The sequence below is a fragment of the Prevotella sp. oral taxon 376 genome (assembly GCF_003043945.1).
Taxonomy (GTDB): Bacteria; Bacteroidota; Bacteroidia; order Bacteroidales; family Bacteroidaceae; genus Prevotella.
In genome coordinates this window covers 288,358-519,043 of sequence record NZ_PYXG01000002.1, presented here as the reverse complement: position 1 = coordinate 519,043, position 230,686 = coordinate 288,358, and the positions used below count along the sequence as shown (strand labels likewise).

Sequence of the window (230,686 nt, the reverse complement as noted above, 5' to 3'; positions counted from 1 at the left end):
CTGCCTTGAGGCTCCCTTGCCGGCGGATACGCTCTGGCAGGCATTGGGTGCGGGCATCGCTAATCGTTAGTAATATTTCAGAAAACTACACATAAATTAAGTCTCTTTCGAGGCTGATTCCAGAGATGGAAATTGTTCTTTTTCCTATTCTTTGAGGTCGCCTCGGGGGTGCTTTTATGTTGATTAAGCTGTTGGAGGCGGTAAATAGCGTGGCTGTTTGCCGCCTTTTGCATTGCGGAAAGCGGCAAACAGACGAGTAAAAGGCCGCTATCTGTCTGACGAAAGGCGGCATTTTGCCTCTTCCGAGGGCTGTTTTCAGGGGTCTTACAGCATTGGTTTTCGCTAATCTTTTGATAATCAAGTGTTTGCGGAAGTTGTGATTTTTGCCTTGTTTTGGCCTCCGATAGGGTTCTTGAGAAAACTCCGCGTTGTATTCCGAAATATTGTTTTGATTGCAAACAGGGTTTTTAACTTATTTTATCTTTCCTGATTCGTGCGAACCTGGACTTTATTTTGTAGTGTGTTTACAAAAAAGCAGTCAAAAAGTTCATTATCTCGAAAAAAATGATTTACTTTGCATGAACCAGAGAGCCACTATGAAAACAAGTGGCGCTCGCCGTTACGCTTATGAATAGAATTACCAGGCGGGTGGGCGTTATCCTTGCGATTCCCATCGTGCTGATACTCATATTGATTGGCCTCTTTTACTTTCCGCCCTTCCAGAACTGGGCGGTCCGTCAGGTGGCGGCCTATGCTTCGGCGTCGACAGGCATGGAAATCAGCGTCGGGCGTGTGGGACTCGACTTTCCGCTCAATCTCGGCGTCGACGATATAAAGGTGATTCTGCCGCGCGAATCCTCCTCCGGGCTGAGGGACACGATAGCCGATGTCCGCCATGTGGCGGCCGATGTGCGACTGCTCCCTTTACTGAAAGGTCGGGTGGAGATAGACGAGCTTGTCCTTGAGGATATGAAGGTGAACACTGCCAGCCTCATCCATACCGCACGCATACGGGCTGCCGTGGGAAAACTTGCCCTGAGAGCGCACGGCATTGACCTCGGCGAGTCGTTCGTAAAGCTTGATGAAGCCAGCTTCAAGGATGCCCGGATCAGCGTGGAACTGAGCGATACCGTGCCCGCGGACACCACTCCGAGTTCCAATTTCTGGAAGATCAGGCTCGATTCCGTTCATTTCGACAAGACCGATTTCACGCTCCACATGCCGGGCGACACGCTCTCGGTGCATGTGTACATGGGCAATACGACGGCCCAAGGCGGCTTCCTCGACCTCCGCAAGGGGCTGTATCAACTCGGGCGGCTCGACTGGCGGGGCGGCAGGCTTGACTACGACAACAACTTCAGTAGGCCTGCCGAGGGCATCGACTACAACCATCTGGCCCTGAACGACCTCATCCTGAAGGCCGACTCGTTCAGCTATTGCGACTCCAGGCTCGGCATCAGAATCCGCGAATGCTCGTTCCGGGAGAAGAGCGGCTTGAGGGTTAATCGCCTCGAAGGTGCGTTCTTGCTGGATTCCACGAGTATCTCGCTGCCCGACCTGAAGCTCCGGACACCGAACAGCAGCCTTTCCGTGCGGTATGAGATGGCTCTCGACGCTTTCTCCGACAAGGCTCCGGGCCGCCTCCGGGCCACCGTCCATGGCGGTATCGGCAAGCAAGACATAGCGGCGTTCTTAGGCTCTTCGGCAGGGAAACTGATGCACGGATGGCCTTATTATCCGTTACAGGTAGACGCCACGGTGAGTGGAAACATGAAAAAGATGCGCCTTTCCGGCCTCCATTTGAATCTTCCGACAGCTTTCAGCATCACTTCCGACGGATTCATGGAGAATCTGAATGCCCCGGATCGGCTGAAGGCCGACTTCAACATCAACGCGCGGACCTACCACATAGGCTTCCTCGTGGACGCCCTTTCACCTGACTTGGGAAAGCAGGCGCGCATTCCTCATGGCATTGGCGTGAATGGCCATTTCTATGTCGACGGACAGAAATATGCCGGAAACTTCACCCTCGTCGAGGGTGGGGGAAGCCTGAAAGGTACAGCCCGGCTGGATGCTGCCCGCATGGCTTATACCGTTAGGCTCAATGCCGAGAACCTCCCGCTTCAGCATTTCCTGCCCAACAGGGGGCTTTCGGCCTTTACGGGATATGTAGAGGCTGATGGCGAGGGTGCTGATATCCTGGCGCCCCGAACGCGTATGAGGGCAAAGGCCCGAATCGGGAAGTTCCATTATCAAGGCTATAGCCTCGATCAGATGAATGCCGTGGCCACCGTCGGCCAGGGGAGGATTCATGCCGATGTAGACAGCAAGAACCAACTGCTGAAAGGATTCATCACCTTCGACGGTCTCACAAGCAACAAAGTGATGCGAGGAACGCTGTCCTGCGACCTCTCCAAGGCCGACCTCTTCCGCTTAGGACTTACCCGCGACTCTGTCGTCGCGTCGCTCCGCGGATATATGGACATCAATTCCGACTTCAAGCATTACCACAAGCTGCAGGGCTCGGTGAGCGATATCGCCATCCTGGAGAATGGTGTCTATGATCGGCCGGATGATGTCGTGCTCGATATTCTGACCACCCGTGATACCACGCGTGCCGTTGTCGATTGCGGCGACTTCCATTTGAGGGCCCGCGCGAAGGGTGGATATGAGCGCGTCCTGCGGCAGATAGACGGCCTTGCGGGCGATTTTCAGAGACAGTTGAAGGGCCGGACCATCGACCAGGTGCGCATACGGGAGCAACTTCCGGAGGCAAGGATCTATCTGACTACGGGTCGCGACAACATCTTCTGTGGCCTGATGCGCAAGTATGGATACGACTTTTCCAGCCTGTTCGTTGACCTCGATTCTTCTCCACAGGCAGGATTGAACGGGAAGGTTTCGGCCGATTCGATCATCGTGGGCGGTATCCGCCTCGACACGGTGCGCCTGTCGCTGGAGTCAGACGCGCTTGGGATGGACTATCACGCACAGGTCAAGAATGGGAAGCAGCATCCCGACTATAGTTTCAATGCCCTTGTCGACGGTTCCATCATCCAAAATGGTACCCGGATGCAAGCCCGTATTTACGATGCCAACGACAAACTCGGGCTGTCTCTTGGGGTACAAGGGGAGATGGAACGGAATGGCATCCGTTTCCACATGTATGGCGATGACCCGGTCCTGGGGTATAAGAAATTCGCCGTAAACGACAGCAATTATGTCTTTCTGGGCGACGACCGTCGCATTTCGGCCAACCTGCAGCTTAAGGCAACCGATGGTATGGGCGTGCAGATATATACCAATGACGAGAACGCCGAGGTGTTGCAAGATGTAACCATATCGCTCAATAAATTTGATTTGGAGAAGGTTCTCTCTGTCATCCCCTATGCTCCCGACCTCTCAGGAGTGATGAATGGCGACTATCATCTGGTCATGACGAAGGATGAACTGTCGGTGTCGTCCAATATGGACATTGCCAATTTGGTCTACGAGAAGTGTCCGATGGGCAACCTGGGGGCGGAATTCGTCTATATGCCGAAGGCTGACGGTTCGCATTCTGTGGCCGGGATGCTGACACATGACGGCAAAGAGGTGGCCGACCTGACGGGCGTCTACCAGTCGAAGAACGATGGTTACCTTGACGCGGAGTTTGATTTGAAACGCTTGCCCATGCAACTTGTCAACGGGTTTGTGCCCGATCGCATCCTAGGGCTTCGTGGTTATGGCGACGGGAAGCTGGATGTGAAAGGATCCCTGAAAGCTCCCCAGGTAAATGGAGAGGTTTATCTCGACTCCTGTTACCTTTACAGTGAGCCTTACGGAGTGGAGATGCGCTTTGCGGACGACCCTGTCCGCATCGTGGAAAGCAACCTCCTCTTTGAGAATTTTGAGCTGTATGCCAACAATGAGCAGCCGCTCAACATTTCGGGGAGTTTCGATTTCAGCCATCCCGACCGCATGATGCTCGACATCCGTATGCGAGCCCGAAACTTCCAGTTGATAGACGCTCGGGAGAATCCCCGCTCGGAGGCCTATGGAGAGGCGTTCGTCGATTTCTTCGGGGTCATGCGGGGACCGCTCGAGAGCCTTAAGATGCGGGGCAGGCTCGATGTATTAGGCAATACGGACATGACCTATGTGTTGCGTGATACAGAACTCACGACCGACACCCAGCTTGAAGAACTCGTGAAGTTCACGGATTTCAGGGATACGACGAAGGTGGCCGTGGTGAACCGCCCACCGCTGACAGGCTTCGACATGGCGCTCTCCGTCATGGTGGATGAGGGGGCCCATATTGCCTGTATGCTGAACGCCGACCATACCAACTATATCGACCAGCAGGGCGGAGGCGATTTGCGCCTGACCTATAACACAGTCGACGACCTGCGTCTGACGGGCCGGTATACGCTTACGAGCGGCACGATGAAATACTCCCTGCCCATTATTCCGCTGAAAACCTTTACGATTCAGAACGGCAGCTATGTCGAATTCCAGGGGGATCCGATGAATCCGCAGTTGCACATCACGGCTACGGAGCGGGAGAAAGCTACCGTAAACGAGGGGACGGGAACGGGTCGTCTGGTGGACTTTGACTGCGGCGTGAAGCTCTCGCAGACGCTTGACAGGTTGGGATTGGAATTTATCATCAACGCTCCCAATGATGTAAGCATACAGGATGAGCTGAACACCATGACGGCAGAAGGCCGCTCGAAGGTGGCCATCACGATGCTCGCCTCTGGAATGTATCTTGCCGATGGCAACACCCGGGGCTTCTCCATGAACAGCGCTCTGAGCTCGTTCCTGCAGTCGGAAATTAATAATGTGGCCGGTAGCGCCATGCGCTCGCTCGGCCTTGACTTAGGGATGAGCATCGACAATGCCACCACTTCGAATGGCGCAATTCACACTGATTACAATTTTAGCTTTGCCAAGAGGCTCTGGAACAACCGCCTGCGTATCATTGTCGGCGGCAAGGTGTCGACCGGCGCCGAGCTTGACTATGGGCGGACGAACGACTCCTTCTTCGACAATGTTGAGCTGGAGTATCGTCTGGACCAAAAGTCGAGCAAGTATCTGCGCCTCTTCTATAACAACAACAAGTATGACTGGCTCGAGGGCGCGTTGGGAGAATACGGCGTGGGATTCAAATGGCAGCGCAAGTTACGCCATTTCAGGGACATCTTCCGACTGAAGACGGTGGATGAAAACCGGGTTCCGGCAGCTCCCGACACCACTAAAGTGAAAGGAAAATGAGAAGAAACAAATATGACACAGGCGTGCTGCTGGCGCTTTCGCTGCTGCTGTCGGCGTGCTCGTCGACCAGCGGTCTTCCCGAAGGAGAGCAACTCTTCACGGGACTGAAAAAGATAGAATACACCAATTATGAGAAGTGCGAGCACGCTGCTGCCACCCAGGAGGAGATGGAATATGCGCTCGCTTCCGCGCCTAACGGCGCTCTCTTCGGCAGCAGCTATTATCGCAGTCCGTTCCAGTTCCGCCTCTGGGTGTGGAATGCCTTTTCCAAGAGCGAGTCAAAGTTTGGCAAATGGATGGTCAGGACGTTTGGTTCGCAGCCCAAGCTGATGAGCCGGGTGAATCCGGAACTACGAGCCTCGGTGGCCGAGTCGCAGTTGAAGAAATACGGATACTTCAACGGAAGGATTACCCATAGCGTCATTACGCAGGGCAATCCGAAGAAAGCCAAGGTGGCTTACACGGTGGATATGGGGCACTTATGGACGCTGGACTCCATCCTTTATGTGAATTTTCCACCCAGCGCCGACAGTCTCATGCGCGCCCATCAGCCAGGGAAACTCATTCATAAGGGCGACCCCTTCAGCGTTCCCAAGCTGGAGGCTGAGCGCCAACGCATCGGTATGCTGTTTCGCGATAATGGCTATTATTACTATAAGTCGGGCGACGCCTCCTATCTCGCGGATACGATCCATGTGCCGGGAAAGGTCCAGCTCCGGCTCCAAATGGCAGACAGCCTGGAGCCGCGAGCTATGGGGAAATGGTATATCGGCAGGCTGAAGGTGAATTTCCGCAGGTCGTTCATGGAGCAATTGGAGGATTCCATTCTCCGCCGCCGTATCAGTGTGCATTTCAACGGCAGGCGGCCGCCTCTGAGAATGGGTGCCTTGCTGCACGATGTCAGGCTTCGCCCAGGTCGCCTCTACAGCTATGCCAATGAGCAGGAGACCAACGCCAATCTGCTCAATACCGGCCTTTATAGCTACACCTCCCTGCAGTTCGCGCCCCGAGACTCGTCTCTAAACTGCGACACGCTTGACATGACGCTTGATCTGGTGCTTGACAAACCCTATGATTTCTATATCGAAGCCAATGCCAAAGGCAAGACCACAGGCAGGCTGGGGCCGGAGCTGGTACTCGGCCTGACCAAGCGCAACGCCCTGCGTGGCGGCGAGAAGTTCGACATCAAGCTGAACGGATCGTATGAGTGGACGACGGGTCATCACGCGGAAGGCTCCTCATCGGGCATTAATTCTTACGAGTATGGCGGCAACGCGTCGCTGATATTCCCCCGGCTGGTAACTCCGCGGAGCCTGCTTCGTAGCTGGCGGAGAAATCCTGACCGCAGGCGGGAGTCCGGCAGGCCGCGCCATGAATTCTACCAGACACCGACCACAACCTTGAAAGCCTCTATACAGATTCTCAACCGGGCAAGTTACTTCAAGCGGCATGTCATCTCGGGCGAGCTTACCTACGACTACTGGACCTCGGCGCGGTCGCACCATTCTTTCAGTCCGCTTACCCTCTCTTACCAGTACATGCATTCGCGGACGGCCGATTTCCTGCAGTTACTGGAGGCTAACCCGTATCTGAGCGTCTCGATGCGCGATCAGTTTGTGCCCAAAATGAGCTATAGCTACACCTATTCCACGGCTTCCACCAGCCACAACCCCATCACCTGGTCGAGCACTCTCAGTGAGGCAGGCAATGTGTTGGCCGCAAGCTATACGCTGTTTGGCGAGAAGTGGAGCACGAAAGACAAGACGATGTTCAAGAATCCCTTTGCCCAGTTCGTAAAGGTGGAGACCGATTTCACGAAAGAATGGCGCTTCCCGGATCGCTCCTCGTTGGTGGGGCATCTCGCCGCCGGTGCGATTTTCAGTTATGGCAATGCCACGCAGCCCCCCTACTATGAGCAGTTCTATATCGGCGGAGCCAACAGCGTGCGCGCCTTCAATGTGCGTTCCGTAGGGCCGGGAAAATATTTCCCTCGCAATTCCAAGCTTTCCTATATCGAGCAGACTGGCGACCTGAAGTTCCAACTCAATCTTGAATACCGTCCGCACCTCTTCGGAAGTCTCTTCGGGGCCTTGTTCCTCGACGCCGGAAATGTGTGGTCGATGCGGAGCGACGACACCCGTGAGGGCGCGAAGTTTGAGGCCAAGAACTTCCTCCGGCAGATGGCCTTGGGCACGGGAGCGGGCTTGCGTTATGATGTGGGCATGTTCGTGGTTCGCCTCGACTGGGGAATAGGCCTGCATGTGCCTTACGATACGGGCAAGGGAGGCTTCTATAATGTTCCCAGTTTCCGTGATGGACAGAGCATCCATCTGGCTGTGGGCTATCCTTTCTGACGCTTTCCTCATGCCGGCCGGTTAGGGCCCGGCAGTCGGCAGGTGGCAAGAAGCCTGACGAAATCGGCGAGATTGTCCCACAAAATCGCCGATTTCGTCATTCAATTTCGCCGATATTGTCAGGCTTCTGACCGTTGAAAGGAAGAGGGGAGGGCGGGCGATGAGAAAGCGAAGGCCACTTCCATGGCGTGCAAAAAATACCTTTGGCCGGAAAAAACGAAACTCTGACTATCATGTTTTGATTTATTTTTGTATCTTTGCAAATTAGAAAATCTTAATAGGAAAGAATATATGAAGCCAACATTGTTATTGCTCGCTGCCGGCATGGGTAGCCGTTACGGCGGCTTGAAGCAGCTCGATGGTCTGGGCCCTAACGGCGAGACCATCATGGACTATAGCATCTATGATGCCATTCAGGCTGGATTTGGGAAAATCGTCTTCGTCATCCGTAAGGATTTCGAACAGGAGTTTCGCGACAAGGTACTGTCCAAGTATGAGGGGCATATCCCCGCGGAACTGGTCTTTCAGTCAATAGACGACCTGCCGGAGGGCTTCCGTGTTCCGGAAGGACGCGTAAAACCTTGGGGCACCAACCATGCAGTGCTGATGGCAAAGGATGTCATCAAGGAACCTTTCTGCGTCATCAATTGCGACGATTTTTATAATCGCGACTGCTTCAAGGTCATCGGAAAGTTTCTCGCCAACCTGCCGGAGGGCAGCAAGAACCGCTATGCCATGGTGGGATTCCGCGTTGGCAACACCCTTTCCGAGAATGGCACGGTGGCCCGCGGCATCTGCTCGAAGGACGCGGAGGATCATCTCACGACCGTGGTAGAGCGCACGGAGATAGAGCGGCACGGTGCCGACATCCAGTATAAAGATGAGAACGGCCAATGGATAACCGTGGAGGAAAATACTCCCGTGTCGATGAATGTATGGGGATTCACACCCGACTATTTCTCATATAGCGAGGCTTACTTCAGGGAATTCCTGTCAGACCCGAAGAACAGGGCCAACCTGAAGTCGGAGTTCTTTATCCCCTTGATGGTAAACAAGCTCATTAATGAGGGTACGGCCACCGTGAAGGTGCTTGACACCACCAGCAAGTGGTTTGGCGTAACCTATGCTGCCGACCGGCCGGGCACGGTGGAAAAGATCCGGCAGCTTGTCGACGAGGGTGTTTATCCGAATCAATTATTCTAAAGCCTTGTGGATTTAAGTATTCTCTCAGAGGGCGAACTGGCCACTCTGAACAAATTGATAGAGGAATCTGAGCATATCGTCATCACGGGACACAAGACTCCTGACGGCGACGCGATAGGGTCTTGTCTGGCCTGGGCGGAATACCTTCGTTCGCAACGGGGCAAGGATCCTGTGGTCATCATGCCTGATGCCTATCCTGATTTCCTGCACTGGTTGCCGAATACGGAGCGCATCGTGCGTTACGATAAGCATCCGGATGTGGTGGAAGAGGCATTCAAGAAGGCGCAACTGGTATTCTGCATCGACTATAACGAGGCTTCGCGCGTGGAATCCATGGCTCCCGTGCTGACAGCATGCACGGCCCACAAGGTGATGATAGACCATCATCTGGACCCTGATATGGACGGCCTCGATCTGCTTGCCTCGTATCCGGACGCGTGCAGTTCCTCCGAATTGGTGTTCCGTATCATCTGGCAGATGGGCGGTTTCGGTGCCATGTCGAAGAAGAACGCCGTGCAGATTTATTGCGGAATGATGACCGATACGGGTGGTTTCACCTTCAACAGCTCGCGTCCGGAGATTTTCGACATCATCGGGAAACTGCTGACAAAGGGCTTCGACAAGGATAAAATCTACCGGAATGTCTATAACAACTACAGCGTGTGGGCCATCCGGCTCCGGGGATACATCATGTCGCAGAAGCTGAATTATTTCGACGATCTTCACGCCGCTTACTTCACCATCACCCGCGGGGATATGCGAGACTACCATTTCATCAAGGGCGATGCCGAAGGACTGGTCAATGAGCCTCTCCGAATCAAAGGATTGAAGTTGTCGATATCCCTTCGCGAGGACGACCGCGTGGACAATCAGGTGTGGGTGAGCCTGCGTTCGGTGGACGATTTCCCGTGTAACGAGGTGGCGCAGAAGTTCTTCAACGGCGGCGGCCACCTGAATGCCAGTGGCGGCAGGCTGAATTGTGCGATTGAGGAGGCCGAGAATGTGGCTCGTGAAGCCTTCCGGTATTATGCGGACAGGCTGAAGGCCTGATCAAGGGTGGTTAAAAAACTAAAAAGCTTTCCGTGTGTTTAATCTTTTTAGTACATTTGCAACCGATTGTATAAAATAATAAAGGTAATGAAAAGAATTTGCTATATATCCCTCGTCTTGATGTCTGTTATCGTGTTGGCATCATGCAGAGATACGGAGACTTATGCCGAGCGACTCGGAAAGGAGCGTGCGGCCATCAGCAAGTATCTTAACGATTCAGCCGTTACGGTGATTTCCGAAGCCCAGTTTGAGAGGCAGAACTACACCACGGATGTAAGGAAAAACGAGTTTGTGCTCATTGCGAGCAATGGCGTATACATGCAGATCGTGCGTGAGGGATGTGGTGAAAAGATTAAGGACGGCGAGACGGTTGATGTGCTCTGTCGCTTCCGCGAACGCAACCTGAAGACTGATTCCGTGCAGCTCAGCAATGATTATGGAGTTTCCAACGCTTCCTTTCCCGAAAAAATGTCGGTAAGGAATACGAGCGGGACTTTTACGGCAGCATTCGTTGGCGGCAGAAAGAGCCCGATGTTCAATGCCTATGGCAGCACATCGGTTCCTTCGGGTTGGCTGACTCCTTTTACCTACATCAAGGTAGGACGGCAGACAACTCCCGATGGGGAGATCGCAAAGGTGCGCCTCATCGTCCCTGCCTCCCAGGGGCAGTATCATGCCACGGTCAATACCTATCCTTGCCTTTACGACATTACCTATGAGCGCGGACGCTGATAGGGCTATAGAAATATTACCTTGATTATATTATGACACTGATAAAGTCTATCTCAGGAATTCGGGGAACCATCGGCGGCCTTGTGGGCGATACGCTTAATCCGCTGGATATAGTAAAGTTCACCTCGGCTTATGCTACATTTATCCGTCGTAGTAGCAGGTCGGATAGTAATAAGATCATAGTGGGCCGGGATGCTCGTATTTCTGGCGAGATGGTCAAGAATGTCGTTTGCGGCACCTTGATGGGCATGGGGTATGATGTCATAGACATCGGCCTCGCCACAACTCCTACCACAGAGCTTGCCGTTCGTTGGACGGGAGCCGAAGGAGGCATCATCATTACTGCCAGTCATAATCCTCGCCAATGGAATGCGCTGAAGCTGCTGAACTGTGAGGGGGAATTCCTTACGAAGGACGATGGCAACGAGGTGCTCTCCATCGCGGAACGGGAAGACTTCCACTATGCAGATGTCGATCATCTGGGCCATTATCAAGAAGATGATTCGTTTGACCAGAAACACATACAATCCGTATTGGCGCTTGAGCTTGTGGATGTCGAGGCCATCAGGAATGCGCATTTCCGTGTGGCGGTAGATGCCATTAACTCGGTAGGGGGTGTTATCCTTCCAGGGCTGCTGGATGCGCTGGGGGTGGAGTATACCTTCCTCAACGGTGAACCCACGGGCGACTTCATGCATAATCCAGAGCCGTTGGAAAAGAATCTCGGCGGTATCATGGCCGAGATGGCGAAGGGCGGATATGACCTCGGGATAGTCGTAGACCCCGATGTGGACCGCCTTGCTTTCGTTCAGGAAGACGGCAGGATGTATGGTGAGGAGTATACGCTCATAACGGTTGCCGACTATATTCTCGACCATGTGAAGGGTGCCACGGTGAGCAATTTAAGCTCCACCCGGGCTCTGCGCGATGTAACCGAGCGGCATGGATGCAAGTATTATGCCGCTGCCGTGGGCGAGGTGAATGTTACGACGAAGATGAAAGAAGTGGCTGCGGTTATCGGCGGCGAAGGCAATGGTGGAGTTATCTATCCCGAAAGCCATTATGGGCGCGATGCCCTTGTGGGCATCGGTCTGTTCTTGAGCAGCATGGTGCAGAAGGGATTGAAGGCTTCAGAGCTCCGCAAGACTTTTCCTGAGTATTTTATAGCTAAGAATCGAATCGACCTGACGCCTTCCACGGATGTGGATGCCATCCTTGATCGGGTCAAACAGAAGTATGGGAAGGAGCCGGATGTACAGGTAACCGATATTGACGGCGTTAAATTAGACTTCCCGGATAAATGGGTGCATCTGCGTAAAAGCAATACGGAACCTATCATCCGAGTCTATAGTGAGGCAGCTTCCATGGAGGAGGCCGACCACATAGGCAAGCAGTTGATGCAGATAGTCTATGATATGCAATAGCTGAAAAGCGGTGCGGTTGTACTTGGGAGGCTGCCGTTCTTTGCTTATCCGTAATAGCGGGACGAGGTCTGCTGTTGTTGAAAATATCAAGAAAGACCATGTTTAGAGACTTGCTGAATGGCATTATCAGGCGTATATGTATATTTTTAGGCGCCAGTATCCGCTATGTATATCATCTTTTAAGGCAAGATGGGTATAGTTTTCATTCGCTGATAACGGATGCTCCGGTTCTCAACTACAATCCCGGACATTACCGGGAGGCCTTTGATAAGTGGAAGTCGGATCTGTCGGGGACAACTCTGTTCCAACAACTTAATTCAGAATTGAAAGCAGAGCTGGAAGCTCTTGAGAAAGACGGAATGACTCAGGCGGAGGCATTGGAAATGATGAAAGGGGCCGGCGAGCTGCACTTACCGGATGTGGATATATTTCCTCGTGATCCGGAATGGTTTTCCAATCGGGCTTTGGACGGTCTTATAGGTCTCATCTTGATGGTTGTTCTCTCAACAGCTGCCATCTTCTTTTTTAAGTATATGGGATGAGCGATACATGAAAACAGCATTTATAAAACTTTTAATAAATAATCTGAGATGAAAAAGCATTTTCTTTTAATTTTGAGTATGATTGCCGCCTTGGCGGTCAATGGACAGGAACTTACGGTGGGCACCTATAATATCCGTAACAACAACCGTGGCGACTATAAGATTTTTTCCGGCTGGAACCAGCGTAAAGAAGCAATGTGCGCGGAAATAAATTTCATCTATCCTGATCTCTTGGGCTGTCAGGAGGTTACCCATCAGCAGATAGTGGACATGCTGGCCTTGTTGCCCGACTATGCTTATTTAGGCGTGGGCAGGGAAGATGGACAGGAAGAGGGCGAATATTCTCCCATCTATTATAAGAAAGATCGCTTCAAATTGCTTGACAGTGGCACATTCTGGCTGGCCGAAGAACCCACGAAACCTGTAATGGGATGGGACGCCGCTTGCAAGCGCGTATGTACATGGGGATACTTTAAAGACAAGAAAAGCAAGCAGAAGTTTTACTTCTTCAATACGCATATGGACCATATTGGGGTGATAGCACGCCGGGAAGGCGCCAAGCTGATTATGAAAAAAATGAAAGAACTTATGAAGACGGGCGAGCCCGTGGTTCTGACAGGCGACTTCAATGTAGACCAGTATAACGAGATTTATACCATTTTCTCAAAGTCGGACTTGTTGAAAGATTGTTATGCGAACGCCAAATATCGCTTTGCTCCCAATGGTTCGTTCAATGATTTTAATCCCGGAGGATATACAGACGCGCGAATAGACCATATCTTTGTTAGCAAGGATGTCGATGTAATGCGTTATGCAATTCTGAATGAAACAGACTGGCGCGCTGGGGCTGACGGTAAAAAGGCGCGCCATGTGCTTTCCGACCATTACCCTGTATTTGCGAAAATCATTTTTTAATGTGAGACAAGGATATCCTTCTGGTTCCATCTGCAGGTATACAGAAAGGCTTGTAACAATAAAGGAGCTTGGTTTTCCCAAGCTCCTTTATTGTTTTAGTTGCCTAAAAATCCACGAAGGATTACCTATGCGAAGAATCCTGCCTTCCCGAGGAAGTAGAGCATGGTATACCCTAAAACCATGGAGACTACACCTATGAGGAGCCCCACTTTCAGCATCTCCTTCTGCTCTACAAGTCCGGTAGAGTAGGCAATGGCATTCGGAGGCGTAGATATCGGCAGGCACATGGCAGAGCTGGCAGCGAGGGCAATACCTATAATCACGGTAGGTGTGCCACCGATGGAGCTTAGTTTGTCGCCCATGCCTGTACATACTACGGCCAGAATCGGAACAAGCAGGGCCGCTGTAGCCGTATTGCTGATGAAGTTACTGAGGAAGTAGCATATCAATCCCGACATGAGCAGGATGAGAATTGGCGAGAAGTTGCCGAAGGGAATACTTTCTATGGCACGGTCCGCAAGTCCTGAACCATTCATGCCCAGGCCCAGGGCAAAGCCTCCTGCCACCATCCAGATGACCGACCAGTCTATTTTTTGCAGGTCTTTTGCGGTGATGATGCCAGTGAGGGCAAAGATGCCAATAGGAATCAGTGCCACCGTATTGGCGTCTACGCCCGTAATACGGTCAAGCAACCACATTAAAATCGTAATGACGAAAGTACCGGTTACTATCCACATGCGCCATCCATGGGCGATATTCCCGTTGATTTCCAAATCAATGGATTTCTGTGTGAATGGATAAAGCTTTAGAATCAATCGCCAACTGATAAAGAGCAGAAGGATGACCAATGGAAACATGAACATCATCCATTGTCCGAAACTGAGGTTTATGCCGAGTTGTTGCGTCATTGCCTGGAGCGCGATGGCATTCGGTGGGGTGCCTATTGGGGTAGCCATACCTCCAACATTTGCGGCCACAGGGATGCTCATAGTCAAAGCCACGCGTCCTTTCCCGCTCGCGGGAAGGGCTGCAAACACCGGAGTGAGAAAAGTAAGCATCATCGCTGCCGTGGCCGTATTAGAGACGAACATGGAGAAGAATCCCGTGATAAGGAGGAATCCCAATAACACATTCTCGCTCTTATGGCCAAACGGGCGGATGAGATTCTTGGCTAAAAGCACATCCAAACCAGACTTTGTCGCGGCAATAGCCAGGATAAAGCCGCCCAAGAACAGGATGATGACGGGATTGGCAAAGGTCGCCATGATGTCTTTTGCTTTCAGCAGTTCGCCAAATGTGCCGCCCTCCCCCTTGAACAGGGAAATGGAGTTGTCGGAAATAGTTAGGCACATGACGGTGATGATGACCAGCGATGTGGCCCACGAGGGAATGGCTTCCAGGAGCCAGGAGAGTGTCGCGAACACAAAGATGGCAATCATTCGTTGTTGCACAATCGTTAATCCCGAGATTCCGAAGAAGTCGGTTGGGAGATTCCAGACAATCAGGGTAGCCACGGTGATGGCAAGAAGCTCCCAAACCTTCTTTGCGGAGATGCGACTACTCAATTGATTTTCTTTTTCTTCTGACATTTTAGGTATTTAGTTTAGATATTTATTCTGGGGAACAAAGGTAGTAAATTCCCTGTAATTAGGAAAGGATAATAGTTAAAAAGTGGATTTGTTTGAAAAAAACAAGTGCGGGTCTTCAGGCTCAAACGGATTCAATCACCGGTAGAGTGCATGCTTTGCGGGGCGTGGGGGGAGTTCCCCCTTCATCGGGGTTCCCGTGATGATCCATGCGATTATACGAAAAAACGAGGCGGAGAAGATGAAGATATATGCGAGGGAAGGCGGTGAAAGAGGCGTCTCCGGTAGCCGACGAAGCCGTGAAGTCTATGGATTGCCTCTCCGATTATCTCTTCGCGATAGCTGAAAAGGAAACTTTCCGCAAGCAAGAAGGCCGCTGACAGGAATGTTACAAGCCGTGTGTAACACGATTACACGCTGTTTGTAACCCCGTTACACACGGCTTGTAACATTCCCGGAAGTCGTGGTCTTCTGATAGGCTAACCGCTCTGTGCCGTCCGCCAGATGGATGATTCCGCAATAGTGGAATCCATATTTCAGGATAAGGTGCCGCATCGTGGCGTTGTCGCGATGGGTGTCGATGCGGATGTTGCCCGTCCGGGTGAAGCCGTAGTCGAGCACATCGCCGAACACATGGTGCTTTCCGGGCATGCTTGCCATGCGGTGCACCACATAATAAGGCTCGTCGTTGAGCCATTCTCCCTGGCAGATTTTCTGGTAGGTGGCGTCCGGGCCCGGTGCGAGAGCGAATGTCGCTATCGGCATGCCGTCCTCTTCGAGAAGATAGCTGTTGCCGATGGCGATATCCTGCGACAGAGTCTCGCGGGAAGGCTGACCGTCTGCCCACTGGCGCGTGTTTCCGTTCTGGCGCATCTTCTGCCGCCCGCATTCTATCAGCTGCATGATGCGGTCGAGGTCTTCTGCCGTGGCCTTGCGGAATGTCCTTGCCATCTTAGTGGGCCGTCTTGAATTCCTCAAGGAAGCGGGTGTCGTTTTCCGAGAACATGCGGAGGTCGCTCACACGGTATTTCAGGTTGGTGATGCGCTCCACGCCCATGCCAAAGGCATAGCCGGTATAGCTCTTGGAGTCGATGCCACATGCCTCAAGCACATTCGGGTCGACCATTCCGCAGCCGAGAATCTCCACCCATCCGGTGTGCTTGCAGAACCCGCAGCCCTTGCCGCCGCAGATGTTGCAGGAGATGTCCATCTCCGCGCTTGGCTCGGTGAACGGGAAGTAGCTGGGACGCAGGCGGATCTTCGTGTCGGCGCCGAACATTTCCCGGGCAAAGGTCAGCAATACCTGCTTGAGGTCGGTGAAGCTCACATTCTTGTCGATGTACAGGCCTTCCACCTGGTGGAAGAAGCAGTGTGCGCGCGCCGAGATGGCTTCGTTGCGATAGACGCGGCCCGGGCAGATGATGCGCAGTGGCGGCTGGTGGGTCTCCATGTAGTGAGCCTGATCGCCGGAGGTGTGGCTCCGGAGGATGATGTTCTTGGTTACATCGTTCGGATTCTGCTCAATGAAGAAAGTATCCTGCATGTCGCGTGCCGGATGATCTGGCGCAAAGTTGAGCTTGGTAAAGACATGCAGGTCGTCGTCTACCTCCGGTCCCTCGGCCAGCGTGAAGCCCATGCGGCTGAAAATATCGATAATCTCGTTCTTGACGATCGTGAGCGGATGGCGTGTTCCCAGCAAGATAGGATAAGCGGTGCGGGTAAGGTCGAGGTCATCTTTTTCTTCCTCGGAGGTTTCCACTTGTTCTTTCAGCTCGTTGATCTTGCTGAGAGCCGCCTGTTTCAGTTCGTTAATCTTGATTCCTACGGCCTTTTTCTGGTCGGCTGCCACATTGCGGAAGTCGGCCATGAGGGCTGTAATTTCTCCTTTCTTGCTCAGGTATTTCAGGCGTAGTTGCTCTATTTCCTCTGCGTTCCTTGCCTGAAGGGCACTCACTTCTTTCAAAAGCTCGTCAATTTTATCCAGTATCATATTTTCGATGAAGTTACAATTTTCGTGCAAAGGTAATAATTTTGCCGTAAAATAAGAAAGATATCAAAATAAAGTTGTAATTTTGCATAACAATTTGAGAGGAAAATAGAATATAAGAAAGGCATGATATGAAGAGATGTGCTTGGTTTTTCATGGGATTGCTAATCCTCACCATGATAGGCTTTTCCAGCGTCGGGTGCTCCGACAAGAAGCCGGTTACCTCAGATTCTTTGGGAGTTGATTCTGTGGCCGGCAGCATAGTGGATGATACGCTGGAGGCAATGTTGGAGGAGCAGCCGATGCCCAAGGCTGCCGATGAATTGTTTGACGACTTCTTCTTCAACTTCGCGGGCAACCGGAGATTACAGGTGAGACGCATCCGGTTTCCCCTTGCCGTCGTCCGCGACGGCAGACCGGAGAAGCCGATACAGAAGAAAGACTGGCAGGTGGACCATTTCTTCATGCATCAGGAATATTATACGCTCATCTTCGACAACCGCAAGCAGGCCGATCTGGTAAAGGATACCAGCGTGAGCCGTGTTGCCGTGGAGAAAATTTACTTTAAGAACAAAACCGTGAAGCAGTATCTCTTCGACCGGGTGAACGGTCTCTGGATGCTCACGGCCATTCATTACAAGCCCATCGCGCAGAACATGAATGCCAGTTTCCTGACATTCTATGATAAATTCAGCACCGACTCGACTTTCCAGATAGCGAGCATGAACGACATGGTTACCTTCACCGCCCCGGATCCGGACGACGACTTCAAGAGCATTACGGGCGAGATGGTTCCCGAGCAGTGGCCGATGTTCAAGCCGGCCATCATCCCTACGGGCGTTATCTACAACATCCTCTATGGGCAGAAATATACCGAGAGTACTCAGAAGATTCTCATGGTGCGCGGTATTGCCAATGGGCTGGAGATGGAAATGACATTCCGGAAGAAAGGCGGGGTGTGGAAACTCGTGAAATTCAACAGCTGAATGAAAGATCTGAAGTCTTATTCTCTCTTGCGCCATAACACCTTCGGCATCGATGCCAAGTGCGACCGGTTCCTCGAATATGCGTCAGTCGACGAGGCCGTGGAAATCGTCCGTAGCCTGAAGAATACCGACCGGCCCCTGCTCCTGTTGGGAGGAGGCAGCAACCTCTTGCTTACGGGCGACTATCACGGCACCGTGATTACTCCCGAGAATCGGTTTGAGGTGGTGGAATCTGAAGGGGCAGGCAATGGCGACAGCGTCTATCTGCATTGCTGGGCAGGCACGACCTTCGACGAGGTGGTGGCTTATGCCGTGAAGCAAGGTTGCTACGGCATGGAAAACCTCTCGCTCATCCCGGGGCAGGTAGGGGCTTCGGCCATTCAGAATATCGGTGCCTATGGGGTCGAGGCCAAGGATTTCATCGACGAGGTGCGGGCAATTGAGATTGCGACGGGAAACTTGGTTGTCTTCGGCAATGACGATTGTGAATACGGCTATCGGCAGAGCAAGTTCAAGCATGCGTGGAAAGACCGCTTTCTCATGCTTCAGGTTACTTATAAACTCTCACGAACCTTCGTTCCAAAACTTGACTATGGCAACATCCGCATGAAGCTCGAGGAGAAAGGGATAGGGCGGCCTACGGCACAGCAGCTTCGTGATGTGATCATAGAGATCCGCCGGGAGAAATTGCCCGACCCGGAAATCTTGGGAAACGCGGGCAGCTTCTTTATGAATCCCGTTGTCTCCCGTCGGAAATATGAGAAGCTGGCGGCAGAATACCCGGGCATGCCTCACTATACTATTGACGGTGAACACGAGAAGATTCCGGCAGGCTGGATGATCGAGCAGTGCGGCTGGAAGGGTCGTGCCCTTGGCAAGGCAGGGGTTCATAGCAGGCAGGCGTTGATACTGGTGAATCTCGGAGGGGCCACGGGAACAGACATCCTGGATCTTTGCGAGGCTGTCCGCAAAGATGTGAAACATAAGTTTGACATAGAGATTTATCCGGAGGTGAATATTCGATGACGCTTACTTTCCTTGGAACGGGTACTTCGGGGGGCGTCCCCTCGTTGGGATGCCGCTGCGAAGTGTGCCGCAGCAAGAATCCGAAGGACAAGCGCCTGCGTTCGGCCGCCTTGTTGGAGAGCGGGAATACGCGTGTGCTGATAGATTGCGGTCCTGACATCCGCCAGCAACTTATGCCGTTGCCTTTCAGGCCGATAGACGGTGTGCTCATAACCCACATTCATTACGACCATGTCGCAGGGATAGATGATTTGCGCCCATTCTGCGTTTTCGGCGATATTCATGTCTATGCCAATAAGGCTACGGAGCAAGGTTTGAAGCAGACGATGCCCTATTGTTTTACCGAGAAACTTTATCCCGGAATTCCCCGACTGAACCTGCATGTGATAGAGTCTCATAGATCCTTTATGGTCGGCGACATGGAGATCATGCCGGTTCAGGTGATGCATGACCGGTTGCCGATACTCGGTTTCCGTATCGGAAACTTTGCCTACATCACCGATATGAAGACGATGGAGGAGACGGAAATACCCTATCTGAAAGGTGTGGAAACCCTTGTACTGAACGCCTTGCGATGGAAACGGGAACATCACAGCCATATGCTGGTAGGCGAAGCTATCGAGTTTTCTCGCAGGATAGGGGCAAAATCCACCTATTTTACGCATATGACTCATGAAGTAGGGTTCCACGACGATGCCAACAGGCAACTCCCGCCAGGATTTCAATTCGCTTACGACGGCTTAAAAGTCAATTTGTAAGCGAATTGGCGCAAAATGGTTAAAAGTGATGAAATGACGGCCGTTTTACTTAAACAATGTTATAAGTGTGCGTCCACATGTTTGAAAATTTGTGGATACATATTTTATGTTTAACTTTGCGATGTGTTTTTCATAGTATTAGATTTAAGGTTAACAAGGTAGGGACTCAGCGGAGTCCCATTTTTTTATGCCTTGACTTTTGCGATAGGGGTGTCGATAGGATTGGAAGTCGTGAAAGCCGGACATGCTTTCAATAAGATATAAAAACAATTCTGTCCATTTGATAGGCCATTGCCATTGACGGGCATGGTTTTTTCTTGTCAAATGAACAGAACTGAGAGGTTTGCCTAAAAAAACTATCTTTTCTTTTTCTTTGTATTGAAAAGGGTTTTCCCACTGAATTTATGGTAGAGTTTCCAGCCCAGGATGGCGGCGTCCAACAATCCAGCTCCTGTATTGATCAATGTGTTGAATCGTCTTGATGGGGTCAGGGCGGTAGTTGGTTCCGGTCTGCGGAACAGTTCCTTCCACATCGAGCGAATCTGTTCGTCGTCTTTGCGAATGTCTTTCAGAAGCATCTCCTTCCTGATATGTATGTCAGAAAGTGAACGATAGGTTGAAGAGTCGTCAGTATTCATAGGCTTATTTCTCCATTAAAAGACTTGCCAAGAAATGCACGAGCGGGCGCTCTATCCATCTGTGGCGGAATATGACACATAATATCAAGGCCAGCAGATACGCTCCTCCGACAATACAGAAAGCCCAGGATAGACCTACGCAGGGCTCGAGCATATAGGCCAGGGCAAACGAGAAGTAGATCAGGGTGAGCGCCAGCAGCACCGAGATGACAATGGTGATTGTGCCCACAGTAAGCAGGCGCACGACCTTCTCTACCATGTCAAGCTTCACATATTCGCTCTGAAGGCCGATATAATGCTTGAGCACCTCGACAAGTTGGCCTATCGTTTCTATGTTTTTGTCGTTCGAGAACATAGAATGAGATTATTCGGCAACCTCTGAGGCAGCGTCCTTGATATCGTCGACAAGGTCGTCCACCTCTCTGCGGCTCAGCTTGATGTCGTGCTTCTTGCAGAATTCATCAACGGCATCAGCAATTCTGTTGCGTGTGTCAACACCCTTCTCCGGGGCAAAAGCCAAACCTGCGGCAGCACCGGCAATAGCACCGCCAATGAAAGCTCCAATATAACCTAATGTCTTCATAACCAATTAATTTATTAAATAGTTTAACAATCTTCGTCCCACTGGTGGACGATATTCTTTCGCAAATATAAAAAAAGAAATGGGAACGGCAATGAAAATGGTAGCCATTTTTTGTTAAATAGTTCCTATTTCGTTGATTTAACAAACTTTATGCGCCATTTTCGTTTGTGTTTTCGATATTATTCGTAACTTTGTTGCACTAAAATGAGTATTTAAGTTTAATTTCAATAACAAGAGAAAATTATGAAGAAAAGTTTGGCTATGTGTGCAGGTTTCTGCGTTGCCCTTGTCTTGGCAAGTTGCGGTTCAAGCAAGGAAAGCGCTTATAAGAAAGCTTACGAGAAGGCTAAGGCTCAGGAACAGGTGGCTCAGGACCAGCAGCCTGTTACTCAAGCGCCTGTCGTGGCACCTATCGTTCAGCAACCTGCAACACAGACTACAGTAGTGGATAATGTGGACAATGCAACCGTTCGTACAGAGGATGTTACCCTTGTCAGCGGCGCAGGTCTCCAGTCTTATAGCGTAGTGGTAGGCTCTTTCTCGCTGAAAGCTAATGCAGAGGGCCTGCAGAACACATTGAAGTCTGCGGGTTATGACGCACAAATCGCTTACAACTCAGCTCGCAACATGTATCGCGTGGTGGCTTCTACGCATTCAGACAAGGCTTCAGCCGTTGCAAGCCGCAATCAGTTCCGCGGTGGCAACTATCCGGATGCGTGGCTGCTCTATAAGAAATAATTGATGCGAGTACTTTCCGTAGATTACGGCAAGAAACGCACGGGACTAGCAGTGACCGACCCTTTGCAACTGATTGCAAATGGTTTGGCCACTGTTTCTACATCCGAAATCTTTGAATATCTGGTCGCTTATGTCCAGAAAGAGCCGGTTGAGCGGATCGTTATAGGGAAACCTATGCAGTCCAACGGGCGTCCGAGCGAGAATATGGCTCGTGTGGAGCAGTTTGTAGACAAGTGGAAGAAGCTGTATCCGGATGTGCCGATTGAGTATTACGACGAGCGCTTCACCTCTGTATTGGCGCATCGCGCCATCCTCGACAGTGGTATTGGCAAGAAAGCTCGCAGAGAGAACAAGGGCTTGGCTGATGAGATAAGTGCCACGATAATCCTTCAGGATTGGATGAATTCCCGTAAGTAGGGTTGGATGACCTTAGGAATGGGATGGCAGGAAAAAACTTTTAATGGATATTGAATGATATTACCTATTTATATATATGGACAGTCGGTACTTCGAAAGCAAGCGGAGGATATTTCTCTGGACTATCCTGACTTGAAGCAGCTGATACAGGACATGTTTGAGACTATGCACGCTTCCGATGGCGTGGGGCTCGCCGCGCCGCAGATAGGCAAGTCTATCCGCGTGGTAGTGATTGACCTGGATGTGTTGAAGGACGATTTCCCAGAGTATGAGAACTTTCGCCGCGCCTTCATCAATCCCCACATCCTTGAATATGACGATACCGAGACAGAGACCTTGGAGGAAGGCTGTCTCTCGGTGCCGGGCATCCACGAGAGTGTAACGCGGCCTACACGAATCCATGTGAAGTATGTCGACGAGGAGCTCAAGGAGCATGACGAGTGGGTGGAAGGCTATCTCGCCCGCGTAATGCAGCACGAGTTCGATCATCTCGACGGCACGATGTTTGTCGACCGGGTCAAGCCTTTGCGCAAGCAGCTCATACGAAACAAACTGAAGGCGATGACGCAAGGTAAGTATCGTTGCGCCTACCGTACGAAACCCCTGCGTTGATAGCTATCCCATGCGTCGGCAGATCATAATTCTCTTGGCATCATGGTTCAGCCTCTCCGGTTTTTCCCAATACAACACCGACAGGCTGCTGACCAGTGGGGAGGTGGCTCTCCACTATGAGGATTATGTATTGTCAATCCAGTATTTCAATCAGGTTATCGCCCTGAAACCCTATCTTTACCAGCCGTGGCATTACCGTGCCGTGGCAAAGTTCTATTTGGAAGACTTTGTAGGAGCGGAAAACGATGCGACGCAGGCCATCAGTATCAATCCCTACATTGACCAGATTTATGATCTGAGGGCTATTTCACGCATCCGTCAGGAGAAGTATGAAGATGCCATCGAGGATTATGGGCAGGCCATCCGACTGAATCCTGGACAGCGCAACTTCTGGTTCAACCGCGTCATCTGCCGAATGAACATTAAGGACTACAGGCAGGCTCATCTTGATGTAGATACCATCATCGCCCGTTGGAGCCAGTTTGCAAACGCCTATTCCCTGAATGCGGAGGTCTATCTGCATCAGAAAGACACCACGGAGGCGGCTCGCTGGCTCGACAAGAGCCTGGAATTAGACCCCTATGACGGAGACGCGTGGACCACGAGAGCCTATATCAGCCTGTCGCGCCAGCAGTGGAGGGATGCCGACAAGTATCTCAGCAAGGCCATCCATCTGAAGCCCAAGACCGTGGGGAATTATGTGAACCGGGCTTTGGCTCGTTATAACTACAACAATCTGCGGGGAGCAATGTCTGATTACGATACAGCCCTCGATCTGGATCCTAACAATTTCCTCGCTCACTATAACCGCGGGCAGCTCCGCATGCAGTTGGGGGATGACAACAGGGCCATCAGCGATTTCGATTTCATCATCCGCATGGAGCCCAAGAACTTCATGGCCATCTTCAACCGTGCCCTTCTCAACGACCGCACGGGCAACCTGCGCGCCGCCATCCGCGACTATACCATGGTCATAGAGCAGTTTCCCAATTTCTGGACCGGCCTCTCTTATCGTGCCAACGCTTATCGGCGGCTGGGTATGACGGCTAAGGCCGAGCTCGATGAGTTTCGTGTCTTCAAGGCTCAGATGAACAAACATCAGGGCATCCAGCCGCGATGGAACAAGGGAAAGCGCAAGGAAGTGCGCAAACGCAGCGAGATAGACCCGGAGAAATACAACCAACTCGTGCGGGAAGACGAGAACGAGGTGGAGCATGAATATAAGAGCGCCTACCGTGGCCAGATACAGAATCGCGCCGTCGAGGTGGCCTTCATGCCCCTGTATGGCCTTTCCTACTTCCAGTATAACAATGGTGTGAAGTCTTATCAGGCCTTCGACCACGAGGTGGAGGAGTTCAACCGCATGGGGAACTTGCGGGAGAGGCTTTATGTGAACTGCAATCCCGTGCAGCTTGATGAGGCTCAGTCTACGGCGTTCTTCCACTTGATAGACAGTCTTTCGGCACAGATAGAGACGGCGAAAGATATCAACAGCGAGAAGAGCTTGCTTGTACGCCGTGCCGTTGCTTACGGCATCGTGCAAGACTTTGACGCGGCCATCAGCGACCTGACGGCCTATATCCAGGCAGACAGCACTTCGGCCATGGGTTATTGGCAGCGCGCTGTCTGCCAGATTATGATGAACAATTTCAACGCTTCCCATGGCGTTGACATCGAGATTAAGATGTTGCGGGCTAAGGACGACCTTGACCGTGCCGTCAGGATTAGCCCCCGGAATGCCTATTTGTATTACGATCGTGCCAACTTCTATGCCGCCCGTAAGGAATATGCCAATGCTATCGACGACTATAACAAGGCAATAGAACTTGACGGAAACCTTGCCGAGGCGTATTACAATCGTGGTCTTGCCCGCTATTACAATGGGAATAAGGCGGAGGGAATACGCGACTTGAGCCGTGCCGGAGAACTCGGCATCTACAATGCCTATAGCGTTATCAAGCAGCTGAACAAGCAGAAGAATTAGTAATTACCGTCGGAAGCCGGCATATAGAACTTCGATTTCGGCCGCCGGTCGGCCACTTTCCCCAGCGAGAAGCGGTAGCCCATCGTCCCGATGTCCATCATGAGCGGGCGGGCAAGTTCTATCTCGAGGTCGCACCCTATCAGCAGTCTGACCTTCATCTTGGTTTCCAACGAGGTGCTTTCGGCCAATCCCGTTCCTGCTACTGATCCATACACATTCTTGAGGTCGGCCATATTCACGCCGACGCGTGGGATGACGGAGATTTCCTTCTTCTTCATTTGTGCCTGAAGATGTGGCATTGCCGTCAGCATAGCGACGATGAGTAGCAGTTGTCTTTTCATATTGCCCGGGTCTTGATGGTCCTTGGTCATATTGCCGCAAAGATAGCGATTTATTTCTTAACCTTTATCACGCTTTCTGTAAAAATCTTCGTGCGGAATAAAAAATGTGGAATTATTCCCGGAAAATAGTCTTTGTCTCGACAGAAAGTGTTACTTTTGCACTTGATTAGAATTAAACTAAGTTGTATTATGGTTAAAATCACTTTTCCTGACGGCTCTGTTCGTGAATACGAAAAGGGCGTAACGGGGTTACAAATCGCCGAGAGCATCTCGCCGGCTCTCGCCCGCACCGTTGTATCGTGCGGCGTCAATGGTGAGACAGTTGAGCTCAATCGTCCCATCAACGAGGACGCTGCCATCGCCCTCTACAAGTTTGAGGACGAGGAGGGCAAGCACACATTCTGGCACACCAGCGCCCATTTGCTGGCAGAAGCTCTTCAGGAGCTCTATCCCGGCATTCAGTTCGGGTTCGGCCCGGCCATTGAGAACGGGTTCTTCTACGATGTAATGCCGCCCGCCGGCACATCGATTTCCGAGAACGACTTCCCCAAGATAGAAGAGAAGATGCGTGAGCTTGCCAAGAAAGACGAGCCTGTCGTGAGAAAGAATATATCCAAGGCAGACGCGCTGAAAGAGTTCGAGACCGACGGGCAGGAGTATAAGTGTGAGCATATTGCGCAGGATTTGGAAGACGGAACGATTTCTACCTATACACAGGGCCGGTTTACCGACCTCTGTCGTGGCCCTCACTTGATGTCGACGGGCGAAATCAAGGCCATCAAGATTACCTCGGTGGCTGGCGCTTTCTGGCGCGGAGACGCCAAGCGCGAGCAGATGACACGCATCTACGGCATCACTTTCCCTAAGAAGAAGATGCTCGACGAGTATCTCGTGATGCTGGAGGAGGCCAAGAAACGCGACCATCGCAAGATAGGGAAGGAGATGGAACTCTTCATGTTCTCCGACCGCGTGGGCAAGGGAATGCCCATCTGGCTGCCCAAGGGAACGGCTCTGCGCCTGCGCTTGCAAGACTTGTTGCGCAAGATGCTGAAGCCTTATAATTATCAGGAGGTCATCACGCCGGGCATCGGAGGCAAGAGCCTGTATGTTACCAGCGGGCATTATGCCCACTATTCGAAGGATGCCTTCCAGCCCATCCACACGCCTGAGGAGGACGAGGAGTATATGCTCAAGCCCATGAACTGCCCTCACCATTGTGAGATCTACGCCCGCAAGCCCCGCTCTTATAAAGACCTGCCGCTGCGTATCGCGGAGTTCGGCACGGTGTTCCGCTATGAGAAGAGTGGCGAACTGCACGGACTGACCCGCGTGCGCAACTTCACGCAGGACGACGCTCACATCTTTGTGCGTCCCGATCAGGTGAAGCGGGAGTTTGAAAATGTAATCGACATCATCCAGAAAGTATTCACCATCTTCGGCTTCGACGACTATGAGGCTCAGATTTCGCTGCGCGACCCGGCCGACAAGGAGAAGTATATCGGCTCCGACGAGACTTGGGAGGAGAGCCAGAATGCCATCCGGGAGGCTTGCAGAGAGAAGGGAATGAACGCTCGCGAGGAGATTGGCGAGGCTGCCTTCTATGGCCCGAAGCTCGACTTCATGGTCAAGGATGCCATCGGTCGCCGCTGGCAGCTCGGCACGATACAGGTGGACTACAACCTGCCGCAGCGCTTCAAGCTCGAGTATACTGCCGAGGACAACTCCAAGCAGACCCCGGTGATGATTCACCGTGCGCCTTTCGGCTCGCTCGAGCGCTTCACCGCTGTGCTCATCGAGCACACGGCAGGCCACTTCCCGTTGTGGCTCACGCCCGATCAGGTGGCCATCCTGCCCATCTCCGAGAAATACAACGGCTATGCGGAGCAGGTCTGCCGGTATCTGGACAGTTGCGATGTGCGTGCCTTTGTCGATGATCGCAATGAGAAGATAGGGCGCAAGATACGCGACAACGAGCTCAAGCGTGTGCCCTATATGGTAATCGTGGGCGAGAAAGAGACAGCCGAAGGGCTCGTCTCCATGCGTAAGCAGGGCGGTGGCGAACAGTCTACGATGACGAAGGAAGCCTTTGCCCGGCGCATCAACGACGAGGTGGCGGAGCAGTTGAAGCTCGCCGAACAGTAATCGTTATGCCCTTATACGACAAGCCCCGGCATGCTCTCATGGAGCTACCGGGGCTTGTTCTGTTGGCGGGTGCTTGCTTCGGGGGGAGTTACAAGCCGTTTGTAAGCATGTTACACGCTGTTTGTAATGGCATTACACGCCGTGTGTAATCCTACGAATTGCCGCCGCGGAAGTCTACGGTGGTCTCATAGTGCTCGAACGCAAGCCCCTCCTCGTAGCCGAACTCGCGGAAAAGAGCGAGAATCCAGGCCTGTTGCGCCGGGGTGAGGAGCAGCGTGCCATGCTCATATTTGTAGTAGGTGCCGTTGCTCCCAAGGTATTCCTTCATCCGCCGGCGCAGTTGCGCATGGTCTTTTTCCTTTACATTTCTGAAGAGACTGGCGAATCCCCACGCCCCGTTCATCGTGCGGGCTTCCCTGAAGAAGGGGCATGTGCCGCCTGTGCCGGCGGTGGGATAGACAGCCATGCCGAACAGTTTGTCGGCGGGGAGGGAGGCTCCCGTCAGGTGGCGGAGGCAGTTTTCCTTTTGCTCGCATGTCTCCTTGAAGCAGTGCGCCCAGCTCCTGGGCAGGCTCAGGCGGCCGGTTTCGATGTCTGAAACTTTGTTTTTCATGTTCTCTGATTTTTTTATGTTGACATGCAAAGATACAAAATTTCGGGCCGCTTTCCAAAACTTAGCGCACGGGAATCCGTGTCGGGGTGTCTCCGGAAGCTGCGTCGAGAGGTCGGTCGCAAGTATGTATTTCCTCTAAAGAAAGATAAAAAACTTTATAGAAATGCCCGGCTCTCACGATTTTTGTGTAAGTTTGCATCGTTATTTATCAGAAAGGAAAGATTATGAAGAAATTGTTTTTATTGCTTACTCTCGCCCTCGTGAGCACGAGCGGCTTCGCACAGAGAGAGACTTTTGAGTTTGGCGTGAAGTTCAATTATGGCTTCGACGATCCGAATGTGGGCATCGGCCTGTTGGGACGATATAACATCGACGGCCATTTCAGACCTGAACTGACCCTGAATTACTATCCCGAGTCAGACGATCACTCGGCGTGGGATGTGAACGCAAACCTGCATTACATCTTCCACATCACCAATAAGTTTAAGCTTTACCCGCTGGGCGGACTGGCAGTGTCGGGCCATGACTTCGACCGCGGCCCCATAGATTATTCGGAAACCAATGTGGGCGTGAACCTCGGGGGCGGCTTGCAGTATAACATTACCCGCAACCTGCACCTGAACGCGGAAACTTACTATCAGTTTGTGGACGACTACGACCGGGGAATCATGAACTTCAGCCTGTCGTATGTGTTCTGACAGGATGTCGGAATATAGATGAAAAATAATGTCAGAATATTTTGGCTATTTCACGGAAAACCATTATCTTTGCATCCGCTAAATAGAATATAGTTGGATGAAGAATGACAGATTGAAGAGTCAGTACCGTGTGAATGAGCAGATTCGCGCACGGGAAGTTCGTGTAGTTGGTGATAACGGGTCAGAAGTCTTGCCTACTCGTAAGGCGCTTGACATGGCTCGCCAGGAAGGGGTTGACCTCGTGGAGATATCCCCGAATGCCCAGCCACCGGTTTGTCGTCTCATCGACTATTCCAAGTTTCTCTACCAGCAGAAGAAGCGGCAGAAGGAAATGAAGCAGAAACAGGTGAAGGTAGAGGTGAAGGAGATTCGCTTCGGCCCTCAGACCGACGAGCATGACTATCAGTTCAAGCTGAAGCATGCGCGTGAATTCCTGCTGGAAGGTAACAAGGTGCGTGCCTATGTGTTCTTCCGCGGCCGTTCCATTCTTTTCAAGGAACAGGGCGAGGTGCTGTTGCTGCGCTTTGCGAACGACTTGGAGGAATATGGCAAGGTGGAGTCGATGCCGGCTCTTGAGGGCAAGAAGATGTTTCTCTATCTCGCTCCTAAGAAGGCGGGCGTGCAGAAAAAGAGTCAGCAGAAGCGCGACCGAGAGGCCGAGCAGGATGCTGCCCGTCAGGCTGCCAAGGCCGAGCAGGAAGCTGCCGCCGAGGCCAACGGTTTGCTCGCCAATGCCAAAGGCGGCGAGGCGTTGAAGAAACTGGCAGGGGCGGTCGAAGAATAAGGAAAGAAATGTGTGCGTAAAGTCTTGGTATATACTTTACCACCTATATTAATAACAATTTAAAAACAAGCAAAAATGCCAAAAGTAAAGACAAATTCCGGCGCGAAGAAGAGATTTCGTCTCACCGGTACAGGTAAGATCAAGAGACATCATGCTTACCACAGTCATATTCTGACGAAGAAAACAAAGAAGCAGAAAAGAAACCTCGTTCACCAGACTTTGGTCGACAAGGCTAACATGAAACAGGTGCGCGACCTGTTGTGCCTCCGTTAATCGTTAACTTTTAGTAGAACTTTAAAAAGAAGAAAATTATGCCAAGATCAGTAAATCATGTTGCTTCAAGGGCAAGAAGAAAAAGAATTCTGAAGCTCACTAAAGGTTATTTCGGAGCTCGTAAGAATGTCTGGACCGTAGCGAAGAACACTTGGGAAAAGGGTCTTACTTACGCTTATCGTGATCGTCGTAACAAGAAGCGCACATTCCGCGCATTGTGGATCCAGCGTATCAATGCCGCAGCCCGTCTGCACGATATGAGTTACTCTCAGTTGATGGGTGCTCTCCATAAGGCAGGCATTGAGATCAACCGCAAGGTACTTGCTGACCTTGCTGTCAATAATCCAGAGGCTTTCAAGGCCATTGTGGACAAGGTGAAGTAAAAACGAAGCATCTTCCTTTTGGGGAAGACATGTTTAGATAATGAAACAGGCCGCTATTCGTGAGGATAAGCGGCCTGTTTCTTTTGGAGAAAGCGGTCTTTAGTTGAATCTTACATAGCTTTATAGTCTGTGATTCCCAGCCGATTTCCTGATGGGTCGTCGAATTCTACTGCCCATCCGGTCTTGATTCGGAACGGCTTTGATAGGAATTGAATCCCTTTTTCTTTTAGTCTCGAGTATTCTTCCATCACATCTTCGACCTCTATCCATAAGGCTGGTTTAGCATCGGAATATCGTGTGATGTCTTTTAAGATGATCGCAGGCTCGTCGCTCCCTATTTTGTAGGCGATCATCCCCATAGGGCTGAAATCAAATTTAATGGCCAATCCGAGTAATTCGCCATAGAAATGCTTGGCGGCCTCAAAGTCTGTCGCGGGAAAGAAATAGTTGTCTGTTTTCATATAAAGCTTCTGATTAAGAGTTTGCGCGTTGGCTCGTTGTTTTTTTATTGTTTGATCTGTTTCATCGTCAGGCTGATTCTCTTTCTCCTCTCGTCCACGGCGATGACCCTTACCATTACATGCTGGTGGAGCTTAACCACCTCGTTGGGGTCTCTTACGAACTTGTCGGCAAGCTGGGAGATATGTACCAACCCGTCTTGATGCACGCCGATGTCGACAAAGGCGCCGAAGTTTGTGATGTTGGTAACGATACCCGGCAGCTCCATACCCACCTCGAGGTCGTCAATCTCCTTGACCCTCGGGTCGAACTCGAACACCTCAATCTGCTGGCGGGGGTCTCGTCCGGGCTTCTCCAGTTCTTTTCGGATATCGAGCAAGGTGGGCATTCCCACTTCCGCCGTGAGGTATCGCTCGAGTTGGATGCCTTTCTGGCGGCTTTTGTCGTCGATGAGCTCCTTCACCGTGCATTGCTGGTCTTTGGCCATCTGCTCCACGATGCCATAGCTCTCGGGGTGCACGGCGCTGTTGTCCAGTGGGTTGTCGGCATTCGGGATACGGAGGAATCCCGCGCATTGCAGGAACGCCGCGGCACCTAATCGCGGCACTTTCTTAAGTTGGCTCCGGCTGCTGAACGGGCCGTTCTCGGTGCGGTAGTCCACGATATTCTTCGCCAGAACCGGACCGAGACCGCTGATGTACATTAAAAGATAGGTGCTCGCCGTGTTCAGGTTTACCCCCACGAGGTTCACGCAGCTTTCCACGGTCTGGTCGAGAGAGTGCTTCAGCTTGGCCTGGTCTACATCGTGCTGATACTGTCCCACGCCTATATTCTTCGGATCGATCTTTACCAGTTCCGACAGGGGGTCCATCAGCCGTCTTCCAATGGAGACGGCGCCTCGCACGGTAACATCTTCGTCGGGGAATTCTTCTCGCGCAAGCTTTGACGCGGAGTAGATGGAGGCCCCGTCTTCACTGACTACGAAGACCTGCGGCTTGCCTTGTGGCAGTTCTCCGATTTTGTCGACCACCTCCTTGACAAACGCCTGCGATTCCCTTGACGCTGTTCCGTTGCCTATGGCTATGGCCTCTATGCGGAAGTCTTTGATCATCCGCATCATGGCTACCGTTGACTGGGCATAAAACCGCTTGGGCGGATGAGGATAGATGATCTCATGGTGCAGGAGGGCTCCTTGTTTGTCGAGGCAGGCAATCTTGCATCCGTTGACATATCCGGGGTCGAATGCCATCACGCGCTTCTGGCCCAGTGGGGCTGCCAACAGTAGCTGTCGTAGATTTTCAGAGAAAACATTAATGGCTTCCTCGTCGGCTTTCTCTTTGCTCGAGGCGGCAAACTCGTTCTCTATGGACGGCTTCAGCAGCCGCTTGTAGGCATCTTCTACAGCGGCGGAGAGGATGTCTTGTAATTCTCCGAACCCGTGGACATAGTGCCGTTTGAGTTTTTTGATACACTCGTCTTCGTCCACGGAGATACTTACGCGCAAGATTCCTTCGCTCTCGCCACGGCGCATGGCCAACAGGCGATGCGACGAACACCGGCGAAGAGGCTCTGAAAAGTCAAAATAGTCGGAATATTTCGCAGCCTCATCGCTGTCCTGCTTTGTTTTGACAGCCTTGGATGAGATGACCGCGAACCGCTGGAACTCGCCTCTGACCACATTTCTCGTACCCTCGTTCTCGTTCACCAGCTCCGCAATGATGTCCATGGCTCCATTGACGGCAGCCTCTTCGCCCATCCGGGCAATGAGGGCGGAGAGAATGGGAGGAGCCTGCCGGAGTGTTCCTCGCTGCTGCAGGATGTATTGGGCGAGAGGTTCGAGCCCTTTCTCACGGGCCACCTGTGCCCTCGTGCGCCGTTTCGGGCGGTAGGGGAGGTAGATGTCTTCCAGTTCCGTGGCGTTCCAGCATTCTTCTATCCGCAGTTGCAGTTCCGCCGTCATTTTGCCCTGCTCGTCAATGGTTTTGACAATCGTCTCCTTCCGCTTCGTCAGTTCCTTGAGGCGATCGTTCCAGTTACTTATCTGAGTAATCTGTACTTCGTCAAGTCCTCCTGTCCGTTCTTTGCGATAGCGGGCAATGAAAGGGATGGTGGCACCCTCGTCAAGTAGTCTCAGCGTATTCTCCACTGCCTCTTCCCGAAGGTTCAAGGCATTGGCTATGATTTTGATATATGCGTCCATAATTCCTAAGATTGCTTCCACAAAAATAAGTATTTTCTGCCGGAATGCCAACTTAAATTCAACTATTTTTCGTAACTTTGTAGCATAATTACAGTAAAAAGATGATTTCTGTAGAAGACCTTACGGTGGAGTTTTCCGCAAAACCTTTGTTCCAGGGCGTGAGTTTCGTGGTTAATGATCGCGATCGCATAGCCCTCGTGGGTAAGAACGGGGCAGGGAAATCCACCTTGCTCAAGATACTTTGCGGGCTTCAGCAGCCAACGGGAGGCACCGTTGCGGTGCCCAACGGGCAGACCATAGGTTATCTGCCACAAGTAATGAAACTCTCTGACGATACTACAGTGCTCGAAGAAACGCGCAAGGCGTTTGCAGAGACGGTGAAGATGAAAGAGACCCTTGACCGCATGCAGCAACAAATGAGCGACCGCACCGACTATGAAAGCCAAGACTATCTGGCCCTCGTGGAACGCTTCACCCAACAGCATGACCACTACCTGCTCATGGGAGGCGACAATTATCAGGGCGAGATGGAGCGCACGCTCACGGGATTAGGCTTCCTCCGGACAGATTTTGACCGGCCTACGAAAGAGTTCTCAGGAGGTTGGCGCATGCGTATTGAGCTCGCGAAGATACTGCTTCGGCGGCCTGACACACTCCTTCTGGACGAACCCACCAACCATCTCGACATCGAGAGCATCCAGTGGCTGGAGCAGTTTCTCGCTCAGGCATCCTGTGCCGTAGTGCTGGTGAGTCACGACCGTGCCTTTATTAATAATGTAACAAACCGCACACTGGAGATAACCTGCGGTCATATAGAAGACTACAAGGTGAGGTACGACGAGTATGTCGTCCTGCGCAAGGAGCGTCGCGAGCAGCAGTTGCGAGCCTATGAGAACCAGCAGAAGGAAATAGCTGATACCAAGGCATTCATTGATCGCTTCCGCTATCAGGCTACCAAGGCCGTACAGGTGCAGCAGCGCATCCGCCAATTGGAGAAGATCGTACCGATAGAGGTGGATGAAGTCGACAATTCGGCCATGCATCTGAAGTTCCCGCCTTGCCTTCGTTCGGGCGATTATCCCGTTATCTGTGATGATGTTCGCAAGGATTATGGCAGACATACCGTGTTCGAGCATGTAACCTTTACGATAAGGCGTGGCGAGAAAGTGGCTTTCGTGGGTAAGAATGGCGAGGGAAAGTCTACGCTCGTGAAATGTATGATGGGTGAGATTCCCTTCACCGGCGAGCTGAAAATTGGTCATAATGTGCAGATTGGGTATTTTGCGCAGAATCAGGCACAGCTGCTCGATGAGGGCGTGAGCGTCTATGACACCATCGAACGGGTAGCCACGGGCGACATGCGCCTCAAGATCAACGACCTGCTCGGAGCTTTCATGTTCGGTGGCGAAGCGTCCGAAAAAAGGGTGAAAGTGTTGAGCGGAGGCGAGCGGAGCCGTCTGGCGATGATCCGTTTGCTTCTGGAGCCTGTCAACTTGCTCATTCTGGACGAGCCCACCAACCACCTCGACATGCCCTCGAAGGATGTGCTGAAGGAGGCCATCAGGGCTTTTGACGGCACCGCTATCATCGTGAGCCATGATCGCGACTTTCTTGATGGGCTTGTAACGAAGGTGTTCGAATTCGCTGACGGCAAAGTGAAAGAACACATCGGGGGCATCTACGATTATCTGCTGGCCCATCATGCCGATACGATTCATGAGGCTCTCGAGGGTCGGTCGCTGTCGCGCCAACCTTCTGTAGCCCAGGAAGTCGTGCTTTCTGAGAATAAGAAGTCGTATCTGGAGCATAAGGAGCAGCAGAAGAAGCTTCGCAGGATCCGGAAGACTGTGGACGAAAGTGAGCGGAAAATAGCGCAGATGGAAGTGCGCATAGCAGAGCTCGACCGGTTGTTTTTGCAGCCGTCGAATGCCTCCAATATGGAATTGGTAACGGAGTACACCTCCACCCGTCAGGCTCTTGACGCGGAAAACGAGCGGTGGATACAGCTCTCGGAGGAGCTGGAGGCACTGCAAAATGAGAACTAAAAGAAGAAAACAGTCAAACATATAAAACAATCAGGTAAAATGAAAATGAAACAAATCCTTTCGATTGCTATGTTCGCATCGGTTCCCTTGATGGGAATGGGGCAGAACAAATCGGGTCTTGTCATGAAGAATCTGGACAAAACGGTGAAACCCACGGAAGATTTCTATCGGTTCGCAACGGGTGGCTGGCAGAAAAACAACCCGCTCCCGGCTGCCTACAGCCGGTTTGGAAGTTTCGACCAGTTACAGGAAGACAACAACAAACGCATCAACATCATCCTCTCCCAGCTGCAGAAAAAGAAGTTCGAGCAGGGCTCTACGGAGCAGAAACTCTCTGATTTCTACAAGCTGGCCCTGAATGTGAGTCGCCGGAATGCCGAGGGAATTGCCCCGGTTAAGCCGTTGCTCGGCGAGATAGAAGGGGCTCATGATGTCGATGCACTCCGCAAGTTGCAGCTCAAATATGCCGACCGTGGCTATGGAGTTCAGTTCGGTTCCTACTTCGCGGCAGATGAAAAGAATGTCAAGATGAACATCCTCTGCATCAGCCAGAGCGGCCTGACGCTCGGCCAGAAGGACTATTACCTGAACAACGATGCTGCCACGAAGGCCATCCGCGACGCTTACAAGAAGCACATCGCACGCATGTTCAGGCTCTACGGCTTCACCGAAGCCGAGGCAGAGAAGCGCAGCGAGGCCATCTTCAGGCAGGAGACGCTGGTGGCCCTTATATCCAAGAGCATGACGGAGCTTCGCGACCCCCTGGCCAATTACAATAAGATGACCCTGAAGGAGTTTGAGGCCAGTTATCCGAACATCCCTCTCGCGGCCCTGGCACAGGCGGAAGGCGTTAAGACGGATTTCATTCAGGAGATGGTGGTAGGCCAGCCTTCGTTCATGCAGGGGCTGGACAAGCTCATCGAGATGCAGACAGCCGATGATATCAAGGCTCTCATGGAGTGGGACATTATACAAGGTTCGGCAAGCTATCTCACCGATGAAATCCGTGAGGCCAACTTCGATTTCTTCGGCAAGACGATGAGTGGTCGCAAGGAAGACTATCCTCTCTGGAAGCGCGCGACGAATCAAGTAGAGAGCGCGATGGGCGAAGCTTTGGGCAAGATGTATTGTGAGAAGTACTTCCCGGAGACCTCTAAAAAGATTATGGAACAGCTCGTGGCCAATCTCCAGGTCAGCCTTGGGCAGCGCATTGACGCCCAGACCTGGATGAGCGAGGCCACAAAGGCCAATGCTCACAAGAAGCTCGACAGGTTCTATGTGAAGATAGGATACCCCAACAAGTGGACCGATTACAGCAAGCTTGACATCGATCCGCAGAAGAGTTTCTATGAGAATGTGATGGCCTGCCGCAAGTTTGCCCATGACAAACACATTGCCGACAGGGCTGGCAAGCCGGTGGACAGAGACGAGTGGCTGATGAATCCGCAGACCGTGAACGCCTATTACAATCCCACGACCAATGAAATCTGCTTCCCGGCAGGCATTCTTCAGTATCCGTTCTTCGACCCGAAGGCCGACGAAGCCTTCAACTATGGTGCCATCGGCGTGGTGATAGGCCATGAGATGACCCACGGATTCGACGACCAAGGCCGCCAGTATGATGCCGACGGCAACCTGAAGGATTGGTGGACGGCAGAAGACGCGGAAGGTTTCAAGCAGCGTGCCGACCTGTATGCCGACTTTTTCAGTAACATCAAGGTGCTTCCTGACCTGAATGCCAACGGCCGTTTCACGCTGGGCGAGAATCTTGCCGACCACGGAGGGCTGCAGGTTTCGTTCAATGCCTATAAGAACGCGACCGCCGAGAAGCCGCTCAAGGTGAAGGACGGATTTACCGCCGACCAGCGTTTCTTCCTCGCTTATGCCGGCGTGTGGGGACAGAACATCACCGAGAAGGAAATCCGCAACCGTGTAAAGCGCGATCCGCACGCCCTTGGCGAGTGGCGTGTGAACGGTGCGCTGCCTCACATCGATGCTTGGTATGAGGCTTTCGGTGTCAAGGCGGGCGACAAGATGTTCATTCCGGAGTCGGAGCGGCTGCAGTTATGGTAAGCCGTGTGCGGCCAGTCCGGATAGCCGTTCTCAACCTGATGCCTTTCAAGGAGGTAACGGAGGCCGACTTTCTGCGGCTGCTCAAGGGGGTGTCTACTCCCGTGGAGGTGGCATGGATGCGGCTTCGCACCCATGTCTCGAAGCACACTTCGGCAGTTTATATGGAATCGCGTTACCGCTATTTCGATGAGTTACGCCAAGAACGCTTCGATGGTTTCATCGTAACGGGAGCCCCTGTGGAACTCATCGACTTCGAGGAGGTGGACTATTGGGAGGAGCTGCGGCAAATCTTCGACTGGGCCCATGCCAGTGTCAGGAGCACGCTTTACATCTGCTGGGGAGCCCAGGCCGGGCTCTACCATTTTTTCGGCGTGCCCAAGTATGCGCTCCCCAGAAAGGTGTTCGGCGTCTTCGGGCAGCATGTTCTTTCCGCCGCTCCGCTCCTCAAGGGCTTTCCCAAGGAGTTTCCGATGCCCCACAGTCGGCATACGGAGATACGGCGCGGCGACCTTGAGCGGCATGCCGACTTGGAAATCCTTGCCGAATCGCCGATAAGCGGGGTGAGCATGGCGATGACGGCGGATGCCCGTGAGGTCTTTATCACCGGTCATCTGGAGTATGAGCCTTACACGCTCGACAACGAATATCGCCGCGACCTCGGCAAGCGCGACGATGTAGACTTACCGAAAAACTATTATGAGGCCGACGACCCCTCGCGCAAGCCTGTCGACAGTTGGCACGAGTGGGCGTTGAGGCTTTATGAAAACTGGACTTCCCTTTATCTCGTAAAGGAACGACAGGATGCGTGAACTTGAGCTTTTGGCTCCCGCCAAGAATCTGGAATGCGGCCTTGCGGCCATCGACCATGGTGCAGACGCCGTCTACATCGGTGCCCAGCGCTTCGGTGCGAGGGCTGCGGCAGGCAACTCCATGGAGGACATCGGCCGTCTCTGCGACTATGCCCATCGGTTCGGGGCGAAAGTATTCGTTACTTGTAACACGATTACATACAACGAGGAACTCGATTACATGCAGCGTGTAATCGACCAATTAGCCGCTATCGGCACCGACGCTCTTCTCGTTCAGGACATGTCTACGCTGTCTATGGCGCACGACATGGCCCTTCACGCCAGCACGCAGTGCGACATCCGCACGGCGGAGAAGGTGCGCTGGCTGCGCGGTCTGGGCTTTGCCCGGGCCGTGCTGGCCCGTGAGCTCTCCGTCGACGAGATCCGTGCCGTCCATGAGGCGGTGCCCGATATGGAACTGGAGGTATTTGTCCATGGTGCCCTCTGCGTGAGTTATTCGGGTGTCTGCTATGCTTCGCAGCATTGTTTCGGGCGCAGCGCCAACCGTGGCGAGTGCGCCCAGTTCTGTCGGTTGAGGTTCAACCTGATGGATGCCGGCGGTCGTGAGATAGAGCATCAGCGCCACTTGTTGTCGCTGAAGGATATGTGCCGGATCGATCATCTCGAGGAACTGGCCGAGGCCGGGGCGTCTTCGTTCAAGATAGAAGGCCGCCTGAAGGATGTGGCTTATGTGAAGAATGTGGTCTCGGCCTATTCGCAACGCTTGGATGACCTCATCCGCCGTCATCCCGATAAATATCGCCGGGCTTCGCTGGGGCGGGTGGAATATCATTTCACGCCCAACCTTGCGAAGACTTTCAACCGTGGCTATACCACCTATTTCCTGAAAGGACGGCAGCCGGATATCGCCAGTTTTGATACTCCCAAGGCTCTCGGCGAGTATGTGGGCAAGGTGAAGGAATTGCGCGGCAACTCTTTCACTGTGGCCGGAACGGCCTCCTTTGCCAACGGCGACGGCCTCTGTTTCCTCAATGACGAGCATGAGTTGGAGGGCTTCCGCGTGAACCGGGCGGAGGGCAACCGCCTCTTCCCCTTGCGTATGCCGCCCCGTTTGCGTCCGGGCCTTGCTCTCTATCGCAACAACGACGAGGCTTTCGAGAAGATTCTGTCCGGTCTTACGGCGGAACGGCGCATCCCCGTGGTCATGGAATATGGCCTTACGGCTGACGGATTCCGGCTCCGGATAGGGTCGAAAGACGGTCTTCTGAAAGGCGAAAGCCGGGTGGAAGCCGACCACCGGGAAGCCCGGAGTCCGCAGTCCGACAATCTTCGGCGGCAGCTTTCGAAGCTGGGCAATACCCCCTATGTGTGCGGGGAGCTGAAAATAGAGGATGGTGCCGATGCCTTTTTCATTCCCTCGAGCCTGCTCTCCGGGCTTCGCCGCAGGTGTGTGGAGAGCGTGGAGATCAGCCGGCAACCGTTCTCCGGGCGCAGGAAGCAGGCCGTGAGCCCTCTTGTTCCCGAGGTCGGGTGGCAGCCGGAGTATAAGGCTTATCCCTATTTATATAATATCTCCAACCAAGTGGCCGTTAAATTCTATGGGGAGCACGGCCTGGCGCATCCCCGCGAGGCTTTCGAGGTAAAGCCTTCGGCGCGTCCGCTCATCATGCAGTGCCGTCATTGCCTGCGCTATTCATTGGGTTATTGCGTGAGGCGGGGTGGTCGCAAGCCCTCTTGGCGCGAGCCTCTTACCCTGCAGTTGCCTGATGGGCGCCGGTTTCTCCTTGAGTTTAAGTGTAACGAATGTCAGATGAATATCTATGCAGAAAAGTAAATCCATGGTCCGGCAGTTCCTTCTGTTGCTGCTGACGGCGCTTACGCTGGCGTCGTGCTACCATCGCAGTCCCACCACATCCGATGCGCTTCCCGTGCCATATAGTGCCGAACAGCTCGATTCCATTTCGTTCTATTCCCGCCATCACTATTCCGAGAACTTCAACTTCGTGGTGAGGGCCGACTCTCTCGTCCTGCTTCGTCAGCAACCCGAGGAGGCTTTCAGCGAGCTGCTTACCACCGACTCGCTTACCGTGCGCCGCCACGACCGACTCGTGGTGGCGGATATCCGCATGCTGCCCACGGATTCCATCGATTCTGTCTGGGTGCAAGTGGCACGCGACCAGCATACGATAGGGTGGGTGCACGAGTCTGACCTCCTCCCCGCCGTCGACCCCGACGACCCTATCTCGCAGTTCATCTCCACCTTCTCCGATGTCCATTTGCTGATATTCCTCATCATTATCGTCGCTATCGGATTCGTCTATCTGATGCGGAAGATGCTCAGGAGCAATGCCCGCATTGTGCATTTCAACGACATCGACTCGTTCTATCCCACGCTCCTCACGCTCCTCGTGGCCTCGGCGGCCACTTTCTATGCCAGCATCCAGACCTTTGCCCCTGATGTGTGGCGCCACTTCTATTTCCATCCTACGCTCAATCCCTTTGCCACTCCGCCCATCCTCTCGGTCTTTCTCATATCGATATGGGCGATATTGATCGTGGGGCTGGCCGCCGTCGACGATGTCCGCCATCAGTTGCCGTTAGGCGAGGCCGTGGTATATCTGTGCGGACTGGCTGCCGTCTGTGCCGTCGACTATATCATCTTCAGCCTCACCACGCTCTATTTCGTAGGCTATCTCCTTCTGGGAGCGTATGTTTATTTTGCCTTGCGGCAATACTTTCAGCACAACAGAGCCGGTTTCATCTGCGGGAATTGCGGTGCTAAGCTCCACCATAAGGGGCGCTGCCCCCATTGCGGAGCGGAAAACCTGTAGGCGTCTGGTCTCAATTTCCCCACAAATAGGGATAGGCCGTAATGCCTAAATCTCGTAACTTTGCACCTCGTAAGGTTATGAAAAGTGTCATGAATATAACGACTCTCATGTGCGCGGCCATTGCCGCCGCTGTGTTTTTGCCGGCAGAAGCAGCCGGCACCGGTATAGAGAATCCTGTTGAGGGACGGTCGCTTGCCGACACATCCCGTGTGGTCGACCTCGACGAGGTCCTTATCATCACCCAGCCTAAGGAGAGTTTCCGACTGCGCCAGCAGCCTCTCAGCTCTTCCATGTATTCTGCCCGCGACCTGTCGGCTATGGGAGCGCGCGACCTTCGGGAGCTGTCGGCATTCGTGCCGTCGTTCACAATGCCCAGCTATGGCTCCCGCTATACCTCGTCGATGTATGTGCGGGGAATCGGAAGCCGTGTCAACAGTCCGGCCGTGGGCATCTATGTCGACGGGGTTCCGGTGATGAGCAAGAGTGCTTTCAATCAGCATTACTATGCCATAGACCGTGTGGATGTACTGCGCGGGCCGCAGAGCACCTTATACGGACTGAACACCGAAGGCGGGATGGTGCGTATGTACACTCGCAACCCGTTCTCCTATCAGGGCACGGACATGGAACTTGGATGGGGCACGCGTGGTTGGCGGAATGCCGAACTGACCCATTATAATAAGGTGAACGACAGGTTTGCGTTTTCCGCTGGTGGCTTTTACGACGGACAGAACGGATTCTTCCGCAACCAGACGACGGGCGACCGTGCCGATAAGTTTAATGAGGCGGGTGGCAGACTTCGCCTGATGTGGCAGCCGACGCAGCGCCTCTCGCTCGAGGGGTTTGCTGATTACCAGTATGTAGACCAGAACGGATTCCCCTATGGGCAGCTCAACCTTGAGACCGGAGAGGCCGATTCTCCCGCTTCCACCTATCAGGGCTCTTACCGCCGCAATACGATTGTCTCTGCTCTGAATGTCGGCTTCAAGGCCAATCACTTCGATTTGCACTATACAACGAGCTATCAATGGCTGAAGGATTACATGATGATGGACCAAGACTATTTGCCTGCCGACTACATGCACTTGAGGCAATGGCAGCTGCAGAACGCCATGACGCATGAGCTTTCATTAAAAAGCAACCGCCCGGTGGGCGGTTTTTGGCACTGGACCCTCGGCGTTTTCTTCTCTGCTCAGTGGCTTCGTACGGACGGGCCGGTATTCTTTGACGCTGATATGACCAACAGGATGTATGGCATGCTTCAGCCGATGATAGAACCGATGATGTATCATGCCATCCTTGACGCCTTCACAAGACGCATGATAGGACAGGGTGTTCCTCCTGCGGCGGCACCTGCCGCCGCCGCTGCCGCCATCGAAAAGGCCGGTGGGGTACATGTTACGGGCGTGGAGATGGGGGCTCCCGGCATCTATCGCACTCCGCAGTTCAACCTTGGATTCTATCATGAGTCGAACTTCGATGTTACCCGCAACCTCACCGCTACGCTCGGTCTGCGCTATGATTGGACGCATGCGAAGATAGCCTATGAGGCTTCTACCTTCATAGGAGTGCGTGCGAGCGTGCTTGGCAAGGACGCCACGCGCTATCTTACCTCGTCGATCTCCGACCTTCTGAAGGACAACTTCAATCAGTTACTCCCCAAATTCGGCCTCACCTACAGGTTCCGGGACGGCAATGTATATGCCACCGTTACCAAGGGCTATCGTTCAGGCGGCTACAATATCCAGATGTTTGCCGACATTCTTCAGAACGATGTCATGGGAGCTGTCCGTGCCCGGCGGATTGACATGGGGCAGTTTGCCAGCGGCGATATCAATATCGAACATACGGAAGCCGACTATCAGGATATAGCCAAGACCATCTCTTATGAGCCGGAGGTGAGCTGGAACTATGAGGCGGGTACTCATCTGAATCTCTTTCAGCACACTCTTCAACTCGACCTCTCTGCCTTCTACATGCAGGTGCGCAACCAACAGATAGCCATCATGGCACCGGGCTTCAGCTACGGGCGCATGATGACCAATGCCGGCAAGAGCTATAGTGCAGGCATGGAGGCCGTCCTGCATGGCGCGGCCTTTGACAATCATTTCGACTGGTCGCTCTCTTATAGCTTCACGCATGCCAAGTTTAAGGAGTACATGGACCAACAGACCCTGAACGGGGCGCCCGTTGCGCTCGACTATAGTGGCAACTATGTGCCCTATGTGCCGCAGCATCAGCTGGCAGCACTTGCCGACTATCGTTTTGACATCGGCGGCTCGTGGCTCAGGAATATCACCATCGGAGCGAACATGAACGCACAGGGAAAGACCTACTGGAACGAGGCCAACAGCTATTCTCAGAAGTTCTATGCGCTGCTCGGCGCCCATGCCGACGCCGACTTCGGCCCCGTGAAGCTCTGCCTCTGGGCCCGGAACCTGACCAGCGCGAACTATAACACCTTCGCCGTCGGCAGCAGTGCCACCCGCAGACAGGAGTATTTTGCGCAGCGAGGCACCCCGTTCCAAATGGGCGTAGACTTAAAGTTCCACTTTTGAGAACCTATTTTGATTGATTTTCTGGCAGTCTCGCAGGGAGACTGCCCTTTTCCGTTGAGAGACAAATGGCGGGCAGCTTATTTCACGAGAGCCTCGCAGAGCCTGCGCTGATAGACATGCGCGTCGAGCACCGACATCTCCGAGTCCATGATGGCAAAGGCCAACAGATGGCCGTTGCTGCCCTCGCAGTAGCCCGCCAGCGAGCTAATGCCGTAGGGGTGGGAGAGCGTTCCGGTCTTCGCCCGAATCTTGCCGCGCGTGGCCGGATGAGTCATCATGCGGGCAAGGGTACCGTCGGTGCCGGCCAGCGAGAGCTGGTCGTGGAGCAGTCGGTAGATGGGCTTGCGATGATAGCCGTAGCGGAGCACGGCCGTGAGCACCTTCGGCGAGAGCCGGTTGTGGGTGCAGAGTCCGCATCCGTCGTGTATCACGAGGTCTTTTGCCATGAATCCGAGATTCTGGCGGAGGAATTTTCGCAGATAGCTCACGCCGCATGCCGTGGGTTCTCCTTGCCGGTTCACCCGGTGCCCGATGGTGTAGAGCATGGCCGTGGCCTGCGTATTGGAGCTGTTTTTCCACATGCGCCGGGTAATCATGCTGATGGGGCGCACATATTTATAAATGAGCCTCGAGCCGCGGGGCAGCCTTCCCCGCACTATCTGGCTGTCGGCCACTTGTATGCCCTGTGCCCTCATGGCCAGCTTCAGCTCTCGCATCACGCGCGGAGAGCCCTTATAGAGGAGTCCGTATTTGGAGAAACTCAAATCCCACGGATACCAGTGGGCTTCGCTCTTCACGGGCTCCGTGATGACGAGGTCGGCTATCAGCCGCCCGTCTATCTTGCGGATACCCCTCTTTTGGAGAGCCCGGGCAAAGCGGCTGAGGTCTGCGGGGTTGAGCTGGGGGTCGAGGCTGCCCTTGAAGGTGGCATCGCCGTGTAGCGTGTCATCCGCCACGGAGCCCCGTACATATATCGAGGTCTCATAGTGGTAGCCGCTGCCGAGCAAGTGCAGACCCGCCACCCCGCTCAGCAGCTTCAGGCAGGAGGCCGACGGGAGAGACAGGTTCTCGTTGACGCCATGCACCGGTTGGTCGGCCGTGAGGTCGAATACATAGAAGGCAAACTGCCCTTTCGCCCTCGGCGTTTCTGCAAACCGGGCAAGGCGCGTCTTCAAGGCGGTGTCGATCTGAATGGTGTCTTTCTTTGTCGTTTCCGGTCTCGTGTCTTTGTTTTTTCCGCTTCCGCTACAGCCGGCGAGCATGCCGGCAACGGCTGCAATACAGGCTGCCCTGCTTAGTTTATAGAGATAGTGATTCATTTTCATATCTGTTTACGGGATGCAAAAATACAAATAAAAAACGAGAAGCATGCTGTCCGGAATCCTAATAAACCTGAAAGTTTCCTTGTTTTGCGTTCCGAAGCGGGATTACACGATGCGTGTAACAGGATTACACGCTGCTTGTAACGAGGTTACACACCGCTTGTAATCCTGCCGCCCCTTGTCTTTTGCAGCGGCAACGGAAACAAGCGGAGTTTCAAGAAGAGGCATAAAAACATTCATATTTTCATAAAACCTTGTTTTTTAAGGTGTTCGTTTGCCGATTTTTTATTATATTTGCAACTATGTTTACAAATATATTGTCTAAAGGCATGATGAAAACAACAAAGAGACTCTTGCTTGCGCTCTTCCTGACGGCCGTCGTGGTTTCGTGCGGCGACAAGAGTCAGAAAGAGTTCGGCCGGCTGTTAACAGAACTGGCAGGGCAGGATGAGACCGTAGACCGGGCCGACTGGCAGCGGATAGCCGACTTTCTGGACAAGAACAAGGCCCACTTCAGCGACCTCTACGACGGGAACGGGCTGAAGGCGGAGGCCGTGAAGGAATATATACAGGACTTCTTCGACCACAGGCGCCCTGCCAAGGATATCAGCTTTGCGGGCATCGATGAGGAGCCGCTGTCGTTCCGCATCTTCCTGGAGCAGAGCGGCTCGATGACGCCTTACGACTCTCCGAGCGGCGACGGTTCGTTCAAGGCGGCCGTGATGGCCCTTCAGAACAATCTGCCCGGTAAGGCCGAGGTGGAGCATATAGGAGAGAAAGGGTATACCGACTTCCGCTCCATCTTCGACGATTTGCTGAATAATACGAAGGAAAACGAGATAAGCATCCTCGTTACCGACATGATCTATTCGGTGAAGGACATGCAGGGCGTGAATCCGCAGAAGGTGTTCAGCGAGGCGCAGGGCATGATCAACTCCGTGTTCAAGGAGGCGGTGGAGAAGAAAGCCATGCTCGTGGTGAAGATGAATGCCTCGTATAACGGGCCTTATTATAGCTACGACAACTCGGTGCGGCAGTATAACGGCCGCCGGCCCTATTACATCGTGGTCGTGGGCGATAATCGCAACATGTCCCGCCTGACGCACGATCGCCAGCTGGCTGCCTTTGCCGACTTCAAGGCTCTTCGTGGCTACGAGAACATGTATCTCTATGAAGCCCGCCATTTGTATGCGCCTTATTACTCGCTCTTATTGAGCAACGACGATATTCGCGGACGCTTCCAGCCGGAGCGGGGACAGGAATCGCGCATTACGAGTATCGGAGGCGTGGAACTCGACAAGAACAGCGGCGATCTGCAGCTGGCGCTTGCCGTAGACTTGAGTGGCATGCTCATCGACGAGAGGTATCTCACCGACGCCTCCAACTATGAGGTGGAGAGTAGCGACGCGGTGAAGATCAGGAAGATACGCCGTGTAACGCCTAAGGATGCCACGCCCGCCGAGAGGAGATATCTCGGCAAGTCCACTCACATTTTTGTGCTCTCGATGGGCGGATTTACCCACGATCAGGAGGTGAAAATCAAGCTCATGAATCGTCTGCCCAAATGGATAGCGGAAAGTTCCACGGACAATGACCTGTGCGTGGACAGCCACACCACCTTCGGCCTTCGCTATCTGCTGGAGGGAATCTATGATAGCTACAAGCACATGAGCGACGGCGAGCCGGAATATTTTGAATTTGAACTGAACTTGGAAAGATAAGATGAAGAAGGGAATGTTTTTAGTTGCGGGAGCAGTCATCACGCTGCTTTACCTGCTGCTCGGGACTCCTCTCTATGAGGCACTCTATTACGAGCGGGAATTCTCTAACGAGATGTATAACGAAAACTTGTATCTCACGGTTTCCATCGTTACCACCCTGGTGGCATGGGGCTTTGCGGGTATCTATTATTATGTGGTCAACAGCGTGAGCTTCTCACGCTGGTATCACTGGCTCATCGTGCTCATAGCGGCATGCATAGCGGCTCCGCTCATCAATTTTGCCTATCCCGTCTCCATCTTCAAGGGGCTGGGCTATGACTTCAGCGCGCAGCTCTTCAGTTTCTGCATGGTCGACCTGGCTATCGAGGCGATACTCTTTATCGTGGTGTCGTTCTCCATTCGCTGGTGGTCGTCTAACTGCCGCCATACACCGATACCAGAATAAAGACCGACGACTATGAGACTTTTTATATTCTTAGTGGGGGGAACGGGAAGCCGCGTCATGCGGCCTCTCATCATGCAGTTGGCTGCCGGCATCCATCCCCTGAACGAGACGGGACAGCCCATGCCGCTCGAAATAGTGCCTATCATCGTCGACCCTCATAAGGCCAACCAGGACCTGAAGCGCACGGAAAACCTGCTGCGCTGGTATAAGCAGATTCGCCAGCAGCTCTACGGCGACTCGGCAGAAGTAACCCGGGGATTTTTTTCGGCGAAGATATCCACCCTCTCAGACATCATTCCCAACGGATCGGGCCTCAGCGACACTTTCCTCTTCAACATGGGGAGCATCGCCTCGAAGAAATTTCAGGACTTCATCTCCTACAGCACGCTCGACTCGGCCAACCAGGCACTGGCCTCGATGATGTTCTCCGGCTATCAGCTGGACACGAAAATGGATATCGGATTCGTGGGAAGTCCCAACATTGGCAGCGTGGCACTGAACCAGTTTAAAGACTCAGAGGAGTTCCGCCAGTTCTCGAATGTGTTTCAGAAGACCGACCGCATCTTCATTGTGTCGAGCATTTTCGGTGGAACAGGGGCGGCGGGATACCCGATCATCGTGAAAAACATCCGTAACGCGGGTCGCAATGCGGCCATCAATAACCGCGGAGACTTGCGCGACGCGAAGATAGGAGCACTCACCGTGCTGCCTTATTTCAATGTGCAGCAGGACGAGAACAGCCCCATCTCGAGGGCCGATTTCATTTCGAAGACCAAGAGTGCGTTGTTCTATTACCACGATAACTTGACAGGATTGCGCGAGGACGGGGTAGATCTGCCGTTCTCGAAAGTCAATGCCTGCTACTATCTGGGAGATGAGGTGCCGTCGAATCCTTACTTCAACGACCCCGGCGGTAACGGTCAGCGCAACGATGCTCATGTAGTGGAGTATGTGGGAGCCTTGTCGGTGCTCGACTTTCTCTCTATTCCCGACGACCAGCTCGTTACCGTGGACGGTAATGCGCGGAGCCCGATTTATAAGGAATACGGGCTCTCCGAAGACAAGGGCATGCTGAGTCTGAAGACCTTTGCCCTCTCGACGCGTTCCTTGGTCAATCGTCAGCTCGTCAAGTTCCACCTTGCCTATATGTACATCACGCATCAGTTGAAGCAAGATATCGGGCGAGGATATACCGAGGACAAGCCTGAAATAGGCAACGGATTCCTCTCCACCTCGTTCTTCAACACCCTGACGGCCAGCTTCTTCGTGGCTTATCGCCAGTGGCTGAAGGAACTGCGGGGCAATCATCGTGCCTTCATTCCCTTTAACCTCGACACCGAGAAGCTCAGCGAAGCTATCTCCGGAATACAGCCGAAGAGTGGACTCTTTAAGTCGGCCATTGACTACAAGACCCTCCTGTCGGCCCTTAACAAGGCATCACAGCAGGCCATGAAGACCAATAAGTATGGGAGCGACCGTGTGGCATTCAAGCTTCTCGACCTGCTGGACGAGACGCTCGACCAGTTGCTTGATGAAAAATATAATGGAATCGTATAATGAGTAAGATATTAAGCTATAACAATAAGACCACCGGTGAAGGGTGGATACCGTTGAACACGCAATATAGTGCCGATGAAATCGACATGATCAGCGACCCTAACGGAGGACTTTCCCAAAAGCCGCGCACGGCTATTCCGTCTCCGTTTGCCCAGATGGATCTTGTGAAGAACGCCTTTTCTCGTCTGGCGTCGCACGCCGCCCTGCAGGGAGAGGCCATGGATGAGAAACTTGTGTCTAATGCCCTTGATATTGCGCAGCTCTTCTTTTCATATCCGGAACTGAAGAACCAGCTCCATATCATCGAGTGGAACCGTGATGTGGAGTTGCCCAGGTTGCTGTCCGATCCGCAGCATAAGCTCTTTGGCGAGACTCTGAAGATGTTTCTGGAGCAGGACAAGGAAGCATTTAACTTCGACAGGATGGATCGGCTTTATTTCCTCATCTACGGTAATCAAGTTGTCGGGAGTACATCGCCGGTAACCCTGTTTATGCCTTCGCCCAATGCGGAGCCCCATTGCGTCCCGTTGCCGGTGGAGCAGAATGTGAACCTCTTCGACTTTTGGCGTCCGCTCCATGTGCGCGACGAGAAGTTCGTTATGTATATCTATGCGCTCTTCACGGCTTATCCAGAGCTTAAAAGGAGTTGTGGCGAGGTGAATCATTACCTCATTACCAGCTTTCAGATGCTCCCGCAAGCCCTTCGCGACGCGATTCTCAAGGAGATAGGAAATCCCGAAGCCATGGATATGCGGGCCGTGGAGCATGCGAAGGGTTATCTGGATGCTAACTTCCGGCAGATGGATGAGGGAGTCCAAGTGCTCGGCGTGCCTTTCTACTGTGTCCGTCAGGAAGATGTCTTGAAGGCTATTGAGAACAGCGACTTTGTCATTGTTCCGACGCGTGAGGTGGGAGAAAGGCTTCCTTTGGTGCTCCAGAACCACTTGAACGCACCGCAGACCGATCCGTTCCTTTATATCACGACGGCCTGGACCGATGCTACAGTCATCACTCCGGCAGACTATGCGCCGGAACCTGATAAGCGCGTGCTCCCTGCCACGAGTCATCTGTATCCCTGGGTTACGGCCGACGACTTCTTCCAACCGTCGCTCATCAAGCTCGATTACCGCATGGACGGCGACTGTTTCTTTGACGGAAACCTGTCGATGGGCTCGCGCGAGACCGACGACTGCGACTTCGTGCTGCCCCTGAAGCCGCTCTTCTTTAAATATTTTAATGTGAATGACCTATGGGGAACCATCGGCGGGAGGCCTAAGTTTGAACTCGTCCATACGCAAACAGGCTCCATGGAAAGCGTGAAGGCGATCCTTCGCGTTCCGGTAAGGAAGCAGGGCAAGTATATCACGCTGGAGCGCACCTATGTAGCGGCCCATAATGTAGACCTCGGTTATGACATGAAGAACGATCGGGGATATTTCATCACCGTGCCGTTTGCGCTGAGCGTGTTCCCGTTTGTGCATACCCAGGGCTTAAAGCAGTATAATGTTCAACTGATAGATCGTGCCCTCGGCATGCTTGAGAACTATCGCCTGGATCTTGATTTTTACAAGAACGGATATCGTAATCAGGTTCCCAACAATGAAATTATTGCCCGTGAGCGTAGCTTGAAGTCGGAGAAGCGTGTGGGAAGTTGCTATTATAAGCTAGCTGGCGATTTCGATTACATCAATGTCTCGCTCACCGATGAGCGGGGAAACAAGGTGGCCGAGGGAGCTATTTGCCCCAAGTGGCCCGACTATATACCCGGCCATGACGCCTTCACATTCGCCGTAGACTTCGGTACGACCAACACCCATGTGGAGTGTATGAAGGGCGACGACATGCCGGATCCGCTGAGGATAGACCTGGCAGGGAGAAACCGGATGCTCGCGACTTTGTATAATGGCTCGCAGGTGCTCTATGATGTCATTATCAAACAGGAATTCCTGCCTAAGGAAATAGGCGAGGACTACGGCTTCCCACAGCGCACGGTGCTCTCGGAGTGCGAGCGCATGGATGCCGCGAATGTTGACGATATCGTGGCTTTGGGAGATGCCGACATCCCGTTCATCTATGAGAAGGAGAGCATAGGCTATGGCAATCGCATCGTGCCGAACCTGAAATGGTCGACGGAGATAGCCACGGGCAAGCGCATTCGTGCCTATCTGACGGAGATAGCCTTGCTGCTTCGCACGAAGGTGCTCCTTGAAAACGGAGATATAGCCAAGACCCGCCTCGTGTGGTTCTATCCCCTGAGCATGAAAGTGGGCAATATCCGCAAGCTGGGAGAGACCTGGTCGAAGATCTTCAGCGAGGTATTCGGGATTCAGGCGACGGAGGCCAATCTCATCCAAATGCCCGAGAGCGTGGCTCCCTATTATTTCTATAAATGCTCCAGCCAGTTCCGGGGCGCGGCTTCTACCGTCGCGAGCATCGACATAGGTGGCGGTTCGAGCGATGTCGTTGTCTTCGAGTCGAACGCGCAGCAGCCAGCCTTTCTCACATCTTTCCGTTTTGCGGCCAATGTGCTCTTCGGCGACGGCTTCTCCGAGGTGCCTCATGGCGATACCAATCCGATGCTCGTGAGATATGTGGATTACTTCCGCCGGCTCTTCGACAGCGACGATGACAAGTATGGAGAGCTCAACGGCATCCTCGATGATATCATGGCCAAGCGCAAAAGCGAGGATATCAACGCTTTCTTGTTCTCGGTGATTAATAATAAGGTGGTGAACGGAAACGATGTATTCTCTTACAACATGCGCCTGAACGAGGACGGCGACCGCAAGATAGTCTTCATCTACTTCTATGTGGCGCTCATCCACTATGTGGCCTGCATGATGAAGCATCGCAGGCTGGAGAAGCCGCGCAGCGTGATGTTCAGTGGCACGGGCAGTAAGGTGCTTGATATCGTAGGCTCGCAGCGCGATCTTGACCTGCTTACCCAGACTGTTTTTGAGCGTGTCTACGGTGAGCGGTATGATGCCGATGGGTTCTCCGTGGTGATGGAGAAGAACGAACCCAAGCAGATTACCTGCCGTGGGGCCCTCATGCAAGTGCGCGACGGCATGGGATGCCAGCATGTGGCGGAACTGAACAAGCTGATGGACGACTTTGATAGTCATTTGAAGTACAACTATTCTATGCTCCCCTTGGAAGCGCTCCGATATGAAGACATGGACCGTGAGGATGTGCATGCGGCAATCGTGCGGCAAGTGAGGGAATTTAACGACCTCTTCCTGCAATTGTGCGAGGATATCCACATCGTCGATCGGTTCCTCGTAGAGAATCGTTCGCTCGTCAGATTCCGGGAACTCGTCAACAAGGATCTGGAGCATCATTTGATTAACGGTTGGAACTTTGTGAACAAGAATCAGGAAGACAGGAATGGATCTGACCTGATAGAGGATACGGTGTTCTTCTATCCGATTATCGGTAGCATCCGCGACAATCTCATCGAGCATTTGACAGATTGACGACTATGTTTGGAAGAAATCAGGAAACGGAAGAAACCAGGAAGGTTATCAGCGACTTGCGACAATCCCAGGAATCCATCTGGGAAGAGCTGAAGAAGCTGAAGAAGCAGGTGGAGACTCTTCAGGAAAGTCTCGCCGCGAAGGAGAGGGCGGAGGAGAAAGAAGCCTTACTTGAGACTTCTGACTCCGAGCCGGCGGCGGGCGTACTCACTTCTTTCAGCCCCGAGCCCTCACGGCTCCAGCCCCGGTCCCGGGTGTTCTATCTTGCCGCGCCGACGGCCGACGGCCTTTTTGTCCGGCAGAGTGCCACGGAACAGATCGGGAAGAGCATCTACAAGCTCGTGTCGGCGGATGGCGTGAATGGCAATTTCATCTTGCTGGACACCCCTGATGCCATTGCGACGGCGATGATCAGCGTCTCGCAGTTCGTGAAGTCGGTGTGCAAGGTGAACGGCAACATCGCTTCGATGCCCCGGCATATCATCACCGAGGAGGAGGGCGTCGCCACCCGGGATGGCGAAGGATGGCGCATGGTGCGCAAGGCAGTCGTAAGATTTGAGTGAAAATATGGAAATAAAGTGCCCGAAATGTAGATATAGGTTTGAGGTCTGGCGAGGTTCGGGGGTGCGCGAGCTGTCTTGCGTGTGCCCCCGTTGCGGCACGCCTTTCAGCTATGAACTACCCGAAGACGAACCCGCAGCGCATGCAGCTGAGGTTACAGACGGCGAGGAAGAGCATTACAAGCCGTCTGTAATCGCATTACAAGCCGTTGGTAACAAGGCAGGAAGCGGTCTTCAGCAAGATAAGATGCCATCGCCGGCCCCGGCGGCAGAGAAGTCAACAGCCCCTCCTGTTGGTCCGCAGCCTTATTCGACGGGGCCGCGCCCGGATACAGGCACCGTTCGGAAGAAGAAAAGCCCTTTCGGTTGCGGCTTCAAGGGTTGTCTAATTGCACTTCTGGCCCTTTTTGCGCTTATTCTATTCGGGCCTCACGCAGGTCATTCAGACGAGTCGTATGTGGCGGAAGACGCTGCGGGAGGCACGACCGTGGAAGCCATAGAGGAGATTCCCGTGGATTCATTTGACACCTCGGTAACCAAGCAGGATGCCCGGCCTACTCCCGATTGGGTTTTCGGGAGGTGGCAGATTGCCACGGAATATGGCAATATCGAGGTGCACATAGCTGACAAATGGATTAGTGAGACATCGGACGGAGGTACGAGCCACGCTACTTTCTACTATACTCCCGGCCAGTTGAACTGCTTCTTCTCAGACGACGGGCACCAAGTGAAGACCTACTATCGGCTTGATGAAGACAAGCATCTTATTGATGCAGGCGAAGGAATGTGGATGACGAAGAAAAGTGATCATTGACCGACAGATACTCCGTCTGGCCGTTCCTTCGATAATTTCGAACATCACGGTGCCCCTTCTGGGACTTGTCGACCTTGCCATTGTCGGCCATATGGGCCATGTGCAGTATATTGCCGCCATAGCGATTGGGTCGATGATCTTCAATATTATCTATTGGCTTTTCGGCTTCCTTCGCATGGGAACGAGCGGAATGACCTCGCAGGCTCTTGGGAAGAGGAACCTTCCGGAGCTGATGCGCCTTTTCCTGCGCTCGTTTTCCGTGGGACTGCTCATCGCCCTCTGTTTCCTGGTTTTTCAGTGGCCGCTCCGCTGGTTGTCGGTAACGCTCATGCATCCGTCGACCGAGATAGTGCCGCTTGTCCATGTCTATTTTAATATATGTATATGGGGAGCTCCGGCGGTGCTGGGCCTCTATAGCATGACAGGCTGGTTTGTGGGCATGCAGAACACACGCATACCGATGGCGGTAAGCATCCTGCAGAACATGATCAACATCGTGGTTTCCCTTGCCCTGGTGTTCGGATTCGGCATGAAGATAGAGGGCGTAGCTCTTGGCACAGTCGTGGCGCAGTGGTCGGGGCTGCTGATGGCTCTTGGGTTATGGTTCAGGTATTACCGCAAACTTCTTAGATACGGCGCTGGTTGGCGGGGGGTGTTCGTGCGCAATGCCATGTTGCGCTTTTTTAGTGTCAACCGCGACATCTTCTTCCGTACGGTTTTCCTCGTGGCGGTAAATCTGTTCTTTACCTCTTTCGGTGCTCGCCAAGGCGACTTGATCCTTTCCGTCAATACCCTGCTGATGACATTTTATACGCTTTTCTCCTATGTCATGGATGGCTTTGCGTTTGCCGCGGAAGCCTTATGTGGCAAAGCCTACGGTGCCGGCGACGGTAGACAGTTCCGCAAGGTGTGCCGCCGGTTGGCTTTCTGGGGTGTTCTGATGGTAGTGCTGTTCACCCTTGTTTATGCCGCGGGAGGTCGTTCGTTCCTCGGGCTGCTTACTGATGAGGTATCGGTCATCGATGCCGCCATGCCTTATTTCCTTTGGGCGCTGCTCATTCCATTGGCAGGAGTGGCAGGCTTCATTTACGACGGCATCTTCATCGGCATCACGGCCACTCGCGGCATGCTTGTGTCTTCGTGCGTTGCAGCGGCTTGTTTCTTTGTTTTCTATTTTCTCCTTGTCAGTTTCCTCCATAACCACGCCCTCTGGTTGTCGCTCATCGCCTACCTTCTCATGCGTGGAGTGAGTCAGAAAATATATCTGGATAAAACATGCGGGATATAAAGCGGAATTTCGTATATTTGCAATAAAAATCTTAGGAACGCATGGAAATCGTATATATTGCGGTCGGATTGGTCGTAGGAGGCCTGATGACCTTTTTGTGGATGAATGGAAAGAAGCGTGAAGTGGAGACTGCCTTGAGGCTTTCCGAGCAGGGCAAAGAGCACGAAATCCAGTTGAAAGAAGAATTGCAGGCCAAATTCAACATGGCGGAAGCCGAGCTTCGCGACCTGAGTGGCAAGCTCACTCAGGCCAAAGTGGACCTGGGCAGCATGCAGTCGCAGTTGGAAGCGGAGCGGAAAAGTACCAGCGAGGAGAACAAACTCCGCCGAGAGCAGTTCGAACAACAATTGAAGACCCTTCACGAGCAGTTTTCCAATTTGGCACAGGAGGTTCTCGACAAGACTTCCGACAAGTTGAAGACGCAGAATGTGAACTCCATCGACGCGGTTACCAAGCCCTTGAAAGATAAGGTAGCTGAACTTCAGGAAGCCATTAAGAACACAAATGAGAAGACGGTAGAGACCACCTCTTCCATCACGGAGCAAATCCGGCAGATGATGTTGCAGACACAGCGCATGGACAAAACGGCCACCCGCCTTTCGAATGTTATGCAGGGCGGCAACAAAATACAGGGCAACTGGGGTGAGCACACGCTTCGCAATTTGTTGCTTGCCCAGGGAATGCGAGAGGGAACGGACTTCGATTTGCAGGTAACGGTTACGGCTGAAGGTACTGATAGTTACCGTCCTGACGCCGTGTTGCATTATCCGAACGGAGAGGATGTGTTCATCGACGCCAAGATGTCTATCGATGCCTACAAGCATTTCGTGGAGGCTGAGGACGACGCAAGCCGCAAGGTCTATGCCAAGAAGGTGGTCGAGAGTGTCAAAGGGCAATATAAGAATCTGATGGGAAAGGATTACAGTCGTTTCGTAAAGGAAGGTCGGACGGCGGTAGATTTCGTCATTATGTATGTTCCTTATGAGGGTGCACTCCAGTTGAGCTTCAAGGAAGACCCGAATCTATGGAGCGAAGCGTTTAACAACAAGGTCTTTATTACCAGCCAGGAGAATCTGATGGCTGTTCTCAAAGTCATTGACATCGCATGGAGACAGTATCAGCAGGCTGAGAATCAGAAGCAGGTTTTCCTGTTAGCCGATGAACTCCTCAAGCGCGTGGGCAAGTTTATCGGTGAATACCAGAAGATGAAACGAAATCTTGACACTTTTACCAAGTCGTTCGAAGGTCTGGACACCACCGTTTCCGGTCGACAGGGCATCGTGCAGAAAGCCAACCAGATGAAGAGTTTGGGTGTCAAGGAGAATGTGAATTATCCGATTCCGGTAGACACGGCAGCCCCCGCGGAGCTCCCCGAGGAAACTTAGCGGGAGACAGAATGATTTTCCTCCTCGGTGCTTTCTGCCCGCAGCCTGCCCGCCTTCCGCAGCAGGTCTTTCACCACTTCGCCGCCGATGATGAGCCCCGCCGCCGCGGGAACGAAGGCGTTACTTGCCGGAATGCTTCGGCGGCCGCGGCCGTTGCCCCGTGATTCTGCCACAGGTTCTTCATTTTGCAGCGGTTTCAATGGCTCTTCTTCACTATAAACCACCTTGAGAAAGGGGATTCCGAGCTTACGAAGTCTTTTTCGGATGACTTTTGCAAGCGGGTCCACATTGGTCTCGTAGATATCAGCCACACGGAAGGCCGTAGGATCGAGTTTGTTGGCTGCGCCCATGCTTGAAATAAGGGGGACGCCAAGGCTGTAGCAACGTCTGGCAAGCTCAATCTTTGCCGTTATCGTATCGATGCAGTCCACCACATAGTCGAATTGGCGGAGGTCTACCTCTCCGGCATTCTCTGGCAGATAGAATATGGGGTGTTTGCCGACCGTGCAGTCGGGGTTAATGTCGTGTATGCGGGCTTCCGCCACCTCCACCTTGTATTGTCCCACGGTGGAAAGGAGCGCGAGAATCTGTCGGTTGACATTGGTTATGCACACCCGGTCGTTGTCGAAGAGGTCTATGCTGCCCACGCCGCTTCGTGCCAAAACCTCCAGGGCATGTCCGCCCACGCCGCCAATGCCGAAAACGGCCACGCGCGAGGCAGCCAGCGTTTCCATGGCGGGCTTGCCTAACAAGAGCTGGACTCTGGAAAACTGATTCTGCATCTTTACCTTTTCTTTTTCTATTTGCAAAGGTACGAAAAATTAAAGGAACCCCTTTCTTTCATCCGGAATTTTTATTTTCTGAGAATAAGCCATCCTTCAGGGCTGCCCGTCAGTGGCGCGGCTCCGGAGTCTGCCTGCTTTTAAGGATATCCTTCGTGGCTATGGCCCGAAGTAGACCCTCTAACGCTGACATCGTATTTTTGTTTTTAGAAGGTCGGGCGGATATTTCCGCAAAAACAGCAGATTGATTTCAAGGTCTCGTGGGCGGACCGGGGAATTCCTGAATTTCTGTCTCCATGAACTTCCACTGCGATGTTTTGAGGTTTACATGTCCATTGGGCCGGAATTCCACGCCTTCTCTCTCCAGGAGCGCTCGCTGTCCGGTCCATCCCGGGACAAGGCGGCCGCTTCCGTTCACAACCCTGTGGCAGGGCAGGCGGAGTTCTCGCGGCGTGCCGTGCAGCACATGACCTACAAGGCGGGAGTTCTGCGGGCGACCTGTCAGGAACGCTATCTGGCCGTAAGTAACCACCTTTCCCCGTGGGATGGCGGCTACCACATGGTAAACTTCCTGCCGGAATTTTTCGGTTGACATATTCATTCTGCCGACAAATATAACTTTTTTATTTTTAAAAGATAACTTTTGCGGGAATTGTTTCCTGCTTTCTCCGATTTTTCTTAATTTTGTCTGCAATTATGGAAAATATCACCTTAACGCCAATGAGAAAAGGAATCGTGGGAGTGCAATTCCTCTTCGTCGCCTTCGGGGCGACCGTTCTCGTGCCGCTGCTCGTGGGGCTCAGTCCCGCCACAGCCTTGTTTACAGCAGGATTAGGTACTTTCATCTTTCATCTCGTAACGAAAGGGAAGGTGCCTATTTTTTTAGGTTCCAGTTTCGCGTTCATCGCCCCTATCATCGCTGCTTCCCAGCAGTGGGGAATGCCGGGCACGCTTGCGGGCATAGCAGGGGTGGCCCTGGTCTATTTCATCGTGAGCGCACTCATCCGCTGGCAGGGGAAGAAGTTGCTCGACAGGCTGTTTCCTCCGGTGGTCATTGGCCCCGTCATCATCCTCATCGGGCTGACTCTCTCGGGCTCGGCGGTGAATATGGCAAAGGAGAACTGGACTCTCGCCTTCGTCTCGCTGATATCGGCTATCCTCGTGCTCACTTTTGCCCGGGGCCTTCTAAAGCTCGTTCCCGTGGTGTGTGGATTGATTGTGGGTTATATCGTGGCCCTCTGCATGGGCGTGGTAGACCTGAGTGGCGTTGCCGCGGCTCCGTGGTTTGCCCTGCCGCCGTCGATAGCCCACCTTCAGATACCCCAATTTGCGTGGGAGCCGTTCCTGTATATGATACCCGTGGCCATCGCTCCCGTCATTGAGCACATCGGCGATGTGTATGTCGTGGGGGCGGTTGCGCAAAAGGATTTCGTGAAAGATCCGGGACTTCACCGCACGATGCTGGGCGACGGACTGGCCTGTCTGGCGGCATCATTCCTTGGCGGACCTCCGGTAACCACCTATAGCGAGGTAACGGGGGCGATGTCGATTACGAAGGTAACCCATCCTCAGGTCATCCGCATTGCTGCCCTCACGGCCATTGTCTTCTCGGTCATTGGCAAGCTGTCGGCTTTCCTGCAGTCGATTCCGAGTGCCGTGCTCGGCGGCATCATGCTCCTGCTCTTCGGGACGATAGCCAATGTGGGCATCCAGAATCTCGTGCAGAACAAGGTGAACCTGAATGTAACCCGCAACACCATCATCATTTCCGTAACCCTCACCCTTGGCATCGGGGGAGCCGTCTTGAACTTCGGCAGCTTCTCGTTGGGCGGTATCGGGCTGAGCGCCGTGGTCAGCGTGCTGCTCAACCTGCTGTTGCCGCACGACAAGGACGAAGAGGCTGCTCCCAGCCTGATAGAGGAAAAGAGTGTGGAATCATAGTTCTGTAAACAGGCATAGGGCGATGGAATTCAAGGACAGGGATCAGTTTTCGGACTTTGAAGAATACTGGCGGGCCAACAAAGGGCGGCTCATGCTCGACGCGCCGCGGCATCTGAAGACCGAGCGCGACAACAGCGGCAAGTTCAATACGGCGGGCGACTGGCTTCTGGCACCGCTCCCCATTGTGGCGATGATATTGTTCATGCGGGCAGGATGGATAGCGAACGAACTGCTGAGCCTTGTCGCGGCCATCGCGATAGGCGTGGTGATCTATGTGCTCGGCGAGATGGCGAAACCTTATGTAGCGGGCAAACGCTCGGTGATGGATATCGACCGCGACATCAAGGAATACTTTCGCCGGGAATGGGAGGCCGGCGAGGCCTCTTGAGCGAGACCCGGAAAGCTGTCCCGACGAGGGCTGCCTTTTTGCTTATCAGCGATTTCCCATAAGGGCATTCACGGTCGGCCCAATGACAAAATCGCCGAAATCGTGGGACGAAATCGCCGAAATTGTCCGACGAAGTCGCCGATTTTGTAAAGGAAAAGATGGCTTTCGGAAAAAGAGAAAGCCGCCTCTGGGTTTTTCAGAAGCGGCTTTTCTTGTTAATCTTTGGGCACGGGATAGTTGTATTGGTCGAAATATTGGAGTTCCCGGCTCGGTATATTCACGCTCTCGATGCTGATCTGGAATGAGAAGTTTGGGTTCAGATTATATTTGATGGCTCCTCCTATGCGGTCGCCATAGCCGTAGATGTCATAGTCCATGGGGGCATAGTAATATCCCGTTCGGGGATAGCGGAATCCGTAGCTCATGTTGCTTGCGACCTGTTTCTGCACCCAGGCGTAGGCTTCCCAGTGCTCGTTGAACCGATATCCGAGGGCCGCATAGACAGCTCCTTGTCTGTATGAGTCGCCGCTCCACAGGATATTGCTGACCGTGCCGCCGGCTGCCAGCCACAGCTTGTCGGTCAGCGGTGTGAGATAAGTGGCGTTGAGGCGTTGCCCGAAGCCGGCTCCGTGGCGGCGGTTCTTGCCGAATTGCGTCATTACCGATAGGCTCAGGTCCACATTCAGTCCCTTGTGCCATCCCCAGCCGTAGGCATAAGGCCCAATAGGGCCTGACAGGCAGGTGGAGTCTTTCTGCGCCTTTGTCGTTAAGCAAAGCAAAGAAAATATTACAATCAGTAATTTTTGTTTCATACAAGCAAAGTTACTTAAAATAATGGAATTTATTTTGTCTGTTAATGTTTTTATGTTATTTTTGTCGTAAATTAAAACTGTTAGGGTATGAAAAAAGCAGCTTTTGCGATATTTGCAGCCATGTGTATGGTGGCGACTTCTGCCTCTGGTCAGACCGGTAAGGCAGCAAAGAACAAGACATTGAAGGAAAATGTGAATGGCATTTGGAATCAGATGAAGAGTGATGCTACGGATGCGTCTCAGAAAGTGAAGGGAGCTCTTGGTCTTGAAGACCGCCATGTGGACGAAATCAAGATAGACGGCGCCTACTATATGCCTATCTATAGCGTCAATCTTTATAAGAAGGAAGAAGGGGAGGCGCTGAAGCTGGCATGCGAGAAAGCCTTCAAGGCGCGTTATCCGCAGGCTGTTGTAGTGGCCAAGGCGATCCCCCAGGAAGACTGGCTGACGGAGCCCGTGAAGCAGAACAAGGCGGTCGTGGGGTATTCGGAGACGCTTTACTGCTATATTCTGGCAAAGGATGGAACCGATGGATACATCAATGCGAAGTTCGAGTTCCGGCGATATAAAAAGGTGGGAGACAGCTATGCTCCCGTGTCAGGCAAGTGGCCCTCATGGGAACGCACGGATGCCATCCCCAACACGGCATACAAACAACTTATTGACAAACAGTAAGAATCGATAAATCAAGAGAAGAGATGAATTTCTTTAAGGCGTTGTTCGGAGGAAGGGAGGAAACCTCCGAGGAGAAAAAACAGGAGGAGCAGGCGCGTAATTTTGATGTCTTGAAGTACGACGGAGTAAAGGCCTTGCACATGAATCAGTGGCAACAGGCCATCAGGTGCTTCGTGCATGCCCTCGAAATACGGGAAGACCTTGAGTGTCGAGACTATCTTTCGCAGGCCTTCATTCAGAATAATGAACTCCTTCCGGCGTTCGAACAACTCCGGAAACTGGCCGAGGCACAGCCTGACAATGAGGAAATATATCTTCGCATGGCACATGTTGCGTTCATGATGGAGGACTATGGCGCGATGGCACACGCATGCGAGAATGCTCTTTTGATAAACAAAGACGATCCGCGGGCACTCTATCTCTATGCCCGTGCCTGTAGGGGGCAGGGCGACCGGACGAATGCGGTGGCAATGCTCACCAAGGCCATCACCTTGCGGGAAAACCACGGGGACGCCCATCTGCTGCGAGGGGAAATCCTCCTGGAGGTGAATGACGCGGAGGGGGCTGCCCAGGACGCGGACTATCTGATGGAACACGACCCGGAGAATGAGGATGCCTTGTTGCTCAAGGCACGGGTTCTCGAGGCGCAGGGAATGCACGACGAGGCGGTCGGTATATATAATAAGGTGATAGAACTCAACCCTTTCTGCATAGCCGCGTTTAAGGAAAGAGGCGCGATAAGGCTTGGTTTGGGCGACAAGAGAGGAGCGGAGGAAGACATGAATGCCGTTCTTGAGCTTAATCCGGTTCAAAACGAAGGAACGGGAAAAGAAGATATTCAGCAAAAGACGGAGGATGCCTATCGGAATATCAACCCTTTTGGGCTATAGGAAGGACGATCGAAAGAATTTTATAAAGAAATCTTTTGAAATGTTTGTGGAAACCAAATAAAAACACTATTTTTGCAATAATAAACAGAAAAAGCAAGGAATCATGATGAAATTATACGCATCTTTTTACTACTTTTATTTTTACTTTGCAAGTAATTGTGAAGCGGGAAGTTGCGTGTAGATTTCAACTTATGGTAAAATAAAGAAACTAAAAAGGTCCCGCTTCATGTAATTTGGAGCGGGATTTTCCATACTGAAGACGAAATGAAGCGAATTGCCATCCAAGGACTCAGGGGCTCTTTCCACGATATAGCAGCCCATCAGTATTTCCCGGAAGAACAAATCCAGCCGATTTGTTGCGCCACTTTCGAACAGATTTTCGAGAATATCAAGCGTGATCCCACGGTGATAGGACTGATTGCCATCGAGAATACCATCGCGGGAAGTTTGCTGCACAACTATGACTTGTTGCGGGCTTCGGACACAACCATCGTAGGAGAATACAAGCTTCATATACAGCATTGCATCTGCTGTCTGCCCGATGACGACTGGGATACCGTCAATGAGGTGCACTCTCACCCCGTTGCCTTGATGCAATGCCGTTCTTTCCTGGCGAGACATCCCGCGATGAAGGCCGTGGAAAGTGAGGATACGGCAGGGAGCGCGGAGTATATCAGCAGGAATTTGTGTAGGGGGTGGGCTGCCATTTGCCATTCGGATGCCGCCAAGATGTACGGACTGAGAGTGCTGGAAGATCATATAGAGGACAATAAGCATAATTTCACGCGCTTCCTCATCGTGTCGGACCCTCGGAAGGCAGACTTTCTCCGACCGTTGAACAGTTCGAATAAGGCAAGCCTCGTGTTCTCCCTTCCTCATTCGGAGGGTAGTCTTTCCAAGGTGCTGACAATCCTTTCTTTCTACGATATCAACCTTACGAAGATACAGTCTCTGCCTATTATCGGACACGAATGGGAGTATCTGTTCTATGTGGATGTTACCTTTGAGGATCTGACTCGCTACCGCCAGTCGATTGACGCGATAATCCCATTGACCAAAGAACTAAAGATTATTGGAGAATATGAACAATGTTAGACCAGCCGATCGCGTATCGCACATCGAGGAATATTATTTCTCTCGCAAGTTGAAGGAGGTCGCCCGGCTCAACGCGGAGGGCCGGAACATCATCAGTCTTGCCATTGGCAGTCCGGATATGCCGCCCTCAGGGCAGACGATCGCAAAACTTTGTGAGGTGGCCCGTAATCCGGATGCGCACGGATATCAGCCGACCATCGGGACACCGGAGCTTCGCGAAGCAATGGCCGGCTTCTACAGAAAGTGGTATCAGGTAGATTTAGACCCGAAAAGCGAGATTCAACCTCTGATTGGAAGCAAGGAAGGCATACTCCATGTAACGCTTGCCTTTGTGAACCCAGGTGAAAAGGTGCTGGTTCCTAATCCGGGCTATCCCACCTATACATCGCTCAGCAAGATTCTGGGGGCAAAGATCGTGAACTATCATCTTCGTGAGGATAACGGATGGCAGCCTGACTTCGAGGAACTTGAAGCGATGGATCTGGCGGATGTGAAGCTCATCTGGACCAATTATCCCAATATGCCGACGGGTGGAAATGCCAGCATGGAAACCTATGAGAGGCTTGTTGGATTTGCAAAAAAACACCGTATTGTCGTGGTGAACGATAATCCTTATTCCTTGATTCTCAACGAGCGCCCCCTCTCATTATTGCAAGTGCCCGGGGCAAAGGACTGCTGCATTGAGCTCAATTCCATGTCCAAGAGTTTCAATATGCCGGGGTGGCGTGTCGGATTGTGTGCCTCGAACGCGACCTTTATCAGCTGGATACTGAAAATCAAGAGCAATATAGACTCCGGAACCTTCAGGGGAATACAGCTCGCGGCCGCAGAAGCCTATAATACCAATAGCCCGGAGTGGCACCATGAGTATAATGTGGAGGTCTATAAGCACCGTCGCCGTATTGCGGAAAAGATCATGGAGACCCTCGGATGCAGTTTCGACACCCGCCAGGTGGGAATGTTCTTGTGGGGAAAGATACCTGACTGTTACGGGAATGTAGAGGAACTGACGGAGCGCGTGTTGCATAAGGCACGGGTTTTCATAACCCCGGGCTTTATCTTTGGAAGCAATGGGAATCGCTACATACGGATCTCGCTCTGCGCCAAGAATGAAAAGATGGAGGAAGCTCTTCGCAGAATCGAGGCGTTGGAGTGGTAGAGACAACAAGAAATGAAATGCCCGGATAGAGAACAAAATGAAAGATAAGCATATGGAATTAGATCTCCGACCTTTAAATTTACCGAGTGATAACGAGCGTCCGTTTGTGATCGCGGGGCCCTGTTCCGCCGAAACAGAGGAGCAGGTGATGTCCACAGCCCGGGAATTAGCCCGGAAAGGCTGTCATAACTTTCGTGCCGGTGTGTGGAAACCACGCACAAAACCAGGTGGATTCGAGGGAAAGGGCGAGGAGGCCCTGGGCTGGATGAAGCAGGTGAAAGAAGAAACCGGCATGCGCATAACTACTGAGGTCGCGAAGCCGGAGCATGTGGAGCTCTGCCTGAAATATGGAATAGACATCCTGTGGATAGGAGCCCGTACTTCGGCAAACCCCTTTGCCATGCAGGATTTGGCAGATTCCCTGCGGGGGGTAGACATTCCGGTCTTTGTCAAGAACCCTGTAAATCCGGATTTAGAACTCTGGATTGGCGCCATGGAGCGTATCAACCAGGCAGGTATCAAGCGTTTGGCTGCCATTCATCGGGGCTTTTCGAGCTACGACCAGAAGATTTACCGGAATCTTCCTATGTGGCAGATTCCAATGGAGCTGCACCGAAGGATTCCCGGTCTGCCATTGATTTGCGACCCGAGCCACATCGGTGGCCGTCGCGACTTGATAGCTCCCTTGTGCCAGCAGGCCATGGATCTTGGATTCGACGGCCTGATTATCGAGAGCCATTGCAATCCGGACGCCGCATGGAGCGACGCCAAACAGCAGGTCGCTCCTGATGTCTTGGATTACATTCTGAGCCTTTTGGTTGTCAGGGATGAGCATTCTACGACCGAGGGAATCACCCTCCTGCGTAAGCAGATTGATGAATTGGACAACGACTTGATGGAATTGTTGGCCAAGCGAATGCGGGTTTGCCGTGAAATCGGCCAATATAAGAAAGAGCATAACATGACGGTTTTCCAGGCAAACCGCTATAATGAGATCTTGGAAAAGCGCGGTGCGCAAGGCAGTTTGATGGGGATGGATGCAAAGTTTATAGCCAAGGTGTTTGAAGGCGTCCATGAAGAGAGTGTGCGTCAACAGATGGAGATAATCAATAAGTAGGATGAGGATATTGGTTTTAGGGGCAGGCAAGATGGGAAGTTTCTTCCTCGACCTGCTCAGTTTTGAGCATGAAATGGCCGTTTTCGAGAAAGATCCGAAGCGGATGAGGTTCACTTATAACTGCCAGAGGTTTACGACTTTAGGAGAAATTGCTGAATTTAACCCGGAGTTGGTTATCAATGCGGTAACCGTGAAGTATACAATCCCGGCCTTCGAGGAGGTTATGCCCTATATTTCAGACGACTGTATCATTAGCGATATCAGTTCGGTCAAGACGGGGTTGAAGGTTTTTTATGAGCATAGCGGCCATCGTTATGTATCCACTCACCCGATGTTCGGCCCTACTTTTGCCAATCTCAATCAGCTCTCCGAGGAAAATGCCATTATCATTAAGGAAGGTGATTACATGGGTAGGATTTTCTTCAAGGACCTCTATTCGAAGCTGGGACTGAACATCTATGAGTATACTTTTGAGGAGCATGACAAGACCGTGGCCTACTCGCTGAGCATTCCCTTTGTATCGACCTTTGTGTTTGCGGCGGTGATGAAGCATCAGGATGCCCCGGGAACCACATTCAAACGGCATATGAAGATAGCGAAGGGGGTGCTGAGCGAGGACGACTATCTGCTTCAGGAGATACTCTTCAATCCTTATACGCATGACCAGGTAACTCAAATTCGTACGGAACTGAAGGAGCTGCTGGAGATAATCGACACGAAGGATGCCGACGGCATGAAGCGGTATCTTGGCAAGATTCGTGGTCATGTGAAAGAATAAGGAAGGAGGAGGGCATGTCAGTTGCGGTTTTATTGCTAAGTTTTTTCACATTCGTAGAACTTAATTGTGAGAATCTCTTTGATTGCGAGCACGACTCCCTGAAACAAGATCAGGAATTTCAGCCCGATAGCTGGCGGCATTGGAACCACTATCGTTACTGGCAGAAGCTGAATCATATCGGGCAGGAGATTATTGCCTGCGGAGAACAGGACGGCGACTGGCAGCTGCCTGACATGGTTGCCTTGTGCGAAGTAGAGAACGACAGCGTGATGGCCGGCCTCACCCGGAAGTCGCTCTTGCGGAAAGCGGGATATGAATATGTCATGACAAATTCCCCTGATGTCCGTGGGATAGATGTAGCCTTGCTGTATTCTCCGATGTCGTTCCGGCTTGTCAGCCACCATTCCATCCGTGTCAGTCCCTTGAAAGGCATGCGTCCTACGCGCGACATACTGTATGCGAGCGGACAGGTGATAACGGGAGACACCCTGCATGTTTTCGTGGTTCATGCTCCCAGTCGCTCAGGCGGCGTCAAGGCGACACAGCCCCATCGCCTGCAGGTGGCCCGGAGGCTCTTGGAGGCCGTCGACTCCCTCCGTGCGCTGTCGCCCGAGGCCAAGATCCTGATAGCCGGCGATTTTAATGATAATTGTTCCGATAAGTCCATCCGGTTGCTGCTTGCCCATCGGTTGACGGATGTTTCCAAGGGGGCAAGGGGAGCGAACGGGGCAAAGGCCACCTACCGGTATCAGGGGGAATGGGATTCCATCGACCATATCCTGTGCTCGGAGAGCCTCCTGAACCGTTTTGTGGAATGCAGGATAGGAGACTTTCCCTTCCTGTTGGAGGAAGACGACAAGTATGGCGGTATCCGCCCGAAACGAAACTACTATGGCGCGCATTGGAAAAACGGATTCAGCGACCATCTTCCCTTAATTTCAAAATTCCGCCAATAAATATTGTTTGATTCAGAATAAATACCTATCTTTGCAACATATAAAAACGAGAAATTATGAAGAATCATATCATAGAAGCTGCCATCATCGCCTTCGGAGTAATCGTCTTGGGCGTTTGCATCAAATGGGGAATCGACGATTTTACGAATAAAGACCGCAAGGTTACCGTCAAGGGGCTATCGGAACGAGAGGTCGAGGCGGATAAGGTAACATGGCCGATACCTACGAAGGAAATGGGAAACGACCTCCCCGAGCTTTATAGTAAGATAGCCGAAAAGGAGGCAAAGATCAAGTCCTTCCTTCTGAAGAATGGCGTGAAGGACACCGAGATCGTAATGAATGCGCCGAAGGTGATAGACATGGAAGCCAGCCAGTATTCCGACAACAGGCGGGACTATAGATATAACATCACTTCGATCATTACCGTTACCTCCAGAAATGTGAGGCTGATTCGCGGCATCATGTCTCGTCAGGGCGAATTGCTTAAGCAGGGCATCGCTATCGTTGAAGGCGACTATGAGAATCCCACGCTCTATGAGTATGTATCGTTCAAGAACATGAAGCCTCGCATGATGCAGGAGGCCATTGAGAATGCGGAGAAGACAGCCCGGCAGTTCGCCAAGAACAGTCGCTCGAAGCTCAACAAGATAGAAAGCGCAGACCAAGGACAGTTCTCAATCGATGATCGCGACGCCAATACTCCTTATATCAAGAAGGTGCGCGTGGTAACGACCGTAACCTATTCCTTGAAGAATTAAAGTGCTGGAGGCGACCGCAGGAAAGGCGAAAAGCCATCGGAGGAGTCTCTCTTAGAGGCCGGTGGGAATCTTGCCAGCGGCTTCCCGAAAAGTAAAACAGCCTGTTTTACTGACTAAAATAGCCTGTTTTAGTGACTGAAACAGCCTGTTTTAGTAAAGAGGAGACTGCCTTTAGTAAGAATATGTGGAACAAGCCGCAGGAAAATCTACGGCTCATAATAGGGACAGACAGAAACGATGCAGAGGGTGGAGAAATGATGCGGGTGTATTTTAAAATATTTTAAAACATGAAAGGAAATGCTTTATTTCCCTTGGAATTGACTAAATTTGCATAAGAATTAAAAGTACTGAGAAATGTTTGAAAATCTAAGCGACAGATTAGAGCGTTCCTTTAAGATATTAAAGGGTGAGGGAAAGATCACCGAAATCAATGTGGCAGAGACCCTGAAGGATGTCCGGAGGGCTCTGCTTGATGCCGATGTGAACTATAAGGTGGCCAAGTCTTTCACCGATACGGTAAAGCAGAAGGCCTTGGGAATGAATGTGCTGACCGCCGTCAAGCCCGGTCAGCTGATGGTCAAGATCGTCCACGACGAGCTTGCCGAGCTCATGGGCGGTGAGACTGCGGGGCTTAACCTCACGCAGAAGCCTGCCATTATCCTGATGTCTGGTCTCCAAGGCTCTGGTAAGACTACTTTCTCGGGCAAACTGGCCAACATGCTCAAGACCAAGCAGAACAAGAAGCCTTTGCTTGTGGCATGTGATGTATATCGTCCCGCGGCCATCGAACAGCTGAAAGTAGTCGGCGGGCAAGTGGGTGTTGCCGTATATGCGGAGCCGGAGAATAAGAATGTTAACGAGATTGCCGACCATGCCATTCAGGAAGCAAGGGCAAAGGGATACGATGTGGTTATCGTTGATACCGCCGGTCGTCTGGCCATTGACGAGCAGATGATGAACGAGATAGAGAGCCTCAAAAACCATGTCAGTCCAGATGAAACGCTGTTTGTCGTCGACTCAATGACGGGTCAGGATGCCGTGAATACTGCCAAGGAGTTCAACGACCGGTTGGATTTTAACGGCGTTGTCCTGACAAAGCTTGATGGTGATACTCGTGGTGGAGCGGCTCTTTCCATTCGAACGGTTGTTACCAAGCCCATCAAGTTTATCGGGATAGGCGAGAAAATGGAGGCTGTCGATGTGTTCCATCCATCTCGTATGGCCGATCGCATTCTGGGCATGGGCGATGTGGTCAGCCTCGTGGAGCGTGCTCAAGAGCAGTTTGATGAGGAAGAAGCCAAGAAGCTTCAGAAGAAAATACAGAAGAATCAGTTTGATTTTAATGATTTCATGAAGCAAATCCAGCAAATCAAGAAGATGGGTAACCTGAAAGATTTGGCATCCATGATTCCGGGAGTAGGCAAGGCCGTCCGGGAAATGGACATCGACGACAATGCCTTCAAAGGTATTGAAGCCATCATAAACAGCATGACACCTGCCGAGAGAAGTAATCCCGCGTTACTGAATACGAGTCGCAGACAGCGCATCGCCAAAGGGTCCGGCACGAATGTCCAGGAAGTAAATCGACTCATCAAGCAGTTCGACCAGACACGCAAGATGATGAAAATGGTTACGGGAAGCGGGATGAAAGGCATGATGGCGAACATGAAAAATATGCCGAAAATGCCTCACTAATCTTAAAAAGACATGACACTGATAGACGGCAAGGCCACTGCGGCCGCAATGAAAGCAGAAATCGCGGAAGAGGTGAAGCAGATCGTTTCCCGCGGAGGAAAGCAACCTCATCTGGCAGCGGTGCTCGTGGGGCATGACGGCGGCAGCGAAACCTATGTCAGAAATAAGGTGATCTCTTGCGAGCAGTGTGGCTTTAAGTCGACCTTGATCCGATATGAAGAAGATGTAACGGAGGCAGAATTGCTGACTTGTGTAGACCGGTTGAACAAGGATATGGATATAGACGGCTTCATCATTCAGCTCCCCCTGCCCAGACATATCGACGAGCAGAAGATCATCATGGCAATAGACTATCGCAAGGATGTCGACGGCTTTCATCCCGTCAATGTCGGGCGGATGGCCATCGGACTGCCCTGTTTTATCTCAGCGACCCCACTTGGCATCCTGACTTTGTTCCAGCACTACGGCATAAGGACGAGTGGGAAGAAGTGCGTGGTGCTCGGCCGCAGTAATATAGTGGGCAAACCCATGGCGCAACTCATGATGCAGAAGCAATACGGCGACGCAACGGTAACGGTATGCCACTCTCATACGGAGAACCTGAAGGAAGAGTGTCTGAACGCCGATATTATCATAGCGGCGATAGGAAGCCCTGACTTTGTAACCGGGAGCATGGTAAAAGATGGCGCCGTGGTGATAGATGTGGGTACGACCCGCGTTCCTGACTCCACCCGTAAGAGCGGATTCCGTCTCAACGGAGATGTGAACTTCGGGGAGGTAGCTCCCAAATGCTCTTATATCACGCCCGTTCCGGGGGGAGTGGGGCCAATGACCATCTGCTCTCTGATGAAGAATACGCTTGCCGCGGCTAAGAAAGAGTATTACAAATGACCGCAGAGGAGTTTTATCGGAAAGGCAATGAATACCGCCGGAAAGGGGATTGGAAGCATGCCATCGACTGCTATCTGGAAGCCGTAGAACGAGATCCTGGCTCTCCGGCGGCGGAGGCGAAGAAAATGCTCGACGATATCTTGAATTACTATAATAAGGACGCATACAATCCTTGAACGAGGAACAAACATTATAAATTTTATACTATGAGTAAGATTAGGGGTGCTATCGTAGTAAATACAGATAGGTGCAAGGGGTGCCAGCTATGCATCGTTGCCTGTCCGAAGAATGTGATAGCCCTGACGCAAAAGAAGGTTAATGTACACGGTTATCCCTATGTGGAGCCCATACGACCGGAAGACTGTATCGGGTGCGCGTCATGTGGTATCGTATGTCCTGACGGATGTATCACCGTCTACAAAAAAAGAATGGAGGATTAAGCCTATGGCTGAACAAGAAATAATGTTGATGAAAGGCAATGAGGCTATAGCTCATGCTGCCATTCGTTGCGGAGCCGACGGCTATTTTGGCTATCCGATAACTCCGCAGAGTGAGGTCCTTGAGACCCTGGCCCTGCTGAAGCCTTGGGAAACCACGGGTATGGTGGTCCTTCAGGCGGAAAGTGAGGTGGCTTCTATCAATATGATCTATGGCGGGGCGGGAGCCGGCAAGCGTTGCCTGACCTCCTCTTCAAGTCCGGGTGTGGCTTTGATGCAGGAGGGGATAGCCTATATGGCCGGGGCGGAAATCCCTGGCGTTGTCGTGAATGTGCAGCGCGGCGGCCCCGGTCTGGGAACAATCCAGCCCTCGCAGAGTGATTATTTCCAGGCTACTCGTGGCGGCGGGAATGGCGACTATTATGTGATAGTCTTAGCGCCGAACTCCGTACAGGAGATGGCAGACTTCGTGGACCTGGCCTTTGAACTGGCTTTCAAGTACAGGAATCCTGCCATGATATTGAGCGATGGCGTTATCGGGCAGATGATGGAGAAAGTTGTCCTCCCCCCGATGAAGCCTCGTAAGACAGAAGAGGAGATCAGGCAGCTCTATCCATGGGCTTCGATCGGGCGCAGCAAGGATAGGAATCCCAGCATTCTCACCTCCCTCGAGTTGATGCCGGAGATAATGGAACAGCGCAATCTCCATCTCCAGAGGAAGTATAAGGAGATTGAAGAGAATGAAGTGAGGTATGACACCCAGCAAATGGAGGATGCCGATTACATGATCGTGAGCTTTGGCAGTGCCTCCCGCATAGCGGAGAAGGCTCTTGAGATAGCCCGCGGCGAGGGCATGAAAGTCGGTCTTTTCCGCCCCATTACCTTGTGGCCGTTCCCAAGCAGACAGATTGCCGCGGCCGCCAAGGGCAAGAAAGGGGTGCTCGTTGCCGAAATCAATGCCGGCCAGATGGTAGAGGATGTGCGGCTTGCCATCAATGGTGCCGTGAGAGTTGAGCATTTTGGCCGGTTAGGCGGCATTGTTCCCGATCCGGAAGAAATCGTTAAAGCTTTAAAGGAGGAATTGATATGAACGACAATGTTCAGATAATATCACCGGAGAATTTAGTATATGAGAAGCCGGCTTTGATGAATGATACTCCCATGCATTACTGTCCGGGCTGTTCACATGGGGTGGTTCACAAGCTGGTCGCGGAAGTGATTGCCGATATGGGCATGGAGGAGAAGACCGTCGGTGTCTGTCCGGTAGGATGTGCTGTCTTTGCTTATCGCTATCTTGACATTGACTGGCAGGAAGCAGCCCATGGGCGTGCGCCTGCGGTGGCCACTGCCGTAAAGCGTCTGTGGCCAGATCGTTTGGTCTTTACTTATCAGGGAGATGGTGATTTGGCATGTATCGGCACGGCTGAGACCGTCCACGCCCTCAATCGCGGAGAGCACATTGCAATCATATTCATCAACAATGCCATCTATGGGATGACCGGCGGCCAGATGGCACCGACCACATTGCTGGGGCAGAAGACAGCGACCTGTCCTTACGGTCGTGTTCCGGATCTTCACGGATATCCGCTGAATATTACGGAGCTGGCCTCGCATCTTACCGGTACTTGTTATGTTACCCGGCAGAGCGTGGAGACCGTCGGAGCCATCAACAAGGCAAAGAAAGCCATCCGCAAGGCTTTCGAGGCGTCCATGGCGGGCAAAGGTTCCTCTCTCGTTGAGATTGTAAGCACTTGTAACAGCGGTTGGAAACTCTCTCCTGTCAAGGCAAATCAGTGGATGGAAGAGAATATGTTCAAACAGTATCCTAAGAGTGATTTAAAAGACACGACGAGCTTATGAAGACAGAGATAATCATATCGGGTTTCGGTGGCCAGGGAGTACTCTCCATGGGAAAGATTCTTGCCTATTCGGGTTTGATGGAAGACAAGGAGGTTACATGGATGCCGGCCTACGGCCCGGAGCAGAGAGGCGGTACGGCCAATGTTACCGTTATTGTCAGCGACAAGCGTATCAGTTCGCCTATCTTGAGCAAATATGATGTGGCTATCGTGTTGAATCAGCCTTCGCTTGATAAGTTTGAGCCGAAGGTAAAGCCGGGTGGCATCCTGATCTATGACGGCTATGGCGTCATCAATCCTCCTGCTCGTAAGGATATTACGGTTTACCGCATCGACGCTATGGACAAGGCTGCGGAGATGAAGAATGCGAAGGTTTTCAACATGATAGTCTTGGGCGGTCTGCTGAAGGTTTGTCCTGTCATCAGCACGGACGGACTTAACAAGGCTCTTTTCAAGAGCTTGCCAGAGCGTCATCATGGCATGATACCTCTGAATATGCAAGCCGTAGAGGCAGGAATGAAGATCATTACAGAACAAAAATAACTTGTTTTTTTATAACTCTCTAATTTTGAGGGTCGGGCGCAGGGATGCGCCCGGCCTTTTTTATTTGTCTTCTGGCTTTGGCCGGGACAAGGAATTGCCGGAGGAGAGCGGGCAACCTGAAACTTCATTTGCCGCTTCCGGCGTTTACAGAAGTCATCCGCGGCGTTTTTACACACGGCGTGTAAGCATGTTACACGCCGTGTGTAACATCGTTACACGCTGCTTGTAATTTCTGTTGGAACCGTAAACAGGCGTCCCGCTGTCTGCCTATGACTGTATGGCGGACTGCCTGACAGGAGATTGTCCGTTGTTGTCCTCCGTGTTATGTACGGCAGGGCAGAGGCTTAATAATTGGGTCTCGTGGCGCGTACATGCTTGCGTTTGCCGCTGAATTTCATCAAGTTGATGCGGATAATCTCTACTCTATGGAAACTTTTGTGGGCATATTTGTCCCCTAACTCTTTAAAATCAGCCGAAAGTTTGTCTATCATCAAGTGCAGGGCATCCATCTTCTCGTAGTCCGGCAGGTCCAGATGGGCCGTTCCTTCGAAAATGACACTCTCATATTCCGTGGTAAACATGCCGGGCATAAGGCGCACATTTCCGATGAGGCAGAAACTCACCTTGGGGCTTTTCCTTAAGGCGCGCAGCTTTTTTCCTTCCGGAGCGCAGTGTATATAGATGCTTTCCCGTCCGTCCCAGACATAGTTGACGGGGATTCCATACGGTTCATTTACTTCGGAAATCATGGAGAGAAAGCCGTATTCATTGTTCTTGAGCAGTTCCATGGCCCGTTTCTCGTCCAACAGCCTGTCCTGTCTGCGCACTTCGGAATTATCGTATATCATAGATTCTAAACAGAGATTTTCTGCAAAGATACAAAAATATCGGATTTTTTTTGTTATTTTTGTCCTCAAAGATATCGATATGGAAATTCATCCGATAGCGCGTTTTGTTTCTCCTTTTACCTCCAAGTTCGGCATTCCCAAGCAAAGCGGTCTGGTTGAAGAGCTGGAGGGAGAAATCGTGTTTGAGCCTGACTATCGCCAGGCGGATGCCTTGCGGGGTCTTGAAAGGTTTGATTATCTGTGGCTGATCTGGGAGTTTTCTGCCAATAGGCGTGGCTCGGCGAGCCCTGTGGTGCGCCCTCCGTTGTTGGGCGGAAATGTCAAGTTGGGTGTTTTTGCCACCCGTTCTCCCTTTCGCCCCAATCCTTTGGGGCTCTCGTGTGTGAGGCTTAGTGGGATTGACTATGATACGCCGCGGGGAGCAGTGATAAAGGTGTTGGGGGCAGACTTGATGGACGGGACTCCGATTTATGATATCAAGCCTTACATTGTCTATGCCGACAGCCATCCAGATGCACGGAGCGGCTTTGTAGATGATCACCGGATTCAGCGGTTGCAGGTTGAGATTCCTGACAGAATCGCGTCCGGGTTTGCCCGCAAAGAGCTTGAGGCTTTGCGGAAAACGCTGGAACTGGATCCCCGTCCGCATTATCAGGACGACCCGGAAAGGGTCTACGGAATGCCTTTTGGCAAGCGGGATATTCGTTTTCAGGTAAGAGAGGGGAAGCTGGTTGTGATAGAGGTTGCGGCGTTGGGTCGGGAAAAGCCGTGAAGAAGACATTAGTTAGTTTTGTCTGGTATTGTTTTCGGGCTCACGCCTTGCACGATCCATATGCTCATTTCGTATAAAAGCCATATGGGAAGCGACACTATGATGAGCGTGAAAGCATCAGAGGTGGGAGTAATGATAGCGGCTACGAACAGTATGGCCACAATGGCATGCTTGCGGTAGCAACGCATCCCATCTGCCTTCAGAACGCCGAAAAGAGCCAGCAACCATGATATGACGGGTATCTCGAAGACAATTCCGAAAACAAGGCTCATCATGAACAGCGTATTCATGTATGACTGCAAGGAGAGCATGGTGTGGACATCACTGCTGACCTGATAGGTTCCCAGAAACCTCAGCGTGAGCGGGAAGATGAGGAAATAGTCAGCCAGTATTCCGATCATGAACATGACATATCCTCCTCCGACAATGCGGACGCCATAGTGTTTTTCCCTCTCATAGAGGGCAGGGGATATGAATTTGTAGAGCAGATAGATGATATAGGGGGAGGCGCAGAGGATGCCGAAGAGCAGCGCAGTCTTCATATGCACCATGAATTGCTCCGTAAGTCCGATGTTGACGAGCTGGATTTCAAAGGGTTTAAGCCGCAAGACCCTGTATGTGATGAAGTCGGCATCCTTGGGAGCAAGAACAATTTCGAAAAGCGTTTCTTTCAGGCAGAAAGCGATAACACCGCATGCAACGGTTACTATGAGCATCTTGATAATGCAGCTTCGCAATACATCCAGATGCTCCCAGAAACTCAGGTCCTGTTGATCGCCCATATTGTCTTGCCGGGGAGATTTACTCTTTCTTCTCCTCTTCCTGTTTGACCTGCTCTTCCTTCTTGTCGGGATTGAGGTCGTTCTCCAGGCCGCTCATGCCGTCCTTGAAGCTTTTCACGCCCTTTCCCAGTCCTTTCATCAGTTCCGGGATTTTCTTTCCTCCGAAGAAGAGTAGTATTACCAGTGCGAGAAGCAGGATTTCAGGAGCTCCGATATTCATAGCCAATGTTGTTATTGATGGTTCTTAATCGTTATATCGGTACAAATATACAACTTTTTAGAATAAAAAGCAAGAAGATGGCAAAAACTGTGGCTTGTTTAAAACATACCCTATGAAAAAGTCCGGCCTCATCAGAGAACCGGACAAATGAAAGGAGGAGTGGTGCCTCTTGGAGTTGAACCAAGGACACATGGATTTTCAGTCCATTGCTCTACCACCTGAGCTAAGGCACCATGCTTCTTTAGTTGCGGATGCAAAGGTAACACTTTCTTCCGGGAATCAAGAACGAAATGCCCAAAAAACACTATAGTTTAAAGTTCGTTAACAAATCTTCCGGGAAGATGTGGCTAAGAATCGCAGGGGACATATTCCCTTTACCTTCCTATTCTCTCAATGGATTCCATCCTTGGGCGGTAATCTCAAACTCGTTGTTATCACGGGTAATGAGCATGGCTCCGAGGCTTTCCTTGGTGATGTAGCCGATTTGCTTGACGCCCTCCATGGCCTCGATCTTGTCGTGGTCGCCGATGGGAACGGTGAAGAGGAGCTCGTAATCTTCTCCTCCGTTTAGGGCGCAGGTCGTTACATTCAGGTTCATCTCTTCCGCCATTACGGCCGTCTGGTAATCTATCGGGATGTTTTTCTCGTAGATGCGGCAGCCGCAATGACTTTGATGACAGATGTGCAGGAGTTCGCTGCTTAGCCCGTCGGAGATGTCCATCATGGCAGTGGGGCGGATGTTGGCGTCTCTCAGTTGCCGGATAACATCCCCTCGGGCCTCGGGCTTGATTTGCCTGTCGAGCAGATACTCGCGTCCGGCAAAGTCGGGTCGAAAGTCGTTGAGTGCCTTGAGGTCGTTGTTCAGGGCTGCCAGGTTTTCCTGATTGCCTGATTTCTTTGCTTCTTTAACTTTTTTGGTGAGGGCGTCGTATTGTTCGTAGTAGACGTTCTTCTCGCGCTCAAGCAGTTGCAGGCCCATGTATGCGGCGCCGAGGTCTCCGCTTACACAGATGATGTCGGTCTCTTTGGCTCCGTTGCGATAGACGATGTTCTCCTTTGCAGCCTCGCCGATGCAGGTGATGCTGATGGCCAGGCCTGTCCGGGTAGAGGTCGTGTCGCCGCCGACGATGTCTACGCCCCATTTCTCACAAGCCTCACGGAGTCCTTTATAGAACTCGTCGATGTTCTCCACGCTGAAGCGCTTGTCGACGGCGATGCTTACGATCAGCTGCCTGGGGTCGCCGTTCATGGCGAAGATATCGCTGATGTTCACCATTGCTGCCTTGTATCCCAACTGCTCCATGGTAATATAGGTAAGGTCGAAATGTACGCCTTCCATGAGCATGTCGCTTGTAATAAGTACTTCACTATCGGGATAGTGAAGTACCGCGCAATCGTCGCCTACGCCATAGTGTGTCGAGGCGTTTTGTGATTTGATGTCTTTGGTGAGTCGGTGAATAAGGCCAAACTCGCCCAGTTTCGATATATCTGTCATTCTGAAGTGGTCGTTTTTATGAGCGTTTGATCATCTCGCGCATGATTTCCGTCATCAAGGGCTGAGCATCATTGGCAGCTTCCTGTACCTCTTCATGGCTAACCTTGACCGGATTGTCGAAACCGCCGAGGTCGGTAATCACGCTGATACCGAACACTTTGATACCGCAATGGCAGGCTACGATTACTTCGGGAACCGTGCTCATGCCGACGGCGTCGCCTCCGAGGATATGATACATGCGATATTCCTTCGGGGTCTCGAAAGTTGGGCCTTGAACGCCTACATATGTGCCATGCACGATGCGGATGCCTTTTTCCCGGGCAATCAGGTCTGCTTCGTCACGCAGAGCTTTATTGTAAGCCTCGTGCATGTCGGGAAAGCGTGGACCGGTAGGGAAATTCTTGCCTCTCAGCGGATGCTCGGGGAAGAAATTGATATGGTCGTCGATAACCATGAGGTCGCCGATTTTGAATTCCGGATTCATTCCTCCTGCGGCATTCGAGACGAAAAGAGTCTTGATGCCCAATTCATACATGACGCGTTCCGGAAATGTAACTTCCTTCATATTGTAGCCTTCGTAATAGTGGAAACGGCCTTCCATAGCCATGATGTCCTTGCCTCCGAGCTTACCGAAGATAAGTTTGCCGGCATGGCCCTCCACTGTGGATACGGGGAAATTGGGAATCTCACTATATGGAAAACTATAGGAATCAGTTATCTCGGAAGCTAATTGTCCCAGGCCTGTTCCCAGTATGATTGCCGTTTGGGGTGTTGTGGTCATCCTTTCCTTTAACCAGGATGCTGTTTCTTGAATTTTTTCGTACATAACTTATTATTTTATCATTGAACCTTTCTTCCTCATTCAGCATGAAGCGGATATGAATAGGAAGGGCATATATATTCTTTTTAATGTCTTCGTCAAGGCCTTTTATTCCTTGGAGACGGGTGGCATCTTTTTCTGTCGTTAGAATCACGCGAGGTTCCGGCAGGCTTTTGTATGTCTCATTAACCCTTTCGATATCTTTCGTCGAGAACTGCCGGTGGTCTCTCAGGTTGATGGGGGTTATTGATTTGCAGTAGGATTCCAGATCGATAATTATCTGTTTAGGAGAGGCGATACCCGTTAGCAGCAGCACATTTTTATCTGCGATATCCTCTTTGGACAGTTCTGCTCCGTTGAAGACACCGTAGGGGTTGTCGTAATCAATAGTGCTAAAGAATAAGTCCTGATACGGATAGAGCTTCATGGCCTTTGTCAAAACCCGGAATTCCATAGGTTTTAAATCCTTCGGACATTTTGTTACGATAACGATATCGGCGCGGTTTTTCCCTTTCAGAGGTTCTCTCAGCCTTCCTGCTGGCAGCAACTTGTCGTAGATAATGAGTCGGTGGTAATCCACGAGAAGGATGTTGATTCCCGGTTTTACATATCGATGCTGAAAGGCATCGTCCAATAAGATGGCGTCTACATCGTCCGTTGCGCTGTCAACGGTCAGGCTTTCAATTCCCCGAGTGCGCTTCTCGTCGACGGCAACATAGATGTCAGGGAACTTTTGCTTCATCTGATAAGGTTCGTCTCCAATCTCTTGTACGGTGGAATCGTTGTCGGCAAGAATATATCCCTTTGTCTTGCGTTTGTAGCCTCGTGAGAGGGTGGCAACTTTCATATTGTCCTTCAGCAAGCGGATGAGATACTCCACATGGGGGGTCTTTCCTGAACCGCCGACCGTAATATTACCCACGGAGATTAAAGGAACATCAAAAGCTTTCGACTTTAATATTCCGACATCGAAGAGCCAGTTTCTGAATTTCACCCCAATGCCATAGAGCCAGCTAAGCGGAATCAGCCATTCATTGATGTGGATGAAATCTCCTTCGGTTCTCATTATTTATTTTATATTCAGGAAAAACGGCAGACGGGCCTGAATCATGTTCTGCTGGTTCATTGATTTGAGCAGCAAGAAGGGCTCATAATATTCTCCGAGACCCAGTCTTAGCTGTTCGTCAAGATAGTTCCCAGCCTCCGTCGCGGCCAGCAACTGGTCGAAGAAGTCGGATTTCCCGGGGTAGTCGCTGGTATAGTATTCGTCGAGCTTTGCCAGTTTCGCGGCTTTGGCGATAGCCTTGTCGAGTCCCCCCAATTCGTCTACGAGCCTAATTTTCAGCGCATCCTGTCCTAAGAACACATGTCCTTGGGCTATGGCTTCAGTCTGGGCGATGGTTAGTTTGCGACCGTCGGCTACACGCTTGCGGAACAAATTGTATCCACGATTGATGTATTGGGCGATGTACGCAAGTTCCTCTGCGTTCATCGGACGGGCGGAAGTTCCCATCGTGGCATTCTTATTGGTCTTTATTTCGTCAAATTTGATGCCAAGCTTCTGGGTGAGCAACTGGCTGCGATCAGGAATCATGCCGAATATGCCGATGCTTCCGGTGAGTGTTGTGGGCTCTGCGACAATCCAGTTGGCGTTACAACTCATGTAATATCCGCCAGAGGCAGCCATTCCCCCCATTGACACAACGACAGGTTTCTTCTGTTTCAGAAGAGAGAGCTGGTGCCACATCTGCTCTGATGCGTAGGCACTTCCGCCGCCGGAATTGATACGGAGAACCACGGCTTTCACATCGTCGTCGTTCATCAAGGCTTCCATATCCTTGCATACATCGTTGCCCACAATCATGTGTGAGGAATTGAAGAGGCCTCCTTCAAGCGGGGTGTCGACAATGTCGCCATAGGCGTAGTATATTGCGATTTGCTCTCCATCTTTCGTTTTCTCCTTCACATTCTGCATGTCGGCAACGCTGATCTGGTGGATGCTTTCATCTTCTTCAAGTTTCAAGAGTCTCTTGACTTCGGTCTTGACCTGATCGGCATAAAGCAATCCATCGACAAGTTTTTTCTTGACGAGGTCTCTTGCGTCGTTGAAAGTGATGAGGCCGTCGGCATACTGATTGAGCCGGGCTATCGAGACTTTGCGACTGTCGGCAACTCCTTGACACATGTTGCTCCATATTCCATCGATGTAGGCTTGGGTCTGTTGGCGGCTAAAATCGCTCATCCTGTCTTCAGTAAACATTTCTGGGGCACTCTTATATTTGCCCACCTTGACTACTTGCATCTGAATGCCGAACTTGGCAAGCAGGTCTTTCACGAAGATTGGATTTGAGCCGAGTCCATGCCAGTCAAGCATACCCGCCGGATTGATATAGACCTTGTTGGCGACAGATGCCAGATAGTAGGCACCTTGAGTATAGCTATCGGCATAAGCAATGATCCATTTCCCGCTTTTCTTGAAGTCGGAGAGAGTCTCGCGCAACTCTTGCGCGCTTGCGAAATCCGTGCTGAAGGCTCCTGCCTCCATGTAGATGCCCTTCACATCGTCGTTGTTCTTGGCCTTCCTGATTGCGTTCAGGGTCTCTTGGAGGCCTTCCGTGCCGGCATTTGCTCCCATCAAGTTGTTTATGAAGTTTCCATTGGATTGCTCATCCATTACTCCTGACAGGTTGATAACCAGTACGGAGTTCTCTTCAACATTCTTTGTAGCTTGGCTTGCGGAAATCATTCCCACAATACTCATGGCGCCAATGGCTACGATAATGATGCCAAACAGAAACACGCCCACAATCGTGGCCAAGACATGCTTAATAAATTCTTTCATTTGTTTGAGATGTAAAGTTTCATGTGCAAAAATAAGATAATTCGCTTGAAAAAACAAATATTCATCTTGATTTTATTTTTTGTATGAGCTATTTTTATTAATTTTGCTGAATATGAGACAGGCAATAATAGTAGGTGCGTCGTCGGGAATAGGAAGAGAGGTGGCTCGGCTTTTGCTTGACGATGGCTGGCAGATAGGCATCATGGCTCGGCGCGAAGAGGCTTTGTTGGAATTGAAGGCTGAAAAGCCTTCAAAAGTAGAGGTGGAGGTTTGCGACATCACGCAGGAGACAGCTCCTGAACGGTTGCTGAGCCTGATAGGCCGAATGGGCGGTGTTGACCTCTATTTTCATGCGTCGGGGATTGGAAAGCAGAATGAGGGGCTGGATTCCAAAGTCGAAGACGACACGGTGAACACCAATGTGCTGGGGTTTACGCGCATGCTTGACGCCGCCTTTAATTACATGGCCGTGAATCGAGGCGGCCATATCGCGGTGATTTCCTCGATTGCGGGCACCAAGGGATTGGGCCCCGCTCCTTCCTATAGTGCCACGAAAGCGTTCCAGAACACCTATATCCAAGCCTTGGAGCAGTTGTCCAACAAGCGCGGGCTTAAAATTCGTTTTACAGATATCCGCCCGGGATTTGTTGCGACGCCCCTTATCGAGGGCTCTGATTATCCTATGCTGTTGGATAAGACGCGAACGGCAAAAGCCATCGTGAGAGCCGTTTACGCGAAAAAGCACATCTGTATAATCGATTGGAGATACAAACTTGTGGTTTTCTTTTGGCGCCTGATTCCCAACGCGTTATGGCGCAGATTGGATCTGGGAAAGTAAAAGGCCGTTAAAAGGCGGGTAAAAAGCCGTTAGAAGGTGAGCTTTTAGCCGTTAAAAGGCGAGTAAAAGGCCGTCTTTTACAAATCGGGTTGATATCAATGAAAAAATCATATAATGCAGACAAACATGAAAAAGACATTTTTAATGATTTTGATGGCAATGCTTGCCATGAATTTGGAAGCACAGTCTATAGGCAGAAAGTTTACGGTAACGGTATCTGAAGACGGCAAGGCCCGTATGATCTGTTTTCTTCCTGCTGCAGAAAAAGCCACGGGTAGGGCTGTCGTGATTTGTCCCGGAGGGGCATATTGGATTGTGGCCACCGAGCTTGAGGGAACGGGATTTTCTGAGTTTTTCAACTCGCAGGGCATTGCGTGCTTTGTGCTGAACTACCGTATGCCCCATGGAAATCGCGCCCTTCCATTCTCTGATGCCGAAAAGGCAATAAAGATGGTGCGCGACAGTGCTGTCCAATGGCATGTGAATCCCTATGATGTAGGCATCATGGGGTCTTCAGCCGGTGGTCATCTGGCATCAACGGTTTCCACGCACGCTGACTTTGCGCATCGTCCGAACTTCTCAATCTTGTTCTATCCCGTAATTTCAATGAACCCTAAAGCGGGGCATGCTGGCTCTACACGCAATCTGCTCGGCCGGGACGGAGAGAAAGACGAGACCCTTATCTACGAATACTCGAATGAAAAGCATGTGCAAGGGCATCTCACTCCTCCTGCAATCCTGCTTCTTGCAAACGATGATGAAGCTGTGCCTCCGGTAACCAACGCCGTGGCATATTATGCGGCCATGCGCAGAGCGGGCAATGACTGTGCGATGTACATCTATCCCAGTGGCGGCCATGGGTTCGGCTCTAATCCAAAGTTTAAGTATCATGAGCAAATGTTGCGCGATTTGCATGACTGGCTTGACCAGCTTCCCAGTCCTAAGCGCGACGCCCTCCGGGTGGCTTGTATAGGAAACAGCATTACGGATGGGATGACCATCGACCTGAAAGACCATGATGGCTATCCTGCCCAGTTGCAACGCATCCTGGGCCCGGAATATAATGTAAAAAACTATGGAGTGAGCGCCCGGACTCTTCTAAGGAAAGGAAATTTGCCATATGTAAGCGAGTTGGCCTGGAAAGATGCCTTGGCTTTCAATCCCAATATTGCGGTTATCAAGCTTGGCACCAACGATTCCAAGGCCATCAATTGGAAGTACAAAGATGAGTTCCAGAAAGACTTGCAGTCTATGATTGACCAGTTAAAGGCACTTCCCGCGCATCCCGAGGTTTATCTTGTACGACCTCTTGTCGTGGTTGGCAAAGTTGAAAACGAGCGGTCGATTAATAATGAAGTCATAGAAAAAGAAATCATTCCTATTATTAATAATGTGGCCAAGAAGAATAAACTCCAGGTTCTCGATTTCCGTGAAGAACTGAATCACAAGGAACTTATGAGCGATGATGGCGTCCATCCTAATAAGAAAGGAGCAGCCGTCATAGCCCGAAAGGTGGCAGAAGCCATTCGGAAGTAAGGGAAGGGAGGCTTGCTGGCTGTGTGCTGGCTGGCCTTTTACTTTTCTCTTCGCGTAACCTGATATGACTGTTTGTGGAAAATGAAAATCGGGATAACGCACCCGGCTACCATTCCGAACATGACCAGAATCGCGAGGGTGGAGTTATGGGAGAACTTCGCCACATGTTCCATCGTATAGGAAGTGGGCAGTTGCACAATATTGATAAGGTCGCACACAGCCTTATAAGCAAACATGCCCGGTACCATAGGCAGCAAGGCCGGAAAGGCGAAGCCTTCAGCTGGATAATGAATGGTCATGGCCGCTGGTACGGCGAGCAATCCGATGATGAGTCCCGCGCAAGTTGAGGCTGTAACTTGATCAAGCATCAGCAGGGGGTCGTGCATGAGGAAATATCTCACGGCGTGCCCAATGCATGCCAAGAAGGCCGTGATGAGCAGTGCTTTGCGCGGTGGATTGGAAATGATGGCAAAGCCTGTACCCGCGACGGCCGCGAATAATCCGTCGGCTATCGATGCCGATACGATGTCTGAGCGAATCACCTTTGTGAAGTTGTCGGGATCTACCTTGAGCAGCACTACGGTGAGTGTGAGGCCTATGGCAATGCAGACAATCAGCATACAGGCGTTGATGAGTCGGGCCATACCGCTCAGTACATGCCGGTCCAGGATATCCATTACGCCATTGATAATAGGTACTCCGGGAACGAGATACAACATGGAGGTGGCCAGCGACATGTCTTCCGTGCCTCCGTGGATGTAGAGAAAGTCGGTTGCGCCGATCATTGTGGATATAAAGGAGCATATGACGAATACGGCCAACTCGTTAATCTGGCGCCGGATCAGTTGTTGTTTGATGAAAAATCCAACGAAAGTAGCGCACCACACGATGGCCATTGATGTATAGTTTCCATCAAAAAGGCGACAGAAACAGGCGTTGGCAAAAGCGACGAGAATGAGAACCGTCCATGCGTTCTCCCGAGGTTCGCTGATGATTTTGTGGAATTCTTCCCAAAGGGCATTCAATGGAAGTTTCTTGTCAAAGGCGCTCCAGGAAAGATGGGAGAGCTTCATGTTGATCTTGAAGTTCAGGGGCAGGGACGGGGTTTTCTTCACATAGGTGTAAGAGTGTTCGCGGCCTTCATCATGCAATGTTACATCGATGGTCTGCGGAAGCATCAGCAGGTTGCACCATAGCCCCCATGACTTGGCAATGCGAACCGTGTTGTATTGTATTCTTGATGACTGTGCACCAACCGCTTCAAGAGTAGCTGCGTATTCCGCAAGAAAGATGGTCTTTGCTTTTAAATCCTGATGAATATCCTTTTCGTCCATATATTCTGTTTCGTAAAGTTGTCTTGACGCGGTCAAAGTTACGATATTTTATCGAGGAGAGCAATTTTAGTTGATTGTTTTTTTTATGGATTACTGACATATTTGACATATATCAGACTGACACATGTGGCACTTGCCGTTTTTGGCACACTTTTCGCATATGGAAAGGTGAAATTTCGAGAATTCAAACTTAAAAACATACGAATTATGAAAATTAAACCATTAGCAGACAGAGTACTGGTGCTTCCAGCACAAGCAGAAGAGAAAGTAGGTGGAATCATTATCCCGGACACGGCTAAGGAAAAGCCACAGCGTGGTATGGTTGTTGCCGTTGGTGGTGGAACCAAGGATGACCCCATGGTCCTGAAAGAAGGCAATACCGTGCTTTATGGCAAGTATGCGGGTACGGAAATTGAGAATGAGGGCGAGAAGTATCTGATGATGCGTCAGAGCGATGTACTCGCAGTGGTTGAATAATACTCAAAAAGAATTAAATTGGTTAAATCTTAAAGTTAATAAAGAATTATGGCAAAGATAATCAAATTCGACACAGAAGCTCGCGACTTGTTGAAGCAGGGCGTAGATCAGTTGGCAAATGCAGTAAAGGTAACTCTCGGTCCCAAAGGCCGAAATGTAGTCCTCGAGAAGAAATTCGGGGCTCCTCAGATTACCAAGGACGGTGTTACCGTTGCCAAGGAGGTAGAGCTTGAAGATAAATTCGAGAATACCGGAGCCCAGCTTGTTAAGAGTGTTGCCAGCAAGACGGGTGATGATGCCGGCGACGGAACGACCACCGCAACCATTCTTGCTCAGGCCATTGTGAGCGAAGGCTTGAAGAATGTAACGGCAGGAGCCAATCCCATGGATCTGAAGCGTGGCATCGACAAGGCCGTCAACAAAGTTGTTGAGTATATCAAGGAGCATGCCGAGGTGGTAGGCGACAATTACGACAAGATTGAGCAGGTGGCTACCGTATCAGCCAACAACGATCCCGAAATCGGTAAGTTGCTTGCTGATGCTATGCGCAAAGTCTCTAAAGATGGCGTTATCACTATTGAGGAAAGTAAGAGTCGTGATACATCAATCGGTGTCGTAGAGGGTATGCAGTTCGACCGCGGCTATCTTTCTCCTTATTTTATGACGGATGCTGATAAGATGGAATGTGTAATGGAGAGTCCTTATATTCTCATTTATGATAAGAAGATTTCAAATCTGAAGGATTTCCTGCCTATCTTGCAGCCTGCCGCAGAGAGCGGTCGTCCATTGTTGGTGATTGCGGAAGATGTGGATTCAGAGGCCTTGACAACCTTGGTTGTCAATCGTCTGCGTGGCGGTTTGAAGATTTGTGCCGTCAAGGCTCCGGGCTTTGGCGATCGTCGTAAGGCCATGCTGGAGGACATCGCGGTGCTTACCGGTGGTGTAGTCATCAGCGAGGACAAGGGTCTGAAGCTCGAGCAGACAACCCTCGAAATGCTCGGAACGGCAGATAAGGTTAATGTTACAAAGGATAATACCACGATAGTAAACGGCAACGGTTCGAAAGAGAACATCAAGGAGCGTATCGCGCAGATCAAGAATGAGATTTCCAACACGAAGAGTTCCTATGATAAGGAGAAGCTTCAGGAGCGCCTTGCCAAGCTCGCCGGCGGCGTAGCAGTACTCTATGTGGGTGCTAATTCCGAGGTTGAGATGAAGGAGAAGAAAGACCGCGTCGATGATGCTCTTTGCGCAACCCGTGCGGCGATCGAGGAAGGCGTTGTTGTTGGTGGTGGTATCACTTACATCCGCGCCCAGGAAGCATTGAAGGATATCAAAGGCGATAATGCTGACGAGCAGACGGGTATCAACATCGTAGAGCGCGCCATAGAGGAGCCGCTTCGCCAGATTGTCGAGAACGCCGGTGATGAAGGTGCTGTTGTTGTCAATAAGGTGCGCGAGGGACAAGGAGATTATGGCTATAATGCCCGTACGGATTCCTATGAGGATCTTCGCGCTGCGGGTGTTATTGATCCGGCTAAGGTTGCCCGTGTGGCTCTTGAGAATGCCGCTTCCATCGCGGGTATGTTCCTGACAACCGAGTGCCTGATTGTCGACAAGCCAGAGGAACAGGCTCCGGCAATGCCTCCACAGCCAGGTATGATGTAATTGGGAATTACTAAGTTGATAATTATGAAGAGGATAAGCTATAAAAGCTTGTCCTCTTCTGTTTTTCATATAAGGCATGGAGATTTTCATGCCAGGATTAACCAAATAGGCTTTAGTCGACATCCTTTCTTTTAAAAAAACACGAACCATCCATGTGATAATCCCATCTTTTTTGTATCTTTGTAACATGAAGGTAGAGTTTAATTGGAAAAAATGGCTGGTCTACTTTATCGTTGCGGCCGGGCTAATCTATTTGACGAAGTCATTCTTCATGTCTTTGGGCATCTTCATACTCCTGCTGCTCATAGATTGGGCACTTGGCGAGTGGGAGAAAAAACACAGGCAGGAATGAGGCAGCTTGTTGAGTTGTACAGACATTGGAGCGGTGAAGAGCCCTCGCAGGTGGAGAAACTCCCTGGCGCAGGGAGCAACCGTGTCTATTACCGCATCCAGGACAGTCAAGGTTCGAGTGTTGTCGGTGTTGTGGGAACCAGCCGCGACGAGAATCACGCTTTTATCTATCTTGCCCGACACTTCACCCATCGCCAGCTTCCTGTTCCGATGATTCTTGCTGTAAGTGAAGACGAGCTATGCTATCTGCAGACTGATTTAGGACAGGTTTCCCTTTTTGATGCCATCAAAGGTGGGCGTGAGGCTGGTGGAAGATACAATCAGAAAGAGAGAGAACTCCTTAAAAAAACCATTCGAGAGTTACCTGACATTCAGATTCGAGGAGCCCATGGGCTGGATTTCAGCAATTGTTATCCCCAGCCGGAGTTTGATGTCGACGGCGTCCTCTTCGATCTGAACTATTTCAAATATTGCTTTCTGAAGGCAACGGAACTTGATTTTCACGAACTCAAGCTTGAGGCTAATTTCCGCATGTTTGCCAAGGATCTGACCTCGGAGCCCGGTGAGAGTTTCCTTTACCGCGACTTTCAGGCTCGCAATATTATGCTTGACGCAGAGGGCAAGCCATATTTTATCGATTTCCAAGGTGGTCGGAAAGGGCCCTATTATTATGACTTGGCATCTTTCTTGTGGCAGGCCTCCGCAAAATATCCTAACAAGCTGCGCCGTGAGCTCGTCTACGAGTATTACAATTCGCTGAAAAACTATACGGAAGTTCCTGCGGTAAGGCATTTTGTCAACCGCCTGGCACTCTTCGTCCTGTTTCGAATCCTTCAGGTGCTTGGCGCCTATGGATTCCGCGGATACTTCGAGCGCAAGAAGCACTTCCTGGATTCCATTCCTCCGGCAATGGACAATCTCCGCGAACTTCTCAAGATGGGAGAAGGCACATTCCCATATCCGTATATGATGGACATGCTCCGTCGGCTTACGGAAATGCCCCGGTTTGCCCCCCAGGAACAACCCGTCGTGAAGCGGGAGGATGGTTATAAGGTTACAGACCGGGACATTTACGAGGGTAATCCACTCGACGGGCCGGCCACCTTCTCGCGATATGACGGCAAAGGGCCGCTTGTCGTGACGGTCTACAGCTTCTCTTATCACAAGGGAATGCCGGCTGACGAATCGGGAAACGGCGGAGGCTATGTCTTCGACTGCCGCAGCACACACAACCCGGGGCGATATGAGCCTTACAAAAAACTTACCGGACTTGACGAGCCCGTTATCCGTTTTCTTGAGGACGACGGTGAGATCCTTAGCTTTCTGGACGCGGTTTACAGACTGGCCGACCATCATGTGGCACGCTATATGCAGCGCGGTTTCACGCATCTGATGTTTTGCTTCGGCTGCACGGGCGGCCAGCATCGCAGCGTCTATTCGGCCCAGCATCTTGGAGAGCACATTCACGAGAGGTTTGGAATAGAGGTCCGCATCATCCATCGGGAGCAAAATATTTCACGGATTTTGCCTGCTGAATGACGGATTTTTAGTAACTTTGCAGCTATGAAGCAAGCAATGATATTTGCGGCAGGCCTTGGGACCCGCCTGAAACCATTGACCGACAAAAAGCCGAAGGCCTTGGTCGAGGTTGGGGGAGAGCCGCTGCTCAAGCATGTGATTCTTCGATTGAAGAAGGCTGGCTTCATCCGCATCGTTGTCAATGTACACCATTTCTCACGCCAAATCATCGATTACCTGAAGGCTAACGGCGATTTCGGTTTGGAAATCATAGTCAGCGACGAGAGCGCGGAACTCCTTGACACGGGAGGGGGCATGAAGAAGGCCGCGCCCTGCTTTGATGCCGGCGGACAGATACTGATTCACAATGTCGATATTCTGAGCAATGTGGATTTGGAGAGATTCTATGCCGAGGCTCCAAAGATGCGCAACTATGGTTCCAGAAGCTGTCTTGACGCATCGGCAACGCTGCTCGTGAGCTGGAGAAAGACCAGCCGTTACCTGCTTTTCGATGGGCAGATGCGGCTCGTAGGCTGGACGAACATCGAAACCGGCGAGGTGAAGAGCCCGTTCAAGTGGCTTCGTGAATTCGGCACGGAGCATCCGGAAGAGTTCATGACATTGCCCGGCCATCATGAACATATTGAGGTCAGGCATTGTCTGTTGGGCTATGGGCAGACGATTCTGAAGGCATATGCCTTTTCGGGCATCCATTGTTTTTCGCCTTCGTTGTTTCCTCGGATGGCCGACTATCCTGCCCGTTTCCCGATCATGGACTTCTATCTTGCCAACTGTGCCTCGGCTCCCATCAAGGGCTATGTGGCAGAGGGAATGAGATTAATGGATGTCGGCAAGCTCGGCACCCTGCAAGAAGCAGAGCAATTTATTCAAGAATTAAATAGATAACCCCATGCAACAGAAGATTATTATCCTCGATTTCGGCTCCCAGACCACCCAGCTTATCGGGCGAAGGGTGAGGGAACTTGACACCTTCTGCGAGATTCTGCCTTACAATAAGTTTCCCCATGACGACCCCTCCGTCATTGGCGTCATCCTAAGTGGCAGTCCTTACTCCGTTCACGATAAGGAAGCCTTCAAGGCAGACCTTACGCAGTTCGTCGGCAAAGTGCCCGTTTTGGGCATCTGCTACGGTGCCCAGTTCATCAGCCATGCCAATGGCGGCAAGGTGGAACCTGCCGGCACGCGAGAGTATGGGCGCGCCAATCTGGAGGAGATAGACCTCGCCGACCCCTTGTTCAAGGGCTTCGAGAAAGGCTCGCAGGTGTGGATGAGCCATGGCGACACCATTACGGCCATTCCCGAAGACTGTCATGTGATAGCCTCTACGGCCGATGTCAGGTTTGCGGCGTATGCCTCTACGACGGTTCCTCTATGGGCTGTGCAGTTCCATCCGGAAGTTTTTCATACCCTTCAGGGCAAGACTCTCTTGCGAAACTTCGTCATCGACATCTGCAAGTCGAGGCAGGAGTGGAGTGCGGCGTCGTTCGTGGAGAGCACGGTGAGGGAACTGAAGGAGCAGCTGGGCAATGACCGGGTCATCCTCGGACTGAGCGGCGGCGTTGATTCCAGTGTCTGCGCAACCCTGTTGAACAAAGCGATCGGCAAAAACCTTACTTGTATCTTTGTCGACCACGGCATGCTCCGCAAGAATGAATTCCGGAAAGTGATGGATGCCTATGCGGGTCTGGGGCTGAATGTAATCGGTGTCGATGCGTCGGACAAGTTCTTCAAAGACCTTGAAGGCGTGAGCGAACCGGAGCAGAAACGCAAGATTATCGGGCGGGATTTCGTGGAAGTCTTCAATGCGGAGGCTAAGAAAATCACGGACGCCAAGTGGCTTGCTCAGGGTACGATCTATCCCGACCGCATCGAGAGCCTGAGCATCACGGGCATGACCATCAAGAGCCATCACAATGTGGGAGGGCTTCCTAAGGAGATGAAGTTGCGGCTTTGCGAGCCCCTGCAGTGGCTCTTCAAGGACGAGGTGCGGCGTGTGGGCAGCCAGCTGGGCATGCCCGAACGGCTCATCAGGCGCCATCCGTTCCCCGGCCCGGGTCTGGCAGTGAGGATTCTGGGAGATATTACCCGCGAGAAAGTCCGCATTCTTCAGGATGCCGACGACATCTACATCGAGAACATGCACCGGTATACCATGCCTGACGGCACCTCTCTCTATGATCATGTGTGGCAGGCGGGAACGGTGCTGCTTTCTACGATTCGCTCCGTGGGAGTGATGGGCGACGAGCGCACCTATGAGCATCCGGTGGCCTTGCGTGCCGTAACCTCTCAGGATGCCATGACCGCCGACTGGGCTCATCTGCCCTACGACTTCATGGCGAAAGTTTCCAATGAGATTATTAATAAGGTGAAGGGGGTGAACAGAGTCTGCTATGACATCTCTTCGAAGCCCCCTTCGACCATAGAATGGGAGTAAATGAGAAGTTTTTTAAAGATTTTAGTAAACCTGCTGGCAGGAGCGGCCTTGACGGGTTGCTCCACCAGCAAGGCTTTCGACACTGTTGATGTGAGCTCTTTTGAGAAAACCATCCAGAAAGGCGATGTCCAACTGGTGGATGTGCGCAGCATGGAGGAATATCTCGAGGGACATATAAGCCGGGCGAAACTCATCGATGTAACGAAGTCTGATTTCATGCCGACATGTGAGCAGACATTGCGGAAGGATAAGCCGGTAGCCGTCTATTGCCGTTCGGGTCGTAGAAGTGCCATGGCAGCAGGCCAATTGGCAAAGAAGGGCTATAAAGTGGTAAATCTCGAAGGGGGTATCCTGGCATGGAAAGATGCGGGATACTCCATTGAGAAATAGCCTTTTCGCAAAAACGGAATGGTAAGGCTTCAGGGAGAGGAACTTCTTGAAGCCTTTTTTATGTTTCAGGATGGTGTTGTTTATGAAAATACTTTATGGAATTCGCGAAGCTAAAATGCATATTGCATAAATCGGGCAGGAGCCCGGATGACTGTCTCGGCGGAAACGGTGAAGGGTAAAGGCGAAAGCTCCTTAGAACGCCTGAAAAGTGCCTCTGCGGCAATCTCGGTTTTTTGAAAATTCAAAAAAGAGCCGTGTTAATGGCTTCCGGGCGTCCGGAACGCCCGTTTCCGGTTATAAAAAGCGGTAAACAGCCCGGCTTTTAGCCGTTGAAAGGAGGGTGAAAGGCCGCTGAAAGCCTTCCCGGAAGCCGCTTTTTGCCCGAATGGCCATGATTTTTTGCATAATATGCAATATGCTTGAAATTATGCAAAAACAGATTTTTACGAAAATGTTTTACATATAAAACAAAATAGGTGAAAAAGGCTTTTGCCCTTTCACCTATGCACCGGTAGGGATCTCAGTGTCTTATTTGTTCTTCAGCAAGTCTCGGATCTCGGTGAGCAGCTTCTCTTCAGCCGTGGGTTCCGGTGCTGGCGCGGGCGGTTCAGGTTCTTCCTTCTTGCGATTGAGCTTGCTGACGCCCTTAATCATGAGGAATATACAGAATGCGATAATCACAAAGTCAAGGATGTTCTGCAGGAAGTTGCCGTAAGTAATCTTGGCATCGCCCAGCGTAATTCCCAATGTCTTGAAGTCCACTCCCTTCAGAAGCATGCCGATGAGAGGCATGAGCACATCGTCTACCAGCGAGCTTACGATCTTGCCGAAGGCACCGCCGATGATAACACCTACTGCCATGTCCATGACATTGCCACGCATGGCGAATTCCTTGAATTCGTTCAGAAATTTCCTCATTTGTCCTTTTTATTTGAAAATTAAAAATCTATAGTTTTGCAACATCGAGTTATCAGACTTAGAATAGAATGCGGCCGATTTCAGCAAAAAATGTTGTTAGGGCGCGCATTTTATATAATTTAAGACTAAAACCGACTGCAAATATAGGAATTTTTTCGTAACTTTGCACAGCAAAAGGAAAAAAGATTAGTAAATCGATTCGATATTTTAACCCTTTAATAAATTTAAAAAAGTAAAATGACAAATGTAGCTATTAACGGCTTTGGCCGTATCGGTCGTCTCGCATTCCGTCAGATGTTCGAGGCTGAAGGTTATGAGGTTGTTGCCATCAACGACCTGACAAGTCCAAAGATGCTCGCTCACCTCTTGAAGTATGACACCGCCCAGGGTGGTTTCGCCGGCAAGTACGGCGAAGGCAAGCACACCGTAGACTATAAGGATGCTGTTCTCGCAGAGGATGGCAAGACCGTCGTAACTCCAGGTTCTATCATCGTTGACGGTAAGGAGATTACCATTTATGCAAAGCCAAACGCTGCAGAGCTTCCTTGGGGTAAGCTCGATGTAGATGTTGTACTTGAGTGCACGGGCTTCTATACCTCTAAAGCCAAGGCTTCTGCCCACATTCAGGCTGGCGCCAAGAAGGTGGTGATCTCTGCTCCAGCAGGCAACGATCTGCCTACCATCGTTTACAACACCAACCACAAGACCCTGACTCCTGCCGACACGGTGATTTCCGCCGCGTCTTGCACGACGAACTGCTTGGCTCCCATGGCCGCTGCGCTGAACGCGTATGCCCCTATCCAGTCAGGTATCATGTCTACCATCCACGCTTATACCGGCGATCAGATGATTCTTGACGGCCCGCAGCGCAAGGGAGACCTTCGTCGTTCGCGCGCAGGCGCTTGCAACATCGTTCCTAACTCAACGGGTGCAGCCAAGGCCATCGGTCTTGTTATCCCTGAGCTGAACGGTAAGTTGATCGGTTCCGCACAGCGTGTTCCGACTCCTACAGGTTCTACCACGATCCTTATCGCTGTCGTTAAGGGCAAGGATGTAACCGTAGAAGGCATCAACGCGGCCATGAAGGCTGCTGCCAACGAGAGCTTCGGCTACAATGAGGACCAGATTGTTTCTTCCGATGTCATCGGTATGAAGTTCGGTTCTCTCTTTGATGCAACCCAGACAATGGTAAGCAAGATGGACGACGACACCTATCAGGTACAGGTTGTTTCTTGGTATGACAACGAGAACTCCTACACCTCTCAGATGGTTCGTACCATTAAGTACCTCGCTGAACTGAAGTAATACGGCTACAAGCTAAAGACTTTATAGGAATCGTCCGGCTGATGCCGGGCGGTTCTTTTTTTGTAGATACCACCTCTTCCCATTCATTCCGTTTCCGGATTTGGTGGTTTGGGATAATTTATTTATATTTGCGGCATGAATGAGATGATAACGATACTCGGCCCTACCGCCAGCGGGAAGACCTCGCTTGCCACGGCCTTGGCCGCCCGGATGGGAGGTGCCGAGATTATCAGCGCCGACTCCCGGCAGGTCTATCGCGGCATGGATATCGGCACGGGGAAGGATCTCGCCGACTATGAGACGGCCGAAGGGAAGATACCTTATCATCTCATTGACATCGCGGAGCCGGGGACGAAGTATAATCTCTATGAATATCAGAGGGATTTCCGTGCCGTCTATGAGGATATCAGGAAGCGGGGAAAGCATCCGATACTTTGTGGGGGGACGGGCCTTTATATCGAGGCCGTGTTGAAGGGGTATCAACTTTCGCCCGTGCCCCAGAATGCAAGTCTGAGGAAAACCTTGGAGGGGCAGTCTCTGGAAGCATTGACTGTGGTGCTGAAAGACCTGAAGGCGAAGACCGGGAGCAAAATGCACAACAAGACAGATGTGGATTCCTGCCAGCGGGCAATCCGTGCCATCGAGATAGAGACCTATAATCTCGAGCACCCGATGCCCTTGCGCGAGATGCCTCCGGTAGATTCTCTCGTCATTGGGGTGAATATTGACCGGGACTTAAGACGGGAGAAGATTACGCATCGCTTAAGGAAAAGGCTGGAAACGGGTATGATTGAGGAAGTTAAGGGCTTGTTGGACAGGGGAATACCTGCCGAAGATTTGATATATTACGGGCTTGAGTACAGGTATGTTACGGAGTATGTCATCGGGAGGACTACCTACGACCAGATGTTCAGAAACCTTGAGATAGCCATTCATCAGTTTGCGAAGCGGCAGATGACATGGTTTCGCGGCATGGAGCGCAGGGGCTTCACCATCCATTGGATAGACGCGATGCTTCCGCTGGAAACAAAGATAAGACAAATATTAGCATTATGGCAGTAAACGAAAATAAATGGGGCATCCTCTATTGCCCGAAGAATTCATTTCGCCCGCAGAAGCGATGGGAGAATATCGAGCGGGTGCTTCGCAGTGAGCACATCGATTTCGACTATGTGCAGAGCGAAAATATGGGCAGCGTGGAGCGGCTCGTTAAGATGATGATTAACAATGGCTATCGCACTCTGATAATAGTAGGTGGCGACTCGGCACTGAATGATGCGGTGAATTGTCTGATGCAAACGGAGAAAGAAGTGCGCGACCAGATTGCGTTGGGGGTGATTCCCAACGGCATGATGAACGATTTTGCCCATTTCTGGGGATTTCAGGAAGGGGAGACGGAGAAGTCGGTCAAATGGTTGAAAGAACATCGTGTGAGGAAGATAGACCTTGGCCGGATCAATTATAAGAACAAGCACGGAGAGGCCTGTCATCGTTATTTCCTGAATTGCGTCAATATTGGTCTGATAGCAACGATCATGAACCTGCGTCGTCAGACCCGCCATGCCGTAGGGTCGAGAACGATCAGCTATGTGATTTCCTTTATCCTGATGATATTCCAGCGACTGGAGTATAAGATGCATCTGAAGATAAATGGCGAGAGCATCAACCGCAAGGTGATGACGGTCTGCGTGGGAAATGCCCTCGGATATGGGCAGACGCCGAATGCTGTCCCTTATAACGGACTGCTTGATGTGAGCGTGGTCTATCATCCGGAGATGGCACAGCTGATAGAGGGGATTTACCTTTTTGTCAGAGGAAAGTTCCTGAACCACAGGAGTGTGCATCCCTATCGCACGAAGGAAGTGCAGGTGCAGAATGCGGAGAAGGCCTTGGTTGGCATCGACGGGCGGCTTCTCAATTCCCCGGTAGGCGAATACACGATCAGGGTAGAGCAGGAAGTTATCAATTTCCTGATACCAGTATAGGATATCGGTTACTCTGGTTGCAAAATATTAGAAAGTCCCTCGATGGAGAAGGACTTTCTTTTTCTTTCCCCGATAAACTTATAGTTTGGAGAAAATTCTCAAATTCTTTCTTTTCTCGATGTATAGCCCGCCTCCTACTTTTATAATTCCTTTGTCGGTTTTGTTTTGTAAGACACTAAATATTTGTTTTGAGAAAAATAGTTAGAAATTATTTGGTTTTATATTTATTTTTTTGTAATTTTGAAGCAAGAATGATATAGCGACAGAACATGTCGATATATCTATTCTGATGCTATCTTACATAACTAAATCTTACATATAACCTATGAGCTATCTTAAATTCGAAAAAGCCCTGATGACCAACTTGGAGGAGGCTCTGCCTAAGGAACTGCTTCGTACCAATCGATCGGGTGCCTACTCATGCTCTTCGATAGTGGATTGCAACACGAGGAAATATCATGGCCTGCTCGTCGTTCCTGTGCCTAATCTGGATGATGACAACCATGTGCTCCTTTCTTCGCTCGATGTAACCGTTATCCAGCATGGAGCAGAGTTCAACCTCGGCCTTCACAAGTATCAGGGCGACAATTTCAGTCCTAAAGGACATAAATACATCCGCGAGTTTGATTGCGACAAAGTCCCGACCACGCTTTACCGTGTGGGAGGCGTGATTTTGAAAAAGGAAGTGGTGTTCCAACATTATGAAGACAGAATCCTCATCCGCTATACACTGGAGGATGCACATTCTGCAACGACACTTCGCTTCCGCCCGTTCCTGGCGTTTAGGAGCGTTCGCCAGTTTACACATGAAAACTCAGTGGCATCACGCGACTATTCACCTGTTGACAATGGCATTAAGACTTGTATGTATGCAGGTTACCCAGACCTTTATATGCAGTTCTCGAAGAAGAACGGGTTCGTCTTCCAGCCCGACTGGTATCGCGGCATAGAGTATCCGAAGGAACAGCAGCGTGGTTATGCTTCTAACGAAGATCTTTATGTTCCGGGATATTTCGAGATGAATATCCGCAAGGGTGAGAGCGTTGTCTTCTCGGCTGCCGTTTCAGAGATCAAGACCACTGGCTTGAAAAAACTCTTTCAGGCGGAGGTGGATGAGCGCACTCCTCGTGATAACTTCTTCCATTGTCTGGTAAATGCGGCTCATCAATTCCGCATTCACGAGAAAAACGACGACCGCTACATCCTCGCCGGATATCCATGGTTTAAGAGTCGTGCGCGCGATACATTCATTTCACTTCCCGGGCTTACGCTTTCCATAGAAGAAGATGACTATTATGACTTGGTCATGCAGACGGCTTCCGTCGCATTGCGAGAGTTCATGGAGGGAAAGCCTGTTAGCAAGAAGATTTATGAGATCGAGAAGCCAGATGTTCCACTCTGGGCGGTATGGTGTATCCAACAGTATGCCCGTGAATGTGGTCGTCAGCAATGTTTCGATAAATATGGTCAATTGCTTATGGAGATCATGCGGTATATTGAAAACAGCAAACATCCCAATCTTGATCTTCAGGAGAATGGACTTCTTTATGCTTCCGGTGGCAAGGAAGAACCCATCACATGGATGAACTCTGCGTCAAACGGGCGCCCAGTTGTTCCGCGTAATGGATACATTGTCGAGTTTAATGCTTTATGGTATAATGCCTTGATGTTTACGGCCTCGATAGCTCGTGACCGAAAGGACGATAAATATGCCGACCATCTGGAGGAAATTGCCGCAAAATGCAAGCAATCGTTTTTGGAAACTTTTCTCAATGAGTATGGATATCTATATGACTATGTAGATGGTATGATGGTAGACTGGAGCGTTCGGCCGAATATGATATTTCCTGTCGCATTTGATTATTCACCGTTGGATCAGCAACAGAAAAAGAACATCATTGATATTTGTACCCGAGAATTGCTAACTCCTAAAGGACTGCGCTCGCTCTCCCCGAAGAGCGGCGGTTACAATCCCATGTATGTGGGGCCGCAGAATCAGCGCGACTTTGCTTATCATCAGGGTACGGCCTGGCCTTGGTTGGGTGGTTTCTACATGGAAGCCTGCCTGAAACTCTATAAGCGTACGCGTCTGAGCTTTGTTGAGCGCCAGATGGTAGGATATGAGGATGAGATGTTCTATCATTGTTTGGGCACTTTGCCAGAACTCTTCGATGGGAATCCACCATTCAGGGGGCGCGGGGCAATCTCATATACGATGAATGTGGCTGAAGTGCTTCGTACACTTGAGCTGCTTGAAAAATATACATATTAAATAAGGAGGGCATCACCATGAAAGTTTTAATGTTTGGATGGGAGTATCCTCCTCATGTATATGGCGGTTTGGCAACGGCCAATTATGGCATCTCACAGGGATTGCATGCCTTGGGCAAGGTGGAGACAATCTTGTGCCTGCCTAAACCTTTCGGCGATGAAGACCGATCGGCAGCGAATTTGGTGGCGATGAACTGCGTGCCCATAACCTATCGGGATATTGACTATGACTACCTAAAGAGCCGTATAGGGAAAATCATGGAACCGGAGCTTTATTATCAACTTCGCGACCACATCTATGGTGATTTCAATTATATGCATGTTAATGACTTGGGTGCTATGGAGTTTGCAGGCGGCTATCCTAAGAACCTACATGAAGAAATCAATAACTACTCTGTAATTGCCGGCGTGGTAGCCCGTACCTTTGATTACGATATTATCCATGCCCATGACTGGCTCACTTATCCTGCTGGCATTCATGCAAAGCATGTTTCCGGAAAATCATTGTGCATTCATGTTCATGCTACTGATTTCGACCGCAGCCGCGGTCATGTAAATCCAACCGTCTATAGCATTGAGAAGGATGGTATGGACAATGCGGACTGCATTATGTGCGTGAGTGAGTTGACTCGTCAGACCGTTATAAATCAGTATCACCAGGATCCACGCAAGTGCTTCACGGTGCATAATGCCGTGTATCCGCTCCGCCAGGAATTGCAGGATATTCCTCGCCCGGATCATACGGGAAAGGAAAAAGTTGTTACTTTCCTTGGACGCCTGACAATGCAGAAGGGTCCAGAATACTTTGTCGAAGCAGCGAACATGGTGCTCCACCGCACGCGCAATGTTCGCTTTTGTATGGCAGGTTCAGGAGACATGATGGATCAGATGATTTATCTGGCAGCCGAACGGGGTATAGCCGATAGGTTTCATTTCCCAGGTTTTATGCGAGGAAAACAAGTTTACGAATGCCTGAAAGACTCTGATGTGTATGTAATGCCGTCTGTGAGTGAGCCTTTTGGAATTTCTCCTTTGGAAGCCATGCAATGTGGCACGCCATCGATTATCTCCAAACAAAGTGGATGCGCCGAGATTCTGAATAACTGTATAAAGGTAGATTACTGGGATATTCACGCAATGGCCGATGCGATTTATTCCATTTGCCATAACGAGAGCCTTTTCCGCTATCTGCAAGAAGAAGGGAAAAAGGAAGTCGACCAGATTACATGGGAGAAGGTAGGTGCCTGGATTTATAAACTTTATGAGCGCACACTCGGCTGGACATAGTGTTTAGGTAAAAGGCTGTAGGCAACCCGTATGAAAGGTTATCTTTTTCCGTATGGGAAACACGAAAAGGAGAGTAGAAAGTCATCTTTTAAAAAACAATTAATATAATAAGAATATGAAGACGATTTGTTTATATTTTGAGATACACCAGGTTATTCATCTGAGGCGATATCGCTTTTTTGATATCGGTACTGATCATTATTATTATGATGATTACGAGAATGAGCGTTCCATAACAGATATTGCGGAGCGTTCCTACATGCCGGCCTTGAATGCCATCGGCGAGATGATTAAGGAAAACGGAAAGGAATTCAAGGTGGCTTTCTCGCTATCGGGAGTGGGTATGGAGCAGTTAGAAATGCATGCTCCCCAAGTGCTTGAGAAGTTACAGGAGCTGAGCGAAACTGGATGTGTGGAGTTCCTCGCGGAGCCTTATTCCCATGGGCTTGCTTCATTAACCAACGAGGAGAGCTTTGCCGCGGAAGTTAAGCGTCAGATGGAAAAAGTCAAGGAGTATTTCGGTCATACTCCCCAGATCCTTCGTAATTCGGGACTTATCTATAGCGACGATATTGGTCTGCAGGCTTCCCAGTTAGGTTTCAAAGGAATGCTTACTGAAGGTGCAAAGCATGTATTAGGTTGGAAGTCTCCACATTATATCTATCATTCGGCTTTAGCTCCAAGTCTCAAGCTCTTGCTCCGCGATGTGAATTTGAGTGATGATATCTCACTACGCTTCAATAATAGCGACTGGGAAGGTTATCCTCTGTTTGCTGACAATTATATTCAGAAGATTGCGGATTGTCCAGAAGAAGAGCAGTTTTATGGCATTTTCATGAACTTGTATGCGCTCGGGATCTCCCAGCCTTTATCGAGCAATATCTTGGAATTCCTCAAAGCATTACCGGCATGTGCAAAGGCTAAGGGCATCACATTCTCCACCCCTACGGAGGTCTGCCTGAAGATGAAGAGTGCGGGTGCGCTCGATGTTCCAGATACGCTTTCGTGGATGGACGAGGAGCGTGATGTTTCCACATGGTTGGGCAACCCTATGCAGCGCGAGGCATTCAACAAACTCTATAGTGTAGCCGACCGTGTTCGTATTGCCAATGATCCCCGTATCAATCAGGATTGGGACTATTTGCAGGCTACCAACAATTTCCGTTTCATGACTACTAAGTCTTCCGGGGTGGGTATTGACCGTGGCATTTATACATCTCCGTTTGACGCGTTCACCAACTACATGAATATTCTGGGTGATTTCGTTACCCGAGTGAACAATCTTTATCCGGAAGATATAGATAACGACGAACTGGAAAGTTTGCTTACCACTATTAAAAATCAGGGCGACGAGATTGAAATGAAAGACAAGGAAATCACCCGTTTGCAAGCAAAGATAGAAAAGATTGAAACCGCGAGCGATAAACTTCGTGCCCAGATAGGGGGAAAACCGGCCTTGAAAAAGACTTCGCCGAAGAAAACCTCTTCAAAGAAATCCGAATGATTTTCGAAAGAATGACATCGAAAAGCAGCCCCGTCATATTGGAAGACGGGGTCTTTTTAATGAATTTCGTAACTTTTTATGTTAAAAATTTGCTTTTTTCAAAATTAAAATTTATATTTGAGGCATGTTTTTCATGGGTTTCGACATTTTCGAAACATTGAATTTGAGGTTGGTAGCATCCTGCGCCAACCTCTTTTCTTGTGAAGAATAGTAACTTTTATGTTAAAAATTTGGCCAAATCAAAGAAAACTTTTATATTTGCAACGAATATTAACAGTCTTCAAACAATAAATAGAAAGAAGCCTATCGCAAAACCTTTACTCCAATTTAAAAGTTAAAGGAAATGAGTATTTTCAGTAAGATGACCGACGAAGAGTTGGCTCTTTCTTATATTGACGGTAGCGTTGAGGCTTTCGATCTATTGTTGGAACGCAATAAAGCGAAGCTTTTTTCATACATTTTGTTTGTGGTCAGAGACCGCGAAAAAGCCAATGACATATTCCAGGATACTTTCGTTAAGGTCATCATCAAAATGCAGGAAGGCAAATATTCACCCACCGGGAAGTTTTCCGCATGGCTTATCCGTATAGCCCACAATGTCATAATGGACCTTTACCGTTCGCAACGAAACGAACATATGGTGGAGGCTAACGAAGACAATGACCTTTCGAATATCCGCGGAACGGAGTTGCTTGACGGCAATATAGAGAATGTGCATATAAGGGAAGAAGTCTCTGGCGATGTGCGGAGAATGATGGAAATGCTTCCAGAGACCCAGCGCGAGGTGGTGTTCATGCGTTTCTATCAGGAACTTTCTTTCAAGGAAATTGCCGAAATCACGAATGTGAGCATCAACACATCCCTTGGGCGCATGCGTTATGCCATCTTGAACCTTCGCAAAATGGCCAAGACCAATCACATCACCTTAATGTCCGATTAGAATCAGAGATTCTTTAGGGCGTGAATTGTAGCTATTGGATTGTTTGATCTGAATACATAGCTTCCGCTCACCAGCACATCGACTCCGGCCTCAACGAGGCGTGGGGCGGTTTCACTTTGCACCCCGCCGTCAACTTCAATGAGGGCCTTACTTCCGCTGTCAGCAATGAGTTTGCCCAGTCGTGCTATTTTGCCAATAGTATTCTCTATGAACTTCTGAGAGCTGAAGCCCGGATTGACACTCATCAGCAGCACCATGTCGATATCGTTGATTACATCTTCCAGGGTGTTTACTGGCGTGGAGGGGTTTAGTGCCACTCCTACTTTCATGCCCGCATTGCGTATGGCATGGATTGTGCGATTGAGGTGCAGGCAGGCTTCTTGATGGATAGTCATCATGTAGACTCCGGATTCTTTAGCTTCCTTGATATACTTTTCAGGCTGCACAATCATGAAATGGGTGTCAAGGGGCTTCTTGGATATCTTTGAAACAGCGGATAGTATGGGGAATCCAAACGATATATTCGGAACAAAGACACCGTCCATTACATCCATATGAAGCCAGTCGGCATCACTCTGGTTGATCATTTCCACCTCCTTTTGTATATTGAGGAAGTCGGCGGAGAGCAGAGAAGGGGATACCATTATTTTCTTCATGGCAGAGATTTTAGTTTAGACAATTGGACATATTATTCCCCTTTGCGTGAAGGGCATGATAGTTTCTTGCGAATTGCCGGATAAAACTCAGGGTCTTTTCAGACGGCTCCATTTCTTCTGGGGTAAAATACTTCATAGGCCATTCATCTGCTTTTGTGGTTGGTATACATTTAGAAAACGATGGAATCTGGGCTTTATTACATCATTCCTTGCATTTTTTCTATTTCCGTCGCATTAGCTGTGAGCCCTCTATAGCATATACCTTATTATAATAGGTATAGGAGGCGGAGGGGAAAACGAGGGAGAAGAGGAAGTCGCCCGGACATAAACAAATCGGCTGTCAGCCGTTATTCGTTTGACAATTTCGCCGATATTGTCTGACGAAATCGGCGAAATTGAAGGACGAAATCGGCGATTTTGTCGCACGAAGTCGCCGATATTGCCAAGCGGGAAGCAACAGGAAGTCTATGAAAGTTTTTAGGGAAGGCTTTGGATAATCCAAAAGGAAGCCTTATCTTTGCAACTACTTTGGGCATTATAAATGAATATGACTATGTTGATAAAGGTTTGCGGCATGCGAGAATCCGAGAATATCCGCGAAGTTGCGGTACTGGGTGTCGATATGATAGGCTTTGTTTTCTGGCCTCAGAGTCCCCGATATGTGCAGATGATCAGTGCCCAGGCAGGTATCATTCCCGATTATAGCGAGGAGCGTCTTCGCCGGAGCCAAGGAGAATATGGCGCAACAGCGGATTCTAAGACTCAACCTAAGCGGGTGGGGGTGTTTGTTGATGATATGCCCCAGAATATCGTTACACGCGTATTTAATTATAGCCTCGATTATATTCAATTGCATGGAGACGAGCCCCGAGAGACTTGTGAGAACCTGCGCCTTACGCTTGACCCCGACATTCGTCCCGGTATAAAGATTATTAAGACCATCCGTGTCTCTGGCGTTGGGGACTTCAAGAAGTGCAGAGCTTACAGAGGTGCCGTAGACATGTTCCTTTTTGATATCAAACGCAAGGCTATAGATGGAAGCGGTGAGCATTTCGACTGGTCTGTGCTCCGGCAGTATGACGGTGATATTCCGTTTTTTCTGAGTGGGGGCATAGGTCCTGACGATGCTGGGAGCGTGAGGGCTTTGACTCATCCGATGTTTGCGGGTATTGATTTGAATAGTCGTTTTGAGGTAAAGCCTGGCGTAAAGGATGTTATGAAATTGCGCAGATTCATTCAGGAGGTCAGGGAGAAATAAAGTCATTCACACAAAAAGATGACAGGTAAGGCACGCGTCGTTGTCAAAACCGGGTTCAGTCGGCATGGCGTGGCTATGTCGGGCGTGTGCGTTTTTATGGATATGCACCATGGAATACTTATGAGCAAGACGGATGTTGAGCGACGGCATACCAGTGTGGAGCGCATGGGGATGCCGGATGCCACCATCTGTCCGGCTACCATCGTTATCCGCTTCCCATACGGGAGATGCCTTTCGGTAAAAATGAAGGTGGCGATAAAATCCGTAAAAGTGGTAATATGAGATATTGAAAAACTTGCTATCTTTGACCCAGAATCAATTCGTAACTTTAAAGAGGATGTCGTAATGGAAACAAAACTATCTTTCGTTTTTCCCGGACAGACAATGGTGTTGTTTGGTGCCGGTCAGTTGAATAGTCTGCATACCCTGCCCATGCCGGGCAAAAAGGCTCTGCTCGTAATTTCAAATGGTAAGTCAACCCGCGTGAACGGTTATCTCGACCGCACCCTGAATGAGCTGCGGGAGGCTGGAGTAGAGGCAGTGGTGTTTGATAAGATTCAGGCCAACCCCGTGAAGGAGAGCGTAGAAGAAGGAGCGAAGGTAGCCAACGAGAACGGCTGCGACTTCGTGGTGGCTCTTGGCGGTGGCTCCGTCATGGATGCGGCCAAGGTGATGGCGATCAATGCGACCAATTCCGGCGATCTCTGGGACTACGCGACGGGCCGTACCGGAAAGGGAAAGCACGCCGTGAACGCACCGCTTCCCTGGATCGCCATTACCACCACGGCAGGAACAGGGTCGGAAGTCGATTGCGCGGGAGTCATCACCAATCCGGAGACCCATGAGAAACTGGGCCTCGGCGACCCGCGTGCCTTTGCCGTCTATGCCATTGTAGACCCGGAGCTCATGGTGAGTGTACCTCCTCGGTTCACTGCCTATCAAGGCTTTGACGCACTCTTCCACAGTCTGGAGGGTTATGTGAGCAATCGCTCAAACCTCTATTCCGATATGGTCCAGGAGGCGGCTATCACCAATATCGGCAAGTATCTGCCAATAGCCTGCCGAGATGGTAAGAATATGGAGGCCCGTGCCCGAGTGGCCTTTGCCAACACCATGAGCGGCTATTCCATGGATACCAGCGCCTGCACGGCGGAGCACAGCATAGAGCACGCATTGAGTGCCTATCACGAGCAGTTGCCTCACGGGGCAGGCCTGATTATGATTTCAAGGGCCTACTTTACCACGGTGATGAACAAGCATGTATGCGATGACCGATTCGTGAATATGGCCAAGATGCTTGGTAAGGCTGACGCGGAGAAGCCGGAAGACTTTATCACGGCACTTGTAGAGCTGCAGCGTGCTTGTGGGGTTGACGGTCTGAAGATGAGCGACTATGGCATCACCCCCGCGGAGTTTGACACCATGGCAAGCAACGCCCTCGAGGTGATGGGCGGATTGGTAGCGTGCGACCGCCAACCACTTAGGCATGATGAGATCGTGGAGATTCTGAAGTTGTCGTATAAGTAATTCTCTTTTTATATATAATATAATGGAAGGGAGCCTGCAGGGGGCTTTTCGCTGAATTACCAGCCGTTAGTAACGACATTACTAACGGCTGGTAATCGTGTTACAAGCTGCTTGTAACAATGATGGAAGAACCCTTGGCATGCTTTCTCTCCTGCATCCCAAATTTGTTTTATGGGCATTTCTCTCTTCTTTATACTGCCGTTCGGGGCTTCTTAATCCATGGGAATGCCTTGTAAAAGGGAAATCCAGAGAGCAGAATCCACGCCTATTCTCCCTTTTTGAAAAAGGCCACGAAATCTTTGTGGTTCTCGCAAATATTATGTAAATTTGCCCACATTATTAACGACAATATATGAAAATTGGAGATAAAGTAAGTTTCCTGTCAGAAAAGGGTGGGGGTGTCGTTGCCGGTTTTCAAGGCAAGAACATCGTTCTCGTGGAAGATGAGGATGGGTTTCAGATACCTACGCCCATTACGGAGGTTGTCGTAGTCGCCGCGGGCCAGGACTATGAGACAAGCCGTATCGTGGCTCAGAAGCAAGAGGGTGCCCCCGAGAGGCGGAAAGGCGTGAGTATTCGCCAGCTGATGAAACAAGGGCAGGATGAGGAAGTTGACATGGCGGTGGAGGATACCGTCGACCTCGAAAAGCCCCTCACCTTTATGGCGCCCGTGGAAGAGCGACAGGGAGGAAATCAGCTTAGCTGTTTTCTTGCCTTCGTCCCCATAGATATCAAGGAGGTTACAAACACCCGTTTTGAGGTCTACTTCGTGAATGACAGCAACTATTTCGTACAATATGCTTATATGACAGCCGAAGGCTCCTCGTGGACATTGCGCTCGCGGGCGGAGGTAAAGCCAAACACCAAGTTCTATATAGAGGAAATCGGTCGTGAGAGCCTTAACGAAATGCTGCATCTGGCCGTGCAGATGCTTGCCTATAAAAAAGACAGGCCTTTTGCCCAGAAGCCGCCCATAGAGGTGCAATTGCGGCTGGATCCGGTGAAATTCTATAAGCTGCATACTTTTCAGGACAATCAGTTTTTCGACACCCCGGCCTTGCTTTATGCCATTGTTGAGAACGATCGACAGGTTCGCCCTCTCTTCGTGGATGCCAAAGCCTTGAAACAAGAAATGTATAAGCAGCCCGAAGAGGGGAAAAAGGCCATTGAGAGGCGTCCGGACGACAAGGACACTTTAGTGGTAGACTTACATATCGATCAACTTTTGGACAGTACTGAGGGCATGAAGCATCAGGATATCCTGCAGTATCAGTTGAAGAAGTTCCGCGAAGTGCTCGAGAAAAACAAAGACAGGCATGGCAAGAAGATCATTTTCATTCATGGAAAAGGTGAGGGAGTGCTGCGTCATGCCATTATCAATGAACTCACTTATCGCTATAGGCGCTGTCAGTATCAGGATGCGTCGTTCCAGGAATATGGCTATGGTGCCACACAGGTTATAATAAGATAATATAGATAAGCCAAATATATGAAGTACGGATTTATCAAGGTAGCAGCGGCAGTGCCTTCGGTGAAGGTGGCCGATTGCCAGTATAATGTGAAAGAAATAGAGAAGCTCATCATTCAGGCCGAGGGCAAGGGTGTCGAAATCGTCGTGTTCCCGGAATTGTCGTTGACCAGTTATACCTGTCAGGATCTCTTTCGGCAGAAGTTGCTGCTCGACGCATCGGAAGATGCCGTACTGGAGTTGCTTGATTTTACCCGTTCGCTGGGCGTTATCAGCATTGTCGGACTTCCCGTGATAGCAGGCGATCTCTTGCTCAATTGTGCCATCGTGATTCAAAAAGGTCAGATTCTCGGCATTGTGGCTAAGGAATATTTGCCAAACTACGGTGAGTTTTATGAGAAGCGTTGGTTCGCTTCATGCCAAGATCTTAAGGAACAGGACATTCATTTTGCCGGGAATCAAGTGCATATCACATCCTCCCCACAAATATTTGAAACCTTCCAAGGCGTGAAATTCGGCATTGAGATTTGTGAGGATGTGTGGGCTCCGACACCTCCGAGCAATCATTTGGCCCTTGCCGGTGCCGACCTCATCTTCAACCTTTCGGCAAGCGATGAACTGAATGGTAAGCACTCTTATCTGAAAGGACTCCTTGCCCAGCAGAGTGCCCGCACCATTACAGGCTATGTCTATTCCAGCGCAGGCTTTGGGGAAAGCACACAGGATCTTGTCTATAGCGGAAAAGCTCTTATCTTTGAGAATGGAACTTTGCTTTCTGAAGGCGACAGATTCTCTATGGATAGCCAATTGGTGGTTAATCAGGTGGATGTGGAGCGGCTTCGTACGGAACGCGTGAACAACACGACTTATGTGAATGCACAGCGCCGTATGCTGAAAGAGGATGTGAAACATATCCATGCGCGCTTTATCGAAGAGCGCGACTTTGTTTTAGAACGCTATGTAAATCCTCATCCTCTTATCCCCTCTGACACGCAGATGCAGACCACTTGTGAAGAAATCTTCAATATACAAGTCATGGGACTTGCCAAACGGCTGGTGCATACCCATATCAAGAAGGTCGTTTTAGGTATCAGTGGAGGATTGGATTCTACTTTGGCGTTGTTAGTATGCGTTCGCACTTTTGACAAGATGAAGCTCAATCGTAAAGGTATCATAGGCGCTACGATGCCGGGATTTGGGACAACGGACCGCACCCATGCCAATGCTGTCAATCTGATGGCGGGCCTTGGTATTACAACTCGTGAGGTCAATATCGTAAAGAGCGTGCAGCAGCATTTCGAGGATATTGCTCAAGACCCGGCGCTCCATGATACAACTTATGAAAATGCACAGGCTCGCGAACGCACCCAGATTCTCATGGATCTGAGCAATAAAGAGAAAGCTCTGGTTATCGGCACGGGAGATCTCTCGGAGCTGGCTTTGGGCTGGTGCACCTATAACGGCGACCATATGAGCATGTATGGGGTAAATGTGAGTGTACCCAAGACACTTGTAGAGCATCTTATCCGCTATGTGGCAACCACCGCGAGCGAGGCTACCGCAAAAACTCTGCTCGATATTGTGGATACTCCGATCTCTCCAGAACTTATCCCTGCTGATGTAAATGGACAGATTAAGCAGAAGACAGAGGATATTGTGGGGCCATATGAGCTTCATGACTTCTTCATTTATTATTTCTTACGTCATGGCTTCCGTCCTGCGAAGATATTCCTATTAGCCCAGAAAGCATTTAAAGGAGAATATGAAGACGAAGTTATAAAACATTGGTTGTCAGTATTCTGTAGAAGATTTTTCAGCCAACAATTTAAGCGTTCTTGCTTGCCGGACGGTCCAAAAGTGGGAAGTGTGAGTCTGAGTCCTCGAGGAGATTGGCGTATGCCCAGCGATGCGGCTAATACATTATGGCAGAATGAGGTGGAGGCGCTATAAATAAGCGGCGGCCTTCTTTTAGGAATAAAAAGAATTGTGTAAATGAGGGAACCGGCTAATTGCAGTTCCCTCGTTGTCTTAAGAAATCTTGTGAATTATGAAAGGATTTATTTTATCCTTCTCAGGAACTCTTCTGCTTTTTGCAAGTCTTCCGGGGTGTCAATGCCTATAGTTTCTACATCAGTAACACTCACCTTGATGCGGTATCCATTTTGAAGCCAGCGAAGCTGTTCGAGGCTTTCCGCTTTTTCAAGGGATGACTGGGGCAATTGTGTGATCTCGTGGAGCACTTCGTTTCGGTAGGCGTAAATGCCCAAGTGTTTTAGGAAAGGGTATTTATTCAGCCATTCAGACTTGTCTGCACCGCGGACGAAAGGAATTACCGAGCGGCTGAAGTACATTGCATATCCATGGTTATCTACCACAATCTTAGGAGAATTCGGGTTCTCCGCAGCTTCCATCGTGGAAAACGGTTTCCCCAAGGTGGCGATTTGGGTATCAGGATCTTTGAAACATGCACATAAAGCCTCTATCTGATTTTGTTGGATGAAGGGCTCATCCCCTTGGATATTAACTACGACATCGAAGTCTCCACCGATTTTCTCAATGGCTTCTTCTATGCGGTCGGTACCACTTTGATGATCAGGACGCGTCATGATGGCCTTACCTTTAAACCCCATTACCGTGTCATATATTCTCTGGTCGTCAGTGGCTATATATGCATTGTCAAGAACGCATGTTACTTGCTCGTAAACTCTCTGTATCACAGGTTTGCCGCCGAGTATGGCGAGGGGTTTACCGGGAAAGCGTGTCGATGCATAGCGTGCGGGAATAATCGCAATGAATTTTGTCATGATTTGTTATGGATTATTTCTGCAAAGATACTAAAATTTACTAATACATTTTGAATTATCGATGTTTTTTGCTAATTTTGAGCATTGAATATTAAATTTTGAATTTGTGAAAATTAGGATATTAGCATATATACTTCTTTCCCTGCCTTTGAGCATCCATGCTCAGAAGATAACCTTGGGCTCATGTGTAACACATGACGGGGGCACTTACAAAGGAGAGTTGATGAATGGGAAACCGCATGGAAAGGGCATTACTGTTTTTGAGAATGGTGATACTTTTGAGGGTGAATATGTGAAAGGATGGCGACAGGGATATGGCGTCTATTCTTTTTCGGATGGGGAGAAATATGAAGGTCAGTGGTATCAAGATCAACAGCATGGGCATGGTACTTATTATTTCATGAATAACAATAAGTATGTAGGTCTCTGGTACCGAGACTATCAGCAAGACCATGGTGTCATGCATTATTACAATGGCGATAGGTATGATGGAAACTGGGATCACGATAAGCGGTCCGGTAAAGGAAAGTATACTTATGCTAATGGCGCATATTATAATGGTCAATGGAAGGATGACAAAAAATCGGGCAAAGGTTTCTTTGATTGGGGGGATGGAACCACCTATGATGGGATGTGGGCGAATAACCAGCGTTCCGGAAAAGGAACATTCAAGTATGCTGATGGCGATTCCTATATAGGAGATTGGAAAGATGACATTCAAAACGGGAAGGGCATCTATAAGTTTCAGAATGGTGATTACTATGAAGGCGACTATGTGCAAGGTGAGCGAACCGGAGTTGGTATATTCCGTTATGCGAACGGAGACAAGTATCAGGGCCAGTTTCTCGAGGGAGAGAAAAACGGGCAGGGAACTTATCTCTGGCGGAACGGCGATAGCTATACGGGCAGCTGGAAAGCAGATATGCAAGATGGGCATGGTAAGCTTGTGAAAAAGGCAGGTGATGTATTTGAAGGAAATTTCAAGGCTGGCAAAGTAGAGGGTGAGGTTGTTATCCATTTTGCTGACGGTAGCAAGTTCAAGGGCTCTTATAAAAACGGTATGCGCCAAGGACCAGCCATAGAGGAAGACAAGGACGGCAAGCGTTTCGAAGGTAGATATGATCATGATGAGCGTACAGGCAAGTTCGTAGAGAAAGATCGCAACGGTCAGATCACCGCTCGTGGTCATTATGAGCATGGGCGCAGAATTATCGATTAATTAATATAGAGATATCATGATCATTGACACGCTTGATAATCTGGAGAAGTATATAGGCTTGAATCCTCTGGTTGGGAAGGTGCTGGAATTTATCAATACGCATGATTTGAAGGATTTACCAGTAGGACATTATGTCTTAAAGGATGATGAACTTCTTCTGAATATAGACCTGAGCAAAGGCAAGAGCCGTTCAAATGCATTTCTGGAGTTTCACCGCAAGATGATAGATGTTCAGATTCCTTTCGAGGAGGAAGAATACGGGTGGTGTCCAATAGGAGCTGTACCGCAAGGAAGCTATGACATGGCTCGTGATATTGGCTTTGCACCGACAATAAAGCCACGGCAATATGTAAGATGCGAACCAGGAATGTTTATCATGTTTGCTCCTCAGGATGCGCATGCTCCCCTTATCACGGAGGCAGAAGAAATTAAGAAAGCAATATTCAAAATTAAAGTATAAATATTATGGCTGCTACACATAAAGTTACCAAGCAGGTTAAGAAGTCTGCGAAACATATAGGACTGGTGAAGAATGATCCCTATCTCGAGCCTTTCGAAGACGCCATCCGTGGACGGCATGAGCATGCTATGTGGAAGATGAACGAACTTGCCCAGAATGACAAGCGGTCTCTCTCTGAGTTTGCCAATGGCTATGCTTATTATGGTCTGCACCGCTTGCCTAAGGGGTGGGTCTTTCGGGAATGGGCGCCCAATGCCACAGAGATTTATCTTGTGGGAGACTTCAATGATTGGAAGGAAGAAGAAGCATATCGTTGCAAGCGCATCCAAGATACGGCTAACTGGGAACTTAAACTGCCGTCCAAGGCAATGAAGCATGGCGACCTTTACAAAATGCATGTGTATTGGAATGGTGGAAACGGAGAGCGCATTCCTGCATGGGCACAGCGTGTCGTCCAAGACGAACAGACTAAGATATTCTCCGCACAGGTCTGGAATCCGTTGCATCCCTATATGTGGAAGAAAGACAAGTTCAAGCCAAAGGTGAATCCGCTGCTTATCTATGAATGCCATATTGGCATGGCTCAAGATGCAGAGAAAGTGGGAACCTATCGTGAATTCAAGGACAATATATTACCCAGAGTTATCAGGGCTGGCTATAATTGCATTCAGATTATGGCCATTCAAGAGCACCCTTATTATGGAAGTTTTGGTTATCATGTAAGCTCGTTTTTCGCACCTTCATCCCGTTTCGGTACTCCCGAAGAACTGAAGGAACTTATTGACACGGCCCATCAGAATGGGATTGCTGTCATTATGGATATTGTACATTCCCATGCCGTGAAGAACGAGGTGGAAGGCTTGGGAAATCTTGCAGGCGATCCGAATCAGTATTTTTGTCCAGGGGAGCGCCACGAACATCCGGCCTGGGACTCTCTTTGCTTTGACTATGGAAAGAATGAGGTTATACATTTTCTCCTGAGTAATTGCAAATACTGGCTTGAGGAGTATCATTTCGATGGCTTCCGATTCGACGGAGTTACTTCTATGCTCTATTATAGCCATGGCCTTGGGGAGGCTTTCACGAACTATGGAGATTATTTCAATGGGCATGAGGATGATAATGCCATTTGTTATCTGACGCTTGCGAACAAACTCATCCACGAGGTAAACCCCAATGCCATTACCATTGCGGAAGAAGTGAGTGGCATGCCGGGGCTTGCGGCTAAGTTTGAAGACGGTGGTTACGGATTTAACTATCGGATGGCCATGAATATCCCCGACTTCTGGATTAAGACCATTAAGGAATTAAAAGATGAAGACTGGAAACCGAGTAGCATCTTCTGGGAAGTAAAGAATCGTCGTACAGATGAGAAGACCATTTCTTATTGTGAGTCTCACGATCAGGCCCTTGTGGGTGATAAGACTATCATATTCCGTCTGATAGATGCTGACATGTATTGGCATTTTAAGAAGGGAGATGAGAATGATGTCGCTAACCGCGGTATTGCGTTGCACAAAATGATTCGACTCGTAACGGCTTCTGCCATTAATGGTGGTTATTTGAACTTTATGGGGAATGAATTCGGGCATCCGGAATGGATAGACTTCCCCCGTGAGGGTAATGGCTGGAGTTACAAATATGCCCGTCGGCAATGGCATCTCGTAGACGATAAATCTTTGGATTATCAATATCTTGGTGATTTTGACCGTGCGATGTTGAAGGTTTTAAAGAGCGAAAAAGATTTTAACAAAACACCCGTTGTGGAGATATGGCACAATGACGGAGATCAGGTGCTTGCATTTATGCGAGGTAATCTGATTTTTGTATTTAATTTTTCACCGAACCGCTCATTTACCGATTACGGTTTTTTGGTGCCTACAGGGTCTTATGATGTGGTCTTGAATACTGATGCCAAAGACTTTGGGGGAAATGGCTTGTCGGATGATAGTATAACGCATTTTACCAATTATGATCCCCTTTATGTGAAAGACCGAAAGGAATGGTTGAAGCTCTATATTCCCGCACGGTCTGCCGTGGTTTTAAAAAAGAATTAGGTTAAATGGTAAAAATAATGAAGAATGGCGCCATGCTCATGAAGATGGTGTGTGCTATTCTGTTTTTGATTTTCACATTCTGCTTTCTTTATTGTTATCAGGCAGACATCCTTACCGTTGCGCAGCATGTGCTTTCTAAGGGGCAGACACATTATAACCGTACGATAGGCGCCGTGCTCATTACCATAGTGCTGTATCTCTTACAGTTAGGTGTCTGTTCCTTCACGAAGCTTGATCACCGTACCCATGCCTTGACTTATTTTCCTTCATTGCTCATCCTTGCTACGATCACGGATATTAACACGGATATAGATCGAGGTCTTTCGTTGGGTGTCTGGTTGTGGATATTTCCACTTCTTATTCTTTTATATGTTGTATGGGTATGGCTATCAAGGAGATTCCTGCCCTATGAGCCAGGTGCCAATTCATCAGATAGGCCCTTACGCATGATGTGGATAAATGTCCTCCTCATGGCTCTTATGTTTTTTCTTGTTGGATTGGTTAGTAATCACAACGATGTGTTCCATTACCGTATGCATGCGGAGAATGCCATGTTACATAATGATTTCAAAGAGGCCTCATCAGTGGGGCAGAAATCTCAGGCAACAGACTCTTCCCTTACAATGATTCGTGCCTATGCATTAGGTCGGCAGGGATTGTTAGGAGACCGGTTCTTCGAATATTCACTGATGGGAACATCAAGGGTGTTGCTTCCGGATGGAGTTACTACCAAACTGTTGCTCTATCCAGAGGAAAAGTTCTACAAAAGTCTTGGGGTGGTACTTCTGCCGAGGAAGGATCCTATGGGGTATCTTGAGTTTGTCAACAAGCATCGTTTAGGAACTCGGATGGCCGCAGACTATCTTCTTATTGGCTATCTTTTAGATCGCAGGCTGGATGCCTTTGCCTATGCTATTACACAGTATTATGATGTGTCGAAAGACCTTCCCATACACTATTGTGAGGCTTTGGTATTATATAACCATATGCACTCCAATCCTTATGTAGAGTATCATAACAATGTGGTTGAAGCAGACTATAAGGACTTTGTGAGACTTTCGCGTTCAGAAAAGCGGCCAACAGCGAGGCAGGCTGTGCTTAAAAGGACTTTTGGCGATACCTATTGGTATTATTATTTTAAGAGATAAGAACAAAGAGCCCCCCTTTGCTAAAAGCAAAGGAGAGCTCGTGACAGGATTTTAATAAGAGGATCTTCTTAATAATTCTTGTCTTTCACCTCTTTTAATGCATTTACCCAGTCGGTATCGAGTGAAAACTGAGTCAGGAACTTGTCGTTGTCTACATATCCGTAGATAATGTCCTTGTCCACATCATGAAAGAGGATGTTATGGGTAGTAGCACTTTTATACCTGGCCATGATAATTTCCCGTTGTGATTTTTTTTTCTCGGTGGAGAGACGATTGATATAACGGTTTACAAAGTCTATCATGGCATCTGCCTGCTGGCCCAGCTGATAAGTAGTAAAGTTTGGGCTCTCAGCCGCTTTCATGATGATATAATAGATGGCGTCCCATTTGAAAGTGGCAACTTTTCGGGCATCAAGGCTTTTGGAAACATCATTCTTGATGGCTTCCTCTTGTTGCATGATGCGTCTTACCTCTTTGTAAATCTCTTGCGACGACGCCGTGAGCGTAAATGCGAACATCAGCATCAATGATAAAGCAATTTTCTTCATGTTCTTATAATTCATATTTTCTTAATTGATTATTTATTGTTTAATTCGACCAGAATTCTTTTTGGCAAAGTCTTTCCAACTGCCATAGTGGTGTTCTGGAAGCGGTGCGTTACTTTGCAGGAAATGGCAATAGGCAGCTCCCAAAGCGTCAGTAGCATCCATGAACTTCGGCATTTCCTTTTCCTCGAGTTTCAAGAGTCGCTTCAGCATGCCCGCAACCTGCTCTTTACTTGCGCTTCCGTTTCCTGTGATGGCCATTTTAATTTTTAGGGGAGCATACTCATGGATGGGAATATCATGATGTATGGCAGCCGCGATGGCCACCCCCTGAGCTCTTCCTAATTTCAGCATGGACTGTACATTCTTGCCGAAGAATGGAGCCTCAATGGCCATCTCATCCGGCAGAAACTCATCGATAATGCCTGTAATGCGATCGAAAACCTTGCCCAACCGGAGATAAGGGTCGCTCATCCTCCGCATATCGATGACGCCCATAGCCACCATTTCCGCCTTGTTACCAATTGCGTTGATGACTCCATATCCCATAATATTGGTTCCAGGGTCGATTCCAAGTATGATCTTCTCTGTTTTTATCATCTGTCCATATACGGATTAGTAGCAAGTTCCAGTCCTATTGTCGTCGGATTTCCGTGTCCGGGATAGACTTTTGTCTCGTCGGGAAGCTGTCCGATTATCCTCAGACTCTGCATCATCTGGAACATCGAGCCACCGGCAAAGTCAGTTCTTCCGATAGAGCCCCTGAAGAGAGTGTCTCCGGAAAAGGCCACATTTTCTTCCTTACAATAGAAAAATATGCTCCCACGAGAGTGTCCCGGTGTTTCAATGATGGTGAAAGTATGACTTCCAAATGATATTCTGTCCGTTGCGTCCAGATATTTCCCCACGGGCGGCATGTCATATTCTATGACAATCCCTGCAATTGCCTGGGCCTGTTCGGGAAGTTCTTCCATCAGATATTGATCGTCCTTGTGGACTTTGGGCTCTAATTCAAATTCCTGATAAATGGTGTTGTTGCCAAAGTTATGGTCTATGTGTCCGTGAGTAGCAATGAGGTGTTTGGGAGTGAGTTTGTTTTCATGAATGTAATCCACGATGTCCTTTCGCTCTTCATACGAGAAAGCCCCGCAGTCGATGATTACGCATTCTTTGCTTTCATCATTGACCACATAGCAGTTTTCCTGCAACATGTTGCATGTAAATCGTTCTATTTTCAGCATGGAATATAGATAACATTCTTTTCTTTGAACCATTCCTCGCCAAACCATTCAGATAGGGGCATTACATCTGCAATCTTTTTGAAAGATCTCAATTCGCTTTCCAGATTGCCTCCCTTCAATGTGATGATGCCGTTAGGCAAGGCATTCTTGTTCTCTTTGTCGATATTTTTACGCACAATCTTTATGAGGTCGGGTAGGGGCATTACCGCGCGACTGACTACAAAGTCGAACTTTCCTTTCTCGTCTTCCCCTCTCAGATGTTCTGCCACTACATTTTTGAGTCCGATGGCATTGGCAACTTCTGTGGCAACACGGATTTTCTTGCCTGTTCCGTCTATTAATTTGAACTGGCATTCAGGAAACATGATGGCAAGCGGAATACCGGGAAAGCCTCCTCCTGTCCCAATATCAAGAATTCGGGTACCGTCCTTGAAGCGAATGGCTTCGGCAATTGCCAGCGAATGAAGCACATGATGCTCGTAAAGATTGTCGATGTCTTTTCGGGAGATCACATTTATCTTGCTGTTCCAATCACGGTATAAGGCGCCCAATTCCTCAATTTGTTGCCTCTGGACATCAGTGAGATGTGGGAAATATTTTACTATTATTTGCATAATCTCTTAATTGCTATTCCGTATTCACGGGATTTCTCCGTTCTTTTAACATCGTTGGCCCCTTTGTGCCAAAACATGCTTGTCCCATTCAAAAGTAATATATTTCATGCAAAGTTACGATAAAAATTCGTAACTTTGTACCTATATAGTATTATTTAAGGTAAAAATGATAAAAGCAGCTCTTTTCGATTTAGACGGGGTGGTATTTGATACGGAGCCACAGTATACGAAATTCTGGAATGAGGAAGGCAAGCATTATTTCCCCGACGAGCCGGATTTTGCGTATAAGATAAAGGGCAGGACGCTCGTAGAGATTTTTGATCTTTATTTCCAAGACTTTAAAGCCGACCAGCCGAAATTGGTCGAGCACATTGCTGAGTTTGAAAGCCATATGAGTTTTGAGTATGTCCCGGGATTCCCGGAATTTGTCTCGGAGCTCAGAAAAATGGGATTGAGAATCGCTATCGTTACGAGTAGCGACCTGTCGAAGATGCAGAAAGTTTACCAGGCGCATCCGGAATTCAGGCCTCTGGTCGACAAGGTGTTGACCGCGGAGGATTTCAGCAAGAGCAAGCCGGACCCTGATTGCTATCTTAAGGGGGTTGAATCCTTTGGCCTTTATCCGGAGGACTGTGTCGGGTTTGAGGATAGCTTCAACGGCTTGAAGGCCGTCAGGGCGGCCGATATGCTAACGATAGGTCTGGCAACGACCAATTCAGAGGAGTCCATTCGTCGTTATTCTGACTTTGTGATAAAAGACTACACCAACTGGAAAGCGGAGATTGGTCAGCTTTTCGGTCTCTGACGGTGTTTGCTGATTGGCCCGGGGCAATCTTGGTCAGGCATGGATTGGTTGATGGAAAAATAAAGACCTCCCGTGAGAAGAGAACTCAAGGGAGGTCTTTCCATGTTTTGCCCTTCGCGCCGGAACGGAGTCCAGCCAGGCATCATGCTATTTTGCTTCTTCCATATTGCCTTCCACATAAAGGCGGGTCATTTCAGTCTTGCCGTTGCAACGGATGGTGATAGACTTCTTGAAATGGCCGGGGAACTTGCCCGTACCATTATATTTCACCTTGATCTCACCCTTCTCACCAGGTTTGATCGGTTGCTTGGTAAAAGTAGGTACGGTGCATCCACAGCTTGCAATCGCCTGATTGATGATCAGTGGAGCACTACCCACATTGGTAAAGGTGAATGTTGCGGTTTGTATGGGGTCCTTTTCGCTGAAAGTCCCGAAGTTATGCGTGATCTTGTCAAACTTGATTTCAGCCTGATTGCCTTGTGCCTGCATCGAGAGGCAAGCCACGAGCCACATAGCTATCATTAAAATCTTTTTCATATTCTTTCGTCTTTAAATCGTTGCAAAGATACTAAAAGTTTCAATATCTCCTGCTTTTCGCCCGATATTTTAGCGTATATTAATGCTTTTGGGGGGCTGGATGGCATATCTTCAGCGTTGTAACCGTCTGTATCAGCGTCTTGCTGTCGCTGGGGGGTTCGCTAATAGTCCAAGTAATATTAGCGTTATCGGGCCTATGGTCGCAGTAGACTCGGACCCTGTCGGGCTTGTTGGTTTCGGAGGGAGTATTTGGCGGATAGGGGAATCTAAGGTTGTGGCGTCGGAGGTTGTGAGGCTCCCTTGTATCCGGTAAGTATTTCCGCCTTGGGCAGCCAGGATGGTGAGCATGCCCACATTATAGGCCGACACGCTCGTGTCCCAGTTGGAGCCGATGTTCAGATAGTTTCCCGTGCCCACATTGTATAAGTACACGGCCTTCATGTCTTCCTCGCTGCTGTTGATGCAGCTGGCGATAGAGTTGTCCATCTTGAAAATTAGCAATATCCATTAATTATTATCTTTTGAAAACTAAAAAACAGCTTTGTTTTATCCTTCAGAGTCTCTTTCAGTCAGGACGAAGCCGCCGGAAAGTGAGAGAAGAATGCTCGTCCGAAACTCAAGATGCGTCAGTTTTGTAAAGAAAATATAACGAAAAAAGCGTCGTGAGAAATCTGCGTTTTAGGTTCGGAAATACGGCTGGAGGGCTTGAAATCCTTGATTTATGGCATGCTTTTTTCATCAAACGCGACCAAAAGGTGGCTTTTTAGGCTCAAGGAGGTTGCCTTTCGCAAGGTCGGAAGCCGTTAGAAGCCATGTAGTTTGCCGCTTTCTGCGAGACAAAAGGTGGCTTCCTGCTTTTCTTGCTCCTGTTTTTGGGGGCTTTAGGCCCCGTGATTTTCTGTAATGCTCTGATATTCAGAAGGCTATAAAAAGCTGAAATTTAGGCCTGTTTTCGCGGCAACTTGTGTGCCCGTTTGATTTGAAGGCTTTATTTTAGAGATGTTTGTAATAAAAAAATAACACATGAGCACTTCTCCTGTTTTTCTGTTTTCGCGGCGCACGATCCAGGTTGCTGTTTCCGGAACGGCTTTTCCAAGATTTAATGAAAGATTTATTTTGCACTCTCGGCAAAATATTGTAATTTTGCATGTCGGAAATAAATACCATATTATATGTATAGATCGAATACCTGTGGAGAGCTTCGTCTCTCTGATGCTGGTAAGCAAGTTACGCTTGCGGGATGGGTGCAGCGTGTGAGGAAGATGGGCGGCATGACCTTTGTCGACCTCCGCGATCGTTATGGTCTCACCCAGTTGGTTTTCAATGAGGCTGACAATCAAGTCCTCTGCGACGCGGCAAACAAGCTTGGGCGCGAATATTGCATTCAGGTGAGGGGTGTTGTCGGTGAGCGGCAGAGCAAGAACCCGAAGATGGATACGGGAGATATAGAGATACTGGCAAGAGAGCTGGACATTCTGAGTCCCAGCCTTACGCCCCCTTTCACGATAGAGGATAACACCGACGGCGGCGACGATCTCCGTATGAAATATCGTTATTTAGACCTTCGCCGCCCCTCTGTGCGCAAGAATCTGGAGCTGCGCCACCGCATGACGATTCTTATCCGCAACTTCTTGGACGACAAGGACTTCATAGAGGTGGAGACGCCGATCCTGATAGGCAGCACCCCGGAGGGCGCCCGCGACTTCGTGGTGCCCTCTCGCATGAATCCCGGACAGTTTTATGCTTTGCCTCAAAGTCCGCAAACCCTGAAGCAATTGCTCATGGTAGCGGGCTTCGACCGCTATTTCCAGATTGCCAAGTGTTTCCGCGACGAGGATTTGCGCGCTGACCGCCAGCCGGAGTTTACCCAGATAGACTGCGAGATGAGCTATGTGGATCAGGACGATGTCATTGCTATCTTTGAGGATATGGCCCGGATGCTGTTTAAGGAAATCCGAGGCGTGGAGCTGCCGGAGAGGCTTGAGCAGATGACTTGGCATGAGGCGATGCGCCGCTTTGGGTCTGATAAACCCGACCTTCGCTTCGGCATGGAGTTCGTGGAACTGAAGGAGGCTTTCAGTGGGAAGGGAGATTTCTCCGTATTTAATGAGGCCAAGTATATCGGCGGTATCTGCGTGCCCGGATGTGCCGACTACACCCGCAAGCAGCTTGACCAGCTTACGGACTTCGTAAAGCGGCCGCAGGTGGGGGCCAAGGGACTTGTCTATATCAAGTATAATGCTGACGGAACCGTTAAGAGTTCTGTCGATAAATTCTATGCCCCTGGGGTGCTTCAGGAAATCAAGCAGGCAATGGGAGCCAAGAACGGCGACCTCGTACTCATCCTGAGCGGCGACAATGTCAATAAGACTCGCGTACAGCTTTGTACGCTCCGTCTGGAGATGGGCGACCGTCTGGGTCTTCGCGACAAAAATGTCTTCAGGTGTCTTTGGATTGTTGACTTCCCGCTCTTTGAATGGAGCGATGAGGAGCAACGCCTAATGGCGACGCACCATCCGTTTACGATGCCGAATCCTGACGATATCCCATTGCTGGAAGAGCATCCGGAGCAGGTAAGAGCCAAGGCATACGACTTTGTCTGCAACGGCATCGAGGTGGGTGGAGGCTCAATTCGTATACACGATACGAGGCTTCAGGGAAAGATGTTCAAGATTCTCGGTTTCACCCAGGAGCGTGCCGAAGCCCAGTTCGGATTCCTGATGAACGCCTTCAAGTATGGTGCTCCTCCCCATGCCGGTCTGGCCTTCGGTCTCGATCGCTTCGTTTCCATCATGGCGGGACTTGATTCGATCCGCGACTGTATCGCGTTCCCCAAGAATAATTCAGGCCGTGATGTGATGCTCGATGCCCCTTCGGAATTGGATTCGAAACAACTTGACGAACTTCGGATAAAAGTTGATTTGAATCAAGAGGGGTAAAAATGATTGACAAAAAATAAATAAAAACAGCATTTTCCTGTCATATTTTTGGAAGTTTCGAAGATAAATAGCTAACTTTGTGGCGTTTAAGGGTAAAAGCCGTTAGTTATTTTTGAGAGACGGTTAAATTAAAATTTAAAATTATTATGGCAGAAAAGAAAGCAACAAAGGTGGCTGCAACAGCAAAGAAAGCAGCTCCTGTAAAGAAAGAAGCAGCCGTAAAGGTAACTCCTGCAAAAAAGGTTGAGGCTCCCAAGAAGACAGCTGTAGCAAAGGCAACCGTAGAATTCAACGCTTTGAATGTAGGTTTTAAGGCCGGTGATGTATATCAGGCACTTGCAACGGCAAAAAAGGGTCTTACGGTAGCAGAGATTGCGAAGGCAGCTAAGATTAGTACAGAGGAAGTGCTCCTCGGCATGGGCTGGCTCTTCAAAGAAGGCAAGATTAAGGATGAGGGCACAAAGGTGGTTCTCGCTTAAATCGATGATATTTCAGAAAGGCCGTGCTCTAATTCAATAAGAGTACGGCTTTTTTTATAAATAAAAGGAAGTGAATTACGACAAGGAGATTATTCGCGTATTGCGGGAAGTTGACGATGAGGGAATCTCGATCATGAAGATTGCCCGTCATGTATTCAATGCCTGTAATTCACTCTTTGAGCCAGAGGACTTTGAAGCAGTTCATAAGGATGTGGCGAAGTTTCTTACGAGACATTCGAAAAACCCTGGTTCGATAATAGAAAAAGCAAAGATCAGGGGACGCTATCGCCTGAACATGAAGTCTGGAAAGGCACGACAGTTGATACTGAACTTTGCGATGGATGAACAGCGAGGGGAAGAGTCGGCCGGCGCTGATAACGGTAGCGTCCTTTCCCTGTTTGGGTAAATATTCCGGCGAATATTTTTGGGTCTGGTTTTTTTTGCCTATATTTGTGCCAATAATACTGAATGTTATGGAGAATACTAACAGTCATCTGGTCATTATGGCAGGTGGAGTGGGTAGCAGGTTCTGGCCCATGAGTACCACGGACAAGCCGAAGCAGTTTATCGATGTGCTAGGAGTGGGGAAGTCGTTGCTTCAACTTACCTATCAACGCTTTCAAGATGTCTGTAATCCACGAAATGTGTGGGTGGTAACAAATGCCAGATATGCAGATATTGTCAAGGAACAATTGCCGGAAGTGCCCCAAAGCCAGATTCTCCTTGAGCCATGCCGTCGCAATACGGCTCCCTGTATTGCCTATGTCAGTTGGCGAATCAAATCGCAGGACAATAAGGCGAATATCGTGGTTTCTCCCAGCGACCACATCGTTACGGATGAAAATGAATTCAGGCGGATCATTCAGTTGTGCTTGAATTTCACGCGGGAGACCGATGCCATTGTAACCTTGGGCATGAAGCCGAACCGTCCGGAGACGGGATATGGATACATTAAAGCCGACCTATCCTTGAGCTCTCCCCGCCAGAAAGAAATCTTCCGGGTAGACAGTTTCCGTGAAAAGCCCGACTTACCGACCGCCATTCAGTATATCAAGAATAAAGATTATTTCTGGAATGCGGGAATTTTCATCTGGAGTGCAAGTACCATCGTGAATGCTTTTCGTGTCTATGCCCCCTCCATAGCAAAGGTGTTTGAAAGCCTGCGTCCCATTTACGGGACGCCTGAAGAACAGGAAGAAATCAATCGCAGGTATCCGGAGTGTGCCAGTATCTCGGTGGATTATGCCATTATGGAGCGGGCAGAGGAAATCTTTGTATGTCCGGCGGAATTCGGTTGGAGCGACCTCGGCACTTGGGGAAGTCTCCTGATGCAGACCAAGAAAGACCTTTATGGCAATAGCCTCATAGGAGAGAATATAGAAATGTATGATAGCCATAACTGCATAGTGCACACTACTCAGGAGAGCCATGTAGTTATACAGGGGCTTGACAATTATATCGTTGCTGAGAAAGACGGCACTTTATTGATATGCAACTTATCTGAGGAGCAACGAATCAAACAATTCAGTGGAGAAGATAAATAGTCATTCTTCTCCACGGATGCCCTTTTTGCGCTTGATATACCATTTTACGAGGAAATAGACGAATGCGATACCTATTAGCGCCATTATGATTACCTTGATGTAATCGCTGTATTCCATAATCTTATTTGTCAACTGGTCTTCTGGAACAATAGAGTGGAGATACCAGCCAAGAGCAGCAAGAATGCAGTTCCATGCGCCTGCCCCCAGGGTCGTATAGAGCAGAAACTGCCAATATTTCATCTTTGCCAAGCCCGCGGGGATGGAAATCAGGTGGCGGATTCCTGGTATAAGTCGGCCTGTAAGGGTTGCTGCGATGCCATGATCATAGAAGTATTTCTCGCTCTTCTCTACCTTTTCCTGGTTCAGCAGGCAAGCATGCCCCCAACGGCTGTTTGCGAACTTATAGATGATGGGCCGCCCGAGATAATATCCTGCAAGATAGTTGATTGTCGCACCACAATCTGCACCGATTGTTGCAAATAAGATGACAAGGAAAATATTGAGGTTCCCACCGGCGGCATGATAGGCTGCCGGCGACACTACGAACTCTGAAGGGACGGGAATAACCGTACTTTCCAATAACATCAGAAAGAAGATGGTTCCATAATTCAGATTTCCCAAGAGGGTTGATAGCCAGTTCATTTCTTTTCTATTAAATAATTGTAATACTTTTTTTCATCTAAGTCTTCCGGTAAGATGTCTTCAAAAGCGATACTTACTTCATATGGGTTTCTATCACAGGCAATCTTAAGATATAGCTCATATTCGTCTTGTTTTCCTAAAGACTTGCAGCAATAGGCCATATAGGCATAGCCATCTTCCCAGTCATCAGGCACCATCGCGAACAGATGTGAGAGTAACCTGTAGCACAGCACTTGGTAACCATTTTCAAAAACGGAAACCGCAATGCGGAAAACAATTTCCGGATTTTCTTTAGAATTGGTGATTGCGGCGGTAAAGAATTTTACGGCCTGTTTCACATTCTGCCGTTGTAGTTCCATGTATCCTTTGATGACCATGGCTTCGTTGGCGTCGAGCTCGTCTTTTTCCAATGCTTTGTCTATCGTGGCCAAAGCTTTGTCCATTTCATTGAGATTGGAATATGTAAACGCTAATTGCTTGTACATGTCAGCTTGCCGGGCATCGTCTCCCTCGGCCAGTTCTATGGCTTTTCGGAAGTGGGGTATTGTTTCCTCAGACCTGCCGAGATTTAAAAGAATCGTTCCAACGAACATTTCGCCCATGGGATCTTGCGGATGCAATCTGGCATAGCGCTGATAGTATTCTAAAGCGCCTTCTAAATTGTGGATGCTAAAAAGCCCGTTTGCTTTGTTTACAATAGCATCGGTATCATTAGGATTAATGGCAATGGCGAATTCGCTGCTTTGTATGGAGTCGCTAATGTTGCCGCGCATGAATTGTGTGGTGGCCAGTTGGTTCCAATAATATGATGAGAAGGGTTCTTTTTCTGTAAGTTCTTGATAAATTCTTTCAGCTTCTTCAAAGTCTTCTTCTGATAATACCATGCGGGCTTTGAGCTCAAGATAGTCGGTGGAATTCCGGTCTTCCGACCTTTCTAACCATTTTTCCATCTCATTGGCATAGCCATAGTCAGCATAGAGATTAGCCACATCTAAGACATAATCTTCCTTGTCTTCCTCGTCTATGTCTGCATATTTGGACTCAAGGTATTCGTCGGCCTTTTCTATCTGGTTATCGGCAAGCATGATTTCCGCGTACAGATAATAATAGTCAAGGTCGCTCTTGTCATCAATGCAGGCAGCATATTCCTTGGCTTTCTCGATATCCTGTTCGGTAATCAACGCTATACGCGAGCGCAGAAGGAGTGGGGCGAGTGCTCCGGGGAATAGCCTCAGGGCCTGGTCTATCGCTTCTTTCGCTTTCTCCGTATTGCCATTCTCTTGATAATATTCTGCAATATGCGTGAATTCGTCTGGTTCTAAATAGATTGAATCACCAGTAAGGACTGATGATTCATATCTCTTCAAGATATCCTTGAAAGGTTTGCTGTCAAAGTAATTGTCGTTATATGCCATTTATTGTTTATTCTGCTTGGCCCAAGTATCTTTCAAACCGACAGTCTTGTTGTATACAGGATGCTCTGCCGTTGAGTCCGGGTCGGCCATAAAGTATCCTATACGCTGGAACTGGAGATATTCACCGGAAATTTTATCTGCAGCATATTTCTCGACATAGCAGTTGGTGTATATGTGCAGGGAGTCGGGATTCAGGAGCTCATGGAAGTCTCTCTCGTCGGCGGACGGGTTTTCTACATAAAACAATCGGTCATATTCGCGGACTTCAGCCTTTACGCAATGCTCGGCCGAAACCCAATGTAAGGTGCCCTTTACCTTGCGGTTTGCACCTTCAAGGCCACTTTTGCTTTGCGGGTCGTATGTCGCCTGTATCTCTGTAATGTTGCCGTTTGCATCTTGTGTGCATCCCGTACACATAATAATGTATGCATTCTTCAGGCGTACTTCTTTTCCCGGGGTTAGGCGAAAGAACTTTTTAGGGGCATCAATCATGAAGTCTTCACGCTCAATCCAGAGATTCTTAGAGAATGTAATGGTATGTGTGCCATCTGCTTCGTTTTCTGGATTATTGACGGCTTCCATTTCTTCAGACTGGTCTTCGGGATAGTTTGTAATGACCAACCTTACAGGATCGAGCACTGCGGAGACCCGACAAGATTTCTTATTCAAATCATCTCTTACGGCGGCCTCAAGTAACGCGACATCGTTCAGCGCGTCAAACTTGGTATAGCCGATGCTGTCAATAAAGGCGCGAATGGATTCCGGTGAGTATCCCCGACGGCGCATGCCACATAATGTAGGCATGCGGGGATCGTCCCATCCAGTTACCAAGTGCTCATCCACGAGTGTATGGAGTTTGCGTTTGGACATAACCGTATAGGTAAGATTCAGGCGATTAAACTCTATCTGCCGTGGACGGTTGTCGTGTAACAGGTCTGCTGTGCCGTCCATTTCTTTGAGATAGTCGATAAACTTATCATAAAGAGGGCGGTGGGGAACAAATTCAAGGGTACAGATAGAATGGGTAACCCCTTCGAAATAGTCGCTCTGTCCATGCGCGAAGTCATACATAGGGTATGCGTGCCATTTGTTTCCCGTGCGGTGGTGCGATGTTTGGATGATGCGATACATGATCGGATCACGGAAATGCATGTTCGGATGGGTCATGTCGAGTTTGGCCCTCAGTACCATACTGCCTTCTGCGGCCTCGGGAGTATTCATCTTTTTGAAGAGTTCCAAATTCTCCTCAATAGGCCGGTTACGGTAAGGTGATGCGACACCTGGAGTTGTTGGCGTTCCTTTCTGTTCTGCAATTTGTTCTGAGGTCTGCTCATCAATATAGGCATGCCCTTGTTCTATCATCCAGATTGCAAAGTTCCAGAGCTTCTGGAAATAGTCAGAAGCAAAATAAATATTGCCCCACTTGAAGCCTAACCATTTGATATCCTCCAGTATATTCTCTACATATTCAGTGTTTTCCTTACTGGGATTGGTGTCATCGAAACGAAGATTGCAGATGCCGTTATATTTCTCCGCAACCCCGAAATCCATACAGATGGCTTTGGCATGGCCGATATGAAGATAACCGTTTGGCTCTGGCGGGAAGCGCGTCTGTATGCGGCCTCCATTCTTCCCTTCAGCCAAGTCTTCTTCTACGAGTTGCTCTACAAAGCTGAGGGTTTTCTTCTCTTCGCTTGAGTTTTCTTCTTTAGTTGTCATATTCAACACCAGTTTTAATTACGCTGCAAAGATACATAAAATCATTTTAATAATGGCAGAAACTTGAAAGTTTCATACATGCAGGATTGCTTGTAAGGTAATTGACCCATATTTAATCCTCATAGTAGAATTGTTTGGGAAAAAGCGGATCCTATTCGGTTTCATTTTGATTGCCCTATGGCCATTTTCCATTTCTGCGGATTTTATCCGTAGCGCCCGGAACAAGAAATTCATTGATGGCAAAAATATTATTGTTGTTCTCCGAGTTTCTGTTGAGAATCGTACGGAAGCAGGTAGATCTGATTTTGTTGAGTAAAGGATTTTTTTGTCTGATATCTTTTAAGCTGCCGCCACTTACTATTTGAACCATCGGGCGTCATGATCTCCCTGTCTCAAACAGAATAATGAAAGCTGTCTGGCTTGCATGTATTTCAGCAGGTTTCGTGAAGAAAAAATAAATCTGTTGGACTTTATTCGAAAGGTGGAAAAGAATGGGCTGTTGGGAGAAAAATGCGCAACTTTGCGCAGGAAAACGGGCCCTTTGGAGACTTTTTCCGACGAAAAGGTTGAAAAACATCTATTTTTATTTGCGTTATTATCAAAAAGTGTATATATTTGTTCATGTTATCCTGAATACAATCTTTTTACCTTAAGAAGCTAATATCCCATTGAAACGGAAAGCCCCCTCTGTGAAGAGGAGGGCTTTTTATATGCAGGGGCTTGGCGCCTTGTCGGATCATGCCATGGCCGGAGGCTTGGATAAGCCTATTTTATCCCCCTGCTGTTTAAAGCTTTCAAGTATTTCGAGGCATTCTGCAAGTGCTCTTGATAGGTATGCGCAAAATTGTGTGTTCCGCTGAAATCTTCTTTCGCGCACATGTAGAGATAATTATGCTGCTCAAGATTCAATACGGCGTCAATACCGGCGACGCTCGGAATCCGGATCGGTCCGGGTGGAAGTCCTATGTTTTTATATGTATTGTAGGGGCTGTTTACGCTCAGCATGTTGTGATAGATGCGCCTGAGGTCGAAGTCTTTCAGGGCAAACTTGATCGTGGGATCGGCTTGCAGGGGCATTCCCAGAGGATATTCCTTATCACGGAAGTTCAGCCGGTTGTAGTACATTCCTGCCACTTTTGGCTTTTCCGCTTCGTTTGCGGTTTCCTCATCGACGATGCTTGCCAGCGTGATTACCTCCACATGCGAGAGCTTGAGTTGTTTTGCCTTGGCCGTGCGACTGCCGTTCCAGAATTTTTGGTTCTCTTCCTGCATTTTCTCCAGAAACCTATCCAATGAGATATTCCAGTAAACATCGTAAGTATTGGGGATGAACAGTGCCGGGATGGTTTCCTCCGTATACCCCATTCGTCGAAGGAGAGTGTCGTTGTTGAAAGCATTATGGAGGGTGGCGCTATCCAGCATCAGCCTCTTTGACAATTCCGCGGCCAGTTTATCCATCGTGCGCACCGAGGGTATGGTCAGTCTTACGGGCTTCTGCATGCCGTTCTTCATGTGACGGAAAAGCTGGAATGCCCCGATGGAGGTTGTTATCTCGTATCGTCCTGTGCGGATGTGGTCTTCGTATTGACAGTGGCGGGAAAGTATGCGGAAGGCTCTCATGCCATGTTCGGATACGATAGAATCGAGATGGGTGTATATGGAGTCGATATTGTCATCTGCGTCCACATATATATATTGCGTATAGGGTTTCGTGCTGATAGCAGAAAAGAAATAATAGTAAACGATCCCGACGATTATCAGCAGGCAGGTCCCTGCCGGTATGAGGTATTTTTTCTTCTGATTCTTTTTCATGATGATGTATATCAAAAACGATTACAAAGATACTGTAAAATTTCGGTTTATGTTCAGTGTTACGGAATATTTTTTCTAAATTTGTGCAGTATTTAAGAGATGGCGATATGAGATACGATACCTATATATTTGACTTAGACGGGACATTGCTTGATTCCCTGAACGATTTGTATATCAGTACGAATTATGCCTTGCGTTTGCACGGGATGCCGGAAAGAACCCTGGATGAAGTCCGCCAGTTCGTGGGCAACGGGGTTAAGAAGCTGATGGAGAGAGCCATCCCCGCGGGATTGGAGAATCCGAAGTTCGAGGAGACCTTTGCGACATTCCGGGAGCATTATCTGGTGCATAACCTCGACACGACAATGCCTTACCCCGGTGTTTTGCAAATGTTGAAAAAGCTCAAGTCGCAGGATAAGAATCTTGCTATCGTGAGTAACAAGTTCTATGCGGCCACACAGAGTCTTTGCCGTCATTTCTTTGGAGATTATGTTTCGGTGGCTATCGGCGAGAGAGAGAATATCCGCAAGAAGCCCGCTCCGGATACGGTCAGGGAAGCCCTGCGGCAGCTGGGGACAAGCACTGATCATGCCGTGTATATAGGCGATAGTGAAGTAGACATCATGACGGCTAAGAATAGCGGCATGCCTTGTATCAGCGTCTTGTGGGGCTTCAGGACGCGGGAATTCCTGTTGGCACATGGTGCCGAGAGGTTTATCAGCAGCCCGGAAGAACTGTTACGGCTATAAGGCGGAGACAGCCAAAATCTCTTTCGTGAAATTACCAGCGGTTGGCAATGCTGTTACTAAGCGTTTGTAATGCTGTTACCAGCGGCTTGTAATCATGTTACAAGCTGCTTGTAATTACACCAGAAGAAGTCATTGTGCCAGCCCTCAGTATTAAGCCTTATTCGTATCTGATAGCTTCGATGGGGTCGAGCCGTGCGGCTTTCTTGGCTGGATACCATCCGAAGAAGACTCCCGTGAAGGTGCAGACCGCAAAACTCATGATGATACTCCAAGGCTGGATGGATATTGGCCAGTGGGCAAACGCGTTGACGGCATACGAGGCACCGACTCCGAGGAGCACTCCGATGATTCCTCCGGTTACACTTAGCAGGATTGCCTCTATCAGGAACTGGTTCAGGATGTCGATGCCACGGGCACCGACGCTCATGCGCAGGCCTATCTCGCGGGTGCGCTCGGTAACAGACACATACATGATGTTCATGATGCCGATGCCGCCGACAATCAAAGAGATGCCCGCCACGCAGCCCAAGAGAATGGTCAGCATGTCGGTGGTGGAGTTCATCATGCTGGAAAGCTCTTCCTGTGAGCGGATATTGAAGTCGTCATCGTCGCCTTCCGCTTCTTCCGTGGCTTCCTTCAGCTTATGGTTCCTGCGCAGAATAGAGGTGATTTCCTCCGTAGCCTTGCTTGTAACCCCTTCCGTGATGGCCGAGCAGTTGATGCCGCCGAGATAGGTCTGGGCAAGGATGCGCTTCATGACCGTGGTGTATGGCGCCAGAACAAGATTGTCCTGATCCATTCCCATGGAGTTATAGCCTTTCTTCTTGAGTACGCCCACCACGCGGAATGGAATCGTTCCGAAGCGGATAACCTTGCCTACGGGATCCTTGCCGTCGGGGAACAGGTAGTCTACGACCGTCTGCCCGAGCACGCACACCTTGGCGCTGGCCTTGATGTCCGTATCGGAAAACATCTCTCCATCTGCCACAGAGAGCTGCCGTATCTCAAGGTAGTCGCGGTTAACTCCATAGATTGTAGACTGCGTATTATTGTTTCCGTAGATCCATTGGCCGGAGCTGTTGACGGTTGGGCTTATTGCCTTGATATAATTGCACTCGTTCTTGATAGCCTCGTAGTCAGTAATCTTCAGCGTCTGCATGGCCGACGGGTCTTGCCTCACGCCTCCGCGCATGTCGGCCCCGGGCGAGATCATGATCATGTTAGAGCCCATCTCCGCTATGTTCGCTTGAATACTCTTCTTGGAACCTTGACCGATGGCGAGCATGGTGATGACGGAAGCCACGCCGATGATGATGCCGAGAGCCGTGAGGAATGATCGGGTTTTGTTGGCCGAGATGGCTCTCAACGCTATTTTAAAGAGGTTTGCATAGTTCATTATTCATCCGAGTTTTCCGGCAGGGCGGCCAATCCTTCGGCTGCCGACCTGATATTGTGATTATACTCATCGCTGATAACGCGGCCGTCACGCAGGAGAATGTTCCTGCTTGAATAGTTGGCTATGTCGGGATTGTGAGTTACGAAGATAATGGTCCTGCCTTCTGCATGCAATTTCTGGAATAGAACGAGAATCTCAAAAGAAGTGCGGGTGTCCAGGTTGCCAGTTGCCTCGTCGGCCAAAATCACGGTGGGATTGTTCACCAGGGCGCGGGCAATGGCGACGCGCTGCATCTGTCCACCCGACATCTGGTTTGATTTGTGATAAAGTCGCTCGCCAAGTCCGACCGCCTGAAGGGCCTCAATGGCTCTCTTCGTACGCTCGTCTGCGCTTACACTGCTGTTGTACATCAGGGGAAGTTCCACATTCTCCACGCTCGTTGTCTTTGGGAGTAGGTTGTAGCTCTGGAAGATAAAGCCTATCTTGCGGTTCCGGAGGATAGCTCTCTGTGATTTCGACATCGTCCGTACGCTCACTCCGTCCAGATAATATTCGCCGGTGGTCGGAGTGTCGAGACAGCCGAGCTGATTTAACAGCGTCGATTTGCCGGATCCTGACTTGCCCATGATGGTAACAAACTCACCCTCGAAGATCTTAAAACTTACACCTCTGAGCGCATGTACGGTCTCGTCGCCCACGAGAAAGTCGCGCTTTACATCCTGCAGTTCTATGACAACCTTCCTGCCGCGGTTATTTGCTTCCATTCCTGTTGTTCTTGTTGTTGCGGCGAGGGCCGGGCGCAAACGGGCTGCTCTCTTGTGAGGAGACTGTCGATTCCTCGTCTGTCGTGGCACTCACACCGGTAATGACTTCCTTTCCTTCTTGGATGCCGCTCAGAATCTGGGTGTGAGTGCCGTCGCTGATGCCGATATTGACACTATGGGCAACAATGTTGTTTCCCTCTATCGTCCACACCTTGTTCTTGCCGTTGGTGTCCAGAATCTTCTTGTCGCCTACCGTTTCCTTTTGCGGAGTATACCGCAGGGCCTTTGTCGGGATGCTCAACACGCCGTTGTGTTCCTGTGTATAGATGGTAACATTGGCTGTAAGACCGGGTTTCAGCTTCAAGTCCGCGTTAGGGGCACTAATGACAACTTCATAGGTTACGACATTATTGGTAGTCGTAGCTTCCTGACGGACTTGCTTTACCGTTCCCTCGAAAGTGTCATTAGGGTAGGCGTCGACGGTAAACGAAACCCTTTCACCGGTCTTTACATCACCGATGTCCGCCTCGTCTACATCTGCGACCACCTGCATATTGGTCAAGTCTTGCGCAATCTTGAAGAGTTCCGGGGTGCTGAAGCTGGCTGCGACGGTCTGTCCTTCTTCCACAGACTTTGAGAGAACGATGCCGTCTATAGGAGAGGTAATGGTCGCATAACCCAGGTTGGTCTGCGCGCGCTTCACCTCTTCCTCCGTGCTTGCTACCTGTTGTTTCGCTGATTTAACGCTCTGTAAGCTGGTCTGATAGCTTAGGCGGGCGGTTTCGAAGTCGTTTGCGGAGACAAGTCCTTTCTGATAAAGTGTCTGATAGCGTTTATAATTGGCGCTCTGATAGTTATAATCGCTTTGCGCGCTCTGCTGCTGAGCCTTGGCCTGTTGAAGCTGAGCCTTGACCGAATTGAGCTGACTGGTAAGGTTCGACTTGTCCAGTTCGGCAATTACCTGCCCTTTTTTGACCACGCTGTTATAGTCAACATAGAGCTTGCTTACGATACCGGAGACCTGAGTGCCCACTGTAACGGAGGTTACGGGCTCGATGGTTCCTGTGGCCGTAATGCTGTTCTGAATGTTGACCGCGGATACTTTTTCCGTTACGAAGCTCACTTTCTCTTTCTCCTTGCCTTGTGAAAATAACCAAACAAGGAGTGCAAGCATTACAAGCGCTATGGCGATATACCAGGCTTTGCTGATTTTTAGGGGATTGATGCTCATCTGTTCTTTGTTTTTCTTACCTGTCCGAATCGGTTAGCTTACCCGTTTCTTATCTCAACTCCCCGTTTTGGTAGAAGTTGAGCATGTCGATGTTGAGGATGGTGAGATATTTGCTTTGCAGCTCGTTTTGCTGCGCCTGAAGCAGATTGTCGCGACCGGTCATCAGCTCCACGGTGTTCTTCAGCCCCAACCGGAACTGCTCGCTCAAGAGATCATAGCTTGTCTGGGCACTTTCGGTACTTGTTTTAGCTGCCTTGAACATATTCTGGTTGGTAACGGCTTGCAGCCAATAGTTCTCAATGGTAGAGTAGAGGGTTGTCTGCCGGTCGCGCAGGTCAAGCATGTAGCTCTGCCGCTGGAGCATAGCCTTGCTTATGGCCGTCTTGGTCTGTCGGTGGTCAAAGATAGGAATACTTAGCGAGACCCCTCCTGCAATGTTGAGATTATTCTTCATCTGCTTTCCCCATTCATAGTCTGCCATGGAATTATGGCTGGTGCCCACTCCGGCATTGAGGCTGACAGTGGGATAGCGATAGCCTTTTGCGAGCTTCACCTGCACATTGCTTGACTCGATTCCGAGCTGCGCGTTCTTGATCTCCGGGCGGCTGCTCAATGCGGAAGTATAAACGATCTGCATGTTCGGGATATCCTGCAATGCCATTGCGTCAGTCGTTTCCGGAATCACGACATCAAACTCCTCGTCGTCAGTAATTTGCAGGAGTTGTTTCAACTGTCGCTTATAGTTTCTCAGGTTACCTTCTGCCTGTACGATGTTATACTCGTCTTGCGCTCTCTGGGCGGTTAGTTGGGCCAAGTCGGCCTTGCTCATCTTGCCTACTTCAACGAAAGCCTTGCCACGCTCCTCATTCGTCTTGCTTGTCTCAAGAGCGTTTTTACTCACTTTGATGGCTTCGTTGGAGTAGAGTATCTGCACATACAGCTGGGCTATCTGCTCCTGGATATTGTTGGCCGAGACGGCTGACTCCAGTTCTGCCTGCCGCGCGGCGAGCTTGTTCAGCTTGACCTGATTGTGATTCTGGTTGCCGTTCCAGACGGTCCAGTTGGCATTCAGCCCATAGGTGCCATTATAATATACCTTGTCCACGCTCGTCTGTACCTGGTCGTTGGCAACTATCGTGCGGCTGGATTCCGGCCATGGATTGTAGCTCACATTGTGATTGGTGCTAAAATTCAACGAGGGCAGCAGAGCGGCTTGGCTCTGCTTGACATCCTCTTCGGCAGTCATCTTCTGAACGCGGGTCTTCTGAAGCGAGATGTTATTCCGCAACGCATAGTCGATACAGTCTTTCAGTGTCCACCGGCGGGCTTCCATCTGCAATGGAAATAGCAGGAACGCCAGCCCTATCAGTGATAGTTTCCAAAAATGTTTCATATTATAATACTAATTTCCGAGAATATTTTATGTTGTTAGACGCGGAAAAACTTTCTCTGGTTTATCCACAAGTTCGGATTTTAACAATACTTATGAAAAAAGTTAATCCTGCTATAAGAGAATGGCGGAATCATGGCGGATCAAGTAGCCAGAATCGTTTCTCAGTCTCAAAGCCGGCTAAATCTGCAGTTGTCCCAATCTTTTCAATCGGAATCCTCTTTCTGATCAGGATTTGAGTTCTTGCAGGCGGGCTATGTATTTTCCGAGGATGTCAAACTCAAGGTTGACCACCGTGCCCATTTGGATATCACGGAAGTTGGTGTTTGCACGGGTGTAAGGAATGATGGCCACCTCGAAAGTGTTGTTGGTGGGATTGCAGACCGTGAGGGAAACGCCGTTTACGGTTACCGACCCCTTGTCTACCGTGAAGTATCCGCGCCGCGTCATGTCGGGATCGAGCTTGTATTCAAACTTAAAGTAGGTACTTCCGTCGGCATCCCGCATGCCGACGCAACGGGCTGTCTCGTCAACATGACCTTGGACGATGTGCCCGTCCAGCCGCCCGTTCATGCGCATGGAGCGTTCCACATTGACGGCATCTCCAATTTGGAGGAGCCCCAGATTAGAGCGGTCGAGGGTTTCTTTCATGGCTGTAACGGTATAGGTGTCGTCCGTGATTCTTACTACGGTGAGGCATACGCCGTTATGGGAGATGCTCTGGTCAATTTTCAGTTCGCCCACAAACGAACATCTCAGGGTGAGATCGATGTTGCCCTGCGTTTTATTGATTGCCGTGAGGATGGCCATTTCTTCTACGATACCGCTAAACATATGACTTGGTAAAGGTTGGGTAAAATAAAAAGGGGCTGCACGATGATGTGATGATAAGTCCGAGTATATATGATTTGAGAACTCTCCGCCTTTGTAATCCACCGGCCTTGCGGCTTAGGTTCCGAGGAACTTTATATGGCCCGCCATTGGCAAAAGAAGCTGTCTCGGTTCTTATTTTAATTTTGATGACTATCCCGATCGAATCAGTGCAACCCCCGAGATTGTTCTCCTTTTCTGGTTGCAAAGATAGTAATTTAAATTAATACTGTCAAATGAATAGCTCTAAAAAATATTAAGCCGCCCGTCGTTTTGTGGTGGGCCTCAATAGAGGAAGCCGCCTTCTGGATGACAAAATCGGCGAGATTGAACGACAATCTCGGCGATTTCGTCGGACAATCTCGCCGATTTTGTCATTGTGTTAACGGCATTTTGCCTTGAGATGCGAGGCTTGTCGGATATGAGAGGGAGGTAGGGAGGAGGTGTTCTTATGTTTTTCTGGTCTCTTCGTCGTAAAGCTTGTCGAACCATTGGTGAAGCTTTTCTCTATCTTCGATGGTGGATTGGATGATCGAGAGCCGCTCCCGGTTCGGCGAGTTGTGCACCCAGAGGCGGATGTATCCCGCTCTGGAATACTTTTCCTGCATATGGTTTCGGAACCGGTTCCATTGGCCCGTCCGGTCCAAGGCAGGCTCTTTTTCCAAACCATATTGCACCGCACGCCGGAATACCATCTCGGGATCGAGGTCGCGGTCGGCTTCGGCAACGATTTTCCCATACAGGGAACGGGGGGAGTGGCTGGCTGACGCACGGTGATCTTCGACGGCTTCCTTCATGATCTTTATCTGTTCGGGCGAGAACCATTTCCTCAGGCGTGCGTCCGCGGCGAGAATTTTTCCCCCCATGATGTGGTGGATGGCTCGCGGACCGCTCATCCCGAGGTCGTGATAGGCCGCTATCGCATAGCACATATTGATGTCGGCTCCCGTGAGGCGGGCCAGTTCGAGGCTGTTTTTGATTACGCGCTGAACATGGACAAGCCCATGGCTCTTGCCAAATTCTGAATATCGGGGAAGGATTTGCCTCTCTACAAATCCCATCAATTCCAAGTCTATTTGTTGTTGCATTTCGTTATGAGAGTAGTAGGATGCCAAGGGCCGTTCCAACGCCGTAAACAAGCATGTTGCGTGCTGTCTGCCCCAGAATCTGGTTAAGTTCGCGGCCTTCGCGGATTCTACACATCTGCCTTTGCGTGCTCTGATGCCGGAAGAGGTAGGGCAGGAGCAGCGCCATGGCAGCGAATGTTGACGAACGCCCTTGCAGGTTGAATTCGTGGAGATAGATGCCGGCCATGATGAGCACGCCGATGAAGCCCACCCAGAGGTAGAGCCGTTCGGCATTCCTGTATCCGATTCTTACGACGAGGGTTATCTTATGGTCGCGTTTATCGTTGTTGCGGTCGCGATAGTTGTTTACCAACAATAAGGTGTCGATGACAAATCCACAAGCAACGGAAGCCAGAAAGACTTCAATGGTAATGTTTTGCAAGTTTTCCGGCAGGATGACATAATAGGTGCAGCAGACTGGAATGATTCCAAAAAACAAGAGAACGAGTACATCACCCAGACCCCAATAAGACAAGATGGTGGTGTACAGGAAGCAGAACAACACGCAGGCAATGCCGACAAGCAGCATCTGCGGTCCCCCGTAGACGACGAGGGGCAGGCCGGTGACGCAAGCGAGAAGAGAGGTTGCCGCGATTCCTTTCCTCATGGCATGGGGCGTAATCCAGCCTTCGGCGCATGCGCGCTTGGGGCCAAGGCGGGTTGCCCGGTCATCGTTGCCGTGCTTATAGTCAAAATAGTCGTTCACGAAGTTGGCATCTATCTGCATTATGAATGCGAACAGGAAGCTGAGAATGGCGGGAATCAGCTGGAAAGCGGCAATACCGGCATCCTTCAAGGCAAGTGCCGAGCCGATCATTACAGGAACGGCCGCTCCCGTCAAGGTCTTCGGGCGCGCCGCCAACAGCCACGATTTCGGCGAGTTAGTCTGTATATCGTTCTCGTTCATGCATCGGATTATATGTTTAAACCATCCCGTGCAGGGAGGACCGGAGGTATTTAGTTGAAAAAGTTCCAGCTCAATCCAAACCTTAAGATGCGGGCGTTCAGGGGATAGTGGGGGGTGAAGAAATAGTTACCTGTGCTCAAGCCCTCGTTGACATGACTCATCATCACGAAGAAGCGAGTGTGCTTCAGGTGGAAATTCGCATATACATTCACCACCGGATAGTTGCCCACCTTGGTCTTGCTATTGCCTTCCTGCACGGTGAATTGCCCGAGCCCGGGGGCATAGTCGGGAGCGTAGTACTTGGTGAAGTATCTCGCGTCGGCACCGAAGTCGCATTTCAGGACCTTGGAAATCGTGAATCTCAGGAACAGATTAGTGTAAACATTAAATCGGGGCACGACAAGAATATCCTCCTTGCTGGATTTCTGATAGGTGAGAACGGACTCCCAATTCAGCGGGCCGAAAGTGAAATCCTGAGCTATTTGTGCCGTAATCAGGCTGATGGCATCATCGCATTGACGGGCCATCACTTGATTGTTGAGCCGGTTATACTTTTCATTAATCTCATAACTCTGTCCGAGATAAGTGTAATTTTTAATTTCGTCTATGGCAATCCGTAGGTTCGTACGGGTCTTAGCCCAGCTTAAGATGCCCTGTATGCGACTATGGATGATGTTGTCGGCATCTATGTCCCACATGTAATGCCGACCCTGATAGTGCCGGTAGTAGAAACTTGGCCGATAGCGGTTGAAAAAACCACTTGCGGCCAATGTTACGGTATCGCCGAAAAGCTTGAAGTTCAAGTCGGCAGTTGCGCTGAGATGAACGGCTCCCGCGTCATCTCCAGCTACGCCGAATTCGCCTAAGGCATTGTAATGTAAAGTCTTTCCCTCTGTCTTTGAGAGTTGTCCGCCGATAAAGACGCCATTCTCCCTGTAAGTTGCGGGCCCCAGTTGGCCCGGCAATGTATAGTGCCGCATCTCATGACTGGCAAAAACCTTCAGCCCGGCCTTTGCCCATTTGTTGAATCCCTCTAATAAGGACAGGGCAAATGTGTTCTTGATATTATAGAAGCGGGTTTTGTCAAAAACAGAGTCGGGCAAGAGTCTTTCCGTTATGTCATAGGTGTTCTGGTAGAAACCGTCAGGAGTTTGGTAAGCCTGATAGATGCGTCGGTTTGTATTGAATTCAAGGGTATGGATGAAGCTGGTAACCGGCACATATTCATTCTTTAGCCACATCGTGTCTTCGGCAGCTGTCTTTTCTGCGGCAAGAATGCTGTCCAATTGTTCCTTGTTGCTGACTGCTATGCGGTTGTTTGCCGGTTTCGTGGTATCCGCAGGTTCTATGCCGGCTATCTTGGCATCGTCCGGACGCCCGCCGAAGGTTGGGTTGTTTGCTGCTTTTTTGTCATACTCCGCTTCGTCCAGGTCCTCGCCGTTCATGCGAGCCTTTTTCATAGCTTCCTCTTTCTCTTCACGGGCTTTCTGGTCTTTCTTGGCTTCCATGGCAAACTTGCGGGCTTTGATCTCCTCTTCGGTCATCTTTACCTTGCGCTTGAAGCCGAGGCTGTAGCGGTGGGTCAGGAAGAGATGGTGGTTGTCATAGCGGTTCCAGTTGGATTCCAGAACGGTCGGAATCTCAGTTGACTCGAAGCTTTCATTGAAAATCTCTGGCCTTGCTACATAGTCGTCATTGGTAATACCACCGTTCTCAGCCACTTTTTGGTGATTAGTTGAAAGGAGTAAATGTGCCTGGTAGTGGTCGCCCAAGTATGAGCCATACATTGTATAGTTGAAGTGAGAGGTACTTTGATTCGAATAATAGCCGCGACCATAGATATAATCAAACTTGAATCCCAGGCCTATTCGTTTACCCGCGTTTACTCCAAACTTAGCCGAGAAGTGGTCTTCGCCGTTGGTTCTATTGCCACATGTATTGAATGACAGGTTCGTGAACGGTGAGAGGGTGTTTGTAAAGTGGAAATCTTCGACATTAGTGAGAAAGAAGTCATAGGGGGCAGCGAAGAGGAATTCCGGCGCCTGCTGTCGATCTATAAATATACGGGCGATACGCGGAGATCCCAGATTCCCCAAAGTGTTGTATTCACCACGCATACCGGTAGTGAATATGCTATTCATATACATGTGGGATATGGTGTCGGGCTCTGTAAAAGTTCGGTCGCCGAATCGGTTGATGGTCCAAGTCTTCAGGCCTATAGGAATCTCTTTGTCCGTTCCCAGGGAGTCTTGCTGTCTTCGCTGATTCCTGTTTGTTGTAAAAGTGCCATCCTCATTGATTTGATTATAATCAGAGGATGTGTCAATTTGCGCTTTGCTGCCTAAAGTAATGGCAGAAAGCAGGAAGATCAAAATAAGTAATCTCTTCATTAATGAATGAATCGGAGGCAGCATTCAATGATTTTGAAAACCATTGCTGCCAGAATTATGATAGTGCCAACTGTTGCGTTTGCGAGAAAATAGATGGAGACACCTGCAATAGCTCCCAACATGAATATGATGTTGAGGATGTTGCGGATTTGAAGATACTTATCTTTGGGCTCTTTCATCAGTCGATGGTGTCTTGGTCTGTTGCTTCCTATTTCCATAATTATCTTAAGGCTTCCTTGATGCCATTGAATATCTCGTTTTTGCGATCAATCGTCGCACGGCGGAACTTACCGGACAGACGGCTCAGCTTGTTCTTGTTCTTATTGAGGGCAAACTCATCGACGATCCAATCCTCTGCCTTCGTCTTGAAGCCGGTATCCCGATTTTCCTCGTAGCTGTAGTTTATGCGAGACAGGGTCATGTGCAGATGATTGTCTGTGCAATTTGCGACAAGCGTATAATTGAATTCCGATCGGTCGAGCGAAATGAAGCTGCTGTTGAAGACCAGCCATTCGCACATGCGTGCTGCAATCTGGTGCTGGGCTTCGTTCACTAAGGCAATAGCACTTTTGGCAGCCTCGTCTGTTTTCTGGTTGTCGTCTTCTGCCAATTCATCCATATACTCATAGGCAATCTGGTAAATATCTTCAGCGCTCTTGCCGGGAACATCAAGGTCGAGCGTGAATGTTACGGAACCATCGACTACAGGAACAGCTCCTTCAAGATACTTGGAAATGTCATCGTCGTCTTTTTTACTGCTCTTCACATATTTATTTGTTTTCTTTGCTGCTGTAGCAGGCGGATTCCAGCCGCCATTAGAGGAGGGTATAACTGTTGTGGATTTGCTTTCAGGGGCATTGGGTATTGTGGGGGTATCTGTCTTTGTCGGTTCTTTCTTGTTGTCGGAAGCTGAGGTTTCTTTCTTTGTTTCTGGTACGGCGGTTGCCGGGGTTACATTAGCTTGCTGAGCTTCCTTGTTAAGCCGTTCCGCCTCTGCATTCAACTTAGCCGTTTCCTCTTGGGCTTTTCTTATCTGTTCCTGAATCGCAGCTTGCTTTGCCGCAATCTCCCTGGCCTTTTTGTCAGCTTCTTCTTTTGCTTTTCTGTCAGCCTCAGCTTTGGCTTTAGCCTTTGCTTCCGCGGCGGCCTTTTGTGCTTTCTCCGCTTTGGCCTTGGCTTCGGCTACCGCTTTCTGGGCAGCCTCCAATTGCCGCCGCGCTTTTTCCAACTGCTGCTCAGGAGTTAATGTTGTATTACTTTGTGCAAAGCTTACAAATGGCATAATGGCAAATAATGCAATCAGAACCTTCTTCATGATCTTGTAGTTATTATATTTATTTTACAAAGGTAATCAAATCTCTTGAATTAACGATGCCTTAAACTAATGTTTAACATTAATTATTTCGAATTCAGCTGTTCTTTAAGTCTGACGATTTCATCTCTATATTGGGCGGCTTGGATAAAATCAAGTTGTTTTGCGGCCTGTTTCATCAGGGCTGTTGTATTGGCGATGCTCTTCTCTAATTGCTCTTTTGACATGCGCTCAATAATAGGATCTGCAGCAAAGGCTGCACTGTCAGGTTCCATATAGATGTATGCGTTGGAAGGAGCCTGAATAGAAGGAGCAATAATGTCCTTGGTCGTAGGGAGGGCATTCTTAATATCCTTGACTATCTGCTTAGGTGTAATGTGATGTTTCTCGTTATATTTCAATTGTTTCGTGCGTCTGCGATAAGTCTCGTCAATGGTTTTCTGCATGCTTTCCGTGATAGTGTCCGCATACATGATTACCTTTCCGTTCACATTGCGGGCTGCGCGCCCTGCTGTCTGGGTTAGAGAACGATGGCTGCGGAGGAATCCTTCTTTGTCCGCATCTAGAATAGCAACAAGGGAAACCTCGGGTAAGTCAAGTCCTTCGCGAAGGAGATTTACACCAACAAGGACATCAAAGACACCAGAACGAAGGTCGTTCATTATCTTCACACGGTCAAGAGTGGCTATATCGCTATGAATATAGTTGGCCTTTACATCATGATTCAGCAGATATTCCGTAAGTTCTTCTGCCATTCGTTTGGTCAGGGTGGTAACCAGCACACGCTCTCTTCTGTGGCTTCGGGTCAGAATCTCGTCCAATAAATCATCTATTTGGTTCTCACTTGGACGAACTTCAATCTCTGGATCAAGAAGGCCGGTAGGACGGATCAATTGTTCTACGACCGCTCCTTCAGACTCTTCTAACTCGTAATCGGCAGGAGTGGCAGACACATAGATCACCTGGTTAATCATTTCATGAAACTCTTCGAATCGCAGTGGACGGTTGTCGAAAGCTGCCGGCAAGCGGAATCCATATTCAACCAAGTTTTGCTTGCGTGCCCTATCGCCGCCAAACATGGCGTTGATTTGCGGTATGCTCACATGGCTCTCATCGATTACCATGAGGTAGTCTTTGGGGAAAAAGTCAAGCAGGCAATATGGTTTCTCTCCGGGTTGGCGGCCGTCAAAATAGCGGGAATAGTTTTCGATACCGGAACAATGTCCTAATTCTTTGATCATTTCCATGTCGTATTCTACCCTCTCTTTAATGCGGTGGGCTTTGATATTCTCTCCCATCTCGGCAAAGAAGTCCACCTGTTTGACTAAATCGTCTTGAATTTCGTGAATGGCCAGTTCTGTTTGTTCCTTGGAAGTTACGAAGAGATTTGCCGGATAAATCTGATATTCTTGGAATGAAGCCAGTTGACGGAATGTAACGGAGTCGACTTCTTCGATAGAATCTATCTCGTCGTCCCACCAGGTAACGCGTAGCACATTGTCGCTGTATGCCATAGCGATATCAACCGTATCGCCTTTTACCCGGAAGTTGCCTCGTTGCAGATCAATGTCGTTTCGGATATAAAGCGCATCGACAAGCTTTCTTAGGAATTGGTTTCTGTCAAGTTTTTGTCCTATACTTATGGCTATCACGCTATTTGCCATTGCGGTCGGCCCACCCATGCCGTAGATACAGGAAACAGAAGAAACAACAACAACATCTTTCCGCCCTGACAGCAAGGCGCTTACCGCTCCAAGCCTGAGCTTGTCTATATCCTCGTTGATTGCGAGGTCCTTTTCTATATAAGTGTCTGATGCCGGAAGATATGCTTCCGGTTGATAATAGTCATAATAAGAGACATAATATTCGACGGCATTCTCAGGAAAGAATCCTTTCATTTCTTGGTATAGCTGCGCAGCCAATGTCTTGTTGTGGCTTAACACCAAAGTCGGTTTATTGATATTAGCTATTACATTAGCAATGGTAAAGGTTTTTCCAGAACCGGTAACCCCAAGTAAGACTTGGGCGGGATCCCCGCGCCTGATGCCTTCCGTGAGTTCTCTTATCGCCTCGGGTTGGTCGCCGGTCGGTTTATATTTTGATGTAAGCTTGAAATCCATATGTGCAAATTTACTAAAATTATATGTTTTAATGTATTGTTATTCGTGATTTTTTGCTAAAAAATATAGCTTTTACTTTGTAAATAAAGGAAATATATGTAACTTTGCAACTTAAACTGAAATGTATGAAGAAACTTCCCATTATAATATTTTCGGGCCTGTTGCTTGTAACAAGTTGTGCAAAAGAATTCAACAATGTTTACAAGAGTAGTGATTACCAATACAAATATGAGTATGCAAAGGAATGTTTTGCGAATGGTAAGTACACTCGGGCAACGACATTGCTTTCAGAACTGATAACCCTTATGAAAGGTACGGACAAGGCGGAAGAGAGTCTTTATATGTTGGGGATGGCTCAATATAATAATAAGGATTACACCAATGCTTCAGAAACATTCAGGCGATATTCCAATTCTTATCCGCGGGGCGCTTATTCCGAACAAGCGAAATATTATGTGGGGCAAAGCCTTTACATGAGTACACCCGAGCCTCGCCTTGACCAGAGCCAGACCGTAGCGGCCATTTCTGCCTTTCAGGAGTTCTTGGACCTATATCCGAATTCCGAATTGAAGCCGATTGCCCAGCAACGCCTTTTTGCCCTTCAGGACAAACTTGTAGAGAAAGAACTCTACAACGCGCGGCTTTATTATGACATTGGCACATACTTTGGTAATTGCTCAAGCGGAGGGAATAACTACGAGTCATGTGTTATTACAGCCCAGAACGCCCTCAAAGACTATCCCTATAGTAAGTATCGTGAGAACTTTTCAATACTCATCATGAAAAGCAAATATGAGCTTGCACAGATGAGCGTGGAGTCAAAGAGGCTTGACAGGTATCAGGATGCGCAAGATGAATGTTATGGGTTTATCAACGAATATCCGGATTCAAAGGAGAAGGCATCTGCTGAGCGATATATCGAAAAGTGTAAGAGCTATATCGCAGCACATGAGCATGACGCCGATAACATGGGTCCAATCAATGATATGAACAGAAATTAAGAAATCAAACTATAAATAATAAAAATGGATTACAAGAAGTCAAAGGCACCGGTAAACACTGCAACCCGCAACATTATGGATCTCTGCAGGGAAACCGGCAACATTTATGAGAGTGTCGCGATCATCGGAAAGCGCAGCAATCAGATTGCAATGGAGATAAAGACTGACTTGAACAAGAAGCTTGCGGAATTTGCCTCATATAATGACTCTTTGGAAGAAGTCTTCGAAAATCGTGAGCAAATAGAGATCTCTCGTTATTATGAAAAGCTCCCCAAGCCGACATTGCTGGCAACGCAGGAGTTTATAGAGGGGAATGTTTATTGGCGCGACCCCGCGAAAGACAAAGAGGAATTCGGGGCATGATTCAGCGTATACAGACCGTCTATCTGTTGTTGGCACTCTTGGCGACTGTTATTTGCCTGTGTCTCCCGATTGGCAGCATTGCGCCTAAGGGAATGGGAGTCGATGTAGAAGTCTTTAATCTTTTCGTAATGGTAGGGCAAGGTACGGTGAACTTTTCCGTATGGCCTCTGTTTGCGTTGTTGTTGGTTACATGTCCGCTGACAATAGCGGCCACCATGGCCTATAAAAAGCGTAGGTTGCAGGCAAAGCTTTGCTATTGGAACATTGTCTTTTGCCTGGCATGGTATGCCTACTATGCATTCATGGTATTGAATGATTTCCAGCAGATGGGTACCTATCATGTGGCCTTTGCGGTTTGCCTGCCATTTGTCGCAATTGTCTTGTATGCCCTCGCGCGTCGGGGAATCATGAAAGACGAAGAGCTGATCAGGTCTTCGGAGAGAATCAGATAAAAGTCTTTAAGTTATCTCAGGGAGAGGTGTCGCAAACCCTCCATGGCATTACCAGCAGTTGGTAACATGATTACAAGCTGCTTGTAATGCTGTTACAAATCGTTGGTAATGCCGTTACAAGCCGTTTGTAATATTGCTTGATGCGGTTTTGCCATGTGGGGTATATATGGTTTCTACGCCAAGGAAGCCGCTCCCTGTTTAAGAGGGGACGGCATTCTTGTCTGTGAGAATTGCTTGTCGGAGGTCAAAGAACCAATCTTGGCTGGGGAATCTTAGAGCCCCAAACTTTTCAATGTCTTTTCCTTAGCTTTATTAACTTCATCATTGGCTTTTCCTGCAGCTTTGTTCACAGCGTCATTAGCCTTTGTCTGAGCTTCGCTAACTTTTTCGCCCACCTTGTTTCCCGCAGCTGTTTTTGTCTTCTCAACAGCATTCTCCACGGCTGTGGTGGCAGCTTTTTTTGCCGTGGCAGGAGCGTTCTTGATAGCTTCCGCGGCAGCTTCAGCAGTTGCAATGGCGGTAGCGCCTTTTGCTATGGCTGGTGAAGCCAGGTCTGCTACATCGGCGGCAACGGCATTCCTGGCCTTCTCTGTGGTTGTTGTCGCAGTTGTCGGGAGATTCTTGATGCTTTCTACCAAGTTGGCGATGGTATTATTATCCGAGGCGACATTCTTAATGGCTTCAGCATTCTCATTGATGAAGTTCTTGATTGCCGCTCCGTAACTCAGGGCTTCGTCGAGTTTGTTATTATCTACAAGGTTCTTGTAGACGGTCTGTAAGGTGGCAAGTGAAGCGATGGTTTCTTCGCTATTGTTGGATTTGAGTGCTTTTCGCAACTCAGCTGTGAGATGCTTGAATGTAGCTTGGGATTCTTCGGTGAGTGCTGCTATGCTGTCGGAGTCTGCAGTTTCCACGGGAGTTGCCGTCTTGTTACCACAACTTGCCAAGGTGATTGCTCCAACTGCGATAGCCATAAAAATGATTTTCTTCATATCTTTTTCTTTTTAAATGAGTTGATAATTGCGGACAAATATAGTGTCTTTTAAAATAGGTTATTCTTTTTGTTATGATTTTTTAATCAAAAAAAGATGGCTTGCAGATTCCTGCAGGCCATCTTCTATCAAGAGAAATTTATCTGTCTGTTATTTAAATGACTTCGCTCCAGTCTTCCTGAGTCTTACGAACATAGGTCTGATAGCGCAGTTTTGCCATGCGTTCCGCGGCAGAGAAGAGTTCCTCTGCCTCTGCGGGATAGGCCTTGGCAACAGAAGAATAGCGCACCTCACCCAACAGGAAGTCGCGGAAGTCTTCCCATTTTGGTTCCTTGGAGTCGAGCGTGAACGGATTCTTGCCTTCCTCGGCGAGTTGTGGGTTGTAGCGCCACAGATGCCAGTAACCGCAAGCTACTGCCAGTTCTTCCTCACGCTGGCTCGTACCCATGTTTCTCTTCATCTTCTTGGTGCCTTTGATGCCATGATTGATACATGGTGCATAGGCAATAACCAATGACGGACCGGGATAAGCCTCAGCCTCGCGAATAGCCTTGAGGGTCTGATTGTTGTCGGCTCCCATTGCGATTTGGGCAACATATACATAGCCATAAGTGGTCTGCATCAGTCCAAGGTCCTTCTTGCGGATGCGTTTGCCTTGGGCGGCAAACTGGGCTATCGCGCCGAGAGGTGTAGACTTGGAGCTCTGGCCGCCGGTGTTGGAGTACACCTCGGTGTCAAGCACGAGGATATTTACATCTTCTCCGGAAGCGAGCACATGGTCGAGGCCGCCGTAACCGATGTCGTAAGAAGCCCCATCGCCACCGATAATCCACTGGCTCCGCTTTATCAGATAGTGGTCGAGCGTCTTGAGTTCAGCGCAAATGGGGCACCCGTGCTCCGCACCTTCTGCAATCAGTGGCTTGAGCTTGGCTGCCGCAACTTTTGAGCTGTCGGCATCATTTTGGCTTTCAATCCATTCCTGTGCGGCTTCTTTCATGCCGGCAGGTGTCTTTTCATCGGCAATCAGCTCGTTCAGGAGGAGTGTGATGCGTTCCTTCATTTTCTTGTTTCCAAGTGCCATTCCGAGTCCGAACTCACAGAAGTCCTCAAACAAGGAATTGTCAAAGGCGGGCCCTTGGCCTTGTGCGTTGGTCGTATAGGGGGTTGAAGGGATTGACGCGCTGTAAATAGAGGAACATCCTGTGGCGTTGGCAATCATCTCCCTGTCGCCGAACAGCTGAGAAATGAGTTTGACATAAGGTGTCTCTCCGCAACCGGAACATGCACCGGAGAATTCAAACAGGGGCTGAGCGAATTGTGAGTTCTTGGGGCTCTGCTTGATATCGACGAGATGCTGCTTGGAAGTAACTTCATGTATAAGGTGCTCCCAGTTCCCAGCCTCTTGAATCATATCTGGTGCGTCCACATTGAATGGAACCATCTTGAGGGCTTTCTCAATTTCGCCAGTCTCACGGTTTTTCTTGCCTGGGCAAACATCGGCACAGTTGCCGCAACCCAGACAGTCGAGTACAGAAACCTGAATGCGGAACTTCATTCCCTTGAGCGTTTTGGGGGCAAGAATATCGAGCATCGGCCCCTCAAAACCGGCAGTCTCTTTCTCATCGAGGACAAACGGGCGGATAGCAGCATGCGGACAGCTATAGGCACACTTGTTGCACTGGATGCAGTTGTCTGAATTCCAGACGGGAACGAAAGCTTCTACTCCGCGCTTCTCGTAGGCCGCAGTGCCATTTTTCCATGTTCCATCTACGGTATCGTGCTTCACGAAGTCGGAGACTTTGAGAAGATCACCAGCCTGTGCATTGATAGGGCGGACAATCTCTTTGATGAATGCCGGGGCCTTGTCCTCGGTGTCATTGTTGTCGGTGAGATTAGCCCATGCCGGGTCAATGGCAAGTTCTTTGTATTCCCCGCCTCGGTCCACGGCTGCATAGTTCAGGTCTACGACATCTTGACCTTTCTTTCCATAGCTCTTTACAATGAATGCTTTCATCTGTTCTATGGCAAGGTCGATGGGAATAACTTCCGTGATGCGGAAGAATGCACTCTGAAGAATGGTGTTCGTGCGATTGCCTAAACCAATTTCTTGAGCGATCTTAGTGGCATTGATGTAGTAAACCTTGATGTTATTCTTGGCAAAGCAGCGTTTTACCTTGTTAGGAATAAAGTTGACGAGCTCGTCTCCGTCAAAGATTGTGTTCAAGAGGAATATGCCGTTCTTGCGCAATCCGCGTGTTACATCATACATGTGCAAGTAAGCCTGAACATGGCATGCCACGAAGTTAGGAGTATTCACCTGATAAGCACTGTGGATGGGTTCATCGCCAAAGCGGAGATGGGAACAGGTGAACCCTCCGGATTTCTTTGAGTCGTATGAGAAGTAGGCCTGGCAATACTTGGTGGTATTGTTACCGATAATCTGAACGGAATTCTTGTTTGCGCCTACAGTACCGTCAGCTCCGAGCCCATAGAACTTTGCTTCGAACAGGCTGTCGCCACCCATTGGGATTTCCTCTTCTTCCGGGAGAGAAGTAAAGGTAACATCATCGACGATACCCACGGTAAAGTGGTCTTTGGGCTCCGGCATCTCAAGATTCTTGTAAACGGCAATGATCTTAGCCGGTGTCGTGTCTGAAGAGCCGAGACCATAACGCCCGCCGACAACCAACGGCTTGCGTGGATCATCGTAGAGGGCAGACTTGACATCAAGATACAGCGGCTCGCCTTCTGCGCCGGGTTCTTTCGTACGGTCAAGCACGGCAATCCGCTTTACGGTTGCAGGCAAGGCCTTCTTCAAGAAGTCCACAGAGAATGGGCGATAGAGATGTACTGCCACCATACCTACTTTCTTGCCTTGTTTCAGCAGATAATCAATAGCCTCACGAGCAGGCTCTGTGGCAGACCCCATCAGAACAATTACATTTTCAGCGTCCGGGGCACCATAATAGTTGAAGCAGTGATACTCACGCCCTGTGATATCAGAAATCTTGCCGCAAAGATCTTCTACTACCTGGGGAATATTCTCATAGTATGAGTTGGATGCCTCACGGTGGGTGAAGAAAGTCTCTGGGTTTTCTGCGGTGCCGCGTGTAACAGGCCGCTCTGGAGAAAGTGCACGGTCGCGGAACTTTTTGATATCGTCTAAGTCAACCAATGGACGGATATCTTCCATATCCATTTCTTCAACTTTGTGATATTCGTGGGAAGTGCGGAAACCATCAAAGAAGTTGATAAAAGGAATGCTCGTCTTGAGTGTGGCAATATGGGGAATGGCCGTTAAGTCCATAACCTCCTGTACGGAACCGGAGCAGAACATCGCGAAACCCGTCTGACGGCATGCCATTACATCCTGATGGTCGCCGAAGATGCAAAGAGAGTGAGATGCCAGCGTTCGGGCAGAAACATCGAATACGCATGGAAGCAGTTCGCCGGCAATCTTATACATGTTAGGAATCATCAGCAGCAAGCCTTGCGAAGCGGTGAATGTTGTTGTCAGGGCACCAGCCTGGAGTGATCCGTGAAGTGCGCCGGCAGCTCCGCCTTCAGATTCCATTTCCTGGACAGACACGGTCTGCCCAAAGAGATTCTTGCGGCCTTTCGCAGCCCACTCGTCTACATGCTCTGCCATGGGTGATGACGGAGTGATAGGATAGATGGCAGCTACTTCAGTAAACATGTAGCTTACATGTGCAGCAGCAGTATTACCATCACAAGTGATAAACTTTTTTTCTTTTGCCATTTTGTTTTTGATAAATATTAATGAATGTTTGTTGTATGATTTTAATAAAGAAAGCCTAACAGCCACAGTGGTATGCGGTTGTCTTTTCCTATTTCTGTATTATATCTTGCATAGATGGTATCGGAATTATACCTTAGTTTATATTCCCCCTTTGCATTGCAAATTCGAAACTTCTTGGTGTCGTCGACAATAAAGAAGTGGTCTTTGGTGCCCTGATTCACCCTGTGGTCTTTCCACATCGTATTCACAAAGAAGGTCTCCATCAGTTCTTGTTCGTTTACCTGAATGGGGTATATGGCATAGAGCAGGTTCGGATTGTGGAGTATTATCTTGGACGGTTTCTTGGGGAATTCTTCTCCGACGGGATATATCATATTGATGAGTCGGGCGTCGGCAAGATACTTGATATAGTTCATCACGGTAGCTCGGCTGGTCTCGATGTCTTTTGCCAGATTACTGATGTTTGGCCCTTTTTCTGTGTTTTGTGCCAATAGATAAAACAGCTTTTTTATCTTTGTGAGATATTTCAAATCTATTTGTTTGATGAGCAGGATGTCGACTTCTGTCATCATATTCATTGTCTTCAGGAGATTCTCCGAGAAATTTCGATGCTCAAGAAAGAAGGGATAGAAGCCATGATGGATGTAATCCTGAAAATACTTTGTGGGACTAACCAGAGGCAGAACCTGCTTAATGATGTGCTCATGGTCATAAAGTATCGCATCGAGTGAGTAGGCTGGAATGTCAGTACCGGCTTGCAGGTTGATAAACTCGCGAAAAGAGAACCCTCTTAGGTTATAGCTTTTTACAATACCGTTGAGCTCCGGGTTCTCTTCTTTCAAACGCATGACACTCGAGCCTGTAAAAATAATCTTCAGTCCTGGCAGCATGTCATAGCATTGGCGTAGTTCCTTACTCCAGTTAGGCTGCTTGAAAACTTGATCTATCAGCAATACCTTACCGCCGTTTCTGACAAAGTCGACGGCAAAATCAAAGATTCCATTCCCCTGAAAATAAAAATTATTCATGTTCACATAGAGGCATTGCCTGTCTGTAGGGCTGAAGTTCTCTTTGGCATATTGCAACAGGAAGGTCGTTTTCCCCACGCCTCGAGTCCCCTTAATACCAATCAGTCTGTCGTTCCAGTCAATTTCATCCATGAGGTTACGGCGCACGGGCGCGTTCTGGAGCTCAACAAGATTGGTATGAGTGCGAAAGAAAGCTTCCTCCATAATTATTGTACCGAGTTGGTTATTTTAGTTGCAAAGGTAATATTTATTTTGAAAAATGCAAAGTCAAGATTGCAAAATATTCTCATTTTTGCTTTTTTTTGCACATGCTGTTGCGAGGGAGTTACTATTCTTTGTATATTTGCAATGAAATTATTTTCTGTCTGAAGATGAAATTGCATATATTCAATCCGGAACACGATATCGCCTTAGCTGCAAATATCGAACGATTCACGCCTCCACATGCGGGGCGGGAACTCAAGGCAGACCTTGGCTTCATTCCTGCTTTATGGGCCGATGACGGAGATTTCGTTTTGGTAGATGATGTCGATGCAGCCTTGGATTCAGTCCGGCACCTTAAGAAATACGCCCGGGATGTGGTGTTCGTTACACTTGCCGATTTGTCAAATATTCCCCCATGTGAGCTTTCCGTATGGGGGTGGAATTCTTCGTTGAGGTTTCAGTTGTTGAAGGCGGGAGTGGAAGAGGCTAACCTTCCGTCCATTCCCTTTCTGAAATTACTCCGGGAGATGAGTAATCGTAGGTGGGCGGCAGAGAGGGTATTGCCGGAACTGCTGACGGATTCCAATGTACTGATAGGGGAGGCTTGCCCGATTTCTGATTTGGAAGTTATTCGTAAAAGTACCGTACCGTTTGTGTTGAAAGCTCCATGGAGCAGCAGTGGCAGAGGCGTCCGCTATGTGGATCGGTTGACACCTCAAATGGAGAATTGGGCATTGAATATCATGGACAGGCAGGGATTCATAATGATGGAGCCTCTCTATGACAAAGTGAAGGATTTTGCCCTTGAGTTTGAGTCTACTAATAGTGGTGTCCGGTATTTAGGCCTGTCGCTTTTCAAGACGATTAATGGAGCATATGCAGGGAATATTCTTGCTTCCGAGGCTGATAAGCGAATGATGCTTGGTAAATATATTTCGATGGAATTAATAGATGGTTTGGCCGAGAGGATATCTGCGATATTGACGGTTTTTTTCCACGAATCCTATAGAGGGCCTTTTGGAATAGACATGATGGTGGTGCGTGACGGTGGAAAACTGAAGGTCCATCCGTGCGTAGAGCTGAACCTTCGCCGCACTATGGGCTTCGTGGCGCTCTCGTTTGGCGTGAAAGCGACGGAGGCTCAGAAGCTCATGCAAATCTCATATGCCGGAAAATATCATTTCAGAGTCTTGAATACCGCGGAGAATGTTATCAATAACGGATTGGCATAGTTTGTATAATAAAATGAGTTCGAACGCGTTATTATCTTAATGAGACTAAAAAAATATTTCCATATTCTGGCTGCAATTCTGTTGGTAGCCGCATGCGAAGACAATGACACCTTCACGACTTCGCAGTCGGATCTGCTTTCTTTTTCCGTAGATACGGTTCGAGTCGACACGGTTTTCAGTAATGTTCCGTCAAGCACCCGCTCTTTTTGGGTTTTCAATCATTCCGGCGCAGGCATACGCTGTTCCTCCATTCTCCTTGAGCGGGGAAATCAGAGCGGATTCCGAGTGAATGTCGACGGCACCTATTTGAGCTCGGTGGTCGGATATCAGGCGCAGGATGTGGAAATCCGGGCCGGCGACAGCATCCGTATCTATGTGGAGCTTACGGCCTCGCGGCAACATGTAGATGATCCACAAAGGGTGGAAGAGAACCTGGTCTTTAATTTGGAAAGTGGAGCGGTGCAGAAGCTTTGCCTGTCAGGGTGGGCATGGGATGCCATGCTGTGGCGTGATATGGTGGTTACGAAAGACTCTGTCATCTCTTCCACGAATCCCATCGTCGTCTATGGGGGCATCACCGTGAACAAGGGTGCGACATTGACCATAGCTTCTGGAACAACTCTTTATTTTGCCAATGCCGCGGGAATAAAGGTCGATGGAACCTTAAAAACCGAGGGAACGGCGGATCGTCCTGTGGTTCTGAGGGGCGACCGTATTGACAGAATGTTTGATTATCTGCCTTATGACCGGCTTTCCGGTCAGTGGAGGGGCATTCGTTTTGGTTCCGAATCCTATGCCAATGAATTGAGGTATACCGATCTTCATGGTGCTTTTGACGGCATCGTGGCCGATTCTTCGGATGTCGATTCGGAGAAACTGCATGTCTTTGCGTCGACCATTCATAATTGCCAGGGAGTAGGACTACAGTTGAACCATTGCAAGGCCCGGCTTGAAAACACGCTGATATCCAACACCCTGATGGCTTGTCTTGAGATAAACGGAGGTGATGTGGCTGTAAACGGTTGTACGCTCGCCCAGTTTTATCCCTTCGACACCAATCGCGGCCCGGCTATAAGGTTCAGGGCTCCCCTGCAAAACCTTCTTTGCCGAAACTCTCTCATTACCGGATATGCGGACGATGTAATGATGGGAAAGGCGGGGGATGTGTTTAATTACCGGTTTGAGGACTGTATTATCCGCACCCCGAAGATAACAACCAAGGATAGTGTCAGGTTTTCGGCAGTCTTGTTTGAAGACCCTAAAGATACTCTTACGACAGGAAAGAAACATTTCGAGAGAATCGATACGGAGAATCTCGTCTATGATTTTCAGCTTGATGCGGCATCACCGGCCGTTGGGCGAGCCAATGCCACGACATCGCTTCCTACGGATCGGAATGGCAGGGCACGAGACGGGAAGCCCGATATTGGTGCGTTCGAAAGGAAATAGCATCCATTTTGAGGCTCCTGAATGATATAGAAACTAAAAACCGAGAGCAATGAAAGAGATTAAGCTTGAGATCAATATCCAATATTGTCAAGTCGATGAGCTGGGCGACGAAGACCAAGAACTCGTGAAAGTGGCAAAAGAGGCCACGCAAAACAGCTATGCAAAATACAGCCACTTCTGTGTGGGCGCGGCGATTCGCCTGCAAGATGGTCGGATTATGAAGGGTGCTAATCAGGAGAATGCCGCATTTCCCTCTGGTCTATGCGCGGAAAGAACGGCCATCTTTGCCGCCCAGGCTAATTATCCGGAACTGCCGATTGCCGCATTGGCCATTGCCGCTAAAAACGAATATGGTTTTACGGGAGAGCCTGTTACGCCCTGTGGGGCTTGCAGACAGGTGATACTCGAAATAGAAGATCGCTACAAGCACCCTGTCAAAATCATGCTTTATGGAACTCATGGGGTCTATGTCTTGAAGAGCATAAAGGACCTGATGCCACTTTGTTTTGTAGACGAAAACATGAGCAAGTAAACTCGTTGATTTTAAGGAGTTGACATCCTTGAAAGTAAAAGGCCGTTAAAAGGTGAGTAAAAGACCGTTATCTGCTCGCCTTTTAACGGCTTTTTACTCACCTTTTAACGGTCTTTTGCCGGACAGTTTGCGACAAAAAGACAAGATGCTGATTATCAAAAAGTTAGAGGCAAGGTGCCCTGCGCCCTGAATTTTCTTTAAATCTGCGGTCATGCTTTCATCCGTTCATGATTGTCCTGCTCTTTTCGCGGGAGTGAGGGGGAGATGTCTACTGAAGCGCAAAGTCGTGGAATTTCAGCAATGTGGAGATCCCTTGTTGACAATAAATGCAATATTGACCTTTCGGCAGGCCTTTGGTCTCAAATCGGTAGAGCGTCCCGGAGACGGGGCTCAGCCATAAGTCTTGTGCATCTTTAGGCTTCCGTGTAACTCCGAAGGGGGAGCCCGACCACAGCGTCATATTGCGTTTTCCTTTCTTTGGCGTGAGTTTTGCCAGCCTGAAATAGTGGTGGTTGAGTTGCGGAGTATCCAAAATCTCCACATAGATAAAGTCGGGGTCCTGCAAAGTGGTCGATGCACCATTCTCTTTGAATACGATCTTTGCCTTGTGCAGCATAAGGCCAGTCATGATGTCGTCGTATTCCGTATTGGCAGGAATTTCCATTCGGGTGCTGTCGGATAGGTAATAAAACACTCCGAAGAGAGGCTCGTTCTTTACTTCTTGCGCCGAAAGGTCTGTGAGATAAATTGTGGCCATTAAGGTCAATAAGAGTTTTCCCGTTCTCATTCTTTAGGCATTGTGCTTTTGTGAGTATTTTTTAAAGAACTCCTTTGCTTGACGGGAGCTCAAAGTGATAGATATCTCTTCTCACGGCTGTCTTCAAAGCTCTGCCCAAAGCTTTGAAGATACTTTCTATCTTGTGATGTTCGTTGGCTCCTTCTGCCTTGATATTCAGGTTCATCTTGGCTGCGTCGCTCAGGCTCTTGAAGAAATGGAAGAACATCTCCGTGGGCATTTCGCCAATCTTCTCACGGCGGAATTCCGCATCCCACACAAGCCACGGGCGCCCTCCGAAATCCAATGCAACTTGGCAGAGGCTGTCGTCCATCGGGAGGCAATAGCCATATCGCTCGATGCCGCGCTTCTCGCCTAAAGCTTTCAATAGGCATTCGCCTAACGCTAAGGCCGTGTCCTCAATGGTGTGATGCCCGTCAACATTAAGGTCGCCTTTACAGCGGATGGTGAGGTCCATCGTGCCGTGTCTGCCTATTTGCTCTAACATGTGGTCGAAGAAGCCAAGTCCGGTTGAGATGTCGCATTTTCCGGTTCCATCTATATTCAGTCGGACGAGAATGTCCGTCTCCTTTGTGGTGCGGTGAATCTCGGAAATGCGTTCGCCTGCAAACAGGATTTCCGCGATCTTGTTCCAATCCATTCCGTCTTTTCCCAAGATGAGCGATTTGCATCCAAGATTGCCTGCGAGTTCGGCGTCTGTGTCTCTGTCGCCTATGACATAGCTGTTTTTCAGGTCATAGGCATTGTTATCGGTATAATTCTTCAGCATTCCTGTGCCGGGTTTCCTCATAGGGGAGTGGTCTTCCGGTCGGTGATGGTCTATTAAGATATCGTCGAAAGTAATACCTTCCCCCTCAAGCGACTGAAGCAGAAAGTTTTGAATAGGCCAGAAGGCATTCTCAGGGAAAGACTCTGTGCCCAATCCGTCTTGATTGCTGACCATTACGAATTTAAAGTCGAGATGCTCGCGGATAAAGCCGAGATTACGGAACACTCCTTTTGTAAATTTCAGTTTCTCAAAAGAGTCTATCTGTTCATCTTGAGGTTCTTCTATCAGCGTTCCATCACGATCGATAAACAGGCACCTTGTTGATTTCATTTTTTATCCGTGCGTTTTAAGTTTTCCATCAGGCGACTTCGCAAAAGGCTTTGCCATTTTAGCGGCCCGTTCTTTAACCTCGACGCTGCCATATATATAATAGGAGATGAAAAACATCCATACACCTATGAAACAAAGTATGTACATGGTGATCAGGCTGGTTGCGACGAGTAGATAAATGAAATAGCCGGGGACCCCGCTCGGGTCGCCGTTAAGCATCCCCAATTGATTTATAGTCTGCGACAAAATCGTTATCAGGAGTGGTATGAAGGCAATGAAGCATGCGACAAAGGTCAGTAAGGTTGCCACAAGATGGGTAACAAACAGGAATCCCCAATGGCGAAGTCCCATCCTGTATCCCTTACGGAATATCTCGGTAAGTTTAGTCCTATGGTCAATCTGACATCGAATGGAGGAGAATGTGAGTGGCAATGTAAATATGTAGAGAAGTAGGAGTATTATCACGGAGGCGATGTATCCGGCAGCTGCGGATTTTTCTGGTGAGGCAATATGAGAAGAAGACACCAAACTTCCAAAGAAGGAGGAGCCAAAGTTGATGATGAATGTGCCAATTCCCGTAATAATAAACCCTACTCCCACCACTACAATGGCTCGAAGTATGTTTTGATTTAATTTCTTTCCATTGAGTAATGAGGCAATAGCTGCCATAAACCATATATTTGCGGCTACCGTCAGGATATAGCATCCCGTTATGAGGAGCAAAGTTATCATGGGGTGAGAAAGTCCAACCTCGTTGAATGTCTTATCGGGGATGTATAACAGGAATAGCAGGGTTAATAAAGCGGCGTTGACTAATGCCGGCAGCCATAGCCTTTTAATAGTAGTCTTGAAGGTAGAGATTAAGAGAGTGTATGCCGCCTTTATGCAGGCAGAGGTGCTCTTGTTGGTATATAATTCTATTTTCATAATTAAGCTTGCTTTCTTCTTCTAAATTCATTGCATACTATAGCGGTGGCAATCGCGACATTCAGGCTGTCTGCTGTTTTCCGCCCTTCGGGATAGTTCGGGATAAGGAGTCGGTGGTTTATCCTCTTTCTAATTACTGAAGAAATTCCGTTTCCCTCATTTCCCATGACTATGAGACCTTTTCCTGAAAGCGGCTCTTCATAGATGTTGTTTCCGTCCAGAAGGGTGCCGTATACCGGGTACCCGTCCGGACAAGAGTCGATCAATCTCTCTAAATCCGTGTATGAGACTTGAACTCGTGCTATACTTCCCATCGTGGCTTGAATAACTTTGGGACTATAGACATCGGCCGTATCCTTACTGCAGTAAATCTGAGAGATTCCAAACCAGTCGGCAATTCGTATAATTGTGCCTAAATTTCCCGGATCTTGAATGCCGTCTAAGGCTATGGCGAGACCTGTATTGGGAATGCTGGATGTCGTCTTGTCAAATATCGGGAATATGGCTAAGACATCCTGGGGATGTTGTAGAAAACTGATTTTTCTAAGTTCTTCTTCTGTTACCTCTATGCGTTCTGTACATGTGGATCCGCAGTCTTTCCATGCCGCAGTGTGAACGATAAGCCTTGCAGATGCGACCTTCAATAGGTCGCCTACGACTTTTGGCCCTTCAGCTACGAACACTCGTTCTTGTTGTCGATTTTTTTTCTGTTCCAGCGAACGAATGTATTTTATCTTGGCTTTGCTGAGCATCTCCATTATTTTCTTGCAAAGATAGCAATAATTCTTATTTTTTCCTTACCTTTGTACAATAATTTAGAGTGTTTTGAAATTTATTAAATCATATACATGCTTTTTGTTGGTGCTCCTTCTTACTGCGTGTAGTGCCTCGAAATTTATTCCGGATGAGCAATATCTTCTGGAGAAAGTAGAGATCAGATCAGATAAAAAAGGTTTTGATGCTGCATTGTTAGAGCCATATATCCGTCAGAAGGCAAATTCTAAATGGTTTTCGCTTTTCAAGATTCCGTTAGGGACATATGCTCTTTCTGGGAGAGACACCACGAGATGGATAAACCGGACACTTCAGAAAATTGGAGAAGAGCCTGTCATCTTTGACACATTACAGTCGGCATTGACATTGAATGATTTGCATACAGCCCTGCAAAACATGGGCTATATGCATTCTTCGGTGGATTTGGAGAAAAAGATAAAGGGAAAGAAGCTTACCGCAATTTACACACTTCACCCGGGAGAACCGTATTATATCCATTCGATAAAGTATGATATTCAGGATAAAAACATAGAGAGAATATTACAAATAGATAACCGATTGGAGGCTGGCCTAAAGCCAGGCTCTCAATTTACGGTTGATAAATTGGATGCCGAGCGCAGCCGTATCACGGCGATTCTGATGGATGATGGCTATTATAAGTTCCATAAGGACTATATTTATTATAGTGCGGACACTGCCCAAAACAGCCATGATATTAATCTTACTTTGCATTTGGCGCAGTATCGCGCAAATGAGACCTCTTCACTCAGAGATCATCCTCAGTACAGGATTCGTAGAGTTCGCTACCGAGGCAATGACAGTAAAGGGCTGCATCTGCGCAATTCTGTATTGGAATATAACACGGCATTTAGCGAGGGGAGAGCCTTTCGCTCGTCAGATCTACAACGCACCTATAATAACTTTGGCAGGTTGGGAGCCGTCCGCTATACAAATATCAATTTTCTCGAGGTGCCTGATAGCAACATGTTGGATTGCGATATACTGTTGAGTATGAATAAGCCGTCGACGATATCTTTTCAACCAGAGGGTACTAATACAGCTGGAGATTTAGGGGCGGCAGCGTCTCTTACCTATACCAACCGAAATATTTTCCATGGTTCAGAATTACTTTCTATTGAGCTACGAGGGGCTTTTGAAGCTATCACGGGACTGGAAGGATATGCCGATCAGGATTATCAGGAATATGGTATAGAGACCAAGTTGTCTTTTCCTCGGTTTGTAGCACCTTTCTTGAGTAAGGGCTTCCGTCGGCGTAGTCAGGCGGCATCTGAGCTTTCCTTAAGTTGGAATCTTCAGAATCGGCCGGAATTCCATCGCCGAGTCTTTTCTGCGGCATGGCGTTATAGATGGTCTAACTCTCGCAGGCACACTGCCTATCGCTTTGATTTGTTAGACCTTAATTATGTTTACATGCCATGGATAAGCGAGACCTTCAAGCATGACTATCTGGACAGTGTAAGCAACCGAAATGCCATTTTGCGTTACAACTACGAAGATTTGTTTATTATCAAGGTTGGCTTCGGCTTGACCTATAGTGATAGCAAGAATGTTTTTCGTGCAAATGTTGAGACGGCAGGTAATCTGCTGGGAGGTTTAGCGCATATGGTAAGATTTAGGAAAAAGGAAAACGGGCAATATACATTATTTAATATAGCCTATGCACAATATGTGAAATTGGATCTTGACTACACTCGGTTGCTGCAATTTGATTCCCGGAACTCTTTAGCCATGCATGCTGGAATTGGTATTGCCTATCCTTATGGTAATAGTGATGTCCTGCCGTTTGAGAAGCGATATTTTTCAGGAGGCGCAAACTCTGTCAGAGGATGGGGAGTCCGGGAGCTGGGACCAGGCACATTTCGGGGAACTGACGGAAGAATAGACTTTATTAATCAGACGGGTGATATGAAGTTGGACTTGAACTTGGAATATCGCACTTTTTTATTTTGGAAGTTCAACGGCGCTGTTTTTGTCGACGCAGGAAATATCTGGACCCTTCGTAATTATGAAGAACAGCCTGGCGGACAGTTCAAGCTGGATGAGTTTTATAAGCAGATTGCCGTTGCTTATGGCTTAGGGCTAAGGTTAAACTTCGGCTATTTCATATTGCGGTTTGATGCAGGCATGAAAGCGATCAATCCTGCTTATGAGTCTTCACGGGAACATTATGCGATATTCCATCCGAAGTTCAATCGTGATTTTTCTTTTCACTTTGCGGTAGGCCTTCCATTTTAATCTTCCATTTACCATTCTCCTTAACAGCCTGAACTACAAAAGTAGCATTGTTGATAAAGTGGCCAATCTGCCCGATGGTGTCGAGTTGTAGGAAATTCTTCACATGAATGCGTATATGTGCGCATGAGTCGTTCCTTTCAAGTGCGATATTCTCCAATTCATGAGTGGCTCCTTCTGTCTGTGCATGGAGAGTGTCAATATCAGCCTGATACATTTGAGAGGCCGCATAGTAAAGCCATTTCCGAGAATCTCTTGTTACAAAAGGCATAGATTCTCTGTATTGGCAGTTGAAGTAATGTACGGCAAAAGAGTCAACAACAGCTTCGAGCTTATTTTCACTTTGCTTGTTGCCGCAGGAAGAAAAGAACGCCAAACAAACAGCTATTATAGAAAGATTAATTTTCATCTCTAAACATTAAATTTGAACAAAGGTAAAGAAATAATTTTGTAATTCCGTCTTTTTATGTTACTTTTGTTTTAAAATTCAGAACAGCATGCTGAGATTCATTTCTTTTGGAAGTGGTAGCAGCGGCAACTGTTATTATCTGTATACCGATAATGACGGTTTGTTGATAGATGTGGGGGTTGGGGTGAGAATCCTTAAGAAGAGTTTCCATAATTATGGAGTGCCACCACAAAATGTGCACCATATACTTATTACACATGATCATGCCGATCATGTGAAATCTGTCGGAAGTTTTAGTCGAGACTTTAAGTTGCCGGTTTATGCAACCTCAAAAGTGCATAAAGGCATAGAACAGAATTGTTGTGTAAGATGCAAGATATTGCCCGAACACAAGAAATTAATAGAGGTCAATGTCCCAATTGTCTTTGGTGATTTTAAGATAATGCCTTTTCATATTCCTCATGACAGTCAAGATTGTGTGGGATATCAAATTGAGTCAGAGGGAATCGTATTTGTTTTGATGACAGATGTCGGGCATGTTACTGACGAGATGAAACGTATTATCGGTTTGGCAAACTATTTGGTCCTTGAGGCTAACCACGATGATGACATGTTGAAGAACGGCCCGTATCCGGAACACCTTAAAAGTCGGATTAAGAGTAAGATTGGGCATCTGAGTAATAGGGAGTGTGGGGTGGCATTGGCAGAGAATGCGACGCCTAATCTGAAACATGTCTGGCTTTGTCATTTAAGCGAAGAGAACAATCATCCGGAATTAGCACGAAAGACCATCGAGCATGTCCTTCGTGGTTATGGTATTATTGCGGGGACAGATTTTAAGCTTGATGTTTTGAAGCGCAAAGTTCCGTCAGAGATTCAGGAATTGATATAGTATCCCACCTTGTATAGGTTAAGAAGCAGCAGGGAGCCTTTCCCTTCGCATAATCTTTTTCTCCATTTGTTATGGGACCTCCTATACAGGGAGTCGATAGCTCCTCTTAGGTGATATTTCCTCAGTTTTTCCGCGAACAGAATGATACGGGAGTAGCCATACAGTTCTTTCCTGTGCGCTTTTAGTGTCCGGATACTTTCTTCGGTTTTGGCAATGAAGTCGCAGTTGTTTTCAAACTTGGAGAACCCCACGGGGTTGTTGATGTGCGTAATTTTTATCTCGGCATCCTTAAGCTGTTTTCCATATGCAACATCTTCATAACCGTATCCTCGATAATTGATATCTAACGGATGCTCAAGCATGAGCGACCTGAGAATCATGAAGTTGGATGTATGAAAGTCAAGATAGGGATGCTCTCTGCGCTTTCTGCAAGTATGCTTTCTTTCAGAGGTCTTCTCATAGTGAAAGCGGAGATTATGGAGTTTTCTCCCGATAACTTTATAACCGCCGTAAATTACCATCTCCTGATTTTCGGTCTTGAGATATTGCTCAAGGAAGTGGGAATTAATTATGAGCATATCGCTATCAATGAAAAGCAGCCACTCATTTTTGGCCTCTTGTGCCAAGAAGTTGCGAATGGCAGCCCTTCCCACATTTTCTTTCCTTACTATATATCTACAGTTGTGCAGACTACCAACCATTCTGTTACCGGCGATAATTGTGCCCTCTGTAGAGCCATCGTCTGCCACGATGATCTCATAGTCTAAATCTTGTATAGAGGCAGCTTGTTCCACAAGGCTCTTTACGAGGTCTGTACAGTCGTCATTACGGGTCGGGATGAGTATTGAGAGCGATTTCTTCATTTTTTCTTTACAGTTTTGACTTCAGGTATTTGCCGGTCAGACTTTGCTCGCATTTGGCTAAAGTTTCTGGAGTTCCTGCACACACCAGACTGCCTCCCTTGTCGCCGCCTTCAGGACCCAGGTCGATCACCCAGTCTGCGCATTTTATGATGTCCATATTATGTTCAATAATCAGGATGCTGTGTCCTCTTTCGATGAGGGCGTTAAAGGCGTGTAGCAGTCGTTTGATATCGTGAAAATGCAGTCCCGTCGTAGGCTCGTCGAAGATAAACAGAGACGGCTCGGCTTGTTCCTGACCGATGAAGTATGCCAATTTCACTCGCTGGTTCTCTCCCCCGGAAAGCGTAGAGGAGCTCTGCCCCAGTTTAATGTATCCCAATCCAACTTCTTCGAGGGGTTTCAATCGGCTAACAATGAGCTTTTGTTTATATTTCCCAAAGAATTCAATGGCTTCGGAAACGGTCATGTTCAACACATCATTGATATTTTTCTCGTGGAAATGTACATCGAGAATATCTTTCTTGAATCGTTGTCCATGACAGGTTTCGCATTCTAAGACAAGGTCGGCCATAAATTGCATTTCAACCGTGATGACGCCGGCTCCGTTACATTCCTCGCACCGACCGCCTTCTGCATTGAAAGAAAAGTATTGCGGACTGAAGCCTAATTGCTTTGCGAGAGGTTGTTCGGCATACAGCTGGCGGATGGCATCGTAGGCCTTTACATAGGTAGCTGGATTGGAGCGGGTTGACTTTCCGATAGGGTTTTGGTCTACAAACTCCACATGTTTCACCTCTTTCCAGTCCCCCTCCAGTCCAAGATATTCTCCCGGGACATCGGCCACTTCATCAAGGTGGCGTTTCAAGGCCGGGTATACGATGCCTTTAACCAAGGAACTTTTGCCTGATCCGGAAACTCCTGTTACGACCGTCAATACATTTAAGGGTATTTCCACATCAATTCCTTTCAGGTTGTTCATTCTCGCTCCTTTCACTTTGATGGCCATGTTCCATGGCCGCCGCGATTTTGGGAGTTCGATAAATTCTTCTCCCGTGAGATATTTCACCGTATAAGAATTCGGGAAAGCCTTGACCGTTGCCTTGGAAAGTTTGTCGGTGTCTCCCTGGAAAACGATTTCCCCACCCAGTCTGCCTGCGTCTGGCCCAACATCGATCAGGTAGTCAGCAGTGCGCATGATTTCTTCATCGTGCTCAACGACAATGACCGTGTTGCCAAGGCTTTGCAGTTCCTTGAGTACATGGATGAGTTGGTGGGTGTCCCGGCTGTGCAGACCGATGCTCGGTTCGTCGAGAATGTAGAGAGAGCCTACAAGCGAACTTCCCAAGGATGTTGTCAGATTGATGCGCTGACTTTCACCTCCTGAGAGGGTATTCGATTGTCTGTTAAGCGTCAGGTATCCTAATCCGACTTCGCAGAGAAAGAGAAGTCGGTTTTTGATTTCCGTGAGAAGTCGTTTGCCCACTTCTGCGTCATGCTCGTTTAGTTGAAGATGATCGAACCAATCTTTAAGGTTTACGATAGACATCTGCACTAAGTCGGTGATACTCCGGCCATGAATCTTTACCCAAGTTGCTTCTTTCTTCAGTCGGGTGCCATGGCAGTCTGGACAAGTTGTCTTGCCCCTATAGCGACTCATCATCACACGATACTGGATCTTATACTGGTTTTCCTTCACCATTTGAAAGAAAGAATCCACGCATACTTTTTCCCGCAAGTCCAGGTGTTCCTCTGAAGGAAGACCATGCCAGAGCATGTCTTTCTCTTTCTGTGAAAGTTCCATATAGGGTTTGAAGATAGGGAAGTCATCCGCCTGTGCCCTTCTGCAGAACTCCGTCTGCCATGCCCCCATTTTTTCCCCGTGCCAGCACTGCACGCAGCCGTCGTATACGCTGAGTGTAGAATTCGGTATGACGAGTTTCTCATCGATGCCGATTACACTGCCAAAGCCTTCACAGGTGGGGCAGGCACCTAAAGGGGAGTTGAACGAGAACATGTTGTCGTTGGGTTCCTCAAATTTCATTCCGTCAGCCTCAAACCGGTCTGAGAAGTCGAAAGTGAGGTTGGAAGGCAGGAAGACGAGCCGGCACATGCCGTCTCCTTCATACATGGCCGTTTCCGCGGAATCCACCAGTCGGGCTATCTCGTCTTTCTCGTCGGAGACGCTCAGGCGGTCGATGAGGAGGAAAAGGTTGGTCTCCTTGCGCTTCTCTTCAAGGAAATTATCGATGCGGACCACTTCCCCGTTCACGAAGATGCGGGAGTATCCTTGTTGGAAATCCATTTCCAGCTGTTTTTTCAAGGTTCTTCCCTCGATAATGCGAAGCGGCGCGAGCACCATGAACCTGGTCCCCTTCGAGAACTGTCGGGTGCATTGTATGATGTCTTCTGTAGAATGTTTCTTAACTTCTTGGCCGCTGACGGGCGAGTAGGTCTTGCCAATGCGTGCGAAAAGAAGGCGGAGATATTCATAGATTTCGGTGGAAGTGCCCACCGTGGAGCGAGGGTTTCTCGAAACGACCTTTTGCTCGATGGCTATGGCAGGAGGCAACCCCTTGATGAAGTCGCATTCCGGCTTGCTCATTCGACCGAGAAACTGGCGGGCATAGCTCGACAGCGACTCCACATAGCGGCGCTGTCCTTCGGCATAAAGGGTGTCGAAAGCAAGGGAACTCTTCCCCGAACCGCTTACCCCGGCAATGACAATAAACCGATTGCGGGGGATTTTCAGGCTGATATTTTTCAGGTTGTTAACCCTCGCCCCTTTGATTTCTATGAATTTATCTTCCATCTTAATTATTTTTGCTTGTTGCCGGAAGGCTTCATGGCCGACCTGTCAGGATTTGCCTTTGGGGGATGTTGATGGTGAGGCAGGCTGTGTTGGCATCGGAATTTTAGTTGGAGTTTCTTTTTCCGTAACCTCTGTGGGATCATGGGGCACCACCAGGAAGTCATACCATTGGCGAGCTTTCCGTTCGGAGCGTTCCGACAGTTTTCCTGTAAGATACTGCTCTATCATGAGCTGGGCGAGCGGGGCGGCAAGGTCGGCACCGAATCCCGCGTTCTCCACATATACGGATACGGCAATCTTCGGGTTGTTCATGGGTGCATAGCCGATAAACACCGAGTGGTCTTCTCCCGGATTTTCTGCTGTTCCGGTCTTGCCGCAAATCTGCCAGTCCGGATGCTGGATGGCCGTTGCGGTTCCCGTTGTAACGGCCTTGCGCATGCCCTTCCGGATCAGTTCAAAAGCCTCTGGCGATGCCGTCGACAGTCGGCGGGTCGTGTAGGTGGTGTCCACATCTTTGTGAATATGTGGAATATAATAGTATCCTTTGTTCGCGATGATCGCTGCGAGGTTGCAGAGTTGGAGTGGGGTGGCAAGCACTTCTCCTTGTCCCATTCCCACCCACATGATGGTGGCCTCGTTCCATCGCCCGCTGTAGAGCCTTTCCAGCATCTCGGAATCCGGCATCTCGCCGTCGGTTTCCCCCTCCATGTCAATGCCTAAAGGTCTTCCGAGGCCAAGGCTCGACATGTATTCTTTCCATTTGTTGATGGCCTCAAGTTTGTTTTTATATTTTACCCTGTCCCTTATCATATTCATAAATGCCTTGCAGAACCAGGAGTTGCACGAATGGGCGATGGCTCCGATGAGGTCTTGGGGCGAGCTGTGCTTATGGCATCCGATGTGCATGTTGTTTTTCCAGAACCCTTCGCTGCATGTGAATTTAGAGTCTTTGTTGACGATGCCTTCACTCACGAGTGCCAGTGCCTGCGCTACCTTGAAGGTGGAACCAGGAGAGTAGGCCTGTCCGATGGCACGGTTGATGGTGTCTGATAGGAACGACTTGGACACAAGGCATTTCACTTCGCCCGTTGAGGGCTCAATGGCTACGATGCTTCCCTGTTTGCCTTCGAGCAGCCTTTCGGCCAAAGCCTGCATCTTGCCGTCAAGGGTCAGCCGGGCTGACACATGCCCCGCCTGCCCGAAGGAGCATAGGGCGATGAGCCATATCGGGATGAGAAATACAAGTCGTTTCAGTTTCATCTGTCTTGCAAAGATACATATAATTTGTGAGAAAATGAAATGTACTCTCCGAATTTGAATCTCGCGGGGTGGAGAGTGATGGCTGATAATTCGACAAAATCGGCGATATTGACTGACGAAATCGCCGAAATCGTGGGACGAAATCGCCGATTTTGTCAGCCTGTTTGCCGTCATCGGTTTTGATATAGATTAACGATTCCGCTTCCTGCCGCTTTATTTTGAATGCTGAATGCCTGCGGCCGGGATTTTATTTGTAATTTTGTAGTCGTCCAAATGATTGTTAATTAGGAATATGGTGAAGACCCACGAGCTGGATATGCTTCATGGACCGTTGCTGGGCAAGCTGATGGTCTTTGCGTTGCCTTTTGCGGCAAGCAGCGTGCTTCAGCAGTTGTTTAATACTGCCGATGTGGCTGTGGTGGGGCAGTTCGTGGGTTCTCTTTCGCTTGCGGCCGTGGGTGCGAACACCTTCCTGATAAATCTGATGATCAATTTCTTCGTTGGTATCTCCCTCGGAGCCAATGTGGTCATTGCCAATCACATAGGTCAAGATGACAAGACGCGGATTCGTAATGCCGTGTCTACGAGCATGTTGCTCTCTTTCGTTAGTGGAATCGTACTGCTCTTGGTAGGCGTCGGGGTCTCTCATCAAATCCTTCAGTGGATGAATACGCCGGAAGAGGTGCTCCCCTTGGCGGTGGTCTATCTGAGAATCTATTTCCTTGGAGCTCCTTTTATCATGGTATATAATTTCGGGGCAGCCATTTTGCGAAGTCATGGTGATACCAAGCGACCGCTGTATATACTCCTTGTGGCGGGAACCATCAATGTGGCCCTCAACCTGATTTTCGTTATTGGACTGAAATGGGGAGTGGCAGGGGTGGCCATCGCCACCGATATTGCCAATGTTTTCAGTGCCTGCAGCATCGTATGGCTCTTGCTGAAAGAGCCAGAGCCGTTTCGCCTTGAGATAAGGGCGCTTCGTCCAGCGCGGCACGAGCTTATGCGCATTCTTCAGATAGGAGTCCCGGCGGGCATACAAACCACGGTCTTCTCGTTCAGTAACATCTTCGTGCAGACGGCCATCAACGGGTATGGAGCGGCAGCGATTGCGGGTGCTTCCGTTGCCCAGAACTTCGACAGCTATTGCTATTTTCTGATGTCGGCCTTCTGTGGGGCAGCCATGACCTTCATCAGTCAGAACTACGGAGCGGGGAAAATTGAGCGCTGCAAGCGCATCTTCTGGATTTGTCTGTTCTTTGCGGCTGCGTCCTGCTTCCTCAGCAACATGCTTTTCTATGGCGGGGCCAACTTTTTCCTCTCCTTTTTCACGGACGATCTGGAGGTGATCCGCTATGCCAAGCTCCGCATGGAGTATGTGCTTCTCTTCCAAACATTGGCCGCTTCGTATGAGCTGACGGCTGCCGCCTTGCGGGGCATGGGCTATTCCATGCAGCCGGCCGTTATTACCATTCTCGGAACCTGTGTGCTCCGGTTGATCTGGATATTCTTTGTCTGTCCGATATTGCCCGGCTATCAGAATCTGATGCTCGTCTATCCGGTTTCCTGGATTCTGACGGGGGCGATTATGGTTGTGGCCTATGTGGTCTATTCCCGCAGGGCTTTTGCCTTCTTGCGGCAATAGGATGGGGAGGCGGAGCGGCGACGGTTCCCCGTCATCTTTACGGCTTTCCGGTCTAAGAATCGCGAATGAGAATTTTAGAAAAAACATATAGGAAAATTTGCAAGGGTCGGAAAAAGATAGTACCTTTGCACTCGCAATCCGAAAAAGCGGGGTGTAGCGCAGCCCGGTAGCGCTCCTGGTTTGGGACCAGGCGGTCGCAGGTTCGAATCCTGTCGCCCCGACAAAGGCGAGATGCCAAATGGTTGGTCGACAACCATTTGGCATCTTTGTTTTCAAGAGGAATTGCCTGCGTTGTCGGGACAAGAATAATGATGGCTGTTTTTGTTGCAGATCATAGGGAAGAGATGCCCGCGATCTGTTAAGAGGGTTGCCAAAAGTTAGGTTAGGAATCTGTTGGGGGTGCAATTTCGATACAGGTAAGCTGAGAGAATTCTTCCCCTTGACAGGATACGGGGCGGCGGCCGTCGTTCCTGTGGGATGTATAGCATCCGACTGTCCGCATCCGGAGAAGAGACGGAAGCTCATGGAGAAACTTTTGGGGACTATCTGATAAAAGCAAAGAAGGCGATGAAACAGAATTCATCGCCTTTCCCTTATTATTCGGCTAAAGCTGCGGCCACGGCCTTGGCAACCTCTTTCATGTTTTGTGTGGGTTCGAAACGGGCAATCGCCTTACCGTGCCTGTCAATGAGAAACTTGGTGAAGTTCCATTTGATATCAGACTTATCGGCATAGCCGGGATCTTTCTTCTTGAGCATGCCGGCCATGAATTTCGCCTTGATGCCTTTGCCGAAATCCTTGAAAGCTTGTTCGTTTTTCAGCCAAGTATATAGCGGGCTCTCATTATCTCCGTTTACTTCAATCTTGTCGAACAGAGGAAAAGTGGTCTCGTAGTTCTCCGTACAGAATTGGTGGATATCCTGGATGCTTCCGGGAGCCTGCGCCCCAAATTGATTACAAGGGAAATCGAGTATTTCGAAACCTAGTTCTTTATACTTCTCGTAGATAGCCTGCAATTCCTTATACTGAGGTGTGAAGCCACATTTCGTCGCTGTATTTACGATAAGCAGTACCTTTCCCCTGTACTCTTCGAGTTTTACATCCTTCCCGTATTCGTCCTTAACCGTGAATCCGTATAGATTCTCCTGTGCCGTTGCAGTGAGGGCAAAGACAGTTGTCAATATCAAGATGAGCTTTCGCATTGTTAAATGTATTATGAATTGCCAATATAACGGATGGAAACGGGAAATATTATTGGTCTCGGCAATTGGTGAAACTTCAAGAGAATAAAAAGAGGCGGTAAGCCTGATTATGGCCTACCGCCTCTCTCATCCTTTTGGGCCTCTATACAACTTCTATTCGCTTTACATCCTTGCTTTCTTCTTTTTTGTTGAGCTTTGGAATTACAATTTCCAGAACTCCATCGTTTACCTTGGCAGAGATCTTATCACGATCCGCATTCTCAGGTAAGATGTAGCTTTGTTCATAGTTAGAATAGCTGAACTCACGGCGCAGATAGTGCTCCTTCTTGTTCTCTTCTTTGTGTTCCATTTTGTTCTCTATGGCAACATTCAGATTCCCGTCATGATCTACATTTACGCGGACGAACTCTTTCTTCAGGCCTGGAGCAGCGATCTCCATCGTATACTCTTTCTCATTTTCCTTAACATTGACCGCGGGTGCCGTGGTGTTAAACTGCGGCATTAGGTCTGTATCAAAGAAATTGTCATCAAACCAATTGCTTAACCAATTAGAATTTTTGTTTCTGCGAGCTAATAACATAATTAATACCTCCTATTTCTGTTTTAGTCTTTTATTTATGTTTTGAGGCCTTTCGGCTGAATGAGCTTCCAAGTCTCAATATCTAAAACGACAAGATTCATACCAGTCTCTATATTCTGCCATAACTGGCAGTAAAGTTACAGGTTTTGTCAGCAAAGTTTAAAATAATTTACTTTTACTGACAATTCTCGTGGGGGAGATAAAAAAGAGGAAGCTTTTGGAGCCTCATCTTATATTTTATATTTTAATTACTTAACTTACCTTGATGATACCTTATCTTACTTGATGATACCTTCTTCTATGAAAATCTTTTTTAACGCAACCACACCACGCTCTACTTGTTCCTGACTGTGAGTAGCCATCAGGGCAAAACGGACGAGAGTATCTTGTGGGGCGCATGCGGGAGGGATAACCGGGTTGATGAATACACCTGCATCAAAAGCTTTTTTCGTAACTTCAAATGTCTTGTGAATGTCGCGCACATATAGTGGAATGATGGGGCTCTCGGTTTCTCCGATTTCGAATCCTTCTTCGCGGAAACGCTTTAGGGCATAGTGAGTTACATTCCAGAGATGCTCAATACGGTGGGGCTCTTCTTGAATGATGTGAAGAGCTTCCATTGCTGCAGCCGTAGCGGCGGGAGTGTCGCTGGCACTGAATATATAAGTGCGACAGGTATGCCGTAAATAGTTGATGGTATCAGAATCTCCGGCAATGAATCCTCCAATGGATGCCAAGCTCTTAGAAAATGTTCCCATGATGAGGTCTACCTCATCAGTAAGACCGAAGTGATCGCAGACGCCACGGCCCTGTCTGCCGAATACGCCCAAGCCATGGGCTTCATCAACCATGATGGAGCAGTTGTATTGATGCTTAAGTTCAACAATCTCTGGCAACTTCGCCAAATCTCCCTCCATCGAGAATACGCCGTCTACGACAATCAGCTTGACAGCTTCTTGTGGCAGTTTTTGAAGCACACGCTCCAAATCCTCCATGTCGTTGTGCTTGTAGTGTAGCTGAGTTGCAAATGAAAGTCTGCGGCCATCAACGATGGAAGCGTGGTCCCGGTCATCGCAAATGATATAGTCTCCACGACCTACAACGGCGGCGATGACGCCGGAATTTACAGAAAAGCCTGTTGAAAAACAAAGGGCTTCGTCCTTATGCTCAAATTCGGCCAGTTCTTTTTCCAGTTGTACATGGATGTCTAATGTCCCATTGAGGAACCTGCTTCCAGCACACCCTGTGCCATATTTCAGGAGAGCTTTCTCTGCTGCAGCAATTACTCGTTCGTCCCCCGTAAGACCGGTGTAAGCATTGCTTCCGAACATTAATACCCGATGACCTTCCATCGTAACTTCAGGTCCTTGCTTGCTTGTGATAGCGCGGAAATATGGATACACTCCTGCGGCCATAAATTTCTGTGGCTCACGATAGCTCTTATACCTTTCTTGTAATTGTCCCATTTAAACGATGTAGAATAACTACTTTTTGTTACAGGTTGCAAAGTTACAAAAAAAAACTCTTAATTTGCTTAATTTCATCAAGAAATATTCTAAATGATGATTTTTTTAGAAAATAGGAGGATTTGCTTCTTTTATTTCGTATCTTTGCAGCAAAGTAGAGACATCATGAAGAAACAGATACTTTTTATCATGAACCCAATTTCGGGAACAACCTCGAAGTCAGGCGTCCCAAATCTCATAGACAAATATCTCGACAAAGAAAGGTTTGACTATGAAATTAAGAGTACAGACTATGCGGGCCATGGTGTTGAATTGACAAAGGAGGCGGTGGCCTGTGCTATCGATATTGTCGTTGCCGTAGGTGGTGATGGCACGGTAAACGAAGTTGCCCGTTCATTAGTGCATACAAAGACGGCACTTGGTATTCTTCCCTGTGGTTCTGGTAATGGACTTGCTCGCCATTTGATGCTGCCAATGAATCTTCGTAGGAGTATAGAAGTTATAAACTTGTGCGAAATCCATGATTTGGATTATGGCGTTATCAATGATCATCCTTTCTTTTGCACTTGTGGTATGGGATTTGATGCGGATATCAGCCAGAAATTTGCGGAGTCGGGTAAGCGTGGGCCAATAACTTATGTCCAGAAAGTTTTGGAGGAAGGTCTGAGATATAAACCTAAAGCCTATGAGATTGAATTCGATGGTGATACCACTCGCTACAGGGCTTTCCTTATTTCTTGCGCCAATGCCTCCCAGTATGGTAATAATGCTTATATCGCCCCACAAGCCTCAATGAGTGATGGCATGATGGATGTGATTATTATGGAACCATTTGATTTGTTGGAAGCTCCACAGATAGCTATTGACATGTTTAATAAAACTCTTGATAGAAGTTCGAAGATCAAGAGCTTTAAAACAAAACACTTAAAGATTCATCGAGCTGCTCCAGGGGTTATCCATTTCGACGGCGATCCCGTGATGACTGTTGCTGATGTGGATGTGCGTTTATTTGAAAAGGGATTCAAAGTTGTTGTAAATCCTGGTGCGAACAAGGACCTTCGTAAACCCAATATGTTTCAGAGTGCAGCGGCGGAACTTTTTAATGAAATCAATGTTGTTAAAGATGATATTTCCAAACAGGGCAGACATGTGCTGGCCCTAAGTAAGATCTTGCACAGGAAGTTGAATCTATAAATAGAAATCGTCGGTTAATTTCTTATACCACTCACTTTTTATATTGTGTTCTTCTAATAGGGATACATGTAATTCTTCTGTCTCTGTATTTCTTTTTGAAAATGCGAGCAATAATCTTTTTTCTCGTTTGTCTCTGGTGGTCTTCACCCATATTTTCTTTTTGGTGAAGAATCCTGAAAAATAAGATTCTGCAAGAATGTCTTCTAAGTTCTCGACAGGGATTATAATACTTAATTCTCCTTCTGGCTTTAAGAGCCTCTTTGAATGATGGAAGAGGTTATTGAAAGACAGGGCGTCCGTATGTCGTGCAATAGCTCTCTTGGTGTCAGGAGTTTTCAAGGAATTTACAAAGTAAGGCGGATTACAGACGATGGCATCATATTGCAACTCGGGCTGGAATTTTTGTAAGGGGGTATGAAAGACTTGTAGCCTGTCAGAGAACGGGCTGTTTAAAAAGTTCTCTTCTGCCTGCTCACATGCATTTTCTTCAATATCAATGCTCTCCACGATAGCCTTAGGAAATCTTTGCGCCATTATGAGCGCTATCAGTCCTGTGCCTGTTCCAATGTCAAGGATGCGCCTCCCTCCTTTTGCCCATGCTCCCAATAAAACTCCGTCTGTGCCAACTTTCATTGCACATCGATTTTGTTTTATCGTGAATTGCTTGAATGTAAACTCGTCTTTCATCATGGTTTTAAACGCATGAATCCCTTTTTTATTTTATGAATTTCCCTAAAAACCAACTTCTTATAGATAAATAACATGACTTTATTATCGATTTCTTATAAAAAATATGTATCTTTGCATGCTAAATGGTTATTTAGGTTATATATGAGTAGAAAAATGAACCCATCTATACAGACTATTACTGACTTCAATGGAGATGTGAACGAGCTGTTCAAGATAGATGTAAACAGCGATGTGCCAATACTTTGCACTCGTAACCTCTTCTTTTTCCCAGGCGTAGTCTCTCCAATTATTATCGGTCGTCCGGCAAGTTTGAAATTGCTTGAGTATCAACAGAAGGATCCAGAGGGAATCTTTGCCGTCTTTTGTCAAAAGGATGTGAATGTTGACTTGCCACAGGAGAAAGATCTCTATAAGACCGGTGTCTATGCCAAGTTGCTCCGGATCATGGAAATGCCGGGGAATGGAGGCTCTGTAACAGCTATCCTTCAGGCCCTTGGCCGCTGCGAGCTTGAACAGATTACCCACTACACCCCTTTTTACCGAGGCATAGTGAAACATTTAGAGGAGGTGTATCCTTTGGAGAAAAACAAGGAATTTCGCACGGCGATGCAAGATTTGCGCCAGAAAGTAGTGGAGTATATCCATCTGAATGATGAAGTTCCTAATGAGACGGAGTTTGTGATCCGTGATACGACAAATGATATTATCTGTCTGAGTTTTATCCAAACAAATCTTCCGTTTACGGTTACGGACAAGGCAAATCTGATAAAAGGAGCAGATACTATGGAGCGCTTGTTCCGTACTCTTCGCCTGATTAATCGTGATCTGGAATTGTTGAGGTTAAAGCAATCAATTCAGACTAAGACCCGCCAAGACCTTGATGAGCAACAGCGAGAGTATTTCCTTAAGCAGCAAATCAAGAATATAGAAGAAGAATTAGGAGGGGAAGGAACTCCCGAACGCAAAGAACTTACAGAGAAAGCTGCAAAGAAAAAGTGGCCAGAGAGTGTAAAGGCCATTTTCGATAAGGAAATTACCAAGCTTGACTTGCTGAATTCACAGAGTCCGGAATATAGCGTACAGTTAAACTATCTGCAGACTTTGGTCGACCTTCCATGGGCTGAATACACAAAAGACGACTTGGATTTGAAGCGAGCCCAGCGTATTCTCGACCGCGACCATTATGGTATGGAAAAAGTGAAAGAACGCATTCTTGAGTATATTTCCGTATTAAAGTTGCGAGGTGATCTCAAATCGCCTATACTTTGTCTGTATGGTCCGCCGGGAGTTGGGAAAACCAGTCTCGGCAAGAGCATTGCTGCGGCCATGAAGCGTAAATATGTTCGAGTTTCTTTGGGAGGGTTGCACGATGAGAGTGAAATTCGCGGACATCGTCGTACTTATGTCGGTGCAATGCCGGGCCGCATCATCAAGAGTATTCAGAAGGCAGGTTCTTCTAATCCGGTTTTCATTCTTGATGAGATAGACAAGGTAACCCAGAACACCATCAATGGCGACCCTTCGTCGGCAATGCTTGAAGTGCTGGATCCTGAACAAAACAATGCGTTCCATGACAATTATCTTGATGTGGACTATGATCTCTCAAAGGTTTTGTTCATTGCCACGGCCAATGATTTGAACACAATTCCCCGTCCTTTGCTTGACCGCATGGAGATTATCGAGGTTACTGGCTATATAACGGAAGAGAAGATTGAAATTGCAAAGCGCCATTTAGTTCCGAAGGAATTAGAGAATACGGGGTTCGACATGTCTGGTGAAAAGCCTGTATTCGCAAAGGCTGCGCTTGAAAAGATCATCGAGTCGTATACTCGTGAGAGCGGTGTTCGTCAGTTGGAGAAGCAGATCAACAAGTTGTTGCGCAAGCTGGCTTTCCTGAAAGCTAAGGATGGCAAGTTGCCTTATAAGAAAATCACTCCTGCGGAGATTGAAGATCTTTTGGGTAAACCACCATTCTACCGTGATATTTACCAAGGCAATGCCTATGCTGGAGTGGTAACAGGGTTAGCCTGGACCTCTGTAGGGGGTGAGATCCTTTTCATCGAAACATCTCTGAGTAAAGGCAAGGCTGGGAAGCTGACCCTTACAGGTAACCTTGGTGATGTGATGAAAGAAAGTGCAGTCATCGCCCTTGAATATGTCAAGGCACATGTTGATAAATTGAGAGTAGACTATCGCATCTTTGACCAATATAATATTCATATACATGTACCAGAAGGGGCAACTCCCAAGGACGGACCTTCCGCGGGTATTACGATTGCAACTTCTATAGCATCTGCGCTCACTCAGCGAAAAGTGCGTAAGAATACGGCTATGACGGGTGAGATAACTCTTCGAGGCAAGGTCTTACCTGTAGGAGGCATCAAGGAGAAAATTCTGGCTGCAAAGCGTGCTGGGATTACCGATATAGTTATGTGTCAGGATAACAAGAAAGATATCAGCGAGATTCCTGCCATCTACCTTAAGGGTGTCAACTTCCATTATGTTGAGAATGTACAGGATGTATGGGATTTCGCTTTAACTGACGAGCAGGTTAAGAATCCTATTCGTTTTGAAATCGAAGAACAAAAATAGGCCAATGACATTCGTACTGCAACATACGGATAATGCCAGTGATGCCCGTACGGGAATCATTACTACCGATCACGGTCAGATCAAGACTCCCATCTTCATGCCGGTGGGAACCTGTGGCTCTGTGAAAGGGGTTCATTTTCAAGAACTGTGTGATCAGGTCAAAGCTCAGATTATTTTGGGTAATACCTATCATCTCTATCTTCGCCCGGGGCTTGAAATACTCAAGGTGGCAGGGGGCTTGCATGGTTTCAGTGGATGGGAGCGGCCAATCCTGACAGATAGTGGAGGCTTCCAGGTTTTTTCTTTGACTGGCATTCGAAAGCTGAGAGAGGAAGGGTGTGAGTTCCGTAGCCATATTGATGGCAGCAAGCATATTTTTACCCCAGAGAATGTGATGGATACAGAGCGGGTCATCGGTGCAGATATCATGATGGCTTTTGACGAATGCCCTCCCGGGCAGAGTGATTATCAGTATGCCAAGCAAAGCCTTGGGATGACGCAGCGTTGGCTTGATCGTTGTATACGGCGTTTCGATGAGACGGCCCCTCTCTATGGATATGCTCAGTCGTTGTTTCCTATAGTTCAGGGCTGTACCTATAAGGACTTGCGTCAGGAGGCGGCCAAATTTGTTGCAGATAAGGGGGCCGACGGCAATGCTATCGGAGGACTTGCCGTGGGAGAACCTACTGAAGTGATGTATGAGATGATAGAAGTGGTGAATGAGATACTGCCCAAGGATAAGCCCCGCTATCTGATGGGAGTGGGGACACCGCGGAACATCCTTGAAGCCATTGAGCGGGGGGTAGATATGTTTGACTGTGTGATGCCTACTCGTAATGGGCGTAACGCGATGCTCTTTACTTACAACGGTACGATGAATATGCGTAACAAGAAGTGGGAAATGGACTTCACCCCCATAGCCCCCGACGGGTGCGAGTTTGATAAGATTTATACCAAGGCTTATCTGCACCACCTCTTTAAGGCGCAGGAGCTTCTTGCCATGCAGATTGCCTCGATCCATAACCTGGCATTCTATCTCAGGTTGGTGTCTGATGCCCGCACCCATATAGAGCTGGGAGATTTTGTCCCTTGGAAAAATAGTATCATCGATCAACTTGGAAAGAGAGTTTAAGGAGAATATGGAATACAAGGAATTGCGAAGACACTATCAGCGCTATCGGGTGCTAAGATGGCTGGATAGGCATCCGGCCTGGTTACACCGTCTTGCACATTGGCTTTATGACCATACAGGATGGTTGCGGAAGAGGGGCATGGCCCTCGCATCTGAACTAGGCTTTCTGAAAGTGCTGAATCCATTTAAATATATCAAGCGGCTTGATTGGTATATCATCAAGAAGTTTATCGGCACTTATATCTTCTCTATTGTGCTGATTATTTCGTTAGCAGTGGTCTTTGATGTCAACGAGAATCTGTCTAAGTTCACTTCCTATCATGCGCCTTTGCACGCCATCATATTCGACTATTACCTGAACTTCATCCCTTACTTCTCCAATCTGTTCAGTGCGCTGTTTGTCTTTATCGCCGTAATCTTCTTTACATCAAAACTGGCAGGAAATTCCGAAATAATAGCCATGTTGGCGGCAGGTGTCTCTTTCAAGCGTCTTATGCGTCCTTATATGATATCATGCGTGCTCATTGCCATGGTGTCGTATTATTTGAGTGCTTATGTTATTCCCCACGGAACTGTTGTGCGACAGAATTTTGAGGCACTCTATCGTAACAACCAGAAAAGCACCTCCGCGGAAAATGTGCAGCTACAAGTGGGACCGGGCATCATCGCATATATCCAGCACTATGATAACAATCTGAAAAAGGGATATGGTTTTTCGCTTGATAAGTTTGAGAATAAGAAACTGATAAGCCATATGACAGCAATGGAGATACAGTATGACACCATCTCTGATTCGAAGTATCACTGGAATGCCCGACAATGGAAGATTCGTCAGCTAAAGGGATTGAAAGAGCATATCACGAGTGGTGCCCGTATGGATACCTTGATTCAGATGGAACCTACAGACCTTGTTTACTCAAAAGGACAGCAGGAGACTTTTACCTCTCCAGAGCTGCACGAGTATATTTCTAAGCAAATAGACCGCGGATCCAGCAATGTCGTCCAATATCAAGTAGAGTATCATAAACGAATTGCCTCTTCGTTTGCCTCGTTTATCTTGACGATTATCGGTTTTTCTCTGTCCTCACGGAAACGAAAGGGGGGGATGGGATTATATCTGGGTATCGGTCTGGTCTTGAGTTTTGCATATATCATGTTGCAGACTGTTTCGGCAACTTTTGCCATTAATGCAGGTTTTCCTCCCATATTGGCAGCATGGGTACCTAATATATTATTTGCCGTTGTCGCGTATTTCTGTTACCGACAGGCACCAAATTAAAACAATGAATATGAAATTTGAAGAATTAGATTTGAATGATAACATACTGGACGCGCTCTACGCCATGCATTTTGACGAATGCACTCCAGTACAGGAAAAGTGTATTCCTGAAATCTTGAGTGGTAAGGATGTTCTGGGAGTAGCCCAGACGGGAACGGGCAAAACAGCAGCTTATCTATTGCCCATCCTGTCAAGGCTTGATGACGGGGGCTATCCGAAAGATGCCGTGAACTGTGTAATCATGTCGCCGACGCGTGAACTTGCCCAGCAGATAGACCAGGCCATGCAAGGCTTTGGCTATTATTTGCAGGGAGTGAGTAGTGTGGCGGTCTATGGAGGCAATGACGGAAACCGTTACGACCAAGAGTTGAAGAGTATGCGGTTAGGGGCAGATGTAATCATTGCGACTCCGGGGCGGCTTATTTCACATTTGCAACTGGGAAATCTGGATCTTTCCAAGGTTTCCTTCTTCGTGCTTGACGAGGCCGACCGCATGCTTGACATGGGTTTCTCGGAGGATATTATGACAATAGCCAAGTATTTACCCAAGAGCTGCCAGACGGTTATGTTCTCCGCAACGATGCCGTCCAAGATAGAGGAGTTGGCAAAGACCTTGCTCAAGAATCCGTCGATGGTGAAGTTGGCAGTAAGCAAACCTGCGGAGAAGATTCAGCAGAGTGCTTATCTCTGCTATGAGCCACAGAAACTGGGAATTATCCGTCATCTTTTCAAGGAGAACGACCTGAAGCGCGTCATTGTTTTCTGCGGCAAGAAAACCAAGGTGAAAGAGGTGAATCGCCAACTCGTGAAGATGAAAATCAATTCGGGAGAAATGCATTCCGATCTCACCCAGAGTGAGCGGGATGATATGATGTTCCGTTTCAAGAGCGGGCAGTTGGATGTGCTTGTCGCTACTGATATCGTCGCGCGCGGTATCGATATTGATGATATCGCAATGGTCATCAACTACGATGTGCCTCGTGATGCGGAAGACTATGTGCATAGAATCGGGCGTACGGCCCGTGCCGATAAAGACGGGGTGGCCATCACTTTCGTCAGTGCCGAGGACATGTCTTACTTCAAGGACATAGAGCGTTTCTTGGGTAAAGAGATCAAGAAGAACGAGTTGCCGCAGGACTTAGGCGAGCAGCCGTCTTATAACAGGGGCGGGCAGAAGGCCAAGGCGCGTCGCCGCAACGACCGTAATCAGACCGCCCACAAGCGTAAGCCAACCTCTGCCAGTCGCCAAGAGACACGGCAGGAACCATTAGAGACAGCGGAAAAGACTGCTCAAGGGAAAAATGATGGCGGGCAAAAGAATTCCGCCAATCGCCGTCGTCGGAATCCCGGGCAGCCTCAAGGGCAGTCCGGCTCTCGCAATCGGCAGAGCAGGGGAGAATCATCTGCTTCCGAAGGGCAGCAGAACAAGCGCCCCAATGACAATCAACGGCCGCCGCAGAACCGTAAGCGCGTCAACAGGCAGCGTCATAATAACCGTAATGTACAAAAGCAGCAGGCGGAGGCCGTGGCTCGTCAACAGGCGCAGACAGCCCAGCCGCAGAAAAAGAGTATCACGGGTCTGGTAAAGAAAGCCTTTGGCTGGCTCCATCGCAAGTAGGTCTATGATCTCACGAGATAGCATAGAATCAGCCTACAGCTTCTTCCACCAGAAATGGAATGTCTTTTGCCACTCCACCATGGAGTGGCAAAAGGACGATATAGAATATGCCATAAGCCAATATGTCGATGAGATGAACCCGGAGCTGTATGCCATGATATCTAAAGGCAATCCCGACTTTATGAAGGCGCATCCTGCTTTTGCCGCTGATATGGAATCCGCCGTAAACCAGTTAGAGGCAATGCTGTAGCCCTCGCAGAGCCCTCTTCCTCCTTTCGGGGCATTTGTCCGAGGATGAGAATCTGTCGAAAGAGACAATTTTATCATGCAAAAAAAACAATTTTATCATGCAAAAAAAACAATTTAAGAACCTTTTTATGAGGCCAAACTTTCACTTCCTACTTCTTGTCGGAACGCTTATGCTCTTTTCCCTAACGGCTTTCGGTCAGGACTCTCGTCATGAAATCAGAACCGGATTCGGGGTAGGAGACGAGCCGCATTTGCATTCCGTGCAGCACAGCTATGTCCGCGACTATCATTTGGAGCCAGGAACAGGCGATATCGGCGTGAGTACGCAATGTCTTTCTTGGATCGTTTATCTGGAGTATTTCTGTCATCTCGGCAAGCGCTGGGCTGTAGGAGTGTCTGTCGGAGGCGGGATTGGATGGGAGGCCGCGCATGTGCCAGAGGTTTATCCCGATATCACGGTAGACATGAAGAGCCGCTCTTGTTTTGCAATGCCGGTAGTGAAATATACATGGTATGGGCACAATCGCTTCCGGTTTTACTCCAAAGCGGGGCTGGGCGCACGATATTACAGACTTGATGCAACTTGCGACACGCAATCATTTCCTGAAACACATGAGAACAATGTGAAGCTGTCCTATCAGCTTTCTGTGGCAGGCGTTGAGGTGGGCGGCGAGCGTGCGCGTTTCTTTACGGAGTTCGGTTATGGCATGCAAGGCGTCTTCAGCCTGGGAATTCTCGTGAACTTATAGCGTCATTTTCTCCTCCCTACACAGTTGCAATAGAGGAGAGACAAGTGTGCGAGTTGCTATCTTTACGAGACAGGGCAAAAAAACAAATAAAAATTTGTTGATTACGAAAAAAGTATGTACCTTTGCATTCGCTATTCAAAAGGACGGCTCCGTAGCTCAACTGAATAGAGCACTTGACTACGGATCAAGAGGTTGTGGGTTTGAATCCCGCCGGAGTCACTTCTTTACGATAGCAACATGATACGGATCGGCTCCGTAGCTCAACTGAATAGAGCACTTGACTACGGATCAAGAGGTTGTGGGTTTGAATCCCGCCGGAGTCACCAAGAAAGCTTCAGATTCTTTTCTGGGGCTTTTTTATTTGTCCCCTTTCCCGCCAAGGCGGGCTCAAGGGGTTCTTCAATAGGCTTGTCTTTGACGCTGGGGAATGCCTCGTTTTCTGGAGAAAAGTCTTCGGGGCAAAGCCCGGAGCCTCTGCTGATGTTGTTACACGGTGCTTGTAATGCCATTACACGCCGTTTGTAACATCGTTACACGCAGCATGTAATCCTGCGGGAAGCAGCCCGCATGAGAGCAAGGGACTCAAAACATACATAGAAAAGAGAGCCTCTCTCCTTCGGAAATACCTGTAGGAGAGAGGCCTTGTTTATTCAGCAGGTTTCTGCCTCGCTGCTATCGAATCATCTCCACGCTTCTCTTGAGGAATTTGTTGAGGGCGGCTCCTTTCAGCATTCCATTCTGGAGGAGGGCCAGGTCTATGAGTTGGTGTATCACTTTATTGCCCTTGGCATATCCGGCGAGAAGTTCGTTTTTCTTTTTCTTCTGGTCAGTAATAGCCTGTTCGGTATTCTTCAGATCGTCTTTCTCCTCCTGGGTAAGCTCTTCCGGCTTCTTGTTCTTTTGGCTCTGGTGCAAGGCTGCCAGTCGGGCTTCCTGTCCTTTCAGCTCGCTCTCTATAGGTTTCAGGGTATCGGCAGTGGCATTCTCAGTATCCTCAAGCACTTTCTTGATAAGCGGGTGGTCGGCGTTCAATACGGCGGCATAGCTGTCGGGCATCTCCTGATAGAATGCCATGCCCTGCTGGAAGCGGCTGATATCCTTCATCCGACGCATATACTCACTTTGGGTGAGCAGTATGGGCTGCCCGTTTTCACCCAGCGACTGCACTTCCACCATGAACTGCGCCTTCTCGATCTTTGGCATTTGAGATTGGAATACTTCTGCCAAATTGGCACTTTGCTCCTTGCTGAGCTCGGTTTTTTTCATCTCCTCCTTGATGATAAGCCGATCGACGATGTCGGAATCCACCCGTGTGAAGCGGCTTTTCTCAAACTTCTGTTCGAGCATGGAGACTACAGGGGTATCGAGTTCGCCATCCATCAAGAGTACGCTGTAGCCCTTGCTTTTTGCCGCCTCGATGTAGCTGTATTGTTCCTCCTTGTTATTGGCATAGAGATAGACGAGGTCTCCGTTCTTATCTGTCTGACTATCCTTGATGAGGGTCTTGTATTCCTCGAAGGTAAAGAACTTTCCGTCTATGTCCTTGAGCAGGGCGAAGTCCTTGGCACGGTCATAGAAGTCTTCCCGTGAGAGCATTCCGTAGTTAATGAAAATCTTCAGGTCGTCCCACTTCTCCTCGTAGTTCTTTCGGTCTTCCTTAAAGATATTCTGCAGCCGGTCGGCAACTTTCTTGGTAATATAGGTTGATATCTTCTTCACATTCGCGTCGCTTTGCAGGTAGCTGCGGCTGACATTCAACGGGATGTCGGGTGAGTCGATGACACCATGCAGCAAGGTGAGGAATTCCGGTACGATGCCGTCCACCTGATCTGTAACGAAGACTTGGTTACAGTAGAGCTGGATCTTATCGCGTTGCAGCTCTATATTGCTCTTGATGCGGGGAAAGTAGAGTATTCCCGTCAGGTTGAAAGGATAGTCCACATTCAGGTGGATCCAGAACAGCGGGTCGTCATTCATGGGGAACAGCGTGTGGTAGAACTTGATATAGTCTTCATCTTTCAACGAACTTGGGGCTTTAATCCATAGTGGTTCTACATCATTTATAATATTATCTTCGGCTGTGTCCACTTCCTTGCCATCTTTCCATTCGGTTTTCTTTCCGAAGGCCACAGGCACGGCGAGGAACTTGCAATACTTCCGCAGCAGGCTCTCTATGCGGGCTTTTTCCAGGAAATCCTTGCAGTCGTCGTCAATGTAGAGAATGATGTCAGACCCCCGGTCCTCCTTTTCTGCATCCTCCAATGTAAACGAAGGACTGCCATCGCAACTCCACTTTACGGCCTGCGCTCCGTCTTGATAGCTCTTGGTGATGATTTCCACCTTCTTGCTGACCATGAAAGCAGAGTAGAATCCCAGTCCGAAATGTCCGATAATGGCATTCGCCTTGTCCTTGTATTTGTCAAGGAAATCGTTGACTCCCGAGAAGGCTATCTGGTTGATATACTTCTCCACCTCATCGGCTGTCATGCCGATGCCGCGGTCGCTGATGGTCAGGGTTCCTTTGTCTTTGTCCAGACTTATGTGAATCGTTAGATCGCCCAATTCACCCTTGAAGTCGCCTTGCGTGGCAAGCGTCTTCAACTTTTGGGTTGCGTCTATGGCGTTAGACACCATCTCGCGCAGGAAAATTTCATGATCGGAATAGAGAAACTTTTTAATCACGGGGAAGATATTCTCTGTTGTAACCCCGATGTTGCCTTGTTTCATGTTTATATGTTTAATTTTGATTTCTGCCGGAAAGATTGCAAAAAGCGTGCCAAAAGAGCAGAGATGTCTTGTCTGGTCCTGAATTCATCTAAAACATGCGAATGGAAACTTTTATGTCTTTTCTTTGTGGTTTCGGTTTATTTTACTATCTTTGCCATCTATACAAATAGGTTAAATCATAGAATGGATGGAACATTATGACTATCTGATAGTAGGTTCCGGGCTGTTTGGCGCGACCTTTGCCCATTTGGCCCATCAGGATGGAAAGAAGTGCCTTGTTATCGACAAGCGTCCACATCTTGGCGGCAATGTCTATTGCGAGTATGTAGAGGGCATCCATGTGCATAAGTATGGTGCTCATATCTTCCATACGAACAATAAGAGGATCTGGGATTTTGTGAATTCCATCGTTGAGTTCAACCGGTATACCAATTCGCCCGTAGCCAATTATAAAGGTAAACTCTATAATTTACCTTTTAACATGAACACCTTTTATCAGATGTGGGGGGTAACCACGCCTGAGGAGGCACAGGCAAAGATAGAGGAGCAAAAATCGGAAGCCGTTGCCAGGATGCAGGCCGATGGAGTTTCGGAGCCCCGCAATCTGGAAGAGCAGGCTCAAGTGCTTATCGGAAAGGATATTTACGAACGACTTATCAAGGGTTATACCGAGAAGCAGTGGGGTAGGAAGTGTACCGAACTCCCGGCATTTATCATCAAGCGCCTTCCGGTGCGCTTAGTCTTCGATAACAATTATTTCAATGATTCCTATCAGGGAATCCCCATAGGGGGGTATAATAGGCTGGTGGAAGGCTTGTTAGAAGGCGTGGAAGTGCGGCTGAATACCGATTTCTTCAAGGAACTAAGGGGAGCTTGGAGCCATCTTGCTGATACCCTCGTCTACACCGGGCCTATTGATGAGTTCTTCGAGTTTAAGTTCGGCCGGCTGAATTATCGCACGGTGCGCTTTGAGAACGATGTGCTCGACATGCCCAACTATCAGGGTAATGCTGTCGTTAACTATACAGAGGTAGAAGTGCCCTATACCCGTATCATCGAGCACAAGCATTTCGAGATGTTCGGCCAGAAAGTTTATGATATCTCGAAGACCGTAATCAGTAAGGAGTACAGCACGGAGTGGCAGCCGGGTATGGAGCCTTATTATCCCGTGAACGATGCCCGTAATAATGAACTTGCCGCAAAGTATCGCGCTGAGACGACGGCGGAATCGAGTGTAATTTTTGGGGGGCGTCTGGCAGAATACCGGTATTACGACATGGCGCCTGTTATAGAAAGTGCTGTAAGGGCTTATGGAAATAGGAGTAAGGAGTAAAGGACTAAGGAGGGACAGTCTCCTTACAATTTCATCACTTCCCGATAGGGTTTATACAGAAAAATCATGCAAGGATATAAAGTAAAAGAATTCGGACAACCTGTCAAGCGCTATGTTCAGATATTGAGCTTGATGGATGAGCCGGAGTTGATTCGCCAGTACCGTTATGCCCATTCTAAGGAAGGGTTCTGGCCGGAGATAAAAGAAGGTATCAGGACTGTCGGTATTCTCGAGATGGAATTATATATATATGGTAATACCGAGGTGATGATTGTGGAAACTCCCCTTGATTTCGACTGGAATACGGCCATGGGCAAACTGGCAGGCTTGCCGCGCCAACAGGAGTGGGAAGATTTTGTCGGCCGCTTTCAGGTATGTCCGGAAGGCAGTACATCTGATGAAAAGTGGCATAAAATGGATCGGATGTTCTATCTCTATGAAGATTGAATTATTTGATTCAGCCTAAAGCGATATCAAAAACTTTAGCTTTTTCTTCTGTGTGTCGTTTTTTTTCTATATCTTTGCACCGTTTATAGACAAATCGAGTGAAAAGTGGACTTGACTAATCAATAGGAAAAGAAACAATTATCCTGTTGTTCATGGGGAGAGTCGCTATAACTCATAATTTTGTAAAAATAAAAAAGGCAATTAAGTAAGCTCTGCGAGCAAAGTTAGAGAAGGAACCAATAGGTCTTTGTATAAAGAAAGAAACCTGGTTTCATATCCGTTAGCCTTTTTCTATGGCTGTATTGAACTTGTTCAAAAGCGGAAGCATTAATTACTCTTCATCCTCTTTGCAATTTGTGGGGGAGGGAGGGGGAGGTGTGTATATGAACAAGAACTTTTAATTGTCTATTTCTGTCTTTTATTAGCGATTAAATATTGTCAAGGGAAAAGGAAAATTCGAGTAATAGCCTTATTGCCAAAAATGCCACCATGCTATATCTGCGGATGTTTATCAGCATGGCCATTAGCTTCTATACATCTCGTATAGTCCTGCAAGCACTTGGTGTTTCTGATTATGGCATTTATAATTTGGTTGGTGGGATTGTCGTTCTCGTCAATATGCTGAGCTCGGCATTAAATGGGGCAACGAGCAGATTTTTGACATATGCCTTGGGCCTACATGATGACGACACGCTAAGGCGAACCTTTTCCACAGCCTTGATTATACATTGCGGATTAGCACTTTTGTTCTTTTTCGTTGCTGAAACCGTGGGGTTATGGTTCGTCAATACGCAATTAGTTATACCTATAGACAGAATGGTCGCGGCAAATTGGGTATACCAGTCGGCTATTATATCAACGATGCTCGGCATAACGCAGGTACCTTATAATTCGTTGATAACTTCCCATGAGCGCTTTGGCATTTTTGCAGTAATAGATATCCTTAATTCTTGCCTGAAACTGGGAATCGCATTCGTTGTCCTATATAGTCTGAAAGACCATTTGGTTTTATATAGCATTTTATATGCAATAGTTGCCATTACCATAATGCTGTATTATCGCTATTACTGCATAAAACATTTCCCGGAGAGTCGTTTCCAGAGAGTATTGGATAAAAGTCTTTTACCAGAGATGTTGAAATTCTCTGGGTGGAATTTGTTTGGTAATGTATCTCTGACTGCTTCACAACAGGGGTTAAACATTATCTTGAATTGGTTCTTTGGTACTATCATAAATGCGGCTGCTGGTGTGGCATTGCAAGTACAGGCTATATTATACGCATTTATAGGAAACATTTCTGCAGCTTTTAGACCACAGGTTATTAAAGAATACGCTGTAGAAAATTATGAAAGAGTAAATTATTTAATAGATTTTGGTGCGAAGTTGTCATCTTTCTTTACTTTGTTAATATCTATACCAATAATTCTAAAAATGGATTTCTTGATACCCCTATGGTTAGAGAATGTCCCAGAAGGTACAATTATTATTTGCCAATTATTATTGGTAATGAATTTTTTTAATAGTTTTAATCCTCTTCCTTATGCCGCGATAACAGCAACGGGTAAAGTGAAAATTGTCAATATGATTTGCGGAACTATAAATCTTTTACAAATTCCGTTAATTTATATCCTCTTACGACTCACACATTCATATATATATGCTTACATCCTAAATATTGGTTTGCCGATATGTACGGGTATTGCATATTTAGTGATTCTCAAATTATATATGAAAGAGTTTCAATTACAGTGTTTCATAATAAAAAATATTCTTTTAATGACACTTATAGGATTAATAACTCTTGGCATTTGCTATTATTTAAATAGAATATTAACAAATCAGTGGATTGCAATATTCGTGATTTTATTAACCTCAACTATTCTCACAAGTTTAATGGTATATTTTGGCGTTATAGATGCAAAAATGAGAAAAAATATAAATAAAGTAATTAAAAAAAGAATAATTAGAGAGTAAATAGACCCATGTTGGAATTCAAATCTATTCACGGAAATTAATAGAGTATAGAAAATATGCAAGCAATTATTTTAGCAGCAGGGATGGGGAAACGCCTCGGCGAATATACTAAAAATCATAGCTGAAGTCTATAAATAGAAGGATAAAAGCAATAAATTGTTTTGTGAGTGCTTTCAACAGAACACTACTTCGGTAGGTTGTAAGCAATATAATAATAAGGAAACAAAATATATGGGAACTTTAAGTACACATCTGAATAAAATCCCAGGATTGTATTTGAGGTCTGATATAAAGAATTTGCAAATAGCAAATTTTGAATTTGTGTCAACACCAATAGTTACCCATTACGATGAGGTTTTAAAAGGATTGTATGGGGATTGGCACAAGCAAGTGAAAGGAACTTCTGTCCACTCATGCTTGTCAGTTGATACCAATAGTCCATATGTGAGAAATTGGCAGAAATAGAGAGTTAGGTATGAAGAAGTTAAGTATAATAATTCCAATGTATAATTCTTCGGCTTTTATAGAAAAGGCTGTCTTTTCTATTCTCCAGTCAAGTTTGGAGAAGGAGTTTTATGATATACTTATTATTGATGATGGATCGACTGATAACAGTTTAAATATTGTACAAAAAATATCATTGGAGTTCAATAATGTCAAAGTTGTAATTCAAGAAAATGGAGGTGCCGGAAAGGCTCGTAATACAGGTATAAAATATGCTAACAGCGAATACATTTGGTTCTTTGATTCTGATGATACAGCAGCTACAAATCTGGGTGTAATTCCCGCTCAACTAAAGAAGTATAAGAATATAGATATTTTCTCTTATCATTATAATTGGGTTAAAGGAAATGACAAGATAATCGGAATTGGGAATTCTCAACCATTAGTAAAGTGTGACAAAGTCTTTTCAGGACGTGAAGCGATTCTTCAAGGTTACAAACCGGGAAGTGTTTGCGGTCTGATTATTCGAACAGATTTTTTGAGGGAAAATGCTCTTTGTTTTAGGACTGATATAACTCAAGAAGATTCGGAATTTACTTATCGTATGTTTGCATTAGCCTCTCGTGTACTTTTTTCGAGCCATCTTATTTATAATTATCTTTTGTATAATAGTCAACGAAATAGCCCGCATGGTATAAGACTTCAAGAGAAATACTATCTTGATGCAATAGAGGTGGCAAAAAGTTTTAAGGAATTGGCCTTGTCATTCCAAAACTCTGATTACATTCTGTACATGAAGATTAATGACTATGCTGACAGCGTTTTATTTGGGATAGTCTGGTCAGTTTTTAAATGGAGGATAAAAGGAAGATGTGCTGTTGTAAGATATTCTATTTTGCAGAAAATGAAAGAATATGGATTTTATCCGTTAGGTCAATATAAAAAAAGGAGAAAAAACATCTTGCGAGGGCTGTTAAATATTGAACTTTTTCTGAAGTAATTTAATTCTGACAGGTATGAAGATCGCTTTAATCACTTCTATAACTCCTTATAAAGAGAATATACGAGGAGCAAGCGCTTTGCCTTACCATTTGATCATTCATCGGCAACGAGCATTTACGCAAGCATCTCGTGAGGAGAGAGTGGAAATGGAGATATTCAGTTTCAATACGAATAAGCTTACTCGCCAGCAAATAGAGGAGTGTGAACATGAATTAGATGTAAATATCTATTTGATGCGGGAAAGAACTTGGGTAAAATGGATATTTAAACTTCATTTACATCCCATTGTCAGGGTACTAATGACTCGTCCTTTTAGCAATTATATAAAGTTAAAGAAGAGAGAAGTAGACTATATTAATTCTTTAAATGTTGATGGAATATGGGTGTATGGAGAAGAGTATTCCCAGGTACTCTCTCAATTTCCAACCTATAAACGAGTTCTATTGGGGCCTGATTGTGAAAGCCTTTATTATTACAGGCTGTTAGGGAAGCGGTTTGTGTTTATGGAGGCATGGAATCTATTCAGGAAATTCTTAATGTATCCAAAATATCTTAATCTTGAACAGAAGTTTCCCCAAGATGATAATATAACTTATTGTGTTGTGGGCGAAGAGGATGCAAATTTTTTAAGAAATGTCAATCCCAGGATTCGTGTGATTTTTTTGCGGCATCCACACTATGAGGTGAGCAATATAGAAAAACATTCTTTTCATATTCCTATTCGGTTGTTGATTGCGGGGCAGAATAACTATTATATGAGACAGAGTGTGGATGAGTTGGTAAATGAATTATTGCCAATTGCGAAGACTTTAAAAAGTGAGTATGTAATTACATTTTTAGGGCGGGGATGGCAATATTATGTTAACCTATTGAGGGATGCCGGTTATCAAGTTAACCATATTGAGTTTGCTATAGATTATATAAGTGAAGTTCGTAAATATGATATTCAGTTAACACCTATAACCATAGGGACAGGAACTAAAGGGAAAGTATTAGATGCTTTGGCCAACGGTCTATTGGTTATTGGAACGAATTATGCGTTAGAGAACATTGCTGTTAAAGATAAGGCTTCATGCCTAAAATATGATACTGCAAAAGAAGTTGTCAATTTACTAAAAGATATTCCTCATAATCTATCTGGATATAAAAAGATAGCTGATAGGGGTAGGGAGTGTGTGCTTAAGCAACATTCAAGGACAGAGATTTCAAGAGATTTCTTTAATTTGTTCAAATAAATTTAGAGAGTTGGAAATACAATCTAATTCATCTTCTCAAACGATTACAGCTCTTAGGTTCCCACTTATTGTAGCAGTCGTGATGTTGCACACTTACATCGTAGATAAGCCTATAGGCGGATATATTTATGTGAAAGGAGGGCAATTCCCTATATTCGACTTAATTGAGCATGTTTTCAGGGTGGAGATTGCCAATATGGCGGTTCCTCTCTTCTTCTTTATTTCTGGTTATCTCTTTTTTTCTGGCACATCTTTTTCAAAGAAAGTGTATCAAGAAAAATTGAAACGGCGTTTTTATTCTTTATTTATTCCCTACATTTTTTGGAATACTGCTTTCATGTTATTTATTACAGGGATAGCAGTGATATACCCAACTTGGTTGGCAGAGAAGCAAAACATGTTGGGTATGAGTCTGACCGAGTTTTTAAATGCTTTTTGGAACTTAAACCAAGGGTTGATACCCTTGTGGTTTATCAGAGACTTGATGGTGATAAATCTCTTGTCCCCACTCTTATATTGGTTGTTAAAGAAAACTGGCATTTTATTTTTATCATTTATGTGCCTGTTGTGGCTATTTCAGATTGGGCAATGGCTTCCAGGTATTGGGTTAAGGGCTTCTTTTTTCTATGCATTTGGTGCGTGGTTTAGCATTCATAAGTTAGGCTTTGTAGAAGTTTTAAGAAAATACGGCAGATCTACCTAATTTCAATTTCTTTGATCTTCTTAAATACTTACCTTGTGGAGTCATCATGTTTCATGTCCTATTTTATTTCAACTATCTCAAATTATAGGACCTTTGGCTATAGCTCTTCTTGTCAGTAGGTTGTTAGTCCAGAATCGGATAAAGACGAATGCTTTTTTAGCAGAAAGTAGTTTTTTCATGTTTGCTTTTCACATGTTTATTATTAAGATACCGACAATATATTGGGTAAGAATATTGCCCATAAATACCTTTTCGACAATCGGGATCTTATTTATTATTCCTATATTGACCAGTCTGATTTGTGTGATTATTTATAAATGTATAAATCTGTTTTTTCCTCATTTTACAGGACTGATAATGGGTAGACGATAACAATATTATATATGTTACTATATTTTTTGATTTTTGGAGTTGTAATCGCATGGTATCTCTCTACTTATAACAAGAAAAAGAAGGATATTAGGCTGTTTTCCTTTTTTCTCTTATTTCTTGCCCTATTTGTTGGTCTTTCGGACATGTTGGGCGGGTATGACCGATATATTTATGCCGAACTATTTGATTCGACAGCAGATACAACAGACTTTGGAGGAAGTTATTTGAATAGTGCAATCATTGGATATGAAAAGGAATTTGGCTATGTGCTATTAAATATATTACTCTCTCATGTAACAGCTAACAGGTATATCTTTATTCTTGTTTTAACTTGTATCATATATATCCTCATATTCTTTTCTATAAGGGAGTATATTAGCGATTATCCTTTTGCCTGTATATTATTCTTAGGCCTTATGTTTTTTTTCACTTTCACTTATTTGAGGGAAGTCATAGGGATGAGTGTAGCATGGCTCTCACTTAAGTATATATATCAAAGAAACTTGAAAAAGTTTCTATTGGTCATGTTATTTGCATTTTCTTTTCATAACTCGGCGATAATTTTCTTGCCGATGTATTTTATTCCAATACGGAAATATAAGATGAGTCATGTGGCTATAATAATGGCATTTCTTTTTGTCATAGGGCTTTCTTCTGTGCCAGCGGCCTTGTTCCTTCAATTCGGAGAATTAGCTGCTTCTGAAGAACGCGTCTTGTATTATGCGCAGGAATACGAGAGTAGTGGATTTCGTATAGAGTATTTATTGGAAGTTTTTGTATTTCTTGCAATTATCTTCATCCATTATCGTCACATACCAGACGATCGGAAACATCTTGTCTTTTTGAATTGTTCCCTGATGTTTTGTGGAGTCTTATTGTTTTTTATTCGTTCCTCATCTGGTGGGCGTTTGGGTTGGTATTATATGATCGGAGTAATAGCTTTATTTACGGAGATCGCTACTCAGCATAAGACTTTGAATAAAACGAATTTAGGATTATTAGCTCTTAGCTGTTTGTTATATGTACGCATTTTGTGGTCATGGGGAGGATATCTTTATCCATACAAAACATTCTTGACAGATGGATTTCGGGAAGGTGATAGAATTCACGATCGGTTTGAGTATGATGATTATTATGATGTAGATAAGTTCTATCGTCCAGTTTTCAGGCTCAAATGATAAAGAAAAAAGAAAGGCATATGATCACGGTATCTATAGTTACTGCAACTTATAATAGAGGTCATTTTTTACCATTGCTTTATGATAGTATACGAAATCAAGATATTATAACGGCGTTTGAATGGCTTATTATTGATGATGGAAGTACAGATGACACTCTTTCTGTTGTAGAGAAGATTAAGAAACAAAACAATGGACTTTTTCCTATCCGATATTACCACAAATCAAATGGAGGAAAACATACTGCTATAAATTTGGGTATAAAAGAAGCTTTAGGCGAGTTATTCTTTATTGTTGATAGTGATGACATCTTAACGGCGAATGCCATAGAAACCATTTTGAATGATTGGGAGCGAGTAAGAAACAAGGGATTATGTGGTATAGGCTATCTTCGTGGATATTCAGAAGAGGATATTATTGGGGCAAGCTATTCAAAAGATGGTTTCATTGGGAATTTTATAGATGAGCGGTTTAATAAAGACATAAGCGGGGATAAAGCTGAAGTGTGGGTTACTCAATACTTAAGGGAGTATGGAGGATTTCCTGTCTTTGACGGGGAAAGATTTATCTCAGAGTCGGTTCTTTGGATAAAGATTTCCAGAAGCCATGATATGCTTTTTAGAAATAAGATTATTTATATTACGGAATATTTGGAGGGGGGATTATCACAGGTTGGCAGAACATTGAGATTTAAATGTCCTCAGGGAATGGCTTATGGTTCTTTGGAAACGATGTCAAAAGAGTTTTCTTTAAAGATTAGAATTAAAGAGGCTTTGCTGTATATCGTATATTCAAAATTTGGCGGCATTGGATTGAAAAACATTCTTAAATGCCCTTATCCCTTGCTCGTCTTGTTTGTCTATTTGCCGGGATTACTCCTTTTTCATTATTGGAAGAGAAAATATAAAATGTAGTTGTAGGATGCCGAAACAAAGAATACTATATTTGGATGTTGTTAAGTTTGTTGCGATTCTGTTGGTTTGCATTGGCCACGCATATAATCTAACTTTGGGAAAATCAAGTAGTGTGAGAGAGATTATTTATTCTTTTCATATGCCATTGTTTATGATTCTAAGTGGATATTTTTCAATAAATGCTTATAATCAGAATTTTGTCTCTTTTGTAAAAAAGAAAGCGAAACAGTTACTGCTTCCTTTTTCTACTGTCTATGTAATCATGACTGTTTACCACACAATTGTTGATGGATTCAAAATAAATGTAGGATTATTGGGAAGTCAGGCAATTGCACTCTTATGGTTTTTGAAAACTCTATTTGTATGTTATCTTATAGTATACAGTTTTAAGAGAATACCAGGAATCCCAGATTGGTTTCGAATGGTACTTAGTTGTTTGTTACTTATGCTTGTTCCCTATGGAGATATAATGGATATAAGATTTATGCTACTTATGTTTTGGACAGGTTATTATTGGAAGAAATATTGTCAAGATTATAATTCTTACCGGAGTACAATTACGGTAATATCGCTTTTATTATTTATTCTACTGGTCTTTTTAAAGAAGGTTGGAATTTGGGCATACTGCCCGTTTTCGATGGTGAGTTTGATGAAGGATCCAGTTTCTTTGTTTGCCCAATATTTGATAGGAGCATCTGGATCCTTTATGACTATAGGTGGCTTATTTTATTTGTGCCAAAGTTATAAAGCGGCGGCCCCTCTTCTCATGATGGGCAAAGTGGGTCAATATACCTTGGGTATTTTTGTCATGCAATATATGGTACTAGAACAGGTTGCTAAAAAAATAATAGTAATACCGGATATGTTAATAGGATCTTTGGGAGGTGGTTATATTATATATAATATTTTATCTCTTGCAATTGGTTGTATTGGATTAATGATAAGTTACTTTTCTGTTCTATTTCTGAGTCGGTCGAGAAAAGTGAATCTGTTTTTATTTGGCAATCAATATAAGTATATAAGTTAAAATGAAAAGTTACCATCCATTAATTAGTATCATTGTTCCAATATATAATGTAGAGCAATATATTCACTTTTGTTTAGATAGTTTGAAGAATCAAACTTATCCAAATTTAGAGATATTTCTTATTGATGATGGCTCTACGGATAATTCTGGGAAAATATGTGATTCATATAGCCTAAGCGATTCTCGTTTTCATATAATTCATCAAGAAAATAAGGGAGTGTCGGAGGCGAGAAATACGGGATTACGGCGGGCTTGCGGAGAGTATATCTACTTTGTAGATGGAGATGACTTTATTATTCCTACTGCTATAGAAGTGCTTTATAATGCAATTATTAAAAGTAAGGCATCTTTCTCAATGGGGCTTTATAAGACCATATATGCTCCTGGAACACACACACACACACACACACACACACTCTCTCTCTCTCTCTCTCTCTCTCTACAAAACCATCAGAAATTCAAATCCTTGATAAGGACTGTTTGGTTTATGGGCTATTTGGAGAATCAAGCAATGCTATATTATACCAGTCTGTATGGAATAAATTATACCCTAAAGCATTGATTCAAGACATCTCTTTTAAAAACATTGTATCTGAGGATACTGACTTTAATATATATGTCTTTCTGAAAGCAGCTAAAGCTGTATTGGTAAAGGTAAAATTATACGGATATGTGCAACGGAGAGATTCCATAACCCATCTGGATGCTAATGAGAGGTTTCAGTTAGCAAGAAGTCGTTTCATTTATAATATAGATACTTTATACAATATTCATATGAATATTTTGCAGAGACAGAAAGAGGAATATCGGGCTTGGTGTCTTTGGAAGTTATATAAGAAAATATTTAATGTTCGTTATCTTGCTCGCTATACGGGGTTTAGGGAGGAAGCAGAGCGGTTAATACAGGAAGTTGCCAATAAGACTTTGGCAGAGGTCAGGAAGAACGAAAGTTTATCTATAAGGAAAAAGCTAATTATTTTTATAATGTATAATTGTCCTTTCGTTTATAGTATGATGATGTGGATATTAAAACAGAAATGAATTTTCAAAAGTAACAATTCATAAGCTTGAATGGAATAGTGAAATGATATATGTCTATGACAAACTAATATTATAGTATGGAAAAATTTGAATACTCCGTTGCCATTCGTACTGTGGGGAAAGCAGGAGATAAATATTTAGAAGAGTTAAGATCGCTTCATAATCAGACAATCAGGCCGAAGCACATCTATGTTCATTTAGCCCATGGTTTTGATCGACCAACAGAACAAGTAGGGATAGAAGAGTATATTGATACCCCAAAAGGACTTGTCCATCAGCGTGCGGCTGCGAATATGGTGCATGAAGAATATATTCTTATAATTGATGATGATGTTTTCTTTCCTGAGGATGCTGTGGAAAAAATGCATGAGGCTTTGGAGAGATATAATGCCGACGGCATTGCCCCAGATACTTTTCCCTCTCAGAATCTTTCTATGAATTCTAAAGTTGCAGCATATCTTATAAATACTGTGAGTCCAAGAAAAAATGATGGCTGGGCAATAAAAATCAAGAGGTCGGGTGCTTTTTCTTATAATAACCACCCGGAGCATGGAGCTATTTATCCGACAGAGAGTGCCCCTGGTACAGCAGTCTTTATGAAAACCTTTGTCTGGAAGGCTGTACATTACGAGCAAGAAGTCTGGATAGACCGTTTTCCTGCGGGAACTTTCGGTGAAGATCAACTGATGTATCAGAAAATTGTGGAAAATGGCTTTAAATTATTGATGTGGTATGATTCTGGTGTTAAGCATCTTGATGCCAATACAAATAAAGCCAGCCAAAAGACTTATGATAAAATCTATTATAGGGCGATGGCACAATATCTGACTTGGTACAGGTGTTGCTACGATCTCCCCCGCAATACAAAGAAGGATAAGATAATTTGTAATCTCGCATATGGATATAGGTTGTCATTGAGTTGCTTGATAAGAATAGTTTATTCTGTTTTTAGAGTTTCCCCGAGGTTCTTGATTGCTCATATAAGGGGAAATGTCGGTGCGAGGAAATTTGTTAAGAGCGATGAATATGCAAAAATACCGCGATTTGTTTTTAAATAAACAAAAACTCCATGTAATGTTTTCAATAAAGTTTTTTGTTTATGGTTTTAAGATAAATGTATGCTAAGAATTAGTATTATCATACCAGTTTACAATGCAGAAAACTATCTGAAGAACTGTTTAGAGTCTGTTCTTCGGCAAGGACTTGCTCAAAATGAGTACGAGGTAATTCTTGTTGATGATGGATCAACGGACAACTCATTAGAAATTTGTGAGGAGTATAGCAGACACTATTCTCAGATAAGATTCGTTAGTCAAGAGAATGCGGGAGTTGCCATTGCCAGAAATCGGGGAATTGAGGAAGCAAAGGGAGAGTTTATAGGTTTTCTTGATGCAGATGACTATTTATTAGACAATGGTTTAAAACTGGCATGTTATCCCTATGTAGAGCAAGGGAACATAGATGTAATTCATTATTACAGTAGCTATGATTTCTGGCCCAAGAATTCCATAGATAATATCAAAGATTTTGAGGGAGACGGATGGGACTTGATAATACGAGGAGGACTTCCATCTTTTTGCTGGCTATGTTTATACAGAAGAAGCTTTCTTGATAGAGAAAAAATAAGGTTTAGACAATATATAGTTGGTGAAGATCAACTATTCTCCTCCCATGTATATATCGCAAATCCGCATATAGTTTCAACAAGAGCAAACATATATCGATATGTTGTAAATGAAGGGAGTGCAACAACCAAGAGAAATATAGAACATACAAGGCGTTGTGTAGTTGACTATGTGAATTCATATCGAGATATTATGGATCTGCTAACATATTACCATGTAGGCTCCCGTCAGGATGTATATGCGGCTTGTATCAAATCTCTTAATTCAAAGAAGATGTTCGGCGTAAGTCGTATTATGAGCGCGAAATTTAACTATATGGAATTCAAAAGTATCAAGGCTTTATGTCGGAAGACAGGTTTTTTCCCTGTTATGAGTTATTCCAGTAATTTAAAGGTAGGGCTAATGAGGTGGGCAATGAATAAAATCATGCATTCATTCTTTTTCTATAAATCCTTTTCTTTTTTATTCAATAGAATAGTTACACCGTATATTCTGCCAAAACTGAGGGTAAACTTATAAGTCATGAAGATTCTACAGGTCATCACCTCCCTCGCCATGGGGGGAGCGGAAATGTTGTTGGTGGAGATGATTCCGAGATTGAGGGCGATGGGGCATACCGTAGATCTGGCAGTTTTCAATGGGGAGGAGACTCCCTTGATGGAAAAGCTGCGGGCAGAGAATCCTGCGGTAAAGATATTCAAACTGGGCCATGGATATTATTATCCTTTGTATATATTGAAGTTGGGCCGTATTATGCATCGCTATGATGTCGTGCATACGCATAACTCCTCGCCACAGCTCTTCGCGGCAATTGCAAAAGTGTTATGCTCGGTGGAGCTAGTCTCCACCGAGCATACCACTTCCAATCGCAAACGCGCTTGGAAGTGGTATGCTCCGATAGAAAGCTGGATGTATGGGCAATATGATCATGTCATTTGCATCAGCGAGATTGCGGAGCAGAAACTCCGGGAATATATGGGAGGAGGCTGGCTGGATGAGACTTCTGATAAATACAAGCGTATATCGACGATTAACAATGGCGTGGATGTCGCGGCCATTCATGATGCCCGTGCCGACGAAGAACTTTTACGGCTAAAAGGGGATAGGCAAGCCATTCTCATGGTGGCCGGCTTTCGTGAGGCAAAAGACCAGGACACTCTTGTGAGGGCCTTGAGGCTCTTGGACAGGGAGAGATTTGAGGTGTGGTTTGCGGGTGTTGGTGTAAGGCAGGAGGCGGTTAAGCTGTTGGCTGACCAATTAGGCGTTACTGGCAGGGTCCGGTTTTTAGGAATGCGCACAGATATTCCCTGTGTGTTAAAGGCTGCCGATATCATTGTTATGTCCTCCCATTGGGAGGGACTTTCACTGTCGAACATAGAAGGGATGGCTTCTGGCAGACCTTTTGTTGCGAGTGATGTGAATGGACTGCGAGAGGTTACGGATGGGTATGGAATTCTTTTTCCCCATCAAGATGCCAAGGCTTTGGCCAACATCATCAACCTGCTGTATGAAGATAAGGCCTATTATAATAAGGTGGCAGATGCGTGTTATCGCCGTGCCCTGCAATACGACATCAATAAGATGGTGGAGGGGTATGAACTGGTGTATGACTCCTTGTTAGGGAAATTGTAACCGTCTGAAATTCAGGGAAATAAGTCCATGTTAGTAAAAGGCGGCTTTTTACTCTCCAAAAAGCCGTTAGAAAGAGGATAGATAGCCGTTAAAAGGAGAGTAAAAGACGGCCTTTTACTTTGCCGCCGCTATACAACACTTATATTACTTCACAAAAGCCTCATTCTTTTTCATAATCATCATACCCGCAGACAATTAATTTATAGTGGAGAACAAGAAGAAACTTTTTAGGCTTACGACAGTTGACCTTTCTCTGGATAAGCTGATAAAGGGTCAGTTGCGCTTTTTATCAGATTATTACGATGTCGTTGGGGTGGCATCAGACACCGGACTTCTGCAAGGTGTAGCAGAAAGAGAGGGGATTAGGGTAATTGATGTGCCGATGCGTCGTGAGATTTCCTTGAAGGAAGACCTCAGGTCATTATGGAATTTATACAAACTCTTCAAAAGAGAGAAACCAGACATCCTGCATTGCAATACTCCCAAAGGAAGCCTGCTCGGACTAATTGCCGGGAAAATAACCGGGATTCCCTTTAGGATTTATCTGGTAACAGGACTTCGCTATCAAGGAGCAACGGGATGGCTTCGGGTGATTCTGAAAATGATGGAAAAGGTTTCTTGTTTTTGCGCTACGAATATTATCCCTGAAGGGAATGGGGTCTTACATACTTTAAGGACGGATGGTATCACAACCAAGCCTATGAGAGTCTTGCATCATGGGAATATCAACGGTGTGGATACTGAGTTCTTCTGTCGAAATTCGTTATTAGCACATGCTGTGGATTCTAAAGAAAAAGATGGCTTGCCTGCAAATCTTGAAGTTAGAACCATCCACGACATTCGGAGCCAATATGGGTTTTCAGAAGATGACTTCGTTTTTGTCTTTATAGGAAGGATAGTTCGTGATAAAGGGATTCGTGAACTTGTCGGTGCCATGAGAAAGCTAATGCAGCTTCCGGTCTGTAGTCTTCAGTCTTCAGCTATTATTACTGTTGATGGTGAGCAGACAACAAACAGATACCAGTCAAAAGTTCCTAAACTTTTACTGGTCGGCACCTTTGAGAACGGGGATCCTATTGCCGAAGAAGATGAAATGTGGTTGAAAACCTCGCCGAGTGTAAGATGGATTGGCTGGCAGGAAGATGTGAGGCCTTGTCTTGCGGCGGCAGATGCTCTTGTCTTTCCAAGCTATCGGGAGGGATTCCCCAATGTCCCGATGCAGGCAGGAGCCATGAACTTGGCAAGTATCGTAACCGATATTAACGGGTGTAATGAGATTATCAAGGACGGGCTGAATGGGAGGATTATAGTAGCACCACTATCTGATGCTGGCAAGCGTAGGGATGAGAAGGGGGAAACCGCTATGCAGACAGCTCTCTATGAAACGATGAGATATTTTCTGGAGCATCCGGCAGAAGTGAAGCGAATGGGTGCAAATGCCAGAGATATGATTGTAAATCGGTATGAACAGAAAGATGTTTGGACTGCTTTATTGGAGTATTATCGCAGCCTTGAAGTTTAGTTGCTGATAGTTTTTGGATGTAGGGATTGGCATAGAAAGTGATGTTGTATAGAATAGCACATTTATTGCGGGACAGATGTCCACAAGTCTGGAATTTTCTTGGAATAATCTTGTCTTCCCTTTTTAATGCCAGATACAGGCGAAAACTCATGCAAATTCCGCTCATTCTCGATAAATATAAAACGAAACAATACTTGATTGCGGCTTTGGATGAGACTAATATTCCTTTGTTGGCCAGTATGTTTGCAAGACAGCCAAAGGAGGCATTTGCTTATTTCAGGCCACATGGCTTTGACGCAGCTTCATTAAAAATCCTTGCCAAGGATAAGTCATTTTTAGCGTTTATGGTTATTGAGCCTCCGAGAAATAGTATCATTGCGGATGACAAGAATGAATCAACCGAGCCAGAAGTAATAGGTTATTTCTTCATGAGAAGTTATTTCTGGGGTAAATGCTTTCGTGGCTATATGACGGATTGCCGCCATAGGCGGATGGGGATAAACAAGATGATGAATCAGTGCGCTACGGAGATAGCCTCCTGTCTGCAGATGGAAACCTATGGTACGATTTCTCGTAATAATATAGCTTCATTAAAATCAGCCGAAGCTGTAAATGAAGTTCGGGTTATAAAGGAGTTTCCTAATGGCGATATGTATGTGCAATATTTGCCCAAATCCTCTGAATGTTCTTAATAAAGCCGATTCAGGTTTAGGATACGAACTAATTTGGTATAACTTATAGCTGAAATATGCTGATAAAGACTGTATTCGACAGGTTGATGTCGCTTGTAGGGCTTGTTTGCCTGAGCCCAGTGCTGTTGATAATTTCCATTCTGATTAAGATGAAAATGCCGGGAGGACCTGTCCTGTTCAGACAAAAAAGAGTAGGGAAGAACGGCAAGTTGTTTACCGTTTATAAGTTTCGTTCAATGACGGTAAAGGAAGAAGCCTCGACGGCCAGCCGAGGTTCAGAGGCTGCTTCCATAGCTTCGAAGGAACAAAGTCGGATTACTCCTTTGGGTGAAAAGCTAAGGAAGTACAAGCTGGATGAGCTTCCTGAACTTTGGAATGTGCTGAAGGGCGACATGAGCTTTGTCGGCCCCCGACCGGATGTACCGGGCTATGCTGACAAGTTAGAGGGAGAGAGCAGGAATGTACTGAAATTGAAGCCGGGAATTACGGGACCCGCAAGCCTGAAATATCGTGATGAAGAGTATCTGTTGGCCATCGTGGATAATCCTCAGAAATATAATGATGAGGTAATTTTTCCTGATAAGGTGCGGTTGAATCTTTACTATCTACAGCACTATTCTTTCATTAAGGATATACAAATGATAGTTTGCACCGTTTTAGGAAAGAAGATGAATTATGCCGGAGAGGAGATCTAATACAACTACGAAAATAGATGCTATCTCTAAAATATAAGGGAATACTTTTATGGTAGTTTTTAATTTACGATGTAAATTTTCAACAAATCTTTCCCTTTTATTGAGAAGAATGATTATCTTTGTCTGTTAGATATGTAAATAATAGTTATGAAAAGATATGTATCATTGATTTGTGGAGTCTTATTTGCGTGCCTTGGGATAAACGCACAGCATATCGTAACTTTTGATTTTACAACCGAAGAGTCAATAAAAAGTTATTATCCAGCCTATTCGGAAACTTCGCGCGATTTCAAGAAAATTACGACACCATCTCCCGTAGTCATTAAATCTTCTTTTTCCGATAACAAAAGTGGCTTCTACCTGATTAACAACAATGTGGGGCAGATGAGGGTTTATAAGAGCGATGCCATCACGATTTCTGTTCAGGAAGGGAACACCATTCAGTCCCTAAAGTTTATTGGGGGGAATTTGGCCTATTTGCAGTATAATAATAAAGATATTGCAGGGGGAGGCGTGAAGGAATGCACCTTAACTAATTTCACAAATGGTGAATCGGTGAAGCTAAGTTCCAGGGCGTCTTCTGCTAATATCTCTAAGATTATAGTTACCTATTCGGATGCATCCAACATGCTTTCGCTTTCTCAGAAAAATGACAACTACTCCCTCTTGACCAGTTTCCTGGGTAAAAAGACAACGGTAACCCTGGTGGATCGAAAGCTGTCTTCCACTTATTGGAACACTTTCTGTGTGCCTTTCGATGTAGATGCCAATCTGGTGAAGACGGTCTTTGGTGAGAATACAGAGATTCGGGAATTCTCTTCGGTTCAGAATTCCACTCTGTTATTTACGAAGACAGATCATCTCGAGGCAGGAAAGGGTTATCTGATAAAGGCTGATGTGAATAGTCCGAAGTTTACGGATGTAACCATCTCTACTGCTTCTCCCATCGATCAGACGATTCAGGGATGTTCGTTTGTAGGTACTTTTGGAACCTATGAGATGGCAACGGATGGTACGGAATTGTTCTTTGATTCAGAGGATAAGCTTTATAAACCAATAGAATCAGATAAGATAATCTATGGTTTCAGGGCTTTTGTCAAAACCAGACAGCCTGGGGCAAAGGTTCACCTTGTGGACCAGACCACGAGGATTGGCAAGATAAATTCGGATGTAGGGGATGAAAATGCCGTCTATTCAATTTCTGGAGTTAGGATGAACAATGAAAAACTGCCGGAAGGTATCTATATCAGAAACGGCCGAAAAATAATTATTAGATAGCCGTAATCATGAAGAAAAGCTATATAAAGCCTAAATGTCAGGTTCGGGCATATGCCTTAGTGCCCATTCTTTCAGCAAGCGACCCGAATACAGTGGTGGTAGATCCTTCAAATCCTGATGAGGGCGGAGCAAGCGGTGCGCATAGCAAGGAGTATGAGGAAATGGGTATTTGGGAAGACTGACTCAATAAATTTTATTTAAGATAGTGTTCCCGTAAACTAATAGCGAATAAAAGACATTATGGAAAGAAAACGGATTTTGCTTTGCCTTGCCCACATGTCGGGCAATGAAATGAAATATATCAAAGAAGCTTTCGACGCCAATTGGGTGGTTCCACTTGGCCCCAATGTGAATGCGTTTGAAGAAGAATTGAAACGGTTTGTAATCTCTTCGGCTCCTTCCTATAGAGAAGATGTTTATGCGAAAGAGAATTATCCCGCCAGAATCAATGCTCATGAGCACAATCCAGACAACTTGTGGCCTAACTCATTATCCGGATTGGAAGGAAAGCAGGTTGTGGCCCTCTGCTCCGGTACCGCAGCGGTGCATCTCTCATTGGTGGCATTGGGGGTGAAGGCTGGAGACGAAGTTATTTGCCAGAGCTTCACATTTTGTGCCAGTTCACATCCGGTAACTTATCAGGGAGCCATTCCTGTATTCGTGGATTCAGAGGAAGACACTTGGAATATGGACCCGGATTTATTGGAAGAGGCCATCAAGGATCGTGTCGAGAAAACGGGAAAGAAGCCCAAGGCCATCATCGTGGTCTATCTCTATGGCATGCCCGCAAAGATAAAGGATATCATGCGGGTGGCAGAAAAATATGATATCCCATTGATAGAAGATGCTGCCGAGGGACTTGGCTCCAGGTACGACGGCCAGGTGGTAGGCACATTCGGCAAATATGGCGTGATGAGTTTCAATGGCAATAAGATGATAACGACCTCTGGGGGCGGTGCCTTGATTTGTCCGAATCAGGAGAGCAAGAATCGCGTGATGTTCTTTGCTACCCAGGCGCGTGAAGCATTCCCGTATTATCAGCATGAGGAAATTGGCTATAACTACCGTTTGAGCAATATCTGTGCGGGTATTGGCCGTGGTCAACTGACCGTTTTGGATGAGCATATTGCCCACCATCGCCATATAGCAAAACTATATGCAGAAGGTTTTAAGGATCTGGAAGGTATCACTTTTCATGGAAATCCCGATGAGCATTGCGATTCTAATTTCTGGCTAAATACCATAACCTTGACTCCCGACCTTAAGGTTACAGGTCAGAGTGAAGCATATCATGAAGCTGTGAAGGCTGCTGTTGGAGGGGCTGCCGGTGTGGTTCATTCCACGGGAAAGGTGCATACGGACTGTGAACCCAATGCGAATGTCGAGGCAATGCGCATCGTTTTGGACAAAGCCAATGTCGAAAGTCGCCCATTGTGGAAACCCATGCACAAGCAGCCGATATACAAAGATTGTCCCGCATACACCAACGGGGTGAGCGAGAAACTCTTTGAGACAGGACTTTGCCTGCCATCCGGCCCGCTGGTAACGGATGAAGACATTGCATATATTATAGACACAATAAAGAGGGCAATTCTTTAAGGAGTTTTAGATATAAAGTAAGGTAGAACGAACATGTTGCAAAAGATATTAAACTGGTATTTCACGAAGAATGCTTTGCCGTATTGGTGTATCCTCATACTGGATATGCTGATATGCTATTTGTCGGGAATCTTCGTGTTCTGGCTGTATTACCATGGGGCTATTACGCTGGGCAATATTGTCATCTTGACAAAGACTATCTTTGTCTATATGATTTTCAACCTGATTGGTTTTAGAATATTCCACACCTATTCGGGGATCATCCGCTATTCTTCTTTTGTCGATCTGGAGAGAGTTGGATTTGCCATGGCTCTATCGTGCGTTATAGCTCAGGTATTTCATTATATCATCTATCCATTTCATCAGACATGGGGTTTTGTTCCTTTGGAAGGAAGGCAGATCTTGGCAATGTATGTCATTGCGACAATTCTTATGTGGGCAATGCGTGTATTGGTAAAGAGTCTTTATGATGTTGCTTTCAGTACTGATAAAGGGATACGCACTTTTGTATATGGCGTGAAGGAAGGAGGCGTCGGCCTTGCCAAGAATATCCGCAATGAGAAGCCTTCTCGTTTCCAGCTGAAAGGGTTCATTTCTCCGGAAGCCCGCTATGAGGGCCGGATTCTATTGGGTGAGAAGGTCTATGAAGTGAATGACGAACTGCCCCATGTATTAAAGGGGATGAATATCCAGGCAGTGGTGGTTTCTCCTTTGCAAAATGAACGATTCCGTGCAGACGAGAACTTGCAGGACATATTGATATCTAATAACATAAAGATTTATATGACCTCCGCTACCCAAGAATGGCATCCCGGGGAAGATATCAATATGACGCAGCTAAGACCAATTCACATAGAAGATTTGTTGCCAAGAAGCCAAATTCAAGTGGATATGGCCGCTATTGGCAATCTGCTATGCGGGCACAAGATTCTTATAACAGGTAGCGCGGGAAGTATTGGAAGTGAAATCCTTCGGCAGATCTCAGATTATAACCCATCGGAGCTCATGCTGGTAGACTCTGCCGAGACACCCCAGCACGACATTCGGCTCATGATGGCTCGTCGGTGGCCGAATATCAAGACAACAACATTAGTAGGCTCTATCGAGAATGAGGAGCGTATGGAAAGAGTCTTCAAGAGTTTCCTGCCGGAATATGTATTTCATGCTGCTGCATATAAACATGTTCCTATGATGGAGAATAATCCTTCAGAGGCCATTCAGAACAATGTATATGGGACGAAGGTCATCGCAGACCTCAGCGTCAAGTATGGTGTCAAGAAGTTTGTGATGCTGAGCACCGACAAGGCGGTGAACCCTACCAATGTAATGGGCTGCTCCAAGCGAATTTGTGAGATATATGTGCAGTCGTTGAATGAATCGGTGGCAAAGGGAAATCAGCAAACATATAATGGAGAGAAGGCCATCACGCAATTTATCACGACTCGTTTTGGAAATGTACTGGGATCGAACGGATCTGTCATTCCTCTGTTCAGGGAACAGATTAAGCATGGTGGTCCCGTTACAGTTACCGATCCGAATATCATTCGTTATTTCATGTTGATACCCGAAGCATGCAAGCTTGTCTTGGAAGCCGGTACTCGAGGGAAAGGAGGAGAAATCTTTGTCTTTGACATGGGTAAGCCCGTAAGGATAGCGGATTTGGCAAAACGCATGATCAAGTTGAGTGGGGCCACGAATGTAGAGATAAAGTATACAGGCCTTCGTGCGGGAGAAAAGCTTTATGAAGAGCTGCTCTCAAATGGGGAGAACACGATTCCGAGCTTCCATGAGAAGATTCGTATTGCAAAGGTGCGTGAATATGATTATGACATCGCAAATAAGCAGATAGAGGATTTAATTCATGTTTCGTATACCTATGATGAGATGGCCATTGTGAAAGTCATGAAGGAAATCGTGCCAGAATATGTGTCCAACAACTCGATTTTCGCTGCCTTGGACGCATCTTAAGCCTGTTAATTGAGCTAAATGACGAGAACGGACTTTCTCTTTCAGATGATTGCCTCGGCTTTGTGGGAGAAGCCGACGAGGGCTTTTGAAATGCCCTCCGGAGCCTATAAGAGTCTTATGGATTTGGCAGACAGGCAGACCGTCACAGGCCTGCTTTGCCAGGCTTTGATGTCGAATAATGTAAAATTGCAGAAGATGGATGCCATCAATACTTTCGCAAACTTGCGCGACATCCAGGATATGAACGAGAGGCTTAACGCGGAACTCATTGCCCTGTGCAGCTTGTTGAATGAAAGGCATATCAAATTTGTCGTTGTGAAGGGGGCAACTATCGGCGCGTTGTATCCTGAGGCTTCATCAAGGATGCCCGGAGATGTGGATTTCTATTGCGATTCGGATAATTTTGAGAAGGCAAAGGCCGCAATCTCAGAGACCTGGAAAGTAGAATACAGGGAAGATGATACAGGTGAACAGCATATATCATTTATGCATAATGCCATCATGTTTGAAATGCATTATCTTTTGCTGGAGCTTGCTTCACCACGGTTACAGGCTGTTTTCAATAAAATGATTGCCGACAGCAGGATGTGTTTTCGCCGTATTGATGGCGTTGATGTACCGATTCTTTCACCGGAAGCAGAATTGATATATACCTATTTGCATCTTTATCATCATTTTATAGAATTAGGGGTGGGATTACGGCAGATTTGTGATTTTGCCGTTTTACTGAATCAACACTATGATGACAATAAAATCAGGCTGATCCTTGAAGAACTTGGCATTAAGCGAGGTTTTACGGCATTCGAAGCCATCTGTGTGGAGAAACTCGGACTGGACGAGGCTGTTCTCCCTGTAGCAATAGACAAGAGGGACAGAAAGGAGATAGAACCGATTCTGAGGCTGGTGCTTGAGGGGGGGAACTTTGGCCAGTATGACCAGAAATATGCGGTAAGAAGTGGAATCAGATATTATCTGGATTCCTTTATCAAAAAGATTCGAAATTACCGGCAGTTCTATTCTTTGTCGCCGGCTATGATGAGGGGCCTATTCTTCAGGAGCATCCCGAAGAAAATAGGGCAGGCTCTGCGCAGATGACAAGTCATCGCCAATGGCATGTTTACATGCTGTTTGTAATATGCTTACACGCAGCCTGTAACATGTTTACATATTGCCTGTAATATTCTCAAGAGTCGTTTTCGCTACATTTCCTGCCATTGAAGTTATTTGTTTCAATCTGTTAGAACGACTTTAGGGTATGGCCAGCATTAATGCGGCTATACTCTCCGGACGGCCTTGCGGAGTATTAGGCTTTCGCCAAAGATGCGATGCCGATACTCTATTATAGTAACAAGGGGAAGCTTCTCTGCTTCCCTTTGTCGTTTTTATTTGCTCCACCAATGCTTTTTTTTCGATGCTTGTTGGTCTGCCAGTCCTTCCATTGATTCCCTCAATATCTGCCGATAGCTTTTCCCTGTACTTATAATCTGATAGATTTGTCCCCAATCGGGTAAGCCTCCGATGTTTCGGTCATCGATGAAGTAATCTGCTTTGATTTTCCGAGAAAAGTGGTTGTTCTTGTCTTTTTCTTCTTCGGGATAATCCTTGTTCACGGCATAGAACTCTACACCGCGTTCCTTGCACCAGTCTACAGCGTTTTGGAGGAGCTGGCCTTCGCGGACACTCCACAGGATGAGTTGATGGTGGTCTTGGATAAGCATGCGAAGAGTTTCCGTTGCAAACGGAATCTCTTCGCCGATGTCAGGGTATTCATGGGTAACAATTGTACCGTCGAAGTCAACAGCTATGGTCGCCATGGTTTATTTCTTAATTGAGGTATCGTTTTTGTCGCCATAATGGCTGTTGCTATAATTGCCATATGAACTGTAGGATCCATAGTCGCTGTAGTTTCCATAATGCCCGTAATGCCCGTACCTGCCATATTTGCCATACTGACCATAGCCATAATAGTATCCATACTTCTTCTTGCTCATATCGATGCCATTGATAATAATGGCCATATTAGGCAACTTCTTTTCCTCGGCAAAAGAGTTGATGAGGCTGAAAGTGCTCTTGGGTGTATAATCGGCCCGACACATATAGATGCAGGCATTGGCCACACGACCAATCTGTAAGGTGTCTGTAACCAAGCCGACTGGAGCCGTATCAATGAGGATATAGTCGTAATGTTTCTTGAGTTCATCAAAAATTTCTTCGAGACTTTTTCGTGCCACCAGTTCTGCTGGGTTGGGAGGTATTGGCCCGGCCATGAGCAACTCGAGGTTATTGTTAATTCCCGAAGGAAGAATCTGTCTTTGAATGTCTTCCCATGACGGATTGTCCTTTATAAGGAGTGGGGTAATGCCATGGATGTGATCGTCTATCTCAAACAATTCGGCAAGTCGTGGCTTACGGATGTCAAGTCCCACAAGAAGGACTTTCTTTCCGAGCAATGCAAAACTGACGGAAAGGTTTGCCGCGTTGAAAGTCTTTCCTTCGCTAGAAGTGCTGGATGTGAACATTATGACTTTCTCGCCTTCCTTGAGCATAAACTGCAGATTGGTGCGCACACTTCGGAATATCTCCTCCATCTGATTATTTTGGTTTTCGTGGACAACGATATCGGCCTTAGTCTTGGCAGACTCGCTCGCCACGGCAACATCTGCAAGGATTGGTAGTTTGGTGAGTTTGGCCACATCTTCGTGTCCTTCTATTTTATAGCGGAAGAGCTGGAGAATAAAGAGGACTAATGCGGGAATTGCCAGACCGAGGATGAGCGCTATGAGCAAAACCATGCTTTTCTTCGGGCTGATCTGTCCGCCATAGTCAGGGCCATCCAGCAGTTTTCCTTTGTCTGCGGTAGAAGCCAGCGAGATGGCGTTTTCCTCACGTTTCTGCAACAACATCAAGTAGAGCCCCGACTTTACTTCCTGCTGCCGACCGATTTGTGTCAGCATTCGCTCTTGCTCCGGTGATTCATTTACCTGCCCAGAATATTTGTTGAATTGTGAAGCAACGGCATTTCTTTGGATTTGCAAATTTGTCTTTGCTTGGTTCATCGCACGATTGATACTACTGCTCAAGCCGTCCAGTTGCTCTGTAAGGGGTGTAACTGTTGGAGAGGTCTCAGAAGCACTCTTCAATATGCGGTTGCGCTCCAAGACCAATTCATTATATTTGGTTATCAAGTTGTTGACATTGCCATCACTAATGCCTACATTCGCAGGAAGCAGTCCGTACTTTTCGCTTGATCGCATGCTTTGCTGCACGCTGTTCAAAAGAGCCATTTGCGTGTTAGCTTCACTCAGTTTCTGGGAGTATTCATCAGAGTTCTGCATGGCTTGCGTAGCATTCATATTAAGCTGAACGACATTGTTTCTTCTTTTGTAGCTTTCAAGTTGTCCTTCAGTACTACCTAGCTCGGCATTGATTTTCTCCAAGCGTCCATTGATGAATTCTTCCGTATGACGGGCAACCTCATTTTTGTCTTCATTAGCCTGACGATTATATACGACGACAAGTTGGGAGAGATAATCCATGGCACGCATCGGAACTTGGTCTGTAAGAGACAACTGTACAATGGTGGTTGTTTTTGATGCCTGATTGACAGACAGAGCGTTATTGTATTTATAAGATACGGTCTTCGGCGATACAATTTGCACTTTTATTCTCTGTCCGTCCTTCAAGGGAGTCCTGCCATTGGAAGTGAATATCAAGGTCCCCGTCTGGGTTCCAATGGTTGCGGGAAGGGTAGAGAAAGTCTTCTCGAAACTGGTTGGGGCAGATTCATTGCCATAGGTTCCGGTTACATGATAGACTTTGTCCTTACGCTGTATTTCAAGATTTACTGGTGTGGCAAGCGATTCGAGATGTATGGGATCCATGTCGACGCTGACGGGCTGTCCTTTATACAAGATGACATCTTTTATTCGTCCTTCCGTACGGTAGGAAACATAAAGCTTTAAGTCTCTCACAGTTTGTTCTGCAAGAGAACGGGACTTGAGAATTTCTATCTCGTTGTCGATGCCATTAGAATTGGAAATAAAGCCAAGGTTGGTGGCATTCTTCAATGAGTTTCCGCGTTGGTTATTATTATCATCCTTGATTAGGAATTTAGCATTTGCCTGATAGATAGGAGTCGTATAACGCAGGTAGATAGCTGCTATACCCAGGCAAATAATCAAGGAAAGTACGAACCATTTCCAATTTAGGATTACGGTTTTATAAACTTGGGCAAAGTCGAACGAAGATTTTCCTTCTTGTTCCAGTGATTCTTCTGGAACTAAATTCTTATTTTCTTCCATTATTTATTTATATTTTATTTATTTTTCTTCTATCAAGTGTATGAGATATTTTCCATATTCATTTTTCAACATGGGTTTTGCGATTTCACGAAGTTGGTCAGAGTTTATCCAGCCTTTCTTATATGCAATTTCTTCAAGGCAGGCAACTTTTAGGCCTTGTCGTTTTTCCATGACTTCAATAAAGGTACTGGCTTCGAAGAGACTGTCATGTGTACCAGTATCTAGCCATGCGAAGCCGCGCTGGAGAGTCTGGAGCTTCAGTTGATTGCGTTTCAGATATTCCTGATTGATGGTCGTAATCTCCAATTCTCCACGGTCGCTTGGCTTTATGTTCTTGGCAATTTCAATGACACTGTTGGGATAAAAGTAGAGTCCCACCACAGCATAATTGCTCTTGGGATGTTCAGGCTTTTCTTCTATGCTTAGGCAATTGCCTTCTGCATCGAATTCCGCAACACCATAGCGTTCAGGGTCATTTACATAATAGCCAAATACGGTAGCTTTATGATTCCGCTCTGCATTGATGACGCTTTGCTCCAATAGGCCAGTGAACCCTGCACCATAGAAAATATTATCACCTAACACCAGACAGACACTGTCGTTACCGACAAATTCTTCTCCGATGATGAATGCTTGCGCAAGGCCATCTGGGCTTGGTTGCTCTGCATATTCAAAATTAATCCCTAGGTCATGGCCATTACCAAGGAGTCTTTTAAACCCAGGAAGATCAAATGGGGTGGAAATGATAAGGATATTACGGATGCCTGCCAACATTAATGCTGAAACAGGATAGTAGATCATGGGTTTGTCATATATTGGAATGAGTTGCTTGCTAATTCCTTTTGTTATAGGATAGAGACGAGTCCCTGAACCACCGGCAAGTACAATACCTTTCATATCGTTTTCATCTTTTAAGTGAAAAATGAAATGTCATTTTTAATAATGTGCAAAGTTACAATAAAATAATGATATTTGGATAAATAACCCGGAGATTTTTTTATGTTTATTTCAAATAAAGTCAGAAAAATTTATCTACGATGCATAAATGGTGGGGCTTGCGCACATCAAAGACCACGATGGGGGCAAGGAAATTAATGCATAAATTATTTTGAAATATCATGGGTTTGTTGTAATTTTGTAGCAGACTTCCACAATGGAAGTAAAAAATAAATATAAAAAACATTATAAAACATCATGGGAATATTTTCAAAGATCTTCGGGAAAACTTCCAAAAAAGACAAAGTTGGAGGAATGGAAGACTATATGATGCTTGTTAGAGTTTATTTTCAAGCAGCATTAGCAAGTAACTTGGGAATAACGAACTTATCAATGCTTCCAGACCTAAGAATGTTTAAGTCAACGCTCCATGTTCCAACCGTCAATAATAAGTTGGGAGTAGGCGAAAAGTCGCAGGTTAAAAAAATATTGAAGAATATGTACAACACAAACGAGGAATTCTTCAAAGAAATAGATTTAAGTATTCGAAAAAATTGTCATAAGATTCAAGATGTTCAGGTTTATCTCGTGCAATTTCAAGGCTTTTCACAAGATTTAATGATGTTGGTTGGAAACTTAATGAAATTCAAGCTTCGTGTACCGTCTTTCTTTAAAAAGTCGATCTATGTAATGACAGAGAAAACTGTAAACGATCTTTTTGACAAGAATGATTTTAAGGACGCTGGTGTTTTGAAAGCTGTTGCGTCCGTTCGTCAGTATGATAGAAAGCTTGGATTCTCACGAAAATGGATTACTGATTTTGTCTATCAAGTTGTGATGCTTGCAAAGAAAGAATCTAAGCCAGCAGACGACAGTAGGAAAAATAAAAATTTTGCATAATATTTTGGAATTGTCAGTTTTTTAAATTAAATTTGTATCCAAATAGTCGAATCTATGGATGAGAACGAGAAAACATTAGCGTTGTTTACGACTCGTATGAGGCAGATGATTCTTCGCTTTCAAGAAATGAAAAAAGAGAGGGAAAGTCTCTATGCAGAGTTGGAAGAACGCGATGCCCAGCTGAACACCTTGCAAGGGAAGTTGACTCAAGCTCACCATGATTATGACAGTTTGAAAATGGCTCGCATGATTGAAGTCTCGGACGGGGATCTCGAAGGAGCCCAGAAAAGAATTGCGAAGCTTATTAGAGAAGTAAACAAATGTATCACACTGCTCAGTGAAAAGTAAATCAGAGCGATGAGTGAGGCCAACGGAGAAAGATTACATATAAGATTGCATGTATACGACACCGACATGCCGGTGACGGTTCCTCGTGAAGACGAGGAGTTTTATCGTAAGTGTGCTAAGCTTATAACAGATATCGTTAATTCTTATAGTGCAGTATTCAAAGGAAAAAAGAGTGATAAGGAAATTCTGTACATGGCACTTATAGATATTGCGCTTAGATACGAGAAGGAATCCATGCGTCATGATGCTATGCCTTTTAATGATATTCTCGGAAAGTTGACTTTGGAAATAGAAGAAGCTCTGAAATGAGGGGTGAGGAAAGAGAATATTATTAATAACTAAAATAAATGACAACAATATTAATCGTCGCAGCTATTGCTTTGGTAATAGGTCTTGCTGCAGGGTATCTGATTTTCCGTTATGTGATTAAAGGAAAATATAGGAGTATAGTTGAAGCCGCTAACAAAGAGGCAGATGTGATAAAAGAAAAAAAGCTTCTCGAGGTCAAGGAGAAATTCTTAAATAAGAAAAGCGAGTTGGAAAAAGAAGTCCAGCAGCGTAACCAGAGAATTCAGCAGAATGAAAACCGCCTGAAGCAACGTGAGATTTCTTTGAATCAACGGCAGGAAGAACTCGGTCGTAAAAAGATGGAGATTGATCAGCAACAACAGCGTGTCGATAATGAGAAGAAACACCTCCAAGCAAAGCAAGTTGATCTTGAGAAAATGCAGGAGCAGGAGCGTATGAAACTTGAGGAGCTCTCTGGGCTTAGTGCAGAAGAGGCAAAGTCGCGGTTGGTAGAGAGCTTGAAGGATCAGGCTAAGTTGGATGCTGCAAGCTATGTCAATGAGATTATTGCAGATGCAAAGCTTGATGCAAATCGTCAGGCAAAGAAGATTGTTATTCAGACCATTCAGCGCGTTGCGACAGAGACCGCAATAGAGAACTCAGTAAGCGTATTCCATATTGATAATGATGAAATCAAGGGGCGCATCATAGGTAGAGAAGGGCGTAATATTCGTGCCCTTGAGGCTGCAACAGGCGTTGAGATAGTCGTCGATGATACTCCGGAGGCAATTGTCATCTCAGCCTTCGATCCTGTCCGGCGGGAGGTTTGCCGATTAGCCCTTCATCAGTTGGTTGCTGATGGAAGAATTCATCCTGCTCGTATAGAAGAGGTCGTCGCAAAGGTAAAGAAACAGCTTGACAATGAAATTATTGAAACGGGTAAGCGTACAACAATCGACCTTGGTATACATGGTCTGCATCCAGAATTGATTCGAATTGTCGGAAAGATGAAATATCGTTCTTCCTATGGACAGAATTTGTTGCAACATGCTCGTGAGACAGCTAACCTTTGTGCCATCATGGCTTCGGAATTGGGCCTGAATCCTAAAAAAGCAAAGCGTGCAGGTCTGCTTCACGATATCGGCAAGGTGCCTGACGAAGAGAGTGAATTGCCGCATGCACTTTACGGAGCTAAGATTGCAGAGAAATATAAGGAGAAGCCAGACATTTGTAATGCCATTGGTGCCCACCATGATGAGGTTGAAATGCAGACATTGCTTGCGCCGATAGTTCAGGTTTGCGATGCTATTTCTGGTGCTCGTCCCGGTGCCCGTCGAGAAGTAGTAGAAGCCTATATTAAGCGCCTGAACGACCTTGAAGCCATTGCGATGAGTTATCCCGGAGTAACTAAGACCTATGCTATTCAAGCTGGTCGTGAACTTCGTGTTATCGTGGGGGCTGATAAGATGAATGATGAGGAGAGTATAAAGCTTTCTGATGAAATTGCTACAAAGATTCAGAATGAGATGACCTATCCGGGGCAAGTGAAGATTACCGTTATCCGGGAGACACGTTCGGTAGCATACGCCAAATAGTATTGGTTTATTACCAAAATATAATACAGGAGCACATCCAGACGGATGTGCTCCTGTATGTAAAGATAAAGTGCAGGTTTCTAGTTGCGGATTTGTTCCGCCTGATGAAAAATGAGTTACACAAATTGTATCAAATCAGACATCAGGGAAATCATAATTGGTAACCATCACTGCACTTTATTTGTTCTAGATTTCTTCATTAATATTTTCTCATTGCAAAGATATGATCATTTTTCCAACTCTGCAATACTTAATAGTTGGTAATTTTAAATCATGGTTTTTAGGTATTTATCATGCTTGTATCATGATTCCTTATGCTAAAATGTTGCATATTTCAGAAAAAATCACTTACTTTGCACTCGTATAAAAAGTTTGGCGATGAGAAATCAAAAAATGTATGAAGCAGATGATAAGATGATTTCTATCATCCGTGATAATTACAACATCCTTCAGAGCCTTGGTGCATTCGGCATTAGTTTAGGCTTTGGCGATAAGACTGTTCGGGAAGTCTGCGAGACGGAACATGTAGATACCTATACATTCCTGACCGTCGTAAACTTTACTATAAACGGTTATCGAGACTATGATGATGCTGACCGTCTATCGATACCCACATTACTGCATTATTTAAAGGCTTCGCATGAATATTTTCTAGACTTTGAGTTACCTTACATTCGCAAGGAGCTTGAAGAGGCTTTAGATGAGAATGATAATCTTGCACGACTGATAATGAGACTCTATGATGAGTATGCACATACCATCAAAAGCCATATGAAATATGAGGAGAAGACTGTCTTTCCATATGTAGAGACTTTGCTGAAAAATCAGCCAGCCGATAATTATGACATTGAGACCTTCTCTAAGCATCACGGGCAGATTGACCAGAAGTTAAAAGAACTCAAGAATATCATTATCAAATATCTGCCTTCTGATGGCTTGCACAATAATCAACTGTCTGCGGCTTTATACAACATATATAATTGCGAGGAATGGCTGGCTCAACATGCATCGGTAGAGGATGATATCTTTATTCCGGTGATCCGTCGTCTGGAAAGTCGGGTGAAGCAGACGGATGTAAGCTTTAGGATTTCCTGCATGCTTAATAAGAATGCTGAAAATCCTGAAAGTCTCAGTGAACGCGAGAAAGATGTCATTGTGAGCCTTGTGCAGGGAATGACCAATAAAGAGATAGCAGAACATCTCTGTATCTCTATTAATACGGTGATTACCCATCGTAGGAATATTGCCCGTAAATTGCAGATTCATTCTCCGGCTGGCCTTACGATCTATGCAATTGTGAACGATCTTGTAGATATATCATCCGTGAAGCTATAACAGTTTTTGTAAGGTGATATGAGAGTAACCTTTCGAATGCTAATAACACAATCTTTAATGAGGGGTAACAAATTTCTCCTGTCTGGGAAACCTTAATTTTATATCTGTGGCAGATTCAATTAGAGGAACGGGGCCAGAAGGTGGGCAAACCATCCTCTGAACCTTTGCCACGGCGTGCGCCATTCATTCCATGAGGCTTCTGTCAATAAGAAGCTGTCTTTTTTGTTCTTTTCAAACAGATCGTCAAGTTCTTTGGTTGTATGGAGATCAACGATGACCGCATTTGCTTCCATATCCCAACTCAGACTTCGTGCATTAAGGTTGGCACTTCCCACCGTGCAGAACTTCCCGTCTACCAAGATAATTTTGGTGTGGTGAAATCCAGAAGTATACATCCATATCGTACACCCTTTTTTCATTAGTTTGTGGGCATTGTAGAATCCACAGTCGGGAGTGAGCGGAATATCGCTTTTCGTAGAAATCAGAATCTCCACCTTCACCCCCCTCTTGACGGCTTTCCGCAGAGCCTTCTTGATGGAGTGGTTAAGGGTGAAGTAGGGGTTGATAAGTTTTATGCTGTCCCGGGCATCATTGATGGCATTGACATAGAAAGTCCTAATGATTTCATTAGTGGTTCGAGGCTCCCGATTAATGATGCCCACCATTTTGTTTCCTTTAGAACAGGTGGTATCAGCCTTCAGTCCCTCGCTATAGTCTTTGTTGTCATAGAGTCCCCGATAGTATTTTGATCCATACACATTCTGCTTTGAAACCTTGTTCCACACTTTAAGGAAGATAGCTTGCAATGTGTTTACTTCGGCGCCGTCAATGCGGCAATGCATATCGTGCCAGGCACCTACTTGTTGAGTCCCCTTAATATAATAATCGGCAACATTCATGCCGCCGGTATAGGCAATCTTCCCGTCTATGATCACAATCTTGCGGTGATCGCGAGTGAACACATGGTTAATCCATGGGAATCTAATGGGGTCATACTTATATATCTCGATACCTTTTGACCTGATAGAATCCAGATGATATTTCTTTAGAGGACGATTGTTCGACGCGTTTCCGAATGCATCGAACAATGCACGGACCTCCACGCCTTCTTTTGCTTTTTCTTCAAGGTGTTGAAAGAGAAGTCGTGCTATCGAGTCATTGCGGAAGTTAAAGTATTCCAAATGGATAGAGCTCTTGGCATGGTCTATGGCTTTGAACAAGTCGTCAAACTTTTGCTGTCCGTTCATCAGCAGCACCACAGAGTTGTTGTGTGAGAATTTCACCCCTTTCTCGCGAAGTTGGTTCACAATGATAGAGTCTGAAGTCTGTGCATCCACCTGTATGCCCATTAATATTAATGAGCTTATCAATATACTTCTTAGAAATTCCATTTTCGTTTAAATCATACAGCTGTAATGGTCGACAACGCCTAACAAAGAGCCATCTTCGTCAACTACAAGCACCGTGTGAATCTTGTGCGTGTTCATAATTTGCTGTATATCTGTAATCTTCGTATTCGGCAAAACAGTCTTAGGCTCCGTGGTCATAATGTCGCTCACGGTCCTGTCAAAGAAATGTGCCTGCCATTTCTCCATTGCCCGGCGGATATCGCCATCGGTAATAAGCCCGACAACCTTACCATTCTCCAGAGAAACACCAAGTCCGAGTTTACCTTTGCTGACATGGATGATGGCTTCTCCCAGATGCATTTCTTTTGGAATGATGGGGAGCTCGTCGCTGCGCATGACATCTTCTGCCGTGGTGAGCAATCGCTTTCCGAGCTCTCCACCGGGATGAAACTGTGCGAAGTCTTTCGGTTTGAAATCTCTCACTCTCATCAGTGCAATAGCCAGTGCGTCTCCCATGGCCAGGGCTGCGGTTGTGCTACTGGTAGGAGCCAGATTCAGAGGGCAGGCCTCTTTCTTTACCCACACTTTTATATGGGCATTTGAGTATTTTGCCAGTAATGAGTTCTCATTTCCTGTCATCGCAATGATGGGCACATTCATGTGGAGTACCATTGGGATGAATCTAAGCAGTTCATCGGTCTGCCCAGAGTTGCTGAGCGCAAGCACTACATCATCCGAGGTCATCACTCCCAGATCGCCATGATAGACATCAAGGGGGTTGATGAAAAAGGCGGGAGTCCCTGTAGATGCCAGCGTTGCGGCTATCTTGGCGCCTACATTACCGCTTTTACCTACGCCGGTTACGATAATCTTTCCCTTGCATTCGAACATCATTTTCACTGCATGGTCGAAGTTCTGGTCCAATTGGGGAACAAGCCCGAGCAGTGCGTCAGATTCTTCCTTTAGTGCCTGAATGGCAAACTCGCGGGCATGATTCAGTTTTTCTGTAGCTTTTTCTGTCATAGTAATTGTGTGATTAAGGCTTCTAACTGGTCCAGCTTCAGCATGTTTGGTCCGTCGCTCAAACCTTTGTCGGGATTTGGATGAACTTCGAAAAAGTATCCGGTAGCGCCGAAAGCTTTTGCCGCCAATGCCATGGAAGGTACAAAACGGCGGTCGCCAGAGGTTGTTCCGTTGCCGGCTCCGGGACGCTGGACACTGTGCGTGCAGTCCATAATGACCGTCGAAACGATTTCCTTCATATCAGGAATATTGCGGAAATCCACGACAAGGTTGTTATAGCCGAAGGAATTACCCCTTTCCGTCAACCATACTTCCTTGGCTCCGGAATCAAGAGCTTTCTCCACGGGAAACCTCATGTCCTCCCCGCTTAGGAATTGTGCCTTCTTGATATTAACGATCTTTCCTGTCTTGGCGGCAGCGATCAACAGGTCTGTTTGCCGGCATAGGAATGCAGGGATCTGCAATACATCAACCACTTGTCCTGCGGTCTCGGCATGATAGCTCTCGTGGATATCGGTGGTAATGCGAAGTCCATATTTAGACTTCACATCACCCAGCATCTGCAGCCCTCTCTCTAAGCCCGGGCCGCGAAACGAATGGATAGAAGTTCGGTTTGCCTTGTCAAACGAGGCTTTGAAGATAATATCAACACCTAAGCGTTGATTGATTTTTACGAGTTCCTGTGCTACTGTGTCAAGCAGTTCAGCCGATTCAATGACACAGGGACCAGCGATAAATACTGATTTATTCATGATGACCTTTTATTTTTTCCATAGCTTCATCCTCGCTGTCGACATGTTTGCTGGGGCCTTCGTCCGGAATGATATGTATATCGCGCTGTGGGAATGGGATATTTATATTGTTTTCGTTCAGAGCGTCATAGACGGCTTCCATAATCTCGCTTTTTGCATAGGAGCGGGTAAGTACCGGGACCCATACAAGAATCTTGAAGTTAATGCTATTGTCTCCAAATTCCACGAATATAATCTGCACTTCTTTGTTGCGATCACGGCAATCAAGTTTATTCACCGCATTATAAATAATGTCTTTTACTTCTTTGACATTTGAGCCATACGCTACGCCGACAGGGATGATGGCCAGCTCGTAACCATGATTCTTAGTCAGGTTTTTATAGTTCTTGGTGAAGAGTTGTGAATTCTGAAAAGCAATTACACTGCCGTCGACAGTATCCATCATAGTGGAAGTATAGTTGATTGAGCTTACTCTGCCACGAACGCCGTCGCATTCAATAAGGTCGCCCACCTTGATGCGGCCCATCATCAGTGATACGCCATAATAGATATTCTCAAGGATATCTTTCATCGCAAAACCGACACCCGTGGAGAATCCTCCGGAAACGACTACCAGCCAGGTGTTGTTTACATGAAAAATGGTAAGTACAAACATCAGCCAGATCCCCCATACGATTACCTGCATCACATTCTTGACCATGGTCATCTTGCTGGCAGCGGTAGTAGGGTCTTTTTCCTCGAAATGCTTCTTCATGAACTCTTTCAGCGTCTTGTTGATATACGAGAAAAGGAAAAACAAAATAATGGCCTGGCAAATGCCGAAGATGCTTACTTGTATATTCTTTGAATTGATATAAGGCGTCGTATAGATGCGCCAAGTGGTATCGTTCAGGTTGAACACATCAGCTGCCCAGTAGATAGAGAGAATAATTGAAGCCACACCTAATATGGGAAGTAGTACATTCGAGAGCAGCCGGTGAAACCAGGTTTCCGTGATGGGCCTTTCTTCGAGATTATGCCTTTCGGCATATGCCTTGAGCAACCCGGAGAAGCAGGTAATGGTCAGGATGCAGGTGAGCTGCATGATCCACCAGATGAGGATTTCTACGCTCAGCAGGGTATAGCCGGTCCAGGAAGCAATCAGGGAGACAAGGAAGACCACAAGGGTTATGTCGGCATAGAGTCTATCTGCCTTTGGAATGTTGGTGCCATGCTTTTTTATCCTTCCCCACTGCCACCATGTACAGGCAAGGAGGATGGGGGGGAAGAGGAGATTTACCACATCATTCGGAACCAGAACTATCCGGAGGCTGATGACGATGAAGTCAACTACCATTAATGGTACATAAATGCGGAAGCCGCTTTTTATTTGATCGCCCTCTAAGCGGACCAGCAGCGAAATCAGGATGACGCCTAAGAGCCAGGTGTACTCAACCAGCAGATCGGAGGCCATGATAAAAAAGTTCTGGTCCCATACCAGTCTCACGATGGCGATGAGGATGGCAAAAGTGATGACCGTTGTCGCCCACACAATATATTTCCGCTTATCCAGGAATGATTCTTGGATAGAGGCAGCATTGTCTCTTTTGAATAACCGGCCGTAGAGTACGCTCAGCTTCTCGCTCTTTATGATCTTTGTAAAGAGGAATCGGATAAAGAAGATATTGAGTGATGTCGCAATAAAGCCAAAGAAAACCAAGGTGATGAGCAGGCCGAACATAAGCCGGCTGTCCCATTGGGATTCCACCCGCGTCTGGGGTCTGTATTTTTCTATAAGGGTCGACTTGGTTTCGGTAATGGAGTGGTGCAGGTTACTGAGAATCTTGAAATAAGAATCGCCTGCATTGCTGAAGATGCTTGTCTGGATTTCGTAGTATCGCTTATTGGCATAATCGTTCAGAGCTTTCAAATGCTCTGAAGTCATCTTGTAATATTTGATGTAGTCGTTCTGCTGCTCGTTGTTTTCCTGCAGCGTGCGCCGAATATTCACGGCCAGCGTGAGGCATACATTCCTGTCAATCTGGGCCCTCTCACTAAGCGACTGGGGATACATCGATCCCAGCACATTTACCAGGCTGTCATAGCGGGCTATCTCCACATCGTTCTTCTCCACGAATGCGCGGAAAGGTCTCACGGTTTCTTGAAATTTCTGGTATTGCTCGGTTGCCTCGTGGCATGCATAGGTGAGGTCGAAAATGTAGCCGGTTTTCTGAGAATAGAGCATCAGCGAGTTCTGATTACTGCTGTTCATGATGGAGAACATCTCCTTGCCGATCCTGTCCTGCTCGTCTTTCAAGAATCCTGATTCATGAATAAGCTCCGAATGATATCTCGTCAACTCCTGTCTCAGAATCGACAGCGTACTGGCAATGTCTCGCTCTTTCAGTACGGCGTTTGCCGACAGGACAGAAGTCAGTAGCGCAAATATGAATAGTAGTTTCCTCATCCCAATTGATATATTTGATGCAAAAATAATCAAAAGAATTGATAGAAAGAAATAATTTATTAAATTTGCAGACAAAATTAGGGATTTTATGATACTTATTGCAGATAGCGGCAGCACCAAGACCGACTGGGCATTGATCGGTGAAGATAATTCCGTGGTATATTATAAAACAGAGGGAATCAATCCGCTCTTTCAGTCATTTGAGGATGTTAAGCAGGGAGTATCCTTCCTCCATCACGAGTTCCCCACCTTACAGCCCCCGTTGTCTGTCCATTTTTACGGAGCTGGCTGCACGGTCGACAAGGCTCCCTTGATGGTGCAGACGCTCCAAGCGGCTTTCCGCTTTCCCGCAGAAAGTTTGCAAATCCATGTCGACAGCGACTTGATGGCAGCGGCAAGGGCACTGTGCGGGCACGCTAGCGGCATAGCCTGCATTCTGGGAACGGGATCAAATTCCTGTCTCTATGACGGAGAGAGAATCTTGGAGAATACTCCTCCCTTAGGCTTCATCCTGGGCGACGAGGGAAGTGGAGCCTCGCTGGGAAAGCACTTTCTGAATGGCATCTTCAAAGGATGGCTGTCCCAAAAAATGCGTGATGATTTTTTGATGGAATTCAAGATGACTTATCCGCAGGTCATTGAGCGTGTCTACCGTCATTCGCTGCCCAATCGTTTTCTTGCAAGCATTGTTCCCTATATTTCAAAAAAACTTGAGAATGAAGAACTGAAACAGATGATTATAAGCGATTTTAAAAGTTTCTTTAGATTAAATATTCAGCAATATCAGCAATCAGGGCTCCCCGTGGGGTTTGTAGGCGGAGTTGCTTATAGTCTTGAACCTTTACTGAGAGAAGTTGCGCAATCGGAAGGTTTTACGGTTGGCACGGTCCTTAAATCCCCTATAGAGGGACTTGTTGAGTATCATTCTTCAGCACTGTAAGCACAGTTTCAAATTGTTGTCGACATTTGAAACTCTGAGTTTCAGCCGTTGAAACTTCAAGTTTCAGTCATTGAAACACGGAGTTTCAGCTACAGAAACTTCTTGTTTCAGTAACTGAAACACTTCCCGCTTACTATTCCGCATTTCCCGAGCGACGGTTTTTATTAAAAGTTTTTGTTAATAAAACGAGTTGTCTGGAAGAAAATAAATTTATAATTATCATTTTTCGAAAAAATATATTAACTTTGTCCAGCATTTCAGTTATTGACTTAAGTTGCTGCGAGGAACATCCTCTAAGGCGGCTACTGAATTCAAGCGAATGTATTTGATAATTTTTATCCACAGCTTGCTGATAATTTGTTAGTCAGTAAGCAGGAAAGCTTGAATTCAACACTTTTAATCCCGTAATATATAATGGCTGATCCCATATCGATAGTTCCTATAGGAGGTTTATGTAACCGCATAAATTCTATATTGTGTGCGATTGCTACGCATGAGCAATTGGGTTATAATTTTAATATCTATTGGCATAATAACTCGGAGCTGAGGGCAGATTTTCTTGATTTATTTCAACCTATCCACATGCCCGGCATTACGATTTCTCCTTTAAAAGGAAGAATCTTGTTGCCAGGCGGGAGACTGTCTCCGATAATGGACTTTGTCAGGAAGTTGGAATTTGATCATTGTTATCATGGAAGTAAAATCTCTAATGATGATTTTAGAAAATATACCCATGGCAAAGTTTATATTCAGACTTCCAATCGGTTCTCACCTTATAGTCTTGATGAAATAGACACTTATTTTAAACCAATAAATTCTATTCGGCAGCAAATAGATGAGATTACGGCAACCTTTAAAAATACTTTTGGCCTTCATATAAGGCGGACAGATAACACCAAGGCAATAGAAGAAAGTAACGACGCAAAATTCTTTGCACGGACAGACCAGATGTTAGAGGCCGATCCTGATAGCACATTTTTTCTTGCCACAGATGATCTGCAAGTCAAAGAGAGCTATAGGATCCGTTATGGAGAAAAGGTAATTACCAACGATTCTGATTTATCAAGAGCAACACTCAAGGGTATGAAGAATGCGGTAATAGACCTATGGTGTCTTGGCGCATGTAAATATATTCTTGGAAGTGCCGCATCTACCTATTCCAGTTGTGCCGCGAAGATTTACGGGAAACAACTATATATAGTGAAGTAATTGCCAATGTCTACCGCAACCAGAGTTGTTAAGAATACCGGATTCCTTTATCTTAAAATGGGCATATCGATGTTCATTTCTTTATGGACTACACGGTTGATCCTTAATTCCTTGGGTGCTTCCGACTTTGGTATATATAATGTTGTCGGAGGTGCTATTGCCATGCTTGGATTCCTGAATAATGCAATGGCTACCTCTACGCAAAGATTTATGTCCTATACGAAAGGTGAAGGCAATGCAAATAAAATGAGAACCGTTTTTACAATTAGCATCGTTCTTCATCTCATTGTTGCATTTTTAGCCGTACTTGTTTTCTTGTTGGGGTATTACATATATTTTCATGGGCTGTTAAATATACCAGCAGAGAGGATGCCTTCTGCTAAACTCGTATATATATGTATGATTGGCAGCACAGTTTTTACAATTATGACAGTACCCTATGATGCAATACTGAATGCCCATGAGAATATGAAGATCTATGCTCTTATCGGCTTGGCGGAATCCTTTATGAAGTTAGGTGTAGCTTTTGCATGTGTCGTTTCAAATAATGACAAGTTACTTTTATATGCGATTTTAATGTCCGTGATTCCATTTATATCTATGGGTGCAATGAGGATTTACTGCCATAGATATTATGATGAATGCAAATTCTCTTTGGAAAAGTATTGGAATCGTAGTTTAATGAAAGAAATGACTGTATTTGCAGGATGGAGCTTAGGAATATGTCTATCCTCTATGTTTAGGCAGTTTGGCATGGGGATAATTCTGAATTTCTTTTTTGGAACTCTGGCTAATGCCGCTCAAGGAGTCGTAAATCAGTTAAACGGGCAATTGTCTACATTGGGTAATGGTATTATAAAAGCATTGAATCCCGTGATTACTAAAAGTGCAGGATCGGAAGAATATGAAAACATGTTGAAAGCTGCTGTATCAGGCACTAAGGTATCTTTCTTTATAATAACATTCGTTTTCATTCCTTTTATAGTTGATACTGAGTATATATTAAAATTGTGGTTGTATAAAGTACCGCGGTACTCAGATATTTTCTGTATTCTTCTTTTAATAACAACAATGGTGGGAAATATAACACTATTTATTCCGCAAATGATTAATGCTGTTGGAAAAATTAAGGAATATTCCTTTTTTATCTCGATCTGTAATTTCCTACCTCTTGTTTTGGCAGTATGGGCATATATGCTGCACGCAACTCCAGAGTATATGTATTATGCGTTGATGATCTCGATGATATTTAAAATTATTATTGATCTATATTATGGGCATAAATATTGCGGCTTAAATCCAAGGAAGTATTTTAGGGAGGTTATTCTTACATATACTATGAATATATTATTATCCATATACATATCTTCTTTAGTCAAGGGGTATTTTCCCCCGTCTCTCATGAGATTTGTACTAATATCCATAATCGGGATTTCTGCATATGCACTATTTGCATATATTCTGATATTAAATCAGGAAGAGAGAATGACAATAAAGAAAATAATCTTTTCAATAAGGTTAAAGTTTAAAAAACAATACAAGACCTCATGATTTAATAGGCCATAATTTAATATCTTCTGTTCCTTGTCTCTTGCCCCTAACAAAATTTATAAATATCTGTTTCTACTATTGACATTTATTTCTGTCAATCAGTGGAGTCCTGTTCCTATAGGTAATACAACAACTACCTATATATTAAATTACACCCTTCTGATTTGCTTTATATGGAGCCTTGTTAAGCAGAGGATAAATATCTTAAGGAATCAATATACAATAGTTGGTGTATATCTATGCTGGGCATTGTTTGAAATACTAAGAGGCTTTTATGTTGCGGAGAATTATTGGGAATGGAAGAACTTTACAGGTACAATACCAGTAGTTTTGTTTCCTTTGATAGTCTTTGTCCTAAAAGATCCGATTGTCTTAAAAAGTATTTTAAAACCATGGTATAGGTGGGCACTGCTTGCTTTTGTATTGTTTTTCTATTGGATGGTGGGGATTAGTCAATTCTATTTAGGTCCTCTCTTTTTCGCATTATGCTTTTTGTCATTAGGGAAAAATCCTTTTATGAAAATAGTCATCGTTGTGCTGGGAATCCTGATGTTGACAGACAATATTATAGATAATAGAAGCCAGTTCATAAAGGCCGCAATGTCGTTCCTAATCCTCTTCTCATCTGTTTTTCATAAATTTATTTCCACTTATCTCATTAGAGTTGCCTGCTTGGCTGTAATTATAGCGACAATTATCTTACTTTATTTAGGTTTGACAGGAAACTTCAACCTCTTTAAGGATATAAGTGATAATTATGAAGGGCGGTATACAATGGTGTCCGATGCTGACGGAGAACTCAAAACTATTGATATGTCTGGAGATACAAGAACTTTCATTTATGAGGAGGTTTTGGGTTCTGCAATTAAAAATGACTATGTTCTGATGGGTAGAACTCCTGCCCGAGGGCACGATGCAATCGTTTTCGCAGAAGAAGCCCGGGACCTTTTGTCTGTGCATTATGTTGATAATTTGAAAATAGAACGCCATAAAGACGAGATCTGTTTTACTAATATTTTTACCTGGTTAGGCCTTGTCGGTGTATTACTATATATGTGTATATATCTGTATTCTGCTTATTTGGGATTGTTTAAGTCCAACAGCAAATATGTGAAGTTATGTGGCGCTATGGTGGTTTTCTATTTTGCATTTGGCTGGATAGAAAATTCAACAAGTTTTGATATAATCAATGTTACCTATTGGATTTTTATTTCCATATGCCTGTCTTCTTCTTTTAGAAAGATGACTGATAAAGAATTCAAATTGTGGTTTAGAACTATTATATGATGAAAATACGAGTGCTATGGTTGACGCCAACTTCTGGGACAAATCAAGGCATAACTAATACATACAATGGTGGAGGTTGGGTACCTTCTCTCCAAAAACTGCTAAATTCTGAATCTGAAATAGAGCTGGCAGTAGCTTTCCCGTCAAAATCCAAGTTACCTTATTCAAAAAACGGAAATACGAACTATTATCCTATATACACTCCAGAAAAAAGCAAACTCCAGAAGATTAAGTTTTATTATGGGGGATATCGGAATATAGCCCCCCAAAAGCACATTCTGGAAATTCAGAATGTTATCAATGACTTCAAGCCCAATGTGATTCATTTGTTTGGCATAGAAAATCCATTTGCCTCAATTCTGGGTCGAACAAATATTCCTGTCATAGTCTATCTTCAAGGAATCTTAAATCCGTGTAAAAATGCTTTTTGGCCTCAAGGTTTAAATAAGGTCTCTTTACTGTGGCCTTTCTCGAAGCGAGAATGGATTATCAAGAATGGTTATAGGTATGCTTATAATAGTATTGTGAGAAGGGCGGAATATGAGATGGAACTTTTTAAAAAAATTAAATATGTAATGGGAAGAACGCAGTGGGATTATGACATTTCAAGACTCTATGCTCCTCATTCAAAATATTTCCATCTTGACGAGGTTCTGCGTGATGAGTTTTATGAGAATGCGGGAAGTTGGAATGGAAACAATAAAAAAATAGTGATTACTTCCACTATATCGGAAACCATATACAAGGGGTTTGATATTATATTAAAAACAGCCAGAATTTTAACTGGGACCGGAATTAATTTTCAGTGGAATGTAATAGGAATAAAGCCTAATGCTGAGTTCGTACACCTTTTTGAGAAAAATTATCATATAAAATGTCAGGGGGTGAATATCAAATGTGTAGGTGTGTTGAACTCCTCTGAAATAATAGAATACCTTCTTCATTCTGATATTTTTGTTCATCCATCGTATATAGATAATAGTCCAAATGCTCTTTGCGAAGCCCAGATTTTAGGTATTCCAGTAATTGCAACTTATGTTGGAGGTATTCCCTCATTAATAGATCATGCCCAAAATGGTTTTCTTGTTCCTGCAAATGATCCTTATAGTATTTCATACTTGATTCAGAATCTCAGTATAGACAGAGCTCTTGCTGATAGAATTAGTAACAAGGGATATAAAACAGCATTAGTTCGCCATGACAGAGATAAAATCTTATGTGGCATGTTATCTATTTATAAAAAGGTTGTTTATGAGGATTATTGAGTTTGCATTTGGGTCATGTAGAAAAGTTATTTATACGCTTTATTTGGAACATTTGAATTTTATTTATGAGAGTTGCCATCCTTATAACAGCTCATAATCGTAAAGAGAAAACGCTTAGCTGTCTTGAACAGGTAGGTCGCCAAATTATTCCTCCACGATGCAATTTTCAAGTCTATCTTGTTGAAGATGGTTGTACCGATGGAACGACAGAAGCTGTTTCTGTGATTTTCCCAGAAGTTGCTATCATCCATGGGGATGGAAGTCTCTTTTGGAATAGAGGTATGTGGACAGCCTGGAATCAAGCGGCTAAAGAAGATTTTGATGGATATATCTGGTTGAATGATGACACAGTTGTCTATTTGAATATGCTAAAAGTTTTGCTTAAGACTTCAAATAAATTTAATGATCAATCAATTATAGTAGGCCCGACTCAAGATTCTTCACATTCAAAGTTGACTTATGGGGGCAGATACAAAAAAGGTAAGATTGCGAATACTGTAGGAAAAATCACGAAAGTTGATTTCTTTAATGGCAATATCGTTTATATACCTCGTAATGTATATCAAAAAGTTGGCAATCTGGATTATTATTATACTCATAGTAAGGGTGATTTTGATTATGGGTTACGCGCGGGGAAGCTGGGAATAAATATTTATCAGACGGCGGAGATATTGGGAGAATGTGATTTGCATGAGGACTTAGACAGCTGGTGTAATCCTCAAGTACCTTTTAGAAAAAGATGGCTAATGTTGCATCGCCCTAATGGAATGCCGCCTAAAGAGACATTTTATTTTGAACGGAAGCATTTTAATATATTACTTGCAACATTCCATTATTTTACTATTTATTTAAGGTGTATAATACCACAATTGTGGCGAGTCAAGACATTTTATGAAACCTAAAGTGCTCTTTATCATGCATATGCCGCCCCCTATACATGGGGCCGCAATGATGGGGAAATATATTCATGACAGCAAACTTGTCAATGATGAGTTTGAATGTAGGTATATCAATATGTCTACATCCAATAAACTCAATGATATTGGTAAGATAAATCTTCATAAACTTTTTAGTCTGTGGTCTTTGTTGAAGGTTATAAGAAAAATCATCAGAGATTTTTCCCCGGGTTTGATATACCTTACTCCAAATGCTTCAGGTAAAGCATTTTTTAAAGACTTTCTGATTATTCAGTTCGTTAAATGCCATTGTAGAAACATAGTGGTCCATTATCATAATAAAGGTATTTCGACTAATCAAGATAAGTGGCTTTATGACAAGCTGCATAAGAAACTCTTTGAAGATTTAAAGGTTATTTTGCTTTCGAAAGAATTATATCCGGATATTTCTAAATATGTGATGCAGGAAGATGTATATTATTGTGCAAATGGAATACCGATGGCAAGTGTAGACCCCGTCTTGAAGAAAGAAAATTCGGCTGTCTTCAGATTCTTATTCTTATCTAATATGATGCGCTCAAAAGGTGTTTATACTCTTTTAAATGCCTGTATGCTCTTAAAAAAGAAAGGGTTTAGTTTTATTTGTACCTTTATTGGAGATTGGAAAGATATTACAGAAATAGACTTCAGGAAAAGAGTAGAGGCGTTGCAACTTACAAATAATGTAATTGCAGTTGGACCTAAATATGGGGAAGATAAACAACGCTTATTAAGCATGGCTGATTGTTTTGTTTTCCCTACTGTTTATGCAAATGAGGCTTTTAGTTTAGTCCTGTTAGAGGCAATGCAGCATAGGCTTCCATGTATTTCTACATACGAAGGCGGTATCCCGTCTATAGTAGATGATGAAGAGACTGGCTTCTTGGTGGAAGTGCATAACGAAGAAATGTTGTGCGACAAAATGAAATGGATGATGGAAAATCCTGATGAAGCTAAGAAAATGGGAAATAAAGGATGGAGCAAATTTCAACAGGAATACACTTTAGAAGCTTTTGAACAGCGATTTGTAAATATTCTAAAGGCATTGACATGTTGACTTTAAAGAATATAAAGCTTGTAGAGTCTAAGGAGGAACTGAACAAGATTCCTCCCGGAAAGGTTCTTATAAACACGATTAATGCCCATTCTTATAATGTAGCTCAAAAAGATGTGTTTTTTGCAAAAGCTTTGATCGGAGGGGATTTTTTAATTCCAGATGGTATCAGTATTGTTAAATCCTGTAAATGGCTGCATGCAAAAAGTATGCCTACAGAAAGACTTACAGGATGGGATTTGTTTGAGTTTGAGATGAATCGCATAAATACATCGAAACAATATGATTCCTTTGGAGAATTAGCTTTAAACCCCATTGTCATGTTTGTAGGTAGTTCACAAAGTGTTTTAGATAAAATTGTAGAAAAGGTAGGTGATATTTATCCCAATTTGAAGATAGTAACTTATTCTCCACCCTTTAAGCAAGAACTTTCAGAGCAAGAGAGCCTAAATATCATAAATGCTATTAATAAAACTAATCCAGATTTATTATGGGTTGGAATGACTGCTCCAAAACAAGAGAAATGGGTATACAAGTATTGGCCTGAATTGAGTGTTCACTGTCATGTTGGAACCATTGGCGCCGTATTTGATTTCTTTGCCGGCACGAAGAGAAGAGCTCCAGAATGGTGGCAAGAGCATTCATTGGAATGGTTGTACAGATTATTAAAAGAACCGAAAAGAATGTGGAAGAGATATATTTTAGGCAATTTGCTGTTTATATATTATATTACAAGAGAAAAGTTTTCTAACTGAAAGATATATTTTAAATATCTATGAGCGAGACAGATAAATATATAGATTTCCTAAAGTGGTGTTTGGATACATCTTTAGATAGGCCTAATTGTATTGATACCATCAATTGGCATGCGTTATTGGAGTTTGCTAAATCTCAGGCTATTGTGGGCGTCTATTGGTGCGGAATTAAAAAATTAGGTGAATTAAAAGTAAACAAACCTGTCGATGATGATATCCTAGAATGGATGGCAACATATAAAAAGATAGAAAAGAATAATTTGAAGCTCAATAAGCTTGCTTCCTGGGCTTGGAATAATTTTGAATCAGAAAACTTTGATGCACTTATTCTAAAGGGACAAGGCAATGCTATATTCTATCCAGATCCATTCTCAAGGACATCAGGAGATATAGATATACTAGTTGCTCCTAAGCTTGAAAAAACTTTAGGTACATTATCCTCAAAAGATGAGATTAAGAAAGTAATTAGGTATTGCAAGAACATATTTCCCGAGGGGAAAGCCTGCTACCACCATATAGGATTTATTAAGAAAGAGGGAATTGAGATTGAAGTTCATTATCGGGCATCCTGGCTAAATAATCCTTGGAATAACAAAAGAATTCAACAGTTCTTTTATTCTGGTTTTAAAGACAGTGTATCAAATAAAATAGAATTGCCAGAGCATATGGATCTTATCGGTATCCCATCTTGGAATTTTAATCTTATCTATCAACAGGTTCACATTCTTAATCATGTTACGCATTTCGGGATAGGATTAAGACAGATTGTAGACTATTATTATCTTCTAAAGAGCCAAACTTCCAATGGACAAGATTTTAAAAAGATTATAAAGTTTTTGGGACTAAAAGGTATTTCTGAGTCGCTGATGTGGGTCTTATCCGAGAAATTGGGACTTGAAGATAAATACTTAATTTCAGAATCTAATGAAAAATCTGGAAGATTTCTTTTTGATGAAATCCTTACAACAGGTAACTTTGGACATTATGACAAGAGATTTTTGGGGGTATTTCAATTCGGGAATGAATATCTGGTTTTAAAGAACAGTGCCGTTTACAAAAATGTGGATCGGCTGATACGAGATATCCGCTTGTTTAGGTATTTCCCATCAGAGTGTTTCTGGGAACCATACTTTAGAATATATCATTTCTTTTGGAGGTTAAAGTATAATTCTCGGTAAAAAAAATAATAGAAGCAAGATGCGACAATATACTAATGGAAATAATTTGGTGAAATTTGGAGTCATTATAGGTGATTTCATTATCATGAATTTGCTCTTGTTGGGCTTCGTTAAGTGGGGCGGAAAGGATCTTGTCCCTGAATATATCCTCGTGTCCAAGCGTATCACTTTCGTTGTGGCCAATATGGCGATGATGATATCAGAATATTTCTTTTATGCGACAGTCCATGATCGGAAAATCGAAATCATGCGTGTAATGACAAGGGCGTTTTGGTTGACTTTCACCCATGTAGGA

Annotated in this window: 207 protein-coding genes and 4 tRNA genes (2 of these 211 running past the window's edge); 141 read left to right on the top strand and 70 right to left on the bottom strand. The window is 47.2% G+C overall.

What is annotated here, in order from left to right; translation table 11 throughout:
• From C7120_RS11725 to C7120_RS11685, 9 genes are all read left to right on the top strand, one after another.
• On the top strand, positions 1 to 70 hold the end of the coding sequence (locus tag C7120_RS11725) for an RluA family pseudouridine synthase (RefSeq protein WP_107621847.1). The gene continues 614 nt to the left of window position 1, outside the view; 70 of the gene's 684 nt are visible here — the last part of the coding sequence; its start codon lies beyond the left edge, outside the window; its stop codon occupies positions 68 to 70.
• Positions 71 to 627: 557 nt separating this feature from the next.
• Positions 628 to 5,256 carry a translocation/assembly module TamB domain-containing protein gene (locus tag C7120_RS11720; RefSeq protein WP_107621955.1) on the top strand — a complete coding sequence of 1,543 codons (4,629 nt, stop codon included), beginning with the start codon at positions 628 to 630 and terminating at the stop codon, positions 5,254 to 5,256.
• Positions 5,253 to 7,610: a BamA/TamA family outer membrane protein gene (locus C7120_RS11715; protein ID WP_107621846.1), complete on the top strand. Its 2,358-nt coding sequence runs from the start codon at positions 5,253 to 5,255 to the stop codon at positions 7,608 to 7,610. The genes C7120_RS11720 and C7120_RS11715 overlap by 4 nt, the downstream gene beginning before the upstream one ends.
• A gap of 291 nt (positions 7,611 to 7,901) precedes the next feature.
• A complete protein-coding gene (locus C7120_RS11710; RefSeq protein ID WP_107621845.1) occupies positions 7,902 to 8,813 on the top strand; it encodes a nucleotidyltransferase in 912 nt (303 codons plus the stop codon).
• A gap of 6 nt (positions 8,814 to 8,819) precedes the next feature.
• Positions 8,820 to 9,863, top strand: coding sequence for a bifunctional oligoribonuclease/PAP phosphatase NrnA (locus C7120_RS11705; RefSeq protein ID WP_107621844.1), 1,044 nt, complete (start codon positions 8,820 to 8,822; stop codon positions 9,861 to 9,863).
• 87 nt (positions 9,864 to 9,950) lie between these two features.
• Positions 9,951 to 10,595: a DUF4827 domain-containing protein gene (locus tag C7120_RS11700; protein WP_107621843.1), complete on the top strand. Its 645-nt coding sequence runs from the start codon at positions 9,951 to 9,953 to the stop codon at positions 10,593 to 10,595.
• A 32-nt stretch (positions 10,596 to 10,627) separates the two neighbouring features.
• Positions 10,628 to 12,019 carry a phosphoglucosamine mutase gene (gene glmM / locus C7120_RS11695; RefSeq protein ID WP_107621842.1) on the top strand — a complete coding sequence of 464 codons (1,392 nt, stop codon included), beginning with the start codon at positions 10,628 to 10,630 and terminating at the stop codon, positions 12,017 to 12,019.
• A gap of 98 nt (positions 12,020 to 12,117) precedes the next feature.
• Positions 12,118 to 12,561, top strand: coding sequence for a transcriptional regulator (locus C7120_RS11690; protein ID WP_146154266.1), 444 nt, complete (start codon positions 12,118 to 12,120; stop codon positions 12,559 to 12,561).
• Positions 12,562 to 12,609: 48 nt separating this feature from the next.
• Positions 12,610 to 13,476: an endonuclease/exonuclease/phosphatase family protein gene (locus C7120_RS11685; RefSeq protein ID WP_107621840.1), complete on the top strand. Its 867-nt coding sequence runs from the start codon at positions 12,610 to 12,612 to the stop codon at positions 13,474 to 13,476.
• Between the two features lie 125 nt (positions 13,477 to 13,601).
• Here C7120_RS11685 and C7120_RS11680 read toward each other — a convergent pair whose 3' ends face one another.
• Complete coding sequence (locus C7120_RS11680) at positions 13,602 to 15,065, bottom strand: DASS family sodium-coupled anion symporter (RefSeq protein ID WP_107621839.1); 1,464 nt, start codon at positions 15,063 to 15,065, stop codon at positions 13,602 to 13,604.
• A 248-nt stretch (positions 15,066 to 15,313) separates the two neighbouring features.
• Here C7120_RS11680 and C7120_RS14295 point away from each other — a divergent pair, with 248 nt between their 5' ends.
• Entirely contained in the window at positions 15,314 to 15,442 is a 129-nt protein-coding gene (locus tag C7120_RS14295; protein WP_255413145.1) for a hypothetical protein, read from the top strand.
• Between the two features lie 52 nt (positions 15,443 to 15,494).
• On the opposite strand, the gene C7120_RS11675 is transcribed toward C7120_RS14295, so the two are convergent.
• Positions 15,495 to 16,013 (bottom strand): GNAT family acetyltransferase, encoded by a 519-nt coding sequence (locus C7120_RS11675; RefSeq protein WP_107621838.1) that lies wholly within the window; start codon positions 16,011 to 16,013, stop codon positions 15,495 to 15,497.
• Between the two features lies 1 nt (position 16,014).
• Positions 16,015 to 17,052, bottom strand: coding sequence for a phenylalanine--tRNA ligase subunit alpha (pheS, locus tag C7120_RS11670; RefSeq protein WP_107621837.1), 1,038 nt, complete (start codon positions 17,050 to 17,052; stop codon positions 16,015 to 16,017).
• A gap of 128 nt (positions 17,053 to 17,180) precedes the next feature.
• Between pheS and C7120_RS11665 the strand changes: the two genes are divergently transcribed.
• From C7120_RS11665 to C7120_RS11655, 3 genes are read left to right on the top strand one after another with little or no spacing between them, the layout of a single operon-like run.
• On the top strand, positions 17,181 to 18,035 hold the full coding sequence (locus C7120_RS11665; protein WP_107621836.1) for a DUF4348 domain-containing protein: 855 nt from the start codon (positions 17,181 to 17,183) through the stop codon (positions 18,033 to 18,035).
• Positions 18,036 to 19,061 (top strand): UDP-N-acetylmuramate dehydrogenase, encoded by a 1,026-nt coding sequence (murB, locus tag C7120_RS11660; RefSeq protein WP_107621835.1) that lies wholly within the window; start codon positions 18,036 to 18,038, stop codon positions 19,059 to 19,061.
• Positions 19,058 to 19,819, top strand: a complete 762-nt coding sequence (locus tag C7120_RS11655) for an MBL fold metallo-hydrolase (RefSeq protein WP_107621834.1) — start codon at positions 19,058 to 19,060, stop codon at positions 19,817 to 19,819. The genes murB and C7120_RS11655 overlap by 4 nt, the downstream gene beginning before the upstream one ends.
• 356 nt (positions 19,820 to 20,175) lie before the next feature.
• Here the strand turns inward: C7120_RS11655 and C7120_RS11645 are convergent, their stop codons facing one another.
• Genes C7120_RS11645 through C7120_RS11635 form a run of 3 tightly spaced genes read right to left on the bottom strand, consistent with a single transcriptional unit; the run spans position 20,176 to position 21,040 of the window.
• Positions 20,176 to 20,457, bottom strand: a complete 282-nt coding sequence (locus C7120_RS11645) for a hypothetical protein (protein ID WP_107621832.1) — start codon at positions 20,455 to 20,457, stop codon at positions 20,176 to 20,178.
• 4 nt (positions 20,458 to 20,461) lie between these two features.
• Positions 20,462 to 20,812 carry a phage holin family protein gene (locus tag C7120_RS11640; protein WP_107621831.1) on the bottom strand — a complete coding sequence of 117 codons (351 nt, stop codon included), beginning with the start codon at positions 20,810 to 20,812 and terminating at the stop codon, positions 20,462 to 20,464.
• Between the two features lie 9 nt (positions 20,813 to 20,821).
• Complete coding sequence (locus C7120_RS11635) at positions 20,822 to 21,040, bottom strand: YtxH domain-containing protein (RefSeq protein WP_107621830.1); 219 nt, start codon at positions 21,038 to 21,040, stop codon at positions 20,822 to 20,824.
• A gap of 243 nt (positions 21,041 to 21,283) precedes the next feature.
• Here C7120_RS11635 and C7120_RS11630 point away from each other — a divergent pair, with 243 nt between their 5' ends.
• Genes C7120_RS11630 through C7120_RS11615 form a run of 4 tightly spaced genes read left to right on the top strand, consistent with a single transcriptional unit; the run spans position 21,284 to position 24,791 of the window.
• Entirely contained in the window at positions 21,284 to 21,778 is a 495-nt protein-coding gene (locus tag C7120_RS11630; protein ID WP_092111830.1) for an SPOR domain-containing protein, read from the top strand.
• A gap of 3 nt (positions 21,779 to 21,781) precedes the next feature.
• Positions 21,782 to 22,195 carry a Holliday junction resolvase RuvX gene (ruvX, locus tag C7120_RS11625; protein ID WP_199220699.1) on the top strand — a complete coding sequence of 138 codons (414 nt, stop codon included), beginning with the start codon at positions 21,782 to 21,784 and terminating at the stop codon, positions 22,193 to 22,195.
• A 54-nt stretch (positions 22,196 to 22,249) separates the two neighbouring features.
• Complete coding sequence (def, locus tag C7120_RS11620) at positions 22,250 to 22,807, top strand: peptide deformylase (RefSeq protein WP_107621828.1); 558 nt, start codon at positions 22,250 to 22,252, stop codon at positions 22,805 to 22,807.
• Positions 22,808 to 22,817: 10 nt separating this feature from the next.
• Entirely contained in the window at positions 22,818 to 24,791 is a 1,974-nt protein-coding gene (locus C7120_RS11615) for a tetratricopeptide repeat protein (RefSeq protein WP_107621827.1), read from the top strand.
• On the opposite strand, the gene C7120_RS11610 is transcribed toward C7120_RS11615, so the two are convergent.
• Positions 24,788 to 25,132, bottom strand: coding sequence for a hypothetical protein (locus C7120_RS11610; RefSeq protein WP_146154265.1), 345 nt, complete (start codon positions 25,130 to 25,132; stop codon positions 24,788 to 24,790). The two genes, C7120_RS11615 and C7120_RS11610, sit on opposite strands and share 4 nt — an antisense overlap.
• A gap of 189 nt (positions 25,133 to 25,321) precedes the next feature.
• Between C7120_RS11610 and thrS the strand changes: the two genes are divergently transcribed.
• Positions 25,322 to 27,274 carry a threonine--tRNA ligase gene (thrS, locus tag C7120_RS11605; protein WP_107621825.1) on the top strand — a complete coding sequence of 651 codons (1,953 nt, stop codon included), beginning with the start codon at positions 25,322 to 25,324 and terminating at the stop codon, positions 27,272 to 27,274.
• A 151-nt stretch (positions 27,275 to 27,425) separates the two neighbouring features.
• Here the strand turns inward: thrS and C7120_RS11600 are convergent, their stop codons facing one another.
• Complete coding sequence (locus C7120_RS11600; RefSeq protein WP_107621824.1) at positions 27,426 to 27,887, bottom strand: DUF6078 family protein; 462 nt, start codon at positions 27,885 to 27,887, stop codon at positions 27,426 to 27,428.
• Between the two features lie 224 nt (positions 27,888 to 28,111).
• Here C7120_RS11600 and C7120_RS11595 point away from each other — a divergent pair, with 224 nt between their 5' ends.
• The 4 genes from C7120_RS11595 to rplT all read left to right on the top strand — a co-directional run bounded on the left by C7120_RS11595 (position 28,112) and on the right by rplT (position 30,025).
• Positions 28,112 to 28,585 (top strand): porin family protein, encoded by a 474-nt coding sequence (locus C7120_RS11595; protein WP_107621823.1) that lies wholly within the window; start codon positions 28,112 to 28,114, stop codon positions 28,583 to 28,585.
• Positions 28,586 to 28,682: 97 nt separating this feature from the next.
• Entirely contained in the window at positions 28,683 to 29,369 is a 687-nt protein-coding gene (gene infC / locus C7120_RS11590; protein WP_107621822.1) for a translation initiation factor IF-3, read from the top strand.
• 75 nt (positions 29,370 to 29,444) lie between these two features.
• Entirely contained in the window at positions 29,445 to 29,642 is a 198-nt protein-coding gene (rpmI, locus tag C7120_RS11585; RefSeq protein ID WP_107621821.1) for a 50S ribosomal protein L35, read from the top strand.
• Between the two features lie 38 nt (positions 29,643 to 29,680).
• Positions 29,681 to 30,025 (top strand): 50S ribosomal protein L20, encoded by a 345-nt coding sequence (rplT, locus tag C7120_RS11580; protein ID WP_092111677.1) that lies wholly within the window; start codon positions 29,681 to 29,683, stop codon positions 30,023 to 30,025.
• Positions 30,026 to 30,135: 110 nt separating this feature from the next.
• Here the strand turns inward: rplT and C7120_RS11575 are convergent, their stop codons facing one another.
• Both C7120_RS11575 and C7120_RS11570 read right to left on the bottom strand, forming a co-directional pair.
• A complete protein-coding gene (locus C7120_RS11575; protein WP_107621820.1) occupies positions 30,136 to 30,486 on the bottom strand; it encodes a VOC family protein in 351 nt (116 codons plus the stop codon).
• A gap of 44 nt (positions 30,487 to 30,530) precedes the next feature.
• Positions 30,531 to 32,684: a Tex family protein gene (locus C7120_RS11570; protein WP_107621819.1), complete on the bottom strand. Its 2,154-nt coding sequence runs from the start codon at positions 32,682 to 32,684 to the stop codon at positions 30,531 to 30,533.
• A 101-nt stretch (positions 32,685 to 32,785) separates the two neighbouring features.
• On the opposite strand from C7120_RS11570, the gene C7120_RS11565 reads away from it, so the two are divergent.
• From C7120_RS11565 to C7120_RS11540, 6 genes are all read left to right on the top strand, one after another.
• Positions 32,786 to 34,729: an ABC-F family ATP-binding cassette domain-containing protein gene (locus C7120_RS11565; RefSeq protein WP_107621818.1), complete on the top strand. Its 1,944-nt coding sequence runs from the start codon at positions 32,786 to 32,788 to the stop codon at positions 34,727 to 34,729.
• 39 nt (positions 34,730 to 34,768) lie between these two features.
• Positions 34,769 to 36,802, top strand: coding sequence for a M13 family metallopeptidase (locus C7120_RS11560; protein ID WP_107621817.1), 2,034 nt, complete (start codon positions 34,769 to 34,771; stop codon positions 36,800 to 36,802).
• The gene (locus C7120_RS11555; RefSeq protein ID WP_107621816.1) at positions 36,796 to 37,611 is read left to right on the top strand and encodes a homoserine O-succinyltransferase; all 816 of its coding nucleotides are present in this window, start codon (positions 36,796 to 36,798) and stop codon (positions 37,609 to 37,611) included. Before C7120_RS11560 ends, C7120_RS11555 begins: the two co-directional genes overlap by 7 nt.
• Positions 37,604 to 39,445, top strand: a complete 1,842-nt coding sequence (locus C7120_RS11550) for a U32 family peptidase (RefSeq protein ID WP_107621815.1) — start codon at positions 37,604 to 37,606, stop codon at positions 39,443 to 39,445. The genes C7120_RS11555 and C7120_RS11550 overlap by 8 nt, the downstream gene beginning before the upstream one ends.
• Positions 39,432 to 40,442, top strand: coding sequence for a zinc ribbon domain-containing protein (locus C7120_RS11545; RefSeq protein ID WP_107621814.1), 1,011 nt, complete (start codon positions 39,432 to 39,434; stop codon positions 40,440 to 40,442). Before C7120_RS11550 ends, C7120_RS11545 begins: the two co-directional genes overlap by 14 nt.
• 77 nt (positions 40,443 to 40,519) lie before the next feature.
• On the top strand, positions 40,520 to 43,000 hold the full coding sequence (locus tag C7120_RS11540; RefSeq protein ID WP_233247100.1) for a TonB-dependent receptor: 2,481 nt from the start codon (positions 40,520 to 40,522) through the stop codon (positions 42,998 to 43,000).
• A gap of 77 nt (positions 43,001 to 43,077) precedes the next feature.
• Here the strand turns inward: C7120_RS11540 and C7120_RS11535 are convergent, their stop codons facing one another.
• Positions 43,078 to 44,319 (bottom strand): D-alanyl-D-alanine carboxypeptidase/D-alanyl-D-alanine-endopeptidase, encoded by a 1,242-nt coding sequence (locus C7120_RS11535; RefSeq protein WP_369916887.1) that lies wholly within the window; start codon positions 44,317 to 44,319, stop codon positions 43,078 to 43,080.
• A gap of 332 nt (positions 44,320 to 44,651) precedes the next feature.
• Here C7120_RS11535 and C7120_RS11530 point away from each other — a divergent pair, with 332 nt between their 5' ends.
• The 8 genes from C7120_RS11530 (at position 44,652) to rmuC (ending at position 55,568) form a co-directional block, all read left to right on the top strand.
• On the top strand, positions 44,652 to 46,043 hold the full coding sequence (locus C7120_RS11530; protein WP_107621813.1) for a hypothetical protein: 1,392 nt from the start codon (positions 44,652 to 44,654) through the stop codon (positions 46,041 to 46,043).
• A gap of 1 nt (position 46,044) precedes the next feature.
• Positions 46,045 to 46,488 carry a hypothetical protein gene (locus C7120_RS11525; protein WP_107621812.1) on the top strand — a complete coding sequence of 148 codons (444 nt, stop codon included), beginning with the start codon at positions 46,045 to 46,047 and terminating at the stop codon, positions 46,486 to 46,488.
• Between the two features lie 72 nt (positions 46,489 to 46,560).
• A complete protein-coding gene (locus C7120_RS11520; RefSeq protein WP_199220702.1) occupies positions 46,561 to 48,045 on the top strand; it encodes a hypothetical protein in 1,485 nt (494 codons plus the stop codon).
• Positions 48,045 to 51,521, top strand: a complete 3,477-nt coding sequence (locus tag C7120_RS11515) for a hypothetical protein (protein WP_107621810.1) — start codon at positions 48,045 to 48,047, stop codon at positions 51,519 to 51,521. The genes C7120_RS11520 and C7120_RS11515 overlap by 1 nt, the downstream gene beginning before the upstream one ends.
• A 5-nt stretch (positions 51,522 to 51,526) precedes the next feature.
• The gene (locus C7120_RS14220) at positions 51,527 to 52,084 is read left to right on the top strand and encodes a hypothetical protein (protein WP_233247098.1); all 558 of its coding nucleotides are present in this window, start codon (positions 51,527 to 51,529) and stop codon (positions 52,082 to 52,084) included.
• A gap of 4 nt (positions 52,085 to 52,088) precedes the next feature.
• Positions 52,089 to 52,895, top strand: a complete 807-nt coding sequence (locus C7120_RS11505) for a zinc ribbon domain-containing protein (protein WP_146154264.1) — start codon at positions 52,089 to 52,091, stop codon at positions 52,893 to 52,895.
• Entirely contained in the window at positions 52,885 to 54,183 is a 1,299-nt protein-coding gene (locus C7120_RS11500; protein ID WP_107621808.1) for an MATE family efflux transporter, read from the top strand. Before C7120_RS11505 ends, C7120_RS11500 begins: the two co-directional genes overlap by 11 nt.
• A gap of 41 nt (positions 54,184 to 54,224) precedes the next feature.
• Positions 54,225 to 55,568: a DNA recombination protein RmuC gene (rmuC, locus tag C7120_RS11495; protein WP_107621807.1), complete on the top strand. Its 1,344-nt coding sequence runs from the start codon at positions 54,225 to 54,227 to the stop codon at positions 55,566 to 55,568.
• Here the strand turns inward: rmuC and C7120_RS11490 are convergent.
• Complete coding sequence (locus tag C7120_RS11490) at positions 55,565 to 56,350, bottom strand: ThiF family adenylyltransferase (RefSeq protein ID WP_107621806.1); 786 nt, start codon at positions 56,348 to 56,350, stop codon at positions 55,565 to 55,567. The two genes, rmuC and C7120_RS11490, sit on opposite strands and share 4 nt — an antisense overlap.
• A gap of 250 nt (positions 56,351 to 56,600) precedes the next feature.
• Entirely contained in the window at positions 56,601 to 56,951 is a 351-nt protein-coding gene (locus tag C7120_RS11485; protein WP_107621805.1) for an MGMT family protein, read from the bottom strand.
• Positions 56,952 to 57,046: 95 nt separating this feature from the next.
• Between C7120_RS11485 and C7120_RS11480 the strand changes: the two genes are divergently transcribed.
• Complete coding sequence (locus tag C7120_RS11480) at positions 57,047 to 58,291, top strand: uracil-xanthine permease family protein (protein ID WP_107621804.1); 1,245 nt, start codon at positions 57,047 to 57,049, stop codon at positions 58,289 to 58,291.
• Positions 58,292 to 58,313: 22 nt separating this feature from the next.
• Complete coding sequence (locus tag C7120_RS11475) at positions 58,314 to 58,679, top strand: hypothetical protein (protein WP_107621803.1); 366 nt, start codon at positions 58,314 to 58,316, stop codon at positions 58,677 to 58,679.
• Positions 58,680 to 58,894: 215 nt separating this feature from the next.
• Here the strand turns inward: C7120_RS11475 and C7120_RS11470 are convergent, their stop codons facing one another.
• Positions 58,895 to 59,491, bottom strand: a complete 597-nt coding sequence (locus C7120_RS11470) for a hypothetical protein (RefSeq protein ID WP_107621802.1) — start codon at positions 59,489 to 59,491, stop codon at positions 58,895 to 58,897.
• Positions 59,492 to 59,578: 87 nt separating this feature from the next.
• On the opposite strand from C7120_RS11470, the gene C7120_RS11465 reads away from it, so the two are divergent.
• The 15 genes from C7120_RS11465 (at position 59,579) to C7120_RS11395 (ending at position 72,344) form a co-directional block, all read left to right on the top strand.
• Positions 59,579 to 60,166 (top strand): teichoic acid biosynthesis protein B, encoded by a 588-nt coding sequence (locus C7120_RS11465; protein WP_146154263.1) that lies wholly within the window; start codon positions 59,579 to 59,581, stop codon positions 60,164 to 60,166.
• A gap of 23 nt (positions 60,167 to 60,189) precedes the next feature.
• The gene (locus C7120_RS11460; RefSeq protein ID WP_107621800.1) at positions 60,190 to 61,056 is read left to right on the top strand and encodes a lipopolysaccharide assembly protein LapB; all 867 of its coding nucleotides are present in this window, start codon (positions 60,190 to 60,192) and stop codon (positions 61,054 to 61,056) included.
• Positions 61,057 to 61,320: 264 nt separating this feature from the next.
• Positions 61,321 to 62,151 (top strand): prephenate dehydratase, encoded by an 831-nt coding sequence (locus tag C7120_RS11455; protein WP_107621799.1) that lies wholly within the window; start codon positions 61,321 to 61,323, stop codon positions 62,149 to 62,151.
• Positions 62,138 to 63,310 (top strand): pyridoxal phosphate-dependent aminotransferase, encoded by a 1,173-nt coding sequence (locus C7120_RS11450; RefSeq protein ID WP_107621798.1) that lies wholly within the window; start codon positions 62,138 to 62,140, stop codon positions 63,308 to 63,310. The genes C7120_RS11455 and C7120_RS11450 overlap by 14 nt, the downstream gene beginning before the upstream one ends.
• A gap of 52 nt (positions 63,311 to 63,362) precedes the next feature.
• Positions 63,363 to 64,427 (top strand): bifunctional 3-deoxy-7-phosphoheptulonate synthase/chorismate mutase type II, encoded by a 1,065-nt coding sequence (locus C7120_RS11445; protein WP_107621952.1) that lies wholly within the window; start codon positions 63,363 to 63,365, stop codon positions 64,425 to 64,427.
• A 1-nt stretch (position 64,428) separates the two neighbouring features.
• Positions 64,429 to 65,205, top strand: coding sequence for a prephenate dehydrogenase/arogenate dehydrogenase family protein (locus C7120_RS11440; RefSeq protein WP_107621797.1), 777 nt, complete (start codon positions 64,429 to 64,431; stop codon positions 65,203 to 65,205).
• A 14-nt stretch (positions 65,206 to 65,219) separates the two neighbouring features.
• Positions 65,220 to 66,161: an endonuclease/exonuclease/phosphatase family protein gene (locus C7120_RS11435; protein ID WP_107621796.1), complete on the top strand. Its 942-nt coding sequence runs from the start codon at positions 65,220 to 65,222 to the stop codon at positions 66,159 to 66,161.
• 56 nt (positions 66,162 to 66,217) lie between these two features.
• Positions 66,218 to 66,919, top strand: coding sequence for an SIMPL domain-containing protein (locus tag C7120_RS11430; RefSeq protein WP_107621795.1), 702 nt, complete (start codon positions 66,218 to 66,220; stop codon positions 66,917 to 66,919).
• Between the two features lie 354 nt (positions 66,920 to 67,273).
• Entirely contained in the window at positions 67,274 to 68,614 is a 1,341-nt protein-coding gene (gene ffh, locus C7120_RS11425) for a signal recognition particle protein (RefSeq protein WP_107621794.1), read from the top strand.
• A 12-nt stretch (positions 68,615 to 68,626) separates the two neighbouring features.
• Complete coding sequence (gene folD, locus C7120_RS11420) at positions 68,627 to 69,505, top strand: bifunctional methylenetetrahydrofolate dehydrogenase/methenyltetrahydrofolate cyclohydrolase FolD (protein WP_107621793.1); 879 nt, start codon at positions 68,627 to 68,629, stop codon at positions 69,503 to 69,505.
• On the top strand, positions 69,502 to 69,681 hold the full coding sequence (locus tag C7120_RS11415) for a tetratricopeptide repeat protein (RefSeq protein ID WP_107621792.1): 180 nt from the start codon (positions 69,502 to 69,504) through the stop codon (positions 69,679 to 69,681). The genes folD and C7120_RS11415 overlap by 4 nt, the downstream gene beginning before the upstream one ends.
• A gap of 30 nt (positions 69,682 to 69,711) precedes the next feature.
• Entirely contained in the window at positions 69,712 to 69,945 is a 234-nt protein-coding gene (locus tag C7120_RS11410; RefSeq protein ID WP_107621791.1) for a 4Fe-4S binding protein, read from the top strand.
• A 4-nt stretch (positions 69,946 to 69,949) separates the two neighbouring features.
• Positions 69,950 to 71,032, top strand: a complete 1,083-nt coding sequence (locus tag C7120_RS11405) for a 3-methyl-2-oxobutanoate dehydrogenase subunit VorB (RefSeq protein ID WP_107621790.1) — start codon at positions 69,950 to 69,952, stop codon at positions 71,030 to 71,032.
• A complete protein-coding gene (locus tag C7120_RS11400; protein ID WP_107621789.1) occupies positions 71,029 to 71,802 on the top strand; it encodes a thiamine pyrophosphate-dependent enzyme in 774 nt (257 codons plus the stop codon). The genes C7120_RS11405 and C7120_RS11400 overlap by 4 nt, the downstream gene beginning before the upstream one ends.
• Positions 71,799 to 72,344, top strand: a complete 546-nt coding sequence (locus C7120_RS11395; protein WP_107621788.1) for a 2-oxoacid:acceptor oxidoreductase family protein — start codon at positions 71,799 to 71,801, stop codon at positions 72,342 to 72,344. The genes C7120_RS11400 and C7120_RS11395 overlap by 4 nt, the downstream gene beginning before the upstream one ends.
• A gap of 344 nt (positions 72,345 to 72,688) precedes the next feature.
• On the opposite strand, the gene C7120_RS11390 is transcribed toward C7120_RS11395, so the two are convergent.
• The gene (locus tag C7120_RS11390) at positions 72,689 to 73,192 is read right to left on the bottom strand and encodes a pyridoxamine 5'-phosphate oxidase family protein (protein WP_107621787.1); all 504 of its coding nucleotides are present in this window, start codon (positions 73,190 to 73,192) and stop codon (positions 72,689 to 72,691) included.
• Between the two features lie 79 nt (positions 73,193 to 73,271).
• On the opposite strand from C7120_RS11390, the gene tsaA reads away from it, so the two are divergent.
• On the top strand, positions 73,272 to 73,964 hold the full coding sequence (tsaA, locus tag C7120_RS11385) for a tRNA (N6-threonylcarbamoyladenosine(37)-N6)-methyltransferase TrmO (protein WP_107621786.1): 693 nt from the start codon (positions 73,272 to 73,274) through the stop codon (positions 73,962 to 73,964).
• An 8-nt stretch (positions 73,965 to 73,972) separates the two neighbouring features.
• Here tsaA and tatC read toward each other — a convergent pair whose 3' ends face one another.
• From tatC to sppA, 7 genes are all read right to left on the bottom strand, one after another.
• On the bottom strand, positions 73,973 to 74,746 hold the full coding sequence (gene tatC, locus C7120_RS11380) for a twin-arginine translocase subunit TatC (RefSeq protein WP_107621785.1): 774 nt from the start codon (positions 74,744 to 74,746) through the stop codon (positions 73,973 to 73,975).
• A gap of 19 nt (positions 74,747 to 74,765) precedes the next feature.
• Complete coding sequence (locus C7120_RS11375; protein ID WP_107621784.1) at positions 74,766 to 74,966, bottom strand: twin-arginine translocase TatA/TatE family subunit; 201 nt, start codon at positions 74,964 to 74,966, stop codon at positions 74,766 to 74,768.
• 160 nt (positions 74,967 to 75,126) lie between these two features.
• Positions 75,127 to 75,199: transfer RNA gene (locus C7120_RS11370), tRNA-Phe, on the bottom strand.
• Between the two features lie 149 nt (positions 75,200 to 75,348).
• On the bottom strand, positions 75,349 to 76,461 hold the full coding sequence (gene thiL / locus C7120_RS11365) for a thiamine-phosphate kinase (protein WP_107621783.1): 1,113 nt from the start codon (positions 76,459 to 76,461) through the stop codon (positions 75,349 to 75,351).
• Positions 76,462 to 76,477: 16 nt separating this feature from the next.
• The gene (locus C7120_RS11360; RefSeq protein ID WP_107621782.1) at positions 76,478 to 77,287 is read right to left on the bottom strand and encodes a purine-nucleoside phosphorylase; all 810 of its coding nucleotides are present in this window, start codon (positions 77,285 to 77,287) and stop codon (positions 76,478 to 76,480) included.
• Positions 77,172 to 78,347, bottom strand: coding sequence for a tetraacyldisaccharide 4'-kinase (gene lpxK, locus C7120_RS11355; RefSeq protein ID WP_107621781.1), 1,176 nt, complete (start codon positions 78,345 to 78,347; stop codon positions 77,172 to 77,174). The genes C7120_RS11360 and lpxK overlap by 116 nt, the downstream gene beginning before the upstream one ends.
• A 3-nt stretch (positions 78,348 to 78,350) precedes the next feature.
• Positions 78,351 to 80,123: a signal peptide peptidase SppA gene (gene sppA / locus C7120_RS11350; protein ID WP_107621780.1), complete on the bottom strand. Its 1,773-nt coding sequence runs from the start codon at positions 80,121 to 80,123 to the stop codon at positions 78,351 to 78,353.
• Positions 80,124 to 80,235: 112 nt separating this feature from the next.
• Here sppA and C7120_RS11345 point away from each other — a divergent pair, with 112 nt between their 5' ends.
• Together C7120_RS11345 and axeA1 are read left to right on the top strand one after the other, a co-directional pair.
• A complete protein-coding gene (locus C7120_RS11345; protein ID WP_107621779.1) occupies positions 80,236 to 80,961 on the top strand; it encodes an SDR family oxidoreductase in 726 nt (241 codons plus the stop codon).
• A 126-nt stretch (positions 80,962 to 81,087) separates the two neighbouring features.
• Positions 81,088 to 82,497 (top strand): acetylxylan esterase AxeA1, encoded by a 1,410-nt coding sequence (axeA1, locus tag C7120_RS11340; protein WP_107621951.1) that lies wholly within the window; start codon positions 81,088 to 81,090, stop codon positions 82,495 to 82,497.
• Between the two features lie 38 nt (positions 82,498 to 82,535).
• Here axeA1 and C7120_RS11335 read toward each other — a convergent pair whose 3' ends face one another.
• Positions 82,536 to 83,831, bottom strand: coding sequence for a threonine/serine exporter ThrE family protein (locus C7120_RS11335; protein ID WP_107621778.1), 1,296 nt, complete (start codon positions 83,829 to 83,831; stop codon positions 82,536 to 82,538).
• A gap of 207 nt (positions 83,832 to 84,038) precedes the next feature.
• Between C7120_RS11335 and C7120_RS11330 the strand changes: the two genes are divergently transcribed.
• The 7 genes from C7120_RS11330 to C7120_RS11305 all read left to right on the top strand — a co-directional run bounded on the left by C7120_RS11330 (position 84,039) and on the right by C7120_RS11305 (position 90,690).
• Positions 84,039 to 84,308 carry a co-chaperone GroES gene (locus C7120_RS11330; protein WP_107621950.1) on the top strand — a complete coding sequence of 90 codons (270 nt, stop codon included), beginning with the start codon at positions 84,039 to 84,041 and terminating at the stop codon, positions 84,306 to 84,308.
• A 48-nt stretch (positions 84,309 to 84,356) separates the two neighbouring features.
• Complete coding sequence (gene groL, locus C7120_RS11325; protein ID WP_107621777.1) at positions 84,357 to 85,976, top strand: chaperonin GroEL; 1,620 nt, start codon at positions 84,357 to 84,359, stop codon at positions 85,974 to 85,976.
• Positions 85,977 to 86,163: 187 nt separating this feature from the next.
• Positions 86,164 to 86,328, top strand: a complete 165-nt coding sequence (locus C7120_RS14060) for a hypothetical protein (RefSeq protein ID WP_199220698.1) — start codon at positions 86,164 to 86,166, stop codon at positions 86,326 to 86,328.
• The gene (locus tag C7120_RS11320) at positions 86,325 to 87,866 is read left to right on the top strand and encodes an RNase adapter RapZ (RefSeq protein ID WP_107621776.1); all 1,542 of its coding nucleotides are present in this window, start codon (positions 86,325 to 86,327) and stop codon (positions 87,864 to 87,866) included. Before C7120_RS14060 ends, C7120_RS11320 begins: the two co-directional genes overlap by 4 nt.
• 24 nt (positions 87,867 to 87,890) lie before the next feature.
• Complete coding sequence (locus C7120_RS11315; RefSeq protein WP_107621775.1) at positions 87,891 to 88,751, top strand: sugar phosphate nucleotidyltransferase; 861 nt, start codon at positions 87,891 to 87,893, stop codon at positions 88,749 to 88,751.
• Positions 88,752 to 88,755: 4 nt separating this feature from the next.
• A complete protein-coding gene (gene guaA / locus C7120_RS11310) occupies positions 88,756 to 90,300 on the top strand; it encodes a glutamine-hydrolyzing GMP synthase (protein ID WP_107621774.1) in 1,545 nt (514 codons plus the stop codon).
• A complete protein-coding gene (locus C7120_RS11305) occupies positions 90,301 to 90,690 on the top strand; it encodes a rhodanese-like domain-containing protein (RefSeq protein WP_107621773.1) in 390 nt (129 codons plus the stop codon). It begins immediately after the preceding gene.
• A 528-nt stretch (positions 90,691 to 91,218) separates the two neighbouring features.
• On the opposite strand, the gene mscL is transcribed toward C7120_RS11305, so the two are convergent.
• Complete coding sequence (gene mscL / locus C7120_RS11300; RefSeq protein WP_107621772.1) at positions 91,219 to 91,608, bottom strand: large conductance mechanosensitive channel protein MscL; 390 nt, start codon at positions 91,606 to 91,608, stop codon at positions 91,219 to 91,221.
• A gap of 237 nt (positions 91,609 to 91,845) precedes the next feature.
• Here mscL and gap point away from each other — a divergent pair, with 237 nt between their 5' ends.
• The 7 genes from gap to C7120_RS11265 all read left to right on the top strand — a co-directional run bounded on the left by gap (position 91,846) and on the right by C7120_RS11265 (position 100,900).
• Positions 91,846 to 92,913 carry a type I glyceraldehyde-3-phosphate dehydrogenase gene (gene gap / locus C7120_RS11295; RefSeq protein ID WP_107621771.1) on the top strand — a complete coding sequence of 356 codons (1,068 nt, stop codon included), beginning with the start codon at positions 91,846 to 91,848 and terminating at the stop codon, positions 92,911 to 92,913.
• 144 nt (positions 92,914 to 93,057) lie between these two features.
• Positions 93,058 to 93,975, top strand: coding sequence for a tRNA (adenosine(37)-N6)-dimethylallyltransferase MiaA (gene miaA / locus C7120_RS11290; RefSeq protein WP_107621949.1), 918 nt, complete (start codon positions 93,058 to 93,060; stop codon positions 93,973 to 93,975).
• Positions 93,966 to 94,898 (top strand): diacylglycerol kinase family protein, encoded by a 933-nt coding sequence (locus tag C7120_RS11285; RefSeq protein WP_107621770.1) that lies wholly within the window; start codon positions 93,966 to 93,968, stop codon positions 94,896 to 94,898. The genes miaA and C7120_RS11285 overlap by 10 nt, the downstream gene beginning before the upstream one ends.
• Before the next feature lie 325 nt (positions 94,899 to 95,223).
• Positions 95,224 to 97,170: a glycogen debranching enzyme N-terminal domain-containing protein gene (locus C7120_RS11280; protein ID WP_107621769.1), complete on the top strand. Its 1,947-nt coding sequence runs from the start codon at positions 95,224 to 95,226 to the stop codon at positions 97,168 to 97,170.
• 17 nt (positions 97,171 to 97,187) lie between these two features.
• Positions 97,188 to 98,456 (top strand): glycosyltransferase family 4 protein, encoded by a 1,269-nt coding sequence (locus C7120_RS11275; RefSeq protein WP_107621768.1) that lies wholly within the window; start codon positions 97,188 to 97,190, stop codon positions 98,454 to 98,456.
• 115 nt (positions 98,457 to 98,571) lie between these two features.
• A complete protein-coding gene (locus C7120_RS11270) occupies positions 98,572 to 99,960 on the top strand; it encodes a glycoside hydrolase family 57 protein (RefSeq protein WP_107621767.1) in 1,389 nt (462 codons plus the stop codon).
• Between the two features lie 343 nt (positions 99,961 to 100,303).
• The gene (locus C7120_RS11265; protein ID WP_107621766.1) at positions 100,304 to 100,900 is read left to right on the top strand and encodes a sigma-70 family RNA polymerase sigma factor; all 597 of its coding nucleotides are present in this window, start codon (positions 100,304 to 100,306) and stop codon (positions 100,898 to 100,900) included.
• A gap of 2 nt (positions 100,901 to 100,902) precedes the next feature.
• Here the strand turns inward: C7120_RS11265 and rpe are convergent, their stop codons facing one another.
• Positions 100,903 to 101,556 (bottom strand): ribulose-phosphate 3-epimerase, encoded by a 654-nt coding sequence (gene rpe, locus C7120_RS11260; RefSeq protein WP_107621765.1) that lies wholly within the window; start codon positions 101,554 to 101,556, stop codon positions 100,903 to 100,905.
• A gap of 553 nt (positions 101,557 to 102,109) precedes the next feature.
• Between rpe and C7120_RS11255 the strand changes: the two genes are divergently transcribed.
• The 5 genes from C7120_RS11255 (at position 102,110) to C7120_RS11240 (ending at position 107,759) form a co-directional block, all read left to right on the top strand.
• Positions 102,110 to 102,814 carry a phosphoribosylanthranilate isomerase gene (locus tag C7120_RS11255; RefSeq protein ID WP_107621948.1) on the top strand — a complete coding sequence of 235 codons (705 nt, stop codon included), beginning with the start codon at positions 102,110 to 102,112 and terminating at the stop codon, positions 102,812 to 102,814.
• 18 nt (positions 102,815 to 102,832) lie between these two features.
• Positions 102,833 to 103,096 (top strand): hypothetical protein, encoded by a 264-nt coding sequence (locus C7120_RS13820; protein ID WP_146154262.1) that lies wholly within the window; start codon positions 102,833 to 102,835, stop codon positions 103,094 to 103,096.
• A 63-nt stretch (positions 103,097 to 103,159) separates the two neighbouring features.
• Positions 103,160 to 104,341, top strand: coding sequence for an iron-containing alcohol dehydrogenase (locus C7120_RS11250; protein ID WP_107621764.1), 1,182 nt, complete (start codon positions 103,160 to 103,162; stop codon positions 104,339 to 104,341).
• 352 nt (positions 104,342 to 104,693) lie between these two features.
• Positions 104,694 to 105,812, top strand: coding sequence for a DUF2027 domain-containing protein (locus C7120_RS11245; protein WP_107621763.1), 1,119 nt, complete (start codon positions 104,694 to 104,696; stop codon positions 105,810 to 105,812).
• Positions 105,813 to 105,830: 18 nt separating this feature from the next.
• A complete protein-coding gene (locus C7120_RS11240; protein ID WP_107621762.1) occupies positions 105,831 to 107,759 on the top strand; it encodes an NAD(+) synthase in 1,929 nt (642 codons plus the stop codon).
• Between the two features lie 107 nt (positions 107,760 to 107,866).
• Here C7120_RS11240 and kdsB read toward each other — a convergent pair whose 3' ends face one another.
• Complete coding sequence (gene kdsB / locus C7120_RS11235; RefSeq protein ID WP_107621761.1) at positions 107,867 to 108,613, bottom strand: 3-deoxy-manno-octulosonate cytidylyltransferase; 747 nt, start codon at positions 108,611 to 108,613, stop codon at positions 107,867 to 107,869.
• 106 nt (positions 108,614 to 108,719) lie between these two features.
• On the opposite strand from kdsB, the gene C7120_RS11230 reads away from it, so the two are divergent.
• Genes C7120_RS11230 through C7120_RS11215 form a run of 4 tightly spaced genes read left to right on the top strand, consistent with a single transcriptional unit; the run spans position 108,720 to position 113,497 of the window.
• Positions 108,720 to 109,832: a phosphatidylinositol-4-phosphate 5-kinase gene (locus C7120_RS11230; RefSeq protein ID WP_233247097.1), complete on the top strand. Its 1,113-nt coding sequence runs from the start codon at positions 108,720 to 108,722 to the stop codon at positions 109,830 to 109,832.
• Positions 109,833 to 109,848: 16 nt separating this feature from the next.
• On the top strand, positions 109,849 to 110,292 hold the full coding sequence (locus C7120_RS11225; RefSeq protein ID WP_107621760.1) for a YhcH/YjgK/YiaL family protein: 444 nt from the start codon (positions 109,849 to 109,851) through the stop codon (positions 110,290 to 110,292).
• 5 nt (positions 110,293 to 110,297) lie between these two features.
• Positions 110,298 to 112,349: an alpha amylase C-terminal domain-containing protein gene (locus C7120_RS11220; protein WP_107621759.1), complete on the top strand. Its 2,052-nt coding sequence runs from the start codon at positions 110,298 to 110,300 to the stop codon at positions 112,347 to 112,349.
• 5 nt (positions 112,350 to 112,354) lie between these two features.
• The gene (locus C7120_RS11215) at positions 112,355 to 113,497 is read left to right on the top strand and encodes a DUF6057 family protein (RefSeq protein ID WP_107621758.1); all 1,143 of its coding nucleotides are present in this window, start codon (positions 112,355 to 112,357) and stop codon (positions 113,495 to 113,497) included.
• A 68-nt stretch (positions 113,498 to 113,565) separates the two neighbouring features.
• Here the strand turns inward: C7120_RS11215 and C7120_RS11210 are convergent, their stop codons facing one another.
• From C7120_RS11210 to rsmG, 4 genes are read right to left on the bottom strand one after another with little or no spacing between them, the layout of a single operon-like run.
• A complete protein-coding gene (locus C7120_RS11210) occupies positions 113,566 to 114,060 on the bottom strand; it encodes a hypothetical protein (protein ID WP_233247096.1) in 495 nt (164 codons plus the stop codon).
• A gap of 18 nt (positions 114,061 to 114,078) precedes the next feature.
• The gene (gene ruvC, locus C7120_RS11205; protein ID WP_107621757.1) at positions 114,079 to 114,642 is read right to left on the bottom strand and encodes a crossover junction endodeoxyribonuclease RuvC; all 564 of its coding nucleotides are present in this window, start codon (positions 114,640 to 114,642) and stop codon (positions 114,079 to 114,081) included.
• Positions 114,639 to 115,283, bottom strand: coding sequence for an MBL fold metallo-hydrolase (locus C7120_RS11200; protein WP_107621756.1), 645 nt, complete (start codon positions 115,281 to 115,283; stop codon positions 114,639 to 114,641). The genes ruvC and C7120_RS11200 overlap by 4 nt, the downstream gene beginning before the upstream one ends.
• The gene (rsmG, locus tag C7120_RS11195) at positions 115,277 to 115,900 is read right to left on the bottom strand and encodes a 16S rRNA (guanine(527)-N(7))-methyltransferase RsmG (RefSeq protein WP_107621755.1); all 624 of its coding nucleotides are present in this window, start codon (positions 115,898 to 115,900) and stop codon (positions 115,277 to 115,279) included. The genes C7120_RS11200 and rsmG overlap by 7 nt, the downstream gene beginning before the upstream one ends.
• A 163-nt stretch (positions 115,901 to 116,063) precedes the next feature.
• On the opposite strand from rsmG, the gene C7120_RS11190 reads away from it, so the two are divergent.
• Positions 116,064 to 116,702 carry an HAD family phosphatase gene (locus tag C7120_RS11190; protein ID WP_107621754.1) on the top strand — a complete coding sequence of 213 codons (639 nt, stop codon included), beginning with the start codon at positions 116,064 to 116,066 and terminating at the stop codon, positions 116,700 to 116,702.
• A 147-nt stretch (positions 116,703 to 116,849) separates the two neighbouring features.
• Here C7120_RS11190 and C7120_RS11185 read toward each other — a convergent pair whose 3' ends face one another.
• Entirely contained in the window at positions 116,850 to 117,239 is a 390-nt protein-coding gene (locus tag C7120_RS11185) for a DUF1573 domain-containing protein (RefSeq protein ID WP_107621753.1), read from the bottom strand.
• Positions 117,240 to 117,371: 132 nt separating this feature from the next.
• Positions 117,372 to 117,725 carry a hypothetical protein gene (locus C7120_RS11180; RefSeq protein WP_107621752.1) on the bottom strand — a complete coding sequence of 118 codons (354 nt, stop codon included), beginning with the start codon at positions 117,723 to 117,725 and terminating at the stop codon, positions 117,372 to 117,374.
• Positions 117,726 to 118,411: 686 nt separating this feature from the next.
• On the opposite strand from C7120_RS11180, the gene aspS reads away from it, so the two are divergent.
• The 4 genes from aspS (at position 118,412) to C7120_RS11160 (ending at position 122,201) form a co-directional block, all read left to right on the top strand.
• Positions 118,412 to 120,178: an aspartate--tRNA ligase gene (aspS, locus tag C7120_RS11175; protein ID WP_107621751.1), complete on the top strand. Its 1,767-nt coding sequence runs from the start codon at positions 118,412 to 118,414 to the stop codon at positions 120,176 to 120,178.
• Positions 120,179 to 120,324: 146 nt separating this feature from the next.
• A complete protein-coding gene (locus C7120_RS11170; protein ID WP_107621750.1) occupies positions 120,325 to 120,657 on the top strand; it encodes a winged helix-turn-helix domain-containing protein in 333 nt (110 codons plus the stop codon).
• Positions 120,658 to 120,727: 70 nt separating this feature from the next.
• On the top strand, positions 120,728 to 121,063 hold the full coding sequence (locus tag C7120_RS11165; protein ID WP_107621749.1) for a hypothetical protein: 336 nt from the start codon (positions 120,728 to 120,730) through the stop codon (positions 121,061 to 121,063).
• 67 nt (positions 121,064 to 121,130) lie between these two features.
• Positions 121,131 to 122,201: a mannose-1-phosphate guanylyltransferase gene (locus tag C7120_RS11160; RefSeq protein WP_107621748.1), complete on the top strand. Its 1,071-nt coding sequence runs from the start codon at positions 121,131 to 121,133 to the stop codon at positions 122,199 to 122,201.
• On the opposite strand, the gene C7120_RS11155 is transcribed toward C7120_RS11160, so the two are convergent.
• The 4 genes from C7120_RS11155 to mltG all read right to left on the bottom strand — a co-directional run bounded on the left by C7120_RS11155 (position 122,202) and on the right by mltG (position 127,789).
• Positions 122,202 to 122,843 (bottom strand): DedA family protein, encoded by a 642-nt coding sequence (locus C7120_RS11155; RefSeq protein WP_107621747.1) that lies wholly within the window; start codon positions 122,841 to 122,843, stop codon positions 122,202 to 122,204.
• Positions 122,840 to 124,258, bottom strand: coding sequence for a tetratricopeptide repeat protein (locus C7120_RS11150; RefSeq protein WP_107621746.1), 1,419 nt, complete (start codon positions 124,256 to 124,258; stop codon positions 122,840 to 122,842). The genes C7120_RS11155 and C7120_RS11150 overlap by 4 nt, the downstream gene beginning before the upstream one ends.
• Positions 124,259 to 125,977 carry a glutamine--tRNA ligase/YqeY domain fusion protein gene (locus C7120_RS11145; protein ID WP_107621745.1) on the bottom strand — a complete coding sequence of 573 codons (1,719 nt, stop codon included), beginning with the start codon at positions 125,975 to 125,977 and terminating at the stop codon, positions 124,259 to 124,261.
• A gap of 765 nt (positions 125,978 to 126,742) precedes the next feature.
• Positions 126,743 to 127,789: an endolytic transglycosylase MltG gene (mltG, locus tag C7120_RS11135; RefSeq protein ID WP_107621743.1), complete on the bottom strand. Its 1,047-nt coding sequence runs from the start codon at positions 127,787 to 127,789 to the stop codon at positions 126,743 to 126,745.
• Between the two features lie 107 nt (positions 127,790 to 127,896).
• Here mltG and C7120_RS11130 point away from each other — a divergent pair, with 107 nt between their 5' ends.
• Positions 127,897 to 128,538 (top strand): HAD family hydrolase, encoded by a 642-nt coding sequence (locus tag C7120_RS11130; RefSeq protein ID WP_107621742.1) that lies wholly within the window; start codon positions 127,897 to 127,899, stop codon positions 128,536 to 128,538.
• A gap of 157 nt (positions 128,539 to 128,695) precedes the next feature.
• Here C7120_RS11130 and C7120_RS11125 read toward each other — a convergent pair whose 3' ends face one another.
• The 11 genes from C7120_RS11125 to uvrB form a co-directional block, all read right to left on the bottom strand.
• Positions 128,696 to 129,934 (bottom strand): ABC transporter permease, encoded by a 1,239-nt coding sequence (locus tag C7120_RS11125; RefSeq protein WP_107621741.1) that lies wholly within the window; start codon positions 129,932 to 129,934, stop codon positions 128,696 to 128,698.
• Positions 129,934 to 130,698 carry an ABC transporter ATP-binding protein gene (locus tag C7120_RS11120; protein WP_107621740.1) on the bottom strand — a complete coding sequence of 255 codons (765 nt, stop codon included), beginning with the start codon at positions 130,696 to 130,698 and terminating at the stop codon, positions 129,934 to 129,936. The genes C7120_RS11125 and C7120_RS11120 overlap by 1 nt, the downstream gene beginning before the upstream one ends.
• Positions 130,685 to 131,929: an efflux RND transporter periplasmic adaptor subunit gene (locus tag C7120_RS11115; RefSeq protein WP_107621739.1), complete on the bottom strand. Its 1,245-nt coding sequence runs from the start codon at positions 131,927 to 131,929 to the stop codon at positions 130,685 to 130,687. The genes C7120_RS11120 and C7120_RS11115 overlap by 14 nt, the downstream gene beginning before the upstream one ends.
• Positions 131,930 to 131,978: 49 nt before the next feature.
• Complete coding sequence (locus C7120_RS11110) at positions 131,979 to 133,322, bottom strand: TolC family protein (RefSeq protein WP_107621738.1); 1,344 nt, start codon at positions 133,320 to 133,322, stop codon at positions 131,979 to 131,981.
• Positions 133,323 to 133,547: 225 nt separating this feature from the next.
• Positions 133,548 to 134,153, bottom strand: coding sequence for a riboflavin synthase (locus C7120_RS11105; RefSeq protein ID WP_107621737.1), 606 nt, complete (start codon positions 134,151 to 134,153; stop codon positions 133,548 to 133,550).
• 485 nt (positions 134,154 to 134,638) lie between these two features.
• Positions 134,639 to 135,277 carry an HD domain-containing protein gene (locus tag C7120_RS11100; protein WP_107621736.1) on the bottom strand — a complete coding sequence of 213 codons (639 nt, stop codon included), beginning with the start codon at positions 135,275 to 135,277 and terminating at the stop codon, positions 134,639 to 134,641.
• Between the two features lie 4 nt (positions 135,278 to 135,281).
• Positions 135,282 to 136,223: a 1,4-dihydroxy-2-naphthoate octaprenyltransferase gene (menA, locus tag C7120_RS11095; protein ID WP_107621735.1), complete on the bottom strand. Its 942-nt coding sequence runs from the start codon at positions 136,221 to 136,223 to the stop codon at positions 135,282 to 135,284.
• Between the two features lie 50 nt (positions 136,224 to 136,273).
• Positions 136,274 to 138,613: a putative porin gene (locus C7120_RS11090; RefSeq protein ID WP_107621734.1), complete on the bottom strand. Its 2,340-nt coding sequence runs from the start codon at positions 138,611 to 138,613 to the stop codon at positions 136,274 to 136,276.
• Entirely contained in the window at positions 138,613 to 138,831 is a 219-nt protein-coding gene (locus C7120_RS14215) for a hypothetical protein (protein WP_107621733.1), read from the bottom strand. Before C7120_RS14215 ends, C7120_RS11090 begins: the two co-directional genes overlap by 1 nt.
• Positions 138,832 to 138,833: 2 nt before the next feature.
• Positions 138,834 to 139,928: a DUF4468 domain-containing protein gene (locus C7120_RS11080; protein WP_107621732.1), complete on the bottom strand. Its 1,095-nt coding sequence runs from the start codon at positions 139,926 to 139,928 to the stop codon at positions 138,834 to 138,836.
• Between the two features lie 83 nt (positions 139,929 to 140,011).
• The gene (gene uvrB / locus C7120_RS11075; RefSeq protein ID WP_107621731.1) at positions 140,012 to 142,045 is read right to left on the bottom strand and encodes an excinuclease ABC subunit UvrB; all 2,034 of its coding nucleotides are present in this window, start codon (positions 142,043 to 142,045) and stop codon (positions 140,012 to 140,014) included.
• Positions 142,046 to 142,170: 125 nt separating this feature from the next.
• Here uvrB and C7120_RS11070 point away from each other — a divergent pair, with 125 nt between their 5' ends.
• The 3 genes from C7120_RS11070 to C7120_RS11060 are packed head-to-tail and all read left to right on the top strand — an operon-like array spanning position 142,171 to position 143,861.
• Entirely contained in the window at positions 142,171 to 143,046 is an 876-nt protein-coding gene (locus C7120_RS11070; RefSeq protein ID WP_107621730.1) for an outer membrane protein assembly factor BamD, read from the top strand.
• A 24-nt stretch (positions 143,047 to 143,070) separates the two neighbouring features.
• Positions 143,071 to 143,409, top strand: coding sequence for a DNA-directed RNA polymerase subunit omega (locus C7120_RS11065; protein WP_107621729.1), 339 nt, complete (start codon positions 143,071 to 143,073; stop codon positions 143,407 to 143,409).
• Entirely contained in the window at positions 143,406 to 143,861 is a 456-nt protein-coding gene (locus C7120_RS11060; RefSeq protein WP_107621728.1) for a DUF4293 domain-containing protein, read from the top strand. Before C7120_RS11065 ends, C7120_RS11060 begins: the two co-directional genes overlap by 4 nt.
• 272 nt (positions 143,862 to 144,133) lie before the next feature.
• On the opposite strand, the gene C7120_RS11055 is transcribed toward C7120_RS11060, so the two are convergent.
• From C7120_RS11055 to C7120_RS11045, 3 genes are all read right to left on the bottom strand, one after another.
• Positions 144,134 to 144,853, bottom strand: coding sequence for a hypothetical protein (locus C7120_RS11055; protein WP_107621727.1), 720 nt, complete (start codon positions 144,851 to 144,853; stop codon positions 144,134 to 144,136).
• A 154-nt stretch (positions 144,854 to 145,007) separates the two neighbouring features.
• Positions 145,008 to 148,613 (bottom strand): pyruvate:ferredoxin (flavodoxin) oxidoreductase, encoded by a 3,606-nt coding sequence (gene nifJ, locus C7120_RS11050; protein ID WP_107621726.1) that lies wholly within the window; start codon positions 148,611 to 148,613, stop codon positions 145,008 to 145,010.
• Between the two features lie 41 nt (positions 148,614 to 148,654).
• Complete coding sequence (locus C7120_RS11045) at positions 148,655 to 149,845, bottom strand: ATP-binding protein (RefSeq protein ID WP_107621725.1); 1,191 nt, start codon at positions 149,843 to 149,845, stop codon at positions 148,655 to 148,657.
• A gap of 167 nt (positions 149,846 to 150,012) precedes the next feature.
• Between C7120_RS11045 and C7120_RS11040 the strand changes: the two genes are divergently transcribed.
• The 3 genes from C7120_RS11040 to cdd are packed head-to-tail and all read left to right on the top strand — an operon-like array spanning position 150,013 to position 153,058.
• Positions 150,013 to 151,077: a hypothetical protein gene (locus tag C7120_RS11040; protein WP_107621724.1), complete on the top strand. Its 1,065-nt coding sequence runs from the start codon at positions 150,013 to 150,015 to the stop codon at positions 151,075 to 151,077.
• A 39-nt stretch (positions 151,078 to 151,116) separates the two neighbouring features.
• Positions 151,117 to 152,526 (top strand): choice-of-anchor Q domain-containing protein, encoded by a 1,410-nt coding sequence (locus C7120_RS11035; RefSeq protein WP_107621723.1) that lies wholly within the window; start codon positions 151,117 to 151,119, stop codon positions 152,524 to 152,526.
• 49 nt (positions 152,527 to 152,575) lie between these two features.
• Positions 152,576 to 153,058: a cytidine deaminase gene (gene cdd / locus C7120_RS11030; RefSeq protein WP_107621722.1), complete on the top strand. Its 483-nt coding sequence runs from the start codon at positions 152,576 to 152,578 to the stop codon at positions 153,056 to 153,058.
• A 268-nt stretch (positions 153,059 to 153,326) separates the two neighbouring features.
• Here cdd and C7120_RS11025 read toward each other — a convergent pair whose 3' ends face one another.
• From C7120_RS11025 to C7120_RS11010, 4 genes are read right to left on the bottom strand one after another with little or no spacing between them, the layout of a single operon-like run.
• Positions 153,327 to 153,845, bottom strand: coding sequence for a hypothetical protein (locus tag C7120_RS11025; RefSeq protein ID WP_146154261.1), 519 nt, complete (start codon positions 153,843 to 153,845; stop codon positions 153,327 to 153,329).
• A 31-nt stretch (positions 153,846 to 153,876) separates the two neighbouring features.
• Positions 153,877 to 154,953, bottom strand: a complete 1,077-nt coding sequence (gene hisB, locus C7120_RS11020; protein WP_107621720.1) for a bifunctional histidinol-phosphatase/imidazoleglycerol-phosphate dehydratase HisB — start codon at positions 154,951 to 154,953, stop codon at positions 153,877 to 153,879.
• A gap of 3 nt (positions 154,954 to 154,956) precedes the next feature.
• Positions 154,957 to 155,880 carry a hypothetical protein gene (locus C7120_RS11015; RefSeq protein WP_107621719.1) on the bottom strand — a complete coding sequence of 308 codons (924 nt, stop codon included), beginning with the start codon at positions 155,878 to 155,880 and terminating at the stop codon, positions 154,957 to 154,959.
• A 2-nt stretch (positions 155,881 to 155,882) separates the two neighbouring features.
• A complete protein-coding gene (locus C7120_RS11010) occupies positions 155,883 to 156,632 on the bottom strand; it encodes an RNA methyltransferase (RefSeq protein ID WP_107621945.1) in 750 nt (249 codons plus the stop codon).
• 73 nt (positions 156,633 to 156,705) lie between these two features.
• Here C7120_RS11010 and C7120_RS11005 point away from each other — a divergent pair, with 73 nt between their 5' ends.
• A complete protein-coding gene (locus C7120_RS11005; RefSeq protein WP_233247095.1) occupies positions 156,706 to 158,910 on the top strand; it encodes a BamA/TamA family outer membrane protein in 2,205 nt (734 codons plus the stop codon).
• On the opposite strand, the gene C7120_RS11000 is transcribed toward C7120_RS11005, so the two are convergent.
• The gene (locus tag C7120_RS11000; protein WP_107621718.1) at positions 158,864 to 159,316 is read right to left on the bottom strand and encodes a hypothetical protein; all 453 of its coding nucleotides are present in this window, start codon (positions 159,314 to 159,316) and stop codon (positions 158,864 to 158,866) included. The two genes, C7120_RS11005 and C7120_RS11000, sit on opposite strands and share 47 nt — an antisense overlap.
• An 88-nt stretch (positions 159,317 to 159,404) precedes the next feature.
• Between C7120_RS11000 and C7120_RS10995 the strand changes: the two genes are divergently transcribed.
• On the top strand, positions 159,405 to 160,208 hold the full coding sequence (locus C7120_RS10995; RefSeq protein WP_107621717.1) for an MBL fold metallo-hydrolase: 804 nt from the start codon (positions 159,405 to 159,407) through the stop codon (positions 160,206 to 160,208).
• On the opposite strand, the gene C7120_RS10990 is transcribed toward C7120_RS10995, so the two are convergent.
• From C7120_RS10990 to C7120_RS10980, 3 genes are read right to left on the bottom strand one after another with little or no spacing between them, the layout of a single operon-like run.
• Positions 160,193 to 161,071: a glycosyltransferase family 2 protein gene (locus C7120_RS10990; RefSeq protein WP_107621716.1), complete on the bottom strand. Its 879-nt coding sequence runs from the start codon at positions 161,069 to 161,071 to the stop codon at positions 160,193 to 160,195. The two genes, C7120_RS10995 and C7120_RS10990, sit on opposite strands and share 16 nt — an antisense overlap.
• Positions 161,072 to 161,078: 7 nt before the next feature.
• Positions 161,079 to 163,880 carry an excinuclease ABC subunit UvrA gene (gene uvrA / locus C7120_RS10985; RefSeq protein WP_107621715.1) on the bottom strand — a complete coding sequence of 934 codons (2,802 nt, stop codon included), beginning with the start codon at positions 163,878 to 163,880 and terminating at the stop codon, positions 161,079 to 161,081.
• A gap of 45 nt (positions 163,881 to 163,925) precedes the next feature.
• A complete protein-coding gene (locus C7120_RS10980) occupies positions 163,926 to 165,140 on the bottom strand; it encodes a penicillin-binding protein 2 (protein ID WP_107621714.1) in 1,215 nt (404 codons plus the stop codon).
• 292 nt (positions 165,141 to 165,432) lie between these two features.
• On the opposite strand from C7120_RS10980, the gene C7120_RS10975 reads away from it, so the two are divergent.
• Positions 165,433 to 166,785 carry an MATE family efflux transporter gene (locus tag C7120_RS10975; protein WP_107621713.1) on the top strand — a complete coding sequence of 451 codons (1,353 nt, stop codon included), beginning with the start codon at positions 165,433 to 165,435 and terminating at the stop codon, positions 166,783 to 166,785.
• Positions 166,786 to 166,932: 147 nt separating this feature from the next.
• A tRNA-Pro gene (locus C7120_RS10970) sits at positions 166,933 to 167,006 on the top strand.
• A gap of 375 nt (positions 167,007 to 167,381) precedes the next feature.
• Here C7120_RS10970 and C7120_RS10965 read toward each other — a convergent pair.
• The 3 genes from C7120_RS10965 to C7120_RS10955 all read right to left on the bottom strand — a co-directional run bounded on the left by C7120_RS10965 (position 167,382) and on the right by C7120_RS10955 (position 170,033).
• Positions 167,382 to 167,987 (bottom strand): glutathione peroxidase, encoded by a 606-nt coding sequence (locus C7120_RS10965; protein WP_107621712.1) that lies wholly within the window; start codon positions 167,985 to 167,987, stop codon positions 167,382 to 167,384.
• Between the two features lie 142 nt (positions 167,988 to 168,129).
• Positions 168,130 to 168,567, bottom strand: coding sequence for an Hsp20/alpha crystallin family protein (locus C7120_RS10960; RefSeq protein ID WP_107621711.1), 438 nt, complete (start codon positions 168,565 to 168,567; stop codon positions 168,130 to 168,132).
• Positions 168,568 to 168,845: 278 nt separating this feature from the next.
• Entirely contained in the window at positions 168,846 to 170,033 is a 1,188-nt protein-coding gene (locus C7120_RS10955) for an aminotransferase class I/II-fold pyridoxal phosphate-dependent enzyme (RefSeq protein ID WP_107621710.1), read from the bottom strand.
• A 165-nt stretch (positions 170,034 to 170,198) separates the two neighbouring features.
• Here C7120_RS10955 and C7120_RS10950 point away from each other — a divergent pair, with 165 nt between their 5' ends.
• The gene (locus C7120_RS10950; protein WP_107621943.1) at positions 170,199 to 171,227 is read left to right on the top strand and encodes a diacylglycerol kinase family protein; all 1,029 of its coding nucleotides are present in this window, start codon (positions 170,199 to 170,201) and stop codon (positions 171,225 to 171,227) included.
• On the opposite strand, the gene C7120_RS10945 is transcribed toward C7120_RS10950, so the two are convergent.
• The gene (locus tag C7120_RS10945; RefSeq protein WP_107621709.1) at positions 171,222 to 171,917 is read right to left on the bottom strand and encodes a tRNA1(Val) (adenine(37)-N6)-methyltransferase; all 696 of its coding nucleotides are present in this window, start codon (positions 171,915 to 171,917) and stop codon (positions 171,222 to 171,224) included. The genes C7120_RS10950 and C7120_RS10945 overlap by 6 nt on opposite strands.
• A gap of 141 nt (positions 171,918 to 172,058) precedes the next feature.
• Between C7120_RS10945 and lon the strand changes: the two genes are divergently transcribed.
• From lon to C7120_RS10905, 8 genes are all read left to right on the top strand, one after another.
• The gene (lon, locus tag C7120_RS10940; protein ID WP_107621708.1) at positions 172,059 to 174,509 is read left to right on the top strand and encodes an endopeptidase La; all 2,451 of its coding nucleotides are present in this window, start codon (positions 172,059 to 172,061) and stop codon (positions 174,507 to 174,509) included.
• Between the two features lie 4 nt (positions 174,510 to 174,513).
• On the top strand, positions 174,514 to 175,641 hold the full coding sequence (gene tgt, locus C7120_RS10935; RefSeq protein WP_107621707.1) for a tRNA guanosine(34) transglycosylase Tgt: 1,128 nt from the start codon (positions 174,514 to 174,516) through the stop codon (positions 175,639 to 175,641).
• Between the two features lie 7 nt (positions 175,642 to 175,648).
• The gene (locus C7120_RS10930) at positions 175,649 to 176,920 is read left to right on the top strand and encodes an LptF/LptG family permease (RefSeq protein WP_107621942.1); all 1,272 of its coding nucleotides are present in this window, start codon (positions 175,649 to 175,651) and stop codon (positions 176,918 to 176,920) included.
• 10 nt (positions 176,921 to 176,930) lie between these two features.
• A complete protein-coding gene (locus C7120_RS10925) occupies positions 176,931 to 178,538 on the top strand; it encodes a DEAD/DEAH box helicase (RefSeq protein WP_107621941.1) in 1,608 nt (535 codons plus the stop codon).
• A gap of 4 nt (positions 178,539 to 178,542) precedes the next feature.
• Complete coding sequence (locus C7120_RS10920) at positions 178,543 to 178,788, top strand: hypothetical protein (protein ID WP_107621706.1); 246 nt, start codon at positions 178,543 to 178,545, stop codon at positions 178,786 to 178,788.
• Positions 178,789 to 178,915: 127 nt separating this feature from the next.
• Positions 178,916 to 179,536 carry a hypothetical protein gene (locus tag C7120_RS10915; protein ID WP_146154260.1) on the top strand — a complete coding sequence of 207 codons (621 nt, stop codon included), beginning with the start codon at positions 178,916 to 178,918 and terminating at the stop codon, positions 179,534 to 179,536.
• A gap of 145 nt (positions 179,537 to 179,681) precedes the next feature.
• A tRNA-Arg gene (locus C7120_RS10910) sits at positions 179,682 to 179,755 on the top strand.
• 30 nt (positions 179,756 to 179,785) lie between these two features.
• Positions 179,786 to 179,862: transfer RNA gene (locus tag C7120_RS10905), tRNA-Arg, on the top strand.
• A gap of 346 nt (positions 179,863 to 180,208) precedes the next feature.
• Here C7120_RS10905 and htpG read toward each other — a convergent pair.
• On the bottom strand, positions 180,209 to 182,263 hold the full coding sequence (gene htpG, locus C7120_RS10900; protein WP_107621704.1) for a molecular chaperone HtpG: 2,055 nt from the start codon (positions 182,261 to 182,263) through the stop codon (positions 180,209 to 180,211).
• 187 nt (positions 182,264 to 182,450) lie between these two features.
• Here htpG and glf point away from each other — a divergent pair, with 187 nt between their 5' ends.
• From glf to C7120_RS10795, 22 genes are all read left to right on the top strand, one after another.
• On the top strand, positions 182,451 to 183,596 hold the full coding sequence (gene glf / locus C7120_RS10895; protein WP_107621703.1) for a UDP-galactopyranose mutase: 1,146 nt from the start codon (positions 182,451 to 182,453) through the stop codon (positions 183,594 to 183,596).
• Positions 183,597 to 183,662: 66 nt separating this feature from the next.
• Positions 183,663 to 184,043 carry an L-rhamnose mutarotase gene (locus C7120_RS10890; RefSeq protein ID WP_107621702.1) on the top strand — a complete coding sequence of 127 codons (381 nt, stop codon included), beginning with the start codon at positions 183,663 to 183,665 and terminating at the stop codon, positions 184,041 to 184,043.
• A 516-nt stretch (positions 184,044 to 184,559) separates the two neighbouring features.
• On the top strand, positions 184,560 to 186,017 hold the full coding sequence (locus C7120_RS10885; protein WP_233247094.1) for a polysaccharide biosynthesis protein: 1,458 nt from the start codon (positions 184,560 to 184,562) through the stop codon (positions 186,015 to 186,017).
• 475 nt (positions 186,018 to 186,492) lie between these two features.
• Entirely contained in the window at positions 186,493 to 187,461 is a 969-nt protein-coding gene (locus C7120_RS10880) for a glycosyltransferase (RefSeq protein WP_107621700.1), read from the top strand.
• A gap of 16 nt (positions 187,462 to 187,477) precedes the next feature.
• Positions 187,478 to 188,698 carry a glycosyltransferase gene (locus C7120_RS10875; RefSeq protein WP_107621699.1) on the top strand — a complete coding sequence of 407 codons (1,221 nt, stop codon included), beginning with the start codon at positions 187,478 to 187,480 and terminating at the stop codon, positions 188,696 to 188,698.
• Positions 188,699 to 188,708: 10 nt separating this feature from the next.
• A complete protein-coding gene (locus tag C7120_RS10870) occupies positions 188,709 to 189,401 on the top strand; it encodes an acyltransferase family protein (RefSeq protein WP_107621698.1) in 693 nt (230 codons plus the stop codon).
• Positions 189,402 to 189,784: 383 nt separating this feature from the next.
• Positions 189,785 to 190,951: an EpsG family protein gene (locus tag C7120_RS10865; RefSeq protein WP_107621697.1), complete on the top strand. Its 1,167-nt coding sequence runs from the start codon at positions 189,785 to 189,787 to the stop codon at positions 190,949 to 190,951.
• A complete protein-coding gene (locus C7120_RS10860) occupies positions 190,948 to 191,865 on the top strand; it encodes a glycosyltransferase family A protein (protein WP_233247093.1) in 918 nt (305 codons plus the stop codon). Before C7120_RS10865 ends, C7120_RS10860 begins: the two co-directional genes overlap by 4 nt.
• A 7-nt stretch (positions 191,866 to 191,872) precedes the next feature.
• Entirely contained in the window at positions 191,873 to 192,892 is a 1,020-nt protein-coding gene (locus C7120_RS10855; RefSeq protein WP_107621696.1) for an acyltransferase family protein, read from the top strand.
• Between the two features lies 1 nt (position 192,893).
• The gene (locus C7120_RS10850) at positions 192,894 to 193,454 is read left to right on the top strand and encodes a glycosyltransferase family 2 protein (RefSeq protein ID WP_107621695.1); all 561 of its coding nucleotides are present in this window, start codon (positions 192,894 to 192,896) and stop codon (positions 193,452 to 193,454) included.
• Positions 193,451 to 193,933, top strand: coding sequence for a hypothetical protein (locus C7120_RS10845; protein WP_107621694.1), 483 nt, complete (start codon positions 193,451 to 193,453; stop codon positions 193,931 to 193,933). Before C7120_RS10850 ends, C7120_RS10845 begins: the two co-directional genes overlap by 4 nt.
• Positions 193,934 to 194,010: 77 nt before the next feature.
• The gene (locus C7120_RS10840) at positions 194,011 to 194,991 is read left to right on the top strand and encodes a glycosyltransferase (RefSeq protein WP_107621693.1); all 981 of its coding nucleotides are present in this window, start codon (positions 194,011 to 194,013) and stop codon (positions 194,989 to 194,991) included.
• A gap of 60 nt (positions 194,992 to 195,051) precedes the next feature.
• Entirely contained in the window at positions 195,052 to 196,077 is a 1,026-nt protein-coding gene (locus tag C7120_RS10835; RefSeq protein WP_107621692.1) for a glycosyltransferase, read from the top strand.
• A gap of 3 nt (positions 196,078 to 196,080) precedes the next feature.
• Positions 196,081 to 197,190, top strand: a complete 1,110-nt coding sequence (locus C7120_RS10830; protein WP_107621691.1) for a glycosyltransferase — start codon at positions 196,081 to 196,083, stop codon at positions 197,188 to 197,190.
• Between the two features lie 205 nt (positions 197,191 to 197,395).
• Positions 197,396 to 198,712 (top strand): glycosyltransferase family 4 protein, encoded by a 1,317-nt coding sequence (locus C7120_RS10825; protein ID WP_233247092.1) that lies wholly within the window; start codon positions 197,396 to 197,398, stop codon positions 198,710 to 198,712.
• 149 nt (positions 198,713 to 198,861) lie between these two features.
• Entirely contained in the window at positions 198,862 to 199,404 is a 543-nt protein-coding gene (locus tag C7120_RS10820) for a transcriptional regulator (RefSeq protein WP_369916876.1), read from the top strand.
• A gap of 56 nt (positions 199,405 to 199,460) precedes the next feature.
• Positions 199,461 to 200,099, top strand: coding sequence for a sugar transferase (locus C7120_RS10815; RefSeq protein ID WP_107621688.1), 639 nt, complete (start codon positions 199,461 to 199,463; stop codon positions 200,097 to 200,099).
• Positions 200,100 to 200,246: 147 nt separating this feature from the next.
• Complete coding sequence (locus C7120_RS10810) at positions 200,247 to 201,377, top strand: hypothetical protein (RefSeq protein WP_107621687.1); 1,131 nt, start codon at positions 200,247 to 200,249, stop codon at positions 201,375 to 201,377.
• A gap of 8 nt (positions 201,378 to 201,385) precedes the next feature.
• Positions 201,386 to 201,559 (top strand): hypothetical protein, encoded by a 174-nt coding sequence (locus C7120_RS13980; protein WP_158267373.1) that lies wholly within the window; start codon positions 201,386 to 201,388, stop codon positions 201,557 to 201,559.
• A gap of 58 nt (positions 201,560 to 201,617) precedes the next feature.
• Positions 201,618 to 202,976 (top strand): DegT/DnrJ/EryC1/StrS aminotransferase family protein, encoded by a 1,359-nt coding sequence (locus C7120_RS10805; RefSeq protein ID WP_107621686.1) that lies wholly within the window; start codon positions 201,618 to 201,620, stop codon positions 202,974 to 202,976.
• 33 nt (positions 202,977 to 203,009) lie between these two features.
• Positions 203,010 to 204,944 carry a nucleoside-diphosphate sugar epimerase/dehydratase gene (locus C7120_RS10800; RefSeq protein ID WP_107621685.1) on the top strand — a complete coding sequence of 645 codons (1,935 nt, stop codon included), beginning with the start codon at positions 203,010 to 203,012 and terminating at the stop codon, positions 204,942 to 204,944.
• Positions 204,945 to 204,962: 18 nt separating this feature from the next.
• A complete protein-coding gene (locus tag C7120_RS10795; protein WP_107621684.1) occupies positions 204,963 to 206,039 on the top strand; it encodes a nucleotidyltransferase family protein in 1,077 nt (358 codons plus the stop codon).
• 287 nt (positions 206,040 to 206,326) lie between these two features.
• On the opposite strand, the gene C7120_RS10790 is transcribed toward C7120_RS10795, so the two are convergent.
• Genes C7120_RS10790 through rfbA form a run of 3 tightly spaced genes read right to left on the bottom strand, consistent with a single transcriptional unit; the run spans position 206,327 to position 210,142 of the window.
• Complete coding sequence (locus C7120_RS10790; protein WP_107621683.1) at positions 206,327 to 206,758, bottom strand: BT0820 family HAD-type phosphatase; 432 nt, start codon at positions 206,756 to 206,758, stop codon at positions 206,327 to 206,329.
• Between the two features lie 3 nt (positions 206,759 to 206,761).
• On the bottom strand, positions 206,762 to 209,245 hold the full coding sequence (locus C7120_RS10785) for a tyrosine-protein kinase (RefSeq protein ID WP_107621682.1): 2,484 nt from the start codon (positions 209,243 to 209,245) through the stop codon (positions 206,762 to 206,764).
• A gap of 18 nt (positions 209,246 to 209,263) precedes the next feature.
• Complete coding sequence (rfbA, locus tag C7120_RS10780; RefSeq protein WP_107621681.1) at positions 209,264 to 210,142, bottom strand: glucose-1-phosphate thymidylyltransferase RfbA; 879 nt, start codon at positions 210,140 to 210,142, stop codon at positions 209,264 to 209,266.
• A gap of 297 nt (positions 210,143 to 210,439) precedes the next feature.
• On the opposite strand from rfbA, the gene C7120_RS10775 reads away from it, so the two are divergent.
• The 5 genes from C7120_RS10775 to C7120_RS10755 all read left to right on the top strand — a co-directional run bounded on the left by C7120_RS10775 (position 210,440) and on the right by C7120_RS10755 (position 214,647).
• A complete protein-coding gene (locus C7120_RS10775; RefSeq protein ID WP_107621680.1) occupies positions 210,440 to 211,081 on the top strand; it encodes a hypothetical protein in 642 nt (213 codons plus the stop codon).
• 54 nt (positions 211,082 to 211,135) lie between these two features.
• A complete protein-coding gene (locus C7120_RS10770) occupies positions 211,136 to 211,429 on the top strand; it encodes a hypothetical protein (RefSeq protein ID WP_107621679.1) in 294 nt (97 codons plus the stop codon).
• Positions 211,430 to 211,438: 9 nt separating this feature from the next.
• A complete protein-coding gene (locus tag C7120_RS10765) occupies positions 211,439 to 211,738 on the top strand; it encodes a cell division protein ZapA (protein ID WP_107621678.1) in 300 nt (99 codons plus the stop codon).
• A gap of 38 nt (positions 211,739 to 211,776) precedes the next feature.
• The gene (rny, locus tag C7120_RS10760) at positions 211,777 to 213,312 is read left to right on the top strand and encodes a ribonuclease Y (protein WP_107621677.1); all 1,536 of its coding nucleotides are present in this window, start codon (positions 211,777 to 211,779) and stop codon (positions 213,310 to 213,312) included.
• A gap of 378 nt (positions 213,313 to 213,690) precedes the next feature.
• Positions 213,691 to 214,647, top strand: coding sequence for a LuxR C-terminal-related transcriptional regulator (locus tag C7120_RS10755; protein ID WP_107621676.1), 957 nt, complete (start codon positions 213,691 to 213,693; stop codon positions 214,645 to 214,647).
• 119 nt (positions 214,648 to 214,766) lie between these two features.
• On the opposite strand, the gene C7120_RS10750 is transcribed toward C7120_RS10755, so the two are convergent.
• From C7120_RS10750 to C7120_RS10735, 4 genes are read right to left on the bottom strand one after another with little or no spacing between them, the layout of a single operon-like run.
• Positions 214,767 to 216,038: a phosphatidylserine/phosphatidylglycerophosphate/cardiolipin synthase family protein gene (locus C7120_RS10750; RefSeq protein WP_107621675.1), complete on the bottom strand. Its 1,272-nt coding sequence runs from the start codon at positions 216,036 to 216,038 to the stop codon at positions 214,767 to 214,769.
• Between the two features lie 6 nt (positions 216,039 to 216,044).
• Positions 216,045 to 217,019 carry an SIS domain-containing protein gene (locus tag C7120_RS10745; RefSeq protein ID WP_107621674.1) on the bottom strand — a complete coding sequence of 325 codons (975 nt, stop codon included), beginning with the start codon at positions 217,017 to 217,019 and terminating at the stop codon, positions 216,045 to 216,047.
• Positions 217,016 to 217,771 (bottom strand): 3-deoxy-8-phosphooctulonate synthase, encoded by a 756-nt coding sequence (gene kdsA, locus C7120_RS10740; RefSeq protein WP_107621673.1) that lies wholly within the window; start codon positions 217,769 to 217,771, stop codon positions 217,016 to 217,018. Before kdsA ends, C7120_RS10745 begins: the two co-directional genes overlap by 4 nt.
• Positions 217,764 to 220,217, bottom strand: coding sequence for a mechanosensitive ion channel family protein (locus tag C7120_RS10735; RefSeq protein ID WP_107621672.1), 2,454 nt, complete (start codon positions 220,215 to 220,217; stop codon positions 217,764 to 217,766). Before C7120_RS10735 ends, kdsA begins: the two co-directional genes overlap by 8 nt.
• Positions 220,218 to 220,305: 88 nt before the next feature.
• On the opposite strand from C7120_RS10735, the gene C7120_RS10730 reads away from it, so the two are divergent.
• From C7120_RS10730 to C7120_RS10685, 10 genes are all read left to right on the top strand, one after another.
• Complete coding sequence (locus C7120_RS10730) at positions 220,306 to 221,157, top strand: ATPase (RefSeq protein ID WP_107621671.1); 852 nt, start codon at positions 220,306 to 220,308, stop codon at positions 221,155 to 221,157.
• Positions 221,158 to 221,571: 414 nt separating this feature from the next.
• Positions 221,572 to 222,366: a hypothetical protein gene (locus C7120_RS10725; protein WP_107621670.1), complete on the top strand. Its 795-nt coding sequence runs from the start codon at positions 221,572 to 221,574 to the stop codon at positions 222,364 to 222,366.
• Positions 222,367 to 222,372: 6 nt separating this feature from the next.
• Positions 222,373 to 223,917, top strand: coding sequence for a lipopolysaccharide biosynthesis protein (locus C7120_RS10720; protein WP_233247091.1), 1,545 nt, complete (start codon positions 222,373 to 222,375; stop codon positions 223,915 to 223,917).
• Positions 223,918 to 224,166: 249 nt separating this feature from the next.
• Positions 224,167 to 225,204: a hypothetical protein gene (locus tag C7120_RS10715; RefSeq protein WP_146154259.1), complete on the top strand. Its 1,038-nt coding sequence runs from the start codon at positions 224,167 to 224,169 to the stop codon at positions 225,202 to 225,204.
• The gene (locus C7120_RS10710) at positions 225,201 to 226,469 is read left to right on the top strand and encodes a glycosyltransferase family 4 protein (protein WP_107621668.1); all 1,269 of its coding nucleotides are present in this window, start codon (positions 225,201 to 225,203) and stop codon (positions 226,467 to 226,469) included. Before C7120_RS10715 ends, C7120_RS10710 begins: the two co-directional genes overlap by 4 nt.
• Before the next feature lie 65 nt (positions 226,470 to 226,534).
• The gene (locus C7120_RS10705) at positions 226,535 to 227,371 is read left to right on the top strand and encodes a glycosyltransferase family 2 protein (RefSeq protein WP_107621667.1); all 837 of its coding nucleotides are present in this window, start codon (positions 226,535 to 226,537) and stop codon (positions 227,369 to 227,371) included.
• Positions 227,361 to 228,461, top strand: a complete 1,101-nt coding sequence (locus C7120_RS10700) for a glycosyltransferase family 4 protein (protein WP_107621666.1) — start codon at positions 227,361 to 227,363, stop codon at positions 228,459 to 228,461. Before C7120_RS10705 ends, C7120_RS10700 begins: the two co-directional genes overlap by 11 nt.
• A complete protein-coding gene (locus C7120_RS10695; protein WP_107621665.1) occupies positions 228,455 to 229,213 on the top strand; it encodes a WecB/TagA/CpsF family glycosyltransferase in 759 nt (252 codons plus the stop codon). Before C7120_RS10700 ends, C7120_RS10695 begins: the two co-directional genes overlap by 7 nt.
• Positions 229,214 to 229,233: 20 nt before the next feature.
• Positions 229,234 to 230,391 (top strand): nucleotidyltransferase family protein, encoded by a 1,158-nt coding sequence (locus C7120_RS10690; RefSeq protein ID WP_107621664.1) that lies wholly within the window; start codon positions 229,234 to 229,236, stop codon positions 230,389 to 230,391.
• Between the two features lie 19 nt (positions 230,392 to 230,410).
• A protein-coding gene (locus C7120_RS10685) for an undecaprenyl-phosphate glucose phosphotransferase (protein WP_107621663.1) crosses the window boundary here: on the top strand, positions 230,411 to 230,686 show its start. The gene runs 1,152 nt beyond the window's last position; 276 of the gene's 1,428 nt are visible here — the first part of the coding sequence; the start codon lies at positions 230,411 to 230,413; its stop codon lies beyond the right edge, outside the window.

Coding starts and splice junctions, on each gene's coding strand:
- C7120_RS11110 (WP_107621738.1), bottom strand. CDS start 133,322: ATGAAACATTTTTGGAAACTATCACTGATAGGGCTGGCGTTCCTGCTA.
- rpmI (WP_107621821.1), top strand. CDS start 29,445: ATGCCAAAAGTAAAGACAAATTCCGGCGCGAAGAAGAGATTTCGTCTC.
- ruvC (WP_107621757.1), bottom strand. CDS start 114,642: ATGATAAAAACAGAGAAGATCATACTTGGAATCGACCCTGGAACCAAT.
- aspS (WP_107621751.1), top strand. CDS start 118,412: ATGTATAGATCGAATACCTGTGGAGAGCTTCGTCTCTCTGATGCTGGT.
- C7120_RS11635 (WP_107621830.1), bottom strand. CDS start 21,040: ATGAAGACATTAGGTTATATTGGAGCTTTCATTGGCGGTGCTATTGCC.
- C7120_RS11055 (WP_107621727.1), bottom strand. CDS start 144,853: ATGAAGAAAATCATTTTTATGGCTATCGCAGTTGGAGCAATCACCTTG.
- murB (WP_107621835.1), top strand. CDS start 18,036: ATGAAAGATCTGAAGTCTTATTCTCTCTTGCGCCATAACACCTTCGGC.
- tatC (WP_107621785.1), bottom strand. CDS start 74,746: ATGGGCGATCAACAGGACCTGAGTTTCTGGGAGCATCTGGATGTATTG.
- C7120_RS11475 (WP_107621803.1), top strand. CDS start 58,314: ATGGAATTCAAGGACAGGGATCAGTTTTCGGACTTTGAAGAATACTGG.
- uvrB (WP_107621731.1), bottom strand. CDS start 142,045: ATGGATTTCAAGCTTACATCAAAATATAAACCGACCGGCGACCAACCC.
- C7120_RS11630 (WP_092111830.1), top strand. CDS start 21,284: ATGAAGAAAAGTTTGGCTATGTGTGCAGGTTTCTGCGTTGCCCTTGTC.
- C7120_RS11375 (WP_107621784.1), bottom strand. CDS start 74,966: ATGAATATCGGAGCTCCTGAAATCCTGCTTCTCGCACTGGTAATACTA.
- C7120_RS11215 (WP_107621758.1), top strand. CDS start 112,355: ATGGTAAAAATAATGAAGAATGGCGCCATGCTCATGAAGATGGTGTGT.
- C7120_RS11035 (WP_107621723.1), top strand. CDS start 151,117: ATGAGACTAAAAAAATATTTCCATATTCTGGCTGCAATTCTGTTGGTA.
- C7120_RS11720 (WP_107621955.1), top strand. CDS start 628: ATGAATAGAATTACCAGGCGGGTGGGCGTTATCCTTGCGATTCCCATC.
- lon (WP_107621708.1), top strand. CDS start 172,059: ATGAGTAGAAAAATGAACCCATCTATACAGACTATTACTGACTTCAAT.
- C7120_RS14220 (WP_233247098.1), top strand. CDS start 51,527: ATGTTTGGAAGAAATCAGGAAACGGAAGAAACCAGGAAGGTTATCAGC.
- C7120_RS10860 (WP_233247093.1), top strand. CDS start 190,948: ATGATAAAGAAAAAAGAAAGGCATATGATCACGGTATCTATAGTTACT.
- C7120_RS10765 (WP_107621678.1), top strand. CDS start 211,439: ATGAGTGAGGCCAACGGAGAAAGATTACATATAAGATTGCATGTATAC.
- C7120_RS10885 (WP_233247094.1), top strand. CDS start 184,560: ATGGCCATTAGCTTCTATACATCTCGTATAGTCCTGCAAGCACTTGGT.
- cdd (WP_107621722.1), top strand. CDS start 152,576: ATGAAAGAGATTAAGCTTGAGATCAATATCCAATATTGTCAAGTCGAT.
- C7120_RS11170 (WP_107621750.1), top strand. CDS start 120,325: ATGGCAGAAAAGAAAGCAACAAAGGTGGCTGCAACAGCAAAGAAAGCA.
- C7120_RS10955 (WP_107621710.1), bottom strand. CDS start 170,033: ATGGGACAATTACAAGAAAGGTATAAGAGCTATCGTGAGCCACAGAAA.
- C7120_RS11010 (WP_107621945.1), bottom strand. CDS start 156,632: ATGCTCAGCAAAGCCAAGATAAAATACATTCGTTCGCTGGAACAGAAA.
- C7120_RS10855 (WP_107621696.1), top strand. CDS start 191,873: ATGCCGAAACAAAGAATACTATATTTGGATGTTGTTAAGTTTGTTGCG.
- C7120_RS11470 (WP_107621802.1), bottom strand. CDS start 59,491: ATGAAACAAAAATTACTGATTGTAATATTTTCTTTGCTTTGCTTAACG.
- lpxK (WP_107621781.1), bottom strand. CDS start 78,347: ATGAGAACCGAAGGAGATTTCATCCACATCAATGAATGGCTGATTCCG.
- C7120_RS11575 (WP_107621820.1), bottom strand. CDS start 30,486: ATGAAAACAGACAACTATTTCTTTCCCGCGACAGACTTTGAGGCCGCC.
- C7120_RS14060 (WP_199220698.1), top strand. CDS start 86,164: ATGAAGGTAGAGTTTAATTGGAAAAAATGGCTGGTCTACTTTATCGTT.
- C7120_RS11680 (WP_107621839.1), bottom strand. CDS start 15,065: ATGTCAGAAGAAAAAGAAAATCAATTGAGTAGTCGCATCTCCGCAAAG.
- C7120_RS11240 (WP_107621762.1), top strand. CDS start 105,831: ATGAAGTACGGATTTATCAAGGTAGCAGCGGCAGTGCCTTCGGTGAAG.
- folD (WP_107621793.1), top strand. CDS start 68,627: ATGACACTGATAGACGGCAAGGCCACTGCGGCCGCAATGAAAGCAGAA.
- C7120_RS11435 (WP_107621796.1), top strand. CDS start 65,220: ATGTCAGTTGCGGTTTTATTGCTAAGTTTTTTCACATTCGTAGAACTT.
- C7120_RS11560 (WP_107621817.1), top strand. CDS start 34,769: ATGAAAATGAAACAAATCCTTTCGATTGCTATGTTCGCATCGGTTCCC.
- C7120_RS13820 (WP_146154262.1), top strand. CDS start 102,833: ATGACAGGTAAGGCACGCGTCGTTGTCAAAACCGGGTTCAGTCGGCAT.
- C7120_RS11655 (WP_107621834.1), top strand. CDS start 19,058: ATGACGCTTACTTTCCTTGGAACGGGTACTTCGGGGGGCGTCCCCTCG.
- C7120_RS10725 (WP_107621670.1), top strand. CDS start 221,572: ATGGCTGATCCCATATCGATAGTTCCTATAGGAGGTTTATGTAACCGC.
- C7120_RS10770 (WP_107621679.1), top strand. CDS start 211,136: ATGGATGAGAACGAGAAAACATTAGCGTTGTTTACGACTCGTATGAGG.
- C7120_RS11440 (WP_107621797.1), top strand. CDS start 64,429: ATGAGGATATTGGTTTTAGGGGCAGGCAAGATGGGAAGTTTCTTCCTC.
- C7120_RS11710 (WP_107621845.1), top strand. CDS start 7,902: ATGAAGCCAACATTGTTATTGCTCGCTGCCGGCATGGGTAGCCGTTAC.
- C7120_RS10925 (WP_107621941.1), top strand. CDS start 176,931: ATGAAATTTGAAGAATTAGATTTGAATGATAACATACTGGACGCGCTC.
- C7120_RS10790 (WP_107621683.1), bottom strand. CDS start 206,758: ATGGCGACCATAGCTGTTGACTTCGACGGTACAATTGTTACCCATGAA.
- C7120_RS11330 (WP_107621950.1), top strand. CDS start 84,039: ATGAAAATTAAACCATTAGCAGACAGAGTACTGGTGCTTCCAGCACAA.
- C7120_RS10735 (WP_107621672.1), bottom strand. CDS start 220,217: ATGAGGAAACTACTATTCATATTTGCGCTACTGACTTCTGTCCTGTCG.
- C7120_RS11530 (WP_107621813.1), top strand. CDS start 44,652: ATGATGAAAACAACAAAGAGACTCTTGCTTGCGCTCTTCCTGACGGCC.
- C7120_RS13980 (WP_158267373.1), top strand. CDS start 201,386: ATGAAGAAAAGCTATATAAAGCCTAAATGTCAGGTTCGGGCATATGCC.
- C7120_RS11150 (WP_107621746.1), bottom strand. CDS start 124,258: ATGGCATATAACGACAATTACTTTGACAGCAAACCTTTCAAGGATATC.
- C7120_RS10980 (WP_107621714.1), bottom strand. CDS start 165,140: ATGAAACTGAAACGACTTGTATTTCTCATCCCGATATGGCTCATCGCC.
- C7120_RS11460 (WP_107621800.1), top strand. CDS start 60,190: ATGAATTTCTTTAAGGCGTTGTTCGGAGGAAGGGAGGAAACCTCCGAG.
- kdsB (WP_107621761.1), bottom strand. CDS start 108,613: ATGACAAAATTCATTGCGATTATTCCCGCACGCTATGCATCGACACGC.
- C7120_RS11105 (WP_107621737.1), bottom strand. CDS start 134,153: ATGTTTAGCGGTATCGTAGAAGAAATGGCCATCCTCACGGCAATCAAT.
- pheS (WP_107621837.1), bottom strand. CDS start 17,052: ATGATACTGGATAAAATTGACGAGCTTTTGAAAGAAGTGAGTGCCCTT.
- C7120_RS10875 (WP_107621699.1), top strand. CDS start 187,478: ATGAAGATCGCTTTAATCACTTCTATAACTCCTTATAAAGAGAATATA.
- C7120_RS11555 (WP_107621816.1), top strand. CDS start 36,796: ATGGTAAGCCGTGTGCGGCCAGTCCGGATAGCCGTTCTCAACCTGATG.
- C7120_RS11525 (WP_107621812.1), top strand. CDS start 46,045: ATGAAGAAGGGAATGTTTTTAGTTGCGGGAGCAGTCATCACGCTGCTT.
- C7120_RS11180 (WP_107621752.1), bottom strand. CDS start 117,725: ATGGACAACTCTATCGCCAGCTGCATCAACAGCAGCGAGGAAGACATG.
- C7120_RS11445 (WP_107621952.1), top strand. CDS start 63,363: ATGGAATTAGATCTCCGACCTTTAAATTTACCGAGTGATAACGAGCGT.
- uvrA (WP_107621715.1), bottom strand. CDS start 163,880: ATGGAAGATAAATTCATAGAAATCAAAGGGGCGAGGGTTAACAACCTG.
- C7120_RS11200 (WP_107621756.1), bottom strand. CDS start 115,283: ATGCTGAAAATAGAACGATTTACATGCAACATGTTGCAGGAAAACTGC.
- C7120_RS11715 (WP_107621846.1), top strand. CDS start 5,253: ATGAGAAGAAACAAATATGACACAGGCGTGCTGCTGGCGCTTTCGCTG.
- C7120_RS10750 (WP_107621675.1), bottom strand. CDS start 216,038: ATGGAATTTCTAAGAAGTATATTGATAAGCTCATTAATATTAATGGGC.
- C7120_RS11125 (WP_107621741.1), bottom strand. CDS start 129,934: ATGAACTATGCAAACCTCTTTAAAATAGCGTTGAGAGCCATCTCGGCC.
- infC (WP_107621822.1), top strand. CDS start 28,683: ATGAAGAATGACAGATTGAAGAGTCAGTACCGTGTGAATGAGCAGATT.
- C7120_RS10995 (WP_107621717.1), top strand. CDS start 159,405: ATGCTGAGATTCATTTCTTTTGGAAGTGGTAGCAGCGGCAACTGTTAT.
- C7120_RS10915 (WP_146154260.1), top strand. CDS start 178,916: ATGAGGCCAAACTTTCACTTCCTACTTCTTGTCGGAACGCTTATGCTC.
- hisB (WP_107621720.1), bottom strand. CDS start 154,953: ATGAAATCAACAAGGTGCCTGTTTATCGATCGTGATGGAACGCTGATA.
- C7120_RS11610 (WP_146154265.1), bottom strand. CDS start 25,132: ATGAAAAGACAACTGCTACTCATCGTCGCTATGCTGACGGCAATGCCA.
- C7120_RS10840 (WP_107621693.1), top strand. CDS start 194,011: ATGGAAAAATTTGAATACTCCGTTGCCATTCGTACTGTGGGGAAAGCA.
- C7120_RS10810 (WP_107621687.1), top strand. CDS start 200,247: ATGAAAAGATATGTATCATTGATTTGTGGAGTCTTATTTGCGTGCCTT.
- C7120_RS10800 (WP_107621685.1), top strand. CDS start 203,010: ATGTTGCAAAAGATATTAAACTGGTATTTCACGAAGAATGCTTTGCCG.
- C7120_RS10690 (WP_107621664.1), top strand. CDS start 229,234: ATGAGCGAGACAGATAAATATATAGATTTCCTAAAGTGGTGTTTGGAT.
- C7120_RS10960 (WP_107621711.1), bottom strand. CDS start 168,567: ATGTTATTAGCTCGCAGAAACAAAAATTCTAATTGGTTAAGCAATTGG.
- C7120_RS11645 (WP_107621832.1), bottom strand. CDS start 20,457: ATGAATACTGACGACTCTTCAACCTATCGTTCACTTTCTGACATACAT.
- C7120_RS11360 (WP_107621782.1), bottom strand. CDS start 77,287: ATGTACGAAAAAATTCAAGAAACAGCATCCTGGTTAAAGGAAAGGATG.
- C7120_RS11515 (WP_107621810.1), top strand. CDS start 48,045: ATGAGTAAGATATTAAGCTATAACAATAAGACCACCGGTGAAGGGTGG.
- C7120_RS14215 (WP_107621733.1), bottom strand. CDS start 138,831: ATGGAAATAGGAAGCAACAGACCAAGACACCATCGACTGATGAAAGAG.
- C7120_RS11480 (WP_107621804.1), top strand. CDS start 57,047: ATGGAAAATATCACCTTAACGCCAATGAGAAAAGGAATCGTGGGAGTG.
- C7120_RS10890 (WP_107621702.1), top strand. CDS start 183,663: ATGCAAGGATATAAAGTAAAAGAATTCGGACAACCTGTCAAGCGCTAT.
- C7120_RS11490 (WP_107621806.1), bottom strand. CDS start 56,350: ATGCAGAATCAGTTTTCCAGAGTCCAGCTCTTGTTAGGCAAGCCCGCC.
- C7120_RS10950 (WP_107621943.1), top strand. CDS start 170,199: ATGAAGAAACAGATACTTTTTATCATGAACCCAATTTCGGGAACAACC.
- rny (WP_107621677.1), top strand. CDS start 211,777: ATGACAACAATATTAATCGTCGCAGCTATTGCTTTGGTAATAGGTCTT.
- C7120_RS11280 (WP_107621769.1), top strand. CDS start 95,224: ATGAGCTATCTTAAATTCGAAAAAGCCCTGATGACCAACTTGGAGGAG.
- C7120_RS11220 (WP_107621759.1), top strand. CDS start 110,298: ATGGCTGCTACACATAAAGTTACCAAGCAGGTTAAGAAGTCTGCGAAA.
- C7120_RS11305 (WP_107621773.1), top strand. CDS start 90,301: ATGAGAAGTTTTTTAAAGATTTTAGTAAACCTGCTGGCAGGAGCGGCC.
- C7120_RS11540 (WP_233247100.1), top strand. CDS start 40,520: ATGAAAAGTGTCATGAATATAACGACTCTCATGTGCGCGGCCATTGCC.
- thiL (WP_107621783.1), bottom strand. CDS start 76,461: ATGACAGATATATCGAAACTGGGCGAGTTTGGCCTTATTCACCGACTC.
- C7120_RS11410 (WP_107621791.1), top strand. CDS start 69,712: ATGAGTAAGATTAGGGGTGCTATCGTAGTAAATACAGATAGGTGCAAG.
- C7120_RS11060 (WP_107621728.1), top strand. CDS start 143,406: ATGATTCAGCGTATACAGACCGTCTATCTGTTGTTGGCACTCTTGGCG.
- ffh (WP_107621794.1), top strand. CDS start 67,274: ATGTTTGAAAATCTAAGCGACAGATTAGAGCGTTCCTTTAAGATATTA.
- C7120_RS10990 (WP_107621716.1), bottom strand. CDS start 161,071: ATGAAGAAATCGCTCTCAATACTCATCCCGACCCGTAATGACGACTGT.
- C7120_RS10795 (WP_107621684.1), top strand. CDS start 204,963: ATGACGAGAACGGACTTTCTCTTTCAGATGATTGCCTCGGCTTTGTGG.
- C7120_RS11345 (WP_107621779.1), top strand. CDS start 80,236: ATGAGACAGGCAATAATAGTAGGTGCGTCGTCGGGAATAGGAAGAGAG.
- C7120_RS11665 (WP_107621836.1), top strand. CDS start 17,181: ATGAAGAGATGTGCTTGGTTTTTCATGGGATTGCTAATCCTCACCATG.
- C7120_RS11595 (WP_107621823.1), top strand. CDS start 28,112: ATGAAGAAATTGTTTTTATTGCTTACTCTCGCCCTCGTGAGCACGAGC.
- C7120_RS11550 (WP_107621815.1), top strand. CDS start 37,604: ATGCGTGAACTTGAGCTTTTGGCTCCCGCCAAGAATCTGGAATGCGGC.
- C7120_RS11080 (WP_107621732.1), bottom strand. CDS start 139,928: ATGAAGAAGGTTCTGATTGCATTATTTGCCATTATGCCATTTGTAAGC.
- gap (WP_107621771.1), top strand. CDS start 91,846: ATGACAAATGTAGCTATTAACGGCTTTGGCCGTATCGGTCGTCTCGCA.
- C7120_RS10815 (WP_107621688.1), top strand. CDS start 199,461: ATGCTGATAAAGACTGTATTCGACAGGTTGATGTCGCTTGTAGGGCTT.
- C7120_RS10835 (WP_107621692.1), top strand. CDS start 195,052: ATGCTAAGAATTAGTATTATCATACCAGTTTACAATGCAGAAAACTAT.
- C7120_RS10775 (WP_107621680.1), top strand. CDS start 210,440: ATGGGAATATTTTCAAAGATCTTCGGGAAAACTTCCAAAAAAGACAAA.
- C7120_RS14295 (WP_255413145.1), top strand. CDS start 15,314: ATGCGAGGGAAGGCGGTGAAAGAGGCGTCTCCGGTAGCCGACGAAGCC.
- C7120_RS11485 (WP_107621805.1), bottom strand. CDS start 56,951: ATGAATATGTCAACCGAAAAATTCCGGCAGGAAGTTTACCATGTGGTA.
- C7120_RS11315 (WP_107621775.1), top strand. CDS start 87,891: ATGAAGCAAGCAATGATATTTGCGGCAGGCCTTGGGACCCGCCTGAAA.
- C7120_RS11520 (WP_199220702.1), top strand. CDS start 46,561: ATGCAGTTGGCTGCCGGCATCCATCCCCTGAACGAGACGGGACAGCCC.
- C7120_RS11570 (WP_107621819.1), bottom strand. CDS start 32,684: ATGGACGCATATATCAAAATCATAGCCAATGCCTTGAACCTTCGGGAA.
- C7120_RS11430 (WP_107621795.1), top strand. CDS start 66,218: ATGAAGAATCATATCATAGAAGCTGCCATCATCGCCTTCGGAGTAATC.
- C7120_RS11275 (WP_107621768.1), top strand. CDS start 97,188: ATGAAAGTTTTAATGTTTGGATGGGAGTATCCTCCTCATGTATATGGC.
- C7120_RS10820 (WP_369916876.1), top strand. CDS start 198,862: ATGCAAATTCCGCTCATTCTCGATAAATATAAAACGAAACAATACTTG.
- C7120_RS10930 (WP_107621942.1), top strand. CDS start 175,649: ATGGAATACAAGGAATTGCGAAGACACTATCAGCGCTATCGGGTGCTA.
- C7120_RS11335 (WP_107621778.1), bottom strand. CDS start 83,831: ATGGACGAAAAGGATATTCATCAGGATTTAAAAGCAAAGACCATCTTT.
- C7120_RS11565 (WP_107621818.1), top strand. CDS start 32,786: ATGATTTCTGTAGAAGACCTTACGGTGGAGTTTTCCGCAAAACCTTTG.
- C7120_RS11615 (WP_107621827.1), top strand. CDS start 22,818: ATGCGTCGGCAGATCATAATTCTCTTGGCATCATGGTTCAGCCTCTCC.
- C7120_RS10880 (WP_107621700.1), top strand. CDS start 186,493: ATGAAGAAGTTAAGTATAATAATTCCAATGTATAATTCTTCGGCTTTT.
- C7120_RS11065 (WP_107621729.1), top strand. CDS start 143,071: ATGGATTACAAGAAGTCAAAGGCACCGGTAAACACTGCAACCCGCAAC.
- C7120_RS11450 (WP_107621798.1), top strand. CDS start 62,138: ATGAACAATGTTAGACCAGCCGATCGCGTATCGCACATCGAGGAATAT.
- rfbA (WP_107621681.1), bottom strand. CDS start 210,142: ATGAAAGGTATTGTACTTGCCGGTGGTTCAGGGACTCGTCTCTATCCT.
- C7120_RS10710 (WP_107621668.1), top strand. CDS start 225,201: ATGATGAAAATACGAGTGCTATGGTTGACGCCAACTTCTGGGACAAAT.
- menA (WP_107621735.1), bottom strand. CDS start 136,223: ATGAACGAGAACGATATACAGACTAACTCGCCGAAATCGTGGCTGTTG.
- sppA (WP_107621780.1), bottom strand. CDS start 80,123: ATGAAAGAATTTATTAAGCATGTCTTGGCCACGATTGTGGGCGTGTTT.
- glf (WP_107621703.1), top strand. CDS start 182,451: ATGGAACATTATGACTATCTGATAGTAGGTTCCGGGCTGTTTGGCGCG.
- C7120_RS10975 (WP_107621713.1), top strand. CDS start 165,433: ATGGTGAAGACCCACGAGCTGGATATGCTTCATGGACCGTTGCTGGGC.
- C7120_RS11045 (WP_107621725.1), bottom strand. CDS start 149,845: ATGGAGGAAGCTTTCTTTCGCACTCATACCAATCTTGTTGAGCTCCAG.
- C7120_RS11400 (WP_107621789.1), top strand. CDS start 71,029: ATGAACGACAATGTTCAGATAATATCACCGGAGAATTTAGTATATGAG.
- C7120_RS11505 (WP_146154264.1), top strand. CDS start 52,089: ATGGAAATAAAGTGCCCGAAATGTAGATATAGGTTTGAGGTCTGGCGA.
- nifJ (WP_107621726.1), bottom strand. CDS start 148,613: ATGGCAAAAGAAAAAAAGTTTATCACTTGTGATGGTAATACTGCTGCT.
- C7120_RS11245 (WP_107621763.1), top strand. CDS start 104,694: ATGAAAATTGGAGATAAAGTAAGTTTCCTGTCAGAAAAGGGTGGGGGT.
- C7120_RS11270 (WP_107621767.1), top strand. CDS start 98,572: ATGAAGACGATTTGTTTATATTTTGAGATACACCAGGTTATTCATCTG.
- glmM (WP_107621842.1), top strand. CDS start 10,628: ATGACACTGATAAAGTCTATCTCAGGAATTCGGGGAACCATCGGCGGC.
- C7120_RS11250 (WP_107621764.1), top strand. CDS start 103,160: ATGGAAACAAAACTATCTTTCGTTTTTCCCGGACAGACAATGGTGTTG.
- C7120_RS11675 (WP_107621838.1), bottom strand. CDS start 16,013: ATGGCAAGGACATTCCGCAAGGCCACGGCAGAAGACCTCGACCGCATC.
- C7120_RS11120 (WP_107621740.1), bottom strand. CDS start 130,698: ATGGAAGCAAATAACCGCGGCAGGAAGGTTGTCATAGAACTGCAGGAT.
- C7120_RS11100 (WP_107621736.1), bottom strand. CDS start 135,277: ATGCAACAACAAATAGACTTGGAATTGATGGGATTTGTAGAGAGGCAA.
- C7120_RS10730 (WP_107621671.1), top strand. CDS start 220,306: ATGATACTTATTGCAGATAGCGGCAGCACCAAGACCGACTGGGCATTG.
- C7120_RS11185 (WP_107621753.1), bottom strand. CDS start 117,239: ATGAAAAAGATTTTAATGATAGCTATGTGGCTCGTGGCTTGCCTCTCG.
- C7120_RS11155 (WP_107621747.1), bottom strand. CDS start 122,843: ATGAACTGGCTATCAACCCTCTTGGGAAATCTGAATTATGGAACCATC.
- C7120_RS11255 (WP_107621948.1), top strand. CDS start 102,110: ATGTTGATAAAGGTTTGCGGCATGCGAGAATCCGAGAATATCCGCGAA.
- C7120_RS11115 (WP_107621739.1), bottom strand. CDS start 131,929: ATGAGCATCAATCCCCTAAAAATCAGCAAAGCCTGGTATATCGCCATA.
- C7120_RS10755 (WP_107621676.1), top strand. CDS start 213,691: ATGAGAAATCAAAAAATGTATGAAGCAGATGATAAGATGATTTCTATC.
- C7120_RS10850 (WP_107621695.1), top strand. CDS start 192,894: ATGAAAAGTTACCATCCATTAATTAGTATCATTGTTCCAATATATAAT.
- C7120_RS10745 (WP_107621674.1), bottom strand. CDS start 217,019: ATGACAGAAAAAGCTACAGAAAAACTGAATCATGCCCGCGAGTTTGCC.
- C7120_RS10920 (WP_107621706.1), top strand. CDS start 178,543: ATGATCTCACGAGATAGCATAGAATCAGCCTACAGCTTCTTCCACCAG.
- rplT (WP_092111677.1), top strand. CDS start 29,681: ATGCCAAGATCAGTAAATCATGTTGCTTCAAGGGCAAGAAGAAAAAGA.
- C7120_RS11000 (WP_107621718.1), bottom strand. CDS start 159,316: ATGAAAATTAATCTTTCTATAATAGCTGTTTGTTTGGCGTTCTTTTCT.
- kdsA (WP_107621673.1), bottom strand. CDS start 217,771: ATGAATAAATCAGTATTTATCGCTGGTCCCTGTGTCATTGAATCGGCT.
- C7120_RS11640 (WP_107621831.1), bottom strand. CDS start 20,812: ATGTTCTCGAACGACAAAAACATAGAAACGATAGGCCAACTTGTCGAG.
- C7120_RS11415 (WP_107621792.1), top strand. CDS start 69,502: ATGACCGCAGAGGAGTTTTATCGGAAAGGCAATGAATACCGCCGGAAA.
- C7120_RS10705 (WP_107621667.1), top strand. CDS start 226,535: ATGAGAGTTGCCATCCTTATAACAGCTCATAATCGTAAAGAGAAAACG.
- C7120_RS11040 (WP_107621724.1), top strand. CDS start 150,013: ATGAAATTGCATATATTCAATCCGGAACACGATATCGCCTTAGCTGCA.
- rmuC (WP_107621807.1), top strand. CDS start 54,225: ATGGAAATCGTATATATTGCGGTCGGATTGGTCGTAGGAGGCCTGATG.
- axeA1 (WP_107621951.1), top strand. CDS start 81,088: ATGAAAAAGACATTTTTAATGATTTTGATGGCAATGCTTGCCATGAAT.
- C7120_RS11685 (WP_107621840.1), top strand. CDS start 12,610: ATGAAAAAGCATTTTCTTTTAATTTTGAGTATGATTGCCGCCTTGGCG.
- C7120_RS10830 (WP_107621691.1), top strand. CDS start 196,081: ATGAAGATTCTACAGGTCATCACCTCCCTCGCCATGGGGGGAGCGGAA.
- C7120_RS11465 (WP_146154263.1), top strand. CDS start 59,579: ATGAAAAAAGCAGCTTTTGCGATATTTGCAGCCATGTGTATGGTGGCG.
- ruvX (WP_199220699.1), top strand. CDS start 21,782: ATGCGAGTACTTTCCGTAGATTACGGCAAGAAACGCACGGGACTAGCA.
- C7120_RS11070 (WP_107621730.1), top strand. CDS start 142,171: ATGAAGAAACTTCCCATTATAATATTTTCGGGCCTGTTGCTTGTAACA.
- C7120_RS11225 (WP_107621760.1), top strand. CDS start 109,849: ATGATCATTGACACGCTTGATAATCTGGAGAAGTATATAGGCTTGAAT.
- C7120_RS11535 (WP_369916887.1), bottom strand. CDS start 44,319: ATGAATCACTATCTCTATAAACTAAGCAGGGCAGCCTGTATTGCAGCC.
- C7120_RS11600 (WP_107621824.1), bottom strand. CDS start 27,887: ATGAAAAACAAAGTTTCAGACATCGAAACCGGCCGCCTGAGCCTGCCC.
- C7120_RS10695 (WP_107621665.1), top strand. CDS start 228,455: ATGTTGACTTTAAAGAATATAAAGCTTGTAGAGTCTAAGGAGGAACTG.
- C7120_RS10720 (WP_233247091.1), top strand. CDS start 222,373: ATGTCTACCGCAACCAGAGTTGTTAAGAATACCGGATTCCTTTATCTT.
- C7120_RS11130 (WP_107621742.1), top strand. CDS start 127,897: ATGAGATACGATACCTATATATTTGACTTAGACGGGACATTGCTTGAT.
- rpe (WP_107621765.1), bottom strand. CDS start 101,556: ATGAAGAAAATAATGGTATCCCCTTCTCTGCTCTCCGCCGACTTCCTC.
- C7120_RS11015 (WP_107621719.1), bottom strand. CDS start 155,880: ATGAAAATAGAATTATATACCAACAAGAGCACCTCTGCCTGCATAAAG.
- tsaA (WP_107621786.1), top strand. CDS start 73,272: ATGGAAATTCATCCGATAGCGCGTTTTGTTTCTCCTTTTACCTCCAAG.
- C7120_RS11700 (WP_107621843.1), top strand. CDS start 9,951: ATGAAAAGAATTTGCTATATATCCCTCGTCTTGATGTCTGTTATCGTG.
- C7120_RS10700 (WP_107621666.1), top strand. CDS start 227,361: ATGAAACCTAAAGTGCTCTTTATCATGCATATGCCGCCCCCTATACAT.
- C7120_RS10805 (WP_107621686.1), top strand. CDS start 201,618: ATGGAAAGAAAACGGATTTTGCTTTGCCTTGCCCACATGTCGGGCAAT.
- def (WP_107621828.1), top strand. CDS start 22,250: ATGATATTACCTATTTATATATATGGACAGTCGGTACTTCGAAAGCAA.
- C7120_RS11190 (WP_107621754.1), top strand. CDS start 116,064: ATGATAAAAGCAGCTCTTTTCGATTTAGACGGGGTGGTATTTGATACG.
- C7120_RS11690 (WP_146154266.1), top strand. CDS start 12,118: ATGTTTAGAGACTTGCTGAATGGCATTATCAGGCGTATATGTATATTT.
- C7120_RS11405 (WP_107621790.1), top strand. CDS start 69,950: ATGGCTGAACAAGAAATAATGTTGATGAAAGGCAATGAGGCTATAGCT.
- mscL (WP_107621772.1), bottom strand. CDS start 91,608: ATGAGGAAATTTCTGAACGAATTCAAGGAATTCGCCATGCGTGGCAAT.
- C7120_RS11160 (WP_107621748.1), top strand. CDS start 121,131: ATGGAGAATACTAACAGTCATCTGGTCATTATGGCAGGTGGAGTGGGT.
- C7120_RS11285 (WP_107621770.1), top strand. CDS start 93,966: ATGGCAGTAAACGAAAATAAATGGGGCATCCTCTATTGCCCGAAGAAT.
- C7120_RS11025 (WP_146154261.1), bottom strand. CDS start 153,845: ATGAGAACGGGAAAACTCTTATTGACCTTAATGGCCACAATTTATCTC.
- tgt (WP_107621707.1), top strand. CDS start 174,514: ATGACATTCGTACTGCAACATACGGATAATGCCAGTGATGCCCGTACG.
- groL (WP_107621777.1), top strand. CDS start 84,357: ATGGCAAAGATAATCAAATTCGACACAGAAGCTCGCGACTTGTTGAAG.
- C7120_RS10965 (WP_107621712.1), bottom strand. CDS start 167,987: ATGCGAAAGCTCATCTTGATATTGACAACTGTCTTTGCCCTCACTGCA.
- C7120_RS10785 (WP_107621682.1), bottom strand. CDS start 209,245: ATGGAAGAAAATAAGAATTTAGTTCCAGAAGAATCACTGGAACAAGAA.
- C7120_RS11145 (WP_107621745.1), bottom strand. CDS start 125,977: ATGACAACTAAAGAAGAAAACTCAAGCGAAGAGAAGAAAACCCTCAGC.
- C7120_RS11390 (WP_107621787.1), bottom strand. CDS start 73,192: ATGATATACGATAATTCCGAAGTGCGCAGACAGGACAGGCTGTTGGAC.
- thrS (WP_107621825.1), top strand. CDS start 25,322: ATGGTTAAAATCACTTTTCCTGACGGCTCTGTTCGTGAATACGAAAAG.
- C7120_RS10865 (WP_107621697.1), top strand. CDS start 189,785: ATGTTACTATATTTTTTGATTTTTGGAGTTGTAATCGCATGGTATCTC.
- miaA (WP_107621949.1), top strand. CDS start 93,058: ATGATAACGATACTCGGCCCTACCGCCAGCGGGAAGACCTCGCTTGCC.
- mltG (WP_107621743.1), bottom strand. CDS start 127,789: ATGAAAAAGAATCAGAAGAAAAAATACCTCATACCGGCAGGGACCTGC.
- C7120_RS11395 (WP_107621788.1), top strand. CDS start 71,799: ATGAAGACAGAGATAATCATATCGGGTTTCGGTGGCCAGGGAGTACTC.
- C7120_RS11265 (WP_107621766.1), top strand. CDS start 100,304: ATGAGTATTTTCAGTAAGATGACCGACGAAGAGTTGGCTCTTTCTTAT.
- C7120_RS11455 (WP_107621799.1), top strand. CDS start 61,321: ATGAAGCGAATTGCCATCCAAGGACTCAGGGGCTCTTTCCACGATATA.
- C7120_RS11090 (WP_107621734.1), bottom strand. CDS start 138,613: ATGAAGAGATTACTTATTTTGATCTTCCTGCTTTCTGCCATTACTTTA.
- C7120_RS10945 (WP_107621709.1), bottom strand. CDS start 171,917: ATGATGAAAGACGAGTTTACATTCAAGCAATTCACGATAAAACAAAAT.
- C7120_RS11210 (WP_233247096.1), bottom strand. CDS start 114,060: ATGAATTATAAGAACATGAAGAAAATTGCTTTATCATTGATGCTGATG.
- guaA (WP_107621774.1), top strand. CDS start 88,756: ATGCAACAGAAGATTATTATCCTCGATTTCGGCTCCCAGACCACCCAG.
- C7120_RS11320 (WP_107621776.1), top strand. CDS start 86,325: ATGAGGCAGCTTGTTGAGTTGTACAGACATTGGAGCGGTGAAGAGCCC.
- C7120_RS11545 (WP_107621814.1), top strand. CDS start 39,432: ATGCAGAAAAGTAAATCCATGGTCCGGCAGTTCCTTCTGTTGCTGCTG.
- htpG (WP_107621704.1), bottom strand. CDS start 182,263: ATGAAACAAGGCAACATCGGGGTTACAACAGAGAATATCTTCCCCGTG.